This window comes from Parafrigoribacterium soli (assembly GCF_040227235.1).
In the GTDB taxonomy this organism is placed as follows: Bacteria; Actinomycetota; Actinomycetes; order Actinomycetales; family Microbacteriaceae; genus Parafrigoribacterium_A; species Parafrigoribacterium_A soli.
This window is the reverse complement of the sequence record NZ_JBELNZ010000004.1, coordinates 400,810-614,439: the sequence shown is the minus strand read 5'-3', so window position 1 is coordinate 614,439 and position 213,630 is coordinate 400,810. Positions and strand designations below refer to the sequence as shown.

At 66.6% G+C, this 213,630-nt stretch carries 206 protein-coding genes, 4 tRNA genes and 2 pseudogenes (1 of these 212 only partly in view); 107 read left to right on the top strand and 105 right to left on the bottom strand.

Going from position 1 to position 213,630, the window contains the following annotated elements:
* Positions 1–146: 146 nt before the first annotated feature.
* Complete coding sequence (locus ABUA37_RS14175) at positions 147–776, bottom strand: nucleoside/nucleotide kinase family protein (RefSeq protein ID WP_349899861.1); 630 nt, start codon at positions 774–776, stop codon at positions 147–149.
* A 430-nt stretch (positions 777–1,206) separates the two neighbouring features.
* Here ABUA37_RS14175 and ABUA37_RS14170 point away from each other — a divergent pair, with 430 nt between their 5' ends.
* From ABUA37_RS14170 to ABUA37_RS14160, 3 genes and pseudogenes are all read left to right on the top strand, one after another.
* Complete coding sequence (locus ABUA37_RS14170; protein ID WP_349899860.1) at positions 1,207–1,743, top strand: alternate-type signal peptide domain-containing protein; 537 nt, start codon at positions 1,207–1,209, stop codon at positions 1,741–1,743.
* 79 nt (positions 1,744–1,822) lie between these two features.
* Positions 1,823–3,013: a fibronectin type III domain-containing protein gene (locus tag ABUA37_RS14165; protein WP_349899859.1), complete on the top strand. Its 1,191-nt coding sequence runs from the start codon at positions 1,823–1,825 to the stop codon at positions 3,011–3,013.
* Between the two features lie 2 nt (positions 3,014–3,015).
* A pseudogene (locus ABUA37_RS14160) lies at positions 3,016–3,447 on the top strand (signal peptidase I); the annotation flags it as partial.
* A 129-nt stretch (positions 3,448–3,576) separates the two neighbouring features.
* On the opposite strand, the gene ABUA37_RS14155 reads toward ABUA37_RS14160, so the two are convergent.
* Positions 3,577–4,440, bottom strand: a complete 864-nt coding sequence (locus tag ABUA37_RS14155; RefSeq protein ID WP_349899858.1) for a VOC family protein — start codon at positions 4,438–4,440, stop codon at positions 3,577–3,579.
* 56 nt (positions 4,441–4,496) lie between these two features.
* The gene (locus tag ABUA37_RS14150; RefSeq protein WP_349899857.1) at positions 4,497–5,474 is read right to left on the bottom strand and encodes a phosphoribosylaminoimidazolesuccinocarboxamide synthase; all 978 of its coding nucleotides are present in this window, start codon (positions 5,472–5,474) and stop codon (positions 4,497–4,499) included.
* Between the two features lie 154 nt (positions 5,475–5,628).
* Here ABUA37_RS14150 and ABUA37_RS14145 point away from each other — a divergent pair, with 154 nt between their 5' ends.
* Positions 5,629–6,138 (top strand): hypothetical protein, encoded by a 510-nt coding sequence (locus ABUA37_RS14145; RefSeq protein WP_349899856.1) that lies wholly within the window; start codon positions 5,629–5,631, stop codon positions 6,136–6,138.
* Positions 6,139–6,193: 55 nt separating this feature from the next.
* On the opposite strand, the gene purD is transcribed toward ABUA37_RS14145, so the two are convergent.
* The gene (gene purD / locus ABUA37_RS14140) at positions 6,194–7,444 is read right to left on the bottom strand and encodes a phosphoribosylamine--glycine ligase (RefSeq protein WP_349899855.1); all 1,251 of its coding nucleotides are present in this window, start codon (positions 7,442–7,444) and stop codon (positions 6,194–6,196) included.
* Positions 7,445–7,628: 184 nt separating this feature from the next.
* On the opposite strand from purD, the gene ABUA37_RS14135 reads away from it, so the two are divergent.
* The 3 genes from ABUA37_RS14135 to ABUA37_RS14125 are packed head-to-tail and all read left to right on the top strand — an operon-like array spanning position 7,629 to position 8,600.
* The gene (locus ABUA37_RS14135; RefSeq protein WP_349899854.1) at positions 7,629–7,835 is read left to right on the top strand and encodes a KTSC domain-containing protein; all 207 of its coding nucleotides are present in this window, start codon (positions 7,629–7,631) and stop codon (positions 7,833–7,835) included.
* A 50-nt stretch (positions 7,836–7,885) separates the two neighbouring features.
* Positions 7,886–8,251, top strand: coding sequence for a sterol carrier family protein (locus ABUA37_RS14130; RefSeq protein WP_349899853.1), 366 nt, complete (start codon positions 7,886–7,888; stop codon positions 8,249–8,251).
* A gap of 19 nt (positions 8,252–8,270) precedes the next feature.
* Positions 8,271–8,600, top strand: coding sequence for a hypothetical protein (locus tag ABUA37_RS14125; RefSeq protein ID WP_349899852.1), 330 nt, complete (start codon positions 8,271–8,273; stop codon positions 8,598–8,600).
* Here the strand turns inward: ABUA37_RS14125 and purF are convergent.
* Positions 8,593–10,050 (bottom strand): amidophosphoribosyltransferase, encoded by a 1,458-nt coding sequence (gene purF / locus ABUA37_RS14120; protein WP_349899851.1) that lies wholly within the window; start codon positions 10,048–10,050, stop codon positions 8,593–8,595. The genes ABUA37_RS14125 and purF overlap by 8 nt on opposite strands.
* Positions 10,051–10,136: 86 nt before the next feature.
* Here purF and purM point away from each other — a divergent pair, with 86 nt between their 5' ends.
* A complete protein-coding gene (gene purM / locus ABUA37_RS14115) occupies positions 10,137–11,231 on the top strand; it encodes a phosphoribosylformylglycinamidine cyclo-ligase (RefSeq protein ID WP_349899850.1) in 1,095 nt (364 codons plus the stop codon).
* 58 nt (positions 11,232–11,289) lie between these two features.
* On the opposite strand, the gene ABUA37_RS14110 is transcribed toward purM, so the two are convergent.
* On the bottom strand, positions 11,290–11,526 hold the full coding sequence (locus ABUA37_RS14110; protein WP_349899849.1) for a DUF3073 domain-containing protein: 237 nt from the start codon (positions 11,524–11,526) through the stop codon (positions 11,290–11,292).
* A gap of 153 nt (positions 11,527–11,679) precedes the next feature.
* Here ABUA37_RS14110 and ABUA37_RS14105 point away from each other — a divergent pair, with 153 nt between their 5' ends.
* Positions 11,680–12,780, top strand: a complete 1,101-nt coding sequence (locus tag ABUA37_RS14105; RefSeq protein ID WP_349899848.1) for an NAD(P)-binding domain-containing protein — start codon at positions 11,680–11,682, stop codon at positions 12,778–12,780.
* Positions 12,781–12,803: 23 nt separating this feature from the next.
* Here the strand turns inward: ABUA37_RS14105 and ABUA37_RS14100 are convergent, their stop codons facing one another.
* The 6 genes from ABUA37_RS14100 to ABUA37_RS14075 all read right to left on the bottom strand — a co-directional run bounded on the left by ABUA37_RS14100 (position 12,804) and on the right by ABUA37_RS14075 (position 18,108).
* Positions 12,804–13,508, bottom strand: coding sequence for an alpha/beta hydrolase (locus ABUA37_RS14100; RefSeq protein ID WP_349899847.1), 705 nt, complete (start codon positions 13,506–13,508; stop codon positions 12,804–12,806).
* Between the two features lie 155 nt (positions 13,509–13,663).
* On the bottom strand, positions 13,664–14,134 hold the full coding sequence (locus ABUA37_RS14095; protein ID WP_349899846.1) for a fluoride efflux transporter FluC: 471 nt from the start codon (positions 14,132–14,134) through the stop codon (positions 13,664–13,666).
* Positions 14,131–14,553, bottom strand: a complete 423-nt coding sequence (locus ABUA37_RS14090; RefSeq protein ID WP_349899845.1) for a fluoride efflux transporter FluC — start codon at positions 14,551–14,553, stop codon at positions 14,131–14,133. Before ABUA37_RS14090 ends, ABUA37_RS14095 begins: the two co-directional genes overlap by 4 nt.
* The gene (locus ABUA37_RS14085) at positions 14,553–16,616 is read right to left on the bottom strand and encodes an APC family permease (protein ID WP_407075387.1); all 2,064 of its coding nucleotides are present in this window, start codon (positions 16,614–16,616) and stop codon (positions 14,553–14,555) included. Before ABUA37_RS14085 ends, ABUA37_RS14090 begins: the two co-directional genes overlap by 1 nt.
* Positions 16,617–16,702: 86 nt before the next feature.
* Entirely contained in the window at positions 16,703–17,305 is a 603-nt protein-coding gene (locus tag ABUA37_RS14080; RefSeq protein ID WP_349899843.1) for a PadR family transcriptional regulator, read from the bottom strand.
* Entirely contained in the window at positions 17,302–18,108 is an 807-nt protein-coding gene (locus ABUA37_RS14075) for a DUF4097 family beta strand repeat-containing protein (protein ID WP_349899842.1), read from the bottom strand. The genes ABUA37_RS14080 and ABUA37_RS14075 overlap by 4 nt, the downstream gene beginning before the upstream one ends.
* Positions 18,109–18,352: 244 nt before the next feature.
* Between ABUA37_RS14075 and ABUA37_RS14070 the strand changes: the two genes are divergently transcribed.
* A complete protein-coding gene (locus tag ABUA37_RS14070; RefSeq protein ID WP_349899841.1) occupies positions 18,353–19,093 on the top strand; it encodes a MerR family transcriptional regulator in 741 nt (246 codons plus the stop codon).
* A 196-nt stretch (positions 19,094–19,289) separates the two neighbouring features.
* On the opposite strand, the gene yczE is transcribed toward ABUA37_RS14070, so the two are convergent.
* Positions 19,290–20,015, bottom strand: a complete 726-nt coding sequence (gene yczE, locus ABUA37_RS14065) for a membrane protein YczE (RefSeq protein WP_349899840.1) — start codon at positions 20,013–20,015, stop codon at positions 19,290–19,292.
* Positions 20,016–20,076: 61 nt separating this feature from the next.
* Between yczE and yczR the strand changes: the two genes are divergently transcribed.
* A complete protein-coding gene (gene yczR, locus ABUA37_RS14060; RefSeq protein ID WP_349899839.1) occupies positions 20,077–21,498 on the top strand; it encodes a MocR-like transcription factor YczR in 1,422 nt (473 codons plus the stop codon).
* Between the two features lie 127 nt (positions 21,499–21,625).
* The gene (locus ABUA37_RS14055) at positions 21,626–24,811 is read left to right on the top strand and encodes an efflux RND transporter permease subunit (RefSeq protein WP_349899838.1); all 3,186 of its coding nucleotides are present in this window, start codon (positions 21,626–21,628) and stop codon (positions 24,809–24,811) included.
* Between the two features lie 65 nt (positions 24,812–24,876).
* Here ABUA37_RS14055 and ABUA37_RS14050 read toward each other — a convergent pair whose 3' ends face one another.
* Positions 24,877–25,869, bottom strand: coding sequence for an alpha/beta hydrolase (locus tag ABUA37_RS14050; protein ID WP_349899837.1), 993 nt, complete (start codon positions 25,867–25,869; stop codon positions 24,877–24,879).
* A gap of 281 nt (positions 25,870–26,150) precedes the next feature.
* Between ABUA37_RS14050 and ABUA37_RS14045 the strand changes: the two genes are divergently transcribed.
* A complete protein-coding gene (locus tag ABUA37_RS14045) occupies positions 26,151–28,361 on the top strand; it encodes a DEAD/DEAH box helicase (RefSeq protein WP_349899836.1) in 2,211 nt (736 codons plus the stop codon).
* A 100-nt stretch (positions 28,362–28,461) separates the two neighbouring features.
* Here ABUA37_RS14045 and ABUA37_RS14040 read toward each other — a convergent pair whose 3' ends face one another.
* A complete protein-coding gene (locus ABUA37_RS14040) occupies positions 28,462–28,695 on the bottom strand; it encodes a hypothetical protein (protein WP_349899835.1) in 234 nt (77 codons plus the stop codon).
* Positions 28,696–30,121: 1,426 nt separating this feature from the next.
* Here ABUA37_RS14040 and ABUA37_RS14035 point away from each other — a divergent pair.
* Positions 30,122–31,360, top strand: coding sequence for an acyl-CoA dehydrogenase family protein (locus ABUA37_RS14035; RefSeq protein WP_349899834.1), 1,239 nt, complete (start codon positions 30,122–30,124; stop codon positions 31,358–31,360).
* Between the two features lie 346 nt (positions 31,361–31,706).
* Here the strand turns inward: ABUA37_RS14035 and ABUA37_RS14030 are convergent, their stop codons facing one another.
* Complete coding sequence (locus tag ABUA37_RS14030) at positions 31,707–32,621, bottom strand: endonuclease domain-containing protein (RefSeq protein ID WP_349899833.1); 915 nt, start codon at positions 32,619–32,621, stop codon at positions 31,707–31,709.
* Between the two features lie 330 nt (positions 32,622–32,951).
* Between ABUA37_RS14030 and kynA the strand changes: the two genes are divergently transcribed.
* The 6 genes from kynA to ABUA37_RS14000 all read left to right on the top strand — a co-directional run bounded on the left by kynA (position 32,952) and on the right by ABUA37_RS14000 (position 42,135).
* Positions 32,952–33,806: a tryptophan 2,3-dioxygenase gene (gene kynA / locus ABUA37_RS14025; protein ID WP_349899832.1), complete on the top strand. Its 855-nt coding sequence runs from the start codon at positions 32,952–32,954 to the stop codon at positions 33,804–33,806.
* Positions 33,803–34,867 carry an amidohydrolase family protein gene (locus tag ABUA37_RS14020; protein ID WP_349899831.1) on the top strand — a complete coding sequence of 355 codons (1,065 nt, stop codon included), beginning with the start codon at positions 33,803–33,805 and terminating at the stop codon, positions 34,865–34,867. The genes kynA and ABUA37_RS14020 overlap by 4 nt, the downstream gene beginning before the upstream one ends.
* Positions 34,864–36,105 carry a kynureninase gene (locus ABUA37_RS14015; protein ID WP_349899830.1) on the top strand — a complete coding sequence of 414 codons (1,242 nt, stop codon included), beginning with the start codon at positions 34,864–34,866 and terminating at the stop codon, positions 36,103–36,105. Before ABUA37_RS14020 ends, ABUA37_RS14015 begins: the two co-directional genes overlap by 4 nt.
* A complete protein-coding gene (locus tag ABUA37_RS14010) occupies positions 36,102–36,911 on the top strand; it encodes a PaaX family transcriptional regulator (protein ID WP_349899829.1) in 810 nt (269 codons plus the stop codon). The genes ABUA37_RS14015 and ABUA37_RS14010 overlap by 4 nt, the downstream gene beginning before the upstream one ends.
* 172 nt (positions 36,912–37,083) lie before the next feature.
* Positions 37,084–37,944: an aldo/keto reductase gene (locus ABUA37_RS14005; protein ID WP_349899828.1), complete on the top strand. Its 861-nt coding sequence runs from the start codon at positions 37,084–37,086 to the stop codon at positions 37,942–37,944.
* A gap of 246 nt (positions 37,945–38,190) precedes the next feature.
* Positions 38,191–42,135: an ExeM/NucH family extracellular endonuclease gene (locus tag ABUA37_RS14000; protein WP_349899827.1), complete on the top strand. Its 3,945-nt coding sequence runs from the start codon at positions 38,191–38,193 to the stop codon at positions 42,133–42,135.
* A gap of 69 nt (positions 42,136–42,204) precedes the next feature.
* Here the strand turns inward: ABUA37_RS14000 and ABUA37_RS13995 are convergent, their stop codons facing one another.
* Positions 42,205–42,666, bottom strand: coding sequence for a DUF2231 domain-containing protein (locus ABUA37_RS13995; protein ID WP_349899883.1), 462 nt, complete (start codon positions 42,664–42,666; stop codon positions 42,205–42,207).
* A gap of 257 nt (positions 42,667–42,923) precedes the next feature.
* A complete protein-coding gene (locus ABUA37_RS13990; RefSeq protein ID WP_349899826.1) occupies positions 42,924–43,805 on the bottom strand; it encodes a DMT family transporter in 882 nt (293 codons plus the stop codon).
* A gap of 202 nt (positions 43,806–44,007) precedes the next feature.
* On the opposite strand from ABUA37_RS13990, the gene ABUA37_RS13985 reads away from it, so the two are divergent.
* Together ABUA37_RS13985 and ABUA37_RS13980 are read left to right on the top strand one after the other, a co-directional pair.
* Positions 44,008–46,122 (top strand): acyl-CoA dehydrogenase family protein, encoded by a 2,115-nt coding sequence (locus tag ABUA37_RS13985; protein WP_349899825.1) that lies wholly within the window; start codon positions 44,008–44,010, stop codon positions 46,120–46,122.
* A 207-nt stretch (positions 46,123–46,329) separates the two neighbouring features.
* On the top strand, positions 46,330–46,905 hold the full coding sequence (locus ABUA37_RS13980; RefSeq protein WP_349899824.1) for a DUF4287 domain-containing protein: 576 nt from the start codon (positions 46,330–46,332) through the stop codon (positions 46,903–46,905).
* A gap of 171 nt (positions 46,906–47,076) precedes the next feature.
* Here ABUA37_RS13980 and ABUA37_RS13975 read toward each other — a convergent pair whose 3' ends face one another.
* Complete coding sequence (locus ABUA37_RS13975; protein WP_349899823.1) at positions 47,077–47,340, bottom strand: hypothetical protein; 264 nt, start codon at positions 47,338–47,340, stop codon at positions 47,077–47,079.
* A gap of 272 nt (positions 47,341–47,612) precedes the next feature.
* Here ABUA37_RS13975 and ABUA37_RS13970 point away from each other — a divergent pair, with 272 nt between their 5' ends.
* From ABUA37_RS13970 to recQ, 3 genes are read left to right on the top strand one after another with little or no spacing between them, the layout of a single operon-like run.
* Positions 47,613–47,861, top strand: coding sequence for a type II toxin-antitoxin system Phd/YefM family antitoxin (locus tag ABUA37_RS13970; RefSeq protein WP_349899822.1), 249 nt, complete (start codon positions 47,613–47,615; stop codon positions 47,859–47,861).
* Positions 47,858–48,235: a type II toxin-antitoxin system VapC family toxin gene (locus tag ABUA37_RS13965; protein WP_349899821.1), complete on the top strand. Its 378-nt coding sequence runs from the start codon at positions 47,858–47,860 to the stop codon at positions 48,233–48,235. The genes ABUA37_RS13970 and ABUA37_RS13965 overlap by 4 nt, the downstream gene beginning before the upstream one ends.
* Positions 48,236–48,239: 4 nt before the next feature.
* Positions 48,240–50,114, top strand: a complete 1,875-nt coding sequence (gene recQ / locus ABUA37_RS13960; RefSeq protein ID WP_349899820.1) for a DNA helicase RecQ — start codon at positions 48,240–48,242, stop codon at positions 50,112–50,114.
* Between the two features lie 10 nt (positions 50,115–50,124).
* Here recQ and ABUA37_RS13955 read toward each other — a convergent pair whose 3' ends face one another.
* A complete protein-coding gene (locus ABUA37_RS13955) occupies positions 50,125–50,571 on the bottom strand; it encodes an adenylyltransferase/cytidyltransferase family protein (RefSeq protein ID WP_349899819.1) in 447 nt (148 codons plus the stop codon).
* A 261-nt stretch (positions 50,572–50,832) separates the two neighbouring features.
* On the opposite strand from ABUA37_RS13955, the gene ABUA37_RS13950 reads away from it, so the two are divergent.
* Positions 50,833–53,430, top strand: coding sequence for a right-handed parallel beta-helix repeat-containing protein (locus tag ABUA37_RS13950; RefSeq protein ID WP_349899818.1), 2,598 nt, complete (start codon positions 50,833–50,835; stop codon positions 53,428–53,430).
* Here the strand turns inward: ABUA37_RS13950 and ABUA37_RS13945 are convergent.
* The 13 genes from ABUA37_RS13945 to ABUA37_RS13885 are packed head-to-tail and all read right to left on the bottom strand — an operon-like array spanning position 53,427 to position 72,301.
* Positions 53,427–54,917: a lipopolysaccharide biosynthesis protein gene (locus ABUA37_RS13945; protein ID WP_349899817.1), complete on the bottom strand. Its 1,491-nt coding sequence runs from the start codon at positions 54,915–54,917 to the stop codon at positions 53,427–53,429. The two genes, ABUA37_RS13950 and ABUA37_RS13945, sit on opposite strands and share 4 nt — an antisense overlap.
* Positions 54,918–54,924: 7 nt before the next feature.
* A complete protein-coding gene (locus tag ABUA37_RS13940; protein ID WP_349899816.1) occupies positions 54,925–56,172 on the bottom strand; it encodes a Coenzyme F420 hydrogenase/dehydrogenase, beta subunit C-terminal domain in 1,248 nt (415 codons plus the stop codon).
* The gene (locus ABUA37_RS13935) at positions 56,169–57,299 is read right to left on the bottom strand and encodes a polysaccharide pyruvyl transferase family protein (RefSeq protein WP_349899815.1); all 1,131 of its coding nucleotides are present in this window, start codon (positions 57,297–57,299) and stop codon (positions 56,169–56,171) included. The genes ABUA37_RS13940 and ABUA37_RS13935 overlap by 4 nt, the downstream gene beginning before the upstream one ends.
* Positions 57,296–58,294: a glycosyltransferase family 2 protein gene (locus tag ABUA37_RS13930; protein WP_349899814.1), complete on the bottom strand. Its 999-nt coding sequence runs from the start codon at positions 58,292–58,294 to the stop codon at positions 57,296–57,298. Before ABUA37_RS13930 ends, ABUA37_RS13935 begins: the two co-directional genes overlap by 4 nt.
* Before the next feature lie 2 nt (positions 58,295–58,296).
* A complete protein-coding gene (locus ABUA37_RS13925) occupies positions 58,297–60,294 on the bottom strand; it encodes a glycosyltransferase (RefSeq protein WP_349899813.1) in 1,998 nt (665 codons plus the stop codon).
* A complete protein-coding gene (locus ABUA37_RS13920; protein ID WP_349899812.1) occupies positions 60,291–60,947 on the bottom strand; it encodes a hypothetical protein in 657 nt (218 codons plus the stop codon). The genes ABUA37_RS13925 and ABUA37_RS13920 overlap by 4 nt, the downstream gene beginning before the upstream one ends.
* Complete coding sequence (locus ABUA37_RS13915) at positions 60,944–61,720, bottom strand: CDP-alcohol phosphatidyltransferase family protein (protein WP_349899811.1); 777 nt, start codon at positions 61,718–61,720, stop codon at positions 60,944–60,946. Before ABUA37_RS13915 ends, ABUA37_RS13920 begins: the two co-directional genes overlap by 4 nt.
* Positions 61,721–61,746: 26 nt before the next feature.
* Entirely contained in the window at positions 61,747–63,168 is a 1,422-nt protein-coding gene (locus ABUA37_RS13910; RefSeq protein ID WP_349899810.1) for a polysaccharide biosynthesis tyrosine autokinase, read from the bottom strand.
* Positions 63,149–64,498: a hypothetical protein gene (locus tag ABUA37_RS13905; protein ID WP_349899809.1), complete on the bottom strand. Its 1,350-nt coding sequence runs from the start codon at positions 64,496–64,498 to the stop codon at positions 63,149–63,151. The genes ABUA37_RS13910 and ABUA37_RS13905 overlap by 20 nt, the downstream gene beginning before the upstream one ends.
* Entirely contained in the window at positions 64,495–65,580 is a 1,086-nt protein-coding gene (locus tag ABUA37_RS13900) for a glycosyltransferase family 4 protein (RefSeq protein WP_349899808.1), read from the bottom strand. Before ABUA37_RS13900 ends, ABUA37_RS13905 begins: the two co-directional genes overlap by 4 nt.
* 33 nt (positions 65,581–65,613) lie before the next feature.
* A complete protein-coding gene (locus tag ABUA37_RS13895) occupies positions 65,614–69,540 on the bottom strand; it encodes a LamG-like jellyroll fold domain-containing protein (RefSeq protein WP_349899807.1) in 3,927 nt (1,308 codons plus the stop codon).
* The gene (locus tag ABUA37_RS13890) at positions 69,537–70,760 is read right to left on the bottom strand and encodes a DUF1972 domain-containing protein (RefSeq protein WP_349899806.1); all 1,224 of its coding nucleotides are present in this window, start codon (positions 70,758–70,760) and stop codon (positions 69,537–69,539) included. Before ABUA37_RS13890 ends, ABUA37_RS13895 begins: the two co-directional genes overlap by 4 nt.
* Before the next feature lie 2 nt (positions 70,761–70,762).
* Positions 70,763–72,301 carry a sugar transferase gene (locus tag ABUA37_RS13885; RefSeq protein ID WP_349899805.1) on the bottom strand — a complete coding sequence of 513 codons (1,539 nt, stop codon included), beginning with the start codon at positions 72,299–72,301 and terminating at the stop codon, positions 70,763–70,765.
* A 303-nt stretch (positions 72,302–72,604) separates the two neighbouring features.
* Here ABUA37_RS13885 and ABUA37_RS13880 point away from each other — a divergent pair, with 303 nt between their 5' ends.
* Positions 72,605–73,315: a lysophospholipid acyltransferase family protein gene (locus tag ABUA37_RS13880; RefSeq protein ID WP_349899804.1), complete on the top strand. Its 711-nt coding sequence runs from the start codon at positions 72,605–72,607 to the stop codon at positions 73,313–73,315.
* Positions 73,316–73,369: 54 nt separating this feature from the next.
* Here ABUA37_RS13880 and ABUA37_RS13875 read toward each other — a convergent pair whose 3' ends face one another.
* Positions 73,370–74,821: an NCS2 family permease gene (locus ABUA37_RS13875; protein ID WP_349899803.1), complete on the bottom strand. Its 1,452-nt coding sequence runs from the start codon at positions 74,819–74,821 to the stop codon at positions 73,370–73,372.
* Positions 74,822–74,884: 63 nt separating this feature from the next.
* Entirely contained in the window at positions 74,885–75,226 is a 342-nt protein-coding gene (locus ABUA37_RS13870) for a DUF488 domain-containing protein (RefSeq protein WP_349899802.1), read from the bottom strand.
* Positions 75,227–75,300: 74 nt separating this feature from the next.
* Here ABUA37_RS13870 and ABUA37_RS13865 point away from each other — a divergent pair, with 74 nt between their 5' ends.
* Both ABUA37_RS13865 and ABUA37_RS13860 read left to right on the top strand, forming a co-directional pair.
* Complete coding sequence (locus ABUA37_RS13865) at positions 75,301–75,747, top strand: hypothetical protein (protein WP_349899801.1); 447 nt, start codon at positions 75,301–75,303, stop codon at positions 75,745–75,747.
* A gap of 106 nt (positions 75,748–75,853) precedes the next feature.
* On the top strand, positions 75,854–77,965 hold the full coding sequence (locus ABUA37_RS13860) for a RecQ family ATP-dependent DNA helicase (protein WP_349899882.1): 2,112 nt from the start codon (positions 75,854–75,856) through the stop codon (positions 77,963–77,965).
* Between the two features lie 9 nt (positions 77,966–77,974).
* Here ABUA37_RS13860 and ABUA37_RS13855 read toward each other — a convergent pair whose 3' ends face one another.
* Positions 77,975–78,775: a putative protein N(5)-glutamine methyltransferase gene (locus ABUA37_RS13855; RefSeq protein WP_349899800.1), complete on the bottom strand. Its 801-nt coding sequence runs from the start codon at positions 78,773–78,775 to the stop codon at positions 77,975–77,977.
* 107 nt (positions 78,776–78,882) lie between these two features.
* On the opposite strand from ABUA37_RS13855, the gene ABUA37_RS13850 reads away from it, so the two are divergent.
* Positions 78,883–79,377: a glutathione peroxidase gene (locus tag ABUA37_RS13850; protein WP_349899799.1), complete on the top strand. Its 495-nt coding sequence runs from the start codon at positions 78,883–78,885 to the stop codon at positions 79,375–79,377.
* Positions 79,378–79,430: 53 nt separating this feature from the next.
* On the opposite strand, the gene ABUA37_RS13845 is transcribed toward ABUA37_RS13850, so the two are convergent.
* From ABUA37_RS13845 to ABUA37_RS13835, 3 genes are all read right to left on the bottom strand, one after another.
* Positions 79,431–79,823, bottom strand: a complete 393-nt coding sequence (locus tag ABUA37_RS13845; protein WP_349899798.1) for a type II toxin-antitoxin system VapC family toxin — start codon at positions 79,821–79,823, stop codon at positions 79,431–79,433.
* On the bottom strand, positions 79,820–80,053 hold the full coding sequence (locus tag ABUA37_RS13840) for a type II toxin-antitoxin system Phd/YefM family antitoxin (protein WP_349899797.1): 234 nt from the start codon (positions 80,051–80,053) through the stop codon (positions 79,820–79,822). Before ABUA37_RS13840 ends, ABUA37_RS13845 begins: the two co-directional genes overlap by 4 nt.
* Positions 80,054–80,167: 114 nt before the next feature.
* Positions 80,168–80,458 carry a hypothetical protein gene (locus tag ABUA37_RS13835; RefSeq protein ID WP_349899796.1) on the bottom strand — a complete coding sequence of 97 codons (291 nt, stop codon included), beginning with the start codon at positions 80,456–80,458 and terminating at the stop codon, positions 80,168–80,170.
* A gap of 174 nt (positions 80,459–80,632) precedes the next feature.
* Here ABUA37_RS13835 and ABUA37_RS13830 point away from each other — a divergent pair, with 174 nt between their 5' ends.
* Together ABUA37_RS13830 and ABUA37_RS13825 are read left to right on the top strand one after the other, a co-directional pair.
* Positions 80,633–80,731, top strand: a complete 99-nt coding sequence (locus tag ABUA37_RS13830) for a 30S ribosomal protein bS22 (protein WP_003792170.1) — start codon at positions 80,633–80,635, stop codon at positions 80,729–80,731.
* Positions 80,732–80,833: 102 nt separating this feature from the next.
* Positions 80,834–81,106, top strand: a complete 273-nt coding sequence (locus ABUA37_RS13825) for a glutaredoxin family protein (protein WP_349899795.1) — start codon at positions 80,834–80,836, stop codon at positions 81,104–81,106.
* A 57-nt stretch (positions 81,107–81,163) separates the two neighbouring features.
* Here ABUA37_RS13825 and ABUA37_RS13820 read toward each other — a convergent pair whose 3' ends face one another.
* Complete coding sequence (locus tag ABUA37_RS13820; RefSeq protein WP_349899794.1) at positions 81,164–81,715, bottom strand: hypothetical protein; 552 nt, start codon at positions 81,713–81,715, stop codon at positions 81,164–81,166.
* Positions 81,716–81,969: 254 nt separating this feature from the next.
* On the opposite strand from ABUA37_RS13820, the gene ABUA37_RS13815 reads away from it, so the two are divergent.
* Positions 81,970–82,545: an NADPH-dependent FMN reductase gene (locus tag ABUA37_RS13815; protein WP_349899793.1), complete on the top strand. Its 576-nt coding sequence runs from the start codon at positions 81,970–81,972 to the stop codon at positions 82,543–82,545.
* 41 nt (positions 82,546–82,586) lie between these two features.
* Here ABUA37_RS13815 and ABUA37_RS13810 read toward each other — a convergent pair whose 3' ends face one another.
* Positions 82,587–83,450, bottom strand: coding sequence for an aldo/keto reductase (locus tag ABUA37_RS13810; protein WP_349899792.1), 864 nt, complete (start codon positions 83,448–83,450; stop codon positions 82,587–82,589).
* 102 nt (positions 83,451–83,552) lie between these two features.
* Between ABUA37_RS13810 and ABUA37_RS13805 the strand changes: the two genes are divergently transcribed.
* Entirely contained in the window at positions 83,553–84,137 is a 585-nt protein-coding gene (locus ABUA37_RS13805; RefSeq protein WP_349899791.1) for a TetR/AcrR family transcriptional regulator, read from the top strand.
* Here ABUA37_RS13805 and aspS read toward each other — a convergent pair.
* Positions 84,101–85,429, bottom strand: coding sequence for an aspartate--tRNA(Asn) ligase (aspS, locus tag ABUA37_RS13800; RefSeq protein WP_349899790.1), 1,329 nt, complete (start codon positions 85,427–85,429; stop codon positions 84,101–84,103). The two genes, ABUA37_RS13805 and aspS, sit on opposite strands and share 37 nt — an antisense overlap.
* 124 nt (positions 85,430–85,553) lie before the next feature.
* On the opposite strand from aspS, the gene ABUA37_RS13795 reads away from it, so the two are divergent.
* From ABUA37_RS13795 to ABUA37_RS13760, 8 genes are all read left to right on the top strand, one after another.
* Entirely contained in the window at positions 85,554–86,192 is a 639-nt protein-coding gene (locus ABUA37_RS13795; RefSeq protein WP_349899789.1) for a histidine phosphatase family protein, read from the top strand.
* Positions 86,189–86,776, top strand: a complete 588-nt coding sequence (locus ABUA37_RS13790) for a TlpA family protein disulfide reductase (protein WP_349899788.1) — start codon at positions 86,189–86,191, stop codon at positions 86,774–86,776. Before ABUA37_RS13795 ends, ABUA37_RS13790 begins: the two co-directional genes overlap by 4 nt.
* Positions 86,773–87,555, top strand: a complete 783-nt coding sequence (locus ABUA37_RS13785; protein ID WP_349899787.1) for a cytochrome c biogenesis CcdA family protein — start codon at positions 86,773–86,775, stop codon at positions 87,553–87,555. The genes ABUA37_RS13790 and ABUA37_RS13785 overlap by 4 nt, the downstream gene beginning before the upstream one ends.
* A gap of 40 nt (positions 87,556–87,595) precedes the next feature.
* Entirely contained in the window at positions 87,596–89,215 is a 1,620-nt protein-coding gene (resB, locus tag ABUA37_RS13780) for a cytochrome c biogenesis protein ResB (RefSeq protein ID WP_349899786.1), read from the top strand.
* Complete coding sequence (ccsB, locus tag ABUA37_RS13775; protein WP_349899785.1) at positions 89,212–90,192, top strand: c-type cytochrome biogenesis protein CcsB; 981 nt, start codon at positions 89,212–89,214, stop codon at positions 90,190–90,192. The genes resB and ccsB overlap by 4 nt, the downstream gene beginning before the upstream one ends.
* Positions 90,193–90,326: 134 nt before the next feature.
* The gene (locus ABUA37_RS13770) at positions 90,327–91,601 is read left to right on the top strand and encodes a hypothetical protein (protein WP_349899784.1); all 1,275 of its coding nucleotides are present in this window, start codon (positions 90,327–90,329) and stop codon (positions 91,599–91,601) included.
* Between the two features lie 105 nt (positions 91,602–91,706).
* Positions 91,707–93,122 carry a sensor histidine kinase gene (locus tag ABUA37_RS13765; RefSeq protein WP_349899783.1) on the top strand — a complete coding sequence of 472 codons (1,416 nt, stop codon included), beginning with the start codon at positions 91,707–91,709 and terminating at the stop codon, positions 93,120–93,122.
* Positions 93,122–93,847 (top strand): response regulator transcription factor, encoded by a 726-nt coding sequence (locus ABUA37_RS13760; RefSeq protein ID WP_349899782.1) that lies wholly within the window; start codon positions 93,122–93,124, stop codon positions 93,845–93,847. The genes ABUA37_RS13765 and ABUA37_RS13760 overlap by 1 nt, the downstream gene beginning before the upstream one ends.
* A gap of 13 nt (positions 93,848–93,860) precedes the next feature.
* Here the strand turns inward: ABUA37_RS13760 and ABUA37_RS13755 are convergent, their stop codons facing one another.
* Positions 93,861–94,436: a hypothetical protein gene (locus tag ABUA37_RS13755; RefSeq protein WP_349899781.1), complete on the bottom strand. Its 576-nt coding sequence runs from the start codon at positions 94,434–94,436 to the stop codon at positions 93,861–93,863.
* A gap of 127 nt (positions 94,437–94,563) precedes the next feature.
* Positions 94,564–95,559, bottom strand: a complete 996-nt coding sequence (locus ABUA37_RS13750) for an o-succinylbenzoate synthase (protein ID WP_349899780.1) — start codon at positions 95,557–95,559, stop codon at positions 94,564–94,566.
* A 52-nt stretch (positions 95,560–95,611) separates the two neighbouring features.
* Here ABUA37_RS13750 and ABUA37_RS13745 point away from each other — a divergent pair, with 52 nt between their 5' ends.
* The 4 genes from ABUA37_RS13745 to ABUA37_RS13730 all read left to right on the top strand — a co-directional run bounded on the left by ABUA37_RS13745 (position 95,612) and on the right by ABUA37_RS13730 (position 99,243).
* A complete protein-coding gene (locus ABUA37_RS13745; protein ID WP_349899779.1) occupies positions 95,612–95,983 on the top strand; it encodes a hypothetical protein in 372 nt (123 codons plus the stop codon).
* A 28-nt stretch (positions 95,984–96,011) separates the two neighbouring features.
* Positions 96,012–96,908: a 1,4-dihydroxy-2-naphthoyl-CoA synthase gene (locus tag ABUA37_RS13740; protein WP_349899778.1), complete on the top strand. Its 897-nt coding sequence runs from the start codon at positions 96,012–96,014 to the stop codon at positions 96,906–96,908.
* Between the two features lie 103 nt (positions 96,909–97,011).
* Entirely contained in the window at positions 97,012–98,214 is a 1,203-nt protein-coding gene (locus ABUA37_RS13735; RefSeq protein WP_349899777.1) for an AMP-binding protein, read from the top strand.
* A gap of 9 nt (positions 98,215–98,223) precedes the next feature.
* Positions 98,224–99,243, top strand: coding sequence for a 1,4-dihydroxy-2-naphthoate polyprenyltransferase (locus ABUA37_RS13730; protein ID WP_407075386.1), 1,020 nt, complete (start codon positions 98,224–98,226; stop codon positions 99,241–99,243).
* 10 nt (positions 99,244–99,253) lie between these two features.
* Here ABUA37_RS13730 and ABUA37_RS13725 read toward each other — a convergent pair whose 3' ends face one another.
* Positions 99,254–99,538, bottom strand: a complete 285-nt coding sequence (locus ABUA37_RS13725; protein ID WP_349899776.1) for a DUF4229 domain-containing protein — start codon at positions 99,536–99,538, stop codon at positions 99,254–99,256.
* 81 nt (positions 99,539–99,619) lie between these two features.
* On the opposite strand from ABUA37_RS13725, the gene ABUA37_RS13720 reads away from it, so the two are divergent.
* Complete coding sequence (locus ABUA37_RS13720) at positions 99,620–99,949, top strand: PLDc N-terminal domain-containing protein (RefSeq protein WP_349899775.1); 330 nt, start codon at positions 99,620–99,622, stop codon at positions 99,947–99,949.
* Positions 99,949–101,658, top strand: coding sequence for a 2-succinyl-5-enolpyruvyl-6-hydroxy-3-cyclohexene-1-carboxylic-acid synthase (menD, locus tag ABUA37_RS13715; protein ID WP_349899774.1), 1,710 nt, complete (start codon positions 99,949–99,951; stop codon positions 101,656–101,658). The genes ABUA37_RS13720 and menD overlap by 1 nt, the downstream gene beginning before the upstream one ends.
* 15 nt (positions 101,659–101,673) lie before the next feature.
* Here menD and ABUA37_RS13710 read toward each other — a convergent pair whose 3' ends face one another.
* Positions 101,674–102,912: an isochorismate synthase gene (locus tag ABUA37_RS13710; RefSeq protein ID WP_349899773.1), complete on the bottom strand. Its 1,239-nt coding sequence runs from the start codon at positions 102,910–102,912 to the stop codon at positions 101,674–101,676.
* A gap of 126 nt (positions 102,913–103,038) precedes the next feature.
* Here ABUA37_RS13710 and ubiE point away from each other — a divergent pair, with 126 nt between their 5' ends.
* The 3 genes from ubiE (at position 103,039) to ABUA37_RS13695 (ending at position 106,326) form a co-directional block, all read left to right on the top strand.
* Positions 103,039–103,785, top strand: a complete 747-nt coding sequence (gene ubiE, locus ABUA37_RS13705) for a bifunctional demethylmenaquinone methyltransferase/2-methoxy-6-polyprenyl-1,4-benzoquinol methylase UbiE (RefSeq protein ID WP_349899772.1) — start codon at positions 103,039–103,041, stop codon at positions 103,783–103,785.
* A gap of 33 nt (positions 103,786–103,818) precedes the next feature.
* Positions 103,819–104,895, top strand: a complete 1,077-nt coding sequence (locus tag ABUA37_RS13700; protein ID WP_349899771.1) for a polyprenyl synthetase family protein — start codon at positions 103,819–103,821, stop codon at positions 104,893–104,895.
* A gap of 66 nt (positions 104,896–104,961) precedes the next feature.
* Positions 104,962–106,326 (top strand): FAD-dependent oxidoreductase, encoded by a 1,365-nt coding sequence (locus ABUA37_RS13695; RefSeq protein ID WP_349899770.1) that lies wholly within the window; start codon positions 104,962–104,964, stop codon positions 106,324–106,326.
* Between the two features lie 55 nt (positions 106,327–106,381).
* Here the strand turns inward: ABUA37_RS13695 and cls are convergent, their stop codons facing one another.
* Together cls and ABUA37_RS13685 are read right to left on the bottom strand one after the other, a co-directional pair.
* Complete coding sequence (gene cls / locus ABUA37_RS13690) at positions 106,382–107,845, bottom strand: cardiolipin synthase (protein ID WP_349899769.1); 1,464 nt, start codon at positions 107,843–107,845, stop codon at positions 106,382–106,384.
* A 30-nt stretch (positions 107,846–107,875) separates the two neighbouring features.
* Positions 107,876–108,364, bottom strand: a complete 489-nt coding sequence (locus ABUA37_RS13685; protein WP_349899768.1) for a YajQ family cyclic di-GMP-binding protein — start codon at positions 108,362–108,364, stop codon at positions 107,876–107,878.
* 42 nt (positions 108,365–108,406) lie between these two features.
* Here ABUA37_RS13685 and ABUA37_RS13680 point away from each other — a divergent pair, with 42 nt between their 5' ends.
* Complete coding sequence (locus tag ABUA37_RS13680) at positions 108,407–109,162, top strand: lytic transglycosylase domain-containing protein (RefSeq protein WP_349899767.1); 756 nt, start codon at positions 108,407–108,409, stop codon at positions 109,160–109,162.
* Here ABUA37_RS13680 and ABUA37_RS13675 read toward each other — a convergent pair.
* A complete protein-coding gene (locus tag ABUA37_RS13675; RefSeq protein ID WP_349899766.1) occupies positions 109,159–110,169 on the bottom strand; it encodes a LacI family DNA-binding transcriptional regulator in 1,011 nt (336 codons plus the stop codon). The genes ABUA37_RS13680 and ABUA37_RS13675 overlap by 4 nt on opposite strands.
* Positions 110,170–110,289: 120 nt before the next feature.
* Here ABUA37_RS13675 and ABUA37_RS13670 point away from each other — a divergent pair.
* From ABUA37_RS13670 to ABUA37_RS13655, 4 genes are all read left to right on the top strand, one after another.
* Positions 110,290–110,374 (top strand) — tRNA-Tyr (locus tag ABUA37_RS13670).
* Positions 110,375–110,446: 72 nt separating this feature from the next.
* Positions 110,447–111,256, top strand: a complete 810-nt coding sequence (locus ABUA37_RS13665) for an inositol monophosphatase family protein (RefSeq protein WP_349899765.1) — start codon at positions 110,447–110,449, stop codon at positions 111,254–111,256.
* A 224-nt stretch (positions 111,257–111,480) separates the two neighbouring features.
* On the top strand, positions 111,481–112,485 hold the full coding sequence (locus tag ABUA37_RS13660; protein WP_349899764.1) for a M23 family metallopeptidase: 1,005 nt from the start codon (positions 111,481–111,483) through the stop codon (positions 112,483–112,485).
* Between the two features lie 100 nt (positions 112,486–112,585).
* On the top strand, positions 112,586–113,359 hold the full coding sequence (locus tag ABUA37_RS13655; RefSeq protein WP_349899763.1) for a M23 family metallopeptidase: 774 nt from the start codon (positions 112,586–112,588) through the stop codon (positions 113,357–113,359).
* A gap of 9 nt (positions 113,360–113,368) precedes the next feature.
* On the opposite strand, the gene ABUA37_RS13650 is transcribed toward ABUA37_RS13655, so the two are convergent.
* A complete protein-coding gene (locus tag ABUA37_RS13650; protein ID WP_407075394.1) occupies positions 113,369–115,063 on the bottom strand; it encodes a glycoside hydrolase family 13 protein in 1,695 nt (564 codons plus the stop codon).
* Positions 115,064–115,390: 327 nt separating this feature from the next.
* On the opposite strand from ABUA37_RS13650, the gene ABUA37_RS13645 reads away from it, so the two are divergent.
* The 3 genes from ABUA37_RS13645 (at position 115,391) to ABUA37_RS13635 (ending at position 116,433) form a co-directional block, all read left to right on the top strand.
* Positions 115,391–115,462, top strand: a tRNA-Thr gene (locus ABUA37_RS13645).
* A gap of 50 nt (positions 115,463–115,512) precedes the next feature.
* Positions 115,513–115,586: transfer RNA gene (locus ABUA37_RS13640), tRNA-Met, on the top strand.
* Positions 115,587–115,869: 283 nt separating this feature from the next.
* Positions 115,870–116,433 carry a TetR/AcrR family transcriptional regulator gene (locus ABUA37_RS13635; protein WP_349899762.1) on the top strand — a complete coding sequence of 188 codons (564 nt, stop codon included), beginning with the start codon at positions 115,870–115,872 and terminating at the stop codon, positions 116,431–116,433.
* Here the strand turns inward: ABUA37_RS13635 and ABUA37_RS13630 are convergent.
* From ABUA37_RS13630 to ABUA37_RS13620, 3 genes are all read right to left on the bottom strand, one after another.
* On the bottom strand, positions 116,423–117,217 hold the full coding sequence (locus ABUA37_RS13630; RefSeq protein ID WP_349899761.1) for a carbohydrate ABC transporter permease: 795 nt from the start codon (positions 117,215–117,217) through the stop codon (positions 116,423–116,425). The genes ABUA37_RS13635 and ABUA37_RS13630 overlap by 11 nt on opposite strands.
* A 35-nt stretch (positions 117,218–117,252) precedes the next feature.
* Entirely contained in the window at positions 117,253–118,053 is an 801-nt protein-coding gene (locus ABUA37_RS13625) for a carbohydrate ABC transporter permease (RefSeq protein ID WP_349899760.1), read from the bottom strand.
* Positions 118,054–118,260: 207 nt separating this feature from the next.
* Positions 118,261–119,580 (bottom strand): ABC transporter substrate-binding protein, encoded by a 1,320-nt coding sequence (locus ABUA37_RS13620; protein WP_349899759.1) that lies wholly within the window; start codon positions 119,578–119,580, stop codon positions 118,261–118,263.
* 354 nt (positions 119,581–119,934) lie between these two features.
* Between ABUA37_RS13620 and ABUA37_RS13615 the strand changes: the two genes are divergently transcribed.
* Together ABUA37_RS13615 and ABUA37_RS13610 are read left to right on the top strand one after the other, a co-directional pair.
* A complete protein-coding gene (locus ABUA37_RS13615; RefSeq protein WP_349899879.1) occupies positions 119,935–121,080 on the top strand; it encodes a serine hydrolase domain-containing protein in 1,146 nt (381 codons plus the stop codon).
* Positions 121,081–121,092: 12 nt separating this feature from the next.
* Positions 121,093–123,405, top strand: a complete 2,313-nt coding sequence (locus tag ABUA37_RS13610) for a family 78 glycoside hydrolase catalytic domain (protein ID WP_349899758.1) — start codon at positions 121,093–121,095, stop codon at positions 123,403–123,405.
* Positions 123,406–123,466: 61 nt separating this feature from the next.
* Here the strand turns inward: ABUA37_RS13610 and ABUA37_RS13605 are convergent, their stop codons facing one another.
* A complete protein-coding gene (locus tag ABUA37_RS13605) occupies positions 123,467–124,138 on the bottom strand; it encodes an alpha/beta hydrolase (RefSeq protein WP_349899885.1) in 672 nt (223 codons plus the stop codon).
* Between the two features lie 19 nt (positions 124,139–124,157).
* A pseudogene (locus tag ABUA37_RS13600) lies at positions 124,158–124,343 on the bottom strand (alpha/beta fold hydrolase); the annotation flags it as partial.
* Positions 124,344–124,445: 102 nt separating this feature from the next.
* Between ABUA37_RS13600 and ABUA37_RS13595 the strand changes: the two are divergent.
* Both ABUA37_RS13595 and ABUA37_RS13590 read left to right on the top strand, forming a co-directional pair.
* The gene (locus tag ABUA37_RS13595; RefSeq protein ID WP_349899757.1) at positions 124,446–124,889 is read left to right on the top strand and encodes a MarR family winged helix-turn-helix transcriptional regulator; all 444 of its coding nucleotides are present in this window, start codon (positions 124,446–124,448) and stop codon (positions 124,887–124,889) included.
* Complete coding sequence (locus tag ABUA37_RS13590; RefSeq protein ID WP_349899756.1) at positions 124,889–125,875, top strand: aldo/keto reductase; 987 nt, start codon at positions 124,889–124,891, stop codon at positions 125,873–125,875. Before ABUA37_RS13595 ends, ABUA37_RS13590 begins: the two co-directional genes overlap by 1 nt.
* A 35-nt stretch (positions 125,876–125,910) precedes the next feature.
* Here the strand turns inward: ABUA37_RS13590 and ABUA37_RS13585 are convergent, their stop codons facing one another.
* On the bottom strand, positions 125,911–126,558 hold the full coding sequence (locus tag ABUA37_RS13585) for an NAD(P)-dependent oxidoreductase (RefSeq protein ID WP_349899755.1): 648 nt from the start codon (positions 126,556–126,558) through the stop codon (positions 125,911–125,913).
* A gap of 87 nt (positions 126,559–126,645) precedes the next feature.
* Here ABUA37_RS13585 and ABUA37_RS13580 point away from each other — a divergent pair, with 87 nt between their 5' ends.
* The 3 genes from ABUA37_RS13580 (at position 126,646) to ABUA37_RS13570 (ending at position 127,826) form a co-directional block, all read left to right on the top strand.
* Positions 126,646–127,029: a winged helix-turn-helix transcriptional regulator gene (locus ABUA37_RS13580; protein ID WP_349899754.1), complete on the top strand. Its 384-nt coding sequence runs from the start codon at positions 126,646–126,648 to the stop codon at positions 127,027–127,029.
* Positions 127,030–127,065: 36 nt separating this feature from the next.
* Complete coding sequence (locus ABUA37_RS13575; RefSeq protein ID WP_349899753.1) at positions 127,066–127,440, top strand: DUF2255 family protein; 375 nt, start codon at positions 127,066–127,068, stop codon at positions 127,438–127,440.
* A gap of 137 nt (positions 127,441–127,577) precedes the next feature.
* The gene (locus ABUA37_RS13570) at positions 127,578–127,826 is read left to right on the top strand and encodes a CBU_0592 family membrane protein (protein WP_349899752.1); all 249 of its coding nucleotides are present in this window, start codon (positions 127,578–127,580) and stop codon (positions 127,824–127,826) included.
* Here the strand turns inward: ABUA37_RS13570 and ABUA37_RS13565 are convergent.
* The 7 genes from ABUA37_RS13565 to ABUA37_RS13535 form a co-directional block, all read right to left on the bottom strand.
* A complete protein-coding gene (locus tag ABUA37_RS13565) occupies positions 127,823–128,773 on the bottom strand; it encodes a hypothetical protein (protein WP_349899751.1) in 951 nt (316 codons plus the stop codon). The genes ABUA37_RS13570 and ABUA37_RS13565 overlap by 4 nt on opposite strands.
* Positions 128,774–128,838: 65 nt before the next feature.
* A complete protein-coding gene (locus tag ABUA37_RS13560; RefSeq protein ID WP_349899750.1) occupies positions 128,839–129,804 on the bottom strand; it encodes a fumarylacetoacetate hydrolase family protein in 966 nt (321 codons plus the stop codon).
* On the bottom strand, positions 129,801–130,835 hold the full coding sequence (locus tag ABUA37_RS13555; RefSeq protein WP_349899749.1) for an amidohydrolase family protein: 1,035 nt from the start codon (positions 130,833–130,835) through the stop codon (positions 129,801–129,803). Before ABUA37_RS13555 ends, ABUA37_RS13560 begins: the two co-directional genes overlap by 4 nt.
* Positions 130,832–131,968: an FAD-dependent monooxygenase gene (locus ABUA37_RS13550; RefSeq protein WP_349899748.1), complete on the bottom strand. Its 1,137-nt coding sequence runs from the start codon at positions 131,966–131,968 to the stop codon at positions 130,832–130,834. The genes ABUA37_RS13555 and ABUA37_RS13550 overlap by 4 nt, the downstream gene beginning before the upstream one ends.
* Positions 131,969–132,003: 35 nt before the next feature.
* A complete protein-coding gene (locus ABUA37_RS13545) occupies positions 132,004–132,996 on the bottom strand; it encodes a cyclase family protein (RefSeq protein ID WP_349899747.1) in 993 nt (330 codons plus the stop codon).
* A 9-nt stretch (positions 132,997–133,005) separates the two neighbouring features.
* Positions 133,006–134,025 carry a VOC family protein gene (locus tag ABUA37_RS13540; protein WP_349899746.1) on the bottom strand — a complete coding sequence of 340 codons (1,020 nt, stop codon included), beginning with the start codon at positions 134,023–134,025 and terminating at the stop codon, positions 133,006–133,008.
* Positions 134,026–134,133: 108 nt separating this feature from the next.
* Positions 134,134–135,057 carry a LysR family transcriptional regulator gene (locus ABUA37_RS13535; protein ID WP_349899745.1) on the bottom strand — a complete coding sequence of 308 codons (924 nt, stop codon included), beginning with the start codon at positions 135,055–135,057 and terminating at the stop codon, positions 134,134–134,136.
* Positions 135,058–135,163: 106 nt separating this feature from the next.
* Between ABUA37_RS13535 and ABUA37_RS13530 the strand changes: the two genes are divergently transcribed.
* Both ABUA37_RS13530 and ABUA37_RS13525 read left to right on the top strand, forming a co-directional pair.
* On the top strand, positions 135,164–136,174 hold the full coding sequence (locus ABUA37_RS13530) for a fumarylacetoacetate hydrolase family protein (RefSeq protein ID WP_349899744.1): 1,011 nt from the start codon (positions 135,164–135,166) through the stop codon (positions 136,172–136,174).
* Positions 136,175–136,268: 94 nt separating this feature from the next.
* Positions 136,269–137,519: an MFS transporter gene (locus ABUA37_RS13525; RefSeq protein WP_349899743.1), complete on the top strand. Its 1,251-nt coding sequence runs from the start codon at positions 136,269–136,271 to the stop codon at positions 137,517–137,519.
* Between the two features lie 124 nt (positions 137,520–137,643).
* Here ABUA37_RS13525 and ABUA37_RS13520 read toward each other — a convergent pair whose 3' ends face one another.
* The 13 genes from ABUA37_RS13520 to ABUA37_RS13460 form a co-directional block, all read right to left on the bottom strand.
* Positions 137,644–137,985 (bottom strand): carbon storage regulator, encoded by a 342-nt coding sequence (locus tag ABUA37_RS13520; RefSeq protein ID WP_325519505.1) that lies wholly within the window; start codon positions 137,983–137,985, stop codon positions 137,644–137,646.
* A 13-nt stretch (positions 137,986–137,998) separates the two neighbouring features.
* Entirely contained in the window at positions 137,999–138,973 is a 975-nt protein-coding gene (locus ABUA37_RS13515; protein WP_349899742.1) for a hypothetical protein, read from the bottom strand.
* Complete coding sequence (locus tag ABUA37_RS13510; protein ID WP_349899741.1) at positions 138,948–140,996, bottom strand: flagellar biosynthesis protein FlhA; 2,049 nt, start codon at positions 140,994–140,996, stop codon at positions 138,948–138,950. Before ABUA37_RS13510 ends, ABUA37_RS13515 begins: the two co-directional genes overlap by 26 nt.
* A 16-nt stretch (positions 140,997–141,012) precedes the next feature.
* Positions 141,013–142,191, bottom strand: coding sequence for an EscU/YscU/HrcU family type III secretion system export apparatus switch protein (locus tag ABUA37_RS13505; protein ID WP_349899740.1), 1,179 nt, complete (start codon positions 142,189–142,191; stop codon positions 141,013–141,015).
* A complete protein-coding gene (locus ABUA37_RS13500; protein WP_349899739.1) occupies positions 142,192–142,950 on the bottom strand; it encodes a flagellar biosynthetic protein FliR in 759 nt (252 codons plus the stop codon).
* Position 142,951: 1 nt separating this feature from the next.
* A complete protein-coding gene (gene fliQ, locus ABUA37_RS13495; RefSeq protein WP_349899738.1) occupies positions 142,952–143,224 on the bottom strand; it encodes a flagellar biosynthesis protein FliQ in 273 nt (90 codons plus the stop codon).
* The gene (gene fliP, locus ABUA37_RS13490; protein ID WP_349899878.1) at positions 143,224–144,015 is read right to left on the bottom strand and encodes a flagellar type III secretion system pore protein FliP; all 792 of its coding nucleotides are present in this window, start codon (positions 144,013–144,015) and stop codon (positions 143,224–143,226) included. The genes fliQ and fliP overlap by 1 nt, the downstream gene beginning before the upstream one ends.
* Before the next feature lie 68 nt (positions 144,016–144,083).
* Positions 144,084–144,671, bottom strand: a complete 588-nt coding sequence (locus tag ABUA37_RS13485; RefSeq protein ID WP_349899737.1) for a FliO/MopB family protein — start codon at positions 144,669–144,671, stop codon at positions 144,084–144,086.
* Between the two features lie 4 nt (positions 144,672–144,675).
* On the bottom strand, positions 144,676–145,386 hold the full coding sequence (fliN, locus tag ABUA37_RS13480) for a flagellar motor switch protein FliN (RefSeq protein ID WP_349899736.1): 711 nt from the start codon (positions 145,384–145,386) through the stop codon (positions 144,676–144,678).
* A 32-nt stretch (positions 145,387–145,418) separates the two neighbouring features.
* Positions 145,419–146,288, bottom strand: a complete 870-nt coding sequence (locus tag ABUA37_RS13475; RefSeq protein WP_349899735.1) for a flagellar motor switch protein FliM — start codon at positions 146,286–146,288, stop codon at positions 145,419–145,421.
* 173 nt (positions 146,289–146,461) lie between these two features.
* On the bottom strand, positions 146,462–147,274 hold the full coding sequence (locus ABUA37_RS13470) for an OmpA/MotB family protein (protein WP_349899734.1): 813 nt from the start codon (positions 147,272–147,274) through the stop codon (positions 146,462–146,464).
* A complete protein-coding gene (locus ABUA37_RS13465; RefSeq protein WP_349899733.1) occupies positions 147,271–148,071 on the bottom strand; it encodes a motility protein A in 801 nt (266 codons plus the stop codon). Before ABUA37_RS13465 ends, ABUA37_RS13470 begins: the two co-directional genes overlap by 4 nt.
* Positions 148,071–148,385 (bottom strand): flagellar FlbD family protein, encoded by a 315-nt coding sequence (locus ABUA37_RS13460; protein WP_349899732.1) that lies wholly within the window; start codon positions 148,383–148,385, stop codon positions 148,071–148,073. Before ABUA37_RS13460 ends, ABUA37_RS13465 begins: the two co-directional genes overlap by 1 nt.
* Before the next feature lie 275 nt (positions 148,386–148,660).
* Between ABUA37_RS13460 and ABUA37_RS13455 the strand changes: the two genes are divergently transcribed.
* Complete coding sequence (locus ABUA37_RS13455) at positions 148,661–148,972, top strand: GIY-YIG nuclease family protein (protein ID WP_349899731.1); 312 nt, start codon at positions 148,661–148,663, stop codon at positions 148,970–148,972.
* A 74-nt stretch (positions 148,973–149,046) separates the two neighbouring features.
* On the opposite strand, the gene ABUA37_RS13450 is transcribed toward ABUA37_RS13455, so the two are convergent.
* From ABUA37_RS13450 to ABUA37_RS13375, 16 genes are all read right to left on the bottom strand, one after another.
* On the bottom strand, positions 149,047–150,225 hold the full coding sequence (locus ABUA37_RS13450; RefSeq protein ID WP_349899730.1) for a flagellar hook protein FlgE: 1,179 nt from the start codon (positions 150,223–150,225) through the stop codon (positions 149,047–149,049).
* Positions 150,226–150,270: 45 nt separating this feature from the next.
* Positions 150,271–150,699: a flagellar hook assembly protein FlgD gene (locus ABUA37_RS13445; RefSeq protein ID WP_349899729.1), complete on the bottom strand. Its 429-nt coding sequence runs from the start codon at positions 150,697–150,699 to the stop codon at positions 150,271–150,273.
* A 17-nt stretch (positions 150,700–150,716) separates the two neighbouring features.
* On the bottom strand, positions 150,717–152,408 hold the full coding sequence (locus ABUA37_RS13440) for a flagellar hook-length control protein FliK (protein WP_349899728.1): 1,692 nt from the start codon (positions 152,406–152,408) through the stop codon (positions 150,717–150,719).
* Positions 152,405–152,839 (bottom strand): flagellar export protein FliJ, encoded by a 435-nt coding sequence (locus ABUA37_RS13435; protein ID WP_349899727.1) that lies wholly within the window; start codon positions 152,837–152,839, stop codon positions 152,405–152,407. The genes ABUA37_RS13440 and ABUA37_RS13435 overlap by 4 nt, the downstream gene beginning before the upstream one ends.
* The gene (locus ABUA37_RS13430) at positions 152,836–154,164 is read right to left on the bottom strand and encodes a FliI/YscN family ATPase (protein ID WP_349899726.1); all 1,329 of its coding nucleotides are present in this window, start codon (positions 154,162–154,164) and stop codon (positions 152,836–152,838) included. The genes ABUA37_RS13435 and ABUA37_RS13430 overlap by 4 nt, the downstream gene beginning before the upstream one ends.
* Positions 154,161–154,781: a FliH/SctL family protein gene (locus tag ABUA37_RS13425; protein ID WP_349899725.1), complete on the bottom strand. Its 621-nt coding sequence runs from the start codon at positions 154,779–154,781 to the stop codon at positions 154,161–154,163. The genes ABUA37_RS13430 and ABUA37_RS13425 overlap by 4 nt, the downstream gene beginning before the upstream one ends.
* Entirely contained in the window at positions 154,771–155,793 is a 1,023-nt protein-coding gene (gene fliG, locus ABUA37_RS13420) for a flagellar motor switch protein FliG (RefSeq protein ID WP_349899724.1), read from the bottom strand. The genes ABUA37_RS13425 and fliG overlap by 11 nt, the downstream gene beginning before the upstream one ends.
* Positions 155,790–157,403: a flagellar basal-body MS-ring/collar protein FliF gene (gene fliF, locus ABUA37_RS13415; protein ID WP_349899723.1), complete on the bottom strand. Its 1,614-nt coding sequence runs from the start codon at positions 157,401–157,403 to the stop codon at positions 155,790–155,792. The genes fliG and fliF overlap by 4 nt, the downstream gene beginning before the upstream one ends.
* Entirely contained in the window at positions 157,403–157,708 is a 306-nt protein-coding gene (gene fliE / locus ABUA37_RS13410) for a flagellar hook-basal body complex protein FliE (RefSeq protein ID WP_349899877.1), read from the bottom strand. The genes fliF and fliE overlap by 1 nt, the downstream gene beginning before the upstream one ends.
* Positions 157,708–158,097 carry a flagellar basal body rod protein FlgC gene (locus ABUA37_RS13405; protein WP_349899722.1) on the bottom strand — a complete coding sequence of 130 codons (390 nt, stop codon included), beginning with the start codon at positions 158,095–158,097 and terminating at the stop codon, positions 157,708–157,710. The genes fliE and ABUA37_RS13405 overlap by 1 nt, the downstream gene beginning before the upstream one ends.
* A complete protein-coding gene (gene flgB / locus ABUA37_RS13400; protein ID WP_349899721.1) occupies positions 158,097–158,438 on the bottom strand; it encodes a flagellar basal body rod protein FlgB in 342 nt (113 codons plus the stop codon). The genes ABUA37_RS13405 and flgB overlap by 1 nt, the downstream gene beginning before the upstream one ends.
* 184 nt (positions 158,439–158,622) lie before the next feature.
* Positions 158,623–158,988, bottom strand: a complete 366-nt coding sequence (locus ABUA37_RS13395; RefSeq protein ID WP_349899720.1) for a hypothetical protein — start codon at positions 158,986–158,988, stop codon at positions 158,623–158,625.
* On the bottom strand, positions 158,978–159,439 hold the full coding sequence (fliS, locus tag ABUA37_RS13390; protein WP_349899719.1) for a flagellar export chaperone FliS: 462 nt from the start codon (positions 159,437–159,439) through the stop codon (positions 158,978–158,980). Before fliS ends, ABUA37_RS13395 begins: the two co-directional genes overlap by 11 nt.
* Positions 159,424–160,806, bottom strand: a complete 1,383-nt coding sequence (gene fliD, locus ABUA37_RS13385; RefSeq protein ID WP_349899718.1) for a flagellar filament capping protein FliD — start codon at positions 160,804–160,806, stop codon at positions 159,424–159,426. Before fliD ends, fliS begins: the two co-directional genes overlap by 16 nt.
* A 120-nt stretch (positions 160,807–160,926) precedes the next feature.
* Positions 160,927–162,084 carry a flagellin N-terminal helical domain-containing protein gene (locus ABUA37_RS13380; protein ID WP_349899717.1) on the bottom strand — a complete coding sequence of 386 codons (1,158 nt, stop codon included), beginning with the start codon at positions 162,082–162,084 and terminating at the stop codon, positions 160,927–160,929.
* A gap of 167 nt (positions 162,085–162,251) precedes the next feature.
* Positions 162,252–163,070 (bottom strand): sigma-70 family RNA polymerase sigma factor, encoded by an 819-nt coding sequence (locus ABUA37_RS13375; RefSeq protein WP_349899716.1) that lies wholly within the window; start codon positions 163,068–163,070, stop codon positions 162,252–162,254.
* Between the two features lie 384 nt (positions 163,071–163,454).
* On the opposite strand from ABUA37_RS13375, the gene flgN reads away from it, so the two are divergent.
* Genes flgN through ABUA37_RS13355 form a run of 4 tightly spaced genes read left to right on the top strand, consistent with a single transcriptional unit; the run spans position 163,455 to position 166,643 of the window.
* Positions 163,455–163,940: a flagellar export chaperone FlgN gene (flgN, locus tag ABUA37_RS13370; RefSeq protein WP_349899715.1), complete on the top strand. Its 486-nt coding sequence runs from the start codon at positions 163,455–163,457 to the stop codon at positions 163,938–163,940.
* A gap of 7 nt (positions 163,941–163,947) precedes the next feature.
* Complete coding sequence (flgK, locus tag ABUA37_RS13365; RefSeq protein ID WP_349899714.1) at positions 163,948–165,366, top strand: flagellar hook-associated protein FlgK; 1,419 nt, start codon at positions 163,948–163,950, stop codon at positions 165,364–165,366.
* Positions 165,367–165,369: 3 nt separating this feature from the next.
* Complete coding sequence (flgL, locus tag ABUA37_RS13360; protein WP_349899713.1) at positions 165,370–166,263, top strand: flagellar hook-associated protein FlgL; 894 nt, start codon at positions 165,370–165,372, stop codon at positions 166,261–166,263.
* Entirely contained in the window at positions 166,260–166,643 is a 384-nt protein-coding gene (locus tag ABUA37_RS13355; protein WP_349899712.1) for a flagellar assembly protein FliW, read from the top strand. The genes flgL and ABUA37_RS13355 overlap by 4 nt, the downstream gene beginning before the upstream one ends.
* 86 nt (positions 166,644–166,729) lie before the next feature.
* On the opposite strand, the gene ABUA37_RS13350 is transcribed toward ABUA37_RS13355, so the two are convergent.
* Positions 166,730–167,332 (bottom strand): C40 family peptidase, encoded by a 603-nt coding sequence (locus tag ABUA37_RS13350; protein ID WP_349899711.1) that lies wholly within the window; start codon positions 167,330–167,332, stop codon positions 166,730–166,732.
* 603 nt (positions 167,333–167,935) lie between these two features.
* Between ABUA37_RS13350 and ABUA37_RS13345 the strand changes: the two genes are divergently transcribed.
* The 6 genes from ABUA37_RS13345 to ABUA37_RS13320 all read left to right on the top strand — a co-directional run bounded on the left by ABUA37_RS13345 (position 167,936) and on the right by ABUA37_RS13320 (position 173,166).
* Complete coding sequence (locus ABUA37_RS13345) at positions 167,936–168,382, top strand: FAS1-like dehydratase domain-containing protein (RefSeq protein ID WP_349899710.1); 447 nt, start codon at positions 167,936–167,938, stop codon at positions 168,380–168,382.
* Complete coding sequence (locus tag ABUA37_RS13340) at positions 168,379–168,810, top strand: MaoC family dehydratase (protein ID WP_349899709.1); 432 nt, start codon at positions 168,379–168,381, stop codon at positions 168,808–168,810. The genes ABUA37_RS13345 and ABUA37_RS13340 overlap by 4 nt, the downstream gene beginning before the upstream one ends.
* Complete coding sequence (locus ABUA37_RS13335; RefSeq protein ID WP_349899708.1) at positions 168,807–169,994, top strand: UDP-N-acetylmuramate dehydrogenase; 1,188 nt, start codon at positions 168,807–168,809, stop codon at positions 169,992–169,994. Before ABUA37_RS13340 ends, ABUA37_RS13335 begins: the two co-directional genes overlap by 4 nt.
* Positions 169,995–170,326: 332 nt before the next feature.
* Positions 170,327–170,995, top strand: a complete 669-nt coding sequence (locus ABUA37_RS13330) for a sugar phosphate isomerase/epimerase family protein (RefSeq protein ID WP_407075393.1) — start codon at positions 170,327–170,329, stop codon at positions 170,993–170,995.
* The gene (locus ABUA37_RS13325; protein WP_349899706.1) at positions 170,992–172,110 is read left to right on the top strand and encodes a Gfo/Idh/MocA family protein; all 1,119 of its coding nucleotides are present in this window, start codon (positions 170,992–170,994) and stop codon (positions 172,108–172,110) included. Before ABUA37_RS13330 ends, ABUA37_RS13325 begins: the two co-directional genes overlap by 4 nt.
* Before the next feature lie 39 nt (positions 172,111–172,149).
* Positions 172,150–173,166: a sugar phosphate isomerase/epimerase family protein gene (locus tag ABUA37_RS13320; RefSeq protein ID WP_349899705.1), complete on the top strand. Its 1,017-nt coding sequence runs from the start codon at positions 172,150–172,152 to the stop codon at positions 173,164–173,166.
* Between the two features lie 25 nt (positions 173,167–173,191).
* On the opposite strand, the gene ABUA37_RS13315 is transcribed toward ABUA37_RS13320, so the two are convergent.
* Together ABUA37_RS13315 and ABUA37_RS13310 are read right to left on the bottom strand one after the other, a co-directional pair.
* Complete coding sequence (locus tag ABUA37_RS13315) at positions 173,192–173,482, bottom strand: hypothetical protein (RefSeq protein ID WP_349899703.1); 291 nt, start codon at positions 173,480–173,482, stop codon at positions 173,192–173,194.
* Complete coding sequence (locus ABUA37_RS13310; protein ID WP_349899701.1) at positions 173,479–175,026, bottom strand: PspC domain-containing protein; 1,548 nt, start codon at positions 175,024–175,026, stop codon at positions 173,479–173,481. The genes ABUA37_RS13315 and ABUA37_RS13310 overlap by 4 nt, the downstream gene beginning before the upstream one ends.
* Before the next feature lie 113 nt (positions 175,027–175,139).
* Between ABUA37_RS13310 and ABUA37_RS13305 the strand changes: the two genes are divergently transcribed.
* Together ABUA37_RS13305 and ABUA37_RS13300 are read left to right on the top strand one after the other, a co-directional pair.
* On the top strand, positions 175,140–176,342 hold the full coding sequence (locus ABUA37_RS13305) for an ATP-binding protein (protein ID WP_349899700.1): 1,203 nt from the start codon (positions 175,140–175,142) through the stop codon (positions 176,340–176,342).
* Positions 176,339–176,986 (top strand): response regulator transcription factor, encoded by a 648-nt coding sequence (locus tag ABUA37_RS13300; RefSeq protein WP_349899699.1) that lies wholly within the window; start codon positions 176,339–176,341, stop codon positions 176,984–176,986. Before ABUA37_RS13305 ends, ABUA37_RS13300 begins: the two co-directional genes overlap by 4 nt.
* A 134-nt stretch (positions 176,987–177,120) precedes the next feature.
* On the opposite strand, the gene ABUA37_RS13295 is transcribed toward ABUA37_RS13300, so the two are convergent.
* Positions 177,121–178,032 (bottom strand): DUF559 domain-containing protein, encoded by a 912-nt coding sequence (locus ABUA37_RS13295; protein ID WP_349899697.1) that lies wholly within the window; start codon positions 178,030–178,032, stop codon positions 177,121–177,123.
* A 327-nt stretch (positions 178,033–178,359) separates the two neighbouring features.
* Here ABUA37_RS13295 and ABUA37_RS13290 point away from each other — a divergent pair.
* The 6 genes from ABUA37_RS13290 to ABUA37_RS13265 all read left to right on the top strand — a co-directional run bounded on the left by ABUA37_RS13290 (position 178,360) and on the right by ABUA37_RS13265 (position 181,777).
* Positions 178,360–178,432: transfer RNA gene (locus ABUA37_RS13290), tRNA-Trp, on the top strand.
* An 85-nt stretch (positions 178,433–178,517) separates the two neighbouring features.
* On the top strand, positions 178,518–178,784 hold the full coding sequence (gene secE / locus ABUA37_RS13285; protein WP_349899695.1) for a preprotein translocase subunit SecE: 267 nt from the start codon (positions 178,518–178,520) through the stop codon (positions 178,782–178,784).
* Positions 178,785–178,867: 83 nt separating this feature from the next.
* Positions 178,868–179,938 (top strand): transcription termination/antitermination protein NusG, encoded by a 1,071-nt coding sequence (gene nusG, locus ABUA37_RS13280; protein WP_349899693.1) that lies wholly within the window; start codon positions 178,868–178,870, stop codon positions 179,936–179,938.
* A 101-nt stretch (positions 179,939–180,039) separates the two neighbouring features.
* Positions 180,040–180,471, top strand: a complete 432-nt coding sequence (gene rplK / locus ABUA37_RS13275) for a 50S ribosomal protein L11 (RefSeq protein ID WP_349899692.1) — start codon at positions 180,040–180,042, stop codon at positions 180,469–180,471.
* On the top strand, positions 180,471–181,160 hold the full coding sequence (gene rplA, locus ABUA37_RS13270; RefSeq protein ID WP_349899690.1) for a 50S ribosomal protein L1: 690 nt from the start codon (positions 180,471–180,473) through the stop codon (positions 181,158–181,160). Before rplK ends, rplA begins: the two co-directional genes overlap by 1 nt.
* Before the next feature lie 80 nt (positions 181,161–181,240).
* On the top strand, positions 181,241–181,777 hold the full coding sequence (locus tag ABUA37_RS13265) for a GNAT family N-acetyltransferase (protein ID WP_349899689.1): 537 nt from the start codon (positions 181,241–181,243) through the stop codon (positions 181,775–181,777).
* Positions 181,778–181,780: 3 nt separating this feature from the next.
* Here ABUA37_RS13265 and ABUA37_RS13260 read toward each other — a convergent pair whose 3' ends face one another.
* Positions 181,781–182,389 (bottom strand): Pr6Pr family membrane protein, encoded by a 609-nt coding sequence (locus ABUA37_RS13260; RefSeq protein ID WP_349899688.1) that lies wholly within the window; start codon positions 182,387–182,389, stop codon positions 181,781–181,783.
* Between the two features lie 176 nt (positions 182,390–182,565).
* Positions 182,566–183,519, bottom strand: a complete 954-nt coding sequence (locus ABUA37_RS13255) for an NADP-dependent oxidoreductase (RefSeq protein ID WP_349899876.1) — start codon at positions 183,517–183,519, stop codon at positions 182,566–182,568.
* Between ABUA37_RS13255 and ABUA37_RS13250 the strand changes: the two genes are divergently transcribed.
* Complete coding sequence (locus tag ABUA37_RS13250) at positions 183,518–184,507, top strand: DUF998 domain-containing protein (RefSeq protein WP_349899687.1); 990 nt, start codon at positions 183,518–183,520, stop codon at positions 184,505–184,507. The genes ABUA37_RS13255 and ABUA37_RS13250 overlap by 2 nt on opposite strands.
* Here ABUA37_RS13250 and ABUA37_RS13245 read toward each other — a convergent pair.
* From ABUA37_RS13245 to ABUA37_RS13225, 5 genes are read right to left on the bottom strand one after another with little or no spacing between them, the layout of a single operon-like run.
* The gene (locus ABUA37_RS13245) at positions 184,398–185,000 is read right to left on the bottom strand and encodes a YqaJ viral recombinase family protein (RefSeq protein WP_349899875.1); all 603 of its coding nucleotides are present in this window, start codon (positions 184,998–185,000) and stop codon (positions 184,398–184,400) included. The genes ABUA37_RS13250 and ABUA37_RS13245 overlap by 110 nt on opposite strands.
* Positions 185,001–185,054: 54 nt before the next feature.
* The gene (locus ABUA37_RS13240) at positions 185,055–185,630 is read right to left on the bottom strand and encodes a hypothetical protein (RefSeq protein ID WP_349899686.1); all 576 of its coding nucleotides are present in this window, start codon (positions 185,628–185,630) and stop codon (positions 185,055–185,057) included.
* A gap of 46 nt (positions 185,631–185,676) precedes the next feature.
* A complete protein-coding gene (locus ABUA37_RS13235) occupies positions 185,677–186,894 on the bottom strand; it encodes an ABC transporter permease (RefSeq protein ID WP_349899685.1) in 1,218 nt (405 codons plus the stop codon).
* Positions 186,891–187,640, bottom strand: a complete 750-nt coding sequence (locus ABUA37_RS13230) for an ABC transporter ATP-binding protein (RefSeq protein ID WP_349899684.1) — start codon at positions 187,638–187,640, stop codon at positions 186,891–186,893. Before ABUA37_RS13230 ends, ABUA37_RS13235 begins: the two co-directional genes overlap by 4 nt.
* Positions 187,637–188,956 (bottom strand): efflux RND transporter periplasmic adaptor subunit, encoded by a 1,320-nt coding sequence (locus ABUA37_RS13225; protein WP_349899683.1) that lies wholly within the window; start codon positions 188,954–188,956, stop codon positions 187,637–187,639. Before ABUA37_RS13225 ends, ABUA37_RS13230 begins: the two co-directional genes overlap by 4 nt.
* Before the next feature lie 144 nt (positions 188,957–189,100).
* Here ABUA37_RS13225 and ABUA37_RS13220 point away from each other — a divergent pair, with 144 nt between their 5' ends.
* From ABUA37_RS13220 to ABUA37_RS13205, 4 genes are all read left to right on the top strand, one after another.
* Entirely contained in the window at positions 189,101–189,844 is a 744-nt protein-coding gene (locus ABUA37_RS13220) for a response regulator transcription factor (protein ID WP_349899681.1), read from the top strand.
* Entirely contained in the window at positions 189,841–191,328 is a 1,488-nt protein-coding gene (locus tag ABUA37_RS13215; RefSeq protein WP_349899680.1) for a sensor histidine kinase, read from the top strand. The genes ABUA37_RS13220 and ABUA37_RS13215 overlap by 4 nt, the downstream gene beginning before the upstream one ends.
* Positions 191,329–191,413: 85 nt before the next feature.
* Entirely contained in the window at positions 191,414–192,262 is an 849-nt protein-coding gene (locus tag ABUA37_RS13210) for an NAD-dependent epimerase/dehydratase family protein (protein ID WP_349899679.1), read from the top strand.
* Positions 192,255–193,334: a hypothetical protein gene (locus tag ABUA37_RS13205; RefSeq protein ID WP_349899678.1), complete on the top strand. Its 1,080-nt coding sequence runs from the start codon at positions 192,255–192,257 to the stop codon at positions 193,332–193,334. The genes ABUA37_RS13210 and ABUA37_RS13205 overlap by 8 nt, the downstream gene beginning before the upstream one ends.
* Before the next feature lie 77 nt (positions 193,335–193,411).
* Here ABUA37_RS13205 and ABUA37_RS13200 read toward each other — a convergent pair whose 3' ends face one another.
* A complete protein-coding gene (locus ABUA37_RS13200) occupies positions 193,412–193,912 on the bottom strand; it encodes a MarR family winged helix-turn-helix transcriptional regulator (RefSeq protein ID WP_349899677.1) in 501 nt (166 codons plus the stop codon).
* A 92-nt stretch (positions 193,913–194,004) separates the two neighbouring features.
* Between ABUA37_RS13200 and ABUA37_RS13195 the strand changes: the two genes are divergently transcribed.
* The 3 genes from ABUA37_RS13195 to rplL all read left to right on the top strand — a co-directional run bounded on the left by ABUA37_RS13195 (position 194,005) and on the right by rplL (position 196,253).
* A complete protein-coding gene (locus tag ABUA37_RS13195; protein WP_349899676.1) occupies positions 194,005–194,937 on the top strand; it encodes an NADP-dependent oxidoreductase in 933 nt (310 codons plus the stop codon).
* A 344-nt stretch (positions 194,938–195,281) separates the two neighbouring features.
* On the top strand, positions 195,282–195,794 hold the full coding sequence (gene rplJ, locus ABUA37_RS13190; protein WP_349899675.1) for a 50S ribosomal protein L10: 513 nt from the start codon (positions 195,282–195,284) through the stop codon (positions 195,792–195,794).
* A gap of 72 nt (positions 195,795–195,866) precedes the next feature.
* The gene (gene rplL, locus ABUA37_RS13185) at positions 195,867–196,253 is read left to right on the top strand and encodes a 50S ribosomal protein L7/L12 (protein WP_349899674.1); all 387 of its coding nucleotides are present in this window, start codon (positions 195,867–195,869) and stop codon (positions 196,251–196,253) included.
* 446 nt (positions 196,254–196,699) lie between these two features.
* On the opposite strand, the gene ABUA37_RS13180 is transcribed toward rplL, so the two are convergent.
* Entirely contained in the window at positions 196,700–197,728 is a 1,029-nt protein-coding gene (locus ABUA37_RS13180) for a LacI family DNA-binding transcriptional regulator (RefSeq protein ID WP_349899673.1), read from the bottom strand.
* A 319-nt stretch (positions 197,729–198,047) separates the two neighbouring features.
* Here ABUA37_RS13180 and ABUA37_RS13175 point away from each other — a divergent pair, with 319 nt between their 5' ends.
* The 12 genes from ABUA37_RS13175 to ABUA37_RS13120 all read left to right on the top strand — a co-directional run.
* Positions 198,048–199,391 (top strand): ABC transporter substrate-binding protein, encoded by a 1,344-nt coding sequence (locus ABUA37_RS13175; protein ID WP_349899672.1) that lies wholly within the window; start codon positions 198,048–198,050, stop codon positions 199,389–199,391.
* Between the two features lie 126 nt (positions 199,392–199,517).
* Positions 199,518–200,648, top strand: a complete 1,131-nt coding sequence (locus ABUA37_RS13170) for a carbohydrate ABC transporter permease (RefSeq protein ID WP_349899671.1) — start codon at positions 199,518–199,520, stop codon at positions 200,646–200,648.
* Positions 200,645–201,625: a carbohydrate ABC transporter permease gene (locus tag ABUA37_RS13165; protein WP_349899670.1), complete on the top strand. Its 981-nt coding sequence runs from the start codon at positions 200,645–200,647 to the stop codon at positions 201,623–201,625. Before ABUA37_RS13170 ends, ABUA37_RS13165 begins: the two co-directional genes overlap by 4 nt.
* A 67-nt stretch (positions 201,626–201,692) precedes the next feature.
* The gene (locus ABUA37_RS13160) at positions 201,693–203,537 is read left to right on the top strand and encodes an ABC transporter ATP-binding protein (RefSeq protein WP_349899874.1); all 1,845 of its coding nucleotides are present in this window, start codon (positions 201,693–201,695) and stop codon (positions 203,535–203,537) included.
* Between the two features lie 143 nt (positions 203,538–203,680).
* The gene (locus tag ABUA37_RS13155) at positions 203,681–205,045 is read left to right on the top strand and encodes a cystathionine beta-synthase (protein WP_349899669.1); all 1,365 of its coding nucleotides are present in this window, start codon (positions 203,681–203,683) and stop codon (positions 205,043–205,045) included.
* 26 nt (positions 205,046–205,071) lie between these two features.
* Positions 205,072–206,217, top strand: coding sequence for a cystathionine gamma-synthase (locus tag ABUA37_RS13150; protein ID WP_349899668.1), 1,146 nt, complete (start codon positions 205,072–205,074; stop codon positions 206,215–206,217).
* Positions 206,218–206,306: 89 nt separating this feature from the next.
* Positions 206,307–207,314 (top strand): LacI family DNA-binding transcriptional regulator, encoded by a 1,008-nt coding sequence (locus tag ABUA37_RS13145; protein ID WP_349899667.1) that lies wholly within the window; start codon positions 206,307–206,309, stop codon positions 207,312–207,314.
* A 179-nt stretch (positions 207,315–207,493) separates the two neighbouring features.
* Positions 207,494–209,044: a multiple monosaccharide ABC transporter ATP-binding protein gene (gene mmsA, locus ABUA37_RS13140; protein WP_349899666.1), complete on the top strand. Its 1,551-nt coding sequence runs from the start codon at positions 207,494–207,496 to the stop codon at positions 209,042–209,044.
* The gene (mmsB, locus tag ABUA37_RS13135; protein ID WP_407075385.1) at positions 209,041–210,354 is read left to right on the top strand and encodes a multiple monosaccharide ABC transporter permease; all 1,314 of its coding nucleotides are present in this window, start codon (positions 209,041–209,043) and stop codon (positions 210,352–210,354) included. The genes mmsA and mmsB overlap by 4 nt, the downstream gene beginning before the upstream one ends.
* A gap of 50 nt (positions 210,355–210,404) precedes the next feature.
* Complete coding sequence (locus tag ABUA37_RS13130) at positions 210,405–211,502, top strand: sugar-binding protein (RefSeq protein WP_349899664.1); 1,098 nt, start codon at positions 210,405–210,407, stop codon at positions 211,500–211,502.
* A gap of 246 nt (positions 211,503–211,748) precedes the next feature.
* Complete coding sequence (gene araB / locus ABUA37_RS13125) at positions 211,749–213,461, top strand: ribulokinase (RefSeq protein ID WP_349899663.1); 1,713 nt, start codon at positions 211,749–211,751, stop codon at positions 213,459–213,461.
* A protein-coding gene (locus ABUA37_RS13120) for an L-ribulose-5-phosphate 4-epimerase (protein ID WP_349899662.1) crosses the window boundary here: on the top strand, positions 213,458–213,630 show its 5' end (the start). The gene runs 529 nt beyond the window's last position; 173 of the gene's 702 nt are visible here — the first part of the coding sequence; it begins with the start codon at positions 213,458–213,460; its stop codon lies beyond the right edge, outside the window. The genes araB and ABUA37_RS13120 overlap by 4 nt, the downstream gene beginning before the upstream one ends.

The following is a 213,630-nucleotide window of genomic DNA, read 5'->3' as shown; positions in this document are numbered from 1 at the left end:
CTGGCTGAACCACTACAACTACGATCGACCACACACCGCCTGCGGAGGCAAACCACCAATCAGCCGAGTGTCACCAACGTCATGACCGAGTACACCTAGTCGGCTGTCCCGCGGCGCGTGCCCTGAGGCGCGCGTCGCGCTCGCGGCTACTGGGCGATGTCGATGATGTAGTCCGCTCGCTCCGCGGTCGCGCCGATGAGACGCGCGTTGTCGGCGTCGGGGCCGGTCGCCCAGGCGAGTGCGGCATCCGGAGTCTTGCCGTATCGGATGTGGCGCTCGACGAGCCTGGCCATCCGGATGTCGTGCTCGATTCGTACGAAGAAGCTCAGGTCGAGAAGCGGTGCGACCCGCTCCCACCCGCCGGAGTCGTGAAGCAGATAGTTGCCCTCTACCACGATGGTCTTCAGCTCCGGGCCGAGCCGGATCGCCTCCGGAATCGGCTCTTCGATCTCCCGGTCGAATCCGGGCGCGAGCACCGTCGCACCCGTGTTGCCCGACAGCGTGATGAGCAGCGAGACGAAACCGTCCACGTCGAAGGTGTCGGGGGCGCCCATGCGGTCGCGCTTGCCGAGTTTCACGAGTGTTCGCTGCGGCAGGTGAAAGCCGTCCATGCCGAGCACGGCGCTCGTGGGCCCGAGCAGTTGCACGAGCTTCTCGGCGATCGTGGACTTGCCCGCCGCGGGCGGCCCGACGATGCCGACGAGTACCCGTCGCTTGGTCGATCCCGCCTCCTTGATCAGGCGCGCGATCGCGCCGAGGCTGGTGAGCTCGTTCACGCTATCGATGGTGATTCCCTCGTCGCAGGCAGCGCGCCCGGAGCGGCGGAATTGCTCCGGTCCCACTGACTTTTCCCACACCGAGAATGCTATCCGCCGACCACCATTGCGTGCCCTGGGAGCGCTCACGGAGCTGTGAAATCGTCGAAATGGAGGAACCCCACAAGGCCCCGGACAGGCCTGTCCGGTCCATTGTGGAGACCCTCAAACGCTGGCCCCAGCACTGGGGGGTACAAGCCATTGTCCGCATAAATGCGGACATCTAGCATTGACACCGGAACACGACAAAGACACTCGTCACCGAGTGTTCCTGCGCTCCAGATACCCGAATCTGGAGCACTTGCCCCGGGGTTGCGGCGGACGGTCCCCAGAGGCACAAGCTCTGTGGTGCTGCCCGCCAGCAATCCCTCCACGACCAAGGAGCACCACAATGAACAAGATTCTCAGCGGCGTCATCGCCGCAGCCGCCGGGACCGCCCTCCTCCTCGGGGGTGCCGGCACCTTCGCACTCTGGAACAGCAGCACGAGCGTCGACGCCGGGTCGATCAGCTCGGGCACCCTCGCGCTGAGCAAGGCCGGCACCGGAGTGTGGTCGAACGTCACCAACTCGCCGGCAACCACTATCGACCCCACGACCTTCAAGATCGTGCCGGGCAACACCGTCACCTACTCGCAGCCCCTCACCATCACCGCGACCGGCAACGACCTCTCGGCGACCCTGAGCTACAACGCCTCCACGCTCTCCGGCACGATCACCGGGCTCACCAGCTCGCTCGCCGTGACCTCCGCCAGCCCGAACGTCACCGTGAACGGCAGCACCATCACCGTGACGCAGAGCGCCACGCCCGCGACCGTCAACGTCGTCCTCACCGTCTCGCTCCCCTCGAGCGCCACCGGCGGACAGTCCGGCACCGCGAACTTCAGCGCGCTGACCTTCACGCTGCAGCAGACGACGCCGGTCAAGTAGTCACGCGGCGAGGCCGGGCAGACGCCAGCAAGGCCATTGACCGGCGGCGCGCGGCAGCTTCGAGCAGGGAGACGATGAGATGAACGCACGGTCACGCGCTCGCCACCGCGCGACGCGATCAGCGGCATCGCGCGGCTGGGCGCTCGTTGCGCTCGGCGTGGCGGGCATCGTCGGGCTCGGGCTCGGCCTCCCGAGTGCGGGCAGCTACGCACTGTGGAACTCGACGACCGCGGTGAGCGCGGGCAGCATCCAGTCTGGCTCCCTCACCGCGGCCGTGGCCGTCAGCCCCAGCCTTGCGATCACCTATTCGTCGTCGACGACGTCGAAGACGGGCGGCTTCACGGTGACGAACAGCGGCACCGCGGCGGCCACCTTTGCCACGGTCGCGACGCTGCGCAGCGGTTCGGATGCCACCCTCGCCAGGAACGTCATGGTCGTCGTCTGGAAAACGGCGTCGGTGGCGACCTGCGGCTCGCCCGTCTCGGCCGTGACCGGCACCTGGTCCGCCTTCCCCGCGCTCAGCGGAAGCCTCGCGGCCGGCGCGACCCAGGCGTACTGCGTGCGCACGACGATCGGTGCCGTCACCGGTTTCTCGAGTGGCGCCACCGTGTATCCGACCCTGTCGGCGACGCTGAAGATCGGCGGCTGGAGCAGCGTAGCGTCGGTTGACGTCACGCAGTCCTTCACGGATGACGCCAGGCCGAGCACGCCAACCGGACTTGCCGCATCCTCGACGACCATGACCTCGACGCGCCTCAGTTGGAACGCCTCAACCGACAACGTGGGCGTGAAGGACTATCTCGTGTACCGCGGCACGACCCTCGTGGCGACCGTGACGGCGCCCACCACGGTATTCACCGATTCCGGGCTCGCGGCCGGCACGAGCTACAGCTACACGGTGGCCGCTCGGGATGCCGCTGGCAACGTCTCGCCGGCATCCGCGGCCCTCGTGGTCAAGACGGTCCCGGCGCTCGTCTGCGCCACATCCGGCGGCTGGTCGGTGAAGTACAGCTGGCCACAGCCGGCGGGGGACCAGAGCACGATGACCTACGAGCTTCTCGTCAACAACACGATCGTGGGCAACATCGCCGATGGCTGGAACCCCTACGTCATGATTCCCGGCAATGACATGACGTACATCAACTCGCTGCCGGCGGGCTCCGCCTCGATCGAAGTGCGCCAGATACTGCCCAACAACGGCCGCGCCGTCATGGGCAGGGGAACCCTCGTGCTGGGGCAACCGAGCTACCGAACCTACAACTGCGGGTGATCATGATGAAGAACTCTCCTCGCACCCGCGCTGCACTCGGCGCCATCGGCCGCGGGCTCGCGGTCGGGCTGCTCGGGCTCATCCTGCTCGTGGCGGTCGCCGCCATCGTCGTGCCCAAGTTTGCCGGGGCGGTCCCCATGTCGATCCTCACCAGTTCGATGGAACCCACGCTGCCGCCCGGCACCCTCGTCATCGTCAAACCGACGCCCGTCGACCGGATCGCCGTCGGCGACGTCATGACCTACCAGATCCGATCGGGTGACCCGGCGGTCATCTCCCACCGGGTCATCGCGGTGAACTCCATGAGCGACGGCAGCTTCAGTTTCGTCACGAAGGGCGACAACAATTCGGATGCCGACCCGGTGGTGCTCGCAGAGCAGGTCAAAGGGGTCGTCTGGTACAGCGTGCCGCTCATCGGACACCTCAGCCAGGCGCTCAACGGTCCCGAGCGCGACTGGATCGTTCCCGCGCTCGGCGTGCTCATCCTCGGCTACGCGGCGTACATGCTCGTGCGCGGAACGGTCGAGGCCGCGCGGCGCAAGCGGGTTGCCGTCACGGCGCACTCAGCTCGCGGACGCCACCGAGATCGTGTTCGCCCACGGGTCGTCGAAGGTGACCGTGCTGCCGTCGTCGCGGGTCTGGATGCCGTGGTGCGACATCCGCTCGATCAGCGCTCCCATGTCATCCGGCGTTGGCACGGCTATATCGATGCGGGACAGCCCCAGCGCGCGCTGCCGCGGACCGGCGCCCCTCGAGTTCCAGGTGTTCATCGCCATGTGATGGTGATATCCACCCGCGCTCACGAAGAGCGCTGAGTCGCCGAGCTCGGCGGTGGATGCGAAGCCGAGCCGGTTCACGTAGAACTCGCGCGCCGTGGCGACGTCGCCCACCTGCAGGTGCACGTGACCGACTCGCGCGCCGCCGATGACCGGCTCGGCGACGCCCGATTCGCTGAGGTTCTCCTGCAGGAAGGAGTTCGGGTCGAGGTAGAGCGTCGACATCTCGACCTGGCCGTGCGCCCAGCTCCAGGCGGTGCGGTCGCGATCCCAGTACAGCTCGACGCCGTTGCCCTCCGGGTCGGTGAAGTAGAAGGCCTTGCTCACGAGATGGTCCGCGCTGCCGGTGAAGGTGTTGGGATACTTCTGCGCGACCGAATAGACGGACGCGGCGAGCGCCTCCTCGCTGTCGAACAGGATCGCCGTGTGGTAGAGCCCGGCCTCGCGCTGGCTCGCGTGCTTCAGCTCGGGGGCGTGCTTCAGGATGACGACCTCCGTCGTGCCTCGCCCGAGCGTTACGGTGTCGCCGGCCTCGCTCAGCACGCGGAGGGACACGGCGTCGCGGTAGTACCTCGTCATCGCGTCGAGGTCGCCGACGAGCAGGGTCACCGGTCCCATGGAGGTGTCTGCGGCGAGAAGGTCGTTGCTCATGGTGGTCCCTTTCCTGTCTCCACCATACAACTTAGTTGCAGCTACAACTATTCCCGCTATTCGCAGCCTTCGCAAATGGTGGCAGTGGCGGGGTCGACGGGAACGACCACGCCCGGCGTGCGTCGGCTCCCGGTCAGCCGCTCGATGAGCTCTCGGTAGCGGGCCGCGGTCTGCTCCACGATCTCGGTGGGCAACTCAGGTGGGGTGCCGGTCTTATCCCAGTGCGCCGCAAGCCAGTTGCGCACGATCTGCTTGTCGAAGCTCTCGGTGCGGTTGCCGGATGCGTAGACGGCAGCATCCCAGTACCGGCTCGAGTCGCTCGTGAGCACCTCGTCGGCGAGGGTGATGACCCCGGTCTCCCGATTGCGACCGAACTCGAACTTCGTGTCTGCCAAGATCACGCCGCGCTTCTCGGCGATTGCGGATGCCCGGCGGAAGACCTCGAGGCTGAGCGAGCGCAACGACTCCGCGGCCTCGGCGCCCACGAGCTCGACCGTGCGCTCGAAGCTGATGTTCTCGTCGTGGTCGCCGAGTTCCGCCTTGAACGCGGGGGTAAAGATGGGTTCGGGCAGCCGGTCGCCGTTGGAGAGTCCGGCGGGGAGCGCGACGCCGCAGACGCTCTGCGACTGCTGGTACTCCGCCCATCCGCTTCCGACGAGATATCCGCGCACCACGCACTCGATGGGGAACATCTCGAGGGAGCGCACGAGCATCGCCCGGCCGGCCACGGCATCCGGAATCAGGTCTGTGACGGTGTCGCCGCGCAGTTCGTGGTCGGCGAGCAGGTGGTTCGGGATGCCGTCGAGCTGGTCGAACCACCAGAGGCTCAGCGTGGTGAGCAGCTCGCCCTTGCCCGGGATGCCGGGAGACAGCACAAAGTCGAAGGCGCTGACCCGGTCGCTCGCGACCACGAGTACCCGCTCGGCGGTGTCGAGACTCTGCCCGTCTTCGACGTAGAGATCGCGCACCTTGCCGGAGTACACGTGGGTCCAGCCGGGCAGGGTCTTCTCGTCGCTCTTGTTGTCGCTGCTCACCCCTTCATTATTCAGGAGGTGGTGTGACGGATGTGGCGGATGACGGCTGATCGGCGTGACCGCAGCCAGTCCGGCAGCCCCGTCACCTCCTGAATAATGAACGCGCCGAGACGGATGCGGAGTGGGCGGCCGTGCACTGCAATGGTGAGAACGGATGAGAATCGTTGACGAAGTAGGCGAGGATCCGCGACGCGCGCGCGTGATGGATCTGGTGAACTACCTTGCCGCGGTCTTGGTGGCGATGCTCACCGGGGTCGTTTTTCTCGTCGTCGGAAGCCCGTCATCCGCAGGCGTCCCGTGGATCAGGGCCGTACTCGAGCTGATCGCGAGGGCGACCCCCATTGTCATCGCGGTTGCCCTGCTGATCGGGTACCCGCTCGTATCCCTGGTCACGAAGCTGAACCTGCATCGGGCGGTCGTCGTGCTGCTTGCCGGGATTGCCGGACTCGCCCTGGGCCTTGCCGTGCTTGTGGTGGCAACGTTCATTCCCAGCCTGGACGGGATTGCAGTATTCGCCGCGATGTACGTCTCGGCGATCGGCGCCTGGTGCGCCGTGGGCGGCCAGCTCCTCTACCCGCTGTTTCGTCGCCACCCGGTCATCGCACTGTGCGCCGGCGTGGTCGTCATCGCTCTTGCGATAGTCGGGTGGTGGGTCGGGCTCTAGCCTTCGTTGTTCCGTGCGGCAGGCGGATGTTCGGGCCAGGTGTCCGACGACAGGACTAGTCGGCGACGCGCGCCGCGATGTCGCTGCGGTACTGTCCGCCCTCGAGCTCGATCGCGTCGAGCGCGCGGTAGGCGCGGGAGCGGGCCTCGGCGAAGTCGCTTCCGGTGGCGACGACGCTGAGCACACGACCACCGGTCGCGACGAGTTCCTCGTCCGAGACGGCGGTCGCGGCGTGCGCGATCGTCACCCCGTGGATGGCGAGGGCCGTGTCCAGCCCGGTGATCACCCGGCCCGTGATCGAGGCCTCGGGGTAGCCTTCGCTGGCGAGCACGATCGTGACGGCCACGTCATCCGAGAACTTTGGCCTGGGCAGCCCGCCGAGACGCCCTGTCGCCGCCGCGAGGAGCAATCCACTCAGCGGGGTGATCAGGCGCGGAAGGACGACCTGCGTCTCGGGGTCGCCAAATCTCGCGTTGAATTCGATCACCCGAATGCCGCGCTCGGTCACGATCAGGCCGCAGTACAGCAGACCGATAAAGGGTGTTCCCTCGGCGGCGAGCTGGCGCACGGTCGGCAGCGCGATGGTGTCGATCACCTCGTCCACGAAGCCGGATGGAAGCCACGGAAGCGGCGAGTACGCGCCCATTCCGCCCGTGTTGGGGCCCTCATCCGCGTCGCCGAGGCGCTTGTAATCCTGTGCGGGCGAGAGCGGCAGCACGGTCTCGCCGTCGGAGAGGAGGAAGAGTGACACCTCCTGGCCGGCGAGGAATTCCTCGACCAGCACGCTGCCGTGGGAGAGCCAGTATTCGGCGTGGGCGAGCGCGGCATCGCGGTCTTCCGTGACGAGCACGCCCTTGCCCGCAGCCAGGCCATCGGCCTTCACGACGTACGGGGCGCCGTAGGCGTCGAGCGCGGTCGCCACCTCGGTGATGTCCGATGCGCGAACCGCGCGCCCGGTAGGCACGCCCGCCTCGTCCATGATGCGCTTGGCGAAGGTCTTGCTGCCCTCAAGTTGTGCCGCGGCCTTGCCGGGGCCGAACACGGCGATGCCGCGGCGGCGCAGCTTGTCAGCGACGCCGGCGACGAGCGGCGCCTCCGGACCGATGACCACGAGTTCGATGGCGTTGTCGAGAGCGAAGGTCGTCACGACGTCGCCGTTGCTGGGGTCGAGGGAGATGACCTCTACTTCAGCGGCGATGCCGGCGTTGCCGGGTGCGACGGTGATCTGATGGCCGGCATCCTCTGCCAGCAATGCGGTGACGATGGCATGCTCGCGCGCGCCGGATCCGAGGACGAGGATTCTCACCTGAACAGAGTAGCGGCGCGCGCGGCGGGTTGCGGCCGCCCCGCCCCTTCGGAAACTCAGGACTCTGGCGCCCGGGCGGCAGCTTTCTGCGCACACCGCAACCGGCGCACGACCAGACTCCTGAATTTCCGAAGGTGCCGCCGCGAGGGCTTGACTGTCGTGGGCGCCGTGCTTGGCTGGACGGATGGAGCCGATCGAGTCGGATGCGCTCACCGGCGTCGACTACGACGCCGAACGCCGCGTGCTCACCGTGCGCTTCGAGAGTGGTGGTGTCTACGAGTACGACGACGTCGACCCGGAACTGCACGACGCGCTGCTCGCGGCCCAGCCGCATCCGTGGACCGTGTTCTCGGAGCAGGTCAAGTCCCACCCGTATCGGCGGATTGCCTGAGCCGTGCGGATCGCACTCCTCGGCTAGCGTCACTCGGCTAGCGTGGTCGAATGGCTAAGGCACGCATCCCGGATGCCGCGGGCGGCACCGCGGTGCAGGCGGCGCTCGCGGATAATCCCACGCGCGACACGACGGCGATGGCCGTGCGCTACCTGCTGCAGCTGCTCGCGGACGACGCCCCCGGCAACTCCGTGGAGGTGCGCGTGCCGCCGTTCGGGGCCGTGCAGTGCATCGAGGGTCCTGGACACACTCGCGGCACCCCGCCGAACGTGGTAGAGACGGATGCCGCAACCTGGCTCGCGATTGCAACCGGCGCCGAGCAGTGGGCCGAGGCTCGCTCGCGCGGCGTGATCGCTGCATCCGGCTCCCGCGCCGACCTGAGCCAGCACCTTCCCATCCGCTGGCGCCGCGGCTAGCCGTGGGAGAATGGATGACATGAGCAGCACCGAGACGCAGGTCACCATCCGCCGCGCACCGAAGATTCCCGTGTTCCTGGTGCTGGGAGCGCTCGTCGGCCTGCTCGGCACGCTCATCGTCACCGCACTGCAGCCGGCCGACCCCGCCATCGGGTTCGCCGCGCTGTTCGGCTACTTCTGCGTCTACGGCGTGCCGTTCGGGGTCGTCATCGGTGGCGTGATTGCCGTGTTGTTTGACCGCGCATCCACGAGGCGAGCGAAGACGCTGCCGGCGGAGCGCACGACGGTCGAGAATGCCGCGCTCGAGAACGCCGCCCTCGACGAGCAAGGGCGCGCCGAACTCAGCTGAGCTGAGTGCGCTCCACCCAGTCCAGGTACTCCGGCGTCACCGTGCCGGTCACGTACTCGCCGGTGAAGCAACTCATCTCTAGGCTCTCGATGTTCGATCCCTCGAGGATGGCCGCCTGCATGTCCGCGACCTCCTGGTAGATGAGGTGGTCGGCACCGAGCTCCGTGTTGATCTCGGGAATCTTGCGCCCGTGGGCGATGAGCTCCTGACGCGACGGCATGTTGATGCCGTACACGTGCGGAAAACGCACGGGCGGTGCCGCGGAGGTGAAGGTGACCGTGTTCGCGCCGGCCTCGCGGGCCATCTGCACGATCTCCTTCGAGGTGGTGCCGCGCACGATCGAGTCATCGACGATGAGGATGTTCTTGCCCTTGAACTCAGAGCCCATCGCGTTGAGCTTCTGCTTCACCGACTTCTTGCGTTCGGCCTGCCCGGGCATGATGAACGTGCGGCCGATGTAGCGGTTCTTGTAGAAGCCCTCGCGGTATTCGATGCCGAGCTTCTGCGCCACCTGCATGGCGGCCGGCCTCGACGAGTCGGGAATCGGCATCACGACGTCGATGTCGCCGGCCGGTGCGTATCGCTCGATCGTGTCGGCGAGCCGGTTGCCGAGTCGCAGCCGGGCGTCGTACACGGAGATGCCGTTCATGATCGAGTCCGGCCTCGCGAGGTAGACGTACTCGAACGAGCAGGGGATCAGGCGCGGGTTCTTTGCGCACTGCTTGGAGACCATCTCGCCGTCGACCGCGATGAACACGGCCTCGCCTGGGGCGACATCCCGAACCAGCTCGTAGCCGCCGCTCTCGAGCACGAGAGATTCGGATGCGACGACCCACTCGGTCTCGAGAAAGCCGCGCTTGCGACGGCCCAGCACGAGCGGGCGGATGCCGTAGGGGTCGCGGAAGGCGAGCAGCCCGTAGCCGGCGATCAGCGCGATTGCGGCGTAGGAGCCCTCGACGCGCTCGTGCACCCGCTCGACGGCCGCGAAGATCTGGTCGGGATCGAGATCGAGCCCCGAGACCTGCTCCTGCAGTTCGTGCGCGAGCACGTTGACCAGCAGCTCGGTGTCTGAGCCGGTGTTGAGGTGCCGGCGGTCGACGTGGAACAGCTCCTGCGTCAGCTCGCGGGTGTTGGTGAGGTTGCCGTTGTGCACCAGGACGATGCCGTAGGGCGCGTTCACGTAGAAGGGCTGCGCCTCATCCTCGTTGTCGGCCGAGCCCTTGGTGGCGTAGCGCACGTGGCCTAGGCCCATCGTGCCCGGCAGCGCGCGCATGTCGCGCGTGCGGTAGGCCTCGCGCACCTGGCCCTTGGCCTTGTGCACGTGGAAGGTACGCCCATCAGCGGTGGCGATGCCCGTCGAGTCCTGGCCGCGATGCTGTAGCAGCAGAAGGCTGTCGTAAACCAGTTGGTTGGCGGGTTCCGAAGAAACAATGCCGACAATGCCGCACATTCGCGTGCAGTCTCCAGACCGTAGGATTGTGGTTGCTTTAGACCAGTCTTTCACGAGTCTTACCACCGCGGGAACGGAACCGATTCATGGCCAACAAGTACGCCGAAGCCGGGGTCGACACCGCGGCGGGTGACCTCGCAGTCGAGCTCATGAAGTCGGCCGTGTCGAAGACTCACGGCCCCCAGGTGTTCGGCGGCGTCGGTGGCTTTGCGGGCCTCTTCGACGTGTCGTATCTCACGTCGTTCAGGCGGCCGCTGCTGGCAACCTCCACGGATGGCGTGGGCACCAAGGTTGCGATCGCCCAGGCACTCGACAAGCACGACACCATCGGCCAGGACCTCGTGGGCATGGTCGTCGATGACATCGTCGTGGTGGGCGCGAAGCCCCTCTTCATGACGGACTACATCGCCTGCGGTCGCGTGGTTCCCGAGCGGATCGCGCAGATCGTGGCAGGCATCGCGCGCGGTTGCGCAGAGACCGGCACGGCTCTCGTCGGCGGCGAGACCGCGGAACACCCCGGCCTGCTCGGGCCGGACGATTACGACGTCGCCGGGGCGGCCACCGGCGCGGTGGAGGCGGACGCGCTGCTGGGCGCTCACCTCGTGAAGGATGGCGACGTCGTTGTCGCGCTCGCGTCATCCGGTCTGCACTCGAACGGTTACTCGCTGGTCAGGCACATCCTGGCGAGCAACGACCTCGGGTACTCCGATCGCTCGGATGACCTCGGCGGCGTGGTGGGCGAGGTGCTGCTCGAGCCGACGCGGCTCTACACCTCGCCGCTCCTGGGCGTGCTCGCGGATGCGCCGGGCGCCATCCACGCGCTCAGTCACGTCACCGGTGGCGGCATCGCCGCGAACCTCGCGCGCGTGCTGCCTCTCGGTTCCTGGGCCGAGCTCGACCGCTCCAGCTGGTCGCCGGCCCCCGTGTTCCGCGTGCTCGCCGAGATGGGTGGCATGCGGCTGGAGGACGCCGAGGGAACCTGGAACCTCGGCATCGGCATGATCGCGGTGGTGGCGGCGGATGCCGTGGCCGGCACGATCGATCGACTGGCCGCCACGGGCATCCCGGCCTGGCAGGCCGGCACGGTGTCCATGGCGACGCGCAATTTCGAGGGCTTCGAGCAGGGCGCCAAGGGTGTGGACGGCGGAGCCGTGCGACTGGTCGGCGCTTACGCGAGCTGAATTCGCGGGGGTTTCGATACGCTCGCTGGCGCTCGCTTCTACTCAACCAGCGGGTGAGTCAGGCGGTCTTGTTCTTGCCGCTTTCCGACTCGAATTCGTCGTCGGAATATCCGGCCGGTGCGTTGAATTCCGGCCACTTTTCGAGGTCTTCTTCGAGCCGTTCGCTGACGGCGGGGGAGCCCGGAACGGCATGCCCGAGTTCGCGTTCGAGCGCGTTGTAGTTCGTGTCCGGGCTGAAGTACTTCAGCTCGCGGGCGACCTTCGTGTGCTTTGCTTTTTGACGGCCGCGCCCCATGGCTTGACCCCCTCACGATTACTACCCGAGCGAGCGATGATCCGCTCGAGATTGACCAACAAGGAACTTCCAAAACTAACGGCCTACTTTAGCATGCAGCGCCGAGCGGACCCGTTGCGGCATCCCCCAGCCGTGCGACGGTAACGTTAAAGAATGAGTCCTGACGCCGGTACGACCTCCGTTGTCGTCATCGGCGCCGGGCAGGCGGGGCTCGCGGTTTCCTACTATCTTCAGCGACTCGGGCTCGTGCCTGGGCAGGACTTCGTCGTGTTCGATCGCGGCCCGGGCACGGGAGGCGCGTGGCAGCTGCGCTGGGAGGCGCTGCGCATCGGTTCGGCGCACCGCATCAATGACCTCCCGGGCATGGACGAACTCGGCCTCACCTTCGAAGACGCCGATCGCACGCTCCCCGCGAAGGATGTCGTGGCCGACTTCTACCGGCAGTACGAGGATCACTACGGGCTGCAGGTACGCAGGCCGGTCAATGTCACCTCGGTGTTCGACCGCGGCACCGACCTCATCGTCGCGTACCACGATGGCTCGGTGCAGGGAGACAAGGAGCTCGTCACCCAGCTCGTCGTGAACGCCACGGGAACCTGGGGCTCACCCTTCATCCCGTGGTATCCGGGTCTGAACGACTTCGCCGGGCGCCACGTGCACACGACCGACTACGGATCGGCGCAGGACTTCGCCGGGCAGAGCGTCGTGGTCGTCGGCGGGGGAACCTCGGCCATCGGCTTCCTCCTGGAACTGGAGAACGTCGCATCCGAACTCACCTGGGTGAGTCGGCGGCCGGTCGAGTTTCTCAACGAGGGCGAACTCAACCTCGAGGCCGGTGCGGCAGCGGTCGCCATGCAGGACGAGGCCGCTCGTGCAGGGCGGGCCCTGCCGAGCATCGTCAGCGGCACCGGGGTCCCGCGCACCAGGCGCATCCAGTCGGCTATCGAACGCGGCCTGCTCGACGCCAAGCCGATGTTCTCCTCGATCGAAACGGATGGCGTGCGCTGGGCAGACGGCACCTTCCAGCACGCGGATGCCATCCTCTGGTCTACCGGCTTCCGCCCGGAGCTCAGACACCTCGCTCCGCTGCGGCTGAGGGAGAAGGCCGGCGGCGTCACCGTCGGGCAGGGTTCCTCCTGGAAGGATCCGCGCATCTTCTTCGCAGGCTACGGCCCGCAGGCATCCACGATCGGCGCGAACCGCGCGGGTCGCCAGATCGCCCGCCATGTGGTGGCGCAGCTCTCCAACCTCTAGCGGGCGCTGAGGCCGCGCCCGGTTCAGGCGTGCAGCAGCGACTGGATCTCATCGACGACGAGGTCGGGCCGGGAGATGAAGGGGTGGTGCCCGGTCGGCAGCTCGACGGAGCGCGTCGCGCGTGCCGCGTGAAACCGCTGCAGCTCGAGAGAGGTGCTGCGATCCTGCCCGCAGACGACGTAGGTCGAATCGACGCCCTCCCAGCCTGCGGCACTCGTGGGCGTCATGAACGCGCCGGCCGACTGCGCGGTCACGCGCTCCCAGGCCTGAACCTGCGCCGCTTCGTCCGCGTCCTGCAGAAACCGCGCCGCGAAGGAGGAGGCATCGTAGCCCGACACGCTCAACGTGCCGTCCCCGTTGTCGCCAATGGAGACCGGGTCGCTCTCGCCGCTCACGATCGCGGCCTGCGACTGTCCGACATCCGGCAGGTACGACGAGACGTAGAGCAGGTGCGCGACCGCCGGATGCCGCCCCGCCTCGGCGATGACCGTGCCGCCATAGGAGTGGCCGACCACGATCGCGGAGTCGACGTCATCGAGTTCGCGACGGAGTGCCGCGGCGTCGGCAACGAGGCCGCCGGCCGCCTCATCCGTGGTGGTTTCGCCGGTCGACGGCAGCAGAACCGACCGGCTTCGGATGCCCGTGCGTTCCTCGAGCAGGTCGGCGGCGCGCTTCCACCACCACTGCCCGTCACGCACCAGAGCGCCGTGAGTGAAGATCAGTTCCATGAGGTGGTCCCTTCCGAACGGCTCCTCGCATCGGAGCGGGATCGCGCCGGGCCGTGTTTCTCCACCGTATGGCGCGAAGGCGAGCAGGGCGGCCACATCCGCTGACAGCAAAATAGGGGACCGCGTCGCCGTTCGGCCGCGGGGCTGGGCCAGCGCTACTGGCCCGCGACGGCGAGTACGGCGAAGTAGCAGAGCGCGGCGGCCGCGAGCCCGAGCAGGAGGTTAAGGCAGACATTCGAGAGCGCCACGCGCATCCGTCCCTCGATCACGAGCTGCATGGTCTCGACCGACCAGGTGCTGAAGGTTGTGAGGCCGCCGCAGAGGCCCGTGACGAGGATGAGGAAGGCATCCGCGGAGAGCCCGCGGCCTTGGGCGAGCGCCAGCAGCGCTCCGCTGAGCGCCGAACCGATGACGTTGACGACGAGCACGGCGCGCGGGAAGTCGGTGGTGGGTCGGCGCTTCGACAGGCTCAGCGACCGGGAGCGCTTCGACAAGCTCAGCGACCGCAAGCTCAGCGACCGGAGTCTCAGCGAGCTGGGCCGGGCGAAGGCGAGTGACACCCCGTAGCGCAGCAGAGCCCCCACGGCGCCCGCGAGGAGCACCGCGATGAAGACGCCGGCGCTCACTCGTCCACCAGGTCGGGGCGCGGAGGCGGACGGTGGCCCACACGAAGACCGAGCGCCGCGGCAGCGAAGCCCAGCAGCAACGAGGCGAGCAGGTAGACGACCGCCAGCCACCACATCCCGTGCGTGGCCTCGACGAGGAGCGACGTGACGAGCGCGGAGAAGGTGGTGAACGATCCGAGGAGCCCGGCACCGAGCCCCGCCTTCGCCCAGTTGGGCGTGCGCGGCCGGGTCCACACGCTTGAGACGAGCGTGCCGAGAACGAACGCGCCGACCACGTTGACGACCAGTGTGCTGATCGGGAAAGCGGAGGTGTCGTGTGGCAGCAGCGTGTCGGCCAGAAGGCGCAGGCCGGTTCCGAGCATTCCGCCCGCGAGCACCGCCACGACCTCGCGCCAGCCGGGCGCCACTCCGCGCGCCACTACTTAAGCGCCGTCGGAGTCTGCTTGGGCGCCGTCGGTGTGACCGCGGGCGGCAGCGGCTTTCTCACGATGGGTCGGCGCGGCTCACCGCGTCTCGACTGCCCGGGAAGCGGCCGGGATGGTCTCGAGTAAAGCACGTTCGACGAGTCGAGGAGCCACGGCACGAGCGCGATGGTGACGCCGTGGCACAAGGCGAGCTTCTGGCGGATGCGCCTCGCCTTGTGGTTGTGCAGCAGGTGCTCCCACCAGTGGCCCACGATGTAGAGCGGCGTGTAGACGGTGACGACCTCGGAGCCGTACTCCACGCGCCTGGCCTTGATGTATTTGATGAGCGGCATGCTGATATCGCGGTACGGCGACTCGACGACTCGGAGCGGAACGCGGATGTTCTGATCCACCCACTGCTTCTCCAGCAGCTCGGTCGCCTCGTCATCGATGTTCACGTGCACGGCCTCGATGCTCGCGTGCCTCGCCGCGATCGCGTAGTCGAGTGCCTTCAGCGTGGGCTTGCGCATGCCGCCGACGAGCACAATCGCATGGTCGCCGGTGGCACCGAAGGTGGTCGTCGCATCCACCGTGATTTCGCGTTCGACCTCCTTGTAATAGCGGTTCACACCGAGCATGAGCGTGTACAGCACCGGCATGATCACGAACACGAGCCAGGCGCCGTGGGTGAACTTCGTGATGGTGACGACGACGAGCACGATCGCGGTGAAGAGCGCGCCGGTCGCATTGATCATGCGGCTGCGGATGACCTGGCCGCGGTTGTCGCAGCCCTCGCGCAGCATCCGGGTCCAGTGCACGACCATGCCCGACTGTCCGAGCGTGAAGGAGATGAAGACGCCGATGATGTAGAGCTGGATGAGCCGGGTCACGTCGGCCGCGAAGATCACCTCGAGGATGATGGCGGCCAGGCTCAGCAGCAGCACGCCGTTCGAGTAGACGAGACGGTCACCGCGGGTCTGCAGCGACTTGGGCGCGTAGGCGTCGCGGGCGAGCACGGAGCCGAGCAGCGGGAAGCCATTGAACGCGGTGTTCGCGGCCAGGAGCAGCACGAGCGCCGTCGCGGCCTGGATGATGTAGAACATGAAGCGCCCGGCGCCCGGGAAGGTCGCCGCGGCGATCTGGGCAATGACGCTCGGTTGCGGCTGGCTTGCGCACTCCTTCCAGCCGATGAGGTCACAGGAGGCCTCCGCGTAGTGCACCCGGCTGATGATGGCCACCGCGGTGATGCCGACAAAGAGCACGATGGCGATTCCGCCCATGAGCACGAGCGTGCGCTGGGCGTTCTTGATCTTGGGACGACGGAAGGCCTGTACGCCGTTGGCGATCGCCTCGACGCCGGTAAGGGCACTACATCCGCTGGCAAAGGCTCGCAGCAACAGGAGGACGAAACCGACCTGCGTGAGAGTCTCGGGCTTGACCGTGTATGCGGCCGATGATGCGATGGGCGTCTCGCCGAAGGCCGCGCGAACCAGGGCGGTGATGACCATGATCGCGATGCTGGCGATGAAGAGGTAGGTCGGCAGTGCGAACGCCTTGCTCGACTCCGACACTCCGCGCAGGTTGATCGCGGCGAGCAGGATGATGAAGAACACCGACATCTCGACGCGCACCCCGTTGAGGCCCGGGAACGCGGAGATGATGTTGTCGACGCCACTGGCGATCGACACGGTCACGGTGAGGATGTAGTCCACCAGCAGGGCGGAGGCCACCACCAGTCCGGCCTTCTCGCCCAGGTTGCGGTGGGCCACCTCGTAGTCGCCGCCGCCGGAGGGATACGCCTTGATGAGCTGCCGATACGAGGCGACCACCACGATCAGCAGCAGCACAACGGCCGCCGCGATCCACGGTGTGAAGCTCAGGAAGGCGAGGCCGCCGAGCGTGAGGATGAGGAGCAGCTGCTCCGGTGCGTAGGCAACGGAGGAGAGGGCGTCACTCGCAAAAATAGGTAGCGCCAAGTGCTTCGGGAGTAGCTGTCCCTCGAGCTTTTCGGAGGATAGCGGTTCGCCGATCAACCACCTTTTAGGCGACCGAACTTCGTTAGTCACGAGGAGCGACACTACACCTGTTGGAAGGATGCGGGATCACGGTGTCGACATAGTTCGTACAGACAACTCCAACCCTGGATATTCCGCCGGTATTCCCGCTACTTCTGCAGGCTCTCCCGGAGGGCATCGAGACCCGACCTGAGCGTGGTGACGAGCTCGGCCGAGATTCCCTGCCGAGTGCGGCTGCGGAGGTCGGCGCGCATGTTGTGCCGGAACTCGTCGAGCACCATCTCCGCTTCACGGAGGTGGCTGATGGTGGCCGCTCTCTGCGGGTCTGCCTGGGTGCTGCGGCCCGAGCCGCGCGCATCCGCCCGCGCCTCTCGTGCCGCGGCGGCGAGGTCTGCTCGCAGCGACTTCATCGCGTCGTTGACGCTCGAGCGCACCTCGTCAGCGAGCCTGCGCACCGAGTCGGTGACATCGCTCTCGATGCCGTCGAGCTCGTGCTGGCGCGCCGCAAGCTCGGCGCGGCCGGCATCCGTGATCGCGTAGACGGTCTTGCGGCCGTCCGCGGCCTTGGTGACGAGACCGTCGTCTTCGAGCTTCGCGAGTCGCGGGTAGATCGTGCCGGCACTCGGAACGTAGGTGCCACCAAAGCGCTCCTCAAGGGCCTGGATGAGCTCGTAACCGTGCCGGGGAGCGTCGGTCAGCAGGCTGAGGAGGTAGAGGCGAAGGTGCCCGTGGGCGAAGACAGGCGGGGTCACAGCGACACCGTCGCGGCGTGCAGAACGGCGACGTCCCCGCTGACCGTACTTGCCGTGAAGTCGAGCCACTGGCCGTCGAGTTCGCCGTACTTTCCCGTGTACGAACCGCGGATGCCGGTGATCTCGGAGTCGTCGAGTTGGAGCTTTCCCGAGACCGTATTGACCTTGTATCGCGCGGCGACACCGGACTCCAGGCGCACGGTGACGTCGCCCGAGACGGTGTTGATCTTCGCCTCCTCCGGGATGCCGGTGAGGTCGAGGAAGACCTTGCCCGCGACGCCGTCAGAGCGGAACTTGGTGATCTCGCCGCTGACGGTCACGTCACCACTCACAGTCTTCGAGCTGACGCTGCCGTGGTGGTCGCGCACCGCGATCTCACCGCTCACGGCGTTGAGGTCGAGGTCACCACTCAGCTTGTCGATGACGACGTCTCCGCTGACCGTGCTGACCCTGGCATCCGCGGCGAGGCCGCTGATGAGTGCGCTCGCCGAGACCACGCCGAACTTCAGGGCGACGTCCCTCGGCACCATGATGCTGACATCCGCCCTGGCCGTGCCACGGAAGGAGGCGAAGACGTCGATGAAGTTGTCCCAGCTGAGCTGCGGGTGATCGATCTCGAGAGTGTCGCCCTCGATCGAGACCTTGAGCGGCTTGCCGTGCACCGAGTGCACCTCGACGCGCGCGCCGGGCTCGTCGTGGCCGACGATGTCGACCTGGCCGGCGATGAGGCTGACCTTGAGCTTGCGTACCAGGGCGATGTCGATGACCTTCTCGCCCTCGACCATCCACTTTTCCTGTGCCATGTGCTTCTGCCTTCGTGTTTGTGGGGATGCCGTTGCACCCGTTCCTAACGCGATATATCGCGTCTGCTTTAACTCACGATATATCGCGTCTGGCTCTCCCGCAACCCTCCCGCTCGCCTTCGGGCGAAACGGGGCGGAGGGAGGGCGCGCGGCGGTGCTTGACATTGACGTTGCGTCAAGGTTTAGCGTGAGGGAACGGCCGCGGGGGCGGCCAGGAACGAGACAGAGAGGAGCGCGAGCGGAAGTGGACTGGTCGATTCAGGACATTGCGCGGCTGGCCGGCACGACATCCAGAACCCTGCGCCACTACGGCGACCTCGGGCTGCTCGCGCCGAGCCGCATCGGCAGCAACGGCTACCGCTACTACGACGCGGAAGCCCTGGCCAGGTTGCAGCGCATCCTGCTGCTGCGAGAACTGGGCCTTGGCCTGCCCGCCATCGGTGAGGTGCTCGCGGGACACAGCGGCGACGCGGATGCCCTGCTCACGCACCTGCGCTGGCTGGAGCAGGAGAAAGAACGGCTTGACCGCCAGATCGCGGCGGTCGAAACGACGATCAGAAAGACGAAGGGAGGTGAACAACTCATGGCAGAAGAAATGTTGGATGGCTTCGACCACACCCAGTACAGGGAGGAGGTCGAGGAGCGCTGGGGCAAGGAGGCGTACGCGGCGGGTGACCGCTGGTGGACGAAGCTGACGGATGCCGACAAGGCCGGTTTCATGCGGCAGCAGAAGCAGATCCAGGCAGACTATGCCGCAGCCTTCGAGGCCGGTGAGCCCGTGGACGGCGACGTGGTGCAGGAGATCACGCGGCGCCATCACGACTGGATCCAGGTCGGCTGGCAGGGCCGCGAGGTTCCAGCAGCGGCGATGCGCGGCCTCGGCCAGATGTATGTCGACGACCCGCGCTTCGGTGCGAACTACGGCGGCGTCGAGGGCGCGAGCTACGTGCGCGACGCCATGGCGGTATACGCCGACCGGATGTAGCGCGTGCTGTCGCCGGGGATAAAGCGGTAAGGCTGAACCGCCGTCGCAGGCTCCGTCGGCGCTGGCGTCGCAGGATCGCTGCGCGCTCCTCATAGCTCCAGCGCGCCAAGAGGCCCACCACACCCTCGCCTTCCCGCTTTATCCCCGGCGACGCATAGTCCTAATCCGTCGGCCGATGAGGGCGAGAGTAAGTGCGCTAGATGCCTCGCGGCGGGAGCAGCTGCTCGGCGGCGGGAGGCGTATCCCCCTTCGCGAGTTCGCTTCTCTCGCCGCTGGCGTCCTGTGCGGGCTCGAGGGGTTCCACCGGTGCGCCGCTGCGGTCCTTGATGACCAGCAGGGGCATCGCGATGTGCACGAGCGGGCCGACGAGCAGCGCGAAGGCGAGCGTGCCGAAGCCGACGTTGCCGCCGAGCAGCCATCCGATGGCCAGCACGCAGAGCTCGATCGAGGCGCGCACGACCCAGATGCGCCAGCCCCACTTGTTGTGGATGCCGGTCATCAGTCCGTCGCGCGGCCCCGGTCCGAAGCGCGCGCCGAGATAGAGGCCCGTGGCGATCGCCAGCAGCACGAGGCCGCCGGTGAAGAGCAGGATCTGCTCCCATAGGATCGTCGGTGTCGGGATGATGCCGAGGCCGAGCTGGGCGCTGGGTCCGATGAGCAGCACGTTGAGCACCGTGCCGATGCCCGGCTTCTGCCGGATCGGGATCCACAGCAGCAGCACGACGATTCCAACCAGGTTGGTCACCCATCCGAACGGGATCCCGGTGTGGATCGAGATGCCCTGCGAGAGCACGTCCCACGGCGCGATACCGACCGCCGCCTGCACCATCATCGCGATCGCGATCCCGTAGAGAAAGAGGCCGATCAGCAGTTGCGTGTAGCGAAGGGGAAGACGGCGGGAGGGGTGCACAACGGAAACCATAGCTGTATCCAATTCCCAAAGTGGCCTTATGACAAGAGGCCAATTTGCCTATAGTGGCCTCATGGCATCCCTTTCGGCCCGCGCTTTGGCCTCGCTGCTGAGCGGATGGCGGGACTCGACGACGACCTCGGCATACGTGGCGCTCGCCGACCGCATCCGGCTGCTCGTGCTCGACGGACGCATTCCCCTCGGCACCCGCATCGCCGCGGAGCGAGACCTCGCCGCGCAACTCGGCGTCAGCCGCACCACGGTCACCGCCGCCTACGGGGAACTGCGCGACTCCGGATACCTCAGCAGCGTGCGCGGCTCCGGCAGCGTCGCGCGCCTGCCCGCCCGCGCTCCCGTCGCGCTCGACACCGGCCATGCCGGTTACCTGGACTTCAGCAAGGCAACGATGCCCGCACTGCCGGGGCTCGCGGATGCCGCAGCCAGGGCCGCCGCCGAACTCCCCGCGTACCTGGGGGGCAGCGGCTTCGATCCCGTCGGCCTGCCGCAGCTGCGTGAGGCGATCGCCAACCGGTACACGGCCCGCGGACTGCCCACCGACCCGGAGCAGGTGATGGTCACGATCGGCGCCCAGCACGCCATCGCCCTTCTCGCTCGCACCCTGCTCGGTCGCGGCGACAGCGCCCTCGTCGAATCGCCGAGCTATCCACACGCCTACGAGGCGTTGCGGGCGACCGGGGCGCGACTCGTTCCGGTGAGCGTGACGACCGAGGACGGCTGGGACGAGTCCGCGCTCGAGCAGGCCATCCAGCGCACGAGCCCAGCCCTTGGCTACCTCATGCCCGACTTCCACAACCCGACCGGCCGCACGATGTCCGAGGACTTGCGCGAGCGCACCCTCGCGCTCGCCGCGCGGCAGGGCACGACGCTCATCGCCGACGAGACGATGGCCGAGCTGTCTATCGATCGCCGGGAGGAGCATTTGCCGTTCGGCGACGGTGCCCCGGGCGCCGTGCTCATCGGATCCGTCGGCAAGACGGTGTGGGGCGGCGTGCGCATCGGCTGGATCCGCGCCGAACGCACCCTCATTCACCGGCTCGTGCGGGCCAGGAGCGCGGGCGACCTCGGCACTCCGATCCTCGAGCAGCTGCTCGTGAAGAACCTCCTCGACGACATGGACGCCGTGCTCGAGGTGCGGCGGGAGCAGTTGAGGCTGGGGCGAGACCACCTGGTCGGCGCGCTGAGAGAGACCTTTCCGGAGTGGAGCGTGCCGCGCGTGCAGGGCGGTCTGACCCTGTGGGTTGGCCTCGGGCATCCGGTCAGCTCGCAATTGACGCTCGCGGCTCGAAACGAGGGGCTGCTGCTCGCGGCGGGCCCGCGCTTCGGCATCGACGGCGCCTTCGAGCGTTTTCTGCGGGTGCCGTTCTCCTACTCCAGAGACGAGACGGATCGTGCGGTCGCGGCACTCGCGACGGCCTGGGGCTCGCTCTCCCGCATTCCGCTGGGCGATCAGGGCTTCCTTGCGGAGGTCGTCTAGCGCTCCAAGGTCATCCCGCCGGAGTATGCGGGGGCGGAGTGACTGGACTACTTTCGAGAGAGCACGCGGTCGTGCACCAGTCCGTGCCGACACCCGTGGCACGCAGCATCCTCAGGAGAGAACCTTCGTGCATCTGCTATCCGTCTTCAGCCTTCGCAATCGCGCGCTGATCGCCCTGGTCACGATCGTGATCGGCATCTTCGGTGGCATCGCACTCACCTCGCTCAGGCAGGAGCTCATCCCCTCGCTGTCGCTGCCGCAGCTGTTCATCGCGACGAGCTATCCGGGTGCCTCGCCCGAGGTCGTCAATACGGATGTCAGCACCCCGATCGAGACCGCGATCCAGGGCGTCGAGGGGCTCGACACCACGACCGCCACCTCGAGCGCGAACAGCTCCACCGTGACCGCCTCGTTCAACTACGGCACCAACCTCGCCACAGCCGAGCAGAAGGTGCAGAGTGCGATCAACCGCATCTCGTCGAGGCTGCCCAAGGATGTCGAGCCGCAGGTGCTCACCTTCAGCCTCGGCGACCTTCCCGTCGTGCAGATCGCGGTCACCAGCGACCTGAATGCCCGGGACCTCTCGGCCGCACTGTCTCGCTCGACCCTGACCGACATCCAGCAGCTTGACGGCGTCAGCCAGGCGACGCTGCTCGGCACGACAGGCCAGCGCGTCGTGATCACCCCGGATGCCGACAAGCTCGCCGCCGCGGGACTCACCACCCAGGCCATCCGCGACGCCCTCGGCGCCAACGGCTCGCTGCTGCCATCGGGCTCGATCACCGAGAACGACGAGACCCTCACCGTTCAGGCCGGCTCGAAGATCACGACGGTCAAGCAAATCGGCGAACTCCCGCTGCTCGGTGCCGCGGCACCTCAGGCCACCCCGACCGACCCGCGGCTTGGGGCTTCGGCACCGGTTGTGACGCCCGAGCCGAAGACGATCTCGGATGTCGCCTCCGTCGAGATCAAGGACGACCCGGTCACCGGAATCTCCCGCGTCAACGGCGAACCGTCGATCACGATCGCCGTCTCGAAGACCCCGGCCGGCAACACCGTCGCCGTCTCGAAGGTCGTGCAGAAGGCGATCCCGGGGCTCGAGGATGCGATCGGCCACAACACCAAGTTCACGGTCGTCTTCGACCAAGCCCCGTTCATCCAGCAGTCGATCGACAGCCTCGCCACGGAGGGCCTGCTCGGCCTCGTCTTCGCGGTGATCGTGATCCTCGTGTTCCTGCTGTCGATCCGCTCGACGCTCGTGACGGCGATCTCGATCCCGGTGTCGGTGCTCATCACCTTCATCGGGATGCAGGCCTCCGGCTACACGCTCAACATCATCACGCTCGGTGCGCTCACGATCGCGATCGGTCGAGTGGTCGACGACTCGATCGTCGTGATCGAGAACATCAAGCGGCACGTGAGCCTCGGTCAGGAGAAGGGGAAGGCGATCACGACCGCCGTGCGCGAGGTCGCCGGCGCGGTCACAGCGTCCACCATCACGACCGTCGCGGTGTTCCTGCCGCTCGCGCTCGTGGGCGACATCACGGGTGAACTGTTCCGCCCGTTCGCGCTCACCGTGACCATCGCGCTCGCCGCATCACTCTTCGTCGCACTCACCATCGTTCCGGTGCTCGCGTACTGGTTCCTCGGGTCGAAGTCCGCGCACAAGCACGCCGGTGCCGAGGTCGCGACGCCGGACGAGCTGCGGACCGCGGAAGAGGAGCTCGCGCATCCGAACCGCCTGCAGCGTGCGTACCTGCCGGTCATCCGCTGGACCCTGAAGCGCCCGGTCGTCACGATCCTCGCGGCGGTGCTCGTGCTCGTGCTGAGCGGCTTCATGGCGGCGGGCCTCAAGACGAACTTCATCGGCGGCAGCGGTCAGAACACGCTCAACGTGAGCCAGTCGCTGCCCGCGGGCACGAGTCTCGCGGCGCAGGACGAGGCCTCGAAGAAGGTCGAATCCGTGCTCCGCGACATCAAGGGCATCAAGACCGTGCAGACCTCGATCGGCTCGGGCGGCACCTCGCTGCGGGCGGCCTTCGGCGGCGGCGGGGGCATCAGCTACTCGATCACCACCGATCCGGATGTCGACCAGACCGCCCTGCAGGCGACCGTGCGCAAGCGGGTTGCCGCGATCAAGGATGCGGGCGACGTGACGCTCGCGGCCGCGGGCGGCGGGTTCGCGTCATCCAGCGTCGATGTGATCGTCAAGGCGGGCAGCCAGGCCGACCTCAAGAGGGCCGCGGATGTCGTCGACGCGAAGGTTTCGAAGCTCGACGTTGTCGCCCAGACCACGAGCAACCTCTCCGACGAGCAGCCGTACATCGCGGTGCGGGTCGACCGGCACAAGGCGGCCGAGGCGGGACTCACCGAGCTCGCGGTGGGCGGCATGGTCACAGCCGCGATGAACCCCAGTGCCACCGGCTCCGTCGTGATCGACGAGAAGACCCTGTCGATCTACATCGACAACGCGGGAGCGCCGACCACCGAGGCGGAACTGCGCTCCTTCGACATCCCGACGCGCACCGGCATCGTTCCGCTCAGCGACCTCGCCACCGTCGAGAAGGTCAAGGGCCCGTCGACGGTCACGACGAGCTCGGGCGTGCGCACCGCCACGGTCAGCGTCACGCCGAAGACGGATGACGTGGGAACGGCGTCCGCGTCCATCGCGAACGCGGTGAAGAAGGCCGATCTCCCGGCCGGAGCCACTGCCGAGATCGGCGGCGTCGCCTCGCAGCAGAGCGACGCGTTCGGCCAGTTGGGGCTCGCGCTCCTGGTCGCCATCCTCATCGTCTACGTCGTCATGGTCGCGACCTTCAAGAGCCTGCGCCAGCCGCTGCTGCTGCTCGTCTCGGTGCCATTCGCGGCGACCGGAGCGATCGCGCTGCAGGTGATCTCGGGCATTCCACTCGGCGTGCCGTCGCTCATCGGTGTGATCATGCTCATCGGCATCGTCGTGACGAACGCCATCGTGCTCGTCGACCTGATCAACCAGTACCGACGGCGCGGGATGAAGGTGGGCGAGGCGATCGTGCACGGTGCCTCGCGCAGGCTCCGGCCCATCCTGATGACCGCGCTTGCGACGATCTTCGCGCTGCTGCCGCTCGGCATCGGACTCACCGGCCACGGCGGTTTCATCTCGCAGCCGCTCGCGATCATCGTCATCGGCGGGCTCGTCTCGTCGACTCTGCTGACGCTCGTGGTGCTGCCGGTGCTGTACTACCTCGTCGAGGGCGCGAAGGAGCGGCGAATCGATCGTCGTGCCGCGAAGGCGAGTGGCACGGGACCGCGGGTGGAGCTACTGCCGCAGTAGCTACTCGCTGGTCGAGTACACTCGCTGCGCGAGCACTCGACCCACTCTTGCAGTCCAGCCGAGACTCAGTTGCCCAGGTGGGCGTGCAGGAAGTCCACAATGCGCGAGCGCAACTCGTCGTTCAGCATCGCGATCGAGTGACGAGTTCCCTTGACCGTGACGTAGGTCGTGTCGACGCCGGCCTTGCGCAGGGCGGCGACCAGCGCATCCGACTGCGGCTTCGGGATGCGCTCGTTGAGTGACTGGCCGATGAAGAAGGGCGGGTCGCTCGAGTCGACCTGGTACCTGGGGGAGGCATCCCTGGCCTGTGGACAGTCTCCGAAGCTCGTGCATCCGAGGTACTCGAGCTCGACCTGTTGGAACGCCGGCGGGGTGGTGCCGAGACCGAGCCCTGCCGCGGTGAGATCGGTCGGACCGCTCAGGTCGACGACGGCAGCGATGCGATCGCCCGTGGTGGTTGAGCCCTCGCCATCCGTGCCGAGGAGCGCTGCGAGGTTGCCTCCCGCGGAGCCGCCAAACGCGCCGATGCGCTTCGGATCGATGTTGTAGCGCGTTACCTGTGCGGGGTCGCGCAGCCAGCGAACGGCGGTGCGCACGTCGTCGATCTGTGCCGGGAATGCGTACTGAGGTGCCAGCCGGTAGTTCACCGAGAACGTGATGAAGCCGTTTCCCGCGAGCCACTGGCAGACCGCGCGCCAGTTGACGTCTGACTTGTCCCCGGCCCGCCAACTCCCGCCGTGCACCGCGAGCAGCGCCGGTCGCGGACTCTGCTCGGCGGTGCCGTCGGTCGCCGCCTTCGGAAAGCAGATGTCGAGCGTGAGCGGGGCGGCGTCCGCGGTTCCATAGACGACGTTCTCGGTCACCGGGATGCTGGGGTCGGTCTTCACCTGCGGGTACACCGGCTGGGCCGCCGGCTTCACGCGCACGGATTCGGTGCCGCTAGGAGCGCACCCGGCGAGCAGCCCGGTCAGGAGCGTCAGGGCCACGAGGCACGCGGATGCCGCACGCTTCCGTCGAGGCGAGCCTGCGCGAGAGAGCCGGTTGATGTTGGGGACCAATCTGTGAGCGGAAGCCAGCTGAGGGCTGGGAGTCTGGCTAATCTAATGCGCTTGGCTGCGCAATCCGGTAATGTAGTGCAGTCGGCTCTAGACATCGCGAAGTCTCGCGAATGGGTTTGTAAGTCTTTCGGGCCGGTTTCTCTACCTCTCAACTACTCCTGAGCAGGTCCTGAGAAAAATCACGTATGTGAACGGTCCTGGTCAAAGAACGCCCGGGTTCCTGCAGAAGCGCAGCTTGTTGGTTGCGCGCTGCCATGCAACTACATAACCCGGAAAGAACCATGCCTACAAACAAATTCAACGCGGGCAAAAAGCCGGCAGCCGGCCGACCCGTCAAGAAATACAACTCCGCCGGTAGCTCCAAGCCCGGCAGCCGCAGCGAGGGACACCGCGGATTTCACGCCGACGCCGCTCCTGTGAAGAAGCAGCGCTGGAACGCGGATGACCGCGCCTCTCGCACCGGCGACCGCGCGGGTGCAGCATCCGATCGTCGTCCCAACTGGACGCCGTCGAACGAGCGCCCCGCGCGCGCGGCACACGGAGACCGGGCTCAGCGTCCGTCTTACGGCGACCGCCCGCAGCGCACGGAACGTCCCTCGTACGGCGACCGCCCGCAGCGCACCGAGCGTCCCTCGTACGGCGACCGCGCCCAGCGCACCGAGCGTCCGAGCTACAACGACCGCACCGAGCGTCCCTCCTACGGCGATCGCCCCGCGCGCACGGAGCGTGCCTCCTACGGCGACCGCGCGCAGCGCAATGAGCGTCCGAGCTATGGCGACCGCCCCTCTCGCCCGTCCTACGGTGATCGCCCGGCCACGAACGACCGCAACCCGCGCGGTGAGCGTCCGAGCTACAACGATCGCGCGCCTCGCACGGATCGCCCGTCCTACGACGACAAGCGCTCGTCGCGTCCCTCCTATGGTGACCGCACCGAGCGCCCCGCCTACAACGACCGCGCTCCGCGCACCGAGCGCCCCAGCTACGGCGAGCGCACGGAGCGCCCGAGCTATGGCGACCGTCCGGCCCGCTCGAACTACGCGGATCGCGGCACTGACCGTGCATCGCGCCCCTCCTATGGCGATCGCACCGAGCGACCGGCCCCCACCGAGCGTCCGAGCTACGGCGACCGGCCCGCTCGCGACCGCCCCTCGTACGACCGTCCCAAGCGTTCCTACGATGACCGCCCACCGCGTCGCGACTTCGCCGAGCGCCCCGCACGCCGCGACAGCGACTTGTACCCCGCGCGCAACGCCGGCCACTCCGGCCAGCACGAAGACGTGGTCCTCGAGCACCTCGAGGCCCAGGTCGTCACCGCCGCCGAGGTGAATGGCACGACCTGGGGCGACCTGGGTATCGGCGACAACATGACGCGCCAGCTCACGGCCATGGGAGCCGAGACGCCGTTCCCGATCCAGGCAGCAACCATTCCGGATGTCCTGGCCGGCAAGGATGTCCTCGGTCGCGGCAAGACCGGCTCCGGTAAGACGATCGCCTTCGGCGCACCGCTTGTTGAGCGCCTGATGGAGAACCACGGAGGCGCCGGACGCAAGCCGGGCCGCAAGCCGCGCGCCCTCATCCTGGCCCCGACTCGCGAACTCGCCATGCAGATCGACCGCACGGTGCAGCCGATCGCGCGCAGCGTCGGCCTGTTCACCACGACCATCGTGGGCGGCGTGCCGCAGTTCAAGCAGGTGTCGAGCCTTCAGCGCGGCGTCGACATCGTGATCGCCACCCCCGGCCGGGTCGAAGACCTCATCGAGCAGGGCCGCCTCGACCTGAGCGAGGTCTTCGTGACCGTGCTCGACGAGGCCGACCACATGTGCGACCTGGGCTTCCTCGAGCCGGTGCAGCGCATCCTTGACGAGACGAAGGAAGGCGGCCAGAAGCTGCTGTTCTCCGCGACTCTCGACAAGGGCGTCGCCACCCTCGTCAAGCAGTACCTCAAGGACCCCGCAGTTCACGAGGTCGCCGGCGAAGATCAGGCCTCGTCCACCATCGACCACCGCGTGCTGCTCATCGAGCAGCGCGACAAGTTCCGCATCATCGAGGAACTCGCGGCCGGCGACAACAAGACGCTCATCTTCGCGCGCACCCGCGCCTTTGCCGAGCAGCTTGCCGACCAGCTCGAGGAGGCCGGGATTCCGGCGACGAGCCTGCACGGTGACCTCAACCAGTCCCGCCGCACGCGCAATCTCTCGCTGCTGACGAGCGGTCGCGTCAACGTGCTGGTAGCGACGGATGTTGCCGCCCGCGGCATCCACGTCGACGACATCACGCTCGTGATCCAGGCCGACCCGCCGGACGAGTACAAGACCTACCTGCACCGCGCCGGTCGTACCGGTCGCGCCGGCAAGGTCGGAACCGTCGTGACTCTCGTCTCGCGTGCGCGCCGCCGCCGCATGGACGAGCTGCTCGTCCGCGCCGAGATCGAGGCGTCGATGACCAACGTCGTCCCCGGCGACAGTGTGATCGAGGAGCTCGCCGCGCTGTAGAAGCCCGTTCCCTGAGCTTGTCGAAGGGAAACCAACGGCGCTCATCCCTCGCGGGGTGGGCGCCGTTGGTCGCGGTGTGAGGATGGTCCTGACGGGAGATCTATTTCGCGCCGAGATTATCTTCGGGGCGGACCTGTATTGCTTCCAATGCGTCGCACAAGAGCACGGCCTCGATGCACGCGCGAGTGCCGGCCACGATGGTGCTGTCGAAATCGATCTCGGTCACGACAAACCATGCGTGGTCTGCAGGCCACCAGAGGTTAGCAATTCGCTCGCCTGGCGGCAATTGGAATGAGTGGATGGCCTCAGACAATGCACCCGCGAACAGCCCCATTCTCCGTGTCGAGGAGTCGAAGCGGGGGCCGCCTGGCAGCTCTGCGCGACCCCAGCCCTCCCACAAACCGAAGAAGCACTCGTTGGGTGATTCCGTGAATGAGGAGAGAGCGCGTGCAAGTGATTCGGCCTCGCGTGCGGACATCGTGCCTCTGCGTGGGGCGCTTCCCCAGGACACCCCTTCGGAATCTGCTTCAATCTCAGCCCATTGGGTGGTGGGTTCGAGCACCCGGCCATTTATTTCCCCAACATCGCGCCACGACCGCGGCGTACCGTCACTCGAGGTGACGCCGTGAAGGATGCGAGCGTAGGCCGGGAAAGCGGCGGGAACGAAGCTGCCCACATGGGAGCGCAATGTCTTGGTGCCCGCCGTCACCCAAGCTGCAGGAGCGCGATCTATTGCTGGTTTCAACTGATGAGTCTCGAGTCAATCGCTCGTTGTCGGCTAACCTCTTCGCACGGCGCTGACTTCATAAACAACCACATCATCTTGGGTGCTTGCAGCGGCGAGCCCAGAGGTACTGCAATTGACAGAACGCTTAATTCCGGTGCCCTCTACATTCGCCACGTGCGGCGTGTACCCCGACGGGAACGTGATCGTGCCTGAACCAATACCCCAGTACGTGCCATTGACGCAAGGCTTTGCGGCGTTGGAGTCCTTGTAGTTCGTGTTGAATGCTTGCGCCCAACCGTTTGACGATTGCTTGCCGCGCAGTCCGGTTGTCGTGTAGATCGCGTCGACGGTTCCGCTGCACAAAATGTCTGACGAAACGTTTATCGTTCCAGATACGTGGCCCGAGTTGTGCGGATAGTGAACTGCAAGCTTGCAAGTAATCACGGACCCCCATGGCCCAGTCGCGGCCTGCGCCGGTGCTGCTCCAAAGCTTCCCGCGATTATCAGTCCTAAAGTCGTGAAGACCAAGGCATGGATTTTTCGAGATTTTCGCATCGGACGGGCTCTCTCTTTAAGCAAGTTCGGGTCCCGGCTACGGACATCTGCGATTGCGGATGTCGTTACACTCTCTGGCAGCAGTGTTCGAATGTCAATTGCTTTTCCGTGAATGAGCTTGAAGTCGAAGCACCTTGCAGACCACGAGGGCGTCGCAGGCAGTCCTGCCACGTCGCTGCACGGTGACCTCAACCACTCCGGGCGATGCCGTGATCGAGCAGCTCGCAGCGCTGTAGTCGTCAGCTTCACACGGAAGGCGCTCATCCCTCAGGGGTGGGCGCCTTCTGCTTGTGCGGGTGCCGTCGGCGTCGTCACGAATCGCAACCTGCGTGCACATGGCGTCACGATCATTGCTGCAGAGGACGCCCTGCGGGTACCGTCGCAGCCATGTCGGCGCTGGCGGCCGTCGGGCCGAGGGCCTCCATGCCGGCCGTCGACCGACATCCGTCGCTGCGTCACGCCAACGAAAGGTCGAACCATGCCCACTGCCACAGTCGCCTCCGAGGTCGACTACTCGAGTCTGACCGCCGTGTTCCGTCCGATCTTCGAGCGCATCGCAGCCGGCGCGCTCGAGCGTGAGAAGGAACAGAGACTCGGCTACGCAGAGATCAAGGAACTGACGGATGCCCGCTTCGGCGCCCTGCGTGTGCCGGTTGCACACGGCGGATTCGGCGCATCGCTCCCGCAATTGTTTCGCCTCCTGACCGAACTCGCGGCCGCGGACTCGAACATCCCGCAGGCACTTCGCGGACACTTCGCCTTCGTCGAGGATCGGCTCGTGTCGAAGGGCCCGCAGCGGGAGGTGTGGCTCGAGAGGTTCGCCGCCGGGCAGATCGCTGGAAATGCCTGGACGGAGATCGGTGCCGTGAAGATCGGGGATGTGATCACCAAGGTCAGCCCGATCGAGGGCGGCGACGGCGCTCAGTTTCACGTCAATGGCACCAAGTATTACTCCACCGGCAGCATCTTCGCGGACTGGATCGACACCTTCGCCCAGCGCACCGACAATGACGTCAAGGTGATCGCCGTGGTCGACGCGCACCAGGACGGCGTGAGTCACCAGCATGACTGGGATGGCTTCGGCCAGCGCACCACCGGCTCCGGCACCAGCACCTTCGTGAACGCCGTGGTGCCTGCGGAGAACGTGATCGACTTCGACACCCGCTTCAAATACCAGACCGCGTTCTATCAGGGTGTGCTGCTTTCGGTGCTCGCCGGTTCGATCAAGGCGGCCGAGCGCGACATCGCGGCGGAGGTACGCAATCGCACCCGCATCTTCTCGCACGGCAACTCCGACTCCTTTGCCAGCGATCCGCAGATCCTGCAGGTGATCGGTCAGGTGTCCGCGGCCGGGTACGCGGCGGAGGCAACCGTCGAGCGCGCCGCCCGTGCGCTTCAGGGTGCCTACGAGGGTGCATTCCTCGACGACGAGATCGAGGACGAGCGCCTCAACGACCTCGCGGAGCTCGAAACCGCGCAGGCCCAGGTCGTGCTGACGGCGCTGGCCACGCACGCGACGTCGGATGTCTTCGACGCCCTCGCGGCATCCGGTGTAAGTGTAAAGAAGGGCTTCGACCGCCACTGGAGGAACGCGCGCACTGCTGCGAACCACAACCCCTGGGTGTTCAAGGCGCGCATCATCGGTGACTACGTGGTCAACGGTGTGACCCCACCGCGCGTGTGGGCGATCGGTGCCGGGCCAGACAAGAAGAGCTGAGGAGCCTTGCCGAGGCGAGTCTGGCCTTCCCCGGCACCGTAGATTGAGGGCATGTCAATCGTTCATCGCTTCTACCTTCGCTGCATGGCGCTGGCCGCGGAACCGGCCCAACTCGTCGTGACATCCTTCGGCGGCGGGAACGGCGATCCGGACGTCTATGGTGAGGGAACTATTCGCCGCTCAGCGCGAAAAGGAGGAGGATCGCGCCGCTCGTGAGCGAGTTCTCCTCCTATCCGGTCGCTCGGAGTCGGGCGGTGGTCCCGAAGCAGGTGCTCCGGGGCAGCAGTGGTCGAGAGCGGTGCTCCGCAGCGGGAGTGGCCCCCAGCAGTTGTGGTTCCGCGGTAGTTCAGGCGAACGTGACGCCGTTCACCATTTCGAGGATGGTCGCAATGGTCTCGTCCCAGCTGCCGAACACCTCCGCGTAGCCGAACCGCAGCACCCGATAGCCGGCACGGATCAGTCGATTGGTGCGAATCCTGTCTTTGACCGGGTCGTGCCATTCGTCGCCGTCCAACTCCACGATCAGCCAGCCGTCGATGACAATGTCGACCCGGTGCTCGCCGATCTGCACCTGCTGCTGTAGGCGAAGACCCAGCTGCTCGAGCCGAAATCGTACGATGGTCTCCATTCCCGACTCGCCGAGGAAGTTCAGGCGGGCCATGGCCCGACGCTGGTGTCGAGGCAAATGAGTGAGGAGCAGCGCCACCGCGCTGCGCGACAATCGCTTCTTGTGCACGGCGCTTTCGAGCACGGCGGCGATCTGCTCATGGGGCTCGTGGCGCGCGAACTGCACAATTGCTTCCGCCACTGAGACTCGCCAGGCCGCCGCAGCGCTGGGCGCGCTGCGGCGGGGGACCGCAGTCGCGGCTGAGGTCGGAAGCACGGCCTCGATCGGACGTGCCCAGTGGGTGACGACGCCGCTCGGAATAAACATTGGCAGTGAGAACTGCGCGATCGGGGTCGAGGGATGCTGGTTCACCCTGTGCGCGTTGGCTGGAACCTGCAGGTGCACTCGTCGGTCATCCCCCGCCCAGACGTCGTACGAACGCAGTGCGGTCGCGCCGGTGAGTCGCGCTCCTCTGAGAACGGCAATGATCGCCAGCTGGTTGGCTTGCGGCGTCGCGACCCACCCGGCTCTGACGGCTAACAGCTTTCCCTCATTGAGCGCCCGGTCGACTTGGTGTCGCCCGATTCTCAGTTCGGCCAGCTGTCTTCTGGCGGCGAGATGCCCGAGCCTGGCCATCGCGGACGAGAGATGCATGGCGCCAGTGTCGCCCACGCCATGCGCTAGAGGATGGGGCCGTGCCACTTTGAGGAACACTTCTGCGGAAGGCATCGTGTGGAGGAGTGGCTGGTCCCGGGTCGAGACGGTCCGGCCCCGAATGCCGGAATGAGGGACGTTCCTGGGGTTCAGCGCGAAAAGGAGGAGGATTTTGCCGCTGGCATGCGAGTTCTCCTCCTTTCGGGTTGCCGACCATCCGGCTGGACCGACGGATTGGTCTGTTTCGACGTAGCTCGGACATACGGACCACGACGCACGGGTGTGACGCTTCCCTAGCGACCGTCGCGAATATGTAATACGGTGGCTCGCATGGCTGACACCGCGAGCAACGAGCGCATTATTGAGTCCGAGATCGTCACGGACTTCAAAGACCGGATGAGCTACGGCTCGTACCTGCAACTCGACAAGCTGCTCGCCGCGCAGGTTCCGGTGAGCGATCCCGTGCACCACGACGAGGTGCTGTTCATCATCCAGCACCAGACGAGCGAACTGTGGCTCAAGCTCATGCGGCACGAGCTGCTCTCCGCGCGGGCGCTCATCGCCGCCGACGAACTGCAGGTGGCGCTCAAGCGCATCGCCCGCGTCAAGCACATCCAGCGGCAGCTGACCGAGCAGTGGTCCGTGCTGGCAACGCTGACGCCCACCGAGTACGCCCAATTTCGCGGCTACCTGGGCAACGCATCCGGCTTTCAGTCGTACCAGTATCGCGCCGTCGAGTTTCTGCTCGGCAACAAGAACGCGGGCATGCTCCGGGTGTTCGAGTCGAACCCTGAGGCGCACGAACTGCTGTCGACACTGCTCGCCGAGCCGAGCGTGTACGACGAGTTCCTGCGCTACCTCGCCCGTCACGGATTCGACGTACCGGCCTCGGTGCTCGATCGCGATGTCACCCAGGGCTACGCGTTCCACGAGGAGCTCGTCGACACCTTCCGCGAGATCTACGAGCACCCGGAGGAGCACTGGCTCGCCTACGAGACCTGCGAGGAGTTCGTCGACCTCGAAGACAACTTCCAACTGTGGCGCTTCCGGCACGTGAAGACCGTGATGCGCATCATCGGCACCAAGCGTGGCACCGGCGGATCGAGCGGGGTCAGCTTTCTGCAGAAGGCACTCGACCTCACCTTCTTCCCCGAGCTCTTTGCAGTGCGCACGGAGATCCGGTGACCCTCCCTTCGGTCCCTGAGCCTGTCGAAGGGCGGATGACGGATGACGCTTCGACAAGCTCAGCGACCGTGTTCACCGTCGACGAGTGCTGGGCGGGGGAGTGGCTCGGGTCGAGCGTCGTTGTTGCAGACGCGCGCGGCTTCCGGCTGGCGACGGATGCCGACCCAGCGCCATCCGGGCACCTGGCGGGCACGCTGCTCCCGGGCTTCCGCGACGCGCACGTGCACCTCGGGCTGGTGGACGGCAGCGCGCTGCCCGCGGCGGGCATCGCGGCCGTCGACGACTTCGGCTGGGACCTCGAGACCGCTCGCGGGTGGGCCGATGCCGCCGATCTGCCCTCCGTGCGCTACGCCGGCCAGCTGCTGACCGCCCCCGGGGGCTATCCGAGCGGGAGCGGCTGGGCGCCCACGGGGGCCGTCGCGACCGTGACCTCGGTCGGGGACGCCGCGCAGGCCGTCGACCGGCAGCTCGACGCGGGCGCGAGCTTCATCAAGGTCGCCCTCAACTCCGACGCGGGGCCTGTCTTCGACGACGCCACCCTGCACGCGATCGTCGGCCACGCCCACGCTCGCGGCGTGATCGTCGCCGCCCACGCGCAGGGCGCGGGCCAGGCGGCGCGCGCGTTCGAGGCCGGCGTCGACCGGCTCGCGCACGCGCCGTGGAGCGAGGAGCTCGGCGACGACCTCCTGGCGGCGATGGCGCGCAGCCAGAGCTGGGTGAGCACCCTCGACATCCACGGCTGGGGTCGCTACGGCCGCGACTTCGAGGTGGCACAGCGGAACGTGCGTCGCTTCGTCGCTCTCGGCGGCACGGTGCTCTATGGCACCGACCTCGGCAACGGCACGCTGCCGCTCGGCATCAACGCGCGCGAGCTGCGGGAGCTCGCGGATGCCGGGCTCGGCCCGGACGCGCTCGTCGACTCGATCGCCAGCATGCCCGCGGCGGCCGGCTTCGGTCCCCGCGCGAGCTACATCGCCGAGCCCCGCACACCGGACACTGCCGCGTGGCTGGCCACCGCATCCGTCCTCAGCATCGAGAGCCTGGAGGGACTTCTCTCATGACCGATCAACTCAGCGCGCTGCGCGATCGCGCAGCCTCACTCGACGCCGCCGACCCGATGGGCCACTACCGCGAGCTCTTCGTCGGCAGCGACGATCCCACCGTCGTGGCCTACCTCGACGGCAACTCGCTCGGCCGACCGGTCAGGGCGACGGCCGAACGCATGAGCCGCTTCGTGACCGAGGCCTGGGGCGGCAGGCTGATCCGCGGCTGGGACGAGAGCTGGATGGAGCTGCCGCTGCGCATCGGCGACTCGATTGGCGAGACGACGCTCGGCGCGGCGCACGGCCAGACCTTCGTCGGCGATTCGACCACCGTCATCCTCTACAAGCTCATTCGCGCGGCCACCGACGCGCGCCCAGGCCGCAGCGAGATCGTGCTCGACACCGAAAACTTTCCCACCGACCGCTTTCTGCTGCAGGGCATCGCGGATGAGCGCGGCAAGACCCTGCGCTGGGTCCAGTCCGACACGACCGCGGGCGTGACGCCCGAACAGGTTGCCGCCGCAGTGGGACCGCAGACCGCGCTCGTGGTGCTGAGCCACGTCGCCTACCGTTCGGGGTTCCTCGCCGACGCGCCGGAGATCACGCGCATCGCCCACGATGCCGGCGCGCTCGTGCTCTGGGACGTCTGCCACTCGGTCGGCGCGGTCGACCTGCAGCTCGACGCGTGGGGCGTCGACCTCGCGGTCGGCTGCACCTACAAGTACCTCAACGGCGGCCCTGGGGCTCCCGCCTTTGGGTACGTGCGTTCCGAACTGCAGTCCAGCCTGCGGCAACCCATCTGGGGCTGGATGGGCAGCAGCGAGCCCTTCGCGATGGGGCAGGACTACGAGCCCGCCGAGGGCATCCGTCGCTTCATCAGCGGCACCCCGGCGATCGTCGGCATGCTCGCCATGCAGGACATGCTCGAGCTCATCGCCGAGGCGGGCATGGGTGCGATCCGGGAGAAGTCGGTGGCGCTCACCGAGTTCGCGATCGAGGTGACGGATGCGCTGCTCGCCGAACACGGAGTGACGGTCGCCTCCCCGCGCGAGGCTTCCCGTCGCGGCAGCCACGTCACGCTGCGGCACGACGACTTTCGCTCGATCATGCCGGCGCTCTGGGAGCGAGGCGTGATTCCCGACTTCCGTGCGCCGAACGGGCTGCGCATCGGACTCTCGCCGCTCAGCACGAGCTTCACCGAGCTGTTCGCGGGTCTCGACGCCGTGCGAGAGCTGCTCGGCCGCCCGCACGCATGATCCTCGACGACTTCGATTCGCGGCCGGGCAGCGCGACGTCCCTGCTGCGCACCATCGTGGGCGCGTGCCTGCGCGAGCTGGGCGGACGCGTCTCGATCGGCCAGCTCATCCGGCTTCTCGGCGCCGTCGACATCTCCCCGGCTCACGCGAGAACGGCGGTGCTGCGGGTCAGCCGCAAGGGCCTCCTGCTGCCCGCCGGCGGCGGCGACTACCGCCTCAATCCGGATGCCGTTCACATGCTCGAAAACGGAGATCGCCGCATCTTCACCTTCCGTCAGATGCGCGACGGCGACCCGTGGTGCCTCATCTCGTTCTCGATACCGGAAACGCTGCGCGCAGAGCGGCACCAGTTGCGCAGACAGCTCACCTGGATCGGCTGCGGCACGGTGTCGCCGGCCCTGTGGATCTGCCCGGCCTTTCTCACCGACGAGGTCGAGGGCATCCTCGCCGAGCTCGGTCTGCGCCGTTTCGCCACGCTGTTCGAGACCGCGACACCGAGTCCCTCTGGTTCGCTCGCCGAGGCCGCGGCCGACTGGTGGGACCTCCCCTCCCTTGAGTCGCTGCACCACGGTTTCCTCGACGCCGCCGACGGTTTCGAGTTCACCGGCCCGGCGCCCGTGTCCGCCTTCGCGACCTGGATCCGCACGCTTGACGAGTGGCGCGTCATCCCGTATCTCGACCCCGGCCTGCCGCCGAGCGCGCTGCCCGCCGACTGGCCGGGCGCCGCATCCCTCGCCCGCTTCGAGCAGCTCATGGCGAGCAACGCGGATGCCGGCCGCGAGTTCGCACACGCGGGCGATCGCTAGCGCGGACGGAGGAATCTCTCCGGGATCCGCACGAAAAGAGGGAATTATTGCGGCACGAAGTCGGCTTTCTCCTTCATACCGGTCACACCGCAGTCACCGCGAGACGCTCACGAGCCCTTCATCTCAGAGCATTACGCTGGGCGAACTGCCTACACATACGGAAGAAGCCAGCATGAAGACTCGTACCATCGGAGACGTCACGGTCAGCGCAATCGGACTCGGCGGCATGCCCATGTCGATCGAGGGCCGGCCGGATGAGGCCCGCTCCATCGCCACCATCCACGCCGCGCTCGACGAAGGGGTCACCTTCTTCGACACCGCGGATGCGTACCATCTGCACGCGGGCGAGGTCGGCCACAACGAGTCGCTCTTCGCGAAGGCGATTGCGTCCTGGGGCGGCGACACCTCGAACGTCCTGGTCGCGACCAAGGGCGGCCACCTCCGCCCGGGCGATGGAACCTGGACGATCGACAGCAGCCCGGAGCACCTCAAGCAGGCGGCAGAGGCATCCCTCAGGCGCCTCGGTGGCGACGCGATCGGGCTCTACCAGCTGCACCGCCCCGACGTGAACGTGCCCTACGAGGATTCGGTCGGCGCCATCCGCGACCTGCTCGACGCCGGCACCATTCGCATGGCGGGCATCTCGAACGCCAACCCGCAGCAGATGAAGCTCGCCCAGGAGATCCTCGGCGGCCGCCTCGTCTCGGTGCAGAACCAGTTCTCGCCCTCCTACCGTTCGAGCGAACCGGAACTCGAGCTCGCCGATGAGATGGGCATCGCCTTCCTGCCGTGGAGCCCGCTCGGCGGCATCTCGAACGCGGCGGAGCTGGGAAGCCGCTTCGCGCCGTTCCAGAAGATCGCGGATGAGCGCGGCCTGACCCCGCAAGTCGTCGCGCTGGCCTGGCACCTGTCCAAGTCCCCGCACGTGATCCCGATCCCGGGTGCATCGCGGCCCGAGAGCATCCGCAACTCGGTGCAGGCCGTGGACGTGACGCTGACGCCGGAGGAGATCGCCGCGCTCGACGCCGCCTGACCCACGGAACACCTTCCGCGAGTTGCCCACTTTTGCCCCAGTATCGGCCCACTTCGGGCATTGGAGGGGCGGATGTGGGCAACTCGCGTTTTGGCGCGCGGATGACGCGCACGCGAACGGCAGCTGACTTTTCGATTTTCCTCTCGACACGACTGAACAACCCTGTCTAGGGTGAACAGTGGCCCCCGATTGGGGGGCACGCTCATTCGGGTGGGCGCGGGGTCCGACAGGGGAGTCGATCGAATCATGAGATGGCGCACGCAATCAGCGGCACTGGCAACGGCACTGGCTCTCGGACTTTCTGTCCTCGCGGCTCCGAGCGCAGCGCTCGCCGCGACACCGGACCACAGCATCGCCCAGGTGCAGGGAACCGGCAGCTCCACCCCGCTCGCGGGGCAGACCGTCACCGTCGAGGGAGTGGTTACCGCCGACTACCGCGGAGCGAGCAACTTCCGCGGCCTGTTCATCCAGTCCGCCACCTCCGCCGGCATCGCCGGCGCATCCGATGGCATCTTCGTCTACCTCAACCAGGCCAACCCCTCCGTCGCCATCGGTGACCTCGTCGACGTCACCGGTGTCGCAGGCGAGAACGGCGGCCAGACGCAGATCGCCGCCACCGACGCCAGCCAGGTCACGCTCGTGACCGCGGCGGTCGGCGTGCCCGCCGCAACGGACCTGCCCGACAGCGTCGTCGGCACGGCGCGCGAGGCCTTCGAGGGCATGCTCGTCAAGCCGACCGGCAACTACTACCTCAGCTCCAGCCACCAGCTCTACAACTTCGGAACGCTCTGGCTCAGCGCGGGCGCCATGGCCGTCAAGAGCACCGAGACGACGGATGCCGGTCCCCAGGCCGACGCGATCGCCGCGGCCAATCGCGCGAAGCGACTGCTCGTCGACGACGGGTACAGCATCCGGGTCGACAACAGCGCCCACCCCGGCACGCAGCCCTTCTTCACGAAGGACGTCGTCGTGCGCAACGGGGACCGCTTCGTTCCGGCAGCCAAGGCCATGGTGCTGGGCGAGGGGTTCGGCGACTACCGACTCGAACCGAGCATCCCGATCAATGACGCGAGCCCGGCCGAGTACAAGCCGACCTTCCAGACGCTCAACCCTCGCCCGGCAACCTCGCCGAATGTGGGCGGCGACTTTGCCGTCGCGTCGTTCAACGTCGAGAACTACTTCACCGACTTCGGCGGGGATGCGCGCGGCGCGGCCAGCGACGCCCAGTTCGCCATCCAGAAGTCGAAGGTGGTCGCGGGCATCCTCGGCCTGAACGCCAGCATCGTCACCCTCGAGGAGATCGAGAACTCGATCAAGTTCGGGCATCCGGTCGACACCTCGCTCGCCGACCTGGTCGACGCGCTGAACGCGAAGGCGGGTGCCGGAACCTGGGCCTACGTGCCGACCCCGGCGGCGCTCGCGGACGCCGCATCCACGACCGATTTCATCACCAACGCCATCATCTACAGGCCGGCCGCGGTCACGCGGGTCGGCGACAGCTTTGCGGATGTCGACGAGACGGTCTGGGACATCGCTCGCGAGCCCATCGCCCAGACCTTCGATGTCGACGGCAAGATCATCACCGTGATCGGCAACCACTTCAAGTCGAAGGGTGGCGACGGCGCGGAGCCAGCGGACGGACAGGGCCGCTTCAACGCCGAAAGGGTGGAGCAGGCGAACAGCCTCATCGCCTTCATCAAGACGATTACCGACGACCCGGCCAAGGGTAAGAACGTGCTCTCGCTCGGGGACTACAACTCCTACGCACAGGAGGACCCGATCCAGGCGCTCACCGGCGCCGGGCTCGTGGACCTGCTGCCGACCAGGACCGACAACCAGTACACCTACACCTTCGACGGCGAGCTCGGATCGCTCGACCACGCCATCGCCACGAAGGCGCTCGCGGACTCGGTGACCGGCATCGGCGTGTGGTCAATCAACTCCCCGGAGTGGAGCGATCGCGGCTATGCCTATCCGCAGGCGGAGGCGGGAACGCCGTTCCGTTCGAGCGACCATGACCCGATCAAGATCGGGCTGAGTGACACCGTTGCTCCGGTCAATATCGACATCATGACGATCAACGACTTCCATGGTCGTCTCGAGGCATCGAAGCCCGCCGCGGGCGCTGCGGTGCTCGGCGGCATGGTCGATGCCTACCGCGCGGCGAACCCGAACACGCTGTTCGTGTCTGCGGGCGACAACATCGGCGCATCCACCTTCACCTCGTTCATTCAGGATGACCAGCCGACCATCGACGCCCTCAACACCATCGGGCTGGATGCGAGCGCGCTCGGCAATCACGAGTTCGACAAGGGAACATCCGATCTGAACGGCCGCGTCATTCCGGCGGCGACGTTCCCGTACCTGTCGGCGAACCTCTACAAGAAGGGCACCACGACTCCGGCGTATCAGCCGTATTCGCTCAAGACGGTCGACGGCATCACGGTTGGCTTCATCGGCGCAGACACCGAGGAGCTGCACTCCCTGGTCAGTCCGGCCGGGATCGCTGACCTCGACGTCGGTGCGATCGTGCCGGCCGTCAACCGCGTCGCCGACCAGCTGAGCGACGGCGATCAAGCCAACGGCGAGGCGGATGTCATCGTCCTGCTCGTGCACGAGGGAGCAACTACCTCTGCGCTGAGTTCGGCGACAGATGATTCGGCCTTCGGCACGATCAACAAGGGCGTCGACGCCAACGTCGACGCGATCGTCGCCGGTCACACCCACGTGGTGTTCGACCAGGACGTCGCCGTTCCGGGAACCTCGGGCACGCGACCGGTGATCGAGGCCGGCAAGTACGGCGAGAACTACGGTCACCTCGACATCACCGTCGACCCGACCACGAAGAAGATCGTCTCCTCCGACGGCGAGGTGCTTCCCCTGTTCGGCGCCTTCCCGCCGAACGCGGATGTCGCGAAGATCGTCTCGGATGCCGTGGCCGTCGCCGACGTCAAGGGTGCGGTCAAGGTGGGAGAGATCACCGCTGACTTCAACCGGGCGGTGCAGAGCAACGGCGAGGAGAACCGCGGCGGCGAATCGACGCTCGGCAACTTCGTGGCCGACGTGCAACTCGACGCGACCAAGGATGCCGGTGCCCAGCTCGCCCTGATGAACCCGGGCGGCTTGCGCACCGACCTCACCTACGCGTCGAGCGGGCCGGGAGACCCGGACGGCAACGTCACCTACAAGGAGGCGGCGAGCGTGCAGCCCTTCGCCAACACCCTGGTGACGATGACGCTCACGGGAGCCCAGCTGAAGTCGGTGCTCGAGGAGCAGTGGCAACCCACCGGGGCGAGCAGGCCCTTCCTCAAGCTCGGTGTCTCCAAGTCGCTGAAGTACACCTACGACCCGACGGCAGCGGCGGGCGATCACATCGACGCGATCTATGTGAACGGCAAGCTGGTAACGGCCGGCGACAGCTTCAAGGTCGTCGTGAACTCATTCCTCGCGTCGGGTGGCGACAACTTCACCACCCTCGCGTCTGGAACGAACGCCGCCGACTCGGGCAAGATCGACCTGCAGAGCATGGTCGACTACTTCACGGCGAACCCCGTCGCGACGCCCGACTACGCACAGCGCGCGGTCGGAGTCACGCTCTCCGCACCGGATGCCGATGGCTACAGCGTCGGCGACACCGTCACGCTCGGGCTCTCGTCGCTTCTGTTCAGCAACGGCGAACCGAACTCCGGGACCGTCACGGTGAGCGCGGGCGACACCGTGCTCGGCTCCGCAGTCATCGATCCGGCGATCGTCGACACCACGGATGAGGTGGGCCGCGCATCCGTCACCGTCACGATCCCGGCGGGTACAGCCCCGGGCGCGTTCCCCCTCACGGTCGCGGTGGCGTCGACGGGCACGAGCATCCAGGTGCCGCTGGAGGTGACCGGGTCCGTGGTGACGGAACCGCAGCGCACCTATACGAGCGGTTGGCTGAACCACCTGTTCGCGTCCGCGCACGCGACGGTGAAGTACACGGTGAGCGTGCGCACACAGGACGGACCGGCGAGCGGTGACGTCGTCATCTACGACGGTTCCCGCCAGATCGCCACGGCGACTCTCGGAGCGGACGGGCGAGCCAAGGTGACCCTGCCGAAGCTGAAGCGTGGCATCCACCTGGTGACGGCCAGATTCACGGGGAGCGACGCCTTTGCCGCGTCGACCGCCTGGCCGAGCCTCCTGATCGTCTGGTAGCACAGGCGGGAGGCTGCCGACCACGACCCGGCAGCCTCCTCGCCGGCAGGCGGTGAGACCGAGTGACGGTTAGCGGAAGCCCTCGAGCTGCGTCTCTTCCTTGGCCACGCGCACGCCAAAGTGATACGCGAGCTTGCCGCCGAGCCATCCGGAGACGCCGAGCGCGAGCAGTCCGATGATGGTCAGGATGAGCCCGGCGACGCTGACGTCGTCGAAGCCTCCCGCGGCGCGCACGAAGTAGTTGATCACGAACAGCACGACGACCGTGAGGTTGATCGCCATGTGCGTCAGTCCGGTCTTTCGCGCCGCGGTGTCTTTGGCCAGCGTCGACAGGTCGAGCAGTCCGAAGACCGCCGCGAGCACCGCGCCGATGATTCCGATGACGATCAGCACCTGTGCGCCGAGCAGAAACGCGGTTCGGTCGTCGTCGTTGGCCAGAGCGATGATGTCGAAGATGAGGCTGGCCGCCCAGGTTCCGATCGGGATCGTCACCAGAATCGGATGAAACGGATGCCCGTAAGGCCCGGCCACTGCCGTACGGGGATACTTCGACCTTTCGAAGGCTGAGTTGGCGTTCACAATTCCTCCAGTTGTAGTTGGTGGACCTGCCGTGCGGGTTCGCACACGTGCGACGCTACGCCCGAGCCCCGGGCCGCGGCAGGGGTTGCGCCGACGCGCGGCAGCACTCTCGCCCCGCAGGCAGTGGTCGGCGGGGAGGAGGTTTCTTCCGATCCGCGCGAAAGGGAGGAGCTCCGAGCGGCCCGGACGCAGTTTCTCCTCCGTTCCTGTCAGGCGAGCGCGAGCATGCTGGCCGCCGTGATCGCGAGCACGAGACCCACAATCTGCACGGGCGCGATGCGCTCCTTGAGCACGACGGCGGCGAGGATGATCGTGCCGGCCGGGTACAGCGCCGTCAGGACGGACTGGATGGTCAGTTCGCCCACCCGCAGCCCGATCAGCAGGAACACGTTCGCCGTGGCGTCGATCACACCGGAGACGATCGCGAGGGTCAGGCCGGGGCGCCATCCGCGGGAATCGGTCGGCGTGACGCCGGTCGCCCGTCCCCTGCGTTTCGCGAGGAGGACCATCACGCCGATCGCGGTCCACACGATCAGCCCGTTGACGGCGCGGTTGGCGATGAGTGGCACGACTCCGGAGTCCGGTGGGGTCATGTCGATGATCACGATGAATGCTCCGATCATCGCGCCGGAGCCGACGGCCATCCCGAGCGCCTTGAGCGACGGGCGCACCGCACCCTTCTCGGGCACGAAGCCGACCAGAATGACGGCGACGAGCGCGAGCCCGAGGGCTACGTAACCGATCGTGTTGAGCCGATCGCCACGCACGACACCCACGAGCATCGGCACGAGGGCCGAGACCACGGCCGTCGTCGGCGACAGGATGCTCATCGGCCCGATCGCGAGACAGGCGTAGAGCAGCACGATCGCGATCGCCCCGGTCACGCCCGAGAGCGCGCCGAGCAGCACCGCCTCGCGCGACCAGGTGCCGCCGATGAACACGTATGCGGCACACAACAGAACGACACCGGATGCGGCCCCGATCGCCGTCACTCGCACCGCGCTGATGCGCTTGGCCGCCATTCCGCCGAGGAAGTCAGCCGCGCCGAAAATGAGCGCGCCGGAGAGGCCGATGATGACGGGGAGGAGCATGTCCCCAACGCTACTGGGTGCGCCGTAGCACGCGGTTTGAGTAGCGCGCGAGGTACGAGCTCGCGTATCGAAACGGGCGCGATTGGGGATTGCCACAGCGCCTCCATGGCCATCCCGCGCCCTTTTGTAGCTCGCCAACGGGCGATTTAGGCCGCCAGAGGCGCCCGCATAGCGTGGAAGCAGAGTTACGAAGGAGCCCTCAATGGTCGACGTCACGCCACGCACCCGCGCACAGGACACGAAGCGATCGAAGGCGGTGGACGCCGAAGTCGACGCCCAGCTGGCGGAGACACCGGCCGAAGCATCCGTCGATGTCGCGAGCCTGGGACGACAACTGCTGGGCACCTGGGGCGAGGTGCGGCGCACCGCCCGCGAGTTCGCGAAGACACGCGAGCTGCACGACGTACTGGGTCTCACCCTCGACGAGCAGCGCGAGCGCACGAAGCAGCAGCTGCACATCCTGGTGGAGAAGGGCCAGGTGCACCGCGCGTTCCCGAAGTCGCTCGGCGGCCTCGAAGACAACGGCGGCAACATCACGGCGTTCGAGGAGCTCGTCTCGGCGAGCCCGTCGCTGCAGATCAAGTCGGGCGTGCAGTGGGGGTTGTTTGGCTCCGCCGTGCTGCACCTCGGCACCGAGTACCACCACAAGACCTTCCTGCCGGGCATCATGAAGTTCGATGTGCCCGGTGCCTTCGCCATGACCGAGATCGGACACGGCTCGGATGTCGCTTCCGTGGCCACCACGGCCACCTACGACGAAGAAACGGAAGAGTTCGTCATCCACACGCCGTTCCGCGCGGCCTGGAAGGAATACCTGGGCAACGCCGGCCGCGACGGCATCGCCGCAACCGTCTTCGCGCAGCTCATCACCAAGGGTGTGAACCACGGCGTGCACTGCTTCTACGTGCCGATCCGTGACGAGAACGGCGACTTCCTGCCCGGCGTCGGCGGCGAAGACGACGGCTGGAAGGGCGGCCTGAACGGCATCGACAACGGGCGCCTGCACTTCGACCACGTGCGCGTTCCGCGCACCAACCTGCTCAACAAGTACGGGGATGTGGCGGCGGATGGCACCTACTCCTCCAGCATCGACAGCCCCGGCCGCCGCTTCTTCACCATGCTCGGAACCCTCGTGCAGGGCCGCGTCTCGCTCGATGGCGCGGCGACCGCAGTCTCCGCGATGGCCCTCACGATCGCGATCACCTACGGCAACCAGCGCCGCCAGTTCACCGCGGGCAGCGACACCGACGAAGAGGTCATCCTCGACTACCAGCGGCACCAGCGCAGGCTCATCCCGCGCCTGGCCACCGCCTACGCGATGAACTTCGCCCACGACGATTTCCTCGTGAAATTCGACTCGGTGTTCAGCGGCAAGACCGACACGGATGAGGACCGCCAGGACCTCGAGACCCTCGCCGCCGCCCTCAAGCCGCTCTCCACCTGGGCCGCCCTCGACATCCTGCAGGAGGCCCGCGAGGCCTGCGGCGGTGCTGGATACATGGCATCCAACCGCCTCGTCGGCCTGCGCGCCGACCTCGACGTCTACGTCACCTTCGAGGGCGACAACAACGTGCTGCTGCAGCTCGTGGCCAAGCGACTGCTCACCGACTTCAGCTCCAAGTTCAAGAACGCGGATGCCGGAGCCCTGGCCCGCTATGTCGTCGAGCAGGCGGCGGATCGCGCCTATCACGGCACGGGCCTGCGCACCCTCACCCAGACCGTGCGGGACTTCGGCTCCACGGCCCGCTCGGTGCACGAGTTGCGTGACACGAACGTGCAGCGCGAGCTGCTCACCGATCGCGTGGAGACGATGATCTCGGAGATCGCGGGCAGGCTGCGCCCGGCATCCAAGCTGTCGAAGGCGGATGCCGCGGACCTATTCAACTCGCAGCAGAACGAGCTGATCGAGGCCGCCCGAGCCCACGCGGAACTGCTGCAGTGGGAGGCGTTCACCCGAGCCCTGGAGCGCGTCGAGGATGCCGGTACGAAGCAGGTGCTGTCGTGGTTGCACGACGTGTTCGGCCTCGGCCTGATCGAGAAGAACCTGTCGTGGTACCTCATCCACGGTCGTGTCTCCGCCCGGCGCGGCCAGGCGGTGAGCGCATACATCGACCGGCTGATTACGCGGCTCCGCCCTCACGCACAAGACCTCGTGGATGCCTTCGGTTACGAACCGGAGCACCTGCGCGCCACGATCGCCACGGGCATCGAGGCCGAGCGGCAGGACGAGGCGCGGGCGTACTACGCGGCGCTGCGGGCATCCGGTGACGCCCCGGTCGACGAGAAGTCGCTCAAGTCCAAGAAGAAAAAGCGCTGACGTTCCCTGAGCTTGTCGAAGGGCGACCGTTCCCATCTCCGCCGCCGCTGCCCGTAGATGGGTGCCGTCAACAGGATGAGGAGCAACACGCCGCCTCATCCGCCCGTTTCACGCGGCGAGTTGCACGTCATCCTGTTGACGGCACGCGGCTAGCCACCTCGCCTGCCGGCCGCTACGCTCAAACGAACGACCGCGGCGGGAGCAACGATGACCTTTCAGGCCTACCTCGACTCGATCAAGGCGAAGACCGGCCTCGGCCCCGAGGACTTCATCGCGCTCGCCCGGCAGAAGGGCATTCTGGTCGAGGGGATGAAGGCGACGCCGGTTCTCGCCTGGCTCAAGGAGGACTACGACCTGGGCTCCGGGCACGCGATGGCGATCTTCGGCATCCTGAAGGAGGCCCTGCAGCCGCGCGGCAGCAACGACGAGCGCGTCGCCGCCCTGTTCGCGGGCGGTAAGGCCATGTGGCAGGAGCCCTACGACGAACTGCTCGCGCGCATCCGCGAGTTCGGCCCGGACGTCTCGGTCGGCGCCACCGACACCTACCTCAGTTTGCTGCGCGGCGCGAAGAAGTTCGCGGTCGTTTACACGACGGCGGCGCGCATGGATGTCGGCATCAAGCTCAAGGGCGACGCCCCGGTCCCTGAGCTTGTCGAAGGTCGCCTCACCCCCGCTGGCTCGTGGAACAGCATGGTCACCCACCGAGTGCGAATCACGGATGCGTCCCAGCTGGACGCAGAACTCCTCGCCTGGCTGCGCGACGCCTACGATCGCGCCGCCTGATCGGTAAGGCCACCGCCCTTAACGCGCGGGGTCACGTTGCGCCGACTATGCCGCTACAAGGGAGGTTCTAAATACGCGTTGGCGGAATGGATGACCGTGCCCATAGGGGAAGGTTCCACGCTTATCGAGCCTGAATCCGTCGCGCGTCGATTAAATTCGCACCAGAAGCCTCTAACGTGCCAGCTCGTCTCCTAGCGTCACGTACCCCTCGAAACCGTCGTGATCGCGCGTCGTCACCTGTTGCAATGCTCGCTTGGTAGCTCCGTGGTCAAGCGCAAAGTCGATCGCTCGCGCGGCCTCTACGCGGCGGGACTCAATCTCGCGCTCAATTCGTGCTTCGGCTTCGGCGCGAATATCTTTCTTCAGCGCAGGAACTTTCGCCACGCTGTTGCGCCACACGCGGCCGGCTTCTTCAATAGCGTCCAAAGTGTTCATCGATGTGGATGTTAGGAGCGCAGCCTCGCATCGCACTCGCACGTCGACCTTCACCCTGCGTCCGTAGCGCTGTTCATGCCATGCCGCTTTCGTTCGAAGGACTTTGCGCCGTTGTGGAGGTGCTATCTAGTGACCAGACGTTGGTGTTCGCCCAAGTGGTTGGACGCCGATGTTCCACAGATTGCCGCCGTGCACTGGGATAAATATTGATCAATTTGACCAAACTCTGAGATAATAGATGCATGACCCAACCTGCTCCAGTCGTCACGACAGTGAGCCTCTACGACGCCAAGACCCACCTGTCTGAGCTTGGTGAGCGCGCTGCATCCGGCGAAGAGATTGTTGTTACCAAGCATGGCAAGCCCCGGTTCCGGTTGGTCGCGGTCGAGCCGCCGAAGCGCCGCCCGCTTCCCGGCTCCATCGATATCGGTCTCACCGCCGAGGAGCAAGAGTCACTCGCGAGCATCGACTGGTTCGCTCCTGACGAGGAAATCGAGCGGCTATTCGGCACCCGCGAATGAGCCGTGTGCTCCTCGATACCCACGCCTTCATGTGGTGGGTCGACATGAATTCACACGTGAAGCCGGAATGGCTGGAACTCGTGCTTGATCCAGAAAATGTGGTCTACGTGAGTGCGGTGACCGCTTGGGAAATCGAGATCAAGAAGCGATCTGGAAAGCTGCGTTTTGCCCACGACGTCGCAGAAGTCGCATCCCAACTCGGCTTTGAACGTCTGGCTATCACGATGCAACATGCGGCATCTGCTGGATCGCTCGACTGGGACCACAATGACCCGTTCGACCGGATGCTCGTGGCCCAGGCCCGCGACAATGCGATGACCCTTCTCTCAGCGGACAGAGCAATGAAGTCAGCCCCCGGCGTTAGGGTCTTGTGAACCCATGACTACCACCACTCAAGAAACGTCCCGCCCGGCGGGCAATGCCGCCCTCGGCACCCTGCACCGGGTGTTCGGGTACGACGCGTTCCGCGGCAACCAGGCCGACATAATCCAGCACGTCATCGGCGGTGGCGATGCGCTCGTGCTCATGCCGACCGGCGGCGGCAAGTCGCTGTGCTACCAGATCCCCGCGCTCGTGCGCGAGGGCACCGGCGTGGTCATCTCCCCGCTCATCGCGCTCATGCAAGACCAGGTGGATGCCCTCAAGGCCGTCGGCGTGCGGGCCGGGTTCCTCAATTCGACGCAGGATGTTGGGCAGCGCCGAGAGGTGGAGTCCGCCTTTGTCGCGGGCGAACTCGACCTGCTCTATCTCGCGCCGGAGCGTCTGAAAATCGAGTCGACATCCGCCCTGCTCGACCGCGGAAGAGTCTCGCTGTTTGCGATCGATGAGGCGCACTGTGTCGCGCAGTGGGGCCACGACTTTCGCCCCGACTACCTGCAGCTGTCGATGCTGCACGAGCGCTGGCCCGAGGTGCCGCGCATTGCGCTCACCGCGACCGCCACCGAGCAGACGCACAAGGAGATCCAGAAGCGGCTGCAGCTTGGGCAGGCCAGGCACTTCGTCGCGAGTTTCGACCGGCCCAACATCCAGTACCGCATCGCGCCGAAGAACGCGCCGCAGCAGCAACTGCTTGAGCTTCTACGCAGCGAGCACGCGGGCGACGCCGGCATTGTCTACTGCCTGTCGCGGGCATCCGTCGAGAAAACGGCCGAGTTTCTCGTGCAGAACGGCATTCCCGCGCTGCCCTATCACGCGGGTCTCGACGCGCGCGTGCGGGCCGCGAACCAAGCGCGGTTCCTGCGCGAAGACGGCATGGTGATGGTCGCCACGATCGCCTTCGGCATGGGCATCGACAAGCCGGATGTGCGCTTCGTCGCCCACCTCGACCTACCGAAATCCGTCGAGGGCTACTACCAGGAGACCGGCCGCGCCGGCCGTGATGGGCTGCCCTCCACCGCCTGGCTCGCCTACGGGCTGCAAGACGTGATGCAGCAGCGGCGGATGATCGACGCTTCGACAGGCTCAGCGCAGGCCAGTTCGGCAGAGAACGCCGAGCACCGCAGACGGCTGAGCGCGCACCTCGACGCCATGCTCGCCCTGTGCGAGACCGTGGAGTGTCGCAGAGTGCAGCTGCTCGCCTACTTCGGCGAGACGTCCACGCCGTGCGGCAACTGCGACACCTGCCTCGCGCCGCCCGAGTCCTGGGACGGCACCGTTCCCGCCCAGAAACTGCTCTCCACCGTGGTGCGACTGCAGCGCGAGCGCAACCAGAAGTTCGGTGCGGGGCATATCATCGACATCCTGCTCGGCAAGGAGACGGCGCGCGTCACCCAGAACGACCACGAGTCGCTCAGCACCTTCGGCATCGGCACCGAGCTCAGCGAGGCGGAGTGGCGCGGCGTCGTGCGCCAGCTCCTCGCGCAGGGACTGCTCGGCGTGCACAGCGACGGCTTCGGCACCCTCGTGCTGACGGAGGCGAGTGCCTCGGTTCTCAGCGGCGAGCGTCGCGTCAACCTGCGGCGCGAGCCCATCCGCGTGTCCGGCAGGTCACGACGGAGCTCCGGCGCGGCGAAGGCGCAGGAGGGCATGACGCAGGAGGCCGTGGCGCGCTTCGAGGCCCTGCGCACCTGGCGAGGTGCCGAGGCAAAGGAGCAGGGCGTGCCGGCCTACGTGATCTTCCACGACGCGACACTGCGCGAGATCGCCACGAGTCAGCCCTCGACCCTCGACCAGCTCGGCACCATCACGGGCATCGGGGAGAACAAGCTCGCCAAGTACGGCGAGCGGCTGCTCGCCGCCCTCGCCGCCGAGTAATGGGACGTCGCTACGCGCTGACGCTGGCGGGCTGCGGAGAGATGAGCGCCGCGAGCGCCTGCCGCAGCAGCGTGCTCGACGTGTCGATCGTGTACGGAAAGTAGACGACCTCGACGCCCACGGCGGCGAATTCGCGCTCGAGTTCAATGCCCTTGCGCGTGCCGCGCCAATCGTCGCCCTTGAAGAAGATGTCGAACCTGAGCTCCCGCCAGGTCTCGAGCTTGCTCGGAAGGGTCTCGGCATAGGCACGGTCGACGCAGTTCAGGGCCCCGACGATCTCGAGCCGCTCGGCGAGCGGGATGATGGGGCGCTTGCCCTTCGAGAGTTCGAGCATCTCGTCTGAAACGACCCCGGCAATGAGGAAGTCGCACTCGCTTTTCGCACGCTTCAGGATGTTCAGGTGCCCCACATGGAACAGATCGAAGGCGCCGGCCGCGTAGCCGATGCGTGAAGCCATGGGTACCACACCTTCCTCTTCGGGTTGAAGGCGATGCGAGCGCCGGGTGTGCGCTGGTGGCAGTACTTTACCCCCACAGTCGACCATTTGTCACCCATACGGGGGCCAGAAGCCTCGACTTGACCCACTTCCTTTGTTAGCCTGCTCGGATACCAAACCAAGCGGAGACGGTTGCCCGATAGCTGCCCCCTCGTATTCGCATGGGAAACCCTTATGGCGCGTCACGCGCAGCACAAAGCACGACCAACCCACCCCGCCTCCGTGAGCCGCGGCCTGCTCACGTTCCTCGCGGTTCTCACTGCTGTCTGCACGACGGCTGGCGTGGGCTTCTTCTTCACCGCTGAACAGGCGCAGGCCGACGCGAGACAGACCCAGACTGCGGCGCAGGCTCAAGGCTCTGGCTACGAACGTGGCGCCCCCATCGCCTCCGACGACTTTAACCGCTCCACCCATGACGGGTGGGGCTCGGCAAAGCTGGGCGGAACCTACGGTTATTCCGCATCCCGCTATTTCTCTGCGCAGGGGCAGACTGCCGTGGCCTCCCCGCCGAGGCCGGGCTCCTCGCTCACCGCGACCCTCGGCGCTGTCGCGGCCTTCGATGCCGTCGCCTCGCTCACTTCCTCGGTGCGCGAGTTGCCGACCGCCGGCAACGGTATCTATTCGGGACTGCAGCTGCGTTCGGCTGCGGGGTCGTTCTATCAGGCGAATGTGCGCATCACGCCGGCGGGTGAAGTGCTGCTCAACCTGCACCGCATCAACGGTTCGACCGTGACCCAGACGAGCCTCGTGCGTGAACGGCCGGTGCTGAAGGGGTTCACCCCGGGCTCCGCACTGCACCTCGATTTCCAGGCGACCGGCGCCAACCCCGTCATCCTGTCCGCTCGGGTCTGGGCGGATGCCGCCCCCGCGCCCGATTGGCAGGTGCGCTTCGAAGACGCGAGCCCTTCGCGGCTCGCCCACGCTGGCGCCATCGGCATTTGGACCTACGCGTCGAGCGGGTCGACCCCGGTGCCGGTCTCCTACGACTCCTTCTCCGCGTCGACACTCGTGCCGAGCAGCGCCAAGCATGGCAGTGACGGCACCGGCGCCGTGGGCGAGCCGTCGCCCACACCGGCACCCTCGCCGTCACCTCCCGCCACGAGCGCTCCGCAGCCGCCGGCCGGCGTCGGTCACGCGGATCCTGCCCCGGGCGGCAGCACCGTGGGAGCGCCCGCGGTGGGGAGCAGCGCCTACCCGGTACCCGCGGGCGCATTGTTTGTCGCCACCACAGGCTCCGACGGCGGCGACGGCTCACAGCGGGCACCGTTCGCCACGCTGGGAAGGGCCATCGCCCTGGCGCGTTCCGGGTCCACGATCGTGGTGCGGGCCGGCAGCTATCACGAGTCCCTCGTCATTCCCTCCGCCAAGAAGCTCACCATCCAGCCGTATCCGCACGAGACCGTTTGGCTGGACGGCAGCCGCACCGTCTCGGGATGGCAGAGGTCCGGCGCAGCCTGGGTGGCATCCGGATGGACGGTCCGCTTTGATTCGAGCCCCACCTACAGCAGAGGCAAGCCGGATGGAACCCAGCCCGGCTGGGCGTTTCTGGACTCTCACTACCCGATGGCGGCGCATCCGGATCAGCTCTGGCTAGGCGGCACCGCGCTCAGCCAGGTCGGCTCGCTCGCCTCGCTTCGCCCCGGCACCTTCTTCGTCGACTCGGCGGGTTCGCGACTGTACCTGGGTTCTGACCCGAGCGGAAAGACCGTGCGTGCGAGCGACACCGTCAAGGCGCTCACGATCGCGGGGGAGGGCAGCACCCTTCGCGGCATCGGTGTTCGCCGCTACGCGCCATCGGTGCCCGACATGGGCGCCGTCTCGATCGCCGCACCGGGCGTGAGCCTGAGGGATGTGGTCATCGAGGATTCGGCCACGACGGGTCTTGCCGTGTTCGCGAGCGGGGCGCACATCACCGACGTCACGATCGCCAGAAGCGGGATGCTCGGCGCTCAGGCCAGCTACGCCGACGGCCTCAGGATCGACGGACTGCTCTCGGTGGACAACAACACGGAGCACTTCAACCGGGCACCGGTCTCGGGTGGAGTCAAGATCCACAAGTCGCGTGGGGTGTCGGTGACCAACAGCACGGTGCGCAACAACCTGGGCAACGGGCTGTGGTTCGATGAGTCCGTCTATGGCATCACAGCGACGGGCAACGACATCCTCGACAACACCGGGAACGGGTTGGTGCTCGAACTGTCGGCCACGGCGACGGTGGCGAACAACGTGATAGCGCGCAACAGCCTCGACGGCATCCTGATCAGCGACACCGGCCAGGTTCAGGTGTGGAACAACACGCTGAGCGGCAACTCGCGGAGCGTCAACATCACCCAGGGTGATCGCCGGGCGAGCAACCTCTCAACGCCGGGTCACGACGCCCGCCAGAAGCTGCCCGACCCCACGGTCACCTGGATCACGGGAAATATCTCGGTGAACAACAACGTCTTTGCCGGAGGCACGGGCAAGTGCGTGCTGTGCGTCGAGGACTACAGCCATGAGCGCTCCGCACAGCAGATGCACGTGACCGCCAACGGCAATGTCTACCAGCGCGTGGATGCGGCGCATCCGAACTGGGCAGTGGTCTGGTCGCGAGGAACGGGCAACCCCGCCGTCTACACCTCGGTCTCTGAGTTCTCGAAGGCAACCGGACAGGAGAAGAACAATGTTGCCGTGGACGGTGCCGCCGTGCTGAGAGGCCTCTCGACGTTGACGAGCCGGGTCACGAGCGAAGTGCAGCGCGTCGCGCGACCGCTGCCCGCGGCCATCGGCAAAGTCGTGGGCGAGAGCAGCGGAGCGCAACACCTGGGCGCCTGGCGCTAGACGCGTCCGACGCGTTCGGCGCTCTGACGTGCGCGGGGGACGCGCCTGATCATGTCGACCACCACGGCAACGTCGCGTCGCACCGGCGAGAGTAGGAGCCAGGCCAAGCCGTAGCCCGCGAGGGTGATTGCCGCGGCGATCGCCAGCTGCGCGGGTGAACCCCATGGTGCGGCTGCGAATGTGGCCACTGCGGCGGCGCCGCCGATCGCGGTGACGAGGGCGAGAATTCTGAAGGCTCCGGCATAGAGCCGCCGGGTGGAGATGTCTGCCTTGCGTGACAACCACCAGAGTGAAATGGGCCAGGCAATGGCGGGGGCGGTGGCGTAGCCGATTGCGATGCCGAGCACGCCCCAGGTCGACCCGACGAGCACGCATGCGATCTTGATGGCGGCGCTCACGAGTGAATAGCGAAAGAGCTCGGCGGTGAGCCCGCGTGAAACGTAGACCCAGTAGCCGACGAAGGCCAGAGTCTGGAAGATGCCGGCGATAGCGAACAGGCGAAGAACCGGCGCGACCGCGAGCCACTGTTCACCGAGGAAGAGTCTCGTCGTCGGCTCCGCGGCGCTGGCGACGAGTCCGAGGCCCGCGACGAGGGTGTAGCCGAGGGCGAGCTGTCCGGCGGCGACGTACTCCTCGTACCTGCGGCGGTCATCCGTGAGCTTCGACAGCACGGGTAGCGCGACCGTGGTGAGCGGGCTCCGCACCTGGTTGAGCGGTGTCATCAGAAGCTGGAACGCTCGGTTGTAGAGACCGAGCGGTGCGGCACCGAAGCGCAGCCCGATGAGCACCGAATCGACGTTGTTGCTCACGTAACCAATGAGTTGTGAGGCGACGAGGTTCCACCCGAAGCGAAGCAGACCGCGCATGTTAGCGGCGCGTCGCGGCCTGCCGGGCAGCCATCGTGCGGCTCCCGCCACCATCACCAGCAGCACGAACACCTGGGTCAGCTGTTGCCAGACGAGAGCCCAGTATCCCCAGCCAGCGATCGCGCAGCCGATGGCGACGAGAAGAGCAACCGCCGGGGCGGTGACGTCGGCGCGGGCGATCGCCATGAACCTCAGTTCGCGGATGAGGCCGGCGCGGTATTGCGTGGCGAGTCCGTTGAAGACGAACGTGAGCGAGAGCGCGTGCGCGATCGGCAATAGTTCGGGCTGCTGATATGCCGCGACCAGTAGGCCCGCTCCGGCGAAGACGATCGCCGCCAGCGCGACGCCGATGCCGGCGTTGATCCAGAACAGGTTGTCCCGCTGCTGGCGAGTCAACTCGGGGGCTTGAATCGCCGCGGATGACAGGCCGAAGTCCCGAAAAATCTCGCCGATTCCGATGATGGCGACCACCATCGCGATGAGCCCGTAGTCGTGCGGACTCAGCAGCCGCGCCAGCACCACCACCGATGCGAGCTGCACGACGGTCTTCGCCCCTTGCGCGGCGAGGGTGGTGGCGGCGCCGCGCGCCGCCCTGGTGCCGAGGCTTGGTGGTGTGGTCATCGCGGTCTCACCGCCGACGTCCGCGTCGGTAGGCGCCGCGGGCCATCCGGAGGCTCTGTCGGGGTCGGGCGAGCGCGAAGGCCAGCAGCCCGAAGCCGCGGTACAGGGGCACCTTGCGGCCGGCGAGCCTCGCCCCGATGAGTCGACCGAGCAGGGTCTCCCGTCGCTGGTTCTGCAATGGCTGTACTGCGGCGAGTTCGGCGATGTCCATCGGCGCGCCGTCGAGCACCCCGGCCGCCATCGCTCGCAGCACGAGGTCACGGCCGCGGGGGGTGCGGGCAATCAGGGCGCTCACGCCGGAACGTTCGGTGAAGTCGGGGTAGCCGCGGGCATCCGTCGACCAGAAGTCAGCGGCGGTCACGTCCGCACTCTCTCCGATGCCGTCGGGGCAGATCTTGCATCGCCATTGCACGGTCGGGCCGAGCGCCTCGCCCCACGACTTCTCGTAGCTCGTTGACACCTCGTCGCCGTGTTCGCCCACCACCGTGAACCGGCCCGGCCAGCCTCGCCCCCGGTACCAGAGCGAACGGATGCGTTCGCCCCGGGGAACCCCGAGCTGTTCGGTGAGCGAGTCGGTGGCCCGCTGGCTCGGCGTGCCCGCGCAGAAGAAGGAGAGCAGCAGTGGTTGCTCAGCCTGATCGGCGGTGAGCGCTCCGAGGGCGGACACCTCGCACGGCTTGCCGACGAAAGCCGTGCCGGCCTCGGCGGCTCCGGCCACCGCCGCGTTCGAGGCCGGAGCGTATCGCGACCCCGCCGCCCCGAGCACCGCCTCCTTCGTCGTGAGCTGCACGCTCACGGTGCGTCTCGGTTCGGTCATGCCCGCCCGTGCGCCGATGGTGCGCGACACCTCTCCCGTCTCGAGCAGCCACGCGGAGAGTGCGGTCAGCACGCCACCGCTGCTGCCCATGTGACGCACCTCGGGGTCGGTCGCCCATGCTCGCCACACCTGTACGATCGGGCCCATGGTCGGATGTCGCCACGACTCGGGCGGACTCATGGCGTTCACCCGCACGCCTGGGCAGGCGCGCTCGAAGGCGCCGACGGCATCCGCTGCCATCATGGACGGACCTGTGCGCACGGGACGCAGGTAACCCTCGTCGTTCAGCTGCATGGTCAGTCCGGAATCGAGCAGGGTGCACAGTCCGCAGCCCGAGCAGTTGTCGTTGCGCAGCACGGCTCCGATCGCGGCATCGAGCGGCGCTTCGGGCCCGCTCGTCGTGCCCGCGGGCTGGCGCGTGCGGCGCAGCTCGCTCATAGCGCGGCCAGCGCTTCGCGCGCGCTCTCGAGCGAGTGGTGCGCACGGTCCACCACGTCCCGCACCGCGGCAGGCAGCCCCGGGCTCGTGAGTTCCCGAAGAACGCGCTGAACAGGGTCGTCGTCGTTCAGTTGCACGGTGTGGTGCCAGCCCAGGTCGCGCATCAGCGGCTCGAACTTGCGCGAATACGCCAGCGGGATGGCCGGGGTTCCGACGGAGAGAGCATTGAGGCAGGCGTGCATCCGCGATCCGATCACGAGGCGCGCGGAGCCGACGACCTCGCGCACCTGATCGAGGTCCGCCGGGATGATGATCTCGGCATCCGGGGCGACCATGCGGGCGAATTCCTCGGCCGCCCGCACGTCCGTGTCGGCGGCCGACGCGTCGATGACGTGCGCGAGGAGCGTGATCCGTCGGCCGAAGGATGACAGTCGGCGGTGCAGCCGGGTGACGACCTCGCGGTAGTGAGCCGCGGCGACGTGGGGGTTCTCGTTCCAGAGCAGCCCGGACACATTCAGCACCACATCGCGGGTCTTGTCGACCGTGGGAACCGGCAGCGCGAAGACGGCGTCGGTGGTGAGCACGTCGACCGGGCGGCCGAGCTCTGCGGCGCAGTCGGCACTGGCGGAATCCCGTGCCATCACGAGCGACGCCCTTCGCAGGGATCGCCTGGCGAGGGTGCGTGCCGCTCTCCCGCCGAATGGGCCGATGGTCTGCGGCCCGAGCACCACCGGCACGCCGGCCTGGCTCGCGAGTTCCGCCACCGCGGACATCGTCGCGAGGCGGCGCAGACCATAGATGTCTGCGAAGCTGTCGCCCGACCGCGTATCGATGACGAGGTCGTGGCCAGCCAGCCAGCGCTGCATTCCCAGCGTGCCGGTGACTCGTTCCTTCGCGAGCGACCGCAGCCGGCCGAAGGGAAGCTGCGGCGCCCGGTGACCGTAGTTCTGAAAGACCACCTCCGCACCCGGCCACACGCCGTCGATGATCGCGGCGGTGCCGCGGCCCAGCACACGCACGCCGAGATTCGGCGACGAATCGTCTGCCCAGAGCACGAGCACGCGCTTCGGGGTGGTCGGGGTTGGGACCGGATGCTCGGGGCCGAGCGACAGGCTCGTCTCGCTCATGACGCCGATCCCACGATCGATGTCGATGTCAGGCCGCGGCGCGAATACTCGTGGTACGCGATGCCGAGTCCGCCCGCGAGAATGCCCGCACCACGGTAGCTGGTGCGCAGCCCGCGCGCCTGGTGACGCAGCGACCGCGAGGCGATGCCGAACAGGAAACGAAGTCCGCCCGCGAGGACCCGGGCGAGTCCGCGCGCGACGGCCACGATCCGCACGAACAGCCGGCCGGTCGACCGCTCGGCGAGGTGCAGTGCCACGATGGTCTCGGCGTTGCCGTGGCTCCAGCTCCGGCGCAGCACCCAACCGCGGGTCATCCGCTCTCTGGGAACGCGGTCGGTGGCCTCCGACTCCTCGCACCACACCATCCGCCCGCCTCGCTTGACCAGTTGTCTGCTGAACAGCGAGTCCTCGCCGCTGCCGAGACCGAGCGCGGGCTCGAACCGCACGCCGAGCTCACCGAGCCGTTGGCGATCGAGCAGCAGGTTCCCGGCTGCGGCCACCGTAATCTCGGTTCCCGTCGGCATGCTCCGGCGCCGGAAGAAGCTGCCCGCCGCGACCCACGGGTCGAGCTCGCCCTCGAACTCGGAGATCACGCGGCCCATCACGGCGGTCGCGCGGGTGTCGAGCCAGGTGCTGACCAGCGGAGTGAGCCATCGCCCGCGCGGCAGCTCGTCGTCGTCGATGAACACGAGCAGCTCGCTCGCGGCGCTCTCGTCGAGTGCCCGATTGCGAGCCGCCGCGATGCCGGGCGCCGGCTCGACGACATACCGCAGCAGTTCGGGTCGATCGAGGGCAGAGCGGATGCCGTCCACGGTCAAGCGTGCGCTCGCGGCCGGATCATTGTCGACCACGAGCACCTCGGCCGTCACGTCCCGCGCCAGCTCGGCACCGAGCCGCTCGGCCTGCGCGATCACGAGAGGCAGGCCGGCCCGCAGGGTGCCGGGTCTGCGGTAGCTCAGCACGGCGATGGTGAGTGTCAGCTGCGGCTCGGGCATCGTCACTTCCTGTTTCGCAGGGCGAGGAGAGCGGTGCGGTAGGCGGAGACGTGTGCTTCGGCGCTCGAGCTCCAGTCCCGCGCACCCAGCCGCGGTGGCTCGGATGCCGGGGTCGCCCGCACCCGTTCGAGTGTGCGCACGATGTCCTCGCCGCTCAGCGAACCCTGGAAGGTGAAGACCCAGCCGTCCCCGACCTCGCCCGCGAGCATCCGATTCGTCGCGTTATCGGGAACCAGCACGGGTCGATCGAGCGAGAGGGCGGTGATCGCGGCGGCGGAGTTGTGCATGAACCGGTAGGGCAGCACGACCAATTCAGAGCCGGTGACGATCTCGACCAGTTGGTCGTCGCTGATGAAACCGAGGTCGAGCCGCACTCGCGCGTCGCGAGCGGCCAGCTCGCGCACCGATTCTGCGAGTTCGGCCGTGGACGGGTATCCGGCGATGCGCAGGGTCAGCCCGGTGAGCCGTGGCTCGGTCTGCCGGAACGCGTTGAGGAGACTATCGACTCCCTTGTATCCGCGGATGCGACCGACGTAGCCGAGCTGGCCGCGCGTCGCCACCATGCGGGTGCGCTCGGCAAACCAGTCCCGATAGTGTCCGTGCGCGATGGTGGCGAGGGGGCGCCCGTCCGGAATCGGCGTGTCGGCCGTCAGGCGGATGAACAGGGCGGTCTGGCGATCAAACCAGCGCAGGATGGCACGCTGCACCGGCGACAGACCGCCGGGCAGGCCGAGGTTGTGCATGGTGCGCACGATCGGAATGCCCTTGGCCCTCAGCCTGACGAGCAGCGCCACAGTGAGGAGCTGGCGAACGACGCGTTTGAGTGCGCCGTTCCCGTCGACCAGGATCTCCGGCCAGTGCACATGAAAAACGTCGTACCGATCGAAGAGCGCTGTGCGCCAGTCGAAGTGCTTGACGGTCATGCCGGGGAGTTCGCCCAGGTGCCGAGCCAGCAGATGGGTGTACGGATTCACCGATGTCGGCCGCGGTGCCGGAAAGCTCTGCAACACCGTGAGCGGGGCGGTTCCCGTGGTCGAACTCGCGGCTTGACGTGCGGCGGCGGTGCCAGCGCGCAGACCGGCGATCGCGGCCATCACGGGTCGCAGCGAGTGAACAATCTGCCTGCGTCCACCCTGAAGCAGCACGCCCTGCGCATGAGGCAGGGCGCTTCGGCGCCAGGCGCGCACGCCGTCGTCGTCGAGGTGGCGGGCCGCGAAGATCATGCGATTGCGGATGTTGTAGCGATAGTAGGTCGCGGACTTCGGCCCGCCGGACCCCTCGTGCCCCGCACCCTGCGTGCCACCCTCCGCGTGCACGGCGATCGCATCCGCACACACCCTCAGCGCGCCGCCCGCGGCCAGCACGCGGTGTGAGAGATCGACGTCCTCCCAGTAGAGGAAGTAGCTCTCATCGAAGCCGCCGACACGGTCCCACAATTCCTCGGTGACGAGCAGGCAGGCCCCACTCAGCCAAGGTTCGCGGGGTCTGCCCGGGTTCGCTGCTCGACGAGCGGTGGACCGGATCCTGCCGTCATCGAGGTAGAGGTCGGCGCCCTCGAACCAGGTGCTGCCATCGGGCCGCACGATCTTCGGCGAGACCATCGTGAACGGCTGCGCGTCGCTCGCCCGCAGCAGCGTCGCCAGGTTGTCTCGAGTGATCGAGGCGTCGGGGTTCAGCAGGAGGAAGGTTCTGGCACCGTCCCGGCGCGCGCGTTTCACACCGAGATTCATGCCGGCTCCGAAACCGGTGTTCCAGTGGGGAAGCTCGGTGCTCCACGACTCGCGTTCTGCGAGCGCAACCACTCGCTCGCGTTCGGCCGCGTCGCTGAAGTTGTCGACGACGACCACCGTTGCTTCGGGCACGGAGCGCGACAGGGCCACCAGGTTCTGTTGCAGTAGTGCTGACGAACCGTAGTTCACCACGACAATGCCGAGTGCAGCGAACCCGGGCGACTCGTGTCGGGTTTCACCGCGGAGCCCGACATCGCTCAGCGTGGTCATTGTTCGAGAACCACGAGGGGAGCACCTGGCGACACGTTTACGGTGATGACGAGACCCGCGGTCTTCGCGTGCGGGGTGCTGAAGACGTAGCTGCCGTGAGCGCTCGCTCCGGGCGCGAGCGAACCCGTGAACGGTGTGACGGTGCCGCTCGATTCGACCGGTGGCGCGGGCGTGCGCTTGGCACCGATGTACGCGTTGACGGTCACGGCGTCGAGCGAGACCGCACTGGACGAGGTGTTTCGCAGTTCCACCTCGACCCGGACGGCCGATCCACTGACCTCGCCCACACCCTTCGCGGTCGAGGTCGTCGCAGTGGTCGCCACGAGTTTCGCGAGCACCCCGTTGCCGAAATCGGCTTCGTCGCCATGGGCAACCGTTGCGGCCACTGGTTCACCGAACGCCGGATCCACGCCGGGCTTCTTCGCGTCCGGAGCGCTTGCGCCGCGCTCCTTGGCGCCGGCCGAGGGCGTTGCCGCGTCGACGGATGCGCTGCGCGAAGTTTCCTTGCCCGGTCCGGTCTTCGGCGCGGACGTGGCCAGCGCCGCCGAACCGAGCACGAGCACCGCGACGATGCCACCAGCCAGCCACCAGCTGCCGCGACGCCGGAACCAGGGCGGGCGGGTAACGGCATCCGGGTTCGTCTCGACGCTCATGGCAGCACCGTCTCGCTCGAACTCTGGCCGTGTGTGAACCCCTGCAATTCGCGGAACCATTTCACGGAGGAGAGTAGGAGGAATCCCGCGCTCGCAAGGAAGATCAGGCTGTACACGGTGGTGAACACCGGCACCCAGCCGAGCAGCAGGAAGCAGGCGCAGAGCACGCCGTAGTCCATGGGGGCTACGAGCAGCGCTCGCACCCATGACGGTGCACCGGGTCGGTCAACCGCCAGCGACCTGGTCCCGTGTTGCCGCCGCAACTGCTCGGTCAGGATCATGCTGAAGAACAGCACGGCAGAGACCACGGCGAACCCGAGGGGCACGAGCAGCCACCACGCCGGAACAGCCTCGAAGCGCGCGAAACCGATGGCGAGCGCGAGCGGCATGGTCGACGCCTTGAGCGCATCCACCATGTGATCCAGCCACTCCCCGGCGGAACTGCTGCTGCCCTGCAGACGCGACACCTGGCCGTCCGCGGAGTCGAAGGCGTAGCCGATGAGCAGCCCGGATGCGATGACGAGCCCGAGCCACCAACTCGGCGGGAAGATCACCAGGAGCGCGATCGAAGCGAATGTGAACGCGGCGCTGATGCCCGTGACCGCATTGGGCCCGAGTCCCGCGCGGTAAGCCCACGCGGCCAGGTAGCGGCCGATCCGACGGTTCACATAGCGCGAGTATGCGGGCGCGCTCCTGGCGGCCGGCTTCTGGGCGGCGGCCAGGCGGTGCACGATCGCCGAGTACGACTCTCGAGGGCGAGGCTGTGGACTCAACCCGATGCTGTGGTTCTGTTCCCCGTTCAATTCTGCACCGACTCTCCGAGGGCGGTCACGGGTTCCGCATTCAGCGTGAAGGCGCCGAGGCGCGCGCCACGGCGGCTGCGCTGTCGTCTCGGCAGCGGCATCCGGTTGAGCGCGATGCCCAGAATGGTCACCCCACTGCGTTCGAGCGCGGCCAGGGTGCGCAGCAGTTGCGGCATGCGCACCGATCCACGCCCGGCGACGACCACGGCGCCGTCGGCGAGTCCGCCGACAATCGCGGCGTCGATGCCGGTATCGAGCGACGGTGCGTCGATGATGACCGCGTCGTAACTGCGCTTCAGCTGCGAGATGACCGTGGTCATGCGTGGTGATGTCAGGGCAGTCGACGGATTGTCGCTCGCCTCACCCGCCGTGAGCACGTCCACATTCTGGAACGAGGAGGGTCGAACGGCATCGGTGATCTCCGAGGTGCCGGCGAGGATGCCCGTAAGCCCCGTGGACGGTGCGAGCCCGAACACGTCGGCCAGCCGCGGATGCCGCAGGTCGGCCTCCACGACGACGGCACGCCGTCCAGTCTCCCCGATCGCCAGTGCGAGGTTGCACGCAACCGTGGACTTGCCCTCGCCCTCGAGGGAGGACGTGACCACGATGACAGGCTTCTTCGCTGCCTTGTCGGCCAATGCGATGCGAAGACTTCGATACCGTTCTGCTTCCGTCGAGAGGGGATCGCGACCCAGTGTGAGCCCGACGGCGCCGGCGGGTTCACGAGCCAGCTCACCGAGCACGGGCAACCGGGTGGTCCTGTCAATGTCGGATTCTGAACGCACTGTGCTGTCAAACAACCGGATGAGCGCGAGGACGAGAGCGGCAAGAAGCAGCCCGATGAGGAAGCCCGCGGCCGTGTTGACCGCCGTGTTGGGTGAGGATGGGGAGGTGGGTATGGTTGCCGGCTGGATGGTGCGCACCGTCACCGAAATCGCGTTCTTCGCGGTCTTGGGTGCGAGGTTGGCGACCTCGTTACTCAGACTGTCACCGACGGCGTTGGCGATTCTGGTCGCCTGACGTGCGCTGACGTCGGAGGCTGTGATCTGCAGCACGACCGTGTTCTCGGCAGCGGTGACGTCAATGGCGCGCGCAAGCTCGACGGGCGTGGAGTCAAGGTGCAACTCGTCCACGACCGGCGCTAGGACCGCCGAGGATTTTGCCAGGGCTGCGAAGGACAGCATCTGGCCCTGGGTGTATTCCGAACCCTGATTCAGGTCGTTGCCTGAGGCCCCGGAACTCAACGAGAAATAGAGACTTGAACGCGACTGGTAAACCGGGGTCGCGACGCGCGATGCGCCCCAGCCTGCCAGCCCGCCGAGGACCGCGGCAACGAGCAGGATCGGCCAGTAGCGCACGAACGTTGTGAGGTACGGATGGTGATACGCCGCGACCTCTCTATCTTGAAGCTGAGTCATATCGGGGCCTCATCTTTCGAATGGACAGACTCGCGGGATCGAGCCTGCGTGGCGCGAACCGGTTCGGGGCCGGTTCGTACTGTTCTTCAGCCCGCGCGAGCTGACTGGCCGTCGCGAGGCCGGCGAGCATCCAGAGCAGCGTTGAGTACTGAGTGATCAGGGCAACCGTCGCGAGCGACGGGATCTGTGCGACGACGGCTATCGTTGCCGCGCTTGCGCGACCGCTCACCACGAGCACGAGTGCGACCACGAGCGCGACCACCACGAGGAGCAGCGGCAGCACCCCTTCCGTCACGCCGGTGAGGATGAGCTGGCTGTCGATGGACTGGAAGTTGTCGAAGTACAGTTCTCCGGCGGCAGTGCGATGGGCGAGATCGGAGACACCCATAAGGTTCATGTGCTGCAGAAGCGAGAGCAGATCGCCGCGATAGGCCGCGCTGCCACTGGCCTCCGAGCCCGCCTCGGTGAAAACGGAGATCACGATCGGGAGCATGGCGGTGGTCAGCACGACGGTGATACCGCCGAGCACGGCTCTGGTACCCGTGCCGATTGCACCGCGCAGGAACAGCACGCACAGCACGAGGCCGAGTACGGCGGCAATGATTCCCGCACGGCTGAAGGTGAAAACCGTGGCGACGAGCATGAGGCCGGCCATGGTCGCGCGGACGGGGAAGCGGAAGCGGGAGGCGAGCGTGAGCGGAATGGCCATGGCGAGGCTTGAGCCGAGTGCAATGGAATGCCCGAACGCTCCCTCGGCCCGCACGATTCCTCCCCTCGTTTGGAGAGGACTCCAGAGCGTGTACAGCGAGTTGCTCGCCCGCAGCTGCACGAACGGATTGAAGCCAGTGACGAACTCGAGAATCACGGCGAACGCGACGACGCTGAACACCACCGCCACGGCACCGTACGCCCACATCACCCCGACGCTGGCCGGCGCTAGTCGCCCCAGCAGGTACCCGCCGGTGAAATAGACGACTGCGGTGGCGAAGAACGCGACCGCTACCGCGGAATTGCCCGTGAAGAACGACGAGGTCGCCGAGACCACGAGCAGTAGTAGGGCGACACCGTCCATGATGCTCAGGCGGATGCGGTGCCTCGGCAACAGGGCGAGCACGGCGACCACGACGACGGCGGAGGACATCGGCACGTAGAAATTGCCGTTCGGCGAGATTCCGAACCCGAACCACACCGGCACGAAACACAGCGCGACCAATGCCATGCCGAACGCGAGCCTCGGTGAACGGCGCAGCACGAGCAGCAGGACCGCGGCGGCGACGATCCCGAGCGCGACCATGAAGGTGCGATCGACTACCGCGCCGCTCAGATTCATGCCGCCACCGCCAGCGGGGTGAGCGCACCGCGCATGTCGCAGACAATGGTGCGCCAGTCGTGCCTTGCCGACAATTGCTCGACTGCGCCAGCGGGCACTCGTGGATAGCCGGTGCCACGCAGCGCGTCGGAGATCGCGGCGGTCACCGCGCGGGGGTCGGTGGGGTCCACGTAGCGTGCCATCCGGCCGAGGCTCTCGTGGAACACCGCGAGATCGCTGACGAGCACCCTTGCGCCGAAGTACGCGGCTTCGACGGGCGGCATCCCGAAGCCCTCACCGAGGGAGAGGAAGAGGAACAGCTTCGTGTTGCGGTACAGCCAGCGCAGCCGTGCTTCTGACACGAAACCCGTGAAGACGACGGCACCGGATTCGATGGCATTCTGCACCCGCACATCGAGAGTGTCCGCCTTGCCGTCGGCGGAGCCTGCGACAACCAGGGGGAGCTTCGCGTCCACTCGCCCCGTGCCGAGGGCCGAGAGGATGGTGCGGTCGAGGTTCTTGCGCACGTTGAGCCGACCGACGGCGAGCAGGTATTCACCGGGTACGAGTCGCGGGTCAGGATCCTCCTCGATGGTGGGATCAATGAGCTCCGAACTGAGCCCGAGTCCCACGGGAATGACCTGCTTCGCGTGGGAGTGACTGCGGATGCGCGCGGACTCCGAATTGCTCGAGGTGAAGACGACGTCGGCGTGGGACGCCAGACGGGGCATGAGCGAGAAGTAGGTTCGCTCGAGTGGCGTGAACCACTCGGGGTTGGTCGTGAAGAGAACGTCGTGAAGGTAGACGGCGCTCGTCGCGTTCGGTACTTTGGCCGCGAAGTTGTGGGTGACCACGACATCCGCGTTCCACCGCCGTGCGGCGTGAGCGACGGCTCTCGTCGCGAGCAGCGCCTGCGGCCAGAGTGTGCTTTCGCACACCCCGATCCCCGCCGGCACGTCTGACACGTCGTGCTGCTTTCGCGTCACGAGCATCAGGTCGTCTTCGGGAAAGCGGTCATGCCAGGCGAAGACGATCTCGCGCAGCACGTGGCGGAGCGACGGTGGACCGCCGCCCCACCAGAACGCGTCGAAGACGACTCTCATGGTCCATTCCTTCCGAGCTGTTGATCGTCACCGCTACTGCGGCGGCATGACGACGAAGTCGTCGAACCTGGCGACGATCGGCGCGGTTGCGCTGCCGGAGAGGTATGCCTGGAGGGCTAGTGAACCCGGGCCCTGGAGCGCTGACGTCGAGTCGGTGACGCTGGAGAGCCATCCGCTGGGTTCCGCCTGGGCGGCGCTCCAGATCTTCGCCCGGATCGTCGTCGGCGACGAACCGATGACCTGCGCGCGCAACTTCAGGGCGGTGCCCGCGGTGTAGGTCAGGCCGCTCACCTGTGCGGAGGAGAGAACGGTGCCGCCCTGTTTGAGCACCAGGTACACCGTGCCGTTCGAACGGATCCAGGCGTCGGCTGCGTAGTTCGCCGTGCCCGACTGCCTGGCGAACAGGTTCGCGTAGGCGCCGCCACCGGTGGGCACGGAGTCCATGGCGAGCGTGACCGTGGCATCGACATCCCTAGCGCTCACGGAACCGAGAGTCGCAGTCCTCGTCGACCCCGCCTGCAGCGACACCTGGCCGGTGCCACCGCCGACCTGCAGGCTCGCGGCGTTGCCCGTAATCGTCCAGGCGCCGCCGGTGTCGGCCGAGCCCCATCCGGATGCCACGGTCCGCGCGAAGGCGTCCTGCGCCAGGGGCTGAACCACCACCGGTGCGGTCACGGTGACCGGGTGCGAGACAGTCGTGCTTGCGCCCGCATTGTCGGTCACGGTGAGTGTCACGGTGAAGGTGCCACCGGCGGCGTAGCTGTGCGTCGTGGTCGATCCACTTCCCGTGTGCCCATCACCGAAGTCCCAGGCGTAGCCCGAGATGGTGCCGTCCGGGTCGCTCGATGCGGAGGCGTCGAAGGATGCGGTGAGGTCGGAAGAGGAGGAGGAGAACGCCGCCGTCGGGTTCTGGTTCGGCGGTGTTCCCCCCGTTCCCAGTGCAAAGTGCTCAGACACTGTGTCCTGGCTCAAGGCCTGGGAGTACACGGCAACCTCGTCGAGGCGACCGTTGAAGTACGGACTGGACGATCCCCAGGTCGTGTCCCCACCGATTCGCCAGTAGCCCGAGTAGCTCTGGGCCGCGGTCTGCGGGTTGGTGCCCACGAGGGCCCCATCGACGTAGAGCTTGATCCCGTCGCCGGACTGCATCGCTACCGCGTAATGCCACTGCCCGTCGTTGTAGCTGTTCCCGCTCGTGACGGTATTGGTTTGCCCCGTCCAGGTGCCGAACACCAGCTTGCCGTCGTCCTGCATGTAGAGGTGGCGGTCGTAATTGCTCGACAGGCCGGACTGTGCATTGCCGAAGCCGATCAGTTTGCCACCGGATGTCGTGGTGGTCTGGAACCACGTCTCGAGCGAGTAGGTGGTCGGGTTCGTGAACTGCTGGTCACTCGCCACTCCGGCAGAGGTCGCTCCAAACGACGCGGAGGAGTCGGCGAAGCCCGCGATCGCTCCCGGTTCACCCCTGCCTACCGAGCCGTAGTACGTGCCGCTGTTGCCCTGCTGGCCCGAGTCCTTCGCGGAGCTACCCGCGTCATCGAGCCGCCAGTACAGCAGCGGGTCGCTGTTGTAGACGGAGGCCCCATAGGCATCCGAGGGAGCGGGTGGGATCGGCGAGGTGCGGCCCGAGGCCACGAGGTGAGACACCACCTGCTGGCGGCTGAGCACCGAGGGATAGATCGCGACCTGCGCGATGTCTCCCGCGAAGTACTTGCTGGTCGGAGACGACGGCCAACCGCCGATGTTGTCTCCGCCAACACGCCAGTAGCCGCTGTAGGCCTGAGCACTCGTCACGTCGGTGCGAGAGCCCACGATCTTGCCGTCGATGTAGAGCGTCATGCCACCGCTGCCGAGGCTGGCGGCCACCTGGTGCCACTGACCGTCGTTGAAGGATGCGTTGCTATTGACGGTCTGGACAGAGCCCGGGTACACACCGAACCAGATCCGGCCGGAGTTGTCCATGTAGATGTGCCTGTCATAGCTGCTCGACGTGCCGGTAGCCGAGCTACCGAAGCCGAGGATCTTGCCGCCACTGGTGCTCGTGGTGCGGAACCAGGTTTCTGCGGTGAAGGTGTTCGGGCCATCCACGGCCGCTGCCGGCGCCGCGCTGCCGCTGCTGGATCCGTCGAAGGTCGCCGCGGTCTGGGAGGCCACGATGCCATCGGTTCCCAGAGTCACACCCGATCCCAGAGTCAGATCGCTGAAGCCGCTGTGGTCGTAGCCGACGGAGCCCGAGGCCTCGTCGAGCGGCCAGTATGAAGCAGGACTGTCAGCCTCCACGGCATCCGAGTACGCGCCGCCGCTGTCGTTCGAGGCAACGGTGACCGTGGGTCCAAGCCTGCTGATCGAGTTACCGTATGGGTCCGTCACATAGAGCCGGTAGCTGTGGGTGCTGCCGGGCGTGAGCCCCTTGTCGATGTAGCCCATCTGCGGTCGCGTGTAGAAGTTCGACTGCTGATTCGTTTCGAACACGGGAGTGCTCTTTGCACCGTCGCGCACCAGGCTGTAGGTGAGGTTCGCGTTGTCGTAGTCGTAGGTGGCCTCCCAGGAGATGCGCACCTCGCCCTTCTTGAACGACACGATGTTCGGCACGAGCTCGGTGTTGACGATGGGAGCGACCTTGTTCGGCGCGATCGAGGGGAGCGCGAAGCGCACCAGGCCGTTCTGCGGCGTTCCGTTCACGTTGGTGAACTCCCCGCCGTAGACGACGTACTTGTCATTGCCGCTGACGCTCCAGCCAGCCTGCCCCTGCCCCGTGAAGGTGCCCGGGGTCAGCTTCGGGAACCAGTTGAGCAGGGTCGGAGCGGGATTGCCCCTGAAGTCGTAGTAACCGAGTGGATCGCCGCTGAGGGTATGGGTGGCCGCCTTCGAGAAGGCGAGCGCGTAGTGCATGGTCCACGGGTTCGTCTGCGGGAAGCCGCCGATTCCGCCGCAATAGTGGGAGTGGCTCGCGCCGTACACGACGTCGCCGAGCGGGTAAACGGAGTAGGTGTCTCCGTGGCAGTCCTCGACCCACTGCAGCTCGCCGGTCGCGGGGTCGGCCGAGAAGATGCCCTCGAGGTTTCCGCCGTCGCCGAACACATAGCCGGAACCGTAGACGCGGTCGGCCGTGGCGTACAGACTCGTGATCGAGGCGTCGGCGCCAGCGTTGCGCACGAGATTATTGGTGGGCCATGGCATGGCGGCCCCGGTGGAGGCGTCGACCGCGCCGAGGCCCCGGAAGTTCGTGCCGGCGAGACTCGTGAATCGGCCGCCGACGACCAGTTTTGAGCCGTCCTTGGTGAGCGTCATCGCATCGACCACGTCGTTCGTGCTCGCCGTCCACGGCAGCACCGACCCGTCCGCAGCGCTGAGCGCCGCAATGTAGTCGCGTGCGACACCGTTCACCGTCCTGAACGTTCCGCCCAGGTACACGGTGGAATTGGTGACCGAGATGGAACGCCCCTGGCTGCCGAGAATCGGACGGAACGACGGAATGATCTGGCCGGTCGCCGTGCTGAAGGCGGCGGCTCGGTAATAGCCCGCACCGTCGATGGACGTGAAGTCACCGACGACGTAGATGCGCGAGCCATCCGGCGATGCGGTGATGCTGAGCGCCTGCGCGTTAAGGCTCGGTGCGAAGGTCGTGATGAGGTTGCCGGTGGTGATGTCATAGGCGAGGAGGTTGTTGCGGGTCACCGTTCCCGGTCCGCCCGCTGCGACACCCGCTGGCCTCGCCGTCGTGAACTTACCGGCGACGTAGACCGTGTTGCCCACGACCACCTGCGACCATGCGACTCCGTTGATCTGCACGGTGGGCAGCGCATCCGCACTCACCGTCGGAGGACTGGCCGGGTTGGTCGGGTCGACGGGGGCGGTGTCTGCGAACGCCGAGGAGGACGGCACGAACGCGAGCGCCAGCGCAAGGGCGAGTGCTGCTGCGAAGAACCGGGGCAGGCGGGAGAGCATGACGGTGTTCATGAGGTTCTCGAATCGGATCGGTGTGACACTGCGAGGGGCATGGTGCGGTTGGCGTGGCGCGGGGGCGCCGGTTTCGACGACAGGTTGCGGATGCTGTAGCCCGCCGCGAGACGGATCGCGAGTGCTTCGTAGCCGGCGGCGACCGCATCCCAGTCGTAGTTAAGTTCCGCCCGCCGCTGAAGGCGCTGTCCCAGAATCTGGGACTGCGAGGCATGGTGCTCCGACTCGTCGATAAGCTCACGAAGGCTTTCGGGTGTAGTGAAATACCGCCCGTCCACCCCGAGAACTTCCCGATTAAAATCGACGTCGTACGCGAGTACCGAAGTGCCGCCTCCCATTGCGCGCAACAGCGACGGGTTCGTTCCCCCTACCGAATGCCCATGGACATAGGTAAGGGAGTTGGCGTACAGCTGGTCAAGCTGCGGTTGATCCCAGAGACCCCCGAGCAAGCGCACTCGAGGATCGGTCTCCGCCATGGCGGAGATCTTCGCCGTGTAGTCCCCCGAGTAGTGTGCGCTTCCCACCACGACGAGGGGGAAGTGGGCATCGCTGCGCAGGTAGCCCTCCACGATCTGCGCGACGTGATTTTCCGGCTCGAACCGAGCCACCACGAGGTGGTACTCCCGCGGTCGGAGGTCGAGTTCCGCCAGGCGATCCGATGGAGCATTCCGCAGGATGCGAGTGCCGTAGGTGAGCAGCTCGGTCTCCACGAGGAACTTGCGGGCGTAGTAGTCGGCGATGCCCTGTGCGTCGGCAATGAGCGCATCCGCCGTGCGCACGGCGCGTCTCTCGGCACCGAGGTAGTAGCGTCTGCCCGCCCCGCTCCACTTCTCGCGCTTCCACTCGAGGCCGTCGACGTGCACGGCCACCGGGATGCCGAGCGCCCTGAGGAACGGCACGAACGGTGCGTTCGCCGCATTGAACACGAAGGCGAGATCGGGCTTGGCGGAGAAGGCGAGATGCGCAACCGACAGGCCGGTGTGACTCAGCGTCTCCGCCGCCTTGAGGTGGAGGGATGGCAGGTGCACGAGCCGCATGCCCAGGTGCGACGTGGGCTGCTCGCTCCCGGTGCGGCGGCAGTACACCGTCACCCGGTGTCCGCGCTCCACGAGTCGCTGGCCGATCTCCTCGACGGCGGTCTCGAAGCCGCCATATGCGGCAGGGACCCCCCTGGTGCCGAGCATCGCAATGGTGAGGCTTGCCGGGTCGTCCATCCGCATGATCAGTACGCCCCCACCGGCTCGATGAGCACACGGAAGGTGCGCCACATGATGCGAAGGTCACCGATCACCGACCAGTTCTCCACGTAGTAGAGATCGAGGCGGACGCTCTCCTCCCAGCTCAGGTCGGATCGGCCGTTGATCTGCCACATTCCGGTCAGGCCGGGCTTGATGAACAACCGTCTGCGCACGTGATCCTCGTAGCCGGACACCTCGACGGGCAGCGGCGGCCGCGGGCCGACGAGACTCATGTCCCCCATGAGCACGTTCCAGAATTGAGGCAGTTCGTCGAGCGAGTACTTGCGCAGTGTTCGCCCGATGCGTGTGACCCGCGGGTCATCCCTGAGCTTGAAGAGCACGCCGTTTCCGTCGTTCGCACCCGTCATCTCATCCAGCCGTTCTGCGGCGTCCGACACCATCGAACGGAATTTGAACATCCGGAAGCTGCGACCGCCGCGCCCCACTCGCTCCTGTGCGAACAGCACGCTGCCCTCGCTGTCGGCGCGGATCAGGAAGGCGATAGCGATGAACAGGGGCATCAGCAGCACGAGCGCGAGACTGGCGGCCACGATATCCATCGCCCGCTTCAGCAGATGCTTGCCGCCCTCGAACTGCGGGATCTCCACGTGCATAAGCGGAAGGCCGTCCACGGGACGGAAGTGGATGCGGGGACCGGCAATGTTGGCGAGGCTCGTGGCGAGGATGAGCTCGATGGTCTTGCCCTCAAGTTGCCAGGCGAGATCGTGGATGAACGCGCTGCGCCCCGTGGGCTGTCCCACCACCACGACGCCGTCTGCGCCGATGAAGCCGGCGTACTCCGCCACGCGGTTGAGGTCGCGCATCACGCGGATGTCGCTCAGTGGCCCGTCATCGCGATCGGTGTCTGAGTCTTCGATCACGGCACCGATCACGGTGTATGGGCCGCCCGGGTTTGAGCCGATCTGCCGCACCGCGTTCTCGACATCGACACGAGTGCCCACGACGACGACGCGCCAAAGGAAGTGGCCGAGCTCGCGCTGGCGAATGAGCCAGTGACGCCACAGCCAGCGGCTCAGCAGCAGGCAGACGATGCCGAACGGGAAGGAGAGTGCGAAGTACCACCTGGCCGAATCGACCTCCGCGATGAGCAGGATGATGGCGATGGGGCCGAATACCGCTGTGCTGGCGTTGACGACCCTCTTGTACTCGCCAACCCCGCCGCCGATGACCGTCAGGTCTCTCGTGCGGAAGGTCGCGAGGCACACGGTCCAGACGGCGACGATGACGAGCGCAAGGAGCGCGCTGCGCGCGACCGAGCCCGAGGTCTCCATCGAGGCGGCGCGCAGGGAGCCGAGGTGGCCGCAGAAGGCGAGACCCACCGTGACCGACAGGATGAGCGTGTCGGTCAATCGCAGCTTGGCACAGTACGTCTTAGCCCAGGGGAGGCCGGACTGGGGCAAGGCACCCGGGTGGTGACGCGTGAGGAAGCCGTGTTCCAGCATCCGGGATCGCGGCGAGCGCAGGTTGCGAGGGTCGGGTGGGTAAAGCGCCAGATCATTCATCGGTGGTCCTGAAATCGGGTAAGGCAGGACGCTGACGCCGCGAGGGCGTACGACGGGTAAGTCTCCAAAGGAGAACGAGACAATAAAATCGGATTGTCTCGCTGTGAGAGGGCCCTATTTCGAGGGGCCCCGTTCGGGGGATAGACGAGACGTTACGACCAAAGTTCACCAAAAATAAACCCCCCTTTCGGGGGTCATTTTGGTCGAGGCCCTTCCGTCGGGCGCCGTGTGACTGCTATGCACTGGAGGGCGATTCGGCGGTATATTCCGGTGGAGGCATAGCAGCGTGTCTAGGCTGTACGGGTGCTGAAGACTCTTTCTCGGATCTTCCTGGCGCCCCTGGTCCGGCTCATCTGGCGTCCCCGGATACTCGGGCGCGGCAACGTCCCGAAGTCGGGCGCCGTGCTCCTCGCCAGCAACCACCTGTCGTTCATCGACAGCGTCGTCATCACGCTCGTTGCGCCGCGTTCCGTGTCGTTTCTCGCGAAGGCCGAGTACTTCACCGGTCGCGGCTTCCGCGGATGGATCTCCCGCGCATTCTTCACCGGTATCGGCGCAATTCCCGTGGTGCGCGGTGCCGGTAGTGCCGCGCAGGACGCGCTCGACAGCGGCCTCCACGTGCTGCAGCGCGGCGACGCGTTCGCGATCTATCCGGAGGGAACCCGTTCCCTCGACGGCAGGCTGTACCGCGGTCGAACCGGCGTCGCCTGGCTCGCGCTCACCTCAGGCGCGGTCGTGATTCCGGTGGCACTGACGGGAACCCAGGAGCTGCAGCCGGTGGGGGCGAGGCTCCCGCGCATCCGGCCGGTCACGGTGGAGTTCGGTGCGCCGCTCAACCTGAGCGCTCACGGCAGCGCCGATTCGGGCCGCGCGAGGCGCAAGGCAACCGACGAGATCATGGCGGCGATTCAGCGGATGAGCGGGCAGGAGTTCGCGAACTCGTACAACGAGCCGCCTGCCGCGACCTTCGCCGAGCGAGTGCGCCGCGCCTTCGGACGCAACCGCGCGAGCTGACGGAACGCGGGGAGAGGTGCCGGCCCTTCGACGGGGTCACGGACCGAAGCGCGGTCAGCCGCCGATGAGCGTCTCGATCGGGCCGCGGGCGAAGTAGATGAGGAAGCCGAAGGCCACTACCCAGAGCAGCCAGGAGATGCCCTTCGCCTTGCCCGAGAGCGAGCGAAGCACGACCCAGGAGATGAAGCCGGCGCCGATGCCGTTCGAGATCGAGTAGGTCAGCGGCATGATCACCACGGTGAGGAACACCGGCAGAGAGACCGAGAAGTCGGTCCAGGTGATTTCCTTGATCTGGGCCATCATCATCGCGCCGACGAGCACCAGGATCGCCCCCGCGACCTCGCTCGGCACGATGGTGGTGAGCGGGCTGAAGAACATCGCGAGCAGGAATAGCACGCCGGTGATGAGGTTAGCGAAACCGGTGCGAGCACCCTCGCCGATGCCCGCACCAGACTCGATGAAGACGGTGTTCGACGAGCCGGAGGTGAATCCACCGGCGACCGCGCCGACGCCCTCGACGATCAGCGCCGACTTGAGCCTCGGGAAGTTGCCCTTCTCATCCGCAAGACCGGCCTCTTTGGAGAGGCCCGTCATGGTGCCCATGGCGTCGAAGAAGTTCGTGAAGACGAGGGTGAAGACGAGCATGAGGGCGGCGAGGATGCCGATGCGCTCGAAGCTGCCGAAGCTCACCTGACCGACGAGACTGAAGTCCGGGATGCTCACGACCTGGCTCGGCAGGGTGGGAACCTGCAGACTCCAGCCGCCCGGATGCTTGGCGCCACTGCCGAGGTGAGCGAAGGCCTCGACGATCATGGCGATGAAGGTGCTCGCGACGATGCCGATGAGCAGCGCACCCTTGACCTTGCGGGCGACGAGCACACCGGTAAGCAGGAGCGTGAAGGCGAAGATGAGGACCGGAATCGTGCCGACGGAGCCCGCGATGCCGAGACCGACGGGCGGCGAGTTGAAGCCGGTGGAGGTGACGAAGCCCGCATCCACGAGGCCGATGAAGGCGATGAACAGGCCGATCCCGACCGTGATAGCGATCTTCAGTTGGATGGGTACCGCGTCGAAGATGAGCACCCGCAGGTTGGTCGCCGAGAGGATCACGATGATCACACCGTTGATGAGCACGAGGCCCATCGCCTCGGGCCAGGTGAGGTCGCCGACGACGCTCGCCGCGAGGAAGGAGTTGATGCCGAGCCCCGCTGCGAAGGCGAAGGGCAGGCGCGAGACGAGTCCGAACAGGATCGTCATCACGCCCGCGGTGAGGGCCGTGACGGCGGCGACCTGGGTGAACCCGAGCGAGTGACCGAGCACATCCTTGCCGCCGCTCAGGATGATCGGGTTGAGGATGACGATGTACGCCATCGCGACGAAGGTGACGAGCCCGCCTCGCACCTCTCGGGAGAACGTGGATCCCCGCTTCGTGATCTCGAAGAACGAATCGAGTCGTCCGCGGAAGGTGGTCTTGGGCTCGGGCTTTGCCGCCTCAGTCGTGGTCACGCGATTACCTTATCGGCGGATGGGCCTTCCGCGACGAAAATGGGCGTGTCCAGCGGCCGCGAGTCAGCTCAGATACTCGGCGAGCACCACGGCCTGGTTGTGCTCCTCGTCTTTCGCGGAGTACACGAGCGTGACCGTGGGGTGCTCCGACACGATCGCGCGCAGCTGATCGGCCGCGGGATTGGCGTCGAGTTCGGCCCGATACTTCTCGGCGAAGCCCTCGAATCGGGATGGCTCGTGGCCGAACCAGGTGCGCAGTTCGGTGCTCGGCCCCACCTCCTTCAGCCACTCATCCACGGCGGCGGCGGCCTTCGCAATACCGCGCGGCCAGACGCGGTCGACGAGCACGCGATAGCCGTCCTTCGCCGCAGATTTTTCGTACACCCGCTTGATCTTCACAGCCATCTCTTCATCGTCCCACTCTGGGCATGGGCTGTGCATCCGCCCCGTCGACGACTTGCTCTGCCTATCGTGAAGAGATGACAGAGTCATCGAACACACACCGAGCGGATGACGCGCTCTCGCCCGTGAACAGCGCGACCGGTGCGCCTACCGCGGCCGATACGCGCACGGATGGCAACCCCTATGAGCACGGCCCGGGCGATCCCACCGGAGGCGCGACGCCGCAGTCGACCAATCGAGACAGCGGGCGACCGGACGGAAACCCCGAGGCGCTCGTGCAAGGTCAGCGGGTGACCACGCAGCACGACATGGAGTCGTCGGGCGACCCCTCGGGGCTGGGAACGGATGACGCTGCCGCGGCCGAACCTCCCTCGCCGCACGCACCGAGGCATAAGGCCGAGCCCGAGGACGGCGGCATCATCGACGACATCGCCGGCGCCGTGCCAGGCCGGCTCGACGAGGACCCGCACACGGGCGAGCGCGATCCGGATCTCGAACCGGACGCTGGCGTCGGCCTTCCATAGCGCGGCTACTCCTCCACAGCCGCCGTCGCGCCCACGTTCGTCACCGCTGGCGCGTGCTGTCAGCCGCGCCTGACAAGCTTGCCGCGTGACAAACGCAACCGAAGGTGTGGCGCAGGCCGCCGTCGTCAACGACAGCCGCGCATCCGCCCTGCGCATCCTGCGCACGCTCGTGGGTTCGCAGACCGCCGAGTTTCACGCTGGGCAGTACGAGGCGATCGAGACTCTTGTGGATCGCCGACGCAGGGCTCTCGTGGTACAGCGAACGGGCTGGGGCAAGTCGGCCGTGTACTTCGTGGCCACGCTGCTGCTGCGAGAGCAGGGGGCGGGGCCGACCATCCTCGTGTCACCACTGCTCGCGCTCATGCGCGACCAGATCGCCGCCGCGGAGCGCGCGGGCGTGCGCGCGGTCGCGATCAACTCCACGAACGCGCACGAGTGGGACGAGGTGCTCGTCCGACTCGAGCGCGACGAGGTCGACGTGCTTCTGGTGTCGCCAGAGCGGCTGAACAATCCGACCTTTCGTGAGAACCAGTTACCGTCGCTCGTGCGGCGCGCGGGAATGCTCGTCGTTGACGAGGCCCACTGCATCTCCGACTGGGGCCACGACTTCCGCCCGGACTATCGGCGCCTGCGCGAACTCATCTCTTCGCTGCCGCTGGGCGTGCCGGTGCTCGGCACCACAGCCACGGCGAACAGCCGGGTCGTGCAGGATGTCGCCGAACAGCTGGGCGGCACGCATGCGGCCGAGATCGTGACGATCCGTGGCCGTCTCGCCCGGTCATCGCTTCGCCTCGGTGTGCTTCGACTGCCCGATGCGCGCGCGAGGCTGGGCTGGCTGCTCAGTCACCTCGCCGAGCTGCCCGGTAGCGGCATCATCTACACGCTCACGGTCGCCGCCGCCGAAGACACCGCGAGGCTGCTCCGCCAGGCGGGGCACGAGGTGCGCGCCTACACCGGACAGACGGATCCGGCGGAGCGTGAGCAGTCAGAGGCGCTGCTGAAGAGCAACGAGGTCAAGGCCCTCGTCGCCACGAGCGCGCTCGGCATGGGCTTCGACAAGCCAGACCTCGGCTTCGTGCTGCACCTCGGCGCACCCTCGTCGCCGGTCGCCTACTACCAGCAGGTGGGCCGCGCGGGCCGTGCCACCGAGAACGCGGATGTGCTGCTGCTGCCGGGCACGGAAGACGAGGCGATCTGGACGTACTTCGCCACCGCATCCATGCCCGATCGTGCGCGAGCCGAGGCGGTGATCGAGGCGCTCGGGGATGAGCCGCTCTCCACCCCCGCTCTCGAAGCCAGGGTCAACCTGCGCCGCACCCCGCTCGAACTGCTGCTCAAGGTGCTCGACGTTGACGGTGCGGTTCGCCGGGTGAAGGGCGGCTGGATCGCCACGGGTCGGCCGTGGCAGTACGACGCCGAGCGGTACGAGCGCATCGCCGCGGCTCGCCTGGTCGAGCAGCAGCACATACTCGACTACGAACAGAGCACCGGATGCCGCATGGAGTTCCTGCAGTCAGCGCTCGACGACGAGACTGCCGCGCCCTGCGGTCGCTGCGACAACTGCGCGGGCGTGTGGTTCCCGCTCAGCGTCGACGAGCGTGCCGCGAGCACGGCGAGCAGCTCGCTCGACCGCGTCGGCGTGGCCATCGAGCCGCGGGCGCAGTGGCCGAGCGGTGCGGAGCGTCTCGGCGTTCCCGTGAAGGGGCGCATCGCGGAGGGTGAGCGGATGCTTGAGGGTCGCGCCCTCGCCCGCCTCACCGATCTCGGTTGGGGCGGCACGTTGCGCGGTCTGCTCGAGGGTGCCGGTGCCGCGAAAGACGCGCGCGCGTCGGCCGCGCTCGTCGCGGCCTGCGTGCGGGTGCTCGGCGAGTGGGACTGGAGCGAGCGGCCGGTTGCGGTCATGAGCGTGCCGTCGAGGCGGCATCCGGCACTCGTGGAATCGGTCGCTCAAGGGCTCGCCGACGCCGGCCGACTGCCGTACCTCGGTGCGCTCGCGCACGTGGGCGGTGGTCCGAACGGTGAGCCCGGGGGCAACAGCGCGTGGCGGCTGTCAGGCGTGTGGCAGCGATTCGCGGTTGACGTGCCGCTGCCGGATGGCCCGATTCTGCTGGTGGACGACCTGGTCGACAGCAGGTGGACGCTCACCGTCGCGGCTCGCGCCCTGCGCCAGGCGGGTGCCACCGCGGTGCTCCCGTTCGCGCTCGCCGTGCGCGCCTGAGCGGGCGCGTTATCCAACCGACCGCGTGCCGATGATCACCGTGGCGTCGAGCTCGTCGTCGCGCACGACCTCCGCGTCCAGACCGCTCGCCCGCACACTATCGCGCGCAAGGGCTGCCTGCCGCTCGCTCGTCTCGAAGAACAGGTGACCGCCGGGTGCCAGCCACTCCGGCGCGGCAGCCGCCACCCTCCGCAGCACCTCGAGCCCGTCACCCCCGCCGTCGAGGGTGACACGCGGCTCGTGATCGCGTGCCTCCGGGGGCAGTAGCGCGATGGCGTCACTCGGCACGTACGGCACGTTCGCAAGCAGGGTGTTGACCCTTCCCATGAGCGTGCGCGGCACGGCCGCAAACAGGTCTCCCTCATAGACGGCTCCGCCGAGAGGCGCCAGATTGCGCCGGGCACACAGCACGGCCGGATGCTCGATGTCCGCCGCGTGCAGTTCGATGCGCCTCGAGGCATCCGCGGCATGCACGCTCGTGGCCACTGCGGCCCCTAGCGCGCCGGCGCCGCAGCACAGATCGAGCACTACCGCCCCCGGTTTCGTGCGCGCGATCGCCTGGTCCACGAGAAACTCAGTACGCACTCGCGGAACGAAGACGTCCGCATCGAGTACAAACCGCAATCCGTGAAACTGCACCCAGCCGAGAATCTGCTCGAGGGGGAGTCCAGCGACTCGACGCCGCACCATCGACTCGAGTTCCCCGGGTGAGGCAGCCTCCGCGAGCAGCAACTCCGCCTCCTCCTCGGCGAACACGCAACCGGCGGCGCGCAAAGCATCCACGATGCTGTCGGGGGTGAGAGCGGACACGAAACCTTTCGGAAGGAGTTTTCTCATCGTACGGCGAGCGGCTGCCCCCCGATGCGGGGGTGCGAATCGCAAGCTGCCCCCCGTGCGCGACGCCTACGATTGGAACCATGAATTTGCTCGACATTCCGCTGGTTCGGCTCGACGGCACGAGTATCACCTACGCGGAATATCACGAGCAGGTCGTGCTCGTGGTGAACGTCGCCTCCAAGTGCGGGCACACGCCACAGTACGAAAAGCTCGAGGCCCTGCAGCAGCGCTACGCCTCGCGCGGCTTCACCGTGCTCGGGTTCCCCTGCAACCAGTTCGCCGGACAGGAGCCCGGAACGAGCGAGCAGATCCAGGAGTTCTGCACCGCGAACTACGGCGTGACCTTCCCGCTCTTCGAGAAGACCAAGGTCAACGGCAACCGCGCGCATCCGCTGTACTCCCTGCTCACCCAGACTCCGGATGCCGACGGCCTGGCTGGCAAGGTCAAGTGGAACTTCGAGAAGTTCGTGATCTCACCCGGCGGCGAGGTCACCCGGTTCCGCTCGAAGGTACAGCCGGATGCGCCCGAGGTGATCGCCGCGATCGAAGCGGCGCTGCCCGCGGTCGCTGCCTGAGCCGCACGGCTGTCGTTCGCATCCGGAGCGGATGCTGGCCGCCGAAGGTTGGGTTAGTCCCAGGCCACGCGGACCGTTGGCAGCGTGCGAAAAACCGGATCGGCCGTGACGATCGGCACACCCTCGATGATGCTCTGGGCCGCGAGCATCCGGTCGAACGGGTCCTCGCTCACCCACTGAAGTTGTCCCACGGCGACGCTGTGACGAGCGGTCACGGGTAGCTCCACGGCGCCGAGGCGGCGCATGTGGTCTTCGAAGGCGAGGAGGAGGGCTCCCGTGTCCGGAAGCCGACCGATACGATGCTTCGTCGCGATCTCCCACGGCACGACCGCGGAAATGAGCAGCTCGTTGCCTGGATCGCGAATCAGCTCGGATGCCATCGGGCTGAGTCGTGCGGGGTCCCTCAGCGCCCACATCACCACGTAGGTGTCGAGGAGGAGCCTCACTCGCCGCTCCAGGAGCGCAGCTCTTCGCCGGGGAGCTCCTCGAAGAAGGACACGCGAATCGGACCGCCAGGAACGAACCCGAGCTCTCTTTCCGGCACTTCTCCCAGTGGGCAGAGCCGCGCGATGGGCTTTCCACCGCGAGCGACGACGATCTCCTCGCCGGCTTCAACGCGCACGAGCAGCTCTGAGAGGCGAGTTTTCGCATCCTGCACGTTGACTTGCGTGACCATGTTGACCAAGTCTAGTTGACCAACCACATCCAAGCCAAGAGGGATGGCCCATTTCTGCCCGGATTCTCGGGGCTGAGACCGGACGGATGCGCCGAGGGCACTTGGGCGGCCGACCTACCGAACGACGAGCCAGCGGCCGCCCACGCGCTCCGTCACCGTGGTCGCCAGCGGTTCGGCGAGGGCGGCGACGGCGGCGAGAGCGTGAGAGCCCACGCGCTGGGCATCCGCGGCGTCATCACCCGTGAATCGCACGGTGATGCGGGGCATTCCGGAGACAATGCCGATGTCGCTGGCTTCCACGGTGGTGAGCTCGGCGACAGCTCGGGCAACGCCGGGCAGCACGGCCTGCGGTTGGGCTCCCGGGCGTAGCCTTCCAATGGTCACAGTGACGCGGTAGGAGGGCACGCTCCAGCCTAGGCCGGTTAGCTTCCGAGCAGGGATGCGGCCCGCGGTCGGAATCCGCCGACGAGAGTGGCATCATTGATCAGTTACACTGTCGTGAGGCAAATTTTCCGCGGTTCCACTACGAACCCGGCAGTTCGTTCATCATCCGATGAAGCCAGAATTTATGAGGTGCGTATGGGTTCCGTAATCAAGAAGCGTCGCAAGCGCATGGCGAAGAAGAAGCATCGCAAGCTGCTTCGCAAGACTCGTCACCAGCGTCGCAACAAGAAGTAGTCGATTTCGACTCGAAGCGCCGGGCCATCATGGCCCGGCGCTTTTTGCTGTTTTCGGACGCGGTGGGAGATGCCGGCGCGTGTGGAGTCCTAGGCTGGGGGCATGCCAGAGACCGTATCCCTCACGCTGATTGGGAAGCCCGAGTGCCATCTGTGCGAAGACGCCAGGGTCATCGTGAAATCGGTCATGGCGGACCTCGAGGGTGAGCCTTCCGCGCCCACTATCGCGCTGGAAGAGCTCTCAATCCTCGATGATTCCGGGCTTTTTGAGAAGTATGTGGAAGAAATTCCGGTTCTTCTACTGAACGGCCGCGTGCACAATATCTGGCGCATCGATGCCGCGCGGCTGCGCTCCGCGATACTCGACGCTCGCTGAAGGCGGGTTGAGTAGGGAGGAACGAGCGCATCGAAACCCTCAGGCGCAGAACCCAGGTCAGTCGCGCTTGGCTGCGGCTTCCGCTTCGGCGCGTGACTCGTAGACGGGCTCGTCCAGCGTGAACGACAGGCTTTCGCTCGGTGCGATGAGTAGCAGGTCGGTCGGCTCCTCGGCGGTGCGAAAGTCCTCTGCGACGAGCGGCTCGTTGTTCACATGCACGGTGAGCAGCCCGCTCCCGGTCTCGAGCGACTCCACCTCGAGGGCGCTCAGCGGCTTGCCGCCCGCGCGCTCCAGCAGGGCGAGCACCGCGGCACCGATGCCCTTGCCCGAGCTCAGGAATGCCTTCTCGTCGAGCACGGTGTAGTCGTAGCGGGTGCGCACGGTGAAGCGCAGTTCATCGGGCTCCTCGGCGTCATCCGGCTCCTCGTCTTCATCGAACTCGTCGAGTGCGTCGCCATAGGCGCCCACCGCCTCCCACAGCTGGCTGTCGAGGGCCTCGTCGGCCTCGCTCTGTACACCGTGTGCGGCAATCGTGTCGACGTGCTTGCGCAGGATGGCAAGGAGTGCTTCGCCCGCCTCGGCGGCGGTCTCTGGGATGTCGGTGCTCATTCCAGCCACGGTACCAGCGGCGCGCGCCCTCCATCGTCCCGACGTGCGTCCGCGCCCGCCCGCCCCGCCGCTCCCGCCCGCTTCCGCGTGAGACGCCATCCACTCGTCGCCGATGCGTAACTCAGGCTGAACGCGTTTCGGGAGTCGAAAGCGAGCTAATGCCGCTGGGTTTCCCGCGGATTGCAGGAGTTATGCACGTCCGGAGCACCGCACCCGGCCTTCCGCCGCAGTATGCCAAAGGCTAGGCTCCCGGCATGGACGACCGGATCCCGATCCTCGCGATCTGCGGCAGTCTGCGTGCGAGTTCACTCAACCGTGCGCTACTGACGGCCGCAGAGGCGATGGCGCCCGAGTTGCGGTTCGTGGGCGATGAGCTGGTCGCGCAGCTCCCCCTCTTCAACCAGGACATCGAAGAGTTCTCGCTGCAGGTGCAGCAGTTTCGTGAGGCCGCGGCCGGCGCGAGGGGCGTCGTCATCGCGAGCCCCGAGTACGTGTTTTCGGCATCCGGCGTCACAAAGAACGCGCTCGACTGGCTCGTCGGCTCGGCAGGACTGATGTCCAAGCCGACCCTGGTGATGAGCGCCTCTCCCGGCCACACGGGTGGACTTCGCGGCGTCGCAGCACTGATTCCGACGCTGGATGGTGTGGGAGCTGTGCTGCTCGATCCGTTGACGGTGAGTCGGGCATCCGCTCGCATCCGGCTAAACGGCGAGATCACGGACGAGACCCTGCGCCAGCGACTTCAGATTGCGCTCGATGACTTTCGCCGCGCGCTCGACTACTCGATGGGCGCGGTGGAGCGCGGGACGGCCGCGCGATCCCAGCGCTGAGTGAGCTCCGACTCGGCAGACGCTGAGCTGAGCAACGCGGACTACTCGGCCAGGGAGCGGAACACTGTGCGTAGATCGACGTCGGCCGCCGCGAGATTCTCCCGCACGTGCGCCAGGTCTAGCGATCCCGGGATGAGCATGGTGCGGTCGTACTGGGCGAGCAGCCAGGCGAGCCCCACCTGGCCGGGCGTGACAGCGAGGCGCTTCGCGGCGGCGACGACCCGGGGAAGTTCGGTGACCCGCTGATGGCCGGGAAATCCGCTGCCGAGCGGCATGTACGGTACCCAGGCGATCCCGTGTGCGCGCGCGATCTCGAGAACGGACGCTCCCTCGCGATTGACCAGGTTGTACAGGTTCTGCACCGCCACAATGCCGGCTCGCAGGGCCTCACTGAGTTGCTCCGCGCTCACGTGGCTGAGCCCGATTTCCCTGATCAGACCCTCTTTGCGCAGAGTGACGAGCTCGGCGAGCTGCTCGCTGAGGGGGAACCGCTGCTCCTCCGATGCGACGATGCCAGGGGCGCTGTCGAGGCGGCGGAGATAGACGAGGTCGAGTGATTCGCGCCCGAGGCTCCGCAGGTTCGCCTCGACGTCTTCCCTGAGCTCTGCGGGGCTCTGGGCGGCAATCAGCGGAGGCGTCGCGCCCGGAAGTTCGCGCGCGCCGACCTTGGTCGCGATCAGCGGAGAGTTGGATGCCTGCGGGAAGGCGCGCGCGATCGCCCGGTTCACGCTTCCGCCGCCATAGAACTCGGCGGTGTCGATGTGGTCGACGCCGAGTTCAGCGACCGAGCGGAGGATCGCGACCGCTTCTCCATGGCTCGGCGTTGTGCGGCCGTGCGAGAGCTGCATGGCCCCGTAGCCGACCCGGTGCAAGGTTCGGCCCGCGAATTCCAGAGTGCCCGACATTACGTCTCGTCCTTGGGTGAGATAAACTAAACGGAATAACTTCCGTTAACCACGCTACGCATTAACCGGAGGAACTTCCACTTGCCTGAACGCGAAGTCGCAATGACGCCGGCCAAACGGGCGGATGCGGTGCGCAACCGGCAGCGCATCGTCGAGGCAGCACAGCGAGTGTTCACCTCCGGCGGCGACTACGGTCCCGAGTCGATCGCCAGGGAGGCGGGGGTCGGCATCGGCACCTACTACCGCCACTTCCCCGATCGAAACGACCTCGCCGCGGCCGTCTACGACGACGAGTTGCACGAGGTCGCGAAGAGCGCCGAGACGCTTGTGGAGGCCAACCCACCGCTACTCGCACTGCGCCGTTGGATGGATCGCTTCGCCCAGCGCCTGGAAAAGAAGCGTGCCATGGGCCCGGCGCTGCGTTCCCTCATCGAAAGCCGCGCCGACGGGCCAAACGTCACCCGTGCGCTGCTGGCTGAGGCCGCGCAGCGAATACTCGATGTCGGCATGAAGTCCGGGGACATCCGTCAGGGTGCGCGGGGAGACGATCTCGTCACGGCACTGGTGGGCGTCTGCATTGCCACCGCCGAAAGCGACGACGGCGAGCAGCTCGCGCGTCTACTCGATCTCTTGGGCGACTCCGTGGCCGCCTACGGCAGCAGGCGGTTCGGCCCGCGGAACAGGTAGGTCGCCTCGCGCAGGTTCGGCAGCCCGAGCATGAGCATGAGCACGCGCGAGAGGCCCATGCCGAACCCACCGTGCGGCGGCACGCCGTAGCGGAAGAAGTCGAGGTAGAAGCCAAGCTCCTCCGGGTCGAGGCCCTTATCGCGAGCGTTCTGCTCGAGCACCTCGATGCGGTGTTCGCGCTGCGCTCCGGTGGAGATCTCCGTGCCGTTGTAGATGAGGTCGTAGCTGTTCGTCAGGCCCGCGTCATCCGCATGCCTCATGTGATAAAACGGCCGGATGCTCGCGGCGTAGTCGGTGAGGAACACGAAGTCGTGCCCGAACTTCTCCTTCACATAGGCGGCGATCTGGCGCTCGCCCTCGGGGTCCATGTCGTCGTCGTGACGGGGCACCTCGTAGCCGCGCTCGGCGACGATGCGCTTCGCCTCGGCGAGCGGGATGCGCGGGAACGGCGTCGTGGGCACCTGCAGTTCGATGCCGAACAGGGCCTCGATCTCGGCGCCATGCTTCGCCTTGACCGCGGTGAGGCCAGCGACCATGAGGTCTTCGTGCAGCTTCATGACGTCTTCGTGGCTGTCGATCCAGCTGATCTCCGAGTCGACGCTCGTGAACTCGGTCGCGTGACGCGAGGTGAAAGACGGGTCGGCGCGGAAGGCGGGGCCGACCTCGAAGATCTTGCCGAATCCGGCCGGCTGCGCCATCTGCTTGAAGAACTGCGGGCTCTGCGCGAGGTACGCCTTGGTCTCGAAGTAGCCGACCTCGAACAGCTCGGCCTTCGACTCGCTCGCGCTCGCCATGAGCTTCGGGGTGTGCAGCTCGATGAAGTCGTTCTCGACCCAGTAGGTGCGCCAGGCGTGCTCGAGCGTGGTCTGGATGCGGAAGATCAGGTTGTTCTTCGGCACGCGCAGGTCGATGAAGCGCCAGTCCATGCGCTTGTCGACGCCGCTGTCGTCGGCGATCGGCGTCTCCGGGATGGCGTGGGACGCGATGTCGATCGCCTCAAGCTTGATCTCGACGCCGCCGAGCTTCACGCGCTCGTCGTGCTTGAGCTCGCCCGATGCCGTCAGGAACGTTCCCTGCGCGAGCGACGAGATCGTGTCGGCGAGCGCGTCCTCGGCCGGAGTGCCGTCCTCGGCAAAGAGCCGCGGATGCACGAGTTGCACCGCCCCGGACTCGTCGCGCAGCACGACGAACTGCACCTTCTTCTGGTCACGCACCGTCTCCACCCAGCCGGACACGCTTGTGGGGCCGTCGGATGCTGCGGCCAGGTTCCTGATCAGGGTGCGTTTGCTCACCGGTCAAGTTTAGACGGGCTGCTCGACGTCGGGGATCGCACCGACTGAGCCTGCGAAGTCGGTTCAGCCTTCGGTGCGATCCCCGACGGCACCCCGGGGTCTACACCTTCCGTACACTTGAAGCGTGCCCGCAACCCTCATCCATCTCGTGCGCCATGGCGAGGTACACAACCCGGATGGCGTGCTCTACGGCCGCATTCCGGGGTATCACCTCTCGGAGCTCGGGCACGCGATGGCGGCCGCAGCGGCGGGAAGCCTCGCCGGGCATCCGATCACGAGGTTGTATGCCTCACCGTTGCAGCGGGCGCAGGAATCGGCAGAGCCCTGGGCGAGCGCGTTCGACCTGCCGATCACGACCGACGAGCGCCTGCTCGAACCGTTCAATAAGTTCGAGGGCAAGAAGTTCGAGTTCGGCCCGGGAGTCCTTTTCCACCCGAAGGTTTGGCCGTGGGTGATCAATCCGATGAAGCCGAGTTGGGGCGAGCCATACCTTGAGGTGCGTGAGCGGATGCTCGCCGCGATCGAGGATGCGCACGCCTCCGTCGAGACCGGCGAGATCGTCATGGTCAGCCATCAGATGCCGATCGTCATGGTGCAGCGCGGAATCGCGGGCAAGAAGCTGTATCACGACCCGCGCCGACGCCGCTGCGCGCTGTCGAGCATCACGACCCTCGAGAAGCAGGGCGACGCCTTCGTCGAGGTGGGCTATCAGGAACCTGCGGCAGAGTTGCTTGCGAGAGCCATCGACCTGGGAGCAGTGTGAAGATCGCAGCCAGGGTGAGCGCCATCGCGCTCGCCGCCGCCCTCGTGCTCACCGGATGCACGTCGAACGATGCGCTGACCGGCAACGTTCACGATAACTACACCTCCGCCGACGGCGCCGTCACGACGATTCGTACGCAGGATCGCGGCGAGCCGATCAGCTTTACCGGGAAGAGCGACACCGGCGACAGCATCGCAAGCAAGGACTTCCGCGGGCAGATCGTGGTCGTGAACTTCTGGTACGCGAGTTGCGCACCCTGCCGCACCGAGGCGCCACTGCTCGAGAAGGCGTACCAGCAGCTGCAGGCGAGCAAGGTCGTCTTCCTCGGCGTGAACACCTCCGACCAGCCAGACACCTCGCGCTCCTTCGCGGCGGGCCACGGCGTGACCTACCCGTCGATCGTCGATGTCGACTCCGGCTCGGTGCGGCTCGCCTTCGCGGGCAAGATGTCGCCGACGGCCACCCCGACCACCATCGTGCTCGACAAGCAGGGGCGCATCGCCGCCCGCGTGCTCGGGGAATTGGACTCGGCATCCATCCTGAAGCAGCTCGTGAAGGACCTGCTGGTCGAGGGTTCTCAGTGAACCCGATCGGTGAGCTGGTCTACGGGGGAAACCTGCTCGTCGCGATCCCCATCGCGCTGCTCGCGGGCCTGATCTCGTTCGCTTCGCCGTGCGTCCTTCCGCTCGTGCCGGGCTACCTCGGGTACATCGGTGGATTCGCCGGTGCTGCGGTCGGCACGGTGGCCGGGGAAGCGACAGAGAAGGATGTCGAGCGCAAGAAGGCCCGGCGTCGGCTCCTTCTCGGCGTCGCGCTGTTCGTGCTGGGCTTCAGCGTCGTCTACGTCACGCTCACGCTGGTCTTCGCCACCGCCGGCCTCGTGCTCATCGCCTGGATGGGGCTGATCACTCGTATCATCGGCGTGATCGTGGTCGTCATGGGACTCGTCTTCATCGGCCAGTTCACCTTCCTTCAGCGCACCTTCAAACCCGAGTGGAAGGTCGCGACAGGCCTCGGCGGCGCACCGCTGCTCGGGGTGGTCTTCGGCCTCGGCTGGGCGCCCTGCACCGGCCCCACCCTCGCCGCTGTCCTCAGCCTCAGCCTCACGAGCGGTTCACCCTGGCGCGGCGTCGTGCTCGGTCTCGTCTTCTGCCTCGGTCTCGGCATCCCCTTCCTGCTCGTCGCTCTCGGCCTTGGCTGGGTCACCGGCTCGGTCTCGTGGCTCAGGCGCCACATCCGCACGATCAATATCGTCGGAGGCTCGGTGCTCGTGGTCATCGGCCTGCTCATGGTCAGCGGGCTCTGGAGCAGCTTCATCTCACACCTAGGTTCGGTGATGCCCGGTTATGTCTCGCCCGTCTGATCATTACGACTCACCCGCGCCGGCACCGAAGGAAGAGGGTGTGACGCTGCCGAAGCTCGGCTTCGTCGGCACCGCCCGCTTCATCTGGCGTCAACTCACGAACATGCGCACGGCGCTCCTCCTCCTCCTGTTGCTCGCGATCGCCGCGGTTCCCGGCTCGCTCTTCCCGCAGCGTGCAGCCGACCCGAACGGCGTCACCCAGTACTTCGCCGCGAATCCCGACTCCGCACCGATCCTCGACAGGTTCCAGCTCTTCGACGTGTACAGCTCGGTGTGGTTCTCGGCCATCTACCTGCTGCTGTTCATCTCGCTCATCGGCTGCGTCATCCCGCGCACCATGCACCACCTGCGCGCGCTGCGGTCGAAGCCACCGAAGACCCCGGCCAGGCTCGAGCGACTCAGCGCCTTCGCCGCATTCGACCTGCCCGCGGGCGAGACGGATGCCGACGGTAAGCCGTACACGGCAGCCACGGTCATCGAGTCCGCCCGCTCTCTGCTGCGCAAGTCGGGGTACCGCACGGAACTCTTCTCCGGCAGGGAGCTCTCGGTCTCGGCAGAACGCGGCTATCTTCGCGAGACGGGCAACCTCGTCTTCCACACCGCGCTACTCGGCGTGCTCATCGCCGTGGGCGTCGGTGGCAGCATCGGCTACACCGGGCAGAAGGCCGTCGTCGTGGGACAGTCCTTCGTCAACGTTCGCGGCGCGTTCGACTCCTTCAACCCGGGGCGCCTGTTCAGCGATGACTTCCTTCAGCCGTACCGGCTCGTCGTGAACTCCTTCGAGGCGAAGTACGAGGCCAAGAATCTCGATGCGCTCGGCGAGGCGATCGACTTCACGGCAAAGCTCACGAGCTACGGCCCCGGCGACTCCGGCACGAAGCGGGTGTTGAAGGTGAACGACCCGCTGCGCCTCGGCGGCAACGAGGTCTATCTGCTGGGCAACGGTTACGCGCCGAAGATCACCGTGCGCGACGCGGGGGGCAAAGTGGTCTTCACCGACAACGTGCTGTGCCTTCCACAGGATGCGAACCTAACGTCGATCTGCACCGTGAAGGTGCCGGACGGGTTGAAGAAGCAGCTCGGGATGGTCGGTTTCTTCTACCCCACGGCGAGTCCACTCAGCTCGGGAGCGTTCACCTCCGTGCATCCCGACCTCGGCAATCCCCTGCTCACCCTGCGCGTCTACGCGGGTGACCTCGGCATCAATAAGGGCGTCCCGAAGTCGGTGTACTCGCTCGACCCGACCGGCATGACCCAGATCGCCGGTGGAACGGCGACGACTCCCGCACTCGAACTGAAGCCGGGCGAGACGGCGACCCTGCCCGGCGGTTACGGCTCGATCGCGTTCGAAAACGCGTCTCCCAAGGCCGCCTCAAACGACCTCTCCAAGAGCGTGAAGCGGTTCGTCTCGCTCGACGTGCACAGCGATCCGACCCAGGGTTGGGTGCTGCTGTTCGTTTCGTTCGCGGTGCTGGGGCTGCTCACCTCACTGTTCGTTCCGCGCCGCCGCGTGTGGGTGAAGGTCATCGAGGGGGAGGACGGAACGCTCCGCATCGAATACGCCGGACTCGCGCGCGGGGAGGACCCAGGTCTCGACGCGGCTGTCGCCGATATCGCTCGGCGCCACGCGCGGCTACTCGGGCTTAGGCTGGCAGCGTGACCGCAACGCTCTCCTCATACTCACTGATAGCGATCTATTCGGCGATGGCCGTCTACATGTTCGCGTTCATCGCGTTCACCCTCGACCTGGCCAAACGCACCGCCGAGTCCTCGGCTCCGGTTGCACAGGCCGCAGCGAACCGCGTGGGTGTGCTCACCAGGGCCGGCGGCACCACGGCGACGCTCGAGAGGCTGGACGCCGCTCCGACCGTTCCCACGCGCCGCATCAGCCGCTTCGAGCGCGTCGCGTTCGCGCTCACCGTGCTCGGCTGGATCCTCCACGTCGTCGGCACCGTGCTGCGCGGCGTGGCGGCCGGGCGCGTTCCCTGGGCGAACATGTTCGAGTTCTCGCTCACCGCATCCGCCATCATTGTCGGTGTCTTCATCTTCGTGCAGCTGTGGCTCGACCTGAAGTTCCTGGGCGCGTACATCACAGGCTTCGGTCTGATCACCCTCGGCGTCGGCACCGTCAACTTCTACGTCGCGGTGGTTCCGCTGCCGCCGGCACTGCAGTCGTACTGGCTCGTCATCCACGTGTTCGTCGCGACGCTTGGCACCGCCTTCTTTGCCATCGGCGGAGGGCTGTCGATCATTCAGCTCGTGCAGGGCAGGCGCGAGGCGGGCAAGTTCGAGTCGGCCAAGTTCCTCGGCACGCTTCCGGATGCCGAGCGCCTCGAGACGCTCGCCTACCGTGTCGTCGTGGTCGGCTTCGTGTTCTGGACCTTCACCCTCATCGCGGGCTCGATCTGGGCCGAGCACGCTTGGGGTCGCTACTGGGGCTGGGACACGAAGGAGGTCTGGACCTTCATCATCTGGACCCTCTTCGCCGGGTACATCCATGCGAGGGCGACGCGCGGCTGGCGCGGCTCCCGCTCGGCCTGGCTCGCGATCGTCGGCTTCAGCGCGGTCATGTTCAACTTCACGATCGTGAACCTGTTCTTCAAGGGGCTCCACACCTACTCGGGGCTGCCGTCCTGATCCTGCCTCGCATCCTTCCCGTTCTGCGCGCGTGTCGTCTGTTGTAACCTGAACCTCGCAGCGAGGACGGCTCACCGGCCCTCAGAAATGCCTTGCCTCACAGCCAAAGGAGATTTCCGAGTGGTGACGTCCGGGTGAGCGTCGGAGTTCGGCGCTTCCGTATCCACGCGCGCGATCGGATGTTGCGCGGCCAGGTCGTCGTGGGCATAGTCGGGCCCATCGTCACGACCGACGTTGCCCACTACGTGCAGGCGTTGCAGAAGATAGCCAGGATCGGTCCGCGTACGCGAATTGCCATCAGCTCAAGACCGCGCGGTAAATCCTGGTACTACGACGCGAGTGCCACCGACAGCTGGTGTGAGCAACTCGTCACCCAATTGCCTGCGGCGACGGCCGAAACAGTCGTCGATGTCGGGCTCGCGCAGGTTTCGATGATTACGCCGCAGCATCCGCTTCATTTCTTTGTCGCGGGTGACTATCTCATCGAGGTCGGCGACCACGTGCTGGGAGACGGCAAGGGGTTTCTCGATCGTCTGACGACGCTCGCACACATGGGGATCGGCGACACGGAGTATCCCGATTGGCTCACGTCGCACTCGGAGAGATTTCCGCTCTGGAAGGCCGCGCGCACAACGTTCCTCGCCAACCCACAGGCTCGTCGTGATCTGTTCGCTGCGCGCCGTGCGGATAGACGGTGGCAAAACGACGATCCAGACACCAAGAGCGAGATGGTCTCGTGGACGGCCCAGCGGGCGTCGGTACACGTCGTCGTTCCGGCCTCGCAACTACGGGAAATCCGACAGTGTGTGAGGCAGTCCGATCAGGGTGCGACCGTGTCGTCCGCGCTGCTCGTGGTCGTTCGAGCGGCGCTGGTCAGGGCGGGCATCCGGCTGCAGCACGAGCAGACGATGATTTACGATGCTCGCCAATACCTACCGAGCGGATCGGGCGAGGTGAGAGGCAACTTTGTCACCGGACTGCCGGTGCGAGTGGACGATCCGGAGGATCCGGCGCAGCTTGGCGTGGCGATAAAAGCCCAGATCACCTCAGCACGTCCACTGGCCGCACTCCTCGTCGGTGTCGGACGGTACACGATCGCCCGAACGCAGACCCGCGAGGGGTCCAAGCGGCGCAAGGCCCCGACGGCGCACATGGTCTTCAACAACCTGGGTGTCGCGCGCGCGCTCCAGCGACTTCCGTGGACGGCGGATCCGGAGCACCGAACCGCTGCTGTAATGGTGCCGACAGGAGGCCCGGAACACATTACCGTCACTGTGGTGGTGGTTGCGAGCGTCCTCCAGATCACGGCCTCGTTCCATTCGAACGTTTTCGACCCGGAGGTCGTGCGGCGAGCGCTCGGCTATATCGCTCACGGGTCAATCACCGAAATGCTGGGGCGGCAGAGCTGACGCCACCTCGCTGGGTCGCCGTCCTGATCCTGCCTCCGTTCCGGCGCGTGAGTAAAGCGGCGTCACCCGGGTGGCCCCCGAAGTAGGGGCGACTAGGCTGGGAGCGTGTCTGGCCTGCGCTCGGTTCGGGTGCGCATCCTGGCATCAATCCTCTTCGTCACGGCTCTGGGGATGACGCTCGCCGGGGGCGCTGCGTTCTTCGTGCAACGCGACCGGGCGCTGGCACAGATCGATTCGAAGCTCTCCGAAACCGTGCGGAGCCTTCAATCCGTGGCTGACGACGAGGGCGGTGACGGCGTTCCCACGACGGTGCGGGACTTCCTGACGAAGGCGATGCAGCGCGTGCTTCCCGACATCCACGAGAGCATCGTCGGCATCGTCGACGGCCGCGCGACGATGCTGCCGTCCGCCGATCTCAGCTTTCGACTCGACCGGGACGCCGCCTTCATCAATCGCGTCGTGGACACCGCGGATTCGACGCGGGTGGTGATGGGAACCTCCGGCTCGCGCGCGGGGGAACTGCGCTACGTGATCATCCCGGTCAAGATCGGCGCGGACCATTCACGCGGGCTCTACGTGGCGGCATACAACCTCGACGCGGAGCTTGCCGAGATCCGTGACGGGCTGACGATCTACACTGTCGTGGCCGCGCTCGCCCTCGTGGCGGTTGGACTCGTCGGCTGGGTGGTCGCCGGACGGCTGTTGCGTCCCATCCGTTCGCTTCGGGAGACCGCCGCACGCATCACCGAGACGGATCTGTCAGAGCGCATCGCCGTTGTCGGTGCCGACGACGTCTCCGAGCTCACGGTCACGGTGAACGACATGCTCGAAAGGCTCGACGGCGCATTCTCCGCTCAGCGCCTGCTGCTCGACGACGTCGGTCACGAACTCAAGACGCCGATCACCGTGGTTCGCGGACACCTCGAGCTGATCGAACCGGACTCCCCCGACGACGTGCGCGCCACTCGCGACCTGGTGCTCGATGAACTCGACCGGATGAGCGGCCTCGTGGCCGACATCGCCCTCCTCGCCAAGACCCGCATTCCCGATTTCGTTCAGCCGGAGTCCACGAAGCTCGACGAGCTCACCGAGGCGGTCTTCTCCAAGGCCAGTGCGCTCTCTAACGAGCGCACCTGGCGGCTCGAGGAGACGGCCGACGGGACTGCCTTCGTTGACCCCGCTCGCATCACCCAGGCATTGCTGCAGCTCGCCGAGAACGCCGTGAAGTTCTCCCGGCCGGGCACGGCGATCGGAATCGGCAGCGCCGTGAGGGACGAGGCGGAGTTCGAGCTATGGGTGAGGGATCAGGGCAAGGGTGTAGAGAAGAATCAGCTCGCCCAGATCTTCCAGCGTTTCGCTCGCGCCGACGAAGGCAGGGGGGTGGATGGCGCCGGACTCGGCCTGTCCATTGTCGGGGCCATCGCTGAGGCGCACGGTGGCCGGGCGTTTGCGGAGAGCAAGCCGGGCGCAGGGTCGAGGTTCGTCATCCGCATACCTCGACGGGAACGAAAGGATCAGTAGTGGCAAACATTTTGATCGCGGAAGACGAGGAGCGCATCGCGTCGTTCCTCGAGAAGGGGCTCCGTTCGGCCGGCTTCGGTGTGACGACGGTCGACAACGGCGTTTCCGCGCTCAATGCGATCAGTGGGGGTGAGTTCGACCTCCTGCTTCTCGACATCGGGCTGCCGAAACTCGACGGTCTCGAGGTTTTGCGCAACCTGCGCGAGACGGGTGACAGCATTGCCGTGATCGTGCTGACCGCGCGCGAGTCGGCGGTCGACACCGTCTCCGCCCTCGAGGAGGGCGCCAACGACTACATGTCGAAGCCGTTCCGCTTCGACGAACTGCTCGCCCGCGTGCGACTGCGCGTGCAGGATGCCGCCGTCGAGTCGAACCCGCAGTTGATCGAGTGCGGCGACCTGAGCCTCGATCTCCGCACGAGGCGCATCACGGTGCACGGTCGCGAGGTCGACCTCTCGGCGCGCGAGTTCGGACTCGCCCAGGAGTTCATGCAGAACCCCGAGCAGGTGCTCAGCCGCGAGCAACTTCTGAGCCGGGTCTGGGGTTTCGACTACGACCCGGGCTCGAACGTGGTCGAGGTGTACGTGCGGTACCTGCGGCGCAAAATCGGGGCGGCGCGGCTCGAGACCGTTCGGGGAATGGGATACCGGCTCAGGGCATCAGCTCTGCCCGCGCCGAGCGAATCGGTGCCGGCCGCCGCCAGCACCCCTCGTCCCGCGGTGTAGGGACTACGCGCCTCTAGCGGTATCCGTCGTAATCGGCGCTGTGGCGACCGTCGGGCGATCCGACATGCTGCTGACCCCAGTCGCTGCCGCGCGGCTCGGCGCGGTGTCGGGGAGTCGGAGACTGCTGCTCCTGCGGCGCCATGTGCTGGGGTGCAGGTGCCGTCTGCTCGGTTGGGGTAGGTTCGCTCTCGGTCTGCGTGGTGGTGTCGGGGTCGTACTGGTGCATCCACTGGTGGGCGTCGTTCCATGCCCGCTCATCCGCGGCGTGCTGCGTGGCGGTCGGCACCGGCACGCTGAGAATTCTGGGTGCAGCCGGTGGTACGACCACGGGCGGCGCTTCGTGGATGGCGCCCCTCCGCGTTACGGGCGGAGTTGTGGGAGTGCCGACCACGTTTTGCGTGTCGGTCTTCTGCGCGAACGGGTCGGTATCCGCGCTCTTCGTGGTCACCCCGTGCGAGGTCGTGAGTGTCGAGGTGGCTTTCTGGGGCTGATCGAACGCGTGCGCCAGGCCGATGATGCCGCCTCCGGCGACGCACATCGTCACCAGGGTTCCGCTCGCTACCGCTAGCGCTGACGTCGTCTTTGTCATGATGTTTGCTCTCCGTGTGATGTCGCACTGTTCGTGCGCGTGCCGAGGTTCCACCCTTTCCAATGGCCATGAGATTCACCGGAAGTCGCGATGAGAGATCTCTCATGCGGACTGGGCGTGGGGCGGGCTAGGCGGGGAGAAGCGCGTGGCAGCGCTCAAGTCGTGCCATCCACCAGGCGGTGCGATCGGCGGATGCCGCATGCCGTTCGAGCAACGCCGGTGACGGTTCCACGCGCCGCACGTCGATGCCGCCGGCCTCGGGCACGAGCGGGCGCTCCACCACGTCGGCGGCGAGCAGCGCCGCCGTGCCGAGCCCGCAGTCGTAGTCGAGCCGGGGGATGCTCGCCGCGAGGTGCAGCCCCATCGAGAGTCCCACTGACGTTTCGATCGCACTCGAGACGACGACGGGCAGGCCCGCCTCGGCCACGATCCGCAGGGCAGCCGCGTTGCCCCCGAGCGGCTGCGCCTTGATGACGAGGATGTCCGCGGCTCTCGCCCGTGCGACCGCGAGCGGGTCTGCCGCCTTGCGCACACTCTCATCCGCTGCGATCGGCACGCCGAGATATTTCACCCGCTTGCGGATGTCTGCGAGCTCATCGATGCTCGCACAGGGCTGCTCCACGTATTCGAGGTCGAACTCGGTCATGGCGTGGATGGCGTGCTCCGCCTCGTCCACGTTCCAGGCGCCGTTCGCGTCGACGCGAATGCGACCCTCTGGGCCGAGGTAGCGACGCGCCTCGGCGACGCGGGCCACGTCATCCGCCAGCTCTTGCCCCGGTTCTGCCACCTTGATCTTGACCGTGCGGCAGCCGGGAAAGCGGTCGAGCACCTCTGTGACGCGCTCGGCCTCAACCGCCGGCAGCGTTGCGTTGACGAGAACGCGGTTGCGCTCGAGCCGTGGATGTTCGGTCCAGCCGAACTCGATGGCTGCGGCCAGCCAGGCTGCGGCCTCGGTATCGTCGTATTCGAGAAAGGGTGAGAACTCAGTCCACCCTCGCGGGCCTTCCAGCAGCATCGCCTCGCGCGTCTCGATCCCGCGAAAACGGTGCGCCATCGGCAGCGAGACGACCTGCGCGGAGGCGACGAGCTCCTGCAGTGATGGCTGCTGTGTTCGCGGCTGCATTGCTCCAGTCTGCCGCACCGGCTCGGCTAGGCTCCCTTGGCGAGGGGGTGTCATGGGCGAGGAGTCAGAACAGGGCGTTTCGACCCCTGATGTCGCGCCGCCGGAGCCCTCGCCACCGACCGAGATCGGTGAGCCGCCGGCACCTCGCAGCCCCACCGCCACCCTCGGCTGGATCGCCATCGGGCTCGTGGCGCTGTGCGTCCTTGCGGATGCCGTGGCCGTCACCCTCGCGGTCGGCCGCTACTGGCCCGCCGCGACCACGATCGCGCAGGGGACCAACGTGGCGACGGCCGTCGTCTTCGTCGTCGGACTCTTCGCGGCCTTCCGCCGGCCCGCCAGGTGGCTCGGCATCCTCGCGATGGTCCTCGCCGTGCTCGCGAACCCGTTCATCCTCACCCACCTGCTCGACTTCCTCGGCGGCTGATTCCAGCCTCGGCTCGTAGGCTTAGCCCATGCCTGAAGCAGACTTCGTCTCCGACCTGTTCGACTCGTCCGCGTGGAAGCCCGTCGCCGGTTTCGAGGGTCTGAGCGACGTGACCTACCACCACGATGTCGCCGGGCGCGTCGCGAGGGTCGCGTTCAACCGGCCGGAGGTGCGCAACGCCTTTCGCCCGCACACGGTCGACGAGCTCTACCGTGCGCTCGACGACGCGAGGCAGAACTCGCGCATCGGCGTCGTGCTGCTCACCGGCAACGGACCGAGCCCCAAGGACGGCGGCTGGGCCTTCTGCTCGGGGGGCGACCAGCGCATCCGGGGCCGCGACGGGTACCAGTATGCGGATGGCACTGCGTCAACCGGACGCCTCCACATCCTCGAGGTGCAGCGGCTCATCCGCTTCATGCCCAAGGTGGTCATCGCGGTCGTTCCGGGCTGGGCGGCCGGGGGCGGGCACTCGCTGCACGTCGTCTGCGACCTCACCATCGCATCCGCGGAGCACGCGCGCTTCAAGCAGACGGATGCCGACGTCGGCTCCTTCGACGCCGGCTACGGAAGCGCGTATTTCGCCCGCCAGGTCGGCCAGAAGTTTGCCCGCGAGGTGTTCTTCCTCGCCCGGGAGTACGACGCCCAGCGAGCCCTCGACACCGGAGCCATCAACGCCGTGGTGCCCCACGCCGAGCTCGAGACGGTTGCGCTCGAGTGGGCGAACGAGATCCTCGGGAAGTCGCCCACGGCCATCCGCATGCTCAAGTTCGCCTTCAATGCGGTCGATGACGGTATGGTCGGGCAGCAGGTGTTCGCTGGCGAGGCCACGCGCCTGGCCTACGGCACGGACGAGGCCGTGGAGGGCCGGGATGCGTTCCTCGAGAAGCGCGAGCCGGACTGGTCGCCGTACCCGTGGCAGTACTGAGTCGCGGCATGGATCGCCTCCCGTTGCGGCAGATGGTGGGTCACGCCCTCGCGGAGTCGCCGTCTGCCGCAACGCAGCGCGTTTGCGAGCACGAGGTGATCGGATGACACGCCCGCTCACGGTCGTGCCGGCCGAACCGCAGGCGGTGCTGGCCGCACTGCGGGACGCGCTCAGCGGTGACGGTCCCGCGATCCTGCCTCGGCACGTGGGCACGGCGGCGCCCGAGTCCGCCCTCCCGAGCGACGTGCCACGCCGGGTCGCGCTCGTCGTGGAGACGAGCGGCTCCACGGGCGCGCCGAAGCGCGTCGCACTGAGCGCGGATGCCCTGCTGGCTTCGGCAGCGGCATCCGAGACGTCGCTGGGTGGCCCCGGCCAGTGGCTGTTGGCCCTGCCCGCCCACTACATCGCGGGCATCAACGTGCTCGTGCGCTCGATCACGAGCGGCACCGAGCCGGTCGTCCTGGGCGATGGCCACTTCGACGCCGAGGTGTTCGCCGAGGCGAGCGATGCGATGGATGCTCCGCTGCGATTCGCCTCGCTGGTTCCGACCCAGCTGCTGCGGCTGCTCGATGCGGCCGAGCAGGACCTCCCCGTGCTCGACCGCCTGCGCCGCTTCGACCGCCTGCTCGTCGGCGGACAGGCCACGCCGCCCGCCCTCATCGCGCGCTCCCTCGAGCTCGGCCTCAACGTGACGCGCACCTACGGGTCGAGCGAGACCTCGGGCGGCTGCGTGTACGACGGGGTGGCGCTGCCCGGGATCGAGGTGCGCATCGTCGACGGGGAGGTGCAGCTCGGCGGCAGCACGCTCGCCGAGGGGTATCTGGGCGACGAGGAGCTCACCGCCCGCACGTTCCTTGACGACCGCGGCCACCGCTGGTACCGCACCGGCGACTCCGGTGAACTGCGCGAGGGCATCCTCACGGTGACCGGCCGACTCGACGCCATGATCAAGTCCGGGGGAGTGAAGGTGTCCCTGGCGGCGGTCGAGAGGATCGTGAGCGGCCTGCCCGGGCTTGCGGATGCCGTGGCCGTGCGATCACCGAGCGTGCAGTGGGGAGAAGTGCCGGTGGTCTTCTTCGCCGCCGAGGCGTCGGTCGATGCAACTGGTCGCCCGGTGCCGGTCCCGGGGCAGCGCCTGGACGAGGTGCGCGCGGCCGTGCAGGCGGCGCTCGGGTCCGCCGCGCGACCGGCGGCCCTGTTCGCGATCGACCGCATTCCGCTGCTGTCGAGCGGCAAGCCCGACCGGGTGGCGCTCGCCGAGCTTGCAGCGCGCGAGGAATCGGGCACGGCAGCATCCGCTCAGTAGGATTTGTGCGTGGCCAACAGAAAACCCGTGCAGAAGCGCATCGACCCCGCAAAGACTCCCGCGAAGACCCCCTCCAGAACGCCCGCTAAGACCGCGGCGAAGGTGCAGAAGGGCGGCCGACCCGGCGGCAAGAAGCCACGCGTCGTCGTGCAGAAGGCGAGCTTCGGTGACTGGGTGGGCGGGGCGCGCATCCGCACGCTGCCGCTCGCGGTGGCCCCCGTCGCGCTCGGAAGCGGCGCGGCCTACCTGCTCTCGATGCCCGAGTGGCACTGGGTGCGCATCCTGCTCTGCCTCGCCGTCGCGGTGGGACTGCAGATCGGTGTGAACTACGCGAACGACTACTCCGACGGCATCCGCGGCACTGATGCCTACCGGGTGGGCCCCTCGCGGCTCACCGGATCGGGTGCCGCGAAGCCGCGCACCGTGCTCACCGTCGCCCTCGTGTTCTTCGGGCTCGCCGCCATCGCCGGCGTGATCGTCGTGATCCTGAGCGGCAGCTACTGGTTGCTCGCGGTCGGCGCGGTGTGCATCGTCGCGGCGTATTTCTACACCGGCGGCAAGCATCCGTATGGCTATTACGGGCTCGGCGAGGTCTTCGTCTTCGTGTTCTTCGGCCTCGTGGCGACCGCGGGCACGACCTTCGTGCAGGTGGGCACGGTGAATATCGAGAGCTGGCTCGCCGGTGTCGCCGCCGGCCTGCTCGCCTGTGCGGTGCTCATGGTCAACAACCTGCGCGACCTCGATCAGGACAAGCTCGCGGGCAAGCGCACGCTCGCGGTGCTCGTCGGCAGCCGTGCCGCGCGCATCCTGTTCGGGGTGTTCGCGCTCGTGCCGTTCGTGATCCTGGCGTTCTTCTGCGTGTTTTACGTCAAGGCGCCGCTCGTGTACTTCTCGCTGCTCGCCGTGCTACCGGCGGTCATCATCACCTCGACGGCGAAGACCGCGCCGGAGTTCATGGTGGCGCTGCGGCTCACGAGCATCACGGCGCTCGTCTACGGACTGGGGCTCGGCGCGGCGATCGCCTTCTAGCGAAGTACCGTTACTCCGCGGGGTCGGCCTTCTCTGACTCGAGCCGGTCGAGCGCGGCGTTCTCGATGTCGTTGTCGGCGTCGTGCTGTTCGGTGTGCCGACGGCGGTAGAGATCGGCGGCGAGCTGGTCGCGGGTGCCGCGGAAGAAGATGTACGAGATGCACAGGCCGATGACGGCAGCGGCGACGGCGGCCACCCACGGGTTCACGTTTAACAGCAGCAACACGGCCAGCGCGATCGCAAAAATACCCAGACGGATGATCGTGTACACAATCCACACGCGCGACGATTTCACGTCCCCAGTCTAGGCATTCGGCCTGCATCAGGATTCCGATCCCGCAGGCACCGTTCAGCACCCGAGGATTAGAATCGAGGCATGGCCCGTTTCCTGTTCATCGCTGGCATCGCGGCCGTGTGTCTCACGGTGTACGCGGTCATCGACTGCGCGATGACGGACCACCGTCGCGCCCGCGGCATCCCCAAGCTGCTGTGGGTACTCGTGATTCTGGTGCTGCCCGTCGTGGGCGCGCTTCTCTGGTTCTTCATCGGCAAGGACCGCAGCACGGGACGCCCGCAGACGCGGCGCCTGGCCCCGGATGACGACCCCACCTTCCTGAGGCGTCTCGGCACAGACCAGGAGCAGGACGAGCGCATCCGCAGGCTCGAGCAGGAGTTCGCAGACCTCGACGACGACAGCAAGGACTGATGCCCGCGGCGAGCCCGGCCACCGAATTCTCGGTGGCGTTGCTGGCCGAGTTCGTGCGCGCGGGAGTGCGCGACGTGGTGCTCAGCCCGGGCTCGCGATCGCAGGCCCTCGCGCTCGCCGCCGCCGAGTATGAGGCCGCTGGTGTCATTCGGCTGCGCGTGCGCATAGACGAACGGGTGGCGGGCTTCCTCGCCCTCGGAATCGCGGTGGAGACCGGACTTCCGGTGCTCGTCGTCACTACCTCCGGCACCGCCGTGGCGAACCTGCACCCCGCGGCGCTCGAGGCTCACCACTCTGGCGTTCCGCTCATCCTGCTCACGGCCGACCGCCCGCTCGAGCTTCGCGGCATCGGCTCGAACCAGACGACCGAGCAGCCCGGCATCTTCGGCATGGCCACCGGCTGGTCCAGGGATGTCGAGGCACCGAGCGAGACCGGCTTCGGCCCCGACTTCCCGGGCGAGCTCGCGCGCGAGGCGTATTCCGCGGCCGCGGGTCACTCCTCGGCCCCCGGACCCGTGCAGCTCAATGTCGGTTTCCGGGAGCCGCTCTCGGGCCCGATCGCCGCACTTCCGCTTGGCGTGAGCGATTCCGACGGGTCGAGCGCTTCCCGTGGGTCGAGCTTGTCGAGACCTCCTCTCGCCACAATCTCCGCGGGAGGCCTCGACCCACGACCCGCTCTCTCTGCCCACCCGCACACCGTCGTCATCGCCGGCCACGGCGCAGGTGAACTCGCCGAGCAGACAGCCCGCGCCCTTGGTGCGCCGCTGCTGGCCGAGGTCTCCAGCGGCGCGCACTTCGGACCGAACCTCGTCGTCGCCTACCGCCGGCTGCTCAACGACGAGCACTTCGGGCACCGCATCGAGCGCGTGATCGTGTTCGGGCATCCGACTCTCAGCCGCGAGTTTCCGGCGCTGATCCAGCGCGCCGGCGTCGAGACGATCGTCGTGCGCGGATCGTCGCCGGTCGACTACAACCCCGGCCATCGTGCGACGAGCATCCTCGATTCGGTCGAGGTCAGTGGTGAGCCCGACGCGGATCGCGCCTGGCTCGGCAGCTGGGTGCACACGAGTCGGCAGCTGCTCGAGGAGCGCCCGGAGGTGCCGAGCTACGAGCAGTCGCGCCCGCAGATGGCGATCTCGCAAATGGAGGTTTTCCGCGAGCCGGTGACGAGACGGATGCTGGTCGAAGCGGTCTGGCGCGTCACCTGGCCGCACGACCGCCTCATCCTCGGTGCCTCCCGGCTGATCAGGGAGGCGGATGCCGTCGTACCAGGCAAGCGCATCAGCGTGCACGCCAACCGTGGACTCTCCGGCATCGACGGCACGATCGCGACCGGGTTGGGCATCGCGCTCGCGAGCCAGGCGGATGGCGCTGCCGCGGCGGGTACAACCCGGGTGCTTCTCGGCGACCTGGCCCTGCTGCACGATGCCGGCTCGCTGCTGTTCGGCGTCGGCGAGGAACGACCGGGCATCCAGGTCATCGTTGCCAACGACGGTGGTGGCACGATCTTCGACGGCCTGGAGGTGGCTGACTCGGCTCCCTCGGATGCGTTCGACCGCGTGCTGCTCACCCCGCAGTCCGTGAATCTCAAGGCGCTCGCCGAGGCCTACGGCTGGAACTACCTGTTCGCGGGCAATCGTGGCGAGCTTGACGAGGCGCTGTCCGCCACGTCGGGCCCGACGCTCATAGAGGTTCCCCTGCCCCGCTAGTTACGACAACCCCACCTAACCGAGCGCCTCGACGATCGGCCGGAACTTCATCTTCGTCTCCATGAGCTCGCGCTCCGAGTCGGAGTCCGCCACTATGCCCGCGCCGGCATATGCCGTCACGCGTCCGTCCGGAGAGACCTGCGCCGAGCGCAGCGCGATCGCCCACTCGCCGTCACCGTCGGCGCCGACCCAGCCCACGGGGCCCGCGTACCGGCCGCGGTCGAAGGTCTCGAGCGAGGCGATCAGGTCGAGCGCCTTCGCGGTCGGCGTTCCCGCCACGGCAGCGGTGGGGTGCACTGCGGCGATGAGGTCGAGCGCGGTCGATCCATCCGTGAGCGTGCCGTCGACGTCGCTCGCCAGATGCCACAGGTTTGGCAGCTTGAGCGTGAACGGCACCTCGCTCGCGATCACGTTGGGGCTGTGGGTGCGCAGGGACGCGAGCACGCTCTGCACGCCGTACTGGTGCTCGTCGAGATCCTTCGCCGACGTTGCGAGCGCGGTCGCGGCGTCCTGGTCGGAGGCCGCATCCGTTCCCCTCGCGGCGCTGCCCGCGAGCACGCGAGCCGTGACGGAGCCCTCGTTGACGCTCACGAGCGTCTCGGGGCTAGAGCCGAAGAAGCCGTCGATCCCGAACGTCCAGCAGTCGGGGTAGCCGAGCGCGAGGTCGCCGATGACCCGTCGCAGGTCGGCGTCGCCGGGCATGCGGCCCACCAGTTCGCGCGCGAGGACGACCTTGCTGAGGTCGCCGTTCCGGATGCTTGCCACGGCCGAGTCGACCGCCGAGCGGTATGCATCCGCCGTCATCGATCCGGGAACGAGGGTGATGCGATACTCGTCGCCCGGGGGAGCCGCGGTCGGAAGCGGGGGCAGCTCGCCGACGCCGATGCGCGTGACCCAGGCGCCCTGCGGGTCGCGGCCGTAGATGATCGACGGCACGATGAGCACGCTCGACAGTGCGGATTGCGCGGCGAAGGTGAACGCTCCGACGGCGAGGAGTCCGGTGCCGGTGCGCGCGAGCGGATCGGTGACCGTCGCCGACGCGACGATGCGCTGCCAGGCGGATGCCGCATCCGTCATGCGTGTCGGCCCGCTGAATTCGAGACGCACGGCTTCGCCCACGCCTGCCAGGCCAAAACCTCGTCGCTGCCACAGCAGAGGGCGCGTGGGATCGAGAAGCGGTATGAGTGCTCCGCCGTCGGCGATCGGGGTGGTTTCGACCGTGAGCACGGGCGTCTGGTGCTCGAATTCGGTCATCGAATCAGCCTACCCGTGGCGGGTTCTCACGGCTTCACCGCCGGCCCTGAGAGCGGGCTGCCGAGGGCGTCCGGGCGCCGGTTCGTTCACGGCTTGCGACCAACCGCACCCAACTAGACTCGTACCGTGGCGAAAGCAGATCTGAGCAAGCAACCCGTCGATGTTGCCGCGATGTTCGATGACGTGGCGAAGCACTACGACCGAACGAACTCCGTGCTCTCCCTCGGCAATTCGCTCATCTGGCGGGTTCTCACGGTGCGTGCCGTCGCCCCGAAGGCTGGCGAACGCATCCTCGATATCGCGGCCGGCACGGGCACAAGTTCGATCGCGCTCGCCAAGAGCGGCGCACATGTCGTCGCGGCCGATTTCTCCGCCGGCATGATCGAGGTCGGCAGACAGAAGCATCCGCAGCTCGAATTCGTTCAGGCGGATGCGATGGCCCTGCCGTTCAAGGCCGGCGAGTTCGACGCAGTCGCCATTTCATTCGGGCTGCGCAACATCGAGAACCCGAAGCGGGCGCTCAAGGAGATGTACCGGGTGCTGAAGCCGGGCGGCAGGCTCGTGATCTGCGAGTTCTCCACGCCCCCTGTTGCGATCCTGCGCGCGGGATACTCCGCGTACCTCAAGTACGTGATGCCCGCCGTCGTCGATGCCGCCAGTTCCAATCCGGAGGCCTACAGCTATCTCGCCGAGTCGATTGCCGACTGGCCAGACCAGAGCACGCTCAGCCAGTGGATCCGTGGAGCGGGTTTCACCCGCGTCGCGTACCGCAACCTCACGGCCGGCGTCGTCGCACTGCACCGCGGTCACAAGCCGGCACGCAAGACAGCGGCAAAAAAGACTCCCGCCAAGCCGACAGACCCCACGCCCTAGGGCTTCCGGAATACCGACGTTAGGTTGACCAAGGTGACACCCAGCGCCCATCCCGCGCGCCGCAGTACGACCCTCAGCTCATCGCTGGGGCTCGGTGAGAAGCTGTTCTCGTCCGCAAGCGAGCGGCGATTCGCCGAGGCCATCGAGGAGGGTCTCGACGCGGTCGAGGTCGGCCTGCTCAGGGAGATGTCGTTCGCAGACAACCTCGCGGATGTCACGAGCCGCTACCTGCTCGACGCCGGCGGCAAGCGCGTGCGTCCCACTCTCACGCTGCTCACCGCACAACTCGGCACCGGCAACAACGAGCACGTGATCGTGGCGGCCGAAGCGCTCGAGATCACCCACCTCGCGTCGCTCTATCACGACGACGTGATGGACGAGGCGAAGATGCGTCGGGGCGTCCCGAGCGCGCAGAGCGTGTGGGGCAACTCCGTCGCCATCCTCACCGGCGACCTCCTGTTCGCGCGCGCGAGCAAGCTCATCGCGAGCCTCGGCGAAGAGGCGATCAAGCTGCAGGCAGAGACCTTCGAGCGCCTGTGCCTCGGGCAGCTGCACGAGACCATCGGACCACGCGACGGCGAAGACGCGATCGAGCACTACATCCAGGTGCTGCGTGACAAGACCGGTTCGCTCATCGCGGCTGCCGCCGAGGTCGGCGTGATGTATTCGAACGCACCTCGGGAGTACGCCGAACCGGTGAAGACCTTCGGCGAGAGCATCGGGGTCGCGTTCCAGCTCATCGACGACGTGATCGATCTCGCGCCGCGCGAGGACGACACGGGAAAGATGCCGGGCGCTGACCTTCGCTCGGGAGTGGCGACCCTGCCGCTGCTGTACCTGCGCCGTCTCGCCGAGACAGACGCGGATGCCGCCGCCCTGCTCGAGCGCATCGACCATGACGTCGTCGCACTGCACTCCGGCGAGGCGCACGAGGAGCAGCTCGCGCTCGCCATCGCGGAACTGCGCGCGCACGAGGTGACTCGACGTACGCTTGATGAGGCGCACCGTTGGGCCGCCGAGGCCGTCGCCGCCCTCGCGCCGCTTCCGAATGGACCGGTTAAGAAGGCGCTCACCCGTTTCGCCGACTCGATCGTCGAACGCAGCAGCTAGAACCAGCTTCGTGCTCAGACCGGCCACTCGCGGGTCGAGCCTGTCGAGACCCATGAATAGGACACCGTGACCACACTCAGACTCGCCATAGTCGGTGCCGGGCCCGCGGGAATCTACGCCGCGGACATCCTGCACAAGGCCGAAAAGGCGTTCGACATCTCGATCGACCTGTTCGAGCAGCTCCCCGCACCCTACGGGCTCGTGCGCTACGGCGTCGCGCCCGATCATCCGCGCGTGAAGGGCATCGTGAACGCCCTGCGCGACGTGCTCGACAGCGGCGGCATCCGCCTGTTCGGCAACGTGCTCTACGGTCGCGACATCACTCTCGACGACCTGAAGGAGCACTACAACGCCGTGATCTTCTCCACCGGCGCCGTGCGCGACGCGAGCCTCGACATCCCGGGCATCGACCTGCCCGGCAGCTTCGGTGCCGCCGACTTCGTGAGCTGGTACGACGGGCATCCGGATGTGCCCAGGGAATGGCCGCTCAAACACCGCGAGGTCGCCGTGATCGGCAATGGCAATGTCGCGCTCGACGTGGCGCGCATGCTCGCCAAGAGTGCGGATGACCTGCTGCCGACGGAGGTACCGGCGAACGTCTACGAGGGGCTCAAGGCCTCTCCCGTCACCGACGTGCACGTCTTCGGACGCCGCGGCCCGTACCAGGTGAAGTTCACCCCGCTCGAGCTGCGTGAGCTCGGCGAGCTGAACGACGTGGACATCATCCTGCACGACGAGGACTTCGAGATGGACGCCGCCTCGCAGCTGGCCATCGAGACGAATAAGCAGGTGCTGGTGCTGAGTCGCATCCTGGGGAAGTGGCGAGAGCGCACGACCGGGTCCGCGACGCGGCGGCTGCATCTGCACTTCTACGCGAAGCCACTCGACATCATCGGCGACCCTTCGACGGGAGTCTCGGCGATCAGGTTCGAGCGCACGCGGCCGAACGGCGAGGGTGGCGTCGAGGGAACGGGAGAGATCCGCGAGGTGGCGGTGCAGGCCGTCTACCGCGCGATCGGGTACTTCGGCTCGGCGCTGCCGGGCGTTCCCTTTGACGAGCATCGGGGCGTCATCCCGAATCGCGAGGGCCAGGTGCTGGACGACGCGGACCAGGTGGTCCATGGCGTGTACGCGACGGGCTGGATCAAGCGCGGGCCGGTCGGACTCATCGGCAGCACCAAGAGTGATGCGATGGAAACCGTGAAGCACGTCATCCATGACCAGGCGAACTGGTGGACCCCGAAGCATCCCGAACCCGCCGCCATCACCGAACTGCTGAACTCCCGCGGCGTGGAGTACACGAACATCACCGGATGGCACGCTCTGGACCAGCACGAACTCGCGCTCGGCGAGGCGGCCGGGCGCACCCGCATCAAGGTGGTGCCGCGCGAGGAAATGGTGCGTATCTCCCGCGCCACGCCGCCAGAATAGACACGTTTGATGACCCCCGAAAGGCTTCGACGGGCTCGGCGACCGTGCGATCGGGCTACTGCACGGCGGCGGTGAGGCGGGCGGCGTTGTCGAGCACCTTGGAGCGCAGCGGGCGCTGCAGCCAGTCGTCGAGGAAGAGTTCCGTGCTGGCCTCCCGGTAGCTCTGCTCGATGCGGCGCAGCTTCTGTACGATGTCGCGCCCACGCACCATCACCGAGATCTCGAAGTTGAGGCTGAACGAGCGCATGTCCATGTTGCTCGAGCCGATCACGGCCACGTCGTCGTCGATCGTGAAGTGCTTCGCGTGCAGCACGGTCGGCTTCTCGTAGCGCCAGATCCTCACGCCCGCCCGCAACAGTTCCTCGTAGTAGCTGCGCTGCGCATGGAAGACGACCGGCTGGTCGGCGATCGCCGACACGAACAGCTGCACGTCGAGGCCGCGGTATGCGGCATTCGTGATGGCGTAGAGCATGGAATCATCCGGCACGAAGTAGGGGCTCGTGATGATCACCTTCTCCTGCGCGTTGTACAGCATCCCGTTGAACAGGCGCAGGTTGTTCTCGTGCTCGAAGCCGGGTCCGCTCGGCACGATCTGCGCGTCGATCACATCGTGCGTCTTCTCGGGTGGCACTCCCGAGGCCTCGCGGGTGAGCAACTCATCCGTCTCGCTGTACCAGTCGGTGACGAACAGCGCGTTGACGCCCGCGACGATTGGCCCCTCGAAGCGCACCATGAGGTCTTTCCAGACCAGCCCCCGGCGGATGTTGCCCCGCTTGTTGTAGCTGCTGTCGATCATGTTCTGCGAACCGGTGAAGGCGACCATCCCGTCGATCACCACGAGCTTGCGGTGATTGCGCAGGTCTGGGCGCTGGTATCGGCCGCGCAGCGGTTGCACCGGGAGCATCAGGTGCCAGTGCACCCCCATCGAGTCGAGTCTGCGGATGGTGCGCCGATATCCGGGGGACCGAAGCGATGCCACGTGGTCGAGCAGCACGCGCACCGTGACCCCGCGCTGCACCGCGGCCTCGAGCGCGTCGAAGAACGGGGTCGTGGTCGGGTCGAGCGAGAGTATGTAGAACTCCACGTGTACGAAGCGCTTGGCGGATGCGAGCGCCGCAGTCATCGCCTCGAGCGACTCCGCGTAGTCGGTGAACAGCTTCGCCGTGTTGCCGCCGACGAGTGGCATCGAGCCGAGCGTGCGGTTGAGCTCCACCATCGAGTCGAGCCACGGTGGGAACGTGGCGTCGCGCACGACGTCGTCCATGCCCTCGGTGGTCTCCAGGATGAACTCGTTGATCTCATCCTGCTTCTCCCGACGCCTCTTCGGCAGCCGCGTACTGCCGATGAGCAGGAAGACGATGAAGCCGACGTAGGGGATCAGGAAGATGGCGAGGAGCCACGCCGTCGCCGTCTGCGGCTTACGGTTCTGGGGAACGAAGATAACGGAGAAGACCCTGATGCCGATATCGATGATCACCAGCAGAACCGCGATCGCGGGCAGCACCCAGGCGTTGCTCACCCAGTCCTCCATGCCCGTGTGTGCATGGGGCTACCGGTAATTGATGAACTGGAGGTCGACATCCAGGTCAGCCGCCTTCAGCACGGCCATGGTCTGCTGGAGGTCGTCGCGGCTCTTCGAGCTGACCCGTAGCTCGTCTCCCTGAATCTGGGACTTCACACCCTTCGGCGCCTCGTCACGGATGATCTTGTTGATCTTCTTGGCGTCATCCTGGGCGATGCCCTGCTTGATCGACGCGTCGATGCGGTACTCCTTGCCCGAGGCGTACGGCTCGCCCGCGTCGAGGCTGCGCAGGGAGATGCCGCGCTTGATCAGCTTCTGCTCGAAGACCTCGAGCACCGCCTTGGCCCGCTCCTCGGCGTTGGCTTTCACGAGCACCTTCTCGCCGCTCCAGTCGATCTCGGCGCCGACGTTCTTGAAGTCGTAGCGCTGCGCGATCTCCTTCTGCGCCTGATGCAGAGCGTTGTCGAGCTCCATCTTGTCGACCTTGCTCACGATGTCAAAGCTGGAATCTGCCATGCCAGCAGTTTAACCGGCGCGGCCCGGCATGATGGGAGCACCATGGTCAAGCCGGCAACAATCATCGTCACGGCGGTCGCGGTTGCCGTCGCCGTCGTGCTGGTGATCGTCGCCGTCGTCACCTTCCTGTCACCGGATGCCGTCCCCTTTCCCGCAAGCTCCCCACGTGCGACTGTGGCCACGCTCGCTCCACTGCCCGAGGCGAACGCCGCGGACCCGGGCCCGGGGGTGACGAATGCCGCCGACCCCGCGTGGATCACGAGAACGGCCGCCGAGACGAGCATCCCGGTGACCGCGCTCAAGGCCTATGCGGGCGTCACCCTCCAGGTTGCCGCGGCGAATCCGAAGTGTGCGCTGTCGTGGAACACGCTCGCGGGCATCGGATGGGTGGAGTCCCGGCACGGGCTGATTCACGGCACCGCGGTCGACGCCAACGGCACGCTGAGCCCGCCGCTGTATGGCGTGGCGCTCGACGGAAACGGCTTTGCGAACGTCCCGGACTCGGATGGCGGAGCCATCGATGGCGACGTCGCGGGTGATCGTGCGGTGGGACCGATGCAGTTCCTGCCCGATTCCTGGCGCAACTGGCACGTCGACGCGAACGGTGACGGCGTCGAGGATCCCCAGAACCTGTTCGATGCGACGATGGCTGCCGCGCACTACCTGTGCCGGGCCGCGGGCACGCTCGGCACGCATGACGGCTGGGAGCGCGGCATCCTGGCATACAACAGCTCGCACCAGTACCTGAACGACGTGATGGATGCCGCGAACCGCTACGCCACCGAGGCCGCCGGCTAGAGAAGCGGTCGAGCCGTGCTCGAGCGCACGATCAGTTCGTACGGCAGCGGGGTGTTGAGCGCTCCCTGGGTGCGCTGGCCGGGGTGCAGCTCCTCCATGAGGATCTCCACCGCCTTCTGCCCCTGTAGCGCGGGAAACTGCGCCACGGTGGTGAGACCGAAGAAGTCCGCGAGGTCGTGGTCGTCGACGCCGATGACGGAGAGGTCCTCCGGCACGCGCAGACCGAGATCCCGCGCCGCAAGGATGGTGCCGATTGCCATCTCGTCCGACGCGGCGAAGATCGCGGTGGGGCGATTGCGCGGGCTGCCCAGCAGCTGCTTCGCGGCCGTGTAGCCGCCCTGGATGGTGAAGTCGGCATCCCGCACCAGGTCCGGATCCGGCGTGATGCCCACCGCCTCGAGAGCCGCCTCATAGCCGACCCGGCGGTTGGTGGGCAGGTGGAAGTCGAAGTCGGGCCCGCCGCCGATGTGCGCGACGAAACGGTGGCCGAGCGACAGCAGGTGCTCGGTGGCGAGGCGTGCGACCGCAATGTCGTCGATGCTGAGAGTGCGCACGCCGGGGAGCGGGCCGCCCACGCCGACGATCGGCTTGTTCATCGCCAGCAGACGGCTGACCTCGCCGGCGGTGAGCTCGAGGGAAAGCGCGATCACGGCATCCACTCGCTTGCGCAGCAGGAAGTGCTCGAAGACGCTGCGGCGTTCTTCGCCGCCGCCGCTGAGGTTGTAGAGGGTGAGGTCGTAGCCGTTCGAGAGCAGGGCGCGCTCCGCGCCCTCGAGCACGGTGCTGAAGAACCAGCGGCTGAGCACCGGGATGACGACACCGACGTTCTTGGTGCGGCCGGTTGCGAGGCTCGAGGCGTTCGAGCTGACTACATAGCCGAGCTCGCCGGCGGCCACCGCGACCTTTTCCCGGGTCGCGGCGGATACCGTGCCGTTGCCGCTGAGCGCTCGGGAGACCGTCGCCGTGGACACACCGGCGAGGTCCGCAACGTCCTGAATGCTCGGCATGATCCCTCCGGCTGAATCCTAACGGCCGGTTTCGCCGCGGGCGATTTTCTGACCGCTCCGCACCCTGTATTCTTAACGCTGCGCCTTCGGTCAGATGATTACATGTGGTCGGCGGCGTCTGGCAAGTTACCCAAGTGGCCAAAGGGATCTGACTGTAAATCAGCCGTCTTAGACTTCGTCGGTTCGAATCCGGCACTTGCCACCACTGCCACGGGCCCGGCGGTCTGATCACTCAGCGCCGGGCCTTTGTGCTGTGTCGGATCAACGAGGGAGCACCATGGGCACCACGGGCAATGCTGAGCTGCTGGACATCGCGAGAGACGTGGCGCTCGCCGCTGGCCGCCTGGTGCACCAGCGCCGCGCCGAGGGCGTGGAGGTCGCCGCAAGCAAGTCATCGCCGGAGGACATCGTCACGCACGCCGACAGGGAGTCTGAGGCGCTCATCCGCTCGCTGCTCGCCCAGGCGCGGCCGGGCGACGGCTTCTTCGGGGAGGAGAGCGGTGCGGATGCGGGCACGAGCGGCCTCACCTGGCTCGTCGACCCGATCGACGGCACCGTCAACTTTCTCTACGGAATCCCTTTCTACGCGGTGAGCATCGCCGTCGTGGAGGGTGATCCGGACCCGGCCACCTGGCACGCGCTCGCCGCTGCGGTTGTGAACCCCGCGATCGGCGAGGTCTTCACGGCGACGGATGGCGGCGGCGCCTTCCTGGGGGAGCAGCCCATCCGGGTGGCTCCGAACCCCGGGCTCTCGCAGGCCCTCGTGGGAACCGGCTTCTCTTACAGCGCCGAGCAGCGGCTGACGCAGGCCGCGATCGTGGCTCAACTCATCGGCGAGGTGCGTGACATTCGGCGCATCGGCACGGCATCCCTCGATCTGTGCTCTGTCGCCTGCGGGCGACTCAACGCGTATTACGAGCGTGGGCTGAAGCCCTGGGATCACGCCGCGGGTGCCCTGGTCGCGAAGGAGGCCGGCGCCGCCGTGCGTGGACGGCGCGGAGCCCCCGCGACGGGCGACTTTCTGCTCGCGGCACAGCCTCAACTCGCCGAAGAAATCGAGGAAGCACTGCTCGGAATGGGTATGTGACAACCCCTTGACATTTTCGGGGTTGGCAGGCGTGCAGTGATGGTTTATTCTTTATGAATTCGTTACAAAGAGGTTGCGAGATGACACCCCCGTGTGCCCCCGTGCGTGCACAGTCATCGTCGTAGTCCTACGTTTCATCCAAGGAGAACACTTTTATGTCGCTTACCCCTGTTCGCGCTCAAGTCTGCGCGACCAGCATTCCGGCGTGCGAGGTGCCGTAAGAGTTGGGCGACTTCAACTGGAACCTTGGAACCGACGGTGACGACCTCGCGGATGCGCGAATGAACACCGCAGCAGACACTCCGGTGGAGCATGCACCGCTTACTCGCCGCGAACTCCGCAATCGAGCGGCGGCGGTCCCGGCGGTCGCTCCCGCATTTGAGACCGTGGCGCTTGAGACCGCGGTGCGCAAGGGCAAGGTAGCCAAAGCGCCGCGCGTACCCCGAGGCTTCAAGGCGCGCGGGCCCATCGTCACACGCGTCGCGTCCACGACGGCCCCCGCTCGCAGGGTTCCCCGCAGCACACGAAACCGTCGCACCTTCTTCTCCAAGCTCTTCTCCGTCGGCGCGATGCTCGGAGTCGGCGCCATCATGATCTCGACCTCGATACCGGCGAACGCCTTCTACAGCGGTTCCGATGCCACCCAGGACTCGATCAAGTCCGTGAGCTCGGCCTCGCAGTCGATGCAGGTCGCGTCCACCGCCGTCGAGCCTGCCTCGAGCCGCGACACGTATACGATCAGCTCCCTTGCCGCGCAGTTGCGGCTCAAGTACGGCAGTCGCATCTATAGCTACACGAACGACATCAACGGCACCATCCAGTGGCCGTTCCCGGTTCCGGTCCCCATCTCCAGCGGATTCGGCCCCCGCATCGCACCCTGTGGCGGTTGTTCCTCGATGCACGAGGGCGTCGACTTCACGCCCGGCCGTGGCGTCGCGATCGGCGCCATCACGGAGGGCGTGGTCAGCGCGGTCATCGCCTCGCACGCCGGCCTCGGAAACCACGTCATCGTCGACCACGTGATCAACGGCCAGAAGGTGCAGAGTGTCTACGGGCACATGCTCGACGGTACGTTCGCGGTGGCCGTCGGCGACCACGTGAAGGTTCAGCAGAAGCTCGGCGAGGTCGGGAGCACGGGCGAGTCCACCGGGGCGCACCTGCACCTCGAGATCCACATCAACGGGGTGCCGGTTGACCCGTTCGCGTGGCTGAAGGCAAACGCAAACTAGTCGTGGCATCCGCCGGGCTGGCCTGCACGAGCTCGATTCGGTAACCTGTGCTGAGTCTGCGCCAACCTCGCAGAGCGGATGCCGGGGAGGGCGAGACGCGATGACGCGTGACGATTCCCTTCGAGAGCGTTCGCTCGGTCGTCGCGCGCGCTCGACTCGTGACGTTCGCATCGGTCTAGTGCGCCGCGTTGCCGCCCGGCTCACCGGTCTTGCCGCCATGGTCGGCGTCGTCGCATTCGTTGTGGCCGTCTCGGTGCCGGCGGCGGCGTTCTACCCTCAGGGCCAGGTCGTGTCTGCCGTGCCGCGCAGCGCGGGTGAACTTCAGGGCCTCGCATCCGAGTCGACCGCGGAGGTCACGCCCATACCTCGCGACGAGTACACCGTGACGTCGCGCGTCGAGCAGCTTCGAGCAAAGTACGCGAGTCGCAGCTACGCCTACCGTGCCAACCCCGGCGGCAGCATCCAGTGGCCGTTCCCGATCACGGTTCCGATCGCCAGCGGATTCGGGGACCGGCTCGCTCCGTGTTCGGGATGCTCGTCATTCCACGAGGGCGTCGACTTCATTCCGGGCGCGGGCACCCCGATCGGCGCCATCGCCACGGGGGTCGTGAGCCTGGTCAGGAGCGACGCCGGTGGGCTCGGCGAACATGTCGTCATCGATCACGTGCTCAACGGGCAGAAGGTGCAGAGCGTCTACGCGCACATGCAGACCGGCACGATCATCGTGAGCAGGGGTGAAACCGTGGAGGTGGGGCAGATACTCGGTCTCGTCGGCAGCACGGGCGCGTCGACCGGAGCCCACCTGCACCTCGAGATCCACGTTAACGGCGTGCCCGTCGATCCTTTCGCTTGGCTGAAGGCCAACACGAACTGATCCGCCAGCTCAGGCGAGCAGCCAGGCGGTGGTGTCGCTCGGCAGCCTTCCTTCACTGAGTTCTTCGGATGCGCACAGCAGCGTTCCCGCGGGCAGCTCCACGTCGGTGGACCCGAGGTTGGCGACGACCGTGACCTGTCCGTTGCGGTAGGCGAGCACGTCATCCGCGTAGCCGGGAAGCCACTCGAGCGAGCCGAGGCCGAGGTCGTGCTGCGCGCGGAGCTTGAGCGCGAGGCGATACAGCTCGAGTGTCGAACCGCTCACGCCGTCCTGACCGTCCCTCGCAAAGTCTGCCCAGTCCGCCGGCTGCGGCAGCCAGCTCTTGCCGCTCGGGCTGAAGCCGTAGGCCGGTGCCGTGGCCTCCCACGGAATCGGTACCCGGCATCCGTCGCGGCCGTAGCGCTCGTGGTTCGTGCGGAACCAGGTGGGGTCCTGCCTGGCCGAATCGGGCAGCGTCACGTCCTCGGGCAGGCCGAGCTCCTCGCCCTGGTAGAGATAGGCGCTGCCCGGCAGGCCCAGCATGAGGGCGGTCGCGGCGCGGGCTCTGCGCAAGCCGAGCGCCGGCAGCGGCTTGGCCACGGAGTCCGGGCCGATGCCGTCGCCCTGAGGAACCTCGGCGGTCATCGCGAGCCTCGTGGCGTGCCGGATGACGTCGTGGTTGGAGAGCACCCACGTGCTCGGCGCGCCGACGCTCGAGAAGGCCTGCAGAGAGTCGTGGATGACCGCGCGGATGTCGCCGGGATGCCACGTGGTGCTCAGGTAGGCGAAGTTGAAGGCCTGGTCCATCTCGTCGGGACGCACCCAGTTGGCGAGCTTGCTGAGCGGCTCGACCCAGGCCTCCGCGACAAGCACGCGCTCGCCAGGGTAGCTGTCGAGCAGTGCGCGCCAGCTGCGATAGATCTCGTGCACGCCGTCCTGCGCCCAATAGGGAGGAGTGGGTTCTTCCGCCGCGGGGTCCGCGTCGTCACCGGGGGTGGTGGGCCGACCCGTGCCGCCCATGCTGCCCGCATCCACCGGGCCCGTGTAGTCGGGGAGTCCGGCCTCTTTGATCAGGCCGTGGGCGACGTCCACCCTGAAGCCGTCGACGCCGCGGTCGAGCCAGAAGCGCAGGATGTCGAGGAACTGCTCGCGCACCCAGGGGTTCTGCCAGTCGAAGTCGGGCTGCGAAGTGTCGAAGAGGTGCAGGTACCACTGGCCGGGGGTGCCGTCTGGACGGGTGACGCGGGTCCAGGCGTCGCCGCCGAAGACCGACTGCCAGTTGTTCGGCGGGGTGTCGCCGTTCGGGCCCGTGCCGTCGCGGAAGAGGTAGCGCGCACGCTCCGGGCTGCCCTCTGGCGCGGCCAGGGCCTCCTGGAACCAGACGTGCTGGTCGGAGGAGTGGTTGGGAACGAGGTCGACGATGAGCTTGAGGCCGAGCTCGTGGGCTTCCTTCTCCAGTGCATCGAAGTCCTCGAGCGTGCCGAAACGCGGGTCGACGTCGCAGTAGTCGGCGACGTCGTAGCCGGCATCCTTCTGCGGGGAGGTGTAGAAGGGCGAGAGCCAGACCGCGTCCACGCCGAGAGCTGCGAGCGAAGGCAGCCGCTTCATGATGCCGGCCAGATCTCCCATGCCGTCGCCCGTGGCATCCGCAAAGGAGCGCGGATACACCTGATAGATCACGGCGGAGCGCCACCACTCGGTGCCGCTCGACTGCGGCACGGTGATGGCGGGGTTGCTCGCGCCGTCGGCGGAGCTGGGCGCGGCTGAATTCTCGTGCTGTGTAGGCAAAATCGCACTCTCTATGGGCGTCCGGGGATGTCTCCCGAAAACCCTATTGCATCCGGCTGTCTCGAATGCAAGCGCTTGCAGCGCCTGCCTGACCCAGTTCGGGTGACGTGCTTCGCGTGAGGTGCCAGTTTCGGCCGCTATTCCCGGCGGATAGCGGCCAGAACTGGTATTTCGGAGCGGCAGCGGATGCGTGGCTGGGCGACCGGGGGATGCTATTCTCTAACGGTGCCAAAACGGCTCCGGGTGGCCGGCGTCATGGCGTCCGCCCCCTTAGCTCATTGGTAGAGCACTTCCTTGGTAAGGAAGAGGTAGTGGGTCCGATTCCCACAGGGGGCTCTGCTCTCCAATCGGATGTCGCGCAAGCGGCCTCCGCGAGGAAGGCATGCGGCGGGGTAGCTCAGGTGGTTAGAGCACACGGCTCATAATCGTGGTGTCGCGGGTTCAAGTCCCGCCCCCGCTACCGCAAGATATGGTCTAGGATCAGTGCTGCCGGGCCTCTAGCTACACTCTCATGGCCTGCGTCGACTAGCCGTTAATCGTCGGTGTTCATGAGTTGCGTAGGCTTCACACCGAGCACTCTGACCACATCGGCACAGCGCGCCGAACGGCGCGACCCGTATGTCATCACGGCTGGACTGGACCAGTCGCCGCGCCTAGCCGGTCCTCCGCGGGCCGTGGATTAAGCTGACAGCGTGTCACGACGAGGTCCATATGCCAAGGGGGAGGCGAAGCGTGCGGAGATCGTGGAGACGGCGATTGAGGTGTTCACGGAGTCGGGATATGACCGCACCTCATTCCGGGAGATTGCACGTCGCGCGGGGCTAAGCCAGGCAGGTTTGCTGCACTATTTCAAGACGAAAGAGGACCTATTCCTCGAAGTACTCCGGCGGCGCGACGAACGGAATGGTGTGTTCTACAACGAGACGGCCGCACACGACGTCACGTTGGAAGGCCTGATTGACATCATCGGGCACAACGCGCTAGAGCCCGGCCTAGTGCGCTTGTACGTCGCCATGTCGGCAGAGAGCACCGACCCGGAAAGCTCGTCGCGCCAGTTCTTTATGGAGCGGTACGAGAAGCTTCGAGAGGATATCGCTGCGGACATCGTGCGCAAACAAGGAGGCGAATCGCTCGACCCATCTCTGGACGCTCATGGTCTCGCGACCCTCTTTATCGCCGTAGCCGATGGGCTCCAGATTCAATGGCTCTTGAATCGCGAACAGGTAGACATGGGTGCTCGTCTCGATCAACTGAACGCGATACTCGGCACTCGGCGACAGGCGCGACCGGCGGACGCTACCCCTTGACGGAACCGGATGTCAGCCCGGCCACAATCTGACGGTTGAAGAAGATGTACATCACCAAGGGGGGAATGGTGATGAGCAGAATATTCGTGAACAGTAGGTTCCAGGATGTCTGAAATTGACTCTGGAAGTTGAATAGCGTCAGTTGGACTGTCGCGTTCTCTGAGCCGGGGAGGAAGTAAAGGGGATTCGCGAAGTCGTTGAATACCGCAACCGATTGAACCACGATGGCCGTGACAACGACGCTTCGGAGTAAGGGAAGTCCTATCCGGAAGAACAGGCGAATAGGGCCCGCCCCGTCGATGGCGGCCGCCTCATCCAATTCACGTGGAATCGTCGATACGAAAGCCCGGAAGAGCAAGACGCAGAACGCCATTCCGTAGGCCACCTCGACCAGTGCTAAACCCCCGATGGTATTGAAGATCCCGATTCGTTGCATGACCCATGCTGTGGGAACGATGGCGGGTGGAACGATCAGGCCGGCGAGTATGAGGAAGCTGATCCACGGATTCAGGCGCGAAGGTCGACGAGCGAGGACCCAACCAATCATCGCGGAGACGACGACCATGATCGTGACGGAGACGACCGTGAGCAGGAGGCTGTTCCAAAAGGCGAGAATCAGCTGGTGGTCATTCGCCTGGAACACTTTAGCGATGTTGTCGAAAAGCACTATTTGGGTAGGCCAGGAAAAGCTGAGGTCGGCAGCTGCGGGCGTGCTCTTGAGCGACTGGACGGCGACGAACGCGAACGGTACCAAGAAGATGACAGCGGAAATCACGATGGCCACTACGCCGATGATGTGACGGGTTGCGGGTCGCAGGATCATAGGTCGGTCTGCTTTCGGTTGAGCCACCAGAAGAGTGGGAAGATCACGATAGCCACGAGGCCGAACAGCACGACGTTGCCCGCAGTGGACAACCCGTAAAATCCTGCCGCGTATTGCTTGTAGATGACGGACGCAACGACATCGCTGGAGAACCCGGGCCCGCCGCCGGTCATCGCCCAGATGATCTCGAAAGACCGCAGACCCCCAATGAGCGAGAGGATGATCACGGTCGTTGTTGCCGGCCTGACCAAGGGAAGAGTGATGTCCCAGAACGTGTTCCACGCTCCAGCGCCATCGACCGTTGCCGCCTCGTAGTACTCGCGCGGGATCGACACCATTCCAGCTATATAGATGAGAGCTGCAAGTCCAACACCCTTCCAGATGTCGACTCCGATGATGGAGAAAAGCGCGAGATGGGGATCCGTGAGCCATCCCGGACCCTGAACGCCTATGGCGGCAAGAGAACGGTTGATGATTCCCGTGGTTGGATTCATGAGCGCCTGAAAGGTGATTCCAACTCCCACGGTACTGACCAGCACCGGGAAGAAGATGACCGCTCGCAGGTAGCCGCGTGCCAGGACATTCGAGGTGAGGAACACCCCGAGTGCAAGACCGATGACAACCTTGAAGCCCGACGTCAGGACACCGTAGATCAGCGTGTTGACGAATCCCTTGCTCAGTTGCGGATCGCTGAAGAACGTGACGAAGTTGTCGAACCCGATGAACTGAACGTTGAAGAACGTCCACCGAGTGAATGCGAAATAGAACGAGGCAAACGTTGGTGTGATGAACAGCACCGCGTAGATTAGTGCCCCAGGCAGGAAGAACCATCGCGGGTAGAGACGCCCGTCGAGACTCTTACCCGCGCGAACACGCCGTCGGGATACGGTTCGCAATTCCTGAGGCATCGTGCTCTTTGTCGGCATTATGCGGTTGCTCCTAATCAGTGGGAGGGGGCTGCGAGTGAAGCTCGCAACCCCCGCGGGTGCCGATTGGTGCCCGGTCTACCAGCCCGGCAGGCCGAGTTGTTGCGCCTGCTTGGCTGAATCTGCGTCGTACGCCGCAGCGCCCTCCTTCCCTGTGGAGATACCAGATCCGACCTGGACGGTGATGCTTGCCAAGTTGGGGCCCTTCACTGCAGAGAGGAATTCCAAGGCCGGTGCGACTTTCCCGGACTTGAAGTACGGCAACATGTCCTGGACGATCTTTGGCGCGCTGGCTGGGAGAGTGCAGTCCTTGACGGAGTAGATGCCCGTCACCCCAATGGCCTTAGTGATGGCATCGCATCCTTGCTTGCTTGCCACGAATGCCATGAACTTCTTGACCTCGGCGGGGTACTTGGTGCTCTTGGGCGCATAGAGGGCCGAGCCCTCCCACACCGTTGTTCCGGCTTCGCTTGCGTCGTCGCCCGGAACGCCGAAGAATCCTACGTCATTGGCGTTGTCCGGGTAGTTCGCGACAATTGTGGACTGCGCAAAGCCCAGCATCGGGTAATTCGCCGCTGTGCCGGTGGCGATTGCTTTGAGGCCGTCGTCGAACTTTGCCGATGCGAAATCAGGGTTTAGGTAGCCGGCGTCTTTGAGGTCCTGAAGCTTCGTGAAGCTCTTGAGGGCCGCCGGGTCAGTGGCAAATTTCGCCTTGCCCTTGGTCCACTTGCTCGCGAAATCGGGGTTGCTGGTCTGCACGTTGTAGTAGTCGGCGAGGGTCAGGATCTGAGAAGTCCAGGCATCCCCATACGTCTGTTCGACCGGGACGTGACCGGCCTCCTTAATCTTCTTCGCATTCGACATGAACTCGGCCCACGTCTTCGGAACCTGGAGACCGAGTTCCTTGTAGATCGGGATGTTGTAGTAGATGCCGCCCCCTCCGGCGGTCTGCACTGGAACTCCGAACACTCCGCTGGAACTTGATACGGCCTTAACAAAAGTGGGATCGAGGTTCTTCACGAAATCCTCTCCCTTGATGTTCAGCATGGTCTGATCCGGGTTGAGTGCCGACAGAAGTGAGCCGCTGTTGTACCAAAAAATGTCCGGCATAGATCCCGTGGCGAGCTTGGTCTTTATGACATTGTCGATGTCCGGTGAGCCACTGGGCCCAGAGGCGTCTACCTTGATCGTGATGTCGGGGTTCTTCTCGTGGAATGCTGCGGCCAGCGCCTTCATGGTGTTGGTGTTGGCGTCGACACCGGCACCCGAATACCAGGTCAGTGTCACTGGGCCGCTCGAGTCCGAGCCGCCGGACGACGAGCACCCGGCCAAGCCAATGGACGCAATCACGACAGTGGCTAGTGCCAGCGCTCGTGATCGACGACGAATTGCAAACATCCTTACCTCCTTGTAAGACGAACTTGGTGCACCCAAACGAAAACTAGTCATCGACGGGCTTTTGAGTCATAGTAGATGTGCCGCGCCACGGCGTCAACGTGATTGGCGGTTCGCGGCGACGACGGTCACCGATTCGTTATATGGCCAGAAAGGATCGCGAATGCGCTTCCGTCACCCCGACAACTCGGGACTGAAAATCTCGGAGATCATCTTCGGAGATCGGCCGACTCCCGACTCGGCGGGACCTCTGTATGTCGCAGATTGCCTGGCTGTCAGTGGCTCAAAGGGAGTCGCCTTCGACTGGCTCCTCCTGAAGAATCCACGGGCTGCACACAAAGAGGAAGTGTGAGCTCCATGACTGGATATCGGCGGACGCACGAGAGCTTCGAGGAAGTGGCGGCGCTACTTCTGGCCTTCGCCGAGGCTGACGACCGACTGTCGGCACAACTGGCGGTCTGGCATCGAGGCGAGCCAGTCGTCGATATGGCCGTAGGTTTGGAGTTGTCCAACGTTTCGCTGACGGGAGTGTTCTCGGCGAGCAAGGGGATAAGTGCCATCACCCTCGCCCGCCTGCTCGATCAGGACCTTCTTAGACTCGATGCATCGGTCGCCCACTATTGGCCCGAGTTTGGCACCGCGGGTAAGGAGTCCGTCACGGTGGGTGCCCTGCTCGCGCACCAGACCGGCCTCCCAGTCGTGGAGAAGCGACTCACTATTGCCGATTTGACTGATCCGAGTACCGCGGACCTGCTCGCCTCGCAACGCCCACTTTGGGAGCCGGGCTCCGCATTCGGCTACCACGCTGTCACGATCGGCATTCTGATGGAGGAGCTGGTCCGCCGCGTCACAGGAGCAAGCCTGCAGGAGCTCTACGAGTGGCACATCAGGCGCCCTCTGGGCGCGGACTTCTACCTCGGCCTGCCCGAGGCCGAGGATCACCGATACGTGCCGGTCCGCGAAGCCCAGCCGACTGGGGAGCAGGCAGCGGAAATCTTAGCGCGCCCGGCGATGGATGCGATTGCAGCGGCCGTGTTCGACAATGTCGCGATTCCGTCAGAGTTCTCTACCGGTGTCGGCCTCAGCACAAACATCCCAGAACTGCGCCGCTCTGGATCCGCGGCGATTGGGGGAGTCGGGTCGGCAGCAGGTCTTGCGGCCGTGTACGCCGCAACGTTGTCGTCCTCCCCTGCTCCCATCGCTTCCGAGACCGTCTTTGCACAGATGGCGGTACAACGATCGTGGGGCCTCGATCGCGTACTCAATGTCGCCAACTGCTTCGGCGCCGTATTCATGCTCCCGCAACCGAGAATGCCATTCGGAGGCGTCGGCGCCTACGGTCACGATGGCGCAGGCGGAGTTCTCGCATTCGCAGACCCAACGACGCAGGTCGCATTCGCCTATGTACCTTCACCCATGCAGTACCCCGGCGGGGCGGACGCACGTTCGGTCGAACTAGCGCAGCTCGTGCATCGCCTCGCCGCTACCCGTCCGCACTCGTAAAGGAACAGATCGATGGTACCCACCGCAGTGTCGCAACCGTTGTCCGACGCCATGTTCGTCACGGCTGACGCGCCTACCGAAGCCGCGGTCCGGATCTGGCGCGACGTCGCCTTGGACCGTCCCAGATCTCAGATCCGGTCGGCACGACTTACTGCGACGGCGCACGGCATTTACGAAGCGACAATTGACGGTCGATCCGTCACGGATTCTGTGCTGAACCCCGGATGGACCGCATATGAATGGCGACTCCAATACCAGGAATTCGACGTGACAGACCTTCTTGCTTCGGGCGAGGGGCGGGCGCGGATCGCGCTTGTACTCGGCAACGGCTGGTACCGCGGAGGCCTGGGCTTTGCGCGCGCAAATGCGAATTACGGTGACGAACTGGCAGCGGCAGCCGCTCTCAGGGTCGTCTTCGAAGACGGGCACATGCAAAATGTTGTCACTGATCAAACCTGGGTTGCAGAACTGTCGGAGACAGTGCGCAATTCGCTATATAACGGGCAAACGATTGACGCGCGGCTCCGAGGCGGCGCTAAAGAGCCTCTGCAGCTAAGGGTCACTGAAGTTGATCGCGGGACCCTCACCTCGACGATGTCGCCGCCGATACTCCGCCACGAGCACCTTCGTCCGGTCGAAATAATTACCACGCCGTCGGGGCGCTCTATTCTCGACTTCGGTCAGAACTTGGTCGGATGGCTCGCGCTTCGTGTCAGAGGAAACGCCGGCGACCGGATCACCATTCGTCACGCCGAGGTGCTTGAAGACGGCGAGCTGGGTACGCGCCCTCTACGTGGAGCAGACAGCACTGACGTATTCGTGCTCTCCGGAGGCGATGACGAGTTTGAGCCAACCTTTACGTTCCACGGGTTCCGCTATGCAGAGGTTCAAGGTTGGCCGGGCGACATTCGTGATGCCGACATCGAAGCCGTGGTCGTGCACTCTCAGATGAAGCGCACGGGGTACTTCCGCTGCTCCGAACCACTCGTCAACCGCCTCATCGAGAACTCAGTCTGGGGGCAGAAAGGCAACTTCCTCAGTGTTCCGACCGATTGCCCGCAACGTGACGAGCGACTCGGATGGACCGGTGACATCGCGGCATACGCCGCCTCGGCCTCATTCCAATTCGACACTTCGGACTTTCTCGACAGCTGGCTGCGAGACCTGCTCGCGGAGACCAGCCACACGAAGGATCACGTCGTACCTCTCGTGGTCCCGGATGTTCTCAAGTACGCACGCTTCCCCGATGGCTTCAGCCTGCCCTGGCATCGCGCCACAGCAGTCTGGGGAGACGCGAGCGTGTGGGTACCCGAAGCGCTATGGCACGCATACGGCGACGTCGAAAGGTTGCGCGGTCACTACCCCGCCATGGTGCGGCACCTCGACTCGATCGCTCAGGACATCTCCCCGACCGGCGTATGGGATTTAGGCAACCAGTTGGGCGACTGGCTTGACCCCGACGCGCCACCAGACGACCCGGCAGCGGCTAAGGCCGACCCTTCGGTCGTTGCCACGGCTTGTCTCTTTCGCTCGGCCACATTCGCCGCGGAGGCAGCCGCCGAAATCGGGGAATCGGATGACGCGGCTCGATGGTTGGCGCTCGCAGGTCGAACCCGGCGAGCGTTCAACGAACACTACGTGGACCACGGCGTGGTGCAGTCTGACTGTGCCACGGTCTACGCACTTGCCATTGTGTTCGGCCTCCTCGACGCCGACGATCGTCAGGCGGCCGGCGACCGTCTCGCCTACTTGGTCCGAGTGAACGAGTACAAGGTCACCACCGGATTCGCGGGAACGCCATTCGTCACGTGGGCACTTTCCGAGACCGGGCACATCGACGACGCCTACCGCTTGCTGCTTGAGCGCGGATGCCCTTCATGGCTGTACCCGGTGACCATGGGTGCTACCACGATCTGGGAACGCTGGGATTCCATGCTTCCCGACGGGAGCATCAATGCGGGTGAGATGACCAGCTTCAATCACTATGCCTTAGGTGCGGTTGCAGACTGGATATACCAGGTCGTCGGCGGCATTCGCCCCGGATCGCCGGGGTATGCGGAGGTGGTTTTTCGTCCACAGCCCGGACCGGGCATCACGTGGGCTGACAGCAGCTACGAGAGTGTCCACGGCAGGATCGAGTGTTCGTGGAGGATGGCAGGGAACCGCTTCCATATTGAGGTCTCAACTCCGGATGGCATTCCTGCCCACGTGATCCTGCCCGACGGAGAGTCGGTCGCTGTGCGCGGAGGCCGACACGCGCTGTCGTGCGCCTGGCCGCCGGACTCATCAGCGACCGCAGGTGCTCATGCTGATCATCCGAGTTAACGGGAGGCGTGACGCTTTCAACCAGGTTCAAGTCCCGCCCCTGCCGCACAAAGTCAGGTAATCAGCGGCCCGATTCTTGGACATCATCGAGCAGCTCGAGCAGCGTGGCCGCAAGCAGTTCGGGAGCCTCCTGCGCGACGTAGTGGCCGACGCCCTCCAACTGCACGCCGGTCACGTCCGCGCCCGATGCGGCGCTGAAGGCCGCGTGGGTGAACTCGCCGCCGGCTGCCCCTATGGCGGACACGGGCATCCGGAGCGGACTGCGCGCGAGGGTGCGCAGCTCTTCGCCCTCGGTGAGCATGCCGCGGTACAGTCCCGCGGCGCCGGAGAATCCACCGGGTCTGCCGTAGCTGCGGGCGAACTCGTCGAGGTCGTCAGCGGTGATCGCGGTTCCGTATAAGGGGTAGAGGTAGTCGCCGATGAACGCGCGAGCCTGCCTCTCGAACAGGAGGCTGGCGACGCCGGGGGCCGCCAGGGCGCCGAGGTACCAGACGCCGCCGTGGGTGACGTCTGCGAGTCTCTCCGCTCCGAACCCCGCCAGGCCGGCCTCGACGGCAGTGAGGCTCGCGACGTCGCCCGGATGCGCGGCCGCGAGGCGGTAGACCAGGCCGCCGCTGACATCCTGGCCCACCACGTGCATCGGCCCGACAGCGAGGTGCTCGACCAGCGCGTGGAGGTCTTCGGCGGGCGACCGCGCTTGAGTACTCGTCGTCGGCGACGGCCGAGTCACCAAAGCCGCGAAGGTCGACCGCATGGACGCGGTGGTGGGCGGCGAGAAGGGGAATGAGCCCGCGGAAGGCCCACCAGGTCTCCGGGAATCCATGCACGAGGAGCACCGGAGTTCCGTGGTCGCCGGCGGTCACGTAGTGCAGCTGTGTGCCGTTGACCTCCGCGGTGGCGTGCCGCACCTCGGGGATCGTTGCGTGGTCGAAAGTCATGGGAGCCTCCTGGAGTGAGTCGTCGATAAGACAACTAGGTTGTCATGTTTCGTACAAATAAACAACCTGGTTGTCGAAATTTTGTGTGTCTACGATTGGGGCATGTCTCGAAGTGGTGCAGACCTCGCGTTGCTTTTGCTCGGCGGCTTCCGGTTCATGGCGGAAGAGGCGACGGATCGGCTCGCCACGCGTGGGCATCCGGGCATCAGGCCTGCGCACGACTTCGCGCTCCGCGCGGTCGTGGCGGGCGCCGCGTCGGTCTCGGAGGTGGGACGGCACACCTCGGTCTCCAAGCAGGCGGCGGCGAAGACCGTCGCGTTTCTGGAAGACAACGGATACGTGCAGCGTCGCCCCGATCCGGATGACGGCCGCCGGGCGCGCCTCACGGTGACCGACCGGGGTCACGCGCTCATGCACGAGGGTGAGGCGGTATTCGATGAACTTCGGGCCGAATGGGAAACTCTCGTCGGCCGCGCCCGCGTCACCGAGGTGCAGGATGCGCTTCAGCACCTCCTCGATGCGGGCAACAGAAAGGCGGTGCTCTGATGCACGCTCGCACGCTCGGGCAGGGACTCGAGGTCTCCGCGGTCGGTCTCGGCTGCATGGGAATGTCGCAGAGCTACGGCCCGAATCCGGGCACACGTGACGAGATGATCGCCGTGCTGCGCTCGGCCGTCGATCACGGCGTGACCTTCTTCGACACCGCAGAGGTCTACGGGCCCTATGTCAACGAGGAGCTCGTCGGCGAGGCGCTCGAACCGCTGCGCGACGACGTCGTCATCGCGACGAAGTTCGGCTGGCGCATCGAAGACGGAAAGAGCGTCGGGCTCGACAGCCGACCTGAGCAGATCAGGCGAGTCGCGGATGCGTCGCTCAAGCGCCTGCGCACCGACACGATCGACCTGTTCTACCAGCACCGCGTCGATCCGGACGTGCCAATCGAGGACGTCGCGGGTGCGGTGGCGGAGCTCGTGCGCGCGGGAAAGGTGCGGCACTTCGGACTCTCCGAGGCATCCGCCGCAACGATCCGCCGCGCGCACGCCGCGTTTCCCGTGACCGCCGTGCAGAGCGAGTACTCACTCTGGACGCGCGATCCCGAGACCGAAGTGCTGCCGGCGCTCGCCGAGCTGGGGATCGGGTTCGTGCCGTTTAGTCCGCTCGGCAAGGGATTTCTCACCGGCACCGTCGACGAGGCAACCGCGTTCTCGGCCGGGGACATCCGCGGCACCATCCCGCGGTTCAACGAGGAGAATCGGGCCGCCAATCGGGCTCTCGTCAAGCACGTCGCCGCGATGGCTGACGCGAAGGGCGCAACGCCAGGGCAGATCGCTCTCGCCTGGCTGCTGGCCCAGCAGCCGTGGATCGTGCCGATCCCTGGCACTCGCCGCACCTCGCGGATCGAGGAGAACGCGACCTCCACGGCCGTGGCGCTCTCGGCCGACGAGCGCGCGGACCTCTCAGCGCTCGCCGGCCGCGTCGGGGTTGCGGGGGCGCGCTATAACGAGCACCATCTAGGGCTTGTGGGGCGCTGAGAGGTCCGCTGCGTCAGGGCGTGAGCGCTCGGATCTCAGTAGGCGAGGTTGATGTGTGCCCGGTGGTGGTCATCCTTCTCAATGACGTCGACGAAACCGAGGGCGAAGTCCGCGCCGGAGATCTCGCCGCCGTCTGAGGGCTCGACTGCGACGTCATTGCCGACGCGGTAGTGACCCAGGCGTTCTCCCGGGGCGAAGGAGCCGAACTTTCCTGCCGGGCTCACGAAGACCCAGTCGAGTGTTGCGGGGGCTGAGGGCAGGTCGTCGGTGAGGAGGGCCGCCACGGTCGTCAGCTCGTGGTGCAGCTCCGCCGGGGTGTGGCTCAGGTCCGACACGACGCGCGGGGCACCCGGTGCTGGGCGCAGGGACGAGTACCCACCGACGATGAAGAGGCGCGCCTTCGCGGCGTCGGTGAGGCGCACGATCGTGGCGTAGATGTCGCGGTAGCTGTCGGCGATGGCACCGCGCGGGGAGAGCGCGCCGACCACGACATCCGCACCCTGGATCACGCCGGCGAGGGCCGACTCGTCCGTGGCGTCGCCCTGCACGTAGTTCACGTTCGGAACCTGCGCCTCGGGAAGTGAGCGACTGTAGGAGGTGACCTCGTGACCGCGGGAGGCGGCCTCTGCGACGATGGCGGATCCGGCGTAGCCGGTGCCACCGATGACGGTGATGCGGGACATTGAATGCCTTTCTGGGGAACTGTGGCGCCGATCGGCGACCAGTAGTTACCATAAGAGAGTAGCTCGCTCTAGGGAAGTAGGCACTTTGTGGTAACCCTGCAGTCCGCAGTGGCGCTCGGCGGAGACCCGTACCGCGCCGACTGCCCGACCCGCCGCATCCTGGATCGCATCGGCGACCGCTGGACGGTGCTCATCGTGGGAATCCTGGGCCGCGGGGATGCGCGCTTCTCCGAGCTGCTTCGCGGCGTCGAGGGCGTCTCGCAGAAGATGCTGACCCAGACCCTCCGCGCGCTGGAGCGTGACGGGCTCGTGCGCCGCACCGTCTATCCGGAGGTTCCCGTGCGGGTGGAGTACGCCCTCACCGAGGCGGGGCGCACCCTGCTCGAACCTCTGCGCGCGCTCGAGCGGTGGTCGATCGAGCACCTCGGCGACGTGTCTGCAGCGCAGCAGGCCTACGATCGCGCGGTCTGAGAACGCGCGTTAGGACAAGGCTGGAGAATGGCAGACATGACGACCTGGACGAACGACGAACTCGAGCGCATCGGAGCGGCGGATGAGCTGGAGGTGGCGACCCGCCGCGCCGACGGCATCCTGCGCTCCTATGTCACGATCTGGGTCGCGCGCAGTGGCGACGCGATCTACATCCGCTCCGCCCACGGCCCGCAGAACGCGTGGTTCCGGCGCGCGCGCGCGAGCGGCACCGGCCGGATTCGCGCGGGTGGCGTGGAGAAGGATGTCAGCTTCGCCGTTCCCGCCTCGGATGTTCACCCGGCACTCGACGCCGTGTACCGCAGCAAGTACGCCAGCTATCCGGTCGAGTATGTCGACCCGGTCGCCGACGAGCTCTCGGCAACCGCGACCCTCCTCGTCACCCCGGCCTGAGCATCCGTGTCGACTCCATCGTCTAGGTCTTGTTCAGCCGCGACCAGTAGGGTCGACTGCGGGGCGGCCCTTCTGGCGGTCCTCCGGACGAGGGAGTGTCCTACCCGGCGTGACGACGACACTCAGGGAGTTTCGTCATGGGTATCGTCATCCAGGTCACCGGTTCGCTTCTCGTGCTCGCGGGATTCGCGCTCGCGCAGTGGGGCATCCTCGACCAGAAATCGCTGCGCTACCTGGTACTGAACGCTGTCGGTTCGACAGTGCTCGCGGTCAACGCGATCTTCGAGCAGCAGTGGGGCTTCCTGCTGCTCGAGGGAGTCTGGGCGCTCGTCTCCGCGGTGAGCCTCGTGCTCGTCGTGCGCGGCCTGAGAGCGGCTGAGCGCTAGGGCACCGGAGTCGGTGCTGTGACGGCTGTCGAGTTTCGGCGTCGCACGAACTCCACGATGGCCGTGCCCACGACGGCCAGCGCGAGCGCAACGAGTGTCGGAGCGAACTGCTCGCCCAGCGCGAGCGGGAGCACCTGTCCGGAGGCTGACGCCATTTCACGCAGGTCGCCCTGGAGAACGCGCATCCCGAGGCCGTACTGAATCGTGGTGAAGAGCGCCGGGATGACCCAGACGCCCGCCAGCACGGCGACCCACACCGCGATGCGTCGCGGGGGTCGCAGCCCGCACCACACGAGGGCTGCCGCGGCGACGACCGCGGGCAGCCAGTGCAGCACGGTCAGCGCGGGCATCGGAATTCCGGACGGGCCGATCAGCGAGCGGGCCGCCTCCGAGAGCCACGCCGCGAACGGCACCGCCGCGAGCCCGATGGCCAGAGCGACCGGCCCGATCGCGCGCCGTGAGGCGATCCAGAAGGCGGCCTGTGCGACGACCAGCGCGACGATGGCGCCGCCCAGCATTCCCGCGAAATAGACGAATGTGCGGCGGTCGAGCGAGTCCGTCAGACCGAGCCCGTTCGAGACGACCGTGTAGCTCTGCACCACGGCGACGACCTGCACGACGAACAGGCCGAGAGCCGCCGGCCACGCTGCGAAGCTCCTGCGCCGGGCGATGACGTGCACCGCGAGCCCGGCGAAGACTCCGCCCATCAGCAGCAGCACGAAGATGGTCGTCGCCTCGTACTGGCTCACCGGAAGCAGAGCGAACGGCATGTCGTGCGGCATCGTGTCGGCAACCCAGAGGTTCTGCAGCGGCAGGGTGCCGCCGCCGATGAGCCAGGGGAGTATGCCCAGGGCGCCCGCCAGGATGCCCACGCCGAAGGCGATGAAGCTAGAGCCCACTCGCTCCCTGGTGCTGTTGCCGTCGCGGACTGGCGTTGCTTCGGTCATTCTGCGTCTCCCGTGCGAGTCGGTCGGTGAACCAGCCTAAGTGACACGGGCAGCACAGAACTGAATTACCCTCGTCGCGGGCGCGCCTGACGGATCGCCGGGGTGGGAACGGGCTCGGCGATCTCGTTCTCGATGTAGCCGATGCCCTCGACATCCATTCGCACGACGTCGCCCGGCTGCAGCGGCCTCGGCAACCGATGTCCCGCACGACCCCAAATCTCGGCCAGGCATCCGTGGCCGGTGGTGCCCGAGCCGAGCACGTCGCCAGGCACGACGCGCGAGGAACGGGACGCGTACGCGACCAGGTCGGCGAACGACCAGCCCATGTGCGAGAGGCTGTCGCGGCCGAAGAGCTCCCCGTTGATCGACACGCTCGCCGACAGGTCGAGGAAGCCATCGTCATCATCGTGGCCAGTGAACTCGTCGGCGGTGACAATCCATGGTCCGAGCGTCGTGGCGAAGTCCTTGCCCTTGCACGGGCCGAGGTTCACCTTCATCTCGCGGAACTGCAGATCGCGCGCCGACCAGTCGTTGAAGATCGTGTAGCCGAAGATGTGCTCGGATGCCGCTTCCGGCGTCAGACTGCGCCCGTCACTTCCAGCGACGGCACCCACGATCGTGGCGACCTCGAGCTCGAAGTCGAGCGCCTGCTCGCCCCACGGCGGAGTCACGCGCTCGCCGCTCGCCCTGAGGGTGTGCGGGTTGGTGAAGTAGAAGGTGGGCGCCTCGTACCATTGCGGCACGACGCCGGGGTCTCCACCCGGCGCGCTTTTGACGATGCCCTCCACGTGCTCCTCGAAGGTCACGAAGTCGCGAACGCTCGGGGGCGCGAGCGGCGGCAGGAGCCTCACCTCGCCGAGCGGCACGGCATCGCCCTGCTCGAGGCGCTCGCGGCCGAGCGCGAGCGCGGCATCGAGCCCGCTGCGCACGAGGTCGAGCACGGTGACGTCCGGTGCGAGCGCGAAGGTCTCGCCGTCGTGAACGAAACCGCAGCGCTGATCGGTGCCCTGCATCCAGGTCGCAATCTTCATCGGGTGCCTCCAATGGCCAGGCCGAGGGCGTTGCCGCCAGCAATGCGATCGCGATCTTCGGGGTCGAGTCCCGCCGCATCCAGCCGATCGAGCGGGTCGGTCACGCCCATGTCGAAGGGGTAGTCGGAGCCCAGCAGCACGCGATCTGCGCCGACAGCGGCGACCAGCGCCTGAAGGGCATCGGGCGTGTGCACGAGCGAGTCGAAGTAGAGCTTCGACAGGTAGCTCGACGGCGTGGCGGCGCAGACCCGCGCATCCGGTCGCACCTGCCAGGCGTGGTCGCTGCGGCCGAGGAAGGTGGGCAGGTAGCCGCCGCCGTGCGCAGCGACGAGTTCGAGCCGCGGATGCCGATCCAGCACCCCGGAGAAGATGAGGTGCGAGAGGGCGACCGCGTTCTCGACCGGCTGCCCCACCGTATTAGCGAGGTAATACCTGTCGAGGCGCTCGTCGAGCGAGCAGCCGAACGGGTGCAGGAACACGCTCGCGCCGAGCTCTTCGGCGCGCGACCAGAACGGCTCCAGCCGCTCATCCGAGAGCTCGATCGAGTGTGAGCCGTTCGGCCCCGGCGCGAACGACGAGAGTTCAACGCCGTTCAGTCCACACTCGGTGACCGCGTGGTCGAGCGCCTGCACCATCAGCTCGGGGTGCTGCAGCGGTGCGAGTCCCAGACCGCGCAGGCGATCCGGTGCTCCGGCCACTAACTCCGCCGTTGCCGTGTTCGCGGCCATCGCTACTTCGAGCGCATGCTCAGGCGCCAGGAACGGGTAGTAGTGCGACGGTGATGGCGACACGACCTGGATGTCGATGCCAGCGGCATCCATGTCGGCGATGCGTCGCGCGAGCACGGTCAGCTGTGGCCAGCGCGCGCCCACCATCGGACCGGACACGCGCCCGGACTCGATGCCGTTACGTCGCACATCGAGCTCCTGGTGCGCCTGCCAGCCCTCCGGATCGGCCTCGGCGACGAACTCCTGCAGCTGGGGGAAGACCGCGTGAGCATGGATGTCCACGGTCGTCTGGCGTGCGCTCACGCGGGGATCCTCACGATATTCGAGATCGTGGCCATGAGCCCCTGCACGTCGGCGTCACGGTCGTGGTCCATCTGCCACCTGCCGAGCAGTACCGAGGCGTCTACGACCGCTCTCGCTCGTTCGAGCCGGCGGTTCGAGAACTCCTGCCACAGCGCGTCGTCGAGTTCGGTGCCGGCGATGAGCAGCTCGGCGAGCACGGCGGCGTCCTCCAGGGCGAGCGCGGCGCCCTGGGCGAGGGTGGGCGGGCAGGAGTGCGCTGCGTCGCCGATGATGACCGCGCGCCCGCGGTTCCACGGTCCATCGACGAGGTGGCTCTCGAACAGCGTGTAATTCACGTCGCGGCCATCCGTGATGTACGGCCTGATCTCGTCCCACGGGCCGTGGTACGCGAGGCTCAGCTCGTGCATCTTCGCCACCTTCTCGGCCGCGGACAGGTCGAAGTTCGCGACATCCGCATCCTCGACGATGTAGGCGTAGAGCGAGTTCTCGGCGGTCGGGCAGTAGCCGGCGATGTAGCTGCGGCCGCCGTAGACCAGATCGGTGCGCTCGATGCTGGCCGGGCGGGGAGTGAAGACGCGCCAGATGGCCATGCCCGTCGGCACGGGACCGGTTTCGATGCCGATGGCCGCGCGCACTGGCGAGTGCACGCCGTCCGCGCCCACCACGAGGTCGTAGCTCTGCCGGGTGCCATCCGCGAACGTCACGGTGACGCCCTCTCCGTTCTGCTCCATCGACTGGAACTTCGTCGACCAGCGGATCGTGCAGCCCGCCTCGGTGGCTCGATCGATCAGCGTCGCGGCCAGCACGGGCCTCGGGATGCCGAGGGTCGCGGGAAGGTCGTCGCCGCCGGTCAGCGCGTCGGTGAACTCGCCGACGAGCGTGCCCTCGGGGTTGGGTGCCCGGATGCCGACGGTGGTGAACGCAAAGCCCTTCGAGTTCAGCTCGTCCCACACCCCGAGTTGCCGGAGCACGCGCAGCGCGTTGCCCTGGAGGGTGATTCCCGAACCGAGGGTGCTCACCTCGTTGCGCTGATCGATCAGTTCGACCTCGACTCCGGCGTCGGCGAGCAGGATACCCACGGCCGATCCGGCCACCCCGGCTCCAACGACGAGTACTTTCTTGACGGCGGGCATTGCTACTCCTTTGTATACGCGCGCTCTTGACGGTGTTACTTGACGGCCACCGGGTTCACGGGAGAGCCGACGGCATTGGTGAACGGGATCGGGGCTGCAGTGAGGAAGAACTCGTAGCGGCCGTCGCTCGCACAATCGGCGGCGAGCTCGTCCAGATCCCACATCTCGCCGATGTACAGGCCCATGTTGGGAATGGCGATCTGGTGCATCGGCTGGAACGCATTGTCGAACTCGTTCGGTCGCACCTCAAAGCCCCACGTGTCTGTCGCGATCGCCGCGATCTCGTGCTCGTGCAGCCAGCCGAGCGAGGTGAACGACATGCCCGCGGCCGGGCCGCCCGCGTAGTCTTTCCAGCCCTCGGCGCGCGCCCGGGTGAGCCGTCCCGTGCGCACCAGCAGGATGTCGCCGCGGCCGACCGTCGAGGAGTCGCCCTGGGCTCGAATGGTCTCGTCGATGTGCTCGGGAGTGATGGCGAAGCCGTCGGGAAGCTGGCCGTTTGTGCCGAAGGTGCGTCCGACATCCAGCAGCACGCCTCGGCTGACGAAGTGCGCGGCCGCGGTCTGGATGCCCGTGAACTGGTCGCCGTCGTTCGTGACGACGCTCGCCGCATCCCGACCATTCCAGGCCTTCTTGCGGTCGAAGATGTGACCGAGGCCATCCCACTGGGTCGATGCCTGCAGCGGCATGAACACCGCGTCATCCGAACCGCCGATGCCGTGCGGAAAGCCCTGGATGCCCGCAGCCGCCGCGAGGCCGGTGTCGGTCATGAGGTGCACCGGGTTCACTCGCCCGCGCCACCCGCTCTGCGGACCCTCGCCGTTGAACTGCTGCGAGAGCGAGAAGGTGGCACCGCGACGCACCAGACCGGATGCCTCGACCCGCTTCGCCTCGTCGATGAAGTTGAGGGTGCCGTGCACGTCGTCGTCGCCCCAGCGCCCCCAGTTGCGGTAGGCGTCGGCGGCAGAGGCGATCGCCGCCTCGGGGTCGCTGGGATCGAGCGGTGCGAGATGCGCGGGCTTCGTCGTCATGGTCGCTTCCTAACCGAGCCCGTGCTCCGAGTACGGGTTCAGCAGTCTGTCTTCGGTGCCGGGGAAGACGCCCTCCTCGGTCGCGCTCGGACCATCAGCCGGTGGGAAGGATTCCGTCATCGAGTGCGGCATCTGGCTGTTCTTGTAGAAGTTGTTCGAGCCCTGCGCCGGGTGCCACTCGTAGGGCTCCCAGTCCGGCACGTAGTTGCGGTATCCGCCCGTGTTGACCTCGATGCGGAACGTGGATGGATCGCGGAAGTAGAGGAAGTTCTGCTCGCCGATGCCATGGATGCTCGGCCCGTACTCCATGCCGATGCCGTTCTCCATGAGGATGTCGGCGGCGCGCAGGAGGTCTTCACGGGTGTCGACCCAGTAGGCGAAGTGGTTGGCGCGACCGGCGCGGCTCGAGCCGTCGAGCACGACGCCCAGGTCGTGCGACTTCTCGTTGGTGGTCAGCACGCTGAAGACGCTGATGCCGCCGTGTTCGAGCGTGGTGTGCGCCATGGTGCGGAAGCCGAGGACCTCGGTGTACCACTGGGCGAACTCCTTGACGTTGCTCGCGGCGATGGTGACGTGGTCGAGCTGGCGCGGCGCTACCCCGTGGCGGCTGCGGCGCTCCGGCCGGTCGGGGTAGACGCTCTCGAACTCGCCTTCGCCGTGGAACTTTTCGACCTCCCACACGAGCTCCATCGTGTGTCCCCACGGTCCCGTGTAGATGTACGACCTGCCGTAGCCGGCCTCCGGCTCAGTCCACTCGCCAGTCACGCCGGCGGCCTCGATGCGACGGGCCGCCTCCTCCAGCGCGTCCGCGCACTCGGTGCGCCAGGTCATCCGGGAGAGCGTCGGCTCTTCGCCCTGCGTCAGCACGAGGCTGTACTCGTAGTAGTCGCCCCAGTTGCGCAGGTAGGTGGCGTCGGCCGTGCGCCGGATCACGCGCATACCGACCTGCTCCTCATAGAAGCGAACGGATGCCTCGACATCGGGGGCAGTGAGCCGCACCTGGATGAGCTGGTTGAGCAGTTTGATCATCGTCGATCCTCCAGAGTAGGGAAGCTTTTGAACCACCCTGCCGCCGTGCGGACCTATTGGGAAGCGTGATTTACGAATAGAAAGTATTCGCCACACTGATATGCCCATCTAGGTCGCCGGAGTGAGACTCGTCCTCTCTACGGCCTCGGCGAAGGCCGATCGCAGCCACATGTGCTCTGGGTCGCGATTGTGAACCGCGTTCCACCAGAACGCTTCGCGCAGGGGGACGACCGGGAACGGCGCATCCAGAATGCGCAGCCCACCCGCGCGAGCCATGAGCTCGGCGAGCGACTCCTGCACGAGCGCGATGCGGTCGGAGCCGGCGAGGAGTGCCGGAAGGGCCAGGAAGTTCGGCGTGACCACGTCGATGCGCGGTTCGATGCCGAGCAGCTCCATCTGTTTCGACGCGGGCGTGTACTCGCTCTGCCCGCTGTAGGTGTAGATCCACCTCAGCTCCGAGAGCTGGGCGAGTTCGAGAGTGTCGCCGACGGCGCGATTGGTGTCGGCCACGATGCATACCCAGCGGTCGACGAAGAGGTCCTGGTGCGCGATGTTGTTGAGCACGCCGTGCGGCATGAGCACGCCGTCGAAGTCGCGCAGCGAGTCCGGCGCGTTGGCCACGGCCGTGCTCGTCACGGTGTGGAAGCGAAGCCGTGCGCCGGGAGCGCGATCGGACAGCACCGCGGCGAGTGCCCCGCCGAGAACCGAGACGCAGTAGTCCGACGAGAGAATCGAGAACTCGCGCTGCGTGGTCGACGGATCGAACTCGGCCTGGGCCGAGAAGATTCGGTGCATGCTCACGGTGGCCGAATGGCTGTGCTCCAGCAGCTGCACCGCGAGCGGCGTCAACTCGTAGCTGTTGCCATGCCGCTCGAGCAGCTCGTCGTTGAAGTGGCGGCGCAGTCGACTGAGTGCGGCGGACAGCGCCGGCTGACTCATCTGCATGCGCTGGGCGGCGCGGCTCACGCTGCGCTCCTCGAGCAGGGCGCGCAGCGGCAGCAGGAGGTTGAGATCGACGTTCTGCAGTTGCATGGCGACAGGGTATCAGCCGCGCAAATAGCAGCTATCCCAATCCGTCGGTGTGCAAATAGCCGGATGCGCGGCAGAGTGGGGATATCGAACAGGCAAAGGAGCCAGCATGAGCGAACCGTCACGGTGGGCACTCGGATACTTCTCGCGCGAGGGAGAGTCGTTTACCGGTCTCATCGTGCACGACGAAATTCGCGACCTTCGGGCGGATGCGGCGTCCCTCGGTGGCCTGGACCTCGCGGCCCCGAGCGGCACGAGGCACTTGCTCGAGCAGTGGGGGAGCGCGTTCGACGTGCTGGATCGCCTGGCGACGGACCGGGCGAACGGCTCGTGGCATCCGGCTGACTCGGTGCGCACCCACGCCCCGCTCGAACCGCGGCAGATCATTCAGGCGGGCGCGAACTATCGCACTCACGTCGTCGATCTCGCGGTCGCGCACACCGAGTTGTCGAACGGTCGCACGCTGGAGCAGGTGCGGGCCGACGCCGAACGCACCATGGACGAGCGCAAGGCCACCGGCACCCCGTACCTGTTCATCGGTCTTCCCTCCGCCATCACCGGCCCCTATGACGAGGTGACCCTCCCCGCGTACTCGCAGAAGCACGACTGGGAGCTCGAACTCGCGGCGGTCATCGGCTCGTCCGCTTTCCGCGTGGGCCCGGACGAGGCCCTCGATCACGTCGCGGCCTACGTCATCGTCAATGACCTCACAACGAGGGATGCGGTGTTCCGCAGGGACATGCCGGAGATCGGCGCCGACTGGTTCCGCTCGAAGAACGCCCCGGGGTTCCTGCCGCTCGGCCCCTGGCTGGTTCCGGCCGCCTTCGTCGGGGACCCGCAGGCGCTCGAACTCGAGTTGAGGCTCAACGGCGAGGTGAAACAGGATGCCGTGGCCACCGACATGCTCTTCAGCGTCGCCGAGCTCGTCTCCGCGGCTTCGCAGACGACCGTGCTCGCCCCCGGTGACCTCATCCTGACCGGCAGCCCCGCCGGCAACGGGGCTCACTGGGGCAGGCTGCTGCGGCACGGAGACCGCATGGACTCGACGATCACCGGCCTCGGACACCAGAGCACGCTGGTCTCCTACGAGGCCGCTTCGGGCGCCGAGGGCACCGCCTGAGTTATTCGCGGGGCTGATAGGCGCTATCAGGTTTCACGTCTTCCCGAATATCCCCGGGAGCGCCACAGTGGAGCAACCCTATGGAAGGTGTTCAATGACGAACCAAACTCTCCCCGCCTCGGCGACCTCTAACGAGGCCGTCATCAACCCGAAGACGGGAAGGGCCGCGGGCCCGACCCAGGGAATCATCCTCCTGATCGGAAGCTGTCTTCCCATCCTCGGTGCGGTGCTCCTTGCACCGATTCTCCCGACGCTGAGCTCGGTGTTCAAGTCCTCGCCCGGCTCCGATGCGCTCGTGCCGTTGATCCTCACGATTCCCGCGCTGTTCATCGCGATTCTCGCTCCCTTCGCCGGGGCGATCGCCGACAAGGTCGGTCGCAAGCGCATCCTCATTGCCGCGCTCATCGCGTACGCGATCGTCGGAACCGCCCCGCTCTACCTCGATTCGCTCGGCGCGATCGTGGCATCCCGGGCCGCCGTCGGCGTGACCGAGGCGTTCATCATGACCTGCTGCACCACGCTCATCGCCGACTACTTCACGGGCAACCGTCGCAATAAGTACCTCGGCCTGCAGGCCATCGTCACGTCGCTCGCCGCCACCGTCTTCTTCGGCATCGGCGGCGCCGTCGGCGCATTCGGATGGCGCACGCCGTTCTGGCTCTACGCCGTCAGCCTGATCGTCGCGATCGTGATGCTCGCGGCGATTTGGCCGACGCAGCAGAACGCACAGGGCGCGGAGAAGCACATCGAAAAGCTGCCTGCGATCCCGTGGAAGAAGCTCATGCTCCCGATCGTGGTCTCCTTCCTCGGCGGCATCGCGTTTTACACCCTCATCGTCGAGCTTCCCTATGTGCTCGCAGCCATGGGCGTGACGGATGTGGCGACCATCGGTGCCTGCGCGGCCATCGCCTCGCTCGCGACCGCGATCGGTGCACTGCTCTTCCGTTTCATCGCCCGTCAGGGTGTCGCGGTGCTCTTGCCGGTCGCCTTCGGTCTCTCCGGCATCGGGATGGTGATCGTCTGGTTCGCATTGAGCGTGCCGGTGGCCGTCGTGGGTGCCGTCATCGCGGGCTTCGGCACCGGCGTGCTGCTGCCCACCCTCGTCACCTGGGCGATCGCGCGTCTCGACTACGCCCAGCGTGGTCGCGGCGCGGGCCTGTTTACCGGTGCGCTGTTCCTGGGTGAGTTCGTTACCCCGCTCATCGTGCTCGCTCTGACCGCCGCCGCCGGAACGCTCGGCCTGGCGATCGGCATCATCGGTATCGCGAGTCTCGTGGTCTGCATCTTCCTGGCCATCGTCACGCGCCGCTTCCCGCAGCCCGCTCTCGCCGTCGACGGCGCCTAGCGTCCGGCGCACATCCGCCGAGCGTGCCTGTCAGCGCCGAGCGTGCCCATCCGGACAGGCACGCTCGGTGCGAACGGGCACGCTCGACGTTTCCCACCCTCCCGATGAGGGGCGGATGCGCGGGTTACGGCTGTGCGGGAGGGCGAGGAACCGCGCGAGGCGCTGGCTTCGCGTCCGATGGCTTGGCGACGGCGGCCTTCTGCGCCGCGGCGGCTGATGCCGGCGGCGCGACGTCGGGGCCGAGGCCCAGCGCGGCCTTGAGACGTGCCTCGGCGTCGTTGGCCACGTGGGTGGCCTCGACGTTCGCCTCGGTGACCGCGCGCACGATCTCGTCGCGCTGGATGTTCACGCCACGCGGGGCATCGATGCCAATGCGGATGCCGTCGCCACGGGTGTCGAGGATGGTGATGACGATATCGTCGCCGATGAGCACCCGCTCCCCGGCCTTTCGCGTCAACACCAGCATCGGGCAAGCCTATCTAACTGCCGTATTCCCAGCTCACAGGCAGGCCCAGCGTTGCGACGGTTTCTGGAGTGAGCGTGGCGTCGCGCTGCGTGCCGATCACGGCATCCAGCTGAACGACGCTCGACAGCTTGCGCACCCACCGGGCCGTGTCTTCCGGCTTGCGCGAGGCATCGACGACCGCCCAGACCTGATCGGCGCGCAGCTGCGCGATCGCGGTCGCCTGCGATGACGCGTGCACGCCGCCACTCGAAATGCCGACGGCCACAAACAGCGTCTCGCGCCGCTCGACCCCGCGGGCCCTCGCGAGCAGGGCGTCACGCCGATCGGCGACCCTGGCGAGCCCCGGTGCATCGAGCGCGCCCGAGGTCGCGACCTCCGCCCGGCCGACCGCCGTGGCCATCGCCTTCGCCACGGGGAGTGCCTCGGAACCGAGCCCGACGACGATGACGAGGTCGCCCTGGGAGGAGAGGAGCGTCGGCACGGGAAGCGGGCGCGGCGTTTCCCGGATGATCGGGGTAGCGGTCACGGATTCCAGCTCATCGAGAATGTTGGCGAACTCTCGCGACGACGTGGAGACGGGGAAGCCGTCGTCCGGCTGCTGGTAGCTCACGGTGTCTTCGCCGTCCGCGTCATCGAGCAGTGCGTCGAGGCCGGTCTTCACCGGCTTCGGCGGGGCGGCGGCCGCGGATGGCTTCCGGGGCGCCGGAGCGGGACTGGTCGTTGCCGGTCGAGCCGTCGAGGCGGGTGGGGTCGGCCGCGATGCGGGCGTCGGGGCATCGTGCACCTGGCCGTAGTGGAGCGGCGCGTCCTGGCCGTCCTGCACCTCGACCGTCATCTCGTAGTGACGGTGCCCGAAGAACCCGCCGATGCCGCCCGTGGTGATGGTCTCGACGGAGATGACGCGAGCGCGGGTGCCGTGCTCGGCGAGCACCTTGGCCTTCAACTCTTCGAGCGAGGTGCCATCAAGCTGCAGTAATCGCGGCGACACGGACCACCCCCACGGTTTCGATATCTGCGTTCGACGAGGTTACCTCTTGATAGGAGAGCACGGGTAGCCCGCCCGACTGGGAGGAGACCAGTCTGCGTACGGCCGGGCGCAGCGCGGGGGCGCACACGAGCACGGCTCCCTGGCCGGTCGCCTCCACGGTCGCCAGGGCATCCTTCACCGAGTTGAGCACGGCCTCGATCGTGTTCTGATCCATCATGATCTGCGTTCCGGAGTCCGACTGCCGCATGCCCTCGAGCATCGACTGCTCGACGTTCGGGTCGATCATGATGACCCTCAGCACTGTGCCGTCGATGTACTTCGACGTGATGGCCGGGCCGAGTGCCTGCCTGGCGGTCTCGATGAGGCCCTCCGGGTCGGTGGAGAGCTTCGCCCGCAGCGACAGCGCCTCGTAGATGCGCGGGAGGTCGTTGATCGAGACCTGCTCCGCGAGCAGGCCCTGAAGCACCCGCTGCACCTCGGCGAGCGAGAGCAGGTTCGGCACGAGCTCGTCGACGGCGGAGGGGCTGACGTGCTTGACACCCTCGGTGAGCACGCGAACGTCTTCCCGGGTGAGGAGCCTCGCGGCATTGTTGGTGATGAGCGACGACAGGTGTGTCACGAGAACCGAAACGCGGTCGATGACCGTCGCACCGGTGAGCTCGGCGCTGTGGCGCATCTCGCTCGGGATCCACTTGCCGGCGAGTCCGAACACGGGCTCGACCGTGGCCACGCCCGGGAGCGTGTCGAGCGCGTCGCCGAGGGCGAGCACCTTGCCGCCCGGCGCGAGCCCCTGACCCGCCTCGACACCCGCGATGCGGATCATGTAGGTGCCCGACGGCAGGTCGACGCTGTCGCGCGTGCGCACCGGTGGCACGACAATGCCGAGTTCGAGGGCGATCTTGCGACGCAGGGCGCGCACCCTCGCGAGCAGGTCGTCCGAGGTGCCCGAGACGATGTCCACGAGGTCGGGTGCCAGCAGGATCTCGAGCGCGTGTACGCGCATCTCCTCGATCAGCGTCTCCGTGGTCTCCGTCTCCGGGGCGCGCGCGGTGGTATCCGCGATCTCCTGTGCCACCTGCTTCGCCTTCTCCGAGGCCTTGATGCGCTGCGAGGCGATGATGAGGCCCGCGCCGATGGTGATGAAGGTGAGCAGCGGCATGCCGGGGATGAACCCCATGACGATCGCGGCGCATCCGGCAATCATGAGCGCGGTGCGCGACTGGGTCAGCTGCTTCGATGCTGCCGAGCCGAGGTCGTTCTCGGCGCTCGACCTCGTGACGATCATGCCGGTGGAGACCGCCATGAGCAGCGCGGGGATCTGGGTGACGAGTCCGTCGCCGATGGTCAGCAGCGTGTAGGTGCTGACGGCGCTGCCGATGTCCAGGCCGCGCTGGATCATTCCGATCGCGATGCCGCCGACGACGTTGATGATGATGATGACGAGGCCCGCGATCGCATCACCCTTGACGAACTTGGACGCACCGTCCATCGCGCCGTAGAAGTCGGCTTCCGCGGAGACCTCTGCTCGACGGTGCCTGGCCTGGTCGTCGGTGATGAGGCCGGCGTTCAGGTCGGCGTCGATCGCCATCTGCTTGCCGGGCATGGCATCGAGGGTGAACCGCGCGCCGACCTCGGCGACTCGCTCGGCACCCTTGGTGACCACCACGAACTGGATGACGACGAGGATGAGGAAGATGACGGCGCCGATGATGAGCGAGCCGCCGACGGCGACGTGCCCGAAGGATGCGATCACCTCGCCGGCATAGCCCTGGCCGAGCACGAGCCTCGTGGATGCGACGTTGAGGCCGAGCCGGAACAGTGTGGCGACGAGCAGCAGCGAGGGGAAGATCGAGAAGTCGAGCGGCTTCTTCACGAACATGCTGGTCAGCAGGATGATGAGCGCGAACAGGATGTTGATGATGATGAGGAAGTCGAGGATCCATGCAGGGATTGGCACCACGAGCAGCAGGATGATGCCGACGACGCCGACCGGGACGGCCAGCAGCGTGAGGTTGCGTTTCATTTCTTCTCTCCCGTGGTCATGGAGTGCTCTGAGTCAGTGATCGTGTCGGCGTCATCGTGCGAGCGGCGCCGGTGGTGCGGGTGGCCTGGTACGGCGCGTCGGGAGCCGGACGCTGTGGTGCTGGCGGGGTCATGGTGTGCACACCGGATGCCGCACCTCGCTTGTGCAGGGCCATGACGAAGGCGAGCACGCGGGCGACAGCGTCGTAGAGGTCGACCGGAATCTCCTGGCCGATCTCGCACGCGGCGTGAATCGCGCGGGCGAGCGGGATGTCGCGCACCATCGGCACGTTCTCCTCAGCCGCCTTCTCGCGGATTCGCGCGGCGACCTCGCCCTGCCCCTTCGCGACGACCCTCGGGGCCGACTTGCCGGGTTCGTACTTGAGGGCGACGGCGATGTGCGTCGGGTTGACGACCACGACATCCGCGCTCGCGATGCCCGCCATCATGCGGTTGCGACTCATGATGAGCTGGCGCGAACGGCGCTGCGACTTGATGAGCGGGTCGCCATCCGTGCTCTTGGCCTCGTCCTTGACCTCTTTCTTGCTCATCTTCGTCTTCTTCTGGTTGCGCTTCATCACGACGAAGACGTCGAAGGCGGCGAGCCCGAGGCCCGCGACCACGGCGAACTGGATGAGCGAGCCGGCCCCGGCGCTCGCCGCGTCGAGCAGCGCCGACACCGGCAGCCCGCCCGCACCCATCAGCACCGGCATGAGGGACTCCACGACGACGAGCAGCACGAGGCCTACGACGGCGGTCTTCACGAGAGACTTGACTCCCTCCCACAGCGCCTGGGTGCCGAAGACGCGCTTCACGCCGTTCAGCAGATTGAACTGCTCGAACTTGCCCTCGAACTTCTTGAAGTGGATGCCGCCCTGCAGCGCAGAGCCCAGCAGGATGACGACGGCCACGGCGGCGAGCAGCGGTCCGAGAGTGGCGAGGATGGTCTGCATTCCGTCGCCGAGCATGGTGGTCGCGAGCTCCGGTGTCGGATGCGCGGCGATCGTGCCGATGTTCATGACCTGGTGGGTGCCGGCTTCCGATCCATTCGAGATGGTGATCGGAATCATGACGCCTGCCGCGGCGACGCCGAGCCAGGCGGTGAGGTCCTGCGACTTGGAGAGCTGTCCCTTGGAGCGGACCTCCTTCATCCGCTTCTGGGTCGCGTTTTCGGTACGTTCCTGCGAATCCGCCATTTAGCCCACCCCCGCCAGAACCTTGATGGCGTCGCCGGTGAGCTTCGAGACGACGCCGGGCAGGGCGACGAAGATGACGCTGACGAGCGTTAGGGTCATCATGATCTTGAGCGGGAAGCTCATCGTGAATGCGTTGAGCGCGGGCGCGACGCGGGTGAGCAGGCCGAGGCCGGCGTCGGCGAGGAACAGCACGACAAGCAGCGGGCCCGCGATCTGCACCGAGGCGAGGAACATCTGGGTGAGGCCGGTCGTCATCGCCTGCACCGGCTCGCTGAGGTCAATGCCGCCGCCGATGGGAAAGGCGGTGAAGCTGCGGGTGAGCCCGCCGATGATGATCTGGTACGCGCCGGAGCTGAACATGAGCGCGAGGGCCGTCATCTGGAACAGCCGCGTGAACTGGGCGCCGTTGATCATCGACAGCGGGTCGAAGCCCTGCGCCATCGAGAAGCCACCGAACAGGTCGATGAGGCTACCGGCCGACTGGATCGCGGCGAAGACGAGCATGACGAGCAGTCCGAGCACCGCACCAACGACGAGCTCGAGCACGAGCGCCATGAGGTATTCGGGTGTTTCGAGCGTGTGGTAGTTGCGTGAAACCGCGGGCGAGACGGCGAGCGAGAGCCCGATCGCCAGCATCGCCTTGATTCTGGCCGGGATCGCGTTGAACGAGAACGGCGGCGCGAGAAAGAGGAACACCGTCATGCGCACTGCGGCGAGCGATGTCGACTCGAGCCAGGCCAGGTTCAGCGGAATGTTCACATCAGCCCCCGAGCAGGTTGGGGATCGACGCGAACAGTCCCTGCGTGAAGCTGACCATCTCCGAGATCATCCAGTTGCCGCAGACCACCAGGGCGATGCCCACCGCGGCCGCCTTCGGCACGAACGACAGGGTCACCTCCTGGATCTGCGTGATCGACTGCAGCAGCGAGATCGCGAAGCCGACCACAAGAGACGTGACGAGGATGGGCGCAGACAGCTTCGCAGCGACGATGATGCCCTGCATGGCGATGTCCAGTACGGCATTGGGGTTCATCAGCCACCTCCGTGATAACTCGTGATGAGCGAGGTGATGATCAGTCCCCATCCGTCGACAAGCACGAACAGGAGGATCTTGAACGGGAGCGAGATCATCACGGGCGGCAGCATCATCATGCCCATGGACATGAGCGCGGCGGCCACGACGAGGTCGATGACGAGGAACGGCACGAAGATGACGAAGCCGATGATGAAGGCCGAACGCAGTTCGGAGAGCATGAACGCCGGGATCAGGGTGAGCAGCGGCACGGACTCGGGATTCGACGGGTTGGCCATGCCGGCCGACCTCGTCATGAGTGCGAGGTCCTCCTGTTTGGTGTGCGCGAGCATGAAGTGCTGAAGCGGCGCCGATCCGGCTGACAGCGCATCGTTGAACGACAGCGTGCCGTGCAGGTACGGCTGGATGCCGAGGTTGTTGATGTCGCCGATGACCGGTCCCATGATGAACAGCGTCAGGAACAGCGCGAGCCCGGCGAGCACCTGGTTCGGCGGAATCGACGGCAGCGCGAGCGCGTTGCGGGTGATGGCGAGCACCACGAAGATCTTGGTGAACGAGGTCATCATGAGCAGCAGCGCCGGAGCGACGGACAGCAGCGTGATGCCGACGAGCGTGATGATCGAGCTCGACGGGCCGCCGTTCGGTCCGTTGATCTGCAGCGAGACTCCGCCGAGTCCGTCGGTGGGCGTCGGCGTCGACGGGTCGGTCGGCGGCGTTGGAGCGATCGGAGCGGCCTGACCCGAATTGGCGCTCACCAGCACGATGACGACGATCGACATCAGGACGAGCATGATGGCGATGCCCCAGCGGGCGGCGGTCCAGCGCCGATGCGACCTGGCGTCGCTGACGTCGAAGAGGGTCACCGGCTCCGTCGCAGACTCGCGCCCAGCTGCTTCCAGGTGGCGGGGGAGATGATCGAGCCCGCAAGCGGGCCCTGGCCGGAGAAGGCCGCAACGGGCGCGAGGTCGGGCGCCTTCGTCGTGGTGGCGGTGGCTGAGCCTGTCGAAGCGCGCTTGGTCGCGGTCGCTGAGCCCTTCACGGTCCCTGAGCTTGTCGAAGCGCTGACTGCAGCCTTCGTGACTCGCGCCACGGGCTTCACGGTGGAGATCTTCGCGGCGGTGACCTTGCTCAGCGACTCCGCGAACGCGCGGGCACCGGACGCCGGAGCGGTCGCGGGTGCAACCTCGATGACGGGCTCGGGTGCATCACCGGTCTGCAGCACGCTCACGGCGTGCTCGGTCACTCCGAGCAGCAGGCGGGTGCCCTCGACGTCGATGATCACGACGGATGCCTTGGGCGAGATCGCCTGCTTGGTCACGATGGTCACGGGATGCCCGGCCGCGCTCTTGCGGGAGCCGCGCGTCAGGCGACGCTGCAGCATCCAGAGCAGACCGAGCACGACGGCCAGCGAGACGATGACGCGAGCGCCGGCGAGAAAGGTGTCCATCGGTTCAGCTCATGCTCTCGGCGACGTCGAGGATCTGGGTGATGCGCACGGCGTAGTCCTGATCGACGACCACGATCTCGCCGTGGGCGATGAGGCGGCCGTTGAGCAGGATGTCGGCGGGGGCTCCCGCGGAACGGTCCAGTTCGATCACGGCGCCCGGCTCGAGGTTGAGCACGTCGCGCACGGCCATGCGGGTGCGGCCGATCTCGACCGTGAGCGCCATCTCGACGTTGCTGATGCGGCCGAGCTTGCCGGCGACGCTGCGCTTCGGGTCGGTGGCCGAGCCCCAGATGGCGCCGCCCGCCCGCACCCGGATGGCGAACCAGCCGGCGGCCGTCTTCCCTGCTTTGAGGGCGTAGACGACGGTGTCCTCATCGGCGAAGAGGGCTGCGGCGTCATCGATGGACGCCTCGCCCAGCACACCCGTGCCGAGCGGCGCTGCCGCTGCCTCGAGTGCGGGGCGCAGCACATCCGCGGTGGAGACGAGCGAGTCTGTGCCCGCCGCCTCGGCCAGCGCGGCGGAGTCGGCGAGCACGACGGCGATGTCGGCGGCGGTGGTGCCCACGAAGGATGCGACGACCGCGGAGCCGACCTGGTCGGCGAGCGAGGCGCCATCCTCAACGTGTGTCCAGGTGATGGTCGTCGCGCTGGGCAGCAGGGGCACCAGCGCGTCGGCTGCTGCATCCTGCAGGCTGAGGTTGGTGGACTTCTTCACGGTGTCTCCTTGGTGGTGCGGGAAAGTGGGACTCAGGACTCTGTGCCGACGACGACGCAGGCGAGACGGGAGCCGTTGGCACCGACCGCGGCGTGGCCCATGAGGCGGCCGTCGACAGCCAGTTCGAGTGGACGGTGTTGTGGATGCGGAATCGGCAGCACGTCGCCGACCGCCAGGTTGAGGATGTCGCTGGGCTTCACACTGGCGACCGCGAGTCGCAGCGCGAGCTCCACCGGTGCCCAGGCGAGCTGCACCTCGATGAGCTCCTTGGCTTCGGCGGCGGTTCGCGTGGGGTTGGCGTCGCCGAGCTGCGGGAGCAGGGCCTCCGCGGGAATCGCCACGGTGGCCGGGGCCACGGCGTCACCGACGCGGATGTCGAAGGTCGCGACGATCATGAGGTCGTTCGTCGCGGCGGCCTGGGCGAACTGCGAGTTGTATTGGAAGGCATCCATGCGGATCGCGTTCTGCAGCAGCCCGCCGAGCGAGTAGCGCAGGTCCTCGAGTGCGTCGTCCATGAGGCGGCGGATGAGAGCCTGCTCGACCTGGGTGAACTTGCGCTCCTCGGCCACGTTCGCGCCGTGGCCGCCGAGCATGTATCCGATCCAGCTGAGTGCGGATGAGGTGGGGAACTGGATGATCGCCTTGGGAATGACATCCTCGAGCACGCACAGCACCATGGCCGTGGTCGCGGGCAGCGAGGCGGCGTAGGCGTCGTAGCTGAGCATGATGACCTGCTCGCAGCTGACCTGCGAGAGCACGCGAACCTTGGCGGTGAGCTGGGTGGCCCACTGACGCGCGAAGGTCTCGAAGGCGAGCTCCAGAACGCGCGAGTGTTCGCGCGCGAGCGTGGTCGGGCGGCGGAAGTCGTACACTTCCACCGTCTTGCCCGATTTTGCGGGCACGCCGACAACTGCTTGTTCCTGGACCGTCACAACGAGCACTATCGGCAGGCTGTACCCCACGGTAAGAAATATTGGGCACAGACGTTTGCTGAGTTTGGGCCCACGCCGCCGCTACGTTCCCTTCGACAGGCTCAGGGACCGGAAACTCGGTCGCTGAGCCTGTCGAAGCGCCTTTACGTTCCCTCCAGCGCCTTGTCCACCTCCGCAAGCAGCAAGCGCACCGCATCCGACTGATCAGAGAGCACGACGATGTCCACTCGCCGGTTGAGCGCGAGGTCGTCGGGAGCCGTGCCGGTGGACAGCGGCCTGGCGGAGCCGTAACCGACGGCGCCGATGCGTTCGCCGGGCACGCCGTCGACCTCGACGAGGTGGCGAAGCACCCCGGTGGCGCGTCCCGACGACAGCTCCCAGTTTGTCGGATAGGGATACGTTGCCTGGCGGGCGTCGGCGTGACCCTCGACGGAAACGCTGTACGGGCTCTGCCTCAGCGGCGGGCCCACCGCATCCAGTACCCGGATCGCGACGGCGCTCAGGTCGGTGCGGTTCGTGTTGAAGTAGGTCTCGGAGCCGACGAGGCGCACGGTGAGGCCGCGTCCGTCGATGGTGAACTGCACCGCCGAGGCCAGACCGGCGGCCTGAAGGTTCTGCTTCATCTCCTCGCGGAGGGCGATGAGGTTGGTGACCTCGATGGTCGCCAGCTGGCGGTTCTTGCTGTCGAGGCTCTTCGCCTTGACGTCGAGCTTGTCGGGCGGAACGATGACGCCCTCGTTGATGTCGATGTGCTTGGATGCGACCGTGCCGAAACCGGTCGCGAGCGAGTTGCGCAGCTCGTCGAACTTCTTCTGGTCCACGACGGACATCGCGAACAGAACGATGAACATGCACATGAGCACGGTGACCATGTCCATGTACGACGCCATCCAGCGTTCGCTATTGTCGTGTTCCTCTTCTTCGCCCCGCTTCCGGCGCTGCGGCCGGAGACTCATGCCGCGGCCGCGTCGTCTTTGTCGGCTTTGCCGCTCTTGGCGGCCTTTTGCGGCGCGGACGGAATCATCGCGCGCAGCCGCTCACCGAGCAGTCGCGGCTGGCTGCCAGCCTGTACGGCGAGTACGCCCTCCATGAGGAGCGTCTTGCCCTCGATCTCGAGTTCGGAGAGACGCTTCATTCTGGCGCCGATGGGGAGCCACAGGAAGTTGGCCGACAGCAGACCCCAGAGGGTCGCTACGAAGGCGCTCGCAATCATCGGGCCGAGTGTTGCCGGCGATGACAGGTTTTCGAGCACGTGCGTGAGCGAGACGACGGTTCCGATGATGCCGATTGTCGGGGCGTATCCACCGAGGCTGTTGAAGAACTTGGCCGCCGTGCGACCGAGCTTGGCCTGGGTCTCGATCTCGTCCTCAAGCAGGATGCGCAGCTCGTCGCCATCCGTACCGTCTGCGATGTTCTGCAGGGCGCTGCGGAGGAAGGTGTCGTCGGAGTCGTCCGCCTCCTGCTCAAGCGACAGCAGGCCCTCGCTGCGCGCCTTCTCGGCGAGCGACACGACCCTGTTGATGACCTCTTCCGGGTCGTGGGTCTTGCCACGGAACGTGCTGGGCAGCGCCTTGATGGCGATGAGGAAGTCCTTGATCGTTCCTCCGGCGATGCCGACGGCGATCGTGGCACCGAAGACGAGCACCATGGGCGCCGGGATGAGGATGGCTGAGACGCTGCTCCCCTCCATGGTGAGCATGGCGAGGAGTGCGCCGAACGCAACGACGATTCCGATGAGTGTTGCGGGATCCATTACAGCTTCCTGGGGCGCGAGGGCAGTGGTTCTTCGTGTGCGTCCGTCGGGTCGGCTGCAGTCTCGGGAAAGGGAATGACGCCCAACTGCCGGCCTGCCTGTGGCTGCTCGGCAACGGAGAGATTCTGGGCCAGCGAGACGACGCGTGCGCGATACTGGGCGATCCGTTCGATGATCTCGCTCATGGACTCGGTGACGATGTACTTTGCGCCGTCGACCATGACCAGCGTCGTATCCGGATTCGCGTTGATGCGTTCGATGAGATCAGGGTTGACGGCGAACTGAGTATCGTTCAGCCGCGTGACAACAATCATGATCCCATCCCTGGATACGTTAAATCAGGCTCATCCTGAGCCATCACAGACCACTATCGGCCGGCTCCTCCGCCCCGTTAGGCGTGGCTTCCGCCTCGGGCGTCGGTCGCTGAGCCTGTCGAAGCGGAGCGTGTGGTTCGGTCGCTGAGCCTGTCGAAGCGCGTGGCAGGTTCCCCTCGACAACCTCAGGGAACGAGCCTGTCGGTCGCTGAGCCTGTCGAAGCGCCCTGTGGAGAACTCGCACACCTGCGCCGCGAGTCGGCAACACTCGCCCGATGGCCTGGGTCTATATCGTGCGTTGCGCGAACGGCGCGTTCTACACGGGAAGCACGCTCGACCTTGAGCGGAGATTGGCGCAGCACAACCTGGGTGAGGGATCGAACTTCACCCGCAAGCATCGCCCGGTCGAACTCGTCTTTGCCGAAGCATCCGAGAGTGTCGAGACGGCGTTTGTGCGCGAGAAGCAGATTCAGGGATGGAGTCGCGCGAAGAAGCAGGCGCTCATCGACGGCCGGCTCGAGGATCTGCCAGCGCTTGCTCGCAGGTTCCCTTCGACAGGCTCAGGAAACGAGCCTGTCGGTCGCTGAGCCTGTCGAAGCGCGGGAACATGGATTCGGCAGGCTCAGTGACCGAACGTCACCGAGCCTGCCGAAGCGAGGGACTAGCGCTTGAGGTTGGTCAGCTCCTGCAGCACGTCATCCGAGGTGGTGATGATGCGGGCGTTCGCCTGGAAGCCGCGCTGGGCGACGATCAGGTTGGTGAACTCCTGCGAGAGGTCGACGTTCGACATCTCGAGCGCGCCGCTCGTGAGCGAGCCCAGTCCGCTCTGCCCGGCCACGCCGAGCTGGGCCGCACCTGAGTTGAACGTGGACGTGTATGACGACGATCCGGCCTTCTGCAGACCGCTCGGGTTCACGAAGGTGGCCAGCGCGATCTGTCCGATCGCCTGCGATGCCCCGTTGCTGAACGAACCGACGAGCGTGCCGTCGGGCGAGAGCGTGAAGGTCTGCAGCGTTCCGGCGTCGCGACCGTTCTGGTCGGTGATGGATGCCGTGGTCAGGCCCGCGTATCCGGTCGCGGTGCTGAGGTCGATGGCGACTCCGGCCGCGGTGATCGAGGTGCCGCTCGTGAGCTTGCCGTTGGTGAACGCCATCGACGTGGTGGTGACCGTGGGTGGCGTGGCTCCGTCGCTGTAGCTCGCGTCCCATCCGGCTGCCGTCTTGGTGAAGGTGAGCGACAGTTGCGAAGCGTTGCCGCTCGCGTCATAGACGGTGGTGTCGCGCGTGAGCACGGTTCCGGTCGCCGCGTCGCCCGGCAGGTTGCCGCCGACCTTCGCCGTGGTGGTGGCGATGGCGGGGGAGACCGCGTTCTTCGGAAGGGTGACGTTGCCGACGGGTCCGCCCGCGTCGACGACACCGTCGACCGCGGTCCAGCCCTGCACGATGGCGCCGTCAGGCGTCACCAGGCGACCCTGCGGGTCGAAGTCGAGCGCACCCGCGCGGGTGTAGGCGGTCTGCCCGCCGCTCGAGGTGATGAAGAAGCCGTCGCCCGAGATCATCACGTCGAGCGCGCGACCGGTGGACTGGGTTGAACCCTGCGCGAAGTTGGTGGAGATGCCCGCCACCTTCACACCGAGACCGATCTGGGCGGGGTTCGTACCACCCGTGGTCGCCTGCGGGCTGCTCGCACCCTTGGTGAGCTGCGAGAGGGTGTCTTCGAACTGCGTTGCGGATGCCTTGAAGGCGACCGTGTTGACGTTGGCGATGTTGTTCGCGGTCACGTCGAGCATGGTCTGGTGTGAGCGGAGACCGGAGATTCCGGAGTAGAGCGAACGAAGCATGGTGTTGCGCCTTTCAATGGTTGGTGCGTGAGAAGTTCAGGGTGTTCAGGATGTCGAGGTGACGCCGGAGATGGAGTCGAGGGCGACCTCGACACCGTTCACGGTGACGGTGGGTTTCGGACCGGCGAACGAGACGGCGCTAGCGGTGCCGCTGATGGTCGTGCCGTTCGCGTCCGCGTAGCTGACCTTCTGGCCGATCATCGACGATGCGGCGATGCGCATCTGCAGTGCGAAGCTCTCGGTGCCGGTGCTGCTCAGGCTGGTGAGCTGCTCCATCATCGCGAGCTGCGTGGTCTGGCCGATCATCTGGTTGGTGTCCATCGGCGAGCTCGGATCCTGGTTCTTCAACTGGGTCACGAGGAGGGACATGAACGCCTCGCTGTCGAGCGTCTGCTTGGGCGTTCGAGTGGGCGCGGTGGCATACATGCCTCCGGCGCCCTGTGTGCTGGCTACGCCAGCAACTGCTGCTGTCATGGTCGTCTTCTTCCCTGCTAGGCCATCACGTCGATGGAAGATGCATGCTGGCCGGATCGCACGGTCGTGCGAGTCGGTTCAGCGTCTTGTGCGTCCATGCGGGGTGAGCCGAGCGCTGGACCGCGCTCGGATCGTGAAGCGGCGCCATCCTGGTTGCCGTTGTTGCCATTGGTGCCGCCCTGGCCGAAGCCGAGACCGCTGTTCGTGCCCGCGCCGCCGCCCTGCTGGTTGCCCGCGGTTGCGGTGCTGGTGGGCTGGTTCTGGGTGGAGAGCTGCAGGTTGCTGTTCATGCCGGTGCCCGCGAGGTCGCGCCGAAGCTCCGGCATGATGCCGCGGAGGGCGTCGCGACCGAGGTCGTTAGGAGCGAACAGTTCGATGCGGATGCCCTGCGAACCGACGTGCGCGCGCACGGTCACCGGCCCGAGGTTGTCTGGCGTCACGCTCAGCGTGACGACGTGGTCACCGGATGCCGCCCTGGTGAGAGCGACGATCGGTTGCGAGAGTTGCGTGGCCAGCGGTGGTGACGGAGGCGCGGGCGGGGCGGCGGGAGCGGCCGCCTGTGTCGCGGCAACGGAGGTGGTGGCGACCGGCGCGACCTGCACCTGCGCCGCCTGCGCGACGGTCGTGGCGCTCGAGACGGGCTGGGCTGCCGCCGGCTGTGCCGGGGTGGCCTGGTTAGCGTCGGCGGATGGTGCTGTCACGGTCGGGGCGGGCACGGCCGTCTGGGTCGCCGGCGCCGCAGCCTCGTCGTTCGCGTGGTTGGCAGCGGGGCGTGCCGCCTTGGCCTGCGCGGTGGCGTCGTCAAGTGCCGGTGCGCTCGCAGGCTGGGCCGCAGCGGATGCGGCCGCAGCGGGCGTGGCAACAACCGCGGGACCGGCCGGGTTCAGCGGCGCGGTCGCCAGCGGTGCGGTCGGCGTTGCCGTGGCGGTTGTGCCGCTTGTGCCGCTCGCCGCGAGCGACGTGGTTGCCGGTGCAGGCGTCGGCGCTTGCGCCGCCGCAGCTGCTGCGCCAGGAAGGACGGTGGCAGTGCTTGCCGCGGCGCTCACGCTTGCCGGTGCCGTGGCGGGAACAGGGGTGGCCGTCTTCTCGATTACCGTGGGCCGCACGCTCGCGGTCGCCACGGCCGCGACACTGACAGGAGCCGTCGCGATCGCTGCGCCAGCAGCGGCCGCCTGTGCGGGGACGGTTGCGGCGAGCTGTGCGGCGGGGTCGGCGACGATCGTCGCCGGCACCATCGATGCCTGAGCGGCCGCCGCCTGCGCGGCAAAGGGCTGAGCGACGGTGGCCTGCGCCGTCGTCACCTGACCGGCCGCCTGAGCCAATGTCTGTGTCGAAGTCTGGTCGATGGTCGCCTGGCCGGTCGGGACATCCGTGGTCGATGCGGTCGCTTGCGCGTCCTGGTTCACGGCGCCCTGACGCGGATCGGAGTCGGGTCGCTGGGTCGTCGCGGATTCCTTCGCGGCTGCCCGAACATCCGTGCCCCTCGGCTCGCCGTCGGACTGCCGAGGCTGGTGCGCGGCCTCGCGAGCGGCGGGGTCCCTGCGCTCCGGCGCGCTGTGGCGAGCGGCGGCGCGATCACCCGCGCGGGCGCCCATGGCCTGCTGCATGGCGGCGCCGAACGCGTCGCCCTGGGAGCTGGTGCCCTTGACGGGCGCTGCGGAACGCTCGGGCGCGGTCGCGCTCGCGAGCAGGAAGTTGCTGATGCTCATGATCTGGTCCCTTCACGATCGGCGTGCCACGCGGTGGAGGCGATCTCGTCGATCACGGTCTGTTCGGCGCGCAGCTCCTCGACCATCACGGTCTCGAGGTGCTTCGCCTCGAGCTTTTCGAGCGCCACGGCCTTCGCGCGAGCGGTGCCGTACGCCGCGGTCGCCTGCTCGGTCTCGGCGCGCTGCTGCACGAGCATCGAGTCGAGGTCGGCAAGCATGCTGCGCATGGATGCCCGGCCGGCGGCCATGGCATAGAGCGATTCCGTGCTACTGATATCCGAGCGCGTCGCACCGAGTGCGGCCCTGGCCCGATTACGCTGCACCGAGGTGCTGTCGAGGCGAGCGTTCGCGGAGGCGAGCTGGCCCGCGGCCTCGTCCTGCTGCAGGTGGCGAAGGCGCAGCAGCCCTGCGAGCGAGAACTGGCGGCTCATGCGGGCACCGCCATCGCGGAGTTGAGGCTCTCGAGCCAGGCCCAGGATGCCTCTGCCGTGACGCGTTCGTCCATGCCCTGCTGCAGGAAGGCGTTGATCGCTGCCTCGTGCTGAACGGCGGCATCCACGAGCGGGTTGCTGCCCTGGTGGTACGCGCCGACATCGAGCAGGTCCTGCGCGGACTTTCGGGCGGCGAGCACCTTACGCAGCGCGACGGCCGCGGCGGAGTGCTCACGGGTGTTGACCCTGCTGGCGACGCGCGAGATCGAGGCGAGGGCATCCACGGAGGGGAAGTGGCCGAGAACGGCGAGCTTGCGGTCGAGCACGACGTGACCGTCGAGGATCGAGCGAGCTGCGTCGGCGATGGGTTCGTTGTGGTCGTCGCCATCCACGAGCACCGTGTAGATGCCCGTGACGGAGCCGGTTTCCGCCGTGCCGGCTCGTTCGAGCAGTTGGGCGAGGAGCGAGAAGGTCGACGGCGGGTAGCCGCGGGTTGCGGGAGGTTCGCCGACGGAGAGGCCGATTTCGCGCTGGGCCATCGCGACGCGGGTCAGCGAGTCCATCATGAGCATGACATCCGCACCGCCGTCGCGGAATGACTCGGCGATGCGGGTGGCGACGAAGGCGGCGCGAAGTCGCATGAGTGCTGGCTCGTCCGAGGTGGAGACGACGACGATGGAGCGCGCGAGGCCCTCCGGTCCGAGGTCGTCCTCGAGAAACTCGCGAACCTCGCGGCCGCGCTCGCCGACGAGGGCAATGACCGAGACCTCCGCCTCCGTGCCCCTGGCGATCATGGATAGCAGCGAGGACTTGCCCACGCCGGAACCTGCGAAGAGGCCGAGGCGCTGACCCTTGCCCACCGTGGTGAGCGTGTCGAGCACGCGCACCCCGAGCGGCAGCGGGGTGGTGATGCGGGCGCGGTGCATCGCGGATGGCGTGTCATTGTCGAGCGACACGTAGCCGCTGCTGGAGAGCGGTCCCTTGCCGTCGATCGGCCGCCCGAGGCCGTCGAGTACCCGCCCGAGGAGGCCGCGGCCGGTAGGAACGAGATTGGGACGGCGGCTGGACCGTGCCGGTGCACCAGCGCCGACGCCCACCATCTTTCCCAGCGGCATGCAGCGCACACCGGTTCTCGTCGTCGCGACCACCTCGGCTTCGATGCCCGGCTCTTCGCCGATGGTCACGAGGTCGCCGATGGCGCAATCGAGACCGCTCAGTTCAACCCCGAGCCCAATAATGGAGGAGACGACGCCGACGCGTTGGGGTGCCACAGAGGCGACGGCGGCCGTGAACTCTGCGGCGTGGGGACGCCAGGTCGTCGTCATATCGTCTCCCCAAGCAGTGCTGCCCTGGCGCGATCCAGGGCGGTGCGGATGCGCGCATCCAGGTATCCGTCGGCGAAGTCACCCAGGGCGTCGCCGCGCTCCAGGCTCGCGTCGGCGACGATCTCTACGCCGGACGCGCTGTGCGCGGCGTCGGGTGCCGTTCCGTCGAGCTCGGCGATGTCGGCCGGGTGCATCCGGACGGTCAGAAGCATCTTCGGGTCCGCGTGCTCGAGCACCCGGGCCAGCGCGGCGCGAGCGGAACGCGGGCCGTCGGCCAGTTCGTAGCCGAGGATCGCCTCGGCGAGTTCGATGGCGCTCGAGACGAGCACATCCTGCGCCTGTTCGATGGTGGGAATCGCGCGATCGTGCAGTTGGCGGGCCGCCGTATCGAGGGCAGCGAGGGCCGCGTCGAGCTGCGCGTTGCGAACGTTCAGCATCGCCGTGGTCTCGGCGTTCAATTCGACGACGCGCGCCTCAGCCTCCCTCGCCGCAGCGCGAAGGCCCGAAGCGTAACCGGCCGCATGCCCGCGGGTGCGCGCCTGCGCATCCATCGCATCCTGGTTGGGGTGCTTGAGCGCGGGAAAGGTCAGTGCGGCGAAGCCCGAATCAATAGACATATTCGTCCTCCTCGCCGCGTTGCACGGTGATGCTGCCCTGCGATTCGAGGTCGCGAATGGCGCGCACGATGTCGGCGCGAGCCTCCTCCACCTGCGACACGCGCACCGGCCCGAGGATCTTGACCTCGTCGTCGAGGATCTCGCGGTTGCGTTCGGAGAGGTTGGACCGGATGATCTCGATGACGACCTCCGGCGAGCCCTTCATCGCCACGGCGAGCACGCCCGCGTCGATGCCACGCAGCACCTGCTGCACGTCGCGCGGCTCGAGCTTGACGATGTCGGCGAAGGTGAGCATGCGCGAGCGCACCTCTTCGGCGAGATCCGGGTCGTTCTCATCGAGCGATTCGAGCAGTGCGCGCTCGGTGGCGACATCCGCCCGGTTGATGATGTCGACCAGCGGTTGGATGCCGCCGACCACCTCGACGGTGTCGGTGAGGGAGACGACGGCGCCGGCCCGCACCCGCAGGGTGTCGGTGACGATTCTGACCGCCTCCGGTGTTGCGGTGCCCATGGTGGCGATGCAGCGGGCGACGTCGGTGCGGAGGGCCTCGTCGAGGCCGGAGATGATGGGGGAGGCGAACTCGGGCCGCAGGTGTGCGAGCACGAGCGCGATGGTCTGCGGCAGTTCGCCCTCGAGCAGTGCGACGACGTGACGCGGCTCGGTCTGCTCCAGGAACTCGAAGGCCTTGCCGGCCATGCTCGAGGCGACGCGGTTCATCACGCCGGCGGCGCGCTCCGCTCCGAAGGATGCCTCCAGCAGCCCCACGGCGACGTCACGTCCACCTCGTGCGAGCGCTGCACTGCGCACGGTCATGTCGTGGAATTCGCTGAGCGTCTTCTCGGCGACGACGGAATCGACCCGGCGCAGGCGCACGATCTCGGCGACGATCTCCTCGGCCTCGTGCTCGCTGAACTCCTTCAGCACACCTGCGGCGCGCTGACTGTCCATGTTCATGAGCACGACGGCGACCTTCTGGGTGCCGCTCAGGCCGGGCTCGACCGCGTCGCTCATGCCGGCTGCCTGTCATCCATCATGCTGCGCAGGTACTCGGCGGTCTTCTGCGGGTCACGCTGGGCGAAGGCCTCGATGTCGGCCCGTCGGCTCGCGGCCTCGCTCGAGGATGGCGCGGTCGGTGCGCCCTCGAGCAGCTGAGCGGTGGAGACGGGTGCCTGCAGCTGCGATGCGCTGCGTGCCTGAGGAAGCTGCATCGGCACGGTGGGTGCATTCAGCATCTCGGAGAGCAGGCCCTCTTCCTCCTCGTTGCGACGGCGGCGGCTGCGGCGCAGCAGGAACAGGATGACGAGCACGGGGATGAGGACGCCGACCGTGATGATCGCGGTCGTGATGATTCCGGTGAGGCGGTCGGCCTCGGCGGCCTTCGCCGCGGCACCGAGTGCCTGCGCGGCCGTGGTGGCGCCCGTCGTGCTGAACGGCACGACCTCGACGCTGACCTTGTCGCCCCGGGTGGTGTTGATTCCGGCGGCGGCCGAGACGAGGGCTGAGATCTCGGAGACCTTGAGGCCGGTCGCTGCCTTCGAGTTGAGCGCGACGGAAACCGTTTGACGGGTCATTGCGCCGGCGGGAATGGTGCGGTTCTCGGTGATCTTGTTCAGGGCGTTGTTCTTGATCTGGCTCTGGCTGGTGCCGCCGGTCGTCGTGCCGCTGCCGTTCGGCACCGCGATGTTGTCTGGGCCGAGCACGCCGGCCGACCCGCTGCCGCCGCTCCCGCTCGCTCCGGTCTGCTTATCGGTCGATTCGCTCAGCGTCGGCGAGCCGTCGGGGGTCGAGTAGGTCTCCTCGACGCGGTTGGCCGATTCCTGGCTCATGTCTGCGGCCACGGCCACCGTCGCGTTGCCCGGTCCGACGACGCGGTCGAGCATGGTCTGCACGGTGTCGCGCACGCTGGTCTCGTAGTCGGAGGACTGCTTGCTCGCGCTGCCGGTCGCGCCGGTGCCCACCGCGGAGAGCACCTGGCCGTCGGAGTCGACGACGGCGACATCCGTGGCCTTCATGCCGTCGATGGAGGCGGAGGTGAGGTGCACGATGGCCTGCACCTGGTCGGCAGAGAGCGTGACGCCGCTGTCGGTCTGGATGAAGACGGATGCCGTCGGGTCGGCCTTCTGCTCGGTGAAGACGGTGTCCTTGGGGATCGCCAACTGCACCGACGCCATCTTGACGCCCTTGAGAGCCTGGATCGTGGAGGCGAGCTCACCCTCAATGGCACGCTTGTAGGTCACCGACTGCTGGAACTCCGAGGCCGTGACGCCCATCTTGTCGAGCAGTGAGTATCCGCCGTTGCTGCTCGTCGGCAGTCCCGCGGATGCGGCCTTGAGCCGCTCGTTGTAGACGCTCGCCTCGGGCACAAGAATCGTCGCGCCACCATCGGAGAGCTGGTACGGAACGTTGTCGGTCTTCAGCTGGTCGACGATCGTGCTGGCGTCGGAGGCGGCGAGGCCCGAAAACAGCGGCGTGTACGAGGGCTGGCTGACCCACACGGTGAGGCCCGCGATGCCGAGCACGAGCACGGCGACGCCGATGAGGGCGAGGGTGCGCTGGGCAATGGTGAACTCACGGATCGCCGTGAACAGGCGCCGGAACGCGGAAGTGACCTGGGCGGGCATCAGGCCTGCATCCTCATGATCTCGTTGAACGCGTCGACGCCCTTGTTACGCACGGCGGCGACGAGTTCGAGGGTGACCTGCGCGCGGGTTGCGGCGATCGTGGCGTCGTGGATGTCCTGGAGGTTGCCGGTCACGGCCTGGACGGCCAGCGCATCCGAGTTGTTCTGCAATTGCTGCAGGTTGTCGATCGCGCCGCCGAGAGAGTTCGCGAAGGCCGAACCGTCGCTCGAGCCCGTCGCCTGCACGGCCGGCGCGATGCCTGCGCTCGTGATGCCCTGGACGGCACCAATAAGGGGGATGGACATCATTTACCAATCTGCAGTGCGGCCTGGTACGACTCCCTGGCGCGGTCGACGACGGCGGCGTTGGCCTGGTAGCCACGCTGCGCCATGATCAGTTCGGACATCTGGTCGCCGAGGTCGATGTCTGGTCGCTTGACCATGCCATTCGCGTCGGCGAGGGGGTTGGTGGGGTCGTAGGCGAGGATGCCGTCGGCGCTCCCGTAGGCAGCCCCGGCAACATAGACGCCGGAGTTACCCTGGCCCTCCTGCGCCACGACGTAGCGAGCCTGAAACGCCGGGCCGCTCGTTGGCTTGACGGTGTTGACGTTGGCGATGTTGTCTGAGATCGCGTCGAGCCAGTGCCGGTGCAGCGTGAGCCCGGTGGCAGCGATTCCGATGGCGTCGAAGGTCATCAGTTCGTCCTCATCGCCGCGCGCACCCAGTTGAACTCGTTGCCCACCGATTGTGCCGCGAACTGGAAGCGCAGCACGGTGTCGACGTTGGAGAGCGTCTCGGTGTCGAGGTTGACGTTGTTGCCGTCTGTTCTGGTGGGTTCGAGCGATCGCGCGACGGTCGCCTCGGCGTGGCCGTCGCCGGCCTTCACGGATGCGGCGAGGGCGTCTTCGAAGCTGACGCGCTTGGCCTGGTATCCGCGCGTGTTGATGTTGGCGATGTTGTTCGCGATGGTGCGCTGTCTCAGCGCGAGACCGTCCAGTGCACTCGTGAGCGCAACGGTCGTGACCGAATTAAGCACGGATATCCGTTCCCCCTAAAACAAACGGCCAATCCGTGGCCTAGAGGTGAGCGATCCATGCTCTCCACTGCTCTCTATCGGCATCCCCCCGGCTGCCGTTAGGTAATTCCTTACTTTTCGTTCTCGTGCGTGCTCCCTGAGCTTGTCGAAGGGCGCTTCGACAGGCTCAGCGAGCCGTGCTCCTCTACCCCGCGATGTCGAGATACACGGAGCGGTCGTCGCGGTGCGGCGGAATCGACCGCATCGCGGCGAGGTGCCGGCCCGTCGTGCGCTTCAGGCCTTCGAGTCGTGCGATGGCAGCGCTCTGCGCGTCCATCAGGGCGCGCGCTCGCTCCACGAGTTCCGCGGGAAACTCGCCCGTGCCGCTCGGTACTCGCAGCGGCCTCTCGAGCGCGGTCAGGTCATCCGGTGTCGCTTCGCCAGCGAGGTGCCGCTTCATCGCGGCATCGTCCATGACGTGGGCGAGGTCGTCTTCCATCTGCTCGATCGCCTCGAGCCAGCTGGACGAGTCCCTGCGCATCTCGGAGGGCATTCCGGCGTCAGGCGACACCGAGCACTCCCGCTGGCTGCAGCGTGTGCGTCTGCTGTGCTGCCGCGCCCGCCGGGATCGCCTGGGCGGCTTCGTGCCAGGTGAGTCGCAGTGGCTCGATCAGGGTGATGCAGAGCTTCGTGCTCGCGATGTCGCGGTGCGTGTTCGCGTAGATGAGCGCGCGCGCGACGAAGTTGTAGACCCCGAGCAGGGCGTCCGCGCCGTCCCAGGCGTCGAGGTCGAGGGTCGATGAGAGCTCGGCGACGATGTCCTGGGCGTGCAGCAGGTTCTCCGCACCGGTGGCCCAGTCCTCGGCCTCCTGTGCGGCTTCGGCGCGGTTGAGGTCGAGCAGCAGGCGGTCGTACAGCATCGTCAGCAGGTGTGCCGGCGTCGCCGTGAGGATCACGTCGCGGTTGAACTGGGCGCGGCGGGCGTTCACACCGCTGAGAACCGCGGTCATGACGTCGGCCAAGAGGGTAGGTTGCTGAGCTGTGAGGCGAAGTTGGTGCCCTGGCTCTTGATGTTGTTCAACTGGACCTCCATTGCTGCATAGGTTTGCTCGAGCGAGGCTCGCTTGGTGGCAAGGCGCGCGTCCCAGTCCGAAATCTGCGTTCCGAGGCTGTCGATCACGCCCTGCTGGCTGGTGATCTTTGTGGTGAGGCTGCCCGAGTACTGGTCTGAGACCGCGCTGGCGGCGGCCGAGACGCGGGAGGAGATCTCCAGCATCATCGACTGCACCTTGGCCGGGTCGCTCGCCAGTGCGGCCGTGAACTTGTCGTTGTCGAAGGTCAGAGTTCCGTCTTTGGTGATGCTGACGCCGATCTCCGAGGGCGAAACTCCGTTCACGGGTGAGCTCGCGGCGCTGAGCAGTGCCTGATTGATCGAGGATGTGGCGCTGTCGCCGGAGAAGATGCCGCCGGAAACCCTCGAGGACCCGTCGGGGCCCGTGCTGTTGACGACGGCGGACTTCGTCGAGATCGTGGCGAAGACCGTATTGAGCGAAGCAACCAGGTCGGATGCGACCTTGGATGTTGCGCCGGCATCCCTGGCGACCGTCACGGTAACCGGAGTTGCGGCCACGGCAGAAACCGTGACGGCAACGTTGGGCAACAGGTTGGAGAAGGTGTTGGTCGACGACGTGATGGTCTGCGCCGCCGGGCTTCCCGACCACAGCGTGACCTGCGCGTCCTGTGCGGTGCGCAGGGTCGCGGCGCCGGGCTGGGCGAGGAGGTCGGTGGCTGTTCCTGCAGTCACATCGGCGCTCGTGCCCTGGTAGACGCTGAACGCGCTCGCGGCGCCGGTCGTGGTAGAGGTGAACTGAAGGCGGTACTGGGCTGTGCCGCTGCCATCGACGCCCGCAGCGACCTTCATGGCGCTGACGCCGGCACCCGACTTGTTGATCGCCGAGACGATGTCGTCGAGCGAGTTGCTCACCGGCGTGATGTCGGTGCTCTTGCCACCCGAGACGATGGTCAGCGCAGCCGGGTCGGTGGGCCAGGCGGTGAGAGCGGCGCTGACGTTGCTCTGCGACTGCGCGAGCTGGTTGACGACGAGGTCGATGCTGCCGGTTGTCGAGCCGGTTCCTGCGGTCGCGGTCACCGTGGACGACGAAGAGGAGGCGGTATAGAGGTCAAAGGCCGCGGGCTTGGCGGCGGCGGCGGCGAGGGTCGCAACCGAGGCGACCTGGCTGTTCAGGCCACGCAGTGCGCTGACGAATGAGGTGGTGTCTGAGGCCTGCTGCTTGAGCAGTGTCTGCTGGCCGGCTTCGGCCTGGATGAGGGAGTTGATGAGGGAGGTCGTGTCGAGCGAGCTGACCAGTCCGTCGATTCCTGTGGTCATCGTCCTCTCCCTTCTTGTGTGGTGGTGCTGTCAGTTGCTACGGGAAAACGCCGGCGGCAATCGGTGGGAGAGGTCCAGATCCCTCACCGATCACCGCCAGACGTTGTTCTTTTCCCGGTACTACCTCAGGAGCTGAAGAACTCCCTGGTTGGACTGGTTCGCCTGCGCGAGCATCGCAGTACCTGCCTGAGACAGGATGCTGGAGCGCGTGAAGTTCACCATCTCGGACGCCATGTCGGTGTCCGTGATCCGCGAGCGCGAGGCCGTCAGGTTCTCCTTGGACACGTTCAGGTTGTTGATCGTGTGCTCGAAGCGGTTCTGAACAGCACCGAGGTTGGCGCGAGCGGTCGACACGTTCTTGATCTGCGCGTCAATCGCCGTGATGCTGAGCTGCGCGGCCGCGGCCGTGTCGAAGCCGATCGAGGTCGAACCCGCGGTCAGGGTGACGACGTCGGCGTAGGTGCCAGGCGTTGTCTTGTCCTGCTTGAGGGAGATCGCGTTCGTGTCACCGGTCTTCGATGCGACGACGAGGTCGCCGGCCGCGTTGGTCGATGCCACGAAGTTCTGCGCGAAGCCCGTGTCCTTGTTGAGGTTGGTCGCAACTTCAGCAGAGCTGGTGGCAGCGGTGCCCGGCTTGGCGACGGTGACGACCGTCGAGCCCTGCGTGAACTGGTAACCAGCAGCCAGCGTGAGGCTGGAGCTGGCGACAGAACCGGACTTGACAGCGGTGACACCGAAGTTCAGCGCGGTTGCAACGCTCGCAACGTTCGCCGATGACAGGTCGACCACGATCTGGTTGTCCGTACCGGCGTTCGCACCGACCTGGAAGGTCAGCTTTCCGGTGTTGCCACCCGCCGAGCCATCCAGCAGCTTGATGCCGTTGAAGTTCGTCGTGGTGGAGATACGAGTGAGCTCGTCCTTCAGCGCGTCGGCCTCGGTCTTGATCGCGGTGCGGGAGTCCGTGTTGTTCGAGTCGCTACCGGCTTGAACAGCGAGGTCACGCATACGCTGCAGGATCGAGTGAACCTCGGTGAGCGTACCTTCAGCGGTCTGAGCGACGCTGATGCCGTCCTGAGCGTTGCGGGCGGCGACGGTGAGGCCACCAACCTGCGACTTCAGGCTCTCCGAGATGGCGAGACCGGCCGCGTCGTCTGCAGCCCGGTTGATGCGAAGACCACTGGACAACTTCTCCAGCGACTTGCTCATGTCGTTCTGCGTAGTGGAAAGGTTCCGGTACGCGGTCAGTGCCGACATGTTGGTGTTGATTGTCATACCCATGATGATTTCCTCCGTGATGTGGGTTTCCTGCTTCAGCCCGTCCCTGGGCTGACACAACTAGCTATCGGCAACCGTTGCCGCGTCGTTAGATGTTTTGCTGCTGATTTTTTTGCTGGCCTGCACATCGTTCCCTGAGCTTGTCGAAGGGAAGTGTGGTGCCCCGAGCCTTACGCGATCGAGCGCTCGGGCACGAGCTGCCCGTAGCCGATGCGGCTGATTCCCACCGCGGCAGAGTCGGCCAGGCGCGAGAGATACGCGTTGCGACTCGCGGCCGCAATTCGCGACTCGGGCGCGTGCACAACATCCGGGTCGTCGGCGTAGTGCGTCTGCATGCCGTCCTTTAATAGGCGGATGGCTTCGGCGCGCGTCTGCGAGACGGCGGAGTGGGTGGTACCGAGCTCTTCCGCGAGCTCTTTCACCGACTGGTCTTCGAAGTAGATGCGGGTGATGACGTGGCGCATCTTCTCCGGAAGCGAGTCCACCGCTGCGCGAAGGAAGCCGAGCTGCTCGGACTCGAGCAAGGTCTCTTCGGGCAGGGCGCCATCCGCCACCAGGAACTCGGCGGTGACGTCATCGAGCGTTGCTACAGTGCGTGCTGCGTCGGCGAGTGCCTCCGATGCCGCCGACCGCTCGACTCCGAGGGCCGAGGCGATCTCATCGACGCTCGGCGTGCGGCCGAGAGCGGCGGTGAGAGATTCGCTCACCGAGAGCGTCTCCTTGATGCGCTTGCGGGCCGATCGCGTCGCCCAGTCGCTCGAACGCATGTCGTCCGCGAATGCTCCGAGGATCCGCTTGCGTGCATATGCACCGAACGGGATGCCGAGCTCGGGCTTGAAGGCGTCGGCGGCGGTGATGAGACCCACGGCGCCGGCCGATGCGAGATCGTCGCGAGAAAGATGAGTGGCGCGGGCGCAGAGCTCCGACACCAAGTAGCCGACGAGCGGCAGATTTTCGACTACCAGCGCGTTCCGTTCAGAACGATTCACTGTCTTACCCCCTGGACTGAGTTGGAGGTGAGTGTCGACGCATTCCCTTGCGCTGATCAGCCTGGACGCTGATCGCTCGATCCCCCGAGTTGACCGGTTTCCCCTCCGGACATCCAGACTCTATTGGCGCCGCATGCCCCATAAATAGGCCGCGCAAGAGAATTCTTTGGGGGCCTGTGCCCCCTTCGGGGGAACGTCTCCCCTGAACTGGGGGGACGTCGTTACCGACCCCTCGCAAAAAAGTTCTCGGGATTCTCCCTTACTCGGGGGGCACCTTTGCCGATAGTGCTGTTTAGCGTGAACCCGGTCGCTGTTCGGATGGCAGCAGTTCAGAGGTACGCCACCCGCAACCACCCCCGAGACGACCTGAGACCTGGAGGACAAATGAGCGCCAACGATGTGTCGGCACTGCTCTGGCGCGAACGCGAGCTGCTCGAACTCCTGCTGTTCAAGCTCGAGGAGGAGCAGCTCCTGCTGACGGCAGGCAAATCCCGCTGGCTCTCCCACGCCACCCGCGAGGTCGAACAGGTGATGGATCGCCTGCGCGCGGCCGGCCTTACCCGCACCGTCGAGGTGTCCACCCTCGCCGAAGAGTGGGGTGCCGGCGAGAACGCCACGCTCCGCGAACTCGCGGCCAACGCCCCCGATGGCCCGTGGCGCGAGATCTTCAGCGGCCACCTGCGCGCGATGACCGAGGTCACCGGGCAGATCAAGGAACTGCGTGACATCAACGAGCGATTTCTCCGCGCGGCAGTGAGGTCCACCCAGGAGACCCTGGCATCGCTCGTTCCGGATGCCGGCACCTACGACTCGGAAGGGCTTGCGGGCGGCGCTCACGCCGACGCTCGCCTCTTCGACCAGAGGCTGTGAGGCGCGCATGAGCACCTTCGGCACCCTCAACACCGCGTACACCGGGCTCATTGCGGCTCGCCGCGGGCTCGACGTCGTCGGCCAGAACATCGCGAATGCGAACACCCAGGGCTACACCCGCCAGCGGGTCATGACCTCGGCGTCCGTGACCGCGCCGTCATCGCTGCAGATGACAGCGACCTTCACCGTCGGCCAGGGAGTCTCCGTCGATGGCGTCTCGCGCATCGGCAGCACGCTGCTCGACGCTCGCGTTCGTTCGGCGACCGCGACATCCGGCTACTGGGACGTGCGCTCCAGCGCCATGAGTTCGCTCGAGCAGAACCTCCAGGAGCCCGGCCCCAACGGGCTCTCCGCCACGCTGCAGAAGTTCTGGTCGGCCTGGCAGGACCTCGGCAACAACGCGGCCGTTCCCGCGACGGGCACGGCACTCATCACGCAGGCCACGGGCCTCGCCGCGCAGATCGCCGGCGGTTACAAGCAGGTCGACACCCAGTGGTCGACCCTGCGCACGGATGCTGACGCCAAGGTCGCCGCGCTCAACGATGCGGGCGCCCGGGTGGCCGACCTCAACGGCCAGATCCGCATGACGCTCGCAGCCGGTGGCTCGGCGAACGAGCTCATCGACCAGCGCGACACGCTCATGACCACGATCTCGAACCTCGCAGGCGGCACCGCACGCAACCTGCCGAACGGCACCACGGAGATCCTCATCGGTGGCAACCCCATCGTCTCCGGCGACCACTTCAACGCGGTGTCGCTCGTCGGCAGCTATCACATGGATGCGGCGGGCACCGATCCCGTGCAGCTCACGTGGCCGAACGGAACCGTCGTCGCCCTCGAGGGTGGTGAACTCGGCGGCAGCGTCGCGATGCTCGCCGCGGCAAACGGATCGGGAACCGGCGGCGCCATCGCGGAGGCTGCAGCGTCGTACAGCACGCTCGCGACCGACTTGGCAAACCAGGTGAACGCCGTGTACTCCACCGGTGCAAACGCCGCGGGCACCTCGGGTGCGAACTTCTTCAGCTTCACCGCGGGTCTTCCTGCCGCGGTCGGCCTCACGGTCGTGCCGACCACACCCGCGGATCTCGCCACGGCAACGCCGGGATCCGGAGCCTATAACGGCGACGTCGCCAGCGCGATCGCACAGCTCGGAACGGGTTCGACCTCGCCGGATGCCGTTTGGGCCGGGATCGTCTCGGGCATCGGCACCCAGTCGCGCACTGCTCAGCAGCAGTCGACCCTCGCCGGGCTCGCCACCACCGCCGCAACGAACAACCAGCTCTCCAATGCTGGCGTCGACCTCGATGAGGAGAACGTCAACATGCTCAGCTTCCAGCGTGCATACCAGGGTGCCGCTCGGGTCATGACAGCGGTCGACGAAATGCTCGACACGCTGATCAACCACACCGGCCTGGTCGGGAGGTAAGCCATGTTCAGCAGAGTCACCAATCAGTCGCTCACGCGGAACGCGCAGTACAACCTGCAGACCGGCATGGCGGCACTCGCCAAGCTTCAGAACCAGGCCTCCAGCCGCAAGGCCATCGGGGTACCGTCCGATGACCCGGCCGGCACGACCAAGGCACTCCAGGTGCGTTCACAGCAGGCCGCGACCGCGCAGTACGGTCGCAACATCGCCGACGGCAACGCCTGGCTCGGCACCATCGACTCGACGCTGACGACGGTGTCGAACATCCTCGGCCGCATCCGGGACCTGACGGTTCAGGGTGCCAACGACGGAACGATGTCGCCCACGTCGAAAGACGCGATTGCCACGGAACTCACGAGTCTCAAGGGCGAGCTGCTCCGTCAGTCCAACACGAGCTACCTGGGTCGCAGCATCTTCGCGGGCAACACGGATGCCGGCGTCGCCTTCAACCCGGACTACAGCTTCAACGGTGCCGCCGGCAGCACCGTGCAGCGCAGGATCGACGCGAACACAACGGTGCGCGTCGACGCAGACGGCGCCGCAGTGTTCGGCACAGCCGCAACGACTCCCGGATCGCTCTTCACGCTCGTCGACAACATCGTTTCCGACCTGCAGAGCGGCGTGAATGTCGGTGCGCGACTCGGCGAGATCGATGCGAGGAAACAGGCCATCAGTGCACAGCAGGCAGTCATAGGTACCACCCAGGCGCAGATGGACCGCGCCGAACAAACGAATGCGAGTCAGACCGTGTCCCTCGAAGCGCAGCGCTCATCGGTCGAAGATCTCGACCTGGGCAAGCTCATCCTTGACCTGCAAACCCAGCAGACCACGTACCAGGCCTCGCTCGGAGTCACCGCCAAGGTGCTTCAGCCGACTCTGATGGACTTCCTCCGTTGAGCGCCGCGCTGAGCTTCATCTCGTCGCCTCCCGGCTTCGAGCCGATGGTGGACTTCACCCTCGATGACATCGAGGGTGCGAACGGCCTCTACGCCCTGCGTGCCGTCGACGACAAGGGCACGCGACTCTTTGTGCTCGACGCGGGGATCTTCCTGCCGGACTACACGCCGGAGATCTCTGACGAGCAGGCTGCGTCGCTCGAGCTCGAGAAGGGTGACGACGCCCTCGTGCTCGTTGTCGCGAATCCGGGGGAGAGCGGCACCACGATGAACCTCATGGCGCCGATCGTGGTCAACTCGAAGACCGGGCGCAGTGCCCAGGTCATCCTCGACGGCGACGACTGGCCCCTGCGAGCGCAGCTCTCGGCTCGCTCCGCGTAGGTCGTACGTTCCCTGAGCTTGTCGAAGGGCAACGCCCAACTATTGCCGTCCCTTCGACAAGCTCTGGGACCGCTCTGCGACCGACGTCAGCGAAGGCGAACGAAGACCGGGCTGCCCCAGAGCTTGGAAGCGTGCTCGACGTAGCGGCCCCAGACGGGTGAGTTGTACATGCCGCCCGCGCCGTCATAGATGCCAATGTGCTGGCCCGGCCACCACACGAAGTCGCCCGCCACGGCATCCGCCTGGGAGATTCGCACACCGAGTGCTGCCTGGTGGTCGGCCCCGCGTGGCAGCGCGATGCCGAATCCCGCGAAGACGTACTGCACGAATCCATCGCAGGAGAAGCTGGTGGTGGGGCTGTTGCCCATGCCGTAGGGAACCTTGCCCACGAACTGCGCTGCATATTGTAGAACGGCGCCGCCGCTGTAACCCTGAGCCGGTGGGTTCACGGTCAGCAAGCGGTTCACCGCTACGGCGGGGCGCTTGGGCGGAATGGTGATCGTGTAGCTGTCGCGAGCAACAACCGGCTGGCTTTCGGCGCTGGAAGAGTTGACGAGACTCTGGGTCGACTCGTGTGCCTTGACCGGTACAGCAGAGGTCTCTGCGGCTGCGTAAGCGGGGATTGCGACCGTCGCGATCAGGCACGCGGCCGCGGCCATGGCCGCAAGCTTTCCACTGGATTTGATCATCCGCCGTAGTACCTCCCTGGCTCGGAACGTCCCCGAGTTTGTTCTGCCGGCCCAGCGAGTCTAACGTCACGATTCGGTATCAAGTGCACTCGGTCCCCCTTTTTGGGGGCATAGAGGGCGAAAACGTACCCCGAATCGCTGCCGCGGGCCCGGAATCACCGGTGTCCGTGGCACGCAATAGATTGATCTCAGAAAATTCGCGAAACACTACATCTAGTGGAATGACAATCGTGTCATTCCGGTTATATAGTGGGAGACCACGCAGGCGCTGCACACGAAAAATCCGGACTGGACGCCGGATTGTGGGCAGTGACTGGGGGGAATCATTGGATTTATGAGGAGGCAAGAACATGGACAACGACAACTACGTAGGTGGCTACTCGGTTCCGGTCGACCCGATGGACGACCTGCAGTGTGACAGCTGCCAGTAGAGCCGAGAGACTCGTACAGGCTCGATAACGACCTCGGTCGGATGCTCAGGTCAGTGCAGATCAGGATCGAGTAGATTCGCATCCGGCTCAGTCGAAGCCCCGGAACGCCACACGGCGCCGGGGCTTCGTCGTTTAAGCGCCACCGCCGGGCCGTGCTCGTTAGGGTTGGGGAGTGCCTGTTAACCCCGAACTGCAAGGGCGTGTGTTTCCGCCCGTCCACCCCTACCTCGTCGGGCGTGAAAAGGTGCGCGAGTTCTCGCGGGCCGTCTTTGCGACCAATCCGATCAACCACGATGTCGAGGCTGCTCGCGCGGCAGGCTATTCGGATGTCGTGGGCCCGCCGACCTTCGCCGTCGTCATCCAGGAGGCGACGCTGGCCCAGTTGCTCGCCGAGCCGGACTCCGGCATCGACTTCAGTCGCGTGGTGCACGGAGACCAGAGGTTCAGCTTTTCCCGTCCGATCGTCGCGGGGGACGAACTGACCGCCACCCTCACCGTGGCCAGCGTCAAGTCCCTCGGTGGCCACTCGATGGTGACCGCGGAGTCGAACGTCGTCGACCACACGGGCGCGCACGTCGTGACCGCGACATCCACCCTCGTCGTCAGGGGAGACGAATGACCACGATTCCCGCACTCGCAGGCCTCGCCGTGGGCGACGTCGTGGCCGAGGCCGACTTCCCGCTCACGCGAGATTCGCTCGTGCGCTACGCCGGCGCATCCGGTGATTTCAATGCCATTCACTACCGGGATGACGTGGCCGTCTCCGTGGGGCTGCCGGGCGTTCTCGCCCACGGGATGCTCACGATGGGGCTCGCCGTGCAGCCGGTCGTCGACTGGGTGGGAGACCCCGGTCGCGTCGTCGACTATCAGGTGCGCTTCACCCGACCGGTTCTGGTCGATGCCGAAGTCGGAGCTGTCGTGTCCGTCACGGCAAAGGTGGGCCAGCTCGATGCGGAAGCACAGGTGGCGCGCATCGACCTCACCGTCACCTTCGGTGGCGAGACCGTGCTGGGCAAGGCGCAGGCACGAGTGAGCCTCGCGCCATGAGCTCCGAATCCGTTCCCTTCTCCCAGCTGACGACGCTCAGGGTCGGCGGTGCCGCGAGCGAGCTGCGCACTCCGGCCGACTCGCGCGAACTGGTGGACGCGGCACTCGAGGTGTGGTCCACCGGCGACGAATGGCTACTGCTCGGCGGTGGGAGCAACACCGTGATGGCGGACGAGGGCTTCGACGGAACCGCCATCCGCGTGATCACCCGCGGCATCGAGCGGGTCGAAGCGCAAGGGCCACACTCGGTGCGTCTGCGCGTGCAGGCGGGCGAGTCCTGGGATGGCCTCGTGGCGCACGCCGTAGAGCACGGCTGGTCGGGCATTGAAGCCCTGTCCGGCATCCCCGGCTCGGTCGGTGCGGCACCCGTGCAGAACATCGGTGCCTACGGCCAGGAACTCTCCTCCAGCCTCGTCGCGATCGACTTCCTCGACTTCGACAGCGGTGAACTGCACCGACTCCCCGCCTCGCAACTCGCGTTCGGCTACCGCACCTCGGCGCTCAAGCAGGGGCGTCGCGGCGTTGTCGTCTCGGTCGAGCTCGAACTGTTCGACGGCTCCGCGGGCGGCACGGATGCCGCTTCCGCACTGAGCGCGCCGGTCGCGTACGCGCAGCTCGCCTCCGCGCTCGGAGTGGAACTCGGCGCTCGTGTGCCGCTTGAAGACCTGCGCTCGGCCGTGCTGCGCCTCCGTGCAGCGAAGGGCATGCTGCTCTCGGCCGACGACCCGGACTCGGTCAGCACCGGCTCCTTCTTCACCAACCCGATCGTGAGCGCCGGTTTCGCCTCCGCGCTGCCGGCAGACGCTCCGCGCTGGCCGCTCGAACCCGATGTCGACGAGCCGGTCATCGTGCCACTCGAGAACTTCGTGCCGGGCGACCTTCTCGCCAGGGGTGCCGCCTCCGTGCCCGATGGTGTCGCGCCCGCCGCAGGGCAGCAGACGGAGCAGCGTGCGGTCAAGCTCAGCGCGGCCTGGCTGATCGAGCACTCCGGCATTGTGCGCGGCTACTCGCTGCCCGGCTCCGGCGCCGCGATCTCGACCAAGCACACGCTCGCGATCGTGAATCGGGGCTCGGCCACTGCATCCGACGTCGCGGAACTCGGCCGCTACATCCAGAGCCGCGTCTTGAGCGAGTTCGGCGTGATCCTGCAGCCCGAGCCGGTGCTGGTGGGCGTGCCGCTCTAGCGCGGGTGAGTCCTCTCGCCCGCGAGATGCCAGTTGTGGGCGCCATCCACGCTAAATGACCCCCACAACTGGCATGTCGCGACCCCACTCAGGTGCCGGCTCCAGTGGAACGTGAGCCGGCAGCGCACGAGCCCCGCGGCCACCTCGCACCCGTCGCGCACGTCGCAGCACCGCGGCACTCTCGTTAGGCTGGTGATGCGCCTGTTCCGGTCCATCGGCCGGTGCGCACCGTGCACACACCACACTCAATGAGGAGAATCGTGACCTCGTCCACGCTGTCAATCCAGCTCTATACCGTTCGTGAAGACCTGACCGCCGATCTGCCGGGAACAATGCGGCGCCTCGCCGAGATCGGCTTCACTCAGGTCGAGCCCTTCAACTTCACCGCTTTCGAGGGTCTGGGTGACGCGCTGCAGGCCAATGGCATGACGGCGCCGACGACGCACATGCACTTCATCGGGGAAGACGCCACCGAGATCTTTGCCGCCGCGGGTGAGCTCGGCATCCGCACCCTCATCGACCCTCACGTGCCTGCTGAGCGCTGGCAGACCCTCGACAGCATCACCGAGACCGCGGCGCAGCTGAATGAGGCGGCGGCGAGGGCGGGCGACTACGGATTGCAGCTCGGCTACCACAACCATGCACACGAGCTCGAGAGCGTGATCGACGGCACCACCGCCCTCGAACTCTTCGCCGCACAGCTCGACCCGCGGGTCGTGCTCGAGGTCGACACCTACTGGGCGGCGGTCGGCGGGGTCGATCCCGTCGCGCTGCTCGGTCGTCTCGGTGACCGGGTCGCAGCCCTCCACGTGAAGGATGGCCCCGCCACCAAGGAGACCAAGGACCAGGTGGCCGTAGGCTCCGGATCGCTGCCGATCCGCGCGATTATCGAGGCCGCGCCCTCCGCGCTGCGAGTGATCGAGCTCGACGACTCGCGCGGTGACCGCTTCACCGCTGTCGCAGACAGCTTCGCCTACCTGACCGCGCAGGGCCTCGCATGAGCGAGTCGAGCGCGGCCCGTACGGGCAGGGTGGGCGTTGGCGTCATCGGTGCCGGAGTCATCAGCACGCAATACCTCGAGAACCTCACCACCTTTCCCGACCTCGACGTGCGCTTCGTCGCGGACATCGACGAGGAGCGGGCTCGCAGCCAGGCAGAGAAGTTCGGTGTGCCCGGCGCCGGTTCGGTCGCAGAATTGCTGGCGGATGACGCGATCGAGATCGTCGTCAACCTCACGATCCCCAGGGTGCACGTCGAGGTCGCGCTGCAGGTGCTCGCCGCTGGCAAGCACGTCTGGAGCGAGAAGCCCTTCGCACTCGACCGCGAGAGCGGGCGCAACCTGCTGGAGACCGCGCAAGCGGCGGGCCTGCGGGTCGCGACGGCGCCGGACACCTTCCTCGGTTCGGGCATCCAGTCGGCCCGCCGCTTCATCGAGTCCGGCGGCATCGGCGCGCCGCTGACCGCCCTGACTCTCATGCAGGGCCCGGGACCCGAGTCCTGGCATCCCAATCCCGACTTCCTGTTCCAGGAGGGCGCCGGCCCGCTGTTCGACATCGGCCCGTACTACATCACGGCGCTCGTGCAACTGTTCGGGCCCGTTGCCCGGGTCACGGCGGTCTCATCGAAGTCGAAGCCGTTCCGCGTCGTGGGCTCCGGCCCGCGTGCGGGGGAGCAGTTCGACGTGACCGTTCCGACGCACGTGAGCGCCCTGTTCGAGTTCGAGAGCGGCCAGACAGCGCAGAGCATCTTCAGCTTCGATTCCAAGCTGCAGCGCATCGCCTTCGAGGTGGCCGGCGTCGAGGCGACCCTCGAGGTTCCCGATCCGAACATGTTCTCCGGCGACCTCATCGTGCACGACGGCGGTGAGGATGTGCGCACCGTGCCATCCACCGGCGTCACCACCTCGCGCGGCACCGGCGTCGCCGAGCTGGCCCAGGCCATCCGCGCCGGACGGCCCGAGCGCGCATCCGGGGAGAACGCGTTCCACGTGCTCGACGTGATGGTGTCGACGATCGAGTCCGCCGAGCGGCACGAGACGGTGGATGTGACCAGCACCGCGCGGGTCGCGCCCGCGCTGCCCGAAGAGTGGGACCCGCGCGTCGCCACCCTCGCCTAGAACTCCGAAACCACCACATCGAAACTGGAGGGTAAAAATATGACCGAGGCAACACATCCGGTGACGCTGTTCACGGGCCAGTGGGCGGACCTGCCCTTCGAGGAGGTCGCAAAGCTCGCCGGCGAGTGGGGCTACGACGGGCTGGAGATCGGCGCCGGCGGCGACCATCTCGACCTCGAGCGCGCCGACCAGGACGACGCGTACCTCAAGACCCGGCTCGAGATCCTCGAGCGCAACAATCTCAAGGTCTTCGCGATCTCGAACCACCTCACCGGGCAGGCCGTCTGCGACGACCCCATCGACTTCAGGCACAAGGCGATCGTGCGCCCGTCGACCTGGGGCGATGGCGACCCGGAGGGAGTGCGCCAGCGCGCGGCGGAAGACATGAAGCGGGCCGCGCGGGTCGCCCGCAAGCTAGGCGTGGATGTGGTGATCGGCTTCACGGGGTCGAAGATCTGGCCGTTCGTCGCCCAGTTCCCACCCGTGCCGCAGTCCGTGTTCGACGAGGGGTACGAGGACTTCGCCACCCGCTGGAACCCCATCCTCGACGTGCTCGACGCCGAGGGCGTGCGGTTTGCACACGAGGTGCACCCGAGCGAGATCGCCTACGACTACTGGACGAGCGTTCGCACCCTCGAGGCGATCGACCACCGTGAGGCGTTCGGCTTCAACTGGGATCCGAGCCACATGATGTGGCAGAACATCGACCCCGTGGGCTTCATCGTCGACTTCGCCGACCGCATCTATCACGTCGACTGCAAAGACACCCGGCTGCGCCCGAAGCAGGGTCGCGCGGGAGTGCTCGGTTCGCACCTGCCCTGGGGCGATCCTCGCCGCGGGTGGGACTTCGTCTCGACCGGGCACGGCGACGTGCCATGGGAAGACGCCTTCCGCGCGCTCGAGTCGATCGGCTACACCGGCCCGATCTCGGTCGAGTGGGAAGACGCGGGCATGGATCGTCTGCACGGTGCCCCAGAGGCGCTCGCCTTCGTGCGTTCACTGCTCTGGAAGCTGCCCGAGAACTCCTTCGACGCCGCCTTCAGCAACAACGGGTAGCGGGCGCCGGGCTCGCCAGCCCGCTTTACGCTGCGCGCTGGGCGCGACGGATGGCGGCTAGCAGGCCGAGCAGCAGCAGGATGCCGCCCGCGGCCATCACGACGATCAGCCAGATTCCGGCAGGCGTCAGTTCGCCGAGCCAGAGACCGAAGTCCTCGCGCGTCCCCTCCGTGCGCGTGACGGACAGCGTGACGGTCGCGATGGCGGTGACGACCAGCCCCCAGAGAATCGCGCCCCAGCGGACGCGCGGACGGGATGTGCTCGGCTCGAGCATGGTCTGTGCCGCTGGCTCGATCGCTTCTTCCTCTGTGCTCACTGGGTCACTCCTGTCGTGTCGTCGATCGATGGTGCCGAGGTTGGATCGGTCATGTCGGGCCTCTGCTCGACGCGCACCCGGCCCTCGCCCTGCCAGATGTGCAGTGTCGAGGTCGGGATGCCGGACCCGACCGTGAAGTCGTAGGTGTAGCGGCCGCTCGCCGTTCGCGTTGGCGCCGTGCGGACGTTCACGAAGTTCCAGCTGTCGGGATCGCTCGGCTCGGCCTTCTTGGCCTTCTCATAGCGGGAGCGCTCGAGGTTACGCGAACCGAGGTTGGCGATCACGTGTACCGACCGCCCCTCTGGCACCTGAACGTAGACATCGCCCGCGCCCTGCCAGAGATCGATGCTGCCGCCCTGCTCTGGTGAATGATCGTCGGCGTAGACGCTGAAACTGCCGGCGGGTTGGGAAAAACGGCCGGCCGATTCCAGTGACACCTGGTAGCTCGCGCCCACCAGCGTGCGATTCGGCGGAATGAACGACACAGCTACCGTGCTCGCCACGAGCACGAGCGAGACGAATCCGAGAAAGCCGCTGCGTCGCCGGAGCAGTCCCGCGATGATCGCACTGAGCGCGACCACGATCGTGGCTGCCGCGAGGCCGACCACGACGCCGTAGCCGTGCCATCCGTCGCCGGACTGGCTGAGCACCGCGGCGATACCGCCCACGAGCAACGCGGCACCAAGCGTGATCACCACGTGACTGCCGGTGATGCGCGGATTCGCCAGCCGCCGCTGCCGCCTGCGCTCGTCCGCACTGGCCGCGTTCGCCACGGCGCGGGCGTGGCTCTCGGCCGCACGCTGGTCACGCAGTTCCCGGGCGGATGCCGCCTGCTGCTGCTTCCACGCGGCATGCTCGCTCTTCCACCGCTCCTGCTGCTCTCGCCAGGCGGCCAGGTCCTCGGGCGGTGCGTCCGCCGCCGGATGCGCCGGTGGCACCGGGGCCCCGTCCGCCGCCACGGTCGTGGCAGCAGCGACCGAGGCGCTCGGCGGCTGCGGCACCGTCTCGGGCCGAGCATCCGTAGTGGCGGGTGTCGGGGTCGGCTCCGAGGACGACTGTCGCGCTCGTCGCGCAATCCAGATGACCGCGACGACCGCTGCGGCGAGGAGCAGCACCGTCCAGAGCGCGCGACCTAATGAACCCGCCCAGTATGGCTCGCTCCAGTAGCTCGCGCCGAGGGCCCAGAATCCCTGAGTGACCGGCAACAGCGACAGCACGACGAGCGCGCCGATCCCGATGTTCGCGGGGTCGAAGTCGCCCCTGATCAGTCGCTCCAGATGGATGCGGTCGTCGGCATCCGGAAGCAGCAGCCAGGCCGCGGCATACAGCAGGATGGCCGGTCCGCCGAGCACCGCGACGACCACCGCGATGCCGCGCACGATTATCGGGTCGATGCCGAGCCGGTCCGCGATGCCAGCGCAGACGCCGCCGACCCAGCCGCGCTGCCGCGGCAGGTTAAGGGCGCGCATCCAGTCGAAGAAGCGGTTGCCGTCGGGCGAAGGTCCTGGTGCCGGAGAGGGAGTCGGTGCTGTGCGAGTTGCCATGCTCCGATGCTGGCGGATGCCGCGACCGCCCGCTATGAGGGTCTACCCTGAGCGCACCCTGATTAGTCGCTCGGAACTCAGCACCGCGCATCCGGGTCTGCTTGGATTCAACAATGACCGCTCGCACCGCCAGCCTCACGCGCCCACGCCAGGTGGCCGTCGGCGGCGTGTGCGAGGGACTCGCGGCGCACCTCGGCTGGCGACTCGGCAGGGTGCGTGCGCTCGCGATCGTCCTCGCGTTCTGCGGCGGCGCGGGCGTGCTGTTGTATCTCTGGCTCTGGGCACTGACCCCGCTCGATGAGGCGCGAGCGGATGAGCCTGCCGCGATCCGCAGGCGCGTTCCGGCCGCCGCTATCCTGCTCGGCCTCGGCACGATCGCCGCGATCGTCGTGACGAACTCGTGGGACAGCGCGGAGCTCGCCCCGGCGAGCCTGGCGATGACCCTCTTCCTCGCCGCCGCGGTCGCATGGAGTCTGGGCTTCGATCGCCGGGATCCCGAGCGCTCGCGCGTCTACGGGGTGACCATTCGGTCCGTATCCGCGGGGTTGCTCATTCTGGTGGGCGCACTCATCCTGCTTCGCGGCTCCCAGCCGTCGTTCGCCGCGAGCGGCGGCCTGACCTTCTCGGCTGGCCGGGCAGGCGCGGTCGTGCTGGCGGTGCTCATGGTCGTGCTGGGCGTCGGCATCCTCGCCGCGCCCTACGTGGTGCAGCTGTGGGTGAAGCTCATCGGCGAACGCACCGCTCGCGTGCGGGAGGAGCAGCGCGCGGAGATTGCGGCGCACCTGCACGACTCGGTGCTGCAGACGCTCGCGCTGATTCAGAATCGCGCGGGCGCCTCGAGCGAGGTCGCCCGCATCGCCCGCGCGCAGGAGCGGGAGCTGCGTGACTGGCTGTTCGCCGGCACCGCAGCGGTCGGCGACGACCTGGCGACCGAACTGCGCGAGGTCGCCGCGGCGATCGAGCTGGACTACGCCGCGCGCATCGACGTCGTGACCGCGGGCGAGTCGTCGAGCGCCCCGAGTGCCGCGCTCATCGCGGCCGCCCGCGAGGCCATGCTCAACGCCGCCCGCCACGTGGGCGGCGAGGTCTCGGTCTACGTTGAGCTCTCTGCCTCCTCCGGGGTCGACGTGTACATTCGGGACCGAGGCCCCGGTGTCGATCTCGCGACGCTTCCGGATGACCGGCTCGGCATCCGAGAGTCGATCATCGGGCGGATGTCACGGGCCGGCGGCACAGCGACCGTCGGTCCCGGCATCGGCGGAATCGGCACCGAGGTACATCTTCACCTCGACAACCAGACGGGAGAACCCGCATGACGAGCGTGCTCATCGTCGACGACCACTCGATCTTTCGCTCGGGGCTGCGCGCCGACCTCGACGAGAGCGTCGAGGTGCTGGGCGAGGCGGCGGATGTCGACTCCGCCGTCGCGCGCATCGCGGAGTTGCGCCCCGAGGTCGTGCTGCTCGACGTGCACCTGCCTGGTGGCGCGGGCGGCGGCGGGGCCGAGGTGGTCCGCCGCAGCGCGGCGCTCCTGGATGCGACCCGCTTTCTCGCCCTCAGCGTCTCGGACTCCGCGGAGGACGTCGTCGGCGTCATCCGGGCGGGCGCTCGCGGCTACCTCACCAAGGGCAGTTCGGGGGAGGAGGTGAGCCGCGCCGTCGCATCCGTCGCCGCGGGCGATGCCGTCTTCTCGCCCAGGCTCGCGGGCTTCGTGCTGGATGCCTTCGGTGCGGCCGCGGGGGAGCAGGCCGAGTCGAGCGAAGAGCTTGATCGCCTTTCGGCCAGGGAGCGCGAGGTGATGCGCCTCATCGCCCGCGGCTACGCCTATAAAGAGGTGGCGAGCGAACTCTACATCTCGATCAAGACGGTGGAATCCCACGTCTCGGCGGTGCTGCGCAAGCTACAGCTCTCCTCCCGTCACGAGCTCACGGCGTGGGCGCTGGAGCACAAGCTCCTCTGATCGGGTCCCGTTCCCTGGGTCGCGTGGGCGCCACCCAAAATTCCCGCGAGTTGCCCACTTCCGCCCCTAAATGCGCGGATTTTGAGGCAAAAAGGGGCGTAAGTGGGCAACTCACGGATGTTCACGCGGTCACGCTATCCGCGCCAGCCACGACAGGCCAGAAACATGCGGATGCGAGCGACCAGTTCATCCGGATCTCTGAGATCGTTTGCATTCAGTTCAATCACGAGCCACCCCCGCGCCTCGAGGCGGGAGCGCCGGGTCATGTCCTTGCGCCACTGGTCGACCTTTTTGCGGTGGTAGTCGCCCTGGTACTCGATCAGCACCTTCTGGGCGTCGAACGCGAGGTCGGTCCGCATGACCGAACCATCCTCCGTCATGACGATCTCGTGATTGATGCGCGGATGCGGGAGGCCGGCCTGCACGAGTATCACGCGCAGTGCGGACTCCGGCGGCGACTCCGACCTGGCGTTGAGCAGAGGCAGCGCCACCCGAATCACTTTCATGCCGCGCCGCCCCACAAAGGCCTGGCTCACACGCGCCAACTCCGGGATCGTGGTGTGCGGCAGTCTCCAGTGCACCAGGAAGTCTCCAGCCGCCACGAGTTCATGCAGCGTGAGCAGGCTCGCCAGGTCGCACCAGGTGCGGGCGGGCGCCGTGTGCACGAGGCTCCGCGTCGACGACAGCTGGCCGGGCGACAGGTCGAGGCGGTGTCCGATGATGCCGCTCGCGTGCGGAGCCCGCGTGGGCGCTGCGACCCCGATGTGAACGCGAACCTCGCGCTCGAGGCGGTACGGCAGTGGTACTCCCTGAATTAGCGCGGCCGTGACGTGGCTGAAGAACGTGCCCTCGGGCATCCGGGCGGCGAACGATCTGCATCGCTCGAGGAACTCGACCTCGCTCGAGGTCGGAACGCGGCGCACTCCCCAGATGGAGCGGTCGAGGTCCGTACCGCGCAGTCGCTTCGGGCTGATTCCGTGAGCGATAGCGTCTCGGTTTCTGAACGGGTTCGAGGCGAGCGGATGCGGCAGCGCGGTTCGAGGCATGGCCACAGACTGGCGCGCGCGGCCTCCTCGCCGCGCAAACCATCCACAGCTCGGCCTCTTCCCTCCCGCGAGTTGCCCACTTCCGCCCCTAAACGCGCCGCTTTCACCGCAAAAAGGGGCGTAAGTGGGCAACTCGCGGAACAGAGCGGGAGGATGCGCGAGCGGACACGCGGCACATGCGCCGGTCACCTCCACTCAGCTTTACAGCCCGCATCCGCTGACCTAGACTGGGTCGAGGTAGTTGAAATCTGCCATACTTTTGCATGCCCATTTCTGGCAAAAATCCTTGAGATGCAGGTGTGCGAAGCTATGCGGTTTTAGCTCCGAAGGGCGGTGGCTCAATTGGTAGAGCAGCGGTCTCCAAAACCGCAGGTTGCAGGTTCAAGTCCTGTCCGCCCTGCAACTCGATCCGGGCAGAGTGCCCGTAAGAGTGAACGGTCAGATGATCCTCGGATCGTGTGGCCAGTGTCCGGAAGGTAGTGACAGTGGCGAAGAACGTTATCGACGAGCCCGGTGAGGACATCGTCGCCACCGCGAGAACTGATCGTGCACGCAGTCGCGGCCCGATCGGTCGCATCATGCTGTTCCTTCGCCAGGTCATCATCGAGCTCAAGAAGGTCGTCACCCCGACCCGCAAAGAGCTCTTCACCTACACCGGGGTCGTCCTGGTATTCGTGATCATCATGATGGCGCTCGTCTCCGGGCTGGACCTGTTGTTCGGGTTCGGCGTCGGCTTCGTGTTCGGCAAGTAGTTTCGGAACACCCCGTCACGCACGTGACGCAATTTTGACCGGGCCTCGCGGCCTGGAACGCACAGGAAATGGAAGAGAATTTAGTGTCTGACACAGAGCGCGACGACATCGACCTCGCGACTGCCGCGGAACAGTCCTCAGAGGAGGACGAGGCGCAGGAGGGCAACACCCTCGCCGCAGAAGAGCGTTCCGACGAGCCCGCAGAAGAGCGCGCTCTCCACGTGGTGAACGAGGGCGACGAAGACGACGACGTCGAGGCAGACCTGCTGGCCGCACTTGACGCCGCGCAGGCAGCGACCGACCCAGAGGCGGATGCCGTGGTCGAGGACGCGCTCGACATCGACTCCGCAGTCGAGGCCGACGCTTCGGTCGAGGCGACGGACGACGAAGAGGCCGCCTTCGAGACGGACGAGGCTGGCGAGGAGCCCGAGGTCGCCCCATACGAGGAGACCTTCGAGGCCGAGCTGAGCGAGGAACTGGCCGAGCAGAACGCGGCGGATGACGCTGCCGCCGGCGAGGCGGGCGACGACGAGGCCGAGGTCGACCCCTACGCCGAGTTCCGCGCCGAACTGAAGGCCGCGTTCGGCAAGTGGTACGTCATCCACTCGTACGCGGGCTTCGAGAAGCGCGTCAAGCAGAACATCGAGAACCGCAAGGTCAGCATGGCCATGGAGGACTACATCTTCCAGGTCGAGGTGCCGATGGAAGACGTCGTCGAGATCAAGAACGGCCAGCGCAAGCTCGTCAACCGCGTGCGCATCCCGGGCTACGTGCTCGTGCGCATGGATCTCAACGAAGACAGCTGGTCCGTCGTGCGCCACACCCCGGGTGTGACCGGCTTCGTCGGCAACTCGCACAACCCCACGCCGCTGCGTTTCGAAGAGGCCTTCAACATGCTGAAGAGCCTCGTGCAGATCGTCGAGGCTCCGGTGAAGACCGGCGGCAAGGGCGGCAAGGCCGTCAGCCGCGCGATCCCGCAGGAAGTCGACTTCGAGATCGGCGAGACGATCACGATCAAGGAGGGTTCGTTCGCGGGCCTTCCAGGCACGATCAGCGAGATCAAGCCCGAGAGCGGCAAGCTCACCGTGCTCGTCTCGCTGTTCGAGCGCGAGACTCCGGTCGAGCTCAGCTTCGAGCAGGTCACCAAGCTGTAACTCAGCGACCCCCACAAACCACCGCATCCAATTCGGATGTCGGGAGCGCACTTCGACAAGCTCAGCGAGCGAGGCGAAGGGCACGACAGTAAGGAAAAGAAATGGCACCGAAGAAGAAGGTCACGGGTCTGATTAAGCTTCAGATCCAGGCCGGCGCCGCCAACCCCGCACCCCCCATCGGGCCTGCGCTGGGTCAGCACGGCGTGAACATCATGGAGTTCTGCAAGGCGTACAACGCGGCGACGGAAGCCCAGCGTGGCAACGTCATCCCGGTGGAGATCACCGTCTACGAAGACCGCTCGTTCACCTTCATCCTGAAGACCCCGCCGGCTGCGGAGCTCATCAAGAAGGCCGCTGGCGTGGCCAAGGGTTCCGGCGTTCCGCACACCACCAAGGTGGGAAAGCTCTCCCAGGAGCAGCTTCGCTCGATCGCGGAGCAGAAGATGGTCGACCTCAACGCGAACGACATCGAGGCGGCAGCAAAGATCATCGCGGGCACCGCTCGCTCTATGGGAATCACGGTGGACGCATAATGGCCAAGAAGTCGAAGGCCTACAGGGCCGCCGCCGAGAAGATCGAAGACGGTAAGTACTACACCCCGGCCGAGGCCGTGGGGCTCGCGCGCGAGACCGGTTCCAAGAAGTTCGACTCGACCGTTGAGGTCGCGCTGAAGCTCGGTGTCGACCCGCGCAAGGCAGACCAGATGGTGCGCGGCACCGTCATCCTGCCTCACGGCACGGGCAAGACCGCCCGCGTCATCGTGTTCGCCACCGGACCTGCGGCGGATGCGGCCATCGCGGCCGGCGCCGACGAGGTCGGCGGCGACGAGCTGATCGAGAAGGTCGCGGCGGGCTACACCGCGTTCGACTCGGCCGTCTCCACCCCCGAGCTCATGGGCAAGGTCGGTCGTCTCGGTAAGGTGCTCGGCCCGCGCGGCCTCATGCCGAACCCCAAGACCGGCACCGTGACCACGGACACCGCGAAGGCCGTCTCCGAGATCAAGGGCGGAAAGATCGAGTTCCGCGTCGACAAGCACTCCAACGTCCACTTCATCGTGGGCAAGGCGGGCTTCGAGTCGACGCAGCTCGAGGAGAACATCAAGGCTGCGCTCGACGAGATCCAGCGCGCCAAGCCGAGCTCCTCGAAGGGGCGCTACGTTCTGAAGGGTTCCGTCGCGACCACCTTTGGTCCTGGCATCCCGCTCGACGTGAACGCGCTCTAAACAGCATCGCAATCATCGGGAGGGGCTCGCTTCGGCGGGCCCCTTCTGCGTTCCACCATTGAGCCTTCGATCGGAGCCACATGACCACCTCGGTACGAACGGCGACGCCGGATGATGCTGCCCTGCTGCACGAAGTAGCCGCCGCCACGTTCGCCCTGGCCTGCCCGCCGCACACCACGCAGGAGGCGATAGCCGACTTCATCGCGACGACCCTCTCCGAAACCAGCTTCGCCGGTTACCTGGACGACCCGACTCGCGTGCTGCTCATCGCCGAGATCGACGGCGCGGCCGCCGGCTACACGATGCTCGTCTTCGCCGAGCCGCAGGATCCGGATGTCGCTGCCGCGCTCACAACGCGCCCCACCGCCGAACTCAGCAAGGTCTACGTTGCCGAAGGTCACCACGGCGCGGGCGTGGGTCCGGCGCTCATGGACGCCTCCCTCGCTGCGGCCCGAGCGCGATCGGTCGCCGCGGTCTGGCTCGGCGTGAACCAGTTGAATGCCAAGGCCAACCGCTTCTACGAGAAGAACGGCTTCGCGATCGTCGGCACCAAGGGCTTCATGGTCGGTGGCCGCCGCGAGGACGATTTCGTGCGGGAGCTCGTGTTCGACGCCTGAGCGCTATGCCTTGATGACCCTGACGCGGCTGTACCAGAGCACCAGCCATCCGACCGCAGCGATGGCGATGGCGATGGCCACACAGTAGACCGCCACGCTCCCGTAGCCGTTCGCCGGGTCCAGGAAAGGGTACGGAACCCATCCGTCGGTCGCTCCACGAACGATGACAACAACGAGCCAGACGACCGGGTACACCAGGATCACCCAGAGGCGCTTGACCGCCAGTCGTCGTCGATCGCCGAAAAGTAACCAGTCGACAGCGACATAGAGTGGCGCGATCACGTGGAGCACGGTGTTCGCCCACGCCAGATCAATTCCGCCCGCAAGGCCCGCGAGCAGGGTGTTGTAGACGATGCCGACGACGACGATGTACGTCGTGGCCGCTGCAAAGGCCAGGTTCAGCCCGGGGGATCTGCGCCGACCGGCAAGCCCGACCAGTCCGATGATGAGCAGCATGACGGCCGCGAAGATGTTGCTCTGTACCGTGAAGAAACCGAAGAAGTTGAACGGATTGATCGTCGCCCTGGCCGCGGTGTCAAGGAACGTTGCGACGATCGCGACGACGGAGACGACAGCGACCGTGATTCGCAGCACGCCGAAGAGATAGCGCATGTCCGAATGCTAGCGGCGCGCCCACCCTGCGGTGGGGAGGCGGAGACGCGGCAGAGCTGTGGTGCACGAACTGGTTGCCGTGGCGCGTGCTTCCTCGCCAACGCTGCGCCGTTTCGTCACCATGCGGGAGTGGTGGCCGCCGCATCGTTGACGAATAACCGCATCGTCGCACCGGGTCAGTCCGCGACTCGCAGCACGATCTTGCCGCGCGTGTGACCCTCCTCGAGCGCGCGATGCGCATCCGCCGCCCGCTCGAGGTCGAAGATCTGGTCGACGTGCACACGCAGCGCACCGGATTCGAGCAGCGTGCCGAGCTCCGCAAGGGCGACCCCGTCTGGTGCGAGCTTGAAGTGCGTGGCCCGCATGCCTGCGGCAGTGGCATCCGCCATGAAGGTGGGCCAACTGCCGGTCGGCACGTTGATGATGAGGCCGCCTGGGCGCAGCACGGAGAGCGAGCGCGTGCCCGTGTCGTCGTGCACGTTGCCGATCAGATCGATGACCGTGTCGACGTCGCGCACCTCGTCCTCGAAGCGAGTGCTCGTGTAGTCGATCACCCGCGAGGCACCGAGTCCGAGCAGCCAGTCGGCGTTGCGGGCGGATGCCGTGGCGACCACCTCGGCACCGGCGAGAGCGGCGAGTTGCACGGCGAAGTGTCCCACCCCGCCCGAGCCGGCGTGGATGAGGATGCGCTGCCCCGCTGCGGCCTGCGCGACGTCGACCACGATGCCGCGAGCGGTGAGCGCGGCGAGCGGAACCGCCCCGGCCTCGATGTGGCTGAGGGCCGCCGGCTTCGGCGCGATGTTCATGGTGGACGCGACGAGCAGCTCCGCGTAGCTGCCCTGATAGCGAGGCACCGGCACCATGCCGAAGACCTCGTCGCCCGGTTGCAGCGGGTACGCCTCGTACGGCGCCTCGACGATGACGCCGCTGAAGTCGTGCCCGAGAATCGCGGGCCACTGCTTTATCTCCGACGCCGCGCCCTTGCCCGCCCGCGTCTTCGCGTCGATCGGATTGATTCCCGCCGCGTGCACCTTCACAAGAACCTCGGAGGTGACCTTCGTGGGCACCGGAACCGTTGCCAGCCGCAGCACCTCGGGTGATCCGGTTTCGTCGATGACCATTGCGCGCATGTCTGTCATGCCTTCCACGCTATTCCTCTTTCCCGTCGTCCTCGCCTTCCCTTTCGTCGAGCGTGCCCGCAGAAAGAACAGCGGATGCGGCGGCCGCGTAGTGCAGAATGATGCAATGCCCGCAGCGTCGCGTCGTGCCCCGTTCGATGTTGCGCGCGCGAGGCCGGCCCGCCTCGGTGGGCCCCGCATCGAGTTGCTCTGCGCGATCGCGGGGAGTCTCGCCGTGGCACTCTCTCTCACGATCATCTGGATCGCCCGCGCCTCGGTGCGCCGCGACCTCTACGTGAGCGAACTCGGAGCCGCCGGCGAGCCGACCGCGAGGTGGTTCCAGACGGCACTGCTGCTCGTGGTCTTCGGGGGCAGCCTGATCGCGTTCGCGGCCCGCCGCATCCGTTCGGCCGCGCCGCTGTTGCGAGCGTGGACGCCCGCCGTCTCGCTCTGGGTGGGCTGCGGATTCTTCCTGATCGCCTCGCAGGTCACCTGCACTGCCCACTGCCCGCTGCCCGTCGGGCCGACCTTCACCTGGCAGGACTTCACCCACACAACGGTCGCCGTGCTCGCCTTCTCGGCAGCCTGTTGGGCGATGCTGCAGGTCTCGTTCCTCAGCGGCAACCGGATGCTGGCGCGCGCCTCGCTTGCATCCGGGCTGGCCGTCGCCGTCGTTGCCGGCACCGGCGGCATCCTCTCGCTCGCCAGGTTTCAGGCGGGGTTCGGCAGTCGGCTCGAACTCGTCGCCACCACGATCGCCATCGGCTGGCTCATCGTGCTGGGGGCGGTCGTCGCTCGCTCATCCGTTGCGCCAGGTGCCAGTTACGGTCGGAATGCCGCGCTCGGAGCGGCCGAAAGTGGTACCTCGCGGAACGAAGTGGAGAAGCGGCTCAGCGGCGAGCTCGAGCGAGCAGCTCGAGCACCTGGGTCGCAAGTCCGACCAGCAGGTAGATCTCGTTCTCGTCGCGCTCGATCCAGCGGCATTCCGGCTCCGGATTGACCGGTACGAAGTTGTCGTGCTGCTCCCACACGAGCAGCGTGCGCTCGGCGCCGAGCACGTACTGCTGCCACCACACCTGACGCAGATATGAGCGCGGGATGCTGCGCCAGGCCGACTTCGTCGTCTTGATTTCCGCGAGCTCCAGGCTTCCACTCGCGGCCATGGTCACGCCGTCGGGAGTCGCGAGATGCTCCCGATTGCCCTCCGCGTGGAACAGCGCCGAGCTCGGCTCGATGCCGAAGCGGTCGAGTACCCACTTGGCGATCTCTGGTTCGCGCGCGCGACCGTGGTCGGTGTACGCGTTGCCGCCGAAGCCCGAACCGTGCAGCTTCTCGACTGCAACAGTGCGCACCGAGCGTCCGCTCGAGAGCTTCGCCACATCCGTCGCTGTGATGCCGCGGCTGCGGGCGCGCAGCCAGGCGACCCGGTCGGAGGAGTGCGCGAGGATGCGGGAGCGGTGATCCGGAGCGGGCTCATCCCAGAGGGAGAGCATCGGCTGCAGGGTCACTCTCCTATTCTGCGTGCTCCAGCGCCGGATCCCCGTCGATCAGTTGCCCGAGTCGGATGTGGACGTCCCGTCATCCGGGCGCGCCGCGAAGCCGCCGCGAAGCCCAGCCCCCTCGGAGATCGTGGTGGCCTTCACTGCTTCGTCGCCATCCGCTTCGCCGATCACCGTGATCGTCTGGCCTTTCTTCAGGGCGCCGACAGTGGTCTTGGCCGTCTTCGTCACCGTCGTGTCCGAGCCTGTGGTCACCTTCTTCGTGCTGCCGTCCTGGGCCTTGATAGTGATCGTGTCGCCGTCGATCGAAACGATGGTGCCCGAGGTGAAGCCGCTATTCCGCGCTCCGGACTGTCTGGCGCCCGGTCCAGCCTGGCCATTGGTGAACTGCCCACTCGTGAACTGGCCGCGTGCGCCGGCATTACCCGCACCGGCCTTGCCGATGAAGACGCCGCCCACGACGCCGACGGCGAGTGCCGCGACCAGGGCGAGCGTGGGGGTGACCCAGCGCAGGGAACGCTTCTGCTCTGCGGCACGCGCGGGAGCAGGCACGTTTATGGCCGGGTCGCTCGCGAGCACGGGGGCTGGTACCGGGGTGGGTTCTGGCGTCTTTGGGTCTGTCATGAGTCCTTCTTCTTTCGTGGGTGATCGATGTGGATGGTGGGGTAGATCACACGGATCGCAGCGCCTGGATGGGCCGCATCCGAGCCGCGCGCGCAGCCGGGTAGACGCCAAAGAAGACGCCGATGGCGACGGACACGCCGAGCGCGAGCGGAATCGAGAACGCGAGAATCACGGGTTGCGTGCCATTGATCGAGAATTGCGAGCCGATGACGGCAACGATCACCCCGAGGATGCCACCGAGCAGCGTGAGACTCGCGGCCTCCGCGAGGAACTGCCCGAGGATGGCTCCGCGCGTCGCGCCGAGCGCCTTGCGGATGCCGATCTCGCGGGTGCGCTCGGTCACCGTCACGAGCATCACGTTCGTGACTCCGATGCCGCCTACGAGCAGGCTGATCGCGGCGACAGCGCCAAGGAGCATGGTGAAACTTGCCGCACTCGTGGCGGCCGTGGCCAGCAGTGAGCTCTGGTTGACCACCGTGAATGGTTCGTTCGTCGTGTCCGTCACGCCGAGGAGTTGGTTGAGCATAATCGTTAGCTCTCCCTCGGCGGCCGTGACCGCATCCGAGTCGATCGCCTCGACGGTGAGCGAACTCACCGCGCCGTAGCCCGTGAAGGAGTCCTGCACCCGGCTGATGGGCGCGATCACGACGGAGTTTGGGTCGTTGAAGCCCACGCTCGACTGCTGCGCGAGGACGCCGATGATGCTGAACGACGTGCCGTCCACCGAGATCGATTGCCCGAGTGCCGACGCTCCGGGGAACAGCTCGCTCGCGAGCGTCTGACCGATCACGGCGACCTTCGCCGAGGTCGTGACATCGGCATCCGTGAAGGCGGCGCCCGAGGCGACCGAATTCGTTCCGACCGAGAAGTAGTCGGGCGTCGTACCGAGCACTGTGATCGAGCTCTCGGAGGTCGTTGTGCCTGCGACCGTGAGGCTGGTCGTCACCTCTGGGATGACGGAGCGCACGTGACCGAGTTTCGCTGCGGCGAGTTGTTCGGCGACCGAGCGAGTGATCGATGTGCCCGATGCCGCTGCGGAGGCGCCGCCGCCACCGAAACCCCCTCCGGATGACCGCACCGTCAGCGTGGTCGTGCCCAGATTCGAGATGGCGTTGTTCACCTGCTGCGCGGAGCCGTTGCCGACGGCGAGTAACAGGATCACGGATGCGACGCCGATCATGACGCCGAGCAGCGTGAGGATCGAGCGCAGCTTGTTTGAGGCGATGCCGCGCAGCGCGGAGAGGAGCATTTCGGCGAGGCTCATCGTGCCCTCTCACCCCTCCCCAGCCAGTGCTGGACCGATGCTGAGATGCGGTCGCCGATGATGAGCCCATCGCTGATGGTGAGCACGCGGTGCGCCTGCTCGGCTACATGCTGCTCGTGGGTGATGACCACGATCGTGCGGCCGTCCCTGGCGAGCAGGTCGAACATCCGCAGGATTTCATCGGTCGCGGCGCTGTCGAGGTTTCCCGTCGGTTCGTCCGCGAGCACGAGCGTGGGGGCCGTCACGAGGGCCCTGGCGATCGCGACGCGCTGCTGCTGGCCGCCCGAGAGCTGCTGGGGCTGATGGTCGGCCCGGTCGGCGAGTCCAACGGTGTCGAGTGCCTCGAGCGCGCGTCGCCGGCGCTCGGCTCGCCCGACTCTGCCATAGACGAGTGGCAGCTCGACGTTGGCGAGCGCCGACATCCGCGGCACAAGGTTGAACGACTGGAAGATGAACCCGAGCTGCCGATTGCGGATGCGCGCGAGTGCGTTCTCGTCGAGCGTGCTGACGTCATCACCCGCGAGCGTGTAGCTGCCGTGCGAGGCGATGTCGAGGCATCCGAGGAGGTTCATCAGGGTGGATTTTCCAGAGCCGGAGGGTCCCATGATGGCGACGTAGTCTCCCTGAGCGATCTCGAGGTCGATGCCGCGCAGCGCATGAACAACGGCGTCGCCGCTGCCGTAGACCTCGTGGATGTCACGCAGCTGCAGCACGATGTCGCGCTGCGGTGCGAGCGTCACGGTCATCGGTTGCCGCCGCCGGTGCCGCCGAAGCCCGCGTTGCCGCCGGTGAAGCCGCCCGTGCCGCCCAGGCCGCTCCGTGTTCCCGTGCCCGTGCCCGTGCCCGTGCGCGTCGTGCTGCCCGTGTCGCTCGTGCTCGCCGCGACCGTGCCGAGCACCACCGTCTGGCCAAGCTTCAGGCCGGACGTGATTTCGGTGCCCGTGCTGCCCACGACTCCGAGCTTCACGGTGACGGTGGTCGTCTTGGTCTTATCGGTCGCGTCGACGACCTTGACCGTCGAGACGCCGCTCGCGGTCGTGATCGCGGCCGTCGGAACGTAAAGCGCGTCGGCAGCCGACGTCTTCGTCGTGATGGCGACGGTTGCGGTCTGGCCGAGTCGCAGGCCCTTGGGGATGCTGTCGAGGGTGACGGTGGTCGCATAGGTCACGACCGAGTTGCTACTCGTGGCGGTCGGAGCGATGGTCGTGACCTTCGCCTCGGCGGTGACATCCGTCAGCGCGGGGAAGGTGATCTTCGCCGACTGGCCGACGGCGACAGAAGCGATATCGGCCTCGGGGATCGCCGCTGTCACGGTCATGCCCGAGACATCCGCGATCGTGGCGAAGCCAGACGTTGAACCGGTGCCGCTCGTCGAGCCCGTCGAAGCTCCGGAGCTCGAAGAACTGGAGCCCGTGGAAGAGGCGGACGACGACGATGTGGAATTCCCCGACGCGCTGCCACCCACTTCGCCGTTCACCGCTACGACGAGCCCGGCGATGGGCGCCGTGAGGGTCGCGCTCGCGAGATTCGCTTTCGCCTGGGCGAGAGCGTCTGAGGCAGTGTTCACCTGTGATTGCGCGCTGCGCACCTGTGCCTTCGCGTTGCTCGTCGAGGCTGCGGTGGTCTGGCTGCCTCCGGTCTGGCCAGCGGAGTTCTCGGTGTTCGCGGTCGTGGCGGCCGCAAGATCGGACTTCGCGTCGGAGAGGCTCGCTATGGCGTTGTTCAACTGGGTCTGGTCCTCGTTCACGGTGCGCTGGAGGGCTGTCGAGTCGAGAGTACCGAGAACGTCACCGGCCGCGACGGTCTGGCCGACGGCGACCGCGACGGTGGCGATCGTGCCCGATACGCCGAAGGATGCGCTGACCTCGTGTGCCGCGGAGACTGCCCCGCTCGCCGTGATCGTGTTGCTCACCGTTCCCTGCTGCACGGTGCTGGTGAGCTGGGTCGCGGAACCTGCGCCGGAGGCGGTCGGAGGGTTGATGACGAAATACGCTCCGACCAGCGCGCCGACAACGACGACGCCCAGTGCGCTGTTCACGATCATTCGCTTGCTTGGCTTCATGGCCACACGTTCGCGAAGCAAGCTATGGGAAACGTAAGAACGGACTGCAAGAGTCAAAAGTGTCGCGGGCCGCGGAATCCGACTCGCAGTGACAGCAGAGAGGGCTCATAGCAAACTCCAAGCGGCGGAGTGCTGAATACTCCTGTGACCACTGACTCTGCCCGCGCATCCACCGCCAAGCTCCTGCGCGCGGACGGCTCGCCCGTTCGGGTGGTCGTCGTCGACGACGAGGCCTCGCTCAGCGATCTCGTGGGCATGGCGCTGCGGTACGAGGGCTGGGACGTGCGCACGGCCGCCGACGGGCAGAGCGCGCTCTCGACCATCCGAGAGTTCAAGCCGGATGTTGTCGTCCTCGACGTCATGCTGCCCGATAACGACGGCCTGCAGGTGCTGAGGCGCATGCGGGCGGACGGTCGCGACATCCCCGTGCTCTTCCTGACCGCCAAGGACGCGCTCGACGATCGCATCGCGGGGCTCACCGCTGGCGGAGACGACTACGTCACCAAGCCCTTCAGCCTCGAGGAGCTCGTGGCGCGCCTGCGCGGACTCATCCGTCGCTCGACCCTCGTGATCACCGACGCCGTCGACCCGATCCTGCGCGTGGGCGAGCTGACGCTCGACGAGGAGAGCTACGAGGTGCGTCGGGGCGATCGTCAGATCGAGCTGACCGCCACCGAATTCGAGCTGCTGCGCTTTCTCATGCGCAATCCGCGCAAGGTGATGAGCAAGTCGCAGATCCTCGATCGGGTGTGGAGCTACGACTTCGGCGGCCGCTCGAGCATCGTCGAGATCTACATCTCCTACCTGCGCAAGAAGGTCGACGCGGGAGCGGCGCCGATGATCCACACGGTGCGTGGCGTGGGCTACCTGATTAAGGCAGCCGGATGACGCGGGTCGCCCCGCGCAGGCGCTGGTCTCTGCGCAGGCGCCTGGTCTTCGCTCTCGTCGGGCTTCTCGCGGTCGTCTCGATCGTGATCGGAACCGTTAGCGTTTTGGCGCTGCAGGGCTTTTTGATGGGTCGCCTCGACGAGCAACTCACGGCGGCGACGGGTCGCTCCGAGGGAGGCTTCGAACCGATGGAGCTCGAGGAGCCCTCGGCGCAGCTCTTCATCCAGGTGCTCAATCGGCAGGCACCGGGCACGGTCGTGGCCCTGATTTCCGGCCGGGCGTCGATCGGCGTCGAGAAGGACGAGGAGACGGGGCAGCAGCACCAGTTGAGCGGAGCCCAGACGCGGGCGCTCTCGGTGGCGCCCGCGAACGGCGCGCCGACCACCGTCGAGCTCGGGGAGACGCTCGGCGACTATCGGGTGGTCGCCAGGACCTTCTCCAACGGCGACAGACTCGTCACCGGCCTGCCGCTCGCCGACGTGAAGGGCATTCTCGCGCGCGTCAGCGTCGTGATCGGCATCGTCACCCTCCTCGGACTCGCCGTCGCGGCCTTCCTCGCCACGGTCATCGTGCGACTCGCGCTGCGTCCCCTCCAGCGGGTCGTCGACACCGCCACGCGCGTCTCGGAGCTGCCGCTCGACCGCGGCGAGGTGGCGCTCGCCGTGCGGGTACCCCCGAGCGACGCCGATGCGCGAACGGAGGTCGGCCAGGTCGGGGCCGCGATCAATCGCATGCTCGGCCACGTGGCATCCGCTCTGATCGCCAGGCAGGCGAGCGAGCAGAAGGTGCGCCAGTTCGTGGCGGATGCCAGTCACGAGCTCAGAACGCCCCTGGCCTCGATCCGCGGCTACTCCGAGCTCACCCGCCGCGCCGGACACGAGTTGCCCGAGGACGTCGTGCACGCCATGGGCAGGGTGGAGTCGGAGGCCACCAGGATGACCTCGCTGGTGGAAGACCTTCTGCTGCTCGCCCGGCTCGATGAGGGGCGCGACCTCGATCGCGCCGAGGTGGACCTGTCGCGCGTGCTCATCGACGCCGTAAGCGACGCGCACGCCGCCGGCCCTGATCACGAGTGGTCGCTCGACCTTCCAGACGAGCCCGTGCTCGTGCAGGGCGATGCGCCTCGGCTGCACCAGGTGGTGGCGAATCTGCTGGCGAACGCCCGCGTGCACACCCCGCCCGAGACGAAGGTGCGGGTGGCGCTCGCGATCGAGTCGAGCGACGGCACCGACGGGGCGGCCGCTCGCGCGGTCGTGACGGTGACGGATCACGGCCCCGGCATCCCGGAATCCCTTCAGGCCACGCTGTTCGAGCGCTTCGCTCGCGGCGACGGCTCTCGCTCGCGTGCCGCGGGCAGCACCGGCCTCGGACTCGCGATCGTGCGTGCCGTCGTTGCGGGCCACGGTGGAACGGTGTCGGTCGAGAGTGAGCCGGGTCGCACGGTCTTCCGAGTCGAGCTCCCGCTCGTTCCCGCGGTTCCCTGAGCCCGTCGAAGGGAACACTCCCGCCTACTCCCGCGAGCATCCGCCGCGTGCGAAACTGGTAGAAGCGACACTGCAAAGGACCCGAATGAACATTGCGGTAACGGGCGGGAACGGAAAGCTGGGCGGCGCGGTCGTCCGGTACCTCCGTGACTCCGGCCATAACGTCACATCCCTCGACGTCGTCGGCCCGCGAGAGCCGGGCTTCACGCGCGTCGACTTCACCGACTATGGGCAGACCGTCGATGCGCTGTTCGGCATCAACGACGTGCACGACGGCCTGGATGCCGTGGTGCATCTTGCCGCCATCCCGGCGCCCGGGCTCATGGCCGATTCGCAGACCTTCCACAACAACATGGCTGCGACCTTCAACGTGTTCCAGGGCGCTCGCCGCGCTGGCATCAAGACCATCGTCTACGCGTCAAGCGAGACCGTGCTCGGGCTGCCCTTTGACACGACTCCGCCGCCGTACTTCCCGGTCGATGAGGAGTATCCGACGCGGCCCGAGAGTGTCTACTCGCTCACGAAGCACCTCGAGGAGGAACTCGCCACCAAGCTCGTGCGCTGGGATTCCGAACTCAGCATCACCGCGCTGCGATTCTCCAACGTGATGGCGCCGGAGGACTACGCCGAGTTCCCGTCGTTCGACGCCGACCCGCGCCTCCGCAGCTGGAACGCGTGGGGCTACATCGATGCGCGGGATGGCGCACAGGCGATCGCCCGCGCGCTTGAGGCCCGCCGTCCCGGCTTCGACCGCTTCATCATCGCCGCAGCAGACACCGTGATGAGCCGCTCGAGCGCGTCGCTCGCCGCCGAGGTGTTCCCCGGCGTCGAGGTGAAGCGCGAACTCGGCGAGCACGAGACCCTTCTGTCCATCGACAAGGCGCGCCGCATCCTGGGCTACGAGCCACAGCACTCGTGGCGTGACCATGTCTGACCATGCCCGCTTTGGGCGTGGATCACGGAGGTTTCCCCTCGCACTCCTCGTGGTATTTCTCGGCGCGCTGATCGCGATCGTGGCCGCGACCTCGCAGGCCCGGGGTGACGAACCCGCGGTTCCCGAAGACGTCGCGGGCTACTTCGCCACAGGCCTCGTTCCCCGCCTGGCCGACCTCTACGGCTCGCCGGGCAGCACAGACCCGGCTTCGACCTTCGACGAGACCACGAAGGTGGGCGCCATCGATCGGCTCCTCGCCTGGACGCCCGAGTTTCTCTCCGGACAGAAGACCGATGCGCCGACCCAGCTCACCAACACCTGGATCGCACCGGTCACCGCGAATCAGGGCACCATTCTCGGCCTCGCCGCCGTGTGGATCAACCCCGGCAACAACAAGGTCGAACTGGCCGACTTCTCCCGCGGTCGCGCCCTCGTCGACGCGCTCGCCAGGGCGCCGAAAGACACGCGGCTGATCGACGACACCGTGCAGCACGCCTGGTTCGCCACCGACGGCACGACTCTCACGCCGCTCGTTGTCGGCAGCTCCGGTGCGAGGGCACCGCTCACGCCCGCCGAATACCAGAAGATCCTGCTCGCGAAGGCGACGCCGGCGCAGACTCCGCAGCAGGCGACCAACCCCGGCCTTCTCCTCTCGAGCATCACGCTCGGCGCGGTCGTGGTGCTGCTGGCCGTCTTCATCCTGTTGCCCGGCCGAGGGGGCAAGGGCACCAGCACCGCGGATGCCGTGCCGACGACCCGCAGGAATCCCCGGCAGGAGGGCGACAGGGCCTTCGTTCGCGAGGCCTCCCGCACGGAGGCGCGCGCCAGGGTCCGCGCCCGTGCTGCGGTGAGCGCCGAGGCCGGTCTCGTGGACGCCATCGCCGAGTCGGAGGCGCGCACTGCTGCCCAGGGGCCGACCCGACTCTCCGCAGGGGCTGCAGCTCCTCTGCCCGCGCCGCGATTGGTGCCGCCGCTAGAGCCCGCGAAACCGACGAAGACCACTGCGGCGACGTCTGCGACCGCGAAACGTCCAGCGGCAACACGAACGGCCGAGAAACCTCCCGTCGGCTAACCGCCCACTCGTCAGGGCTGGGTCAGTGATGCACGCTCCGCGTCGATGAATCGAGGGCCGGATGACGGGAGCGGCTCTTACGAGCTCTTTCCACGGCGGGGCCTGGCCGAGCGTGGCGGGTTCGCGCGGAGATGGTCGGCTGCCGTGCCCAGGATGCGGGCGAGGTCGTCAATGTCTTCGTTCGAGAGGGCGGCGAACAGCAGTGCCTGAAGGGCCTCGATGTGGCCGGGGAATACGGCTGCAAGCACGGCGCGGCCGGCGTCTGTGAGCGTGACGATGGTGCTGCGCTCGTCTTCGGGCGAGGGCGAGCGGGTGACGAGCTCGCGTTGTTCGAGCAGCTGAGCCTGGTACGTCAGCCCGCTGCGGCTATAGACAACGCCGTCGGCGAGGTCCGTCATGCGCAGCTGGCCGTCGGGAGCGTCGCCCAGACGTGCGAGCAACTGGAACTGGACATAGCTGAGTCCGCCCGCGTCACGGAGCTGCTTCTCGACCGAGTGGTGCAGCAGGCTGCTGACCTCCGTGAGGGCGAAATACGCCCTGAGCTGGTACGGAGTCAGGGACGCGGGCTCTTCGGTCATAGTGCAAACACTAGCACTTGCTTCGATTTCGAAGCAGTGCTACTGTCTGATTAATTGCTTCGAACTTGAAGCATTTGACGAAAGGGAAAGTCATGAAGGCAGTGCGGTTTTACGAGGTTGGTGGGCCCGAAGTTCTCCGGTACGAGGACGTGGAACGGCCGGAGCCGGCCGCCGGGCAGGTGCGCCTGCGAGTCGCGGCGTCGGCGTTCAACGCGGCAGACGCCGGAATGCGAGCCGGGTTCCTGCCCATCCCGGTCATGCTGCCCCATGTGCCCGGCTACGACGTCTCCGGAACGGTCGACGCCGTTGGCGACGGTGTTGACGCTTTCGCGATCGGTGACGCGGTGATCGGGTTCCTGCCCATGGAGCGGGACGGAGGCGCGGCGGAGTATGTCCTCGCGCCCGCGGATGCGGTTGTGCCGGCTCCGTCGAGCATTCCGCTGGCTGACGCAGCCGCGTTGCCGTCGGTGGCGTTGACGGCCTGGCAGGCGCTGTTCGATCACGGCCAGCTCAAGGCAGGTCAGCGCGTGCTCATCGTTGGTGCAGGTGGCGTCGTGGGCAAGTACGCGATCCAGCTCGCCAAGCGGGCGGGCGCGCACGTGATTGCCACCGCGAGCCCACGGAGCATCGGCGCAGTGCGAGCGGCAGGCGCCGACGAGATCATCAACCACACCCAGGCCGATGTTCTCAGCGCCGTCGATGGGCGAGTCGACGTGCTGCTCAACCTGGCCCCGATCGACCCGGAGCAATTCGCAGCGTTCGTCGCACTCGTGCTCGACGACGGCATCGTCGTGAGCACTACCGCTTTCATGGAGACGCCGGGTGACGACAGCCGTGGCGTACGCGCATCCACCGTGTTCGTCCTTCCGAACCGCGACCGGCTCGCCGAACTGGTGTCGCTCGTCGACGGCGGCAAGCTCACGGTCGAGGTAACGCGCCGGATCCCGCTCGGCGAGCTGCCTGCCCTCCATCTCGAGGCCGGCGAGGGTCGCGTCACCGGAAAGGTCATCGTCCTCCCTGCATGAACCTGCAGCAGCAGCCGGAGACCCCGGACGACGTCGCACACGCCGCCGCGGGGGTTCCTCTGCGACCGGCCACGGTGCCTCGGATGCTGGCTTCGGCCCAACTTGCACGGCGCCCAGCCATCCCGTACTCTGAACGGAGCCAAAGACCGCAGGTTATCGGCGTGTGCAGAAATGCACCGGCGATCCAAAGCTCGCTCATGGAGTGAGAACCAGCGCAGGTGTGTGAAGTAGATGTCTTCAACAAGACTCCAGCTCCGTGCGCTTGCGCCGGAGCTTTTTTCGTGAGCATGCCGGTCCAAGCCGGCGCCCAGTCGGGCGCTGTACTAACGAAATTGAGGAGCCACATGGCGAACAAGGAAGCTTCGGTTGCCGAGCTTACGGATCTGTTCCGTAACTCGACCGCTGTATTGCTCACCGAGTACCGCGGCCTCACCGTTGCGCAGCTGAAGACGCTGCGAAAGAGCATCAGTGAGAACGCAACTTACGCCGTGGTGAAGAACACGCTGACCAAGATCGCGGCAAACGCGGCCGGCATCAGCTCGTTTGACGACGAGCTGGTCGGCCCATCCGCTATCGCGTTCGTACACGGAGACCCCGTCTCCGTCGCGAAGGGACTGCGCGACTTCGCCAAGGCAAACCCTCTGCTCGTGATCAAGGGCGGTTACTTCGACGGTAACGCCCTCACCGCTGCAGAGGTCACCAAGCTCGCCGATCTTGAGTCCCGGGAAGTGCTGCTGGCGAAGTTCGCCGGCGCAGCCAAGGCCTCGCTGTTCGGTGCGGCTTACCTGTTCAACGCTCCGCTGTCGAAGGCCGTTCGCACGGTCGACGCGCTGCGCGAGAAGCAGGACCACCAGTAAGACTTCGCGAACCACGGTCCGCTCGCGGACCAGGCCACGCGGCTATCACCACCACATACAAGGAGAAAAACCATGGCAAAGCTGTCAAGCGACGACCTCATCGAGGCATTCAAGGAGCTCACGCTCATTGAGCTCAGCGAGTTCGTCAAGAAGTTCGAAGAGGTCTTCGAGGTCACCGCTGCTGCTCCCGTCGCCGTTGCTGCGGCCGGTGGCGCTGCTGCTGCTCCCGCCGAAGAGGTCGAGGAGAAGGACTCGTTCGACGTCGTCCTCGACGCCGCTGGCGACAAGAAGATCCAGGTCATCAAGGAGGTTCGCGCACTGACGAACCTCGGCCTGGGCGAGGCGAAGGCCGTCGTCGATGGCGCACCGGGCAACGTGCTCGAGGGCGTCAACAAGGAGACCGCCGAGAAAGCGAAGGCTCAGCTCGAGGCTGCCGGCGCCACCGTCACCCTCAAGTAGTCAACTGCGAGGCGCCATCCCGTCAGGGGTGGCGCCTTCGTGCTTTTAAGCCGCAGCTGCGGCGTGTTTACCGGCCTCATTAACGCGCCAGAGAGAAAACGAAGAGTACTTGCATAAGGCTTGTCGTGTCCGCCATAATGGGGACGCAGCTGACGCAAAAAACGATGGTAGTTGAAGCAGTCATTTGTGGGCTTTTTCCGAGCGAAGCGCGAGTTCTAGACAGTCTTACCCTCTGGCTAGCCCCCGGCTCCAAGCGTTGAAGCAAGGATGTGGTTCACCCCCGCGTCGAAGTGAGGTTCTTCGGCGAAGCTCCACAACAACACAGTGTCGTAAGGCACGGTGCCGCGCGGTCCCTGGCGCGACACCACACAACAGCGCAGATGTGGGCGCCCCTCATTGGAAGGGGCGCCCACAGTCATGTCCGGGGCGCTTCGGTTACCTGCTGCTCAGTCTCGAGGCGTGGATGCGCGCGGCGGCGCGGTGGTGCTGCGTCGCACCTTGAGGTTCACGGGCATGGTGATCGCCTGTTCATCGCCGGCACCGTCATCCGCCATTTGGTCCATCACAAGCTCCACGGCCCGAGTTCCCTGCCGCGAGGGGAACTGCTCGAGGGTGGTCAGTGCGAACATGGTTGCGAGGTCGTGTCCGTCGATGCCGATCACCGAGAGTTCCGCCGGGATCTGGATGCCGAGCTGCCGGGCGGCCACGATGACGCCGATCGCGATCTCGTCGCATCCGGCCACGATCGCGGTGGGCCTGGAGCGCGGGTCGGCGAGCAGCGAGAGCGCCGCGTTGTAGCCTCCCGGGATGCTGAACACCGCCGGTTGGAATCGCACGTTTTCGGCAAGCCCGGCCGCGGTCATCGCCTGGGTCACTCCCGCGAGTCTCTGGGAATGCACGCGAAAGTCCATCTGCTCCTCGGGATCACCGCCGAGGTGCACGATGCGCGTGTGACCGAGGCTCAGGAGGTGCTCGGTGGCTCTTCTTGCCGTCTCGACGTCGTCGATGCTCACCGAGGAGATGCCGTTGACCGTGCCACCGATGCCCACGATCGGCTTGCCGAGCGCTCGCAGCATTGCCACCTCGTGCTGGCTCAATTCGATGCCGACGGCGATGACCGCATCCACCCTCTTGCGCACAAGAAAGTAGTCGAAGACGCGCCGACGCTGCGTCTCGTCTTCGCTCAGCCGGTAGAGCGTGAGATCGTAACCGGCCGCGATGAGCGAGGACTCGATACCCTCGAGCACCTGCGAGAAGAACCAGCGACTGATGAACGGGATGACCACACCAACGTTGCGCGTTCGGCCGGTGACCAGGCTCGAGGCGTTCGACGACACGACGTAGCCGATCTCGGCGGCCGCTGCCTCGACGCGGGCGCGCGTCTCCTGCGAGACGTAACCGTGCCCGCTGAGCGCGCGGGATGCCGTCGATTTCGAGACACCGGCGAGGCGAGCGACGTCAGCAATCGCGCTCACATCCTCACCCCCGTCGACTATGACCCGTGCCCGGCCAGCCTAACCACAAACTCGCGTGGCATGGAACCGGTTCCAGAAATGGCCCTCTCGCTGGGCATCCGACCGGATGTGATGTCAGGTGGAGACTCTTGCGAACGTGATCCGAACGTTAGATTTCGCGGCATGCTAAGCGCTTGCATAACCGTCCGGCCATGCCGTAGCTTGTCGAATGGAACCGGTTCCCTACCCTCGCATCAGCGGGCACCGGACCACTTGCACCGAGTCAGCCCCGCGCTCACCACCCAAGATTTGCGGGATGACCTCAACGAGGAGGAAATCAATGAGTCGAACCTTGCACCGCCGCCTCATCGCGGGAGTCGCATTCGCGGCAGTCGCGAGCATGGCGCTGGCCGGATGTTCCGCAGACAGCGGCAGCGGCAGTTCAGACAAGGGTCCGGGCGATCACGGCAAGGCCGATGGCGTCGTCACGATCTATGGCACCATCGCAGACACCGAGGCCGAGCTTCTACAGAAGTCCTGGGCTGACTGGGAGAAGAAGAACAAGATCAAGATCAAGTACGAGTCCAGCAAGGAGTTCGAGGCGCAGATCGGCGTTCGGGCGCAGGGCGGCAACGCTCCCGACCTGGCCATCTTCCCGCAGCCCGGTCTCCTCGGCGACCTCGCCAGCCGCGGCTACGTGCAGCCTGCTCCGGACTCGGTCAAGGCCAACCTCAAGAAGTACTGGTCCAAGGACTGGGCCGGATACGCGACCACCGACGGCACGATCTACGGCGCCCCGCTCATGGCGAGCGTCAAGGGTTTCATCTGGTACTCCCCGAAGACCTTCAAGGAGAACGGATGGCAGGTTCCCACGACCTGGCAGGGACTCCTCGACCTGACCAAGACCATCCAGCAGAAGACCGGATCCGCACCCTGGTGCGCAGGGTTCGGTTCGGATGCCGCGAGCGGCTGGCCGGGCACCGACTGGGTCGAAGACCTGCTGCTTCGCCAGTCCGGCGCAAAGACCTACGACGAGTGGGTCAGCCACAAGGTGAAGTTCACCGACCCGGCCGTCAAGAAGGCGCTCGACTCCGTCGGCGACATCCTGAAGAACCCGGCCTACGTCAACGCGGGCTGGGGCGACGTGAAGTCGATCAACACCACCGCCTTCGGTGACGTTGCAACCACCCTCAACAACGGCAAGTGCCTCATGACTCACCAGGCGTCATTCTTCGACGGGTTCATCTCCGACCCGAAGAACGGCGGCGGCAAGGTTGGACCGGATGCTGACATCTGGGCGTTCATGACGCCTCCGATCGACGCCTCGGCCGGCCCGGCGGTCACCGGTGGTGGCGAGATCGTCGGAGCATTCTCCAACGACGCAGACACCATCAAGGTGCAGAAGTACCTGTCGAGCCCGGAGTGGGCGAACAGCCGCGTGAAGCTCGGCGGTGTCATCAGCGCCAACAGCGGTCTCGACCCGGCAAGCGCGTCGAGCCCCATCCTGCAGCAGGCCATCAAGACACTTCAGGACCCGAAGACCACCTTCCGGTTCGACGCGTCTGACCTGATGCCAGGCGCCGTCGGTTCTGCCGCGTTCTTCAAGGGCATGGTCGACTGGATCAACGGCTCCTCCTCAGACGAGGTGTTGAAGTCGATCGACGCCGCCTGGCCGACCGACTAGAAGCAGAAGTCATCGAGCGGGGCTGACAGGTTCCGGCCTGTCGGCCCCGCTCATCCCTTGCTACGGTGTGCTCAGCGCTCCGTCGCCTGAACCGTTGAGTCCACCGCTGCACTCGAAAGGGTTTCAATGTCAGACTTCCTGACCTGGATAGCGGGCCTGCCAGCGCTCGCCCAGATTCCGCTCGTGATTCTGGCGTTCCTCATCGTCATCGCGCTGGTGCTCTTCTTCGTCGAGATCGCTCCCCGCACGGGCAGGCGCTACACGATCATCCGTCTCGCCGTGTGCGTCCTCGCGCCCGCGATCGCCTTCCTTCTGCTGGGCTCCGTGGCGTGGGCCGCGGCCGTCGCCGCGGTTCTCGGTGGCGTGCTCTTCATCATCGACTACCGCTCGAGGGAGGGCGCGGGCTACCTGTTCCAGCTGCTCGGCTTCCTCGGCCCGGCGATCATCCTGCTCGCCATCGGCCTCATCTACCCCACCATCAAGACCACGATCGACTCGTTCTACAGCGGGCGCGGGCGGTTCATCGGCTTCGACAACTTCGTGTGGATCTTCACGCAGGAGTCCGCCATCCGCACGGTGCTGAACACGATCGTCTGGGTGCTCATCGCCCCGATCGTCTCCACGGCGATCGGGCTCGCCTACGCGGTCTTCATCGACAAGTCGCGCGGAGAGAAGGTCTTCAAGGCCCTCGTCTTCATGCCCATGGCCATTTCCTTCGTCGGTGCGAGCATCATCTGGAAGTTCGTCTATGCGGCTCGCCCGCAGGACCAGAACCAGATCGGTGTGCTCAACCAGATCATCGTGTGGCTGGGTGGGCAGCCCGTGCAGTTCCTGCAGAACTCGCCCTGGAACACGCTGTTCCTCATCGTCATCCTGATCTGGATCGAGACCGGATTCGCCATGGTCATCCTGTCGGCGGCCATCAAGGGCGTGCCGACGGAGCAGCTGGAGGCGGCAGAGCTCGACGGTACGAACGGGTGGCAGCGCTTCGCGAACGTGACGCTGCCCGGCATCCGGCCCTCGCTCATCGTGGTGCTCACCACGATCTCGATAGCCTCGCTCAAGGTCTTCGACATCGTGCGAACCCTCACCGCCGGCGCGAACGACACGAGCGTCATAGCGAACGAGATGTACACCCAGTTCAAGACCTTCGAGACGGGCCGCTCGGCCGCGTTCGCCGTGGTGCTCTTCCTGCTGGTACTGCCGATCATCGTGTACAACGCCAGACAGATCAAGAAGCAGAGGGAGATCCGATGACGTCGACAATCCCGGCAGAACTGCCGCTCGATCGCACCACCAGGGATCGGCTCGCGGAGGGCGAACGGCGCATCGAAGGTTCGATCGTGCGCAAGACTAAGAAGCGGCTCACCAGCCGCGGCGCGACGGCCGCTGCGCTCATCATCGCGGTGCTGTGGACGATCCCCACCTTCGGCCTGTTCATCTCCTCCGTGCGTCCCGGTGTGCTCGTGCAGACGACGGGCTGGTGGACGATCTTCCAGAACTGGGGCTTCACGTTCCAGAACTACACAGACGTGCTGAAGTCGGGCAACAGCCAGCTCGACCTCGCCGGCTCGTTCATCAACTCGCTCGCGATCACGGTTCCCGCAACGGCGTTCCCGCTCGTGATCGCGGCGCTCGCCGCCTACGCCTTCGCCTGGATCGACTTCAAGGGCAAGAACTGGATCTTCATCGGCGTCTTCGCGCTGCAGATCGTGCCGCTGCAGATGGCGCTCGTTCCGCTGCTGAGCCTCTTCTCGCGCGGTCTTCGAATCGGCAACGTCAACGTGTTCTCGAGCCTCGGTTCCACCGACGGTTCCTACGCCCAGGTGTGGATCGCGCACACGATCTTCGCGCTGCCGCTCGCGATCTTCCTGCTGCACAACTTCATCTCCGAGATCCCGGGCGAGGTCATCGAGGCAGCGAAGGTGGACGGCGCCGGGCACGGGCAGATCTTCTTCAGGATCGTGCTGCCGCTCACCATGCCGGCCATCGCATCCTTCGCCATCTTCCAGTTCCTCTGGGTCTGGAACGACCTGCTCGTCGCGCTCATCTTCGCGAGCGGCGAGGCCGCCCCGATGACGAAGCTGCTGGCCGAGATCACGGGAAGCCGCGGTCAGGACTGGAACCTGCTGACGGCCGGTGCGTTCATCTCCATCCTCGTGCCGCTCATCGTGTTCTTTGCCCTGCAGCGCTTCTTCGTGCGGGGCCTCCTCGCAGGCAGCACCAAGGGCTAGTCGCACGCTGCGCGCGAACACGCACGCTCGGCGCCACGGCGCACCGTAGGGTTTACGAGTGAGCGGGATGCGCGGTGGTGGTGCAAGGAGCGTCCGCGTGAGCGGGGCGGATGCGCGTGCCCAGCGGGCAGCGAACGCCGACGCCCCGAAGATCCCCGGCCTCGTTCGCCGCATCGGAGCCCTCTTCGTTCCACACCGTTCCTCGCTCGTTGTCACCGCCGTGCTCGTTGTCGTGGGCGCGGGACTCTCGGTGCTGCCGCCGCTGCTGACCAAGGAGGCCTTCGACCTGGGCCTGTTCCCCAGGGGCGGCCCGAACGTGCCGATGCTGGTGGGCATCGTCTCGCTCATGATCCTGATCTACGTCTCGTCCGCCGCGCTCGGCGTGTGGCAGACCTGGCTCACCGCTACCGTGGGCAACAAGGTCATGGGTGCTTTGCGCATCCGACTGTTCAGCCACCTGCAGCTCATGGAACTCGCGTTCTTCACGCGCACCAAGACCGGCGTCATCCAGTCCAGGCTGCAGAACGACGTCGGTGGCGTGGCGAGCGTGCTCACCAACACGGTGGCGAGCGTGCTCGGCAACACGGTCACCGTGATCGCCGCCTTCGTGGCGATGCTGCTGCTGTCGTGGCAGCTGACGCTCGTCGCCGTCGTGCTCATGCCGGTGCTGGCGCTCGCCCAGCGTCGGGTCGGGCAGGTGCGCGCGCGCATCGCGACCCAGACGCAGGAGTCGCTGAGCGACATGACCGCGATCACTCAGGAGACGCTCTCGGTCTCCGGCATCCTGCTCGCCAAGAGCTTCAACCAGCAGCAGGCCGAAGTCGGCCGCTACTCGAACGAGAACGACAACCAGGTGCGTCTCCAGGTGCGCCAGCAGATGAGCGGCCAGTGGTTCTTCGCGCTCGTGCAGATCTTTCTCGCCATCATCCCGGCGGTGGTCTACCTCGTCGCCGCGTGGCTCATCCTCGGCGACGTTCCGGTCACGGCCGGAACGATTGTCGCGTTCACCACGGTGCAGGCGCGACTCATCTTCCCACTGCTCGGGCTCATGCGCGTCGCCCTCGACCTGCAGACCTCGCAGGCGCTATTCGCCCGCATCTTCGAGTACCTCGACCTGCGGCCGGCGATCAAGGATGCTCCCGACGCTCGCGAGGTCGACCCGGCCAAGCTCGGCAGCGTCGAGTTCGACCGCGTGACTTTCGCCTATCCCGACGCCGGCCGGGAGGCCAGCCCCACGCTCGACGAGGTCTCCTTCGCCATTGAGCCGGGCCAGTTCGCCGCGTTCGTCGGACCCTCGGGAGCCGGCAAGACCACCGTCTCCTACCTGATCCCGCGGTTTCACGAGGCGTCGAGCGGCCGCATCCTGTTCGCCGGTGACGACGTGCGCGAACTCCGACAGGACTCGCTCGTCTCGAACATCGGCATCGTCAGCCAGGAGACCTACCTCTTCCACGCCACGATCGCCGAGAACCTGCGCTACGCCAGGCCGGATGCGAGCGACGCGCAACTCATCGAGGCCGCCAGGGCCGCAAACATCCACGCCACGATCGCGTCGTTCCCCGAGGGTTACGACACGGTGGTCGGGGAGCGCGGCTACCGGTTGAGCGGCGGGGAGAAGCAGCGCATCGCGATCGCCAGGGTCATCCTCAAGGACCCGAGGGTGCTCATCCTCGACGAGGCCACGAGCGCGCTCGACTCCGTCTCGGAGCGCGTCGTGCAGGACGCGCTGGATGCGGCATCCGCCGGTCGCACGACCATCGCGATCGCGCACCGGTTGTCCACGATCGTCGGTGCGGACGTGATCTTCGTCGTCTCGGGCGGCAGGATCGTTGAGCGCGGCACCCACGCGGAGCTCGTCGCCGCGGAGGGAACCTACGCGAAGCTGTACGCGGAGCAGATCACCCGCCGCTGAGCACCCGTGGGAAGCACCCGCGGTTAGGTGGGTTGAGTGCTCGCGCAGCGAGTGTATCGAAACCGCTGCGCGAACCGTTCCCGTTGCCCGCCCGCAGGGGTAACAGACGACTCGCGCACAGCGGCCATTGGTAGATTGGCGTGGTGAAGTACGCAGAAACTGTCCTCGACCTGATTGGCAACACGCCACTGGTCAAGCTTCAGCATGTGACCGACGGGATCGCGGCCACCGTGCTCGTCAAGGTCGAGTACCTGAACCCTGGTGGCTCGTCCAAGGATCGCATCGCCACGCGCATCATCGACGCGGCGGAGCGCGAGGGCAGGCTCATGCCCGGGGGCACGATCGTCGAGCCGACGAGCGGCAACACCGGCATCGGGCTGGCGCTCGTCGCCCAGCAGCGCGGTTACCGCTGCGTGTTCGTTCTGCCAGACAAGGTGGGCGAGGAGAAGCGCAACGTGCTGCTCGCCTACGGCGCCGAGGTCGTGGTCACACCGACCGCCGTCGCGCCGGAGAGCCCGGAGTCGTACTACTCGGTGAGCGACCGGCTCGCCCGCGACATCCCCGGTGCCTTCAAGCCCAACCAGTACTCCAACCTCAACGGGCCGCTCAGCCACTATGAGACGACGGGGCCGGAGATCTGGCGAGACACCGAGGGCAAGGTCACGCACTTTGTCGCAGGAGTCGGCACCGGCGGCACCATCAGCGGCGTTGGCAAGTACCTCAAGGAGGTGTCGGATGGTGCGGTGCGCGTCATCGGCGCAGACCCGGAGGGTTCCGTCTACTCGGGCGGCAGTGGCAGGCCATACCTCGTTGAGGGCGTCGGCGAAGACTTCTGGCCCGAGGCCTACGACCCCACGGTGGTCGACGAGATCATCGCATCGTCGGATGCCGAGTCCTTCGAGTTCACGCGGAGGCTCGCCCGGGAGGAGGGCCTGCTCGTCGGCGGTTCGAGCGGGCTCGCCGTCGCGTCCGCCCTCAAGGCGGCGAAGGATCTGCCGGCGGATGCCGTCGTGGTGGTCCTGCTTCCGGACGGCGGCCGCGGCTACCTGAACAAGGTCTTCAGTGACAAGTGGATGCAGTCCTACGGGTTCACGCAGCTCGCCGAGGAGCGCACCGTCGCCGACGTCATCAGTCACAAGACGGGTGCGCTGCCCGACCTCGTGCACGCCCACCCGTCCGACACCGTGCGCGACGCGATCCAGATCATGACCAAGTACGGCGTCTCGCAGATGCCCGTGCTCAGCGCAGAGCCGCCGGTGGTCATCGGTGAGGTCGTCGGTGCGCTCGAGGAGCGGTCGCTGCTCGACCACGTCTTCACGGGTGATGCCCAGATGACCGATCCGGTGGAGAAGTTCATCGGTGCTCCGCTCGGCCTCATCGGTATGCACGAGTCGATAAGCGATGCGCGCGCCGCGCTCGGTGAAGCGGATGCCCTGCTCGTCGTCGAAGACGGCAAGCCCGCCGCCGTGGTCACCCGCCACGACCTGCTCACCTTCCTCTCCGATTAACTCGGAAACCTACAGAAAGAACCTCAGTGTCACAGCAGCAGGACTTCAGCACTCGCGCCATCCACGCCGGCCAGGCCTTCGACCCCCGCACCGGCGCGATCATCCCGCCGATCTACCAAACCTCCACCTTCGTGCAGGACGGCATCGGCGGTTTGCGCGATGGCTACGAGTACACCCGCAGCGCGAACCCCACCCGGGATTCTCTGCAGGAGCAACTCGCAAGTCTCGAGGGCGGCGCGCACGGCTTCAGCTTCAGCTCCGGGCTGGCGGCGGAGGACATCCTGCTTCGCTCCGTGCTGCGACCGGGCGACCACATCATCATGGGCAATGACGTCTACGGCGGAACGCACAGGCTCGTGAGCAAGGTACATGTCCCGTGGGGCATAAGTCTCGACACGGTCGAGATGTCGGACCTGGATGCCGTCCGCGCGGCCATCCGCCCGGAGACACGGATCCTGTGGGTGGAGACCCCGAGCAACCCGCTACTCAAGATCACGGACATCGCCAAGCTCGCGGAACTCGGCCACGAGGCGGGAGCTCTCGTCGTCGTCGACAACACCTTCGCCTCGCCGTACCTGCAAAACCCGCTGGCCTTCGGCGCGGACGTGGTCGTGCACTCGACGACCAAGTACCTGGGTGGTCACTCCGACGTGCTCGGCGGCGCCCTCATTCTGAACGATGACGAACTCGCGGCCAAGGTCGGCTTCCTGCAGTTCGCTGTTGGTCCGGTTTCCGCACCGCTGGATGGCTGGCTCACGACGCGCGGGATCAAGACGCTCGCCGTGCGCGTCGAGCGGCACTCCTCGAACGCGCAGGCCATCGCCGAGGTGCTCGTCGGGCATCCGGCGATCGAGCGCGTCTACTACCCGGGTCTGCCCACCCACCCCGGGCACGAACTCGCTGCGCGGCAGATGCGCGGCTTCGGCGGCATGCTGTCTGTCGCAGTGCGCGGTGGCGCCGAGGCCGCGCGCAACTTTGCCCAGTCGACCGAGATCTTCCAGCTGGCCGAGTCACTCGGCGGCGTCGAGTCCCTCATCGGCTACCCCTCGGAGATGACCCACGCCTCGGTGCGCGGCACCGCGCTCGAGGTGCCAGATAACGTGGTGCGGCTCTCGGTGGGTATCGAGGGCGTCGACGACCTCATCGCGGACGTGCAGCAGGCCCTGAAGTAGCCGGGCACGCACCGGGCCAGCCGTAGGTCATAATGGTGCTCAACTAATGTGACCGTACACATTGCCGACGGAGCCGGGTAGCAGACACCATGGAAGCAGACAGGGTTCGCGCCCCGAACATCCGTGATGTGGCGCGGCTCGCAGGCGTGTCGTACCAGACCGTGTCCCGCGTGCTCAACAACTCCGAGAGCATCCGGCCGAGCACGAAGCAGCGCGTGCTCGAGGTCATCGAAGAGATCGGTTACCGTCCGAATCAGGCGGCCAGGGCCCTCGTCACCAGCAGGTCGCGCACCCTCGGCGTGCTGACCGCGCAGACGGCGCACTACGGTCCGGCGACGAGCCTGCGCGCGATCGAAAGCGCGGCCCGGGATGCCGGCTACCTCATCAGCACGACGAGCCTCGTCTCGAGCGACTACGACTCGATCAGGGAGAATCTCGAGTACCTCACGAACCAAGCGGTCGAGGGGCTTCTCGTGATCTCGCCGCAGGTGCAGGTCTTCGAGGCGATCAAAGAACTCGACGTGAAGCTGCCGCTCGTCACCCTCGACTCGACGGGCCGCGATGCCCCACGCAGTCTCTCCGTCGACCAGATCTCGGGCGCGCGCGCCGCCACCCGCCACCTCATCGAGCTCGGCCACAAGGAGATCGTGCACCTCGCCGGTCCACAGGACTGGATCGAGGCAGAGGCGCGGATGCAGGGCTTCCTCGAGGAGATCAACGACGCCGACCTCAGAACCCACCCTCCGATCCTCGGGGACTGGACCGCCGAGTTCGGCTACCAGGCCGGCAGGGAACTCGTGGTCTACCGCGACTTCACCGCGGTCTTCGCGGCGAACGATCAGATGGCACTCGGGCTGCTGCACGCCTTCCGCGAGGCCGGGCTCGATGTGCCGGGTGACGTGAGCGTGGTCGGCTTCGACGACATCCCGGAGGCCAGGCACTACTGGCCGCCGCTCACGACCGTGCGCCAGGACTTCGCGGAGATCGGGCGCCGGGCCGTCGCGATCCTGCTGGGCGAACTGCACGGCGAGACCCGCACGGACTACGAGCAGATACTGCCCCTGTTGCGAGTGCGAGCGTCGACCGCGCCCCACTGAGCGCTTCCGGATGGTCGCGCGCGAAAGTTGCGTCGCCGTTATCGAACCGTGAGGAAGGCCAACTTGACACGGTGAGGGGCGCGAGGCAGCATTGGTGACACAATGTGAACGGTCACACGAATCGCGTGCCGTCGCCATCGAACCCCGATATCTTTCGCAATTTTTGACGAAGAGGTCACATGCCTGCAGTACCCCCGATCCTCGAGATGAGGTCGATCACCAAGGAATTCCCCGGCGTCAAGGCTCTGTCCAATGTGTCCATGACGGTGCAGACGGGCGAGATCCACGCCATCTGCGGTGAGAACGGCGCGGGCAAGTCCACGCTCATGAAGGTCCTCTCCGGGGTCTACCCCTACGGGACCTACGACGGCGACATCGTGTACCAGTCCGAAGTGGTTCGTTTCAACGGCATCCGTGCCAGCGAGAACGCCGGCATCGCGATCATCCACCAGGAACTCGCCCTGATCCCTCACCTCTCTATCACCGAGAACATCTTCTTGGGCAACGAGCCCGGCAGGTTCGGCGTGATCGACTGGAAGAAGGCACAGCTACGCGCTCGCGAACTGCTCGCCCGCGTGGGACTGTCGGATGACCCGGACACCCTGGTGCGGAATATCGGCGTCGGCAAGCAGCAGCTGGTCGAGATCGCGAAGGCACTCAACAAGTCGGTCAAGCTGCTCATCCTCGACGAGCCGACCGCCGCGCTGAACTCCTCCGACTCCCAGCATCTGCTCGACCTGATCGTGGGACTCAAGGGCAAGGGCATCTCGTCGATCATGATCTCGCACAAGCTCAACGAGATCGAGCAGATCGCGGACTCCATCACCATCCTGCGCGACGGCAAGACCATCGAGACGCTCAACGTCAAGTCCGACGGCGTTAACGAGGACCGGATCATCCGCGGGATGGTCGGTCGCAACCTCGAGAGCCGCTTCCCGGACCGCAGTCCCAAGCTGGGCGAGGTGTTCTTCGAGGTCAAGAACTGGACGGTGCAGCACCCGCAGGTCGCGGAGCGCATGGTCGTCAAGAACTCCAGCTTCTACGTGCGCCGTGGTGAGATCGTCGGCTTCGCCGGGCTCATGGGCGCCGGTCGCACGGAGCTGGCCATGAGTATCTTCGGTCGTTCATACGGCAATTTCGTCTCCGGCCAGATCATCAAGGATGGCGAAGAGATCCAGGTGCGCAGCGTCACCGAGGCCATCGACAACGGTATGGCCTACGTGAGCGAGGACCGCAAGGTGCTCGGCCTCAACCTGCTCGATGACATTAAGCGTTCGATCGTCTCGGCCAAGCTGAAGAAGATCTCGCGCAGCCAGGTCGTCGACAACTCCCAGGAGTTCCTGGTCGCGGAGCGTTACCGCAAGGAACTCCGGATCAAGACGCCGAGCGTCGAGGCCGGCATGTCCACACTGTCCGGGGGAAACCAGCAAAAGGTTGTCCTGGCCAAGTGGATGTTCACCGACCCGGATCTGCTGATCCTCGATGAGCCGACCCGCGGCATCGACGTCGGTGCCAAGTACGAGATCTACGGCATCATCCAGCAGCTCGCAGCCCAGGGCAAGGGCGTCATTGTTATCTCCTCTGAGCTTCCCGAACTGCTCGGTATCTCTGACCGCATTTACACCATTTTCGAGGGTGCCATCACCAACGACATTCCCGCCGCGGAAGCGGATCCGGAATTCGTGATGAAGAGCATGACCTCGGCCAAGAAGAAGGTTCAACACGCATGAGCGGCATCAAAGACATCAAGAAAATCTTTGGCGGTGGGAGTTCCAATCTCCGTCAGTTCACGATCCTCGCGGCCCTGATCGTCATCATCATCATCTTCCAGGTCGCGACGAACGGCCTGACGCTGACGCCGGGAAACCTGATCAACCTGGTCAGTCAGTATTCCTACATCCTGATCCTCGCCATCGGCATGGTGATGCTCATCATCGCGGGCCACATCGACCTCTCGGTCGGATCGGTCGCGGCATTCAGCGGAATCGTCGTCGCCAGCGCGATGAAGTCCTGGGACCTGCCGTGGCCGCTCGCCATCGTGCTCGGCCTCGTCGTCGGTGCACTGATCGGCGCGTGGCAGGGCTTCTGGGTCGCCTTTGTCGGAGTTCCCGCGTTCATCGTCACCCTCGGCGGCATGCTCATCTTCCGCGGCGGCAACCAGTTCATCGGCAACGCGAACACGATTCCCGTGCCAGACGGCTTCACCTTCATCGGCGCCGGTTATCTGCCCGACTTCGGGCCGGACACCGGATACAACAACCCCACGCTCATCCTGGGATTGCTCGTTGCCATCGCCATCGTCTACGGGGAGTTCCGCGCGCGCAAAACTCGGATCGCCCTCGGTGCTGAGCCGATCCCGCTGTGGGTCACCACCATCAAGCTCGTCGTGTTGGTCGGCGTCGTCGTCGCAGCCACCCTCAGCTTTGCCGGCGGTCGCGTCGGGACCAGCTTCCCCGTCTCCGGCATCATTCTCGGCGTGTTGATCGTGCTGTACTCCTTCCTCACCCGCAACACGATCTTCGGGCGCCACATCTATGCGGTCGGTGGAAACCGCCCCGCGGCCAAGCTGTCCGGTGTCAACTCCCGCCGGGTCGACTTCCTGCTCATGGTCAACATGGGCGTGCTCGCCTCGCTCGCAGGCATGATCTTCGTGGCCCGCTCCAATGCATCCGGACCACAGGACGGCCTCAACTGGGAGCTCGACGCGATCGCCGCCGTGTTCATCGGTGGTGCCGCGATCTTCGGCGGCATCGGAACCGTTGCCGGGTCGATCATCGGTGGTCTCGTCATGGCCGTGCTCAACAACGGCTTGCAGCTGATGGGTGTCGGCATCGACAAGGTGCAGATCATCAAGGGCCTCGTGCTGCTGATCGCCGTCTCCGTCGACGTCTACAACAAGAGCCAGGGCAGGCCGTCTTTCATCGGCATGCTCACCCGCCGCCGCAAGCTCGACGAGGGCACCACCGAGCCGCCGGCGGTCGCACCGACCACGGGCAGCTCCGCAGACCTGACTCCATCGGAGTCCACCCGCCAGCAGTAACTGCATCGGTTCACCCTGCAATACCACCACAACAACAGAAAGTGATTGATATGCGAAAACTCGCTATTACCACCACGGCGATCGCCGCGGTTGCGCTCATGGCGCTCTCCGGCTGCTCCACCCGCGACGCCGGCAACACGGGCAAGTCCGGCGACGCTGCCGGGTTTGCCAAGGATGCCCTCGTCGGCGTCGCCCTGCCGTCGAAGACCTCGGAGAACTGGGTCCTCGCGGGCAAGCTGTTCACCGACGGTCTGGCCGCGGCCGGGTTCAAGAGCGACGTGCAGTACGCGGGCGCTTCGAGCACCGTTGCCGACCAGCAGGGCCAGATCCAGTCGATGGTCACCAAGGGCGCCAAGGTCATCATCATCGGCGCTGCCGACGGTGGCCAGCTCGGCACCCAGGTCAAGGCCGCTCACGACGCGGGCGCGGTCGTCATCGCGTATGACCGACTCATCCTGAACACCAAGGACGTCGACTACTACGTCGCGTACGACAACGAGAAGGTCGGCGAGCTCCAGGGCCAGGCCCTGCTCGACGGCATGAAGAAGAAGTTCCCGGACAAGAAGAACTTCAACATCGAGCTTTTCTCCGGTTCTTCGGATGACGCCAACGCTCCCGTCTTCTTCAAGGGCGCGATGAAGGTCCTCCAGCCGAAGATCGACGACGGAACGCTCAAGGTGGTCTCTGGCCAGACCGACATCAAGCAGACCGCTACCGCGGGCTGGAAGCCGGAGAACGCACAGAGCCGCATGGACAACCTGCTCACCAGCAGCTACGGATCCACCGAGCTCGACGGCGTCCTCTCCCCGAACGACACCCTGGCTCGCGCCATCATCACCTCGGTGCAGAGCGCCAACAAGCCTGTGCCGGTCGTGACCGGTCAGGACTCCGAGGTTGAGTCGGTCAAGTCGATCATGGCTGGCATCCAGTACTCCACCATCAACAAGGACACCCGTGCGCTCGTCAAGCACGCCATCCAGATGGCGTCTGACCTGCAGAAGGGCACCAAGCCGGAGACCAACTCCACCGATTACAACAACGGTGTGAAGGTTGTTCCGACCTACCTGCTGCCGCCGCAGCTGGTGACCAAGGAGAACGCAGCCGAGTCGTACGCCAACGACCCGACGCTCGAGCCGCTCACCAAGTAGTAGCACCTCAAGCGAAGGCCGGTTCCGACGAGAGTCGGGGCCGGCCTTCTCTGTGTCCCCGCCTCGCACTCTGCCGGGCACGCTCGGCGAATGGGGTTCCGATGGGCGGTGCGAAGAGGGGGACGAGGGTGTCAGAAGGGGTACGAAGAGGCGGCCGAGGGGCCTCTGGTGGTACCATGAAACCTGCGAAAATTGTTAGCGCTCACAATTCTGGGCGCACCCCCTGCCTGACGAAGGAGTCCCGTAGTGCAGCCCAGCGCATCCGCCCGGCCAGACGACCGATTTGTGATCGGCGTCGACTACGGAACGCTCTCCGGCCGGGCACTCGTCGTGCGAGTGTCAGACGGCGCCGAACTCGGTACCGCGACCTTCGAATACCCGCACGCCGTGATGGATTCGGTGCTCGCTGAGACGGGCGCGGCACTCCCGCCGGACTGGGCGCTGCAGGTTCCCTCTGACTACGTCGACGTGCTGAAGAACGCGGTACCGGAGGCGGTGCGCCGCGCGGGCATCGACCCCGCCCAGGTCATCGGCATCGGCACTGATTTCACGGCCAGCACGCCCATGCCCGTGGTCGCCGACGGCACACCACTGAACGAGCTGCCCGAGTACGCCGATCGGCCTCACGCCTACGTCAAGCTCTGGAAGCACCACTCCGCGCAGCGCCAGGCCGATCGCATCAATGAGCTCGCCGCCCAGCGCGGCGAGTCCTGGCTGCCGCGCTATGGCGGGCTCATCTCGAGCGAGTGGGAATTCGCCAAGGGACTGCAGTTGCTCGAGGAGGACCCCGAGCTCTACGAGCGCATGGATCACTGGCTCGAGGCTGCCGACTGGATCGTCTGGCAGCTCACCGGTCGCTACGTACGCAACGCGTGTACCGCGGGCTACAAGGGCATCCTGCAGGATGGCGAGTATCCGTCCGAGGAGTTCCTGGCCGCGCTCAACCCCGAGTTCGCCCGTTTCGCCATCGATAAGGTCGCCCACGAGATCGGCCAGCTCGGCGCCGCCGCGGGAACGCTCACTGCCGAGGCAGCGGCCTGGACCGGCCTGCCCGAGGGCATCGCCGTGTCGGTCGGCAACGTCGACGCTCACGTCTGCGCCCCCGCGGCCCGCGCCGTCGAGCCCGGCCAGATGCTCGCGATCATGGGCACCTCCACCTGCCACGTGATGAACAGCGATCGGCTCGCCGAGGTGCCCGGCATGTGCGGCGTCGTGGATGGCGGCATCGTCTCGGGGCTCTACGGATACGAGGCCGGCCAGTCCGGCGTCGGCGACATCTTCGCGTGGTACGTGCACAACCAGGTGCCGGGCGAGTACCGCCAGGAGGCGGAGCGTCGCGAGATCAGCATCCACGAGTACCTCACCGAACTCTCGAAGGACCAGCCGGTCGGTGCTCACGGGCTCATCGCCCTCGACTGGCAGAGCGGCAACCGCTCGGTGCTCGTCGACCACGAGCTCAGCGGCGTTGTGCTGGGTACGACCCTCACGACGCGGCCGGAAGACATCTATCGCGCGCTCTTCGAGGCCACGGCATTCGGCACGCGCGAGATCGTCGAGACGTTCAACGCGAGCGGCATTCCCGTCACCGAGTTCATCGCGGCCGGCGGCCTCATCAAGAACCCGTTCCTGATGCAGGTCTACTCCGACGTGCTGCGGATGCCGATCTCCACGATCGGCAGCGATCAGGGGCCGGCGCTCGGCTCCGCGATCCATGCGGCCGTCGCCGCTGGCGCCTACCCCGACGTGCTCGCCGCGGGCAACGCCATGGGCAAGCTCAACCGCGGCGTCTACACGCCCGACGCAACCAGGGCGGATGCCTACGACCTGCTCTACGCGGAGTACGCGACCCTGCACGACTACTTCGGTCGCGGCGGCAACGACGTGATGCACCGGCTCAAGGCACTTCGGCGCGAGGCGCTCGCTCCCGCCGCTGCGAACTCCGAGGGGAGTGCAGCATGACCGCGCTGAACGACGCCATCCTGGCCGTTCGACGGGATGTGGCGAAGCTGCACGAGCAGCTCGTGCGCTACGAACTGGTCGTCTGGACGGGCGGCAACATCTCCGGTCGCGTGCCGGGCGCAGACCTCTTCGTGATCAAGCCGAGCGGTGTCGACTACGACGAGCTCAC

What these genes read in the sequence shown, in the direction of transcription:
- ABUA37_RS13735 (WP_349899777.1), top strand. Translation starts at nt 97,012, where the DNA reads ATGACACGCCCGCTCACGGTCGTGCCGGCCGAACCGCAGGCGGTGCTG.
- ABUA37_RS13130 (WP_349899664.1), top strand. Translation starts at nt 210,405, where the DNA reads ATGCGAAAACTCGCTATTACCACCACGGCGATCGCCGCGGTTGCGCTC.
- ABUA37_RS13565 (WP_349899751.1), bottom strand. Translation starts at nt 128,773, where the DNA reads ATGACCGAAGCAACGCCAGTCCGCGACGGCAACAGCACCAGGGAGCGA.
- ABUA37_RS13240 (WP_349899686.1), bottom strand. Translation starts at nt 185,630, where the DNA reads ATGACAGACCCAAAGACGCCAGAACCCACCCCGGTACCAGCCCCCGTG.
- ABUA37_RS13455 (WP_349899731.1), top strand. Translation starts at nt 148,661, where the DNA reads ATGGCCTGGGTCTATATCGTGCGTTGCGCGAACGGCGCGTTCTACACG.
- ABUA37_RS13575 (WP_349899753.1), top strand. Translation starts at nt 127,066, where the DNA reads ATGACGACCTGGACGAACGACGAACTCGAGCGCATCGGAGCGGCGGAT.
- menD (WP_349899774.1), top strand. Translation starts at nt 99,949, where the DNA reads ATGCCCGCGGCGAGCCCGGCCACCGAATTCTCGGTGGCGTTGCTGGCC.
- ABUA37_RS14075 (WP_349899842.1), bottom strand. Translation starts at nt 18,108, where the DNA reads ATGGCACAGGAAAAGTGGATGGTCGAGGGCGAGAAGGTCATCGACATC.
- ABUA37_RS13170 (WP_349899671.1), top strand. Translation starts at nt 199,518, where the DNA reads ATGTCAGACTTCCTGACCTGGATAGCGGGCCTGCCAGCGCTCGCCCAG.
- ABUA37_RS13245 (WP_349899875.1), bottom strand. Translation starts at nt 185,000, where the DNA reads ATGCTCTCCCTCTGGGATGAGCCCGCTCCGGATCACCGCTCCCGCATC.
- ABUA37_RS13525 (WP_349899743.1), top strand. Translation starts at nt 136,269, where the DNA reads ATGACGAACCAAACTCTCCCCGCCTCGGCGACCTCTAACGAGGCCGTC.
- ABUA37_RS13330 (WP_407075393.1), top strand. Translation starts at nt 170,327, where the DNA reads ATGCGGCGCCTCGCCGAGATCGGCTTCACTCAGGTCGAGCCCTTCAAC.
- ABUA37_RS13680 (WP_349899767.1), top strand. Translation starts at nt 108,407, where the DNA reads ATGGTCAAGCCGGCAACAATCATCGTCACGGCGGTCGCGGTTGCCGTC.
- ABUA37_RS13750 (WP_349899780.1), bottom strand. Translation starts at nt 95,559, where the DNA reads ATGCAGCCGCGAACACAGCAGCCATCACTGCAGGAGCTCGTCGCCTCC.
- ABUA37_RS13295 (WP_349899697.1), bottom strand. Translation starts at nt 178,032, where the DNA reads ATGCCTCGAACCGCGCTGCCGCATCCGCTCGCCTCGAACCCGTTCAGA.
- ABUA37_RS13425 (WP_349899725.1), bottom strand. Translation starts at nt 154,781, where the DNA reads ATGTCTATTGATTCGGGCTTCGCCGCACTGACCTTTCCCGCGCTCAAG.
- ABUA37_RS13470 (WP_349899734.1), bottom strand. Translation starts at nt 147,274, where the DNA reads ATGAGTCTCCGGCCGCAGCGCCGGAAGCGGGGCGAAGAAGAGGAACAC.
- mmsA (WP_349899666.1), top strand. Translation starts at nt 207,494, where the DNA reads ATGCCTGCAGTACCCCCGATCCTCGAGATGAGGTCGATCACCAAGGAA.
- ABUA37_RS13985 (WP_349899825.1), top strand. Translation starts at nt 44,008, where the DNA reads ATGGTCGACGTCACGCCACGCACCCGCGCACAGGACACGAAGCGATCG.
- ABUA37_RS13925 (WP_349899813.1), bottom strand. Translation starts at nt 60,294, where the DNA reads ATGACCACGCTGAGCGATGTCGGGCTCCGCGGTGAAACCCGACACGAG.
- flgL (WP_349899713.1), top strand. Translation starts at nt 165,370, where the DNA reads ATGTTCAGCAGAGTCACCAATCAGTCGCTCACGCGGAACGCGCAGTAC.
- fliF (WP_349899723.1), bottom strand. Translation starts at nt 157,403, where the DNA reads ATGCCCGCCCAGGTCACTTCCGCGTTCCGGCGCCTGTTCACGGCGATC.
- ABUA37_RS13955 (WP_349899819.1), bottom strand. Translation starts at nt 50,571, where the DNA reads ATGGCTTCACGCATCGGCTACGCGGCCGGCGCCTTCGATCTGTTCCAT.
- ABUA37_RS14100 (WP_349899847.1), bottom strand. Translation starts at nt 13,508, where the DNA reads ATGGAACTGATCTTCACTCACGGCGCTCTGGTGCGTGACGGGCAGTGG.
- ABUA37_RS13535 (WP_349899745.1), bottom strand. Translation starts at nt 135,057, where the DNA reads ATGCAACTGCAGAACGTCGATCTCAACCTCCTGCTGCCGCTGCGCGCC.
- ABUA37_RS14110 (WP_349899849.1), bottom strand. Translation starts at nt 11,526, where the DNA reads ATGGGGCGCGGCCGTCAAAAAGCAAAGCACACGAAGGTCGCCCGCGAG.
- ABUA37_RS13320 (WP_349899705.1), top strand. Translation starts at nt 172,150, where the DNA reads ATGACCGAGGCAACACATCCGGTGACGCTGTTCACGGGCCAGTGGGCG.
- rplL (WP_349899674.1), top strand. Translation starts at nt 195,867, where the DNA reads ATGGCAAAGCTGTCAAGCGACGACCTCATCGAGGCATTCAAGGAGCTC.
- ABUA37_RS13885 (WP_349899805.1), bottom strand. Translation starts at nt 72,301, where the DNA reads ATGAATGATCTGGCGCTTTACCCACCCGACCCTCGCAACCTGCGCTCG.
- fliQ (WP_349899738.1), bottom strand. Translation starts at nt 143,224, where the DNA reads ATGAACCCCAATGCCGTACTGGACATCGCCATGCAGGGCATCATCGTC.
- recQ (WP_349899820.1), top strand. Translation starts at nt 48,240, where the DNA reads ATGACTACCACCACTCAAGAAACGTCCCGCCCGGCGGGCAATGCCGCC.
- ABUA37_RS13250 (WP_349899687.1), top strand. Translation starts at nt 183,518, where the DNA reads ATGTCTGTCATGCCTTCCACGCTATTCCTCTTTCCCGTCGTCCTCGCC.
- ABUA37_RS13430 (WP_349899726.1), bottom strand. Translation starts at nt 154,164, where the DNA reads ATGACGACGACCTGGCGTCCCCACGCCGCAGAGTTCACGGCCGCCGTC.
- ABUA37_RS13435 (WP_349899727.1), bottom strand. Translation starts at nt 152,839, where the DNA reads ATGAGCCGCCAGTTCTCGCTCGCAGGGCTGCTGCGCCTTCGCCACCTG.
- ABUA37_RS13615 (WP_349899879.1), top strand. Translation starts at nt 119,935, where the DNA reads ATGACTGGATATCGGCGGACGCACGAGAGCTTCGAGGAAGTGGCGGCG.
- ABUA37_RS13815 (WP_349899793.1), top strand. Translation starts at nt 81,970, where the DNA reads ATGGACGACCGGATCCCGATCCTCGCGATCTGCGGCAGTCTGCGTGCG.
- ABUA37_RS13840 (WP_349899797.1), bottom strand. Translation starts at nt 80,053, where the DNA reads ATGGTCACGCAAGTCAACGTGCAGGATGCGAAAACTCGCCTCTCAGAG.
- ABUA37_RS13805 (WP_349899791.1), top strand. Translation starts at nt 83,553, where the DNA reads ATGACGCCGGCCAAACGGGCGGATGCGGTGCGCAACCGGCAGCGCATC.
- ABUA37_RS13990 (WP_349899826.1), bottom strand. Translation starts at nt 43,805, where the DNA reads ATGCTCCTCCCCGTCATCATCGGCCTCTCCGGCGCGCTCATTTTCGGC.
- fliE (WP_349899877.1), bottom strand. Translation starts at nt 157,708, where the DNA reads ATGTCCATCCCCCTTATTGGTGCCGTCCAGGGCATCACGAGCGCAGGC.
- ABUA37_RS13545 (WP_349899747.1), bottom strand. Translation starts at nt 132,996, where the DNA reads ATGACGACGAAGCCCGCGCATCTCGCACCGCTCGATCCCAGCGACCCC.
- ABUA37_RS13890 (WP_349899806.1), bottom strand. Translation starts at nt 70,760, where the DNA reads ATGCGGATGGACGACCCGGCAAGCCTCACCATTGCGATGCTCGGCACC.
- ABUA37_RS13895 (WP_349899807.1), bottom strand. Translation starts at nt 69,540, where the DNA reads ATGAACACCGTCATGCTCTCCCGCCTGCCCCGGTTCTTCGCAGCAGCA.
- ABUA37_RS13530 (WP_349899744.1), top strand. Translation starts at nt 135,164, where the DNA reads ATGAGCGAACCGTCACGGTGGGCACTCGGATACTTCTCGCGCGAGGGA.
- ABUA37_RS13200 (WP_349899677.1), bottom strand. Translation starts at nt 193,912, where the DNA reads ATGACCGAAGAGCCCGCGTCCCTGACTCCGTACCAGCTCAGGGCGTAT.
- mmsB (WP_407075385.1), top strand. Translation starts at nt 209,041, where the DNA reads ATGAGCGGCATCAAAGACATCAAGAAAATCTTTGGCGGTGGGAGTTCC.
- ABUA37_RS13550 (WP_349899748.1), bottom strand. Translation starts at nt 131,968, where the DNA reads ATGCCCGCCGTCAAGAAAGTACTCGTCGTTGGAGCCGGGGTGGCCGGA.
- ABUA37_RS13940 (WP_349899816.1), bottom strand. Translation starts at nt 56,172, where the DNA reads ATGAGCGAGCTGCGCCGCACGCGCCAGCCCGCGGGCACGACGAGCGGG.
- ABUA37_RS13230 (WP_349899684.1), bottom strand. Translation starts at nt 187,640, where the DNA reads ATGACCGTGACGCTCGCACCGCAGCGCGACATCGTGCTGCAGCTGCGT.
- ABUA37_RS13935 (WP_349899815.1), bottom strand. Translation starts at nt 57,299, where the DNA reads ATGAGCGAGACGAGCCTGTCGCTCGGCCCCGAGCATCCGGTCCCAACC.
- ABUA37_RS13975 (WP_349899823.1), bottom strand. Translation starts at nt 47,340, where the DNA reads ATGAACACTTTGGACGCTATTGAAGAAGCCGGCCGCGTGTGGCGCAAC.
- ABUA37_RS13340 (WP_349899709.1), top strand. Translation starts at nt 168,379, where the DNA reads ATGACCACGATTCCCGCACTCGCAGGCCTCGCCGTGGGCGACGTCGTG.
- ABUA37_RS13870 (WP_349899802.1), bottom strand. Translation starts at nt 75,226, where the DNA reads ATGGCTGTGAAGATCAAGCGGGTGTACGAAAAATCTGCGGCGAAGGAC.
- rplK (WP_349899692.1), top strand. Translation starts at nt 180,040, where the DNA reads ATGGCACCGAAGAAGAAGGTCACGGGTCTGATTAAGCTTCAGATCCAG.
- ABUA37_RS13710 (WP_349899773.1), bottom strand. Translation starts at nt 102,912, where the DNA reads ATGACCGAATTCGAGCACCAGACGCCCGTGCTCACGGTCGAAACCACC.
- ABUA37_RS13740 (WP_349899778.1), top strand. Translation starts at nt 96,012, where the DNA reads ATGCCTGAAGCAGACTTCGTCTCCGACCTGTTCGACTCGTCCGCGTGG.
- ABUA37_RS13590 (WP_349899756.1), top strand. Translation starts at nt 124,889, where the DNA reads ATGCACGCTCGCACGCTCGGGCAGGGACTCGAGGTCTCCGCGGTCGGT.
- ABUA37_RS13520 (WP_325519505.1), bottom strand. Translation starts at nt 137,985, where the DNA reads ATGCTGGTGTTGACGCGAAAGGCCGGGGAGCGGGTGCTCATCGGCGAC.
- ABUA37_RS13195 (WP_349899676.1), top strand. Translation starts at nt 194,005, where the DNA reads ATGAAGGCAGTGCGGTTTTACGAGGTTGGTGGGCCCGAAGTTCTCCGG.
- ABUA37_RS13720 (WP_349899775.1), top strand. Translation starts at nt 99,620, where the DNA reads ATGGCCCGTTTCCTGTTCATCGCTGGCATCGCGGCCGTGTGTCTCACG.
- ABUA37_RS13165 (WP_349899670.1), top strand. Translation starts at nt 200,645, where the DNA reads ATGACGTCGACAATCCCGGCAGAACTGCCGCTCGATCGCACCACCAGG.
- ABUA37_RS13505 (WP_349899740.1), bottom strand. Translation starts at nt 142,191, where the DNA reads ATGGCGGATTCGCAGGAACGTACCGAAAACGCGACCCAGAAGCGGATG.
- ABUA37_RS14045 (WP_349899836.1), top strand. Translation starts at nt 26,151, where the DNA reads ATGCCTACAAACAAATTCAACGCGGGCAAAAAGCCGGCAGCCGGCCGA.
- ABUA37_RS13210 (WP_349899679.1), top strand. Translation starts at nt 191,414, where the DNA reads ATGAACATTGCGGTAACGGGCGGGAACGGAAAGCTGGGCGGCGCGGTC.
- ABUA37_RS13335 (WP_349899708.1), top strand. Translation starts at nt 168,807, where the DNA reads ATGAGCTCCGAATCCGTTCCCTTCTCCCAGCTGACGACGCTCAGGGTC.
- flgK (WP_349899714.1), top strand. Translation starts at nt 163,948, where the DNA reads ATGAGCACCTTCGGCACCCTCAACACCGCGTACACCGGGCTCATTGCG.
- ABUA37_RS13665 (WP_349899765.1), top strand. Translation starts at nt 110,447, where the DNA reads ATGGGCACCACGGGCAATGCTGAGCTGCTGGACATCGCGAGAGACGTG.
- ABUA37_RS14130 (WP_349899853.1), top strand. Translation starts at nt 7,886, where the DNA reads ATGGCTAAGGCACGCATCCCGGATGCCGCGGGCGGCACCGCGGTGCAG.
- ABUA37_RS14165 (WP_349899859.1), top strand. Translation starts at nt 1,823, where the DNA reads ATGAACGCACGGTCACGCGCTCGCCACCGCGCGACGCGATCAGCGGCA.
- ABUA37_RS14000 (WP_349899827.1), top strand. Translation starts at nt 38,191, where the DNA reads ATGAGATGGCGCACGCAATCAGCGGCACTGGCAACGGCACTGGCTCTC.
- ABUA37_RS13350 (WP_349899711.1), bottom strand. Translation starts at nt 167,332, where the DNA reads ATGATCAAATCCAGTGGAAAGCTTGCGGCCATGGCCGCGGCCGCGTGC.
- ABUA37_RS13460 (WP_349899732.1), bottom strand. Translation starts at nt 148,385, where the DNA reads ATGATTGTTGTCACGCGGCTGAACGATACTCAGTTCGCCGTCAACCCT.
- ABUA37_RS13570 (WP_349899752.1), top strand. Translation starts at nt 127,578, where the DNA reads ATGGGTATCGTCATCCAGGTCACCGGTTCGCTTCTCGTGCTCGCGGGA.
- ABUA37_RS13865 (WP_349899801.1), top strand. Translation starts at nt 75,301, where the DNA reads ATGACAGAGTCATCGAACACACACCGAGCGGATGACGCGCTCTCGCCC.
- ABUA37_RS13255 (WP_349899876.1), bottom strand. Translation starts at nt 183,519, where the DNA reads ATGCGCGCAATGGTCATCGACGAAACCGGATCACCCGAGGTGCTGCGG.
- ABUA37_RS13755 (WP_349899781.1), bottom strand. Translation starts at nt 94,436, where the DNA reads ATGACAAAGACGACGTCAGCGCTAGCGGTAGCGAGCGGAACCCTGGTG.
- ABUA37_RS14155 (WP_349899858.1), bottom strand. Translation starts at nt 4,440, where the DNA reads ATGAGCAACGACCTTCTCGCCGCAGACACCTCCATGGGACCGGTGACC.
- ABUA37_RS13610 (WP_349899758.1), top strand. Translation starts at nt 121,093, where the DNA reads ATGGTACCCACCGCAGTGTCGCAACCGTTGTCCGACGCCATGTTCGTC.
- ABUA37_RS13620 (WP_349899759.1), bottom strand. Translation starts at nt 119,580, where the DNA reads ATGTTTGCAATTCGTCGTCGATCACGAGCGCTGGCACTAGCCACTGTC.
- kynA (WP_349899832.1), top strand. Translation starts at nt 32,952, where the DNA reads ATGGCTGACACCGCGAGCAACGAGCGCATTATTGAGTCCGAGATCGTC.
- ABUA37_RS13225 (WP_349899683.1), bottom strand. Translation starts at nt 188,956, where the DNA reads ATGAAGCCAAGCAAGCGAATGATCGTGAACAGCGCACTGGGCGTCGTC.
- ABUA37_RS13585 (WP_349899755.1), bottom strand. Translation starts at nt 126,558, where the DNA reads ATGTCCCGCATCACCGTCATCGGTGGCACCGGCTACGCCGGATCCGCC.
- ABUA37_RS13675 (WP_349899766.1), bottom strand. Translation starts at nt 110,169, where the DNA reads ATGCCGAGCATTCAGGACGTTGCGGACCTCGCCGGTGTGTCCACGGCG.
- ABUA37_RS13560 (WP_349899750.1), bottom strand. Translation starts at nt 129,804, where the DNA reads ATGAAGATTGCGACCTGGATGCAGGGCACCGATCAGCGCTGCGGTTTC.
- ABUA37_RS13905 (WP_349899809.1), bottom strand. Translation starts at nt 64,498, where the DNA reads ATGAATCTGAGCGGCGCGGTAGTCGATCGCACCTTCATGGTCGCGCTC.
- ABUA37_RS14125 (WP_349899852.1), top strand. Translation starts at nt 8,271, where the DNA reads ATGAGCAGCACCGAGACGCAGGTCACCATCCGCCGCGCACCGAAGATT.
- ABUA37_RS13325 (WP_349899706.1), top strand. Translation starts at nt 170,992, where the DNA reads ATGAGCGAGTCGAGCGCGGCCCGTACGGGCAGGGTGGGCGTTGGCGTC.
- ABUA37_RS13655 (WP_349899763.1), top strand. Translation starts at nt 112,586, where the DNA reads ATGACGCGTGACGATTCCCTTCGAGAGCGTTCGCTCGGTCGTCGCGCG.
- ABUA37_RS13215 (WP_349899680.1), top strand. Translation starts at nt 189,841, where the DNA reads ATGACGCGGGTCGCCCCGCGCAGGCGCTGGTCTCTGCGCAGGCGCCTG.
- ABUA37_RS13965 (WP_349899821.1), top strand. Translation starts at nt 47,858, where the DNA reads ATGAGCCGTGTGCTCCTCGATACCCACGCCTTCATGTGGTGGGTCGAC.
- ABUA37_RS13175 (WP_349899672.1), top strand. Translation starts at nt 198,048, where the DNA reads ATGAGTCGAACCTTGCACCGCCGCCTCATCGCGGGAGTCGCATTCGCG.
- ABUA37_RS13910 (WP_349899810.1), bottom strand. Translation starts at nt 63,168, where the DNA reads ATGACTCAGCTTCAAGATAGAGAGGTCGCGGCGTATCACCATCCGTAC.
- ABUA37_RS13160 (WP_349899874.1), top strand. Translation starts at nt 201,693, where the DNA reads ATGCGCGGTGGTGGTGCAAGGAGCGTCCGCGTGAGCGGGGCGGATGCG.
- ABUA37_RS13485 (WP_349899737.1), bottom strand. Translation starts at nt 144,671, where the DNA reads ATGGACACCTTTCTCGCCGGCGCTCGCGTCATCGTCTCGCTGGCCGTC.
- yczR (WP_349899839.1), top strand. Translation starts at nt 20,077, where the DNA reads ATGGCATCCCTTTCGGCCCGCGCTTTGGCCTCGCTGCTGAGCGGATGG.
- ABUA37_RS13920 (WP_349899812.1), bottom strand. Translation starts at nt 60,947, where the DNA reads ATGAGCGTCGAGACGAACCCGGATGCCGTTACCCGCCCGCCCTGGTTC.
- ABUA37_RS13235 (WP_349899685.1), bottom strand. Translation starts at nt 186,894, where the DNA reads ATGAGCCTCGCCGAAATGCTCCTCTCCGCGCTGCGCGGCATCGCCTCA.
- purM (WP_349899850.1), top strand. Translation starts at nt 10,137, where the DNA reads ATGGCCAACAAGTACGCCGAAGCCGGGGTCGACACCGCGGCGGGTGAC.
- ABUA37_RS13825 (WP_349899795.1), top strand. Translation starts at nt 80,834, where the DNA reads ATGCCAGAGACCGTATCCCTCACGCTGATTGGGAAGCCCGAGTGCCAT.
- flgN (WP_349899715.1), top strand. Translation starts at nt 163,455, where the DNA reads ATGAGCGCCAACGATGTGTCGGCACTGCTCTGGCGCGAACGCGAGCTG.
- purF (WP_349899851.1), bottom strand. Translation starts at nt 10,050, where the DNA reads ATGTGCGGCATTGTCGGCATTGTTTCTTCGGAACCCGCCAACCAACTG.
- ABUA37_RS13205 (WP_349899678.1), top strand. Translation starts at nt 192,255, where the DNA reads ATGTCTGACCATGCCCGCTTTGGGCGTGGATCACGGAGGTTTCCCCTC.
- ABUA37_RS13445 (WP_349899729.1), bottom strand. Translation starts at nt 150,699, where the DNA reads ATGACAGCAGCAGTTGCTGGCGTAGCCAGCACACAGGGCGCCGGAGGC.
- ABUA37_RS13450 (WP_349899730.1), bottom strand. Translation starts at nt 150,225, where the DNA reads ATGCTTCGTTCGCTCTACTCCGGAATCTCCGGTCTCCGCTCACACCAG.
- ABUA37_RS14135 (WP_349899854.1), top strand. Translation starts at nt 7,629, where the DNA reads ATGGAGCCGATCGAGTCGGATGCGCTCACCGGCGTCGACTACGACGCC.
- yczE (WP_349899840.1), bottom strand. Translation starts at nt 20,015, where the DNA reads ATGGTTTCCGTTGTGCACCCCTCCCGCCGTCTTCCCCTTCGCTACACG.
- ABUA37_RS13830 (WP_003792170.1), top strand. Translation starts at nt 80,633, where the DNA reads ATGGGTTCCGTAATCAAGAAGCGTCGCAAGCGCATGGCGAAGAAGAAG.
- ABUA37_RS14035 (WP_349899834.1), top strand. Translation starts at nt 30,122, where the DNA reads ATGCCCACTGCCACAGTCGCCTCCGAGGTCGACTACTCGAGTCTGACC.
- ABUA37_RS13405 (WP_349899722.1), bottom strand. Translation starts at nt 158,097, where the DNA reads ATGACCTTCGACGCCATCGGAATCGCTGCCACCGGGCTCACGCTGCAC.
- ABUA37_RS13685 (WP_349899768.1), bottom strand. Translation starts at nt 108,364, where the DNA reads ATGGCAGATTCCAGCTTTGACATCGTGAGCAAGGTCGACAAGATGGAG.
- ABUA37_RS14015 (WP_349899830.1), top strand. Translation starts at nt 34,864, where the DNA reads ATGACCGATCAACTCAGCGCGCTGCGCGATCGCGCAGCCTCACTCGAC.
- ABUA37_RS13930 (WP_349899814.1), bottom strand. Translation starts at nt 58,294, where the DNA reads ATGCCCGAGCCGCAGCTGACACTCACCATCGCCGTGCTGAGCTACCGC.
- ABUA37_RS13850 (WP_349899799.1), top strand. Translation starts at nt 78,883, where the DNA reads ATGAATTTGCTCGACATTCCGCTGGTTCGGCTCGACGGCACGAGTATC.
- ABUA37_RS14005 (WP_349899828.1), top strand. Translation starts at nt 37,084, where the DNA reads ATGAAGACTCGTACCATCGGAGACGTCACGGTCAGCGCAATCGGACTC.
- ABUA37_RS13745 (WP_349899779.1), top strand. Translation starts at nt 95,612, where the DNA reads ATGGGCGAGGAGTCAGAACAGGGCGTTTCGACCCCTGATGTCGCGCCG.
- ABUA37_RS13380 (WP_349899717.1), bottom strand. Translation starts at nt 162,084, where the DNA reads ATGGGTATGACAATCAACACCAACATGTCGGCACTGACCGCGTACCGG.
- ABUA37_RS14105 (WP_349899848.1), top strand. Translation starts at nt 11,680, where the DNA reads ATGAGTCCTGACGCCGGTACGACCTCCGTTGTCGTCATCGGCGCCGGG.
- ABUA37_RS13465 (WP_349899733.1), bottom strand. Translation starts at nt 148,071, where the DNA reads ATGGATCCCGCAACACTCATCGGAATCGTCGTTGCGTTCGGCGCACTC.
- rplJ (WP_349899675.1), top strand. Translation starts at nt 195,282, where the DNA reads ATGGCGAACAAGGAAGCTTCGGTTGCCGAGCTTACGGATCTGTTCCGT.
- ABUA37_RS13310 (WP_349899701.1), bottom strand. Translation starts at nt 175,026, where the DNA reads ATGGCAACTCGCACAGCACCGACTCCCTCTCCGGCACCAGGACCTTCG.
- ABUA37_RS13900 (WP_349899808.1), bottom strand. Translation starts at nt 65,580, where the DNA reads ATGAGAGTCGTCTTCGACGCGTTCTGGTGGGGCGGCGGTCCACCGTCG.
- fliG (WP_349899724.1), bottom strand. Translation starts at nt 155,793, where the DNA reads ATGAGCGACGCGGTCGAGCCCGGCCTGAGCGGCACCCAGAAGGTCGCC.
- rplA (WP_349899690.1), top strand. Translation starts at nt 180,471, where the DNA reads ATGGCCAAGAAGTCGAAGGCCTACAGGGCCGCCGCCGAGAAGATCGAA.
- ABUA37_RS14170 (WP_349899860.1), top strand. Translation starts at nt 1,207, where the DNA reads ATGAACAAGATTCTCAGCGGCGTCATCGCCGCAGCCGCCGGGACCGCC.
- ABUA37_RS13810 (WP_349899792.1), bottom strand. Translation starts at nt 83,450, where the DNA reads ATGTCGGGCACTCTGGAATTCGCGGGCCGAACCTTGCACCGGGTCGGC.
- ABUA37_RS13305 (WP_349899700.1), top strand. Translation starts at nt 175,140, where the DNA reads ATGACCGCTCGCACCGCCAGCCTCACGCGCCCACGCCAGGTGGCCGTC.
- ABUA37_RS13980 (WP_349899824.1), top strand. Translation starts at nt 46,330, where the DNA reads ATGACCTTTCAGGCCTACCTCGACTCGATCAAGGCGAAGACCGGCCTC.
- ABUA37_RS13265 (WP_349899689.1), top strand. Translation starts at nt 181,241, where the DNA reads ATGACCACCTCGGTACGAACGGCGACGCCGGATGATGCTGCCCTGCTG.
- ABUA37_RS13595 (WP_349899757.1), top strand. Translation starts at nt 124,446, where the DNA reads ATGTCTCGAAGTGGTGCAGACCTCGCGTTGCTTTTGCTCGGCGGCTTC.
- ABUA37_RS14010 (WP_349899829.1), top strand. Translation starts at nt 36,102, where the DNA reads ATGATCCTCGACGACTTCGATTCGCGGCCGGGCAGCGCGACGTCCCTG.
- fliP (WP_349899878.1), bottom strand. Translation starts at nt 144,015, where the DNA reads ATGCTCGTCCTGATGTCGATCGTCGTCATCGTGCTGGTGAGCGCCAAT.
- ABUA37_RS14030 (WP_349899833.1), bottom strand. Translation starts at nt 32,621, where the DNA reads ATGCATCTCTCGTCCGCGATGGCCAGGCTCGGGCATCTCGCCGCCAGA.
- ABUA37_RS13145 (WP_349899667.1), top strand. Translation starts at nt 206,307, where the DNA reads ATGGAAGCAGACAGGGTTCGCGCCCCGAACATCCGTGATGTGGCGCGG.
- ABUA37_RS14040 (WP_349899835.1), bottom strand. Translation starts at nt 28,695, where the DNA reads ATGGGGCTGTTCGCGGGTGCATTGTCTGAGGCCATCCACTCATTCCAA.
- fliD (WP_349899718.1), bottom strand. Translation starts at nt 160,806, where the DNA reads ATGACCACAGGAATCGACGGACTGGTCAGCTCGCTCGACACGACCTCC.
- ABUA37_RS13510 (WP_349899741.1), bottom strand. Translation starts at nt 140,996, where the DNA reads ATGAAACGCAACCTCACGCTGCTGGCCGTCCCGGTCGGCGTCGTCGGC.
- ABUA37_RS13440 (WP_349899728.1), bottom strand. Translation starts at nt 152,408, where the DNA reads ATGAGCATCAGCAACTTCCTGCTCGCGAGCGCGACCGCGCCCGAGCGT.
- ABUA37_RS13945 (WP_349899817.1), bottom strand. Translation starts at nt 54,917, where the DNA reads ATGACCACACCACCAAGCCTCGGCACCAGGGCGGCGCGCGGCGCCGCC.
- ABUA37_RS13540 (WP_349899746.1), bottom strand. Translation starts at nt 134,025, where the DNA reads ATGATCAAACTGCTCAACCAGCTCATCCAGGTGCGGCTCACTGCCCCC.
- ABUA37_RS13820 (WP_349899794.1), bottom strand. Translation starts at nt 81,715, where the DNA reads ATGAGCACCGACATCCCAGAGACCGCCGCCGAGGCGGGCGAAGCACTC.
- ABUA37_RS13300 (WP_349899699.1), top strand. Translation starts at nt 176,339, where the DNA reads ATGACGAGCGTGCTCATCGTCGACGACCACTCGATCTTTCGCTCGGGG.
- ABUA37_RS14145 (WP_349899856.1), top strand. Translation starts at nt 5,629, where the DNA reads ATGAGAATCGTTGACGAAGTAGGCGAGGATCCGCGACGCGCGCGCGTG.
- ABUA37_RS13260 (WP_349899688.1), bottom strand. Translation starts at nt 182,389, where the DNA reads ATGCGCTATCTCTTCGGCGTGCTGCGAATCACGGTCGCTGTCGTCTCC.